This window comes from Pedobacter xixiisoli (assembly GCF_900215335.1).
Lineage (GTDB): Bacteria > Bacteroidota > Bacteroidia > Sphingobacteriales > Sphingobacteriaceae > Pedobacter > Pedobacter xixiisoli.
In genome coordinates, this window is the sequence record NZ_OCMT01000003.1 from 519,043 (window position 1) to 749,728 (window position 230,686).

General features: G+C 36.9%; 224 protein-coding genes, 1 tRNA gene and 1 pseudogene (2 of these 226 running past the window's edge). 115 read left to right on the top strand and 111 right to left on the bottom strand.

What is annotated here, in order from left to right; all coding sequences use genetic code 11:
• From CRO54_RS14295 to CRO54_RS14360, 14 genes are all read left to right on the top strand, one after another.
• Positions 1 to 1,257 carry the 3' portion of a SusD/RagB family nutrient-binding outer membrane lipoprotein gene (locus CRO54_RS14295; RefSeq protein ID WP_097132754.1) on the top strand. The gene continues 213 nt to the left of window position 1, outside the view, so 1,257 of the gene's 1,470 nt are visible here — the last part of the coding sequence; the start codon falls outside the window, past its left edge; its stop codon occupies positions 1,255 to 1,257.
• Positions 1,258 to 1,287: 30 nt separating this feature from the next.
• Positions 1,288 to 3,222: a DUF5689 domain-containing protein gene (locus CRO54_RS14300; protein WP_097132755.1), complete on the top strand. Its 1,935-nt coding sequence runs from the start codon at positions 1,288 to 1,290 to the stop codon at positions 3,220 to 3,222.
• A gap of 32 nt (positions 3,223 to 3,254) precedes the next feature.
• A complete protein-coding gene (locus tag CRO54_RS14305; RefSeq protein ID WP_097132756.1) occupies positions 3,255 to 4,526 on the top strand; it encodes a T9SS type A sorting domain-containing protein in 1,272 nt (423 codons plus the stop codon).
• Positions 4,527 to 4,543: 17 nt separating this feature from the next.
• Complete coding sequence (locus CRO54_RS14310; RefSeq protein ID WP_097132757.1) at positions 4,544 to 5,131, top strand: hypothetical protein; 588 nt, start codon at positions 4,544 to 4,546, stop codon at positions 5,129 to 5,131.
• A gap of 22 nt (positions 5,132 to 5,153) precedes the next feature.
• Positions 5,154 to 7,697, top strand: coding sequence for an endonuclease/exonuclease/phosphatase family protein (locus tag CRO54_RS14315; RefSeq protein ID WP_097132758.1), 2,544 nt, complete (start codon positions 5,154 to 5,156; stop codon positions 7,695 to 7,697).
• A 24-nt stretch (positions 7,698 to 7,721) separates the two neighbouring features.
• Positions 7,722 to 8,552: an endonuclease/exonuclease/phosphatase family protein gene (locus CRO54_RS14320; protein ID WP_097132759.1), complete on the top strand. Its 831-nt coding sequence runs from the start codon at positions 7,722 to 7,724 to the stop codon at positions 8,550 to 8,552.
• 12 nt (positions 8,553 to 8,564) lie between these two features.
• On the top strand, positions 8,565 to 9,473 hold the full coding sequence (locus CRO54_RS14325) for a glycerophosphodiester phosphodiesterase family protein (RefSeq protein WP_097132760.1): 909 nt from the start codon (positions 8,565 to 8,567) through the stop codon (positions 9,471 to 9,473).
• 18 nt (positions 9,474 to 9,491) lie between these two features.
• On the top strand, positions 9,492 to 10,814 hold the full coding sequence (locus tag CRO54_RS14330; protein ID WP_097132761.1) for an MFS transporter: 1,323 nt from the start codon (positions 9,492 to 9,494) through the stop codon (positions 10,812 to 10,814).
• A gap of 132 nt (positions 10,815 to 10,946) precedes the next feature.
• Complete coding sequence (locus tag CRO54_RS14335) at positions 10,947 to 13,757, top strand: TonB-dependent receptor (protein WP_097132762.1); 2,811 nt, start codon at positions 10,947 to 10,949, stop codon at positions 13,755 to 13,757.
• A 416-nt stretch (positions 13,758 to 14,173) separates the two neighbouring features.
• The gene (locus tag CRO54_RS14340) at positions 14,174 to 14,881 is read left to right on the top strand and encodes a Rossmann-fold NAD(P)-binding domain-containing protein (RefSeq protein ID WP_097132763.1); all 708 of its coding nucleotides are present in this window, start codon (positions 14,174 to 14,176) and stop codon (positions 14,879 to 14,881) included.
• Positions 14,882 to 14,917: 36 nt separating this feature from the next.
• Positions 14,918 to 15,160 (top strand): VF530 family protein, encoded by a 243-nt coding sequence (locus CRO54_RS14345; protein WP_240775118.1) that lies wholly within the window; start codon positions 14,918 to 14,920, stop codon positions 15,158 to 15,160.
• A gap of 3 nt (positions 15,161 to 15,163) precedes the next feature.
• Complete coding sequence (locus tag CRO54_RS14350) at positions 15,164 to 15,895, top strand: ThuA domain-containing protein (RefSeq protein WP_205943998.1); 732 nt, start codon at positions 15,164 to 15,166, stop codon at positions 15,893 to 15,895.
• 38 nt (positions 15,896 to 15,933) lie between these two features.
• Positions 15,934 to 17,055: an acyloxyacyl hydrolase gene (locus CRO54_RS14355; protein WP_097132766.1), complete on the top strand. Its 1,122-nt coding sequence runs from the start codon at positions 15,934 to 15,936 to the stop codon at positions 17,053 to 17,055.
• A 4-nt stretch (positions 17,056 to 17,059) separates the two neighbouring features.
• Positions 17,060 to 17,242: a hypothetical protein gene (locus tag CRO54_RS14360; RefSeq protein WP_097132767.1), complete on the top strand. Its 183-nt coding sequence runs from the start codon at positions 17,060 to 17,062 to the stop codon at positions 17,240 to 17,242.
• Positions 17,243 to 17,264: 22 nt separating this feature from the next.
• On the opposite strand, the gene CRO54_RS14365 is transcribed toward CRO54_RS14360, so the two are convergent.
• From CRO54_RS14365 to CRO54_RS14515, 31 genes are all read right to left on the bottom strand, one after another.
• On the bottom strand, positions 17,265 to 17,987 hold the full coding sequence (locus CRO54_RS14365) for a hypothetical protein (protein WP_097132768.1): 723 nt from the start codon (positions 17,985 to 17,987) through the stop codon (positions 17,265 to 17,267).
• Positions 17,988 to 18,126: 139 nt separating this feature from the next.
• Positions 18,127 to 18,921 (bottom strand): hypothetical protein, encoded by a 795-nt coding sequence (locus CRO54_RS14370; RefSeq protein WP_097132769.1) that lies wholly within the window; start codon positions 18,919 to 18,921, stop codon positions 18,127 to 18,129.
• Between the two features lie 70 nt (positions 18,922 to 18,991).
• Positions 18,992 to 19,195: a hypothetical protein gene (locus CRO54_RS14375; protein WP_097132770.1), complete on the bottom strand. Its 204-nt coding sequence runs from the start codon at positions 19,193 to 19,195 to the stop codon at positions 18,992 to 18,994.
• Positions 19,196 to 19,373: 178 nt separating this feature from the next.
• Positions 19,374 to 20,426, bottom strand: coding sequence for a hypothetical protein (locus CRO54_RS14380; RefSeq protein ID WP_097132771.1), 1,053 nt, complete (start codon positions 20,424 to 20,426; stop codon positions 19,374 to 19,376).
• Positions 20,427 to 20,430: 4 nt separating this feature from the next.
• The gene (locus tag CRO54_RS14385) at positions 20,431 to 21,678 is read right to left on the bottom strand and encodes a YARHG domain-containing protein (protein WP_171047918.1); all 1,248 of its coding nucleotides are present in this window, start codon (positions 21,676 to 21,678) and stop codon (positions 20,431 to 20,433) included.
• 2 nt (positions 21,679 to 21,680) lie between these two features.
• On the bottom strand, positions 21,681 to 22,226 hold the full coding sequence (locus CRO54_RS14390) for a hypothetical protein (protein ID WP_097132773.1): 546 nt from the start codon (positions 22,224 to 22,226) through the stop codon (positions 21,681 to 21,683).
• Between the two features lie 15 nt (positions 22,227 to 22,241).
• The gene (locus CRO54_RS14395) at positions 22,242 to 23,384 is read right to left on the bottom strand and encodes a hypothetical protein (protein WP_097132774.1); all 1,143 of its coding nucleotides are present in this window, start codon (positions 23,382 to 23,384) and stop codon (positions 22,242 to 22,244) included.
• 9 nt (positions 23,385 to 23,393) lie between these two features.
• Positions 23,394 to 23,912 (bottom strand): hypothetical protein, encoded by a 519-nt coding sequence (locus tag CRO54_RS14400; protein WP_097132775.1) that lies wholly within the window; start codon positions 23,910 to 23,912, stop codon positions 23,394 to 23,396.
• A 4-nt stretch (positions 23,913 to 23,916) separates the two neighbouring features.
• On the bottom strand, positions 23,917 to 24,519 hold the full coding sequence (locus CRO54_RS14405; protein ID WP_097132776.1) for a hypothetical protein: 603 nt from the start codon (positions 24,517 to 24,519) through the stop codon (positions 23,917 to 23,919).
• A 2-nt stretch (positions 24,520 to 24,521) separates the two neighbouring features.
• Positions 24,522 to 25,028, bottom strand: coding sequence for a hypothetical protein (locus tag CRO54_RS14410; protein ID WP_097132777.1), 507 nt, complete (start codon positions 25,026 to 25,028; stop codon positions 24,522 to 24,524).
• Positions 25,029 to 25,033: 5 nt separating this feature from the next.
• On the bottom strand, positions 25,034 to 27,001 hold the full coding sequence (locus tag CRO54_RS14415) for a WG repeat-containing protein (RefSeq protein WP_097132778.1): 1,968 nt from the start codon (positions 26,999 to 27,001) through the stop codon (positions 25,034 to 25,036).
• 64 nt (positions 27,002 to 27,065) lie between these two features.
• Positions 27,066 to 27,638 (bottom strand): hypothetical protein, encoded by a 573-nt coding sequence (locus CRO54_RS14420; protein ID WP_138765838.1) that lies wholly within the window; start codon positions 27,636 to 27,638, stop codon positions 27,066 to 27,068.
• A gap of 118 nt (positions 27,639 to 27,756) precedes the next feature.
• Positions 27,757 to 28,182, bottom strand: coding sequence for a hypothetical protein (locus CRO54_RS14425; RefSeq protein ID WP_097132780.1), 426 nt, complete (start codon positions 28,180 to 28,182; stop codon positions 27,757 to 27,759).
• Positions 28,183 to 28,203: 21 nt separating this feature from the next.
• Positions 28,204 to 28,692, bottom strand: a complete 489-nt coding sequence (locus tag CRO54_RS14430) for a hypothetical protein (RefSeq protein ID WP_138765839.1) — start codon at positions 28,690 to 28,692, stop codon at positions 28,204 to 28,206.
• A 16-nt stretch (positions 28,693 to 28,708) separates the two neighbouring features.
• On the bottom strand, positions 28,709 to 30,337 hold the full coding sequence (locus CRO54_RS14435; protein ID WP_097132782.1) for a hypothetical protein: 1,629 nt from the start codon (positions 30,335 to 30,337) through the stop codon (positions 28,709 to 28,711).
• A gap of 297 nt (positions 30,338 to 30,634) precedes the next feature.
• Positions 30,635 to 31,498 carry a hypothetical protein gene (locus CRO54_RS14440; protein WP_097132783.1) on the bottom strand — a complete coding sequence of 288 codons (864 nt, stop codon included), beginning with the start codon at positions 31,496 to 31,498 and terminating at the stop codon, positions 30,635 to 30,637.
• A 271-nt stretch (positions 31,499 to 31,769) separates the two neighbouring features.
• Positions 31,770 to 32,507, bottom strand: coding sequence for a hypothetical protein (locus tag CRO54_RS14445; protein WP_097132784.1), 738 nt, complete (start codon positions 32,505 to 32,507; stop codon positions 31,770 to 31,772).
• 5 nt (positions 32,508 to 32,512) lie between these two features.
• Positions 32,513 to 33,091: a hypothetical protein gene (locus CRO54_RS14450; protein WP_138765840.1), complete on the bottom strand. Its 579-nt coding sequence runs from the start codon at positions 33,089 to 33,091 to the stop codon at positions 32,513 to 32,515.
• 3 nt (positions 33,092 to 33,094) lie between these two features.
• Entirely contained in the window at positions 33,095 to 33,901 is an 807-nt protein-coding gene (locus CRO54_RS14455; protein ID WP_097132786.1) for a flagellar basal body-associated FliL family protein, read from the bottom strand.
• A gap of 53 nt (positions 33,902 to 33,954) precedes the next feature.
• The gene (locus CRO54_RS14460; RefSeq protein ID WP_097132787.1) at positions 33,955 to 34,428 is read right to left on the bottom strand and encodes a hypothetical protein; all 474 of its coding nucleotides are present in this window, start codon (positions 34,426 to 34,428) and stop codon (positions 33,955 to 33,957) included.
• A gap of 12 nt (positions 34,429 to 34,440) precedes the next feature.
• Positions 34,441 to 35,277 carry a hypothetical protein gene (locus CRO54_RS14465; RefSeq protein WP_138765841.1) on the bottom strand — a complete coding sequence of 279 codons (837 nt, stop codon included), beginning with the start codon at positions 35,275 to 35,277 and terminating at the stop codon, positions 34,441 to 34,443.
• Positions 35,278 to 35,288: 11 nt separating this feature from the next.
• The gene (locus CRO54_RS14470; RefSeq protein ID WP_097132789.1) at positions 35,289 to 35,849 is read right to left on the bottom strand and encodes a hypothetical protein; all 561 of its coding nucleotides are present in this window, start codon (positions 35,847 to 35,849) and stop codon (positions 35,289 to 35,291) included.
• Between the two features lie 19 nt (positions 35,850 to 35,868).
• Positions 35,869 to 36,582 (bottom strand): hypothetical protein, encoded by a 714-nt coding sequence (locus CRO54_RS14475; protein ID WP_138765842.1) that lies wholly within the window; start codon positions 36,580 to 36,582, stop codon positions 35,869 to 35,871.
• Between the two features lie 10 nt (positions 36,583 to 36,592).
• Positions 36,593 to 37,345, bottom strand: a complete 753-nt coding sequence (locus tag CRO54_RS14480) for an energy transducer TonB (RefSeq protein ID WP_097132791.1) — start codon at positions 37,343 to 37,345, stop codon at positions 36,593 to 36,595.
• Positions 37,346 to 37,511: 166 nt separating this feature from the next.
• The gene (locus CRO54_RS14485; RefSeq protein ID WP_097132792.1) at positions 37,512 to 38,138 is read right to left on the bottom strand and encodes a hypothetical protein; all 627 of its coding nucleotides are present in this window, start codon (positions 38,136 to 38,138) and stop codon (positions 37,512 to 37,514) included.
• A 47-nt stretch (positions 38,139 to 38,185) separates the two neighbouring features.
• On the bottom strand, positions 38,186 to 39,346 hold the full coding sequence (locus CRO54_RS14490) for a hypothetical protein (protein WP_138765843.1): 1,161 nt from the start codon (positions 39,344 to 39,346) through the stop codon (positions 38,186 to 38,188).
• A 36-nt stretch (positions 39,347 to 39,382) separates the two neighbouring features.
• Positions 39,383 to 39,916: a toxin-antitoxin system YwqK family antitoxin gene (locus CRO54_RS14495; protein ID WP_097132794.1), complete on the bottom strand. Its 534-nt coding sequence runs from the start codon at positions 39,914 to 39,916 to the stop codon at positions 39,383 to 39,385.
• 124 nt (positions 39,917 to 40,040) lie between these two features.
• Positions 40,041 to 40,859, bottom strand: a complete 819-nt coding sequence (locus CRO54_RS14500) for a hypothetical protein (RefSeq protein ID WP_171047919.1) — start codon at positions 40,857 to 40,859, stop codon at positions 40,041 to 40,043.
• Positions 40,860 to 40,923: 64 nt separating this feature from the next.
• Entirely contained in the window at positions 40,924 to 41,754 is an 831-nt protein-coding gene (locus CRO54_RS14505; RefSeq protein WP_097132795.1) for a hypothetical protein, read from the bottom strand.
• A 1-nt stretch (position 41,755) separates the two neighbouring features.
• Complete coding sequence (locus tag CRO54_RS14510; protein WP_138765844.1) at positions 41,756 to 42,655, bottom strand: hypothetical protein; 900 nt, start codon at positions 42,653 to 42,655, stop codon at positions 41,756 to 41,758.
• Positions 42,656 to 42,737: 82 nt separating this feature from the next.
• Positions 42,738 to 43,559 carry a toxin-antitoxin system YwqK family antitoxin gene (locus CRO54_RS14515; protein WP_097132797.1) on the bottom strand — a complete coding sequence of 274 codons (822 nt, stop codon included), beginning with the start codon at positions 43,557 to 43,559 and terminating at the stop codon, positions 42,738 to 42,740.
• A gap of 374 nt (positions 43,560 to 43,933) precedes the next feature.
• On the opposite strand from CRO54_RS14515, the gene CRO54_RS14520 reads away from it, so the two are divergent.
• The 7 genes from CRO54_RS14520 to rpsJ all read left to right on the top strand — a co-directional run bounded on the left by CRO54_RS14520 (position 43,934) and on the right by rpsJ (position 48,961).
• Complete coding sequence (locus CRO54_RS14520; protein WP_138765845.1) at positions 43,934 to 44,395, top strand: DUF6438 domain-containing protein; 462 nt, start codon at positions 43,934 to 43,936, stop codon at positions 44,393 to 44,395.
• Positions 44,396 to 44,462: 67 nt separating this feature from the next.
• A complete protein-coding gene (locus tag CRO54_RS21605; protein WP_097132799.1) occupies positions 44,463 to 44,606 on the top strand; it encodes a type II toxin-antitoxin system HigB family toxin in 144 nt (47 codons plus the stop codon).
• A gap of 5 nt (positions 44,607 to 44,611) precedes the next feature.
• The gene (locus tag CRO54_RS14530) at positions 44,612 to 44,950 is read left to right on the top strand and encodes a helix-turn-helix domain-containing protein (RefSeq protein ID WP_240775121.1); all 339 of its coding nucleotides are present in this window, start codon (positions 44,612 to 44,614) and stop codon (positions 44,948 to 44,950) included.
• 452 nt (positions 44,951 to 45,402) lie between these two features.
• Complete coding sequence (rpsL, locus tag CRO54_RS14535; protein WP_010599925.1) at positions 45,403 to 45,816, top strand: 30S ribosomal protein S12; 414 nt, start codon at positions 45,403 to 45,405, stop codon at positions 45,814 to 45,816.
• A gap of 16 nt (positions 45,817 to 45,832) precedes the next feature.
• The gene (gene rpsG / locus CRO54_RS14540; RefSeq protein WP_097132800.1) at positions 45,833 to 46,300 is read left to right on the top strand and encodes a 30S ribosomal protein S7; all 468 of its coding nucleotides are present in this window, start codon (positions 45,833 to 45,835) and stop codon (positions 46,298 to 46,300) included.
• Between the two features lie 95 nt (positions 46,301 to 46,395).
• Positions 46,396 to 48,510, top strand: a complete 2,115-nt coding sequence (gene fusA, locus CRO54_RS14545) for an elongation factor G (protein WP_097132801.1) — start codon at positions 46,396 to 46,398, stop codon at positions 48,508 to 48,510.
• Positions 48,511 to 48,655: 145 nt separating this feature from the next.
• The gene (gene rpsJ / locus CRO54_RS14550) at positions 48,656 to 48,961 is read left to right on the top strand and encodes a 30S ribosomal protein S10 (RefSeq protein ID WP_008244591.1); all 306 of its coding nucleotides are present in this window, start codon (positions 48,656 to 48,658) and stop codon (positions 48,959 to 48,961) included.
• Between the two features lie 84 nt (positions 48,962 to 49,045).
• On the opposite strand, the gene CRO54_RS14555 is transcribed toward rpsJ, so the two are convergent.
• The gene (locus CRO54_RS14555; RefSeq protein ID WP_097132802.1) at positions 49,046 to 49,936 is read right to left on the bottom strand and encodes a hypothetical protein; all 891 of its coding nucleotides are present in this window, start codon (positions 49,934 to 49,936) and stop codon (positions 49,046 to 49,048) included.
• Between the two features lie 267 nt (positions 49,937 to 50,203).
• On the opposite strand from CRO54_RS14555, the gene CRO54_RS14560 reads away from it, so the two are divergent.
• The 8 genes from CRO54_RS14560 (at position 50,204) to CRO54_RS14595 (ending at position 64,549) form a co-directional block, all read left to right on the top strand.
• On the top strand, positions 50,204 to 52,882 hold the full coding sequence (locus CRO54_RS14560) for a T9SS type B sorting domain-containing protein (protein WP_097132803.1): 2,679 nt from the start codon (positions 50,204 to 50,206) through the stop codon (positions 52,880 to 52,882).
• 48 nt (positions 52,883 to 52,930) lie between these two features.
• The gene (locus CRO54_RS14565) at positions 52,931 to 53,809 is read left to right on the top strand and encodes a PorP/SprF family type IX secretion system membrane protein (protein ID WP_097132804.1); all 879 of its coding nucleotides are present in this window, start codon (positions 52,931 to 52,933) and stop codon (positions 53,807 to 53,809) included.
• A 220-nt stretch (positions 53,810 to 54,029) separates the two neighbouring features.
• Positions 54,030 to 54,623, top strand: a complete 594-nt coding sequence (locus tag CRO54_RS14570) for an RNA polymerase sigma factor (RefSeq protein WP_097132805.1) — start codon at positions 54,030 to 54,032, stop codon at positions 54,621 to 54,623.
• A gap of 152 nt (positions 54,624 to 54,775) precedes the next feature.
• Complete coding sequence (locus tag CRO54_RS14575; protein ID WP_097132806.1) at positions 54,776 to 57,013, top strand: T9SS type A sorting domain-containing protein; 2,238 nt, start codon at positions 54,776 to 54,778, stop codon at positions 57,011 to 57,013.
• A 31-nt stretch (positions 57,014 to 57,044) separates the two neighbouring features.
• Positions 57,045 to 58,226, top strand: coding sequence for a FecR family protein (locus tag CRO54_RS14580; RefSeq protein WP_097132807.1), 1,182 nt, complete (start codon positions 57,045 to 57,047; stop codon positions 58,224 to 58,226).
• A 206-nt stretch (positions 58,227 to 58,432) separates the two neighbouring features.
• Positions 58,433 to 61,789, top strand: a complete 3,357-nt coding sequence (locus CRO54_RS14585) for a SusC/RagA family TonB-linked outer membrane protein (RefSeq protein ID WP_171047920.1) — start codon at positions 58,433 to 58,435, stop codon at positions 61,787 to 61,789.
• A 12-nt stretch (positions 61,790 to 61,801) separates the two neighbouring features.
• Positions 61,802 to 63,364, top strand: coding sequence for a RagB/SusD family nutrient uptake outer membrane protein (locus CRO54_RS14590; protein ID WP_097132809.1), 1,563 nt, complete (start codon positions 61,802 to 61,804; stop codon positions 63,362 to 63,364).
• Positions 63,365 to 63,595: 231 nt separating this feature from the next.
• Positions 63,596 to 64,549 carry a hypothetical protein gene (locus CRO54_RS14595; RefSeq protein ID WP_097132810.1) on the top strand — a complete coding sequence of 318 codons (954 nt, stop codon included), beginning with the start codon at positions 63,596 to 63,598 and terminating at the stop codon, positions 64,547 to 64,549.
• Between the two features lie 24 nt (positions 64,550 to 64,573).
• Here CRO54_RS14595 and CRO54_RS14600 read toward each other — a convergent pair whose 3' ends face one another.
• A complete protein-coding gene (locus CRO54_RS14600) occupies positions 64,574 to 65,248 on the bottom strand; it encodes a hypothetical protein (RefSeq protein ID WP_097132811.1) in 675 nt (224 codons plus the stop codon).
• A gap of 157 nt (positions 65,249 to 65,405) precedes the next feature.
• Here CRO54_RS14600 and CRO54_RS14605 point away from each other — a divergent pair, with 157 nt between their 5' ends.
• The 33 genes from CRO54_RS14605 to rplQ all read left to right on the top strand — a co-directional run bounded on the left by CRO54_RS14605 (position 65,406) and on the right by rplQ (position 86,658).
• The gene (locus CRO54_RS14605) at positions 65,406 to 66,662 is read left to right on the top strand and encodes a prephenate dehydrogenase (RefSeq protein WP_097132812.1); all 1,257 of its coding nucleotides are present in this window, start codon (positions 65,406 to 65,408) and stop codon (positions 66,660 to 66,662) included.
• A 290-nt stretch (positions 66,663 to 66,952) separates the two neighbouring features.
• On the top strand, positions 66,953 to 69,505 hold the full coding sequence (locus CRO54_RS14610; protein ID WP_097132813.1) for an adenosylcobalamin-dependent ribonucleoside-diphosphate reductase: 2,553 nt from the start codon (positions 66,953 to 66,955) through the stop codon (positions 69,503 to 69,505).
• A 237-nt stretch (positions 69,506 to 69,742) separates the two neighbouring features.
• Positions 69,743 to 70,579, top strand: coding sequence for a sulfite exporter TauE/SafE family protein (locus CRO54_RS14615; RefSeq protein WP_097132814.1), 837 nt, complete (start codon positions 69,743 to 69,745; stop codon positions 70,577 to 70,579).
• Positions 70,579 to 70,968: a DUF1634 domain-containing protein gene (locus CRO54_RS14620; protein ID WP_097132815.1), complete on the top strand. Its 390-nt coding sequence runs from the start codon at positions 70,579 to 70,581 to the stop codon at positions 70,966 to 70,968. The genes CRO54_RS14615 and CRO54_RS14620 overlap by 1 nt, the downstream gene beginning before the upstream one ends.
• Positions 70,969 to 71,469: 501 nt before the next feature.
• Positions 71,470 to 72,087 carry a 50S ribosomal protein L3 gene (rplC, locus tag CRO54_RS14625; RefSeq protein WP_097133104.1) on the top strand — a complete coding sequence of 206 codons (618 nt, stop codon included), beginning with the start codon at positions 71,470 to 71,472 and terminating at the stop codon, positions 72,085 to 72,087.
• A 4-nt stretch (positions 72,088 to 72,091) separates the two neighbouring features.
• Entirely contained in the window at positions 72,092 to 72,721 is a 630-nt protein-coding gene (rplD, locus tag CRO54_RS14630) for a 50S ribosomal protein L4 (protein ID WP_097132816.1), read from the top strand.
• A 1-nt stretch (position 72,722) separates the two neighbouring features.
• Positions 72,723 to 73,013, top strand: a complete 291-nt coding sequence (gene rplW / locus CRO54_RS14635; RefSeq protein WP_097132817.1) for a 50S ribosomal protein L23 — start codon at positions 72,723 to 72,725, stop codon at positions 73,011 to 73,013.
• Between the two features lie 25 nt (positions 73,014 to 73,038).
• A complete protein-coding gene (gene rplB / locus CRO54_RS14640) occupies positions 73,039 to 73,863 on the top strand; it encodes a 50S ribosomal protein L2 (protein ID WP_097132818.1) in 825 nt (274 codons plus the stop codon).
• A complete protein-coding gene (gene rpsS, locus CRO54_RS14645) occupies positions 73,863 to 74,129 on the top strand; it encodes a 30S ribosomal protein S19 (protein ID WP_097132819.1) in 267 nt (88 codons plus the stop codon). Before rplB ends, rpsS begins: the two co-directional genes overlap by 1 nt.
• 7 nt (positions 74,130 to 74,136) lie before the next feature.
• On the top strand, positions 74,137 to 74,499 hold the full coding sequence (gene rplV / locus CRO54_RS14650) for a 50S ribosomal protein L22 (RefSeq protein WP_097132820.1): 363 nt from the start codon (positions 74,137 to 74,139) through the stop codon (positions 74,497 to 74,499).
• A 5-nt stretch (positions 74,500 to 74,504) separates the two neighbouring features.
• Entirely contained in the window at positions 74,505 to 75,347 is an 843-nt protein-coding gene (rpsC, locus tag CRO54_RS14655) for a 30S ribosomal protein S3 (RefSeq protein WP_097132821.1), read from the top strand.
• A 34-nt stretch (positions 75,348 to 75,381) separates the two neighbouring features.
• A complete protein-coding gene (rplP, locus tag CRO54_RS14660; RefSeq protein WP_097132822.1) occupies positions 75,382 to 75,804 on the top strand; it encodes a 50S ribosomal protein L16 in 423 nt (140 codons plus the stop codon).
• A gap of 74 nt (positions 75,805 to 75,878) precedes the next feature.
• Positions 75,879 to 76,091, top strand: a complete 213-nt coding sequence (gene rpmC, locus CRO54_RS14665; RefSeq protein ID WP_097132823.1) for a 50S ribosomal protein L29 — start codon at positions 75,879 to 75,881, stop codon at positions 76,089 to 76,091.
• 12 nt (positions 76,092 to 76,103) lie between these two features.
• The gene (rpsQ, locus tag CRO54_RS14670) at positions 76,104 to 76,358 is read left to right on the top strand and encodes a 30S ribosomal protein S17 (RefSeq protein WP_097132824.1); all 255 of its coding nucleotides are present in this window, start codon (positions 76,104 to 76,106) and stop codon (positions 76,356 to 76,358) included.
• Between the two features lies 1 nt (position 76,359).
• Entirely contained in the window at positions 76,360 to 76,728 is a 369-nt protein-coding gene (rplN, locus tag CRO54_RS14675) for a 50S ribosomal protein L14 (RefSeq protein ID WP_041878524.1), read from the top strand.
• A 1-nt stretch (position 76,729) separates the two neighbouring features.
• The gene (gene rplX / locus CRO54_RS14680) at positions 76,730 to 77,071 is read left to right on the top strand and encodes a 50S ribosomal protein L24 (RefSeq protein ID WP_097132825.1); all 342 of its coding nucleotides are present in this window, start codon (positions 76,730 to 76,732) and stop codon (positions 77,069 to 77,071) included.
• Positions 77,071 to 77,637 (top strand): 50S ribosomal protein L5, encoded by a 567-nt coding sequence (gene rplE, locus CRO54_RS14685; RefSeq protein WP_097132826.1) that lies wholly within the window; start codon positions 77,071 to 77,073, stop codon positions 77,635 to 77,637. Before rplX ends, rplE begins: the two co-directional genes overlap by 1 nt.
• The gene (gene rpsN, locus CRO54_RS14690) at positions 77,637 to 77,906 is read left to right on the top strand and encodes a 30S ribosomal protein S14 (protein WP_097132827.1); all 270 of its coding nucleotides are present in this window, start codon (positions 77,637 to 77,639) and stop codon (positions 77,904 to 77,906) included. Before rplE ends, rpsN begins: the two co-directional genes overlap by 1 nt.
• Positions 77,907 to 78,074: 168 nt before the next feature.
• A complete protein-coding gene (gene rpsH / locus CRO54_RS14695) occupies positions 78,075 to 78,473 on the top strand; it encodes a 30S ribosomal protein S8 (RefSeq protein ID WP_097132828.1) in 399 nt (132 codons plus the stop codon).
• 18 nt (positions 78,474 to 78,491) lie between these two features.
• Complete coding sequence (gene rplF, locus CRO54_RS14700) at positions 78,492 to 79,049, top strand: 50S ribosomal protein L6 (RefSeq protein ID WP_097132829.1); 558 nt, start codon at positions 78,492 to 78,494, stop codon at positions 79,047 to 79,049.
• A gap of 5 nt (positions 79,050 to 79,054) precedes the next feature.
• Positions 79,055 to 79,408 carry a 50S ribosomal protein L18 gene (gene rplR, locus CRO54_RS14705; protein WP_097132830.1) on the top strand — a complete coding sequence of 118 codons (354 nt, stop codon included), beginning with the start codon at positions 79,055 to 79,057 and terminating at the stop codon, positions 79,406 to 79,408.
• A gap of 17 nt (positions 79,409 to 79,425) precedes the next feature.
• Entirely contained in the window at positions 79,426 to 79,944 is a 519-nt protein-coding gene (gene rpsE, locus CRO54_RS14710) for a 30S ribosomal protein S5 (RefSeq protein ID WP_097132831.1), read from the top strand.
• Positions 79,945 to 79,948: 4 nt separating this feature from the next.
• Entirely contained in the window at positions 79,949 to 80,128 is a 180-nt protein-coding gene (rpmD, locus tag CRO54_RS14715; RefSeq protein ID WP_097132832.1) for a 50S ribosomal protein L30, read from the top strand.
• A gap of 108 nt (positions 80,129 to 80,236) precedes the next feature.
• Complete coding sequence (gene rplO / locus CRO54_RS14720; protein WP_097132833.1) at positions 80,237 to 80,683, top strand: 50S ribosomal protein L15; 447 nt, start codon at positions 80,237 to 80,239, stop codon at positions 80,681 to 80,683.
• 1 nt (position 80,684) lies between these two features.
• Positions 80,685 to 82,025, top strand: coding sequence for a preprotein translocase subunit SecY (gene secY, locus CRO54_RS14725; protein ID WP_097132834.1), 1,341 nt, complete (start codon positions 80,685 to 80,687; stop codon positions 82,023 to 82,025).
• Positions 82,025 to 82,810 carry a type I methionyl aminopeptidase gene (gene map, locus CRO54_RS14730; protein ID WP_097132835.1) on the top strand — a complete coding sequence of 262 codons (786 nt, stop codon included), beginning with the start codon at positions 82,025 to 82,027 and terminating at the stop codon, positions 82,808 to 82,810. Before secY ends, map begins: the two co-directional genes overlap by 1 nt.
• Before the next feature lie 72 nt (positions 82,811 to 82,882).
• A complete protein-coding gene (infA, locus tag CRO54_RS14735; RefSeq protein WP_010599888.1) occupies positions 82,883 to 83,101 on the top strand; it encodes a translation initiation factor IF-1 in 219 nt (72 codons plus the stop codon).
• A gap of 81 nt (positions 83,102 to 83,182) precedes the next feature.
• Positions 83,183 to 83,299 carry a 50S ribosomal protein L36 gene (rpmJ, locus tag CRO54_RS14740; protein ID WP_010599887.1) on the top strand — a complete coding sequence of 39 codons (117 nt, stop codon included), beginning with the start codon at positions 83,183 to 83,185 and terminating at the stop codon, positions 83,297 to 83,299.
• Between the two features lie 73 nt (positions 83,300 to 83,372).
• Entirely contained in the window at positions 83,373 to 83,750 is a 378-nt protein-coding gene (gene rpsM, locus CRO54_RS14745) for a 30S ribosomal protein S13 (protein WP_097132836.1), read from the top strand.
• Positions 83,751 to 83,825: 75 nt separating this feature from the next.
• On the top strand, positions 83,826 to 84,215 hold the full coding sequence (gene rpsK / locus CRO54_RS14750) for a 30S ribosomal protein S11 (protein ID WP_097132837.1): 390 nt from the start codon (positions 83,826 to 83,828) through the stop codon (positions 84,213 to 84,215).
• A gap of 67 nt (positions 84,216 to 84,282) precedes the next feature.
• The gene (gene rpsD / locus CRO54_RS14755) at positions 84,283 to 84,891 is read left to right on the top strand and encodes a 30S ribosomal protein S4 (RefSeq protein WP_097132838.1); all 609 of its coding nucleotides are present in this window, start codon (positions 84,283 to 84,285) and stop codon (positions 84,889 to 84,891) included.
• A gap of 78 nt (positions 84,892 to 84,969) precedes the next feature.
• Entirely contained in the window at positions 84,970 to 85,962 is a 993-nt protein-coding gene (locus CRO54_RS14760; protein ID WP_097132839.1) for a DNA-directed RNA polymerase subunit alpha, read from the top strand.
• A 129-nt stretch (positions 85,963 to 86,091) separates the two neighbouring features.
• Positions 86,092 to 86,658, top strand: coding sequence for a 50S ribosomal protein L17 (gene rplQ, locus CRO54_RS14765; protein ID WP_097132840.1), 567 nt, complete (start codon positions 86,092 to 86,094; stop codon positions 86,656 to 86,658).
• A 100-nt stretch (positions 86,659 to 86,758) separates the two neighbouring features.
• On the opposite strand, the gene CRO54_RS21735 is transcribed toward rplQ, so the two are convergent.
• The 3 genes from CRO54_RS21735 to pepE all read right to left on the bottom strand — a co-directional run bounded on the left by CRO54_RS21735 (position 86,759) and on the right by pepE (position 88,054).
• A complete protein-coding gene (locus tag CRO54_RS21735; protein WP_205944012.1) occupies positions 86,759 to 87,055 on the bottom strand; it encodes a GNAT family N-acetyltransferase in 297 nt (98 codons plus the stop codon).
• 141 nt (positions 87,056 to 87,196) lie between these two features.
• Complete coding sequence (locus CRO54_RS21610; RefSeq protein ID WP_262710546.1) at positions 87,197 to 87,322, bottom strand: hypothetical protein; 126 nt, start codon at positions 87,320 to 87,322, stop codon at positions 87,197 to 87,199.
• Positions 87,323 to 87,358: 36 nt separating this feature from the next.
• A complete protein-coding gene (gene pepE, locus CRO54_RS14775) occupies positions 87,359 to 88,054 on the bottom strand; it encodes a dipeptidase PepE (protein ID WP_097132841.1) in 696 nt (231 codons plus the stop codon).
• A 118-nt stretch (positions 88,055 to 88,172) separates the two neighbouring features.
• Here pepE and CRO54_RS14780 point away from each other — a divergent pair, with 118 nt between their 5' ends.
• Positions 88,173 to 89,354 carry a class I SAM-dependent methyltransferase gene (locus tag CRO54_RS14780; RefSeq protein WP_097132842.1) on the top strand — a complete coding sequence of 394 codons (1,182 nt, stop codon included), beginning with the start codon at positions 88,173 to 88,175 and terminating at the stop codon, positions 89,352 to 89,354.
• Here the strand turns inward: CRO54_RS14780 and CRO54_RS14785 are convergent.
• Both CRO54_RS14785 and CRO54_RS14790 read right to left on the bottom strand, forming a co-directional pair.
• Positions 89,351 to 89,842 carry a murein L,D-transpeptidase catalytic domain-containing protein gene (locus CRO54_RS14785; RefSeq protein ID WP_205943999.1) on the bottom strand — a complete coding sequence of 164 codons (492 nt, stop codon included), beginning with the start codon at positions 89,840 to 89,842 and terminating at the stop codon, positions 89,351 to 89,353. The two genes, CRO54_RS14780 and CRO54_RS14785, sit on opposite strands and share 4 nt — an antisense overlap.
• 95 nt (positions 89,843 to 89,937) lie before the next feature.
• Positions 89,938 to 90,735: an FkbM family methyltransferase gene (locus tag CRO54_RS14790; protein WP_171047921.1), complete on the bottom strand. Its 798-nt coding sequence runs from the start codon at positions 90,733 to 90,735 to the stop codon at positions 89,938 to 89,940.
• 440 nt (positions 90,736 to 91,175) lie between these two features.
• Here CRO54_RS14790 and dnaK point away from each other — a divergent pair, with 440 nt between their 5' ends.
• Positions 91,176 to 93,083, top strand: a complete 1,908-nt coding sequence (gene dnaK / locus CRO54_RS14795; RefSeq protein WP_097132845.1) for a molecular chaperone DnaK — start codon at positions 91,176 to 91,178, stop codon at positions 93,081 to 93,083.
• A gap of 561 nt (positions 93,084 to 93,644) precedes the next feature.
• Here dnaK and CRO54_RS14800 read toward each other — a convergent pair.
• Entirely contained in the window at positions 93,645 to 94,544 is a 900-nt protein-coding gene (locus CRO54_RS14800; RefSeq protein WP_097132846.1) for a nucleotidyltransferase family protein, read from the bottom strand.
• Between the two features lie 48 nt (positions 94,545 to 94,592).
• Complete coding sequence (locus CRO54_RS14805; protein ID WP_097132847.1) at positions 94,593 to 96,170, bottom strand: helicase HerA-like domain-containing protein; 1,578 nt, start codon at positions 96,168 to 96,170, stop codon at positions 94,593 to 94,595.
• Positions 96,171 to 96,525: 355 nt separating this feature from the next.
• Between CRO54_RS14805 and CRO54_RS14815 the strand changes: the two genes are divergently transcribed.
• Positions 96,526 to 99,468: an FAD-binding and (Fe-S)-binding domain-containing protein gene (locus CRO54_RS14815; protein ID WP_240775123.1), complete on the top strand. Its 2,943-nt coding sequence runs from the start codon at positions 96,526 to 96,528 to the stop codon at positions 99,466 to 99,468.
• A gap of 365 nt (positions 99,469 to 99,833) precedes the next feature.
• Here the strand turns inward: CRO54_RS14815 and CRO54_RS14820 are convergent, their stop codons facing one another.
• Both CRO54_RS14820 and CRO54_RS14825 read right to left on the bottom strand, forming a co-directional pair.
• Positions 99,834 to 100,364 carry a ferritin gene (locus CRO54_RS14820; RefSeq protein WP_097132850.1) on the bottom strand — a complete coding sequence of 177 codons (531 nt, stop codon included), beginning with the start codon at positions 100,362 to 100,364 and terminating at the stop codon, positions 99,834 to 99,836.
• Positions 100,365 to 100,544: 180 nt separating this feature from the next.
• Positions 100,545 to 100,916, bottom strand: coding sequence for a hypothetical protein (locus tag CRO54_RS14825; protein WP_240775124.1), 372 nt, complete (start codon positions 100,914 to 100,916; stop codon positions 100,545 to 100,547).
• Between the two features lie 873 nt (positions 100,917 to 101,789).
• Between CRO54_RS14825 and CRO54_RS14830 the strand changes: the two genes are divergently transcribed.
• A complete protein-coding gene (locus tag CRO54_RS14830; RefSeq protein WP_097132851.1) occupies positions 101,790 to 102,188 on the top strand; it encodes a hypothetical protein in 399 nt (132 codons plus the stop codon).
• Here the strand turns inward: CRO54_RS14830 and CRO54_RS14835 are convergent.
• Together CRO54_RS14835 and CRO54_RS14840 are read right to left on the bottom strand one after the other, a co-directional pair.
• The gene (locus tag CRO54_RS14835; RefSeq protein ID WP_097132852.1) at positions 102,185 to 104,002 is read right to left on the bottom strand and encodes a DNA polymerase III subunit gamma/tau; all 1,818 of its coding nucleotides are present in this window, start codon (positions 104,000 to 104,002) and stop codon (positions 102,185 to 102,187) included. The two genes, CRO54_RS14830 and CRO54_RS14835, sit on opposite strands and share 4 nt — an antisense overlap.
• 171 nt (positions 104,003 to 104,173) lie before the next feature.
• Positions 104,174 to 105,043: an AraC family transcriptional regulator gene (locus CRO54_RS14840; protein WP_097132853.1), complete on the bottom strand. Its 870-nt coding sequence runs from the start codon at positions 105,041 to 105,043 to the stop codon at positions 104,174 to 104,176.
• A gap of 173 nt (positions 105,044 to 105,216) precedes the next feature.
• Here CRO54_RS14840 and CRO54_RS14845 point away from each other — a divergent pair, with 173 nt between their 5' ends.
• The 9 genes from CRO54_RS14845 (at position 105,217) to CRO54_RS14885 (ending at position 113,275) form a co-directional block, all read left to right on the top strand.
• Positions 105,217 to 105,807 (top strand): hypothetical protein, encoded by a 591-nt coding sequence (locus CRO54_RS14845; RefSeq protein WP_097132854.1) that lies wholly within the window; start codon positions 105,217 to 105,219, stop codon positions 105,805 to 105,807.
• Between the two features lie 173 nt (positions 105,808 to 105,980).
• Positions 105,981 to 107,240 (top strand): hypothetical protein, encoded by a 1,260-nt coding sequence (locus CRO54_RS14850; RefSeq protein WP_097132855.1) that lies wholly within the window; start codon positions 105,981 to 105,983, stop codon positions 107,238 to 107,240.
• A 172-nt stretch (positions 107,241 to 107,412) separates the two neighbouring features.
• Positions 107,413 to 107,775: a 30S ribosomal protein S6 gene (gene rpsF, locus CRO54_RS14855; protein WP_097132856.1), complete on the top strand. Its 363-nt coding sequence runs from the start codon at positions 107,413 to 107,415 to the stop codon at positions 107,773 to 107,775.
• Positions 107,775 to 108,038 carry a 30S ribosomal protein S18 gene (gene rpsR, locus CRO54_RS14860; protein WP_097132857.1) on the top strand — a complete coding sequence of 88 codons (264 nt, stop codon included), beginning with the start codon at positions 107,775 to 107,777 and terminating at the stop codon, positions 108,036 to 108,038. Before rpsF ends, rpsR begins: the two co-directional genes overlap by 1 nt.
• A 10-nt stretch (positions 108,039 to 108,048) precedes the next feature.
• Complete coding sequence (gene rplI, locus CRO54_RS14865) at positions 108,049 to 108,492, top strand: 50S ribosomal protein L9 (RefSeq protein WP_097132858.1); 444 nt, start codon at positions 108,049 to 108,051, stop codon at positions 108,490 to 108,492.
• A gap of 154 nt (positions 108,493 to 108,646) precedes the next feature.
• Positions 108,647 to 109,018, top strand: a complete 372-nt coding sequence (locus CRO54_RS14870) for a septal ring lytic transglycosylase RlpA family protein (protein ID WP_097132859.1) — start codon at positions 108,647 to 108,649, stop codon at positions 109,016 to 109,018.
• Between the two features lie 383 nt (positions 109,019 to 109,401).
• On the top strand, positions 109,402 to 110,373 hold the full coding sequence (locus tag CRO54_RS14875) for a ribonucleoside-diphosphate reductase small subunit (protein ID WP_240775126.1): 972 nt from the start codon (positions 109,402 to 109,404) through the stop codon (positions 110,371 to 110,373).
• Between the two features lie 139 nt (positions 110,374 to 110,512).
• A complete protein-coding gene (locus tag CRO54_RS14880) occupies positions 110,513 to 112,897 on the top strand; it encodes a ribonucleoside-diphosphate reductase subunit alpha (RefSeq protein WP_097132860.1) in 2,385 nt (794 codons plus the stop codon).
• Between the two features lie 156 nt (positions 112,898 to 113,053).
• Positions 113,054 to 113,275 carry a cysteine-rich CWC family protein gene (locus CRO54_RS14885; RefSeq protein ID WP_097132861.1) on the top strand — a complete coding sequence of 74 codons (222 nt, stop codon included), beginning with the start codon at positions 113,054 to 113,056 and terminating at the stop codon, positions 113,273 to 113,275.
• Here CRO54_RS14885 and CRO54_RS14890 read toward each other — a convergent pair whose 3' ends face one another.
• The gene (locus CRO54_RS14890; RefSeq protein ID WP_338065629.1) at positions 113,276 to 114,820 is read right to left on the bottom strand and encodes an ABC transporter substrate-binding protein; all 1,545 of its coding nucleotides are present in this window, start codon (positions 114,818 to 114,820) and stop codon (positions 113,276 to 113,278) included.
• Positions 114,821 to 115,061: 241 nt separating this feature from the next.
• Between CRO54_RS14890 and CRO54_RS14895 the strand changes: the two genes are divergently transcribed.
• Positions 115,062 to 115,514 carry a hypothetical protein gene (locus CRO54_RS14895; RefSeq protein ID WP_097132863.1) on the top strand — a complete coding sequence of 151 codons (453 nt, stop codon included), beginning with the start codon at positions 115,062 to 115,064 and terminating at the stop codon, positions 115,512 to 115,514.
• A 60-nt stretch (positions 115,515 to 115,574) separates the two neighbouring features.
• Positions 115,575 to 116,642, top strand: coding sequence for a DUF2891 domain-containing protein (locus tag CRO54_RS14900; protein WP_097132864.1), 1,068 nt, complete (start codon positions 115,575 to 115,577; stop codon positions 116,640 to 116,642).
• A 71-nt stretch (positions 116,643 to 116,713) separates the two neighbouring features.
• Here the strand turns inward: CRO54_RS14900 and CRO54_RS14905 are convergent, their stop codons facing one another.
• Positions 116,714 to 117,235: an NADPH-dependent FMN reductase gene (locus tag CRO54_RS14905; RefSeq protein WP_097132865.1), complete on the bottom strand. Its 522-nt coding sequence runs from the start codon at positions 117,233 to 117,235 to the stop codon at positions 116,714 to 116,716.
• A gap of 177 nt (positions 117,236 to 117,412) precedes the next feature.
• Between CRO54_RS14905 and CRO54_RS14910 the strand changes: the two genes are divergently transcribed.
• The 6 genes from CRO54_RS14910 to CRO54_RS14935 all read left to right on the top strand — a co-directional run bounded on the left by CRO54_RS14910 (position 117,413) and on the right by CRO54_RS14935 (position 123,856).
• Positions 117,413 to 118,216 carry a ParA family protein gene (locus CRO54_RS14910; protein ID WP_097133107.1) on the top strand — a complete coding sequence of 268 codons (804 nt, stop codon included), beginning with the start codon at positions 117,413 to 117,415 and terminating at the stop codon, positions 118,214 to 118,216.
• 9 nt (positions 118,217 to 118,225) lie between these two features.
• Complete coding sequence (locus CRO54_RS14915) at positions 118,226 to 119,122, top strand: ParB/RepB/Spo0J family partition protein (RefSeq protein WP_097132866.1); 897 nt, start codon at positions 118,226 to 118,228, stop codon at positions 119,120 to 119,122.
• Positions 119,122 to 119,790: a DUF5683 domain-containing protein gene (locus CRO54_RS14920; RefSeq protein WP_097132867.1), complete on the top strand. Its 669-nt coding sequence runs from the start codon at positions 119,122 to 119,124 to the stop codon at positions 119,788 to 119,790. Before CRO54_RS14915 ends, CRO54_RS14920 begins: the two co-directional genes overlap by 1 nt.
• Before the next feature lie 61 nt (positions 119,791 to 119,851).
• Positions 119,852 to 120,595 carry a 4-hydroxy-tetrahydrodipicolinate reductase gene (dapB, locus tag CRO54_RS14925; protein ID WP_097132868.1) on the top strand — a complete coding sequence of 248 codons (744 nt, stop codon included), beginning with the start codon at positions 119,852 to 119,854 and terminating at the stop codon, positions 120,593 to 120,595.
• Between the two features lies 1 nt (position 120,596).
• On the top strand, positions 120,597 to 121,790 hold the full coding sequence (lepB, locus tag CRO54_RS14930) for a signal peptidase I (RefSeq protein WP_097132869.1): 1,194 nt from the start codon (positions 120,597 to 120,599) through the stop codon (positions 121,788 to 121,790).
• A 179-nt stretch (positions 121,791 to 121,969) separates the two neighbouring features.
• Positions 121,970 to 123,856 (top strand): mucoidy inhibitor MuiA family protein, encoded by a 1,887-nt coding sequence (locus CRO54_RS14935; RefSeq protein ID WP_097132870.1) that lies wholly within the window; start codon positions 121,970 to 121,972, stop codon positions 123,854 to 123,856.
• A 130-nt stretch (positions 123,857 to 123,986) separates the two neighbouring features.
• Here the strand turns inward: CRO54_RS14935 and CRO54_RS14940 are convergent, their stop codons facing one another.
• Positions 123,987 to 124,358, bottom strand: a complete 372-nt coding sequence (locus CRO54_RS14940) for a DoxX family protein (protein ID WP_097132871.1) — start codon at positions 124,356 to 124,358, stop codon at positions 123,987 to 123,989.
• A gap of 428 nt (positions 124,359 to 124,786) precedes the next feature.
• On the opposite strand from CRO54_RS14940, the gene CRO54_RS14945 reads away from it, so the two are divergent.
• The 4 genes from CRO54_RS14945 to CRO54_RS14960 all read left to right on the top strand — a co-directional run bounded on the left by CRO54_RS14945 (position 124,787) and on the right by CRO54_RS14960 (position 128,256).
• Positions 124,787 to 125,356, top strand: a complete 570-nt coding sequence (locus CRO54_RS14945; RefSeq protein WP_097133108.1) for an RNA polymerase sigma factor — start codon at positions 124,787 to 124,789, stop codon at positions 125,354 to 125,356.
• Positions 125,346 to 126,101 carry a hypothetical protein gene (locus CRO54_RS14950; protein ID WP_144371975.1) on the top strand — a complete coding sequence of 252 codons (756 nt, stop codon included), beginning with the start codon at positions 125,346 to 125,348 and terminating at the stop codon, positions 126,099 to 126,101. The genes CRO54_RS14945 and CRO54_RS14950 overlap by 11 nt, the downstream gene beginning before the upstream one ends.
• A gap of 80 nt (positions 126,102 to 126,181) precedes the next feature.
• Positions 126,182 to 126,997, top strand: coding sequence for an outer membrane beta-barrel protein (locus CRO54_RS14955; protein WP_097133109.1), 816 nt, complete (start codon positions 126,182 to 126,184; stop codon positions 126,995 to 126,997).
• 266 nt (positions 126,998 to 127,263) lie between these two features.
• Positions 127,264 to 128,256: an ABC transporter ATP-binding protein gene (locus tag CRO54_RS14960; protein WP_097132873.1), complete on the top strand. Its 993-nt coding sequence runs from the start codon at positions 127,264 to 127,266 to the stop codon at positions 128,254 to 128,256.
• 5 nt (positions 128,257 to 128,261) lie between these two features.
• Here CRO54_RS14960 and CRO54_RS14965 read toward each other — a convergent pair whose 3' ends face one another.
• The 18 genes from CRO54_RS14965 to atpD all read right to left on the bottom strand — a co-directional run bounded on the left by CRO54_RS14965 (position 128,262) and on the right by atpD (position 148,953).
• The gene (locus tag CRO54_RS14965) at positions 128,262 to 128,678 is read right to left on the bottom strand and encodes a hypothetical protein (protein WP_097132874.1); all 417 of its coding nucleotides are present in this window, start codon (positions 128,676 to 128,678) and stop codon (positions 128,262 to 128,264) included.
• A 394-nt stretch (positions 128,679 to 129,072) separates the two neighbouring features.
• Positions 129,073 to 130,323, bottom strand: a complete 1,251-nt coding sequence (gene ilvA, locus CRO54_RS14970; RefSeq protein ID WP_097132875.1) for a threonine ammonia-lyase IlvA — start codon at positions 130,321 to 130,323, stop codon at positions 129,073 to 129,075.
• A gap of 276 nt (positions 130,324 to 130,599) precedes the next feature.
• Positions 130,600 to 131,772 carry a 2-isopropylmalate synthase gene (locus CRO54_RS14975; RefSeq protein ID WP_097132876.1) on the bottom strand — a complete coding sequence of 391 codons (1,173 nt, stop codon included), beginning with the start codon at positions 131,770 to 131,772 and terminating at the stop codon, positions 130,600 to 130,602.
• A 95-nt stretch (positions 131,773 to 131,867) separates the two neighbouring features.
• Complete coding sequence (leuB, locus tag CRO54_RS14980) at positions 131,868 to 132,941, bottom strand: 3-isopropylmalate dehydrogenase (RefSeq protein WP_097132877.1); 1,074 nt, start codon at positions 132,939 to 132,941, stop codon at positions 131,868 to 131,870.
• 157 nt (positions 132,942 to 133,098) lie between these two features.
• Positions 133,099 to 134,583: an ATP-binding cassette domain-containing protein gene (locus tag CRO54_RS14985; protein WP_097132878.1), complete on the bottom strand. Its 1,485-nt coding sequence runs from the start codon at positions 134,581 to 134,583 to the stop codon at positions 133,099 to 133,101.
• 147 nt (positions 134,584 to 134,730) lie between these two features.
• Positions 134,731 to 135,336 (bottom strand): 3-isopropylmalate dehydratase small subunit, encoded by a 606-nt coding sequence (gene leuD, locus CRO54_RS14990; protein WP_097132879.1) that lies wholly within the window; start codon positions 135,334 to 135,336, stop codon positions 134,731 to 134,733.
• Positions 135,337 to 135,412: 76 nt separating this feature from the next.
• Positions 135,413 to 136,174, bottom strand: a complete 762-nt coding sequence (locus tag CRO54_RS14995) for a class I SAM-dependent methyltransferase (RefSeq protein WP_097133110.1) — start codon at positions 136,172 to 136,174, stop codon at positions 135,413 to 135,415.
• 61 nt (positions 136,175 to 136,235) lie between these two features.
• The gene (locus CRO54_RS15000; RefSeq protein WP_097132880.1) at positions 136,236 to 136,529 is read right to left on the bottom strand and encodes an antibiotic biosynthesis monooxygenase family protein; all 294 of its coding nucleotides are present in this window, start codon (positions 136,527 to 136,529) and stop codon (positions 136,236 to 136,238) included.
• Between the two features lie 88 nt (positions 136,530 to 136,617).
• Positions 136,618 to 138,021: a 3-isopropylmalate dehydratase large subunit gene (gene leuC / locus CRO54_RS15005; protein WP_097132881.1), complete on the bottom strand. Its 1,404-nt coding sequence runs from the start codon at positions 138,019 to 138,021 to the stop codon at positions 136,618 to 136,620.
• A 111-nt stretch (positions 138,022 to 138,132) separates the two neighbouring features.
• The gene (ilvC, locus tag CRO54_RS15010) at positions 138,133 to 139,614 is read right to left on the bottom strand and encodes a ketol-acid reductoisomerase (protein WP_097132882.1); all 1,482 of its coding nucleotides are present in this window, start codon (positions 139,612 to 139,614) and stop codon (positions 138,133 to 138,135) included.
• Positions 139,615 to 140,053: 439 nt separating this feature from the next.
• Positions 140,054 to 140,692, bottom strand: coding sequence for an acetolactate synthase small subunit (gene ilvN / locus CRO54_RS15015; protein WP_097132883.1), 639 nt, complete (start codon positions 140,690 to 140,692; stop codon positions 140,054 to 140,056).
• 92 nt (positions 140,693 to 140,784) lie between these two features.
• The gene (gene ilvB, locus CRO54_RS15020; protein ID WP_097132884.1) at positions 140,785 to 142,527 is read right to left on the bottom strand and encodes a biosynthetic-type acetolactate synthase large subunit; all 1,743 of its coding nucleotides are present in this window, start codon (positions 142,525 to 142,527) and stop codon (positions 140,785 to 140,787) included.
• Between the two features lie 59 nt (positions 142,528 to 142,586).
• Positions 142,587 to 143,165: an ORF6N domain-containing protein gene (locus CRO54_RS15025; protein ID WP_097132885.1), complete on the bottom strand. Its 579-nt coding sequence runs from the start codon at positions 143,163 to 143,165 to the stop codon at positions 142,587 to 142,589.
• 42 nt (positions 143,166 to 143,207) lie between these two features.
• Positions 143,208 to 144,887 carry a dihydroxy-acid dehydratase gene (gene ilvD / locus CRO54_RS15030; RefSeq protein WP_097132886.1) on the bottom strand — a complete coding sequence of 560 codons (1,680 nt, stop codon included), beginning with the start codon at positions 144,885 to 144,887 and terminating at the stop codon, positions 143,208 to 143,210.
• A 203-nt stretch (positions 144,888 to 145,090) separates the two neighbouring features.
• Positions 145,091 to 145,981: a branched-chain amino acid transaminase gene (locus CRO54_RS15035; protein WP_097132887.1), complete on the bottom strand. Its 891-nt coding sequence runs from the start codon at positions 145,979 to 145,981 to the stop codon at positions 145,091 to 145,093.
• A 568-nt stretch (positions 145,982 to 146,549) separates the two neighbouring features.
• Positions 146,550 to 146,867 (bottom strand): GNAT family N-acetyltransferase, encoded by a 318-nt coding sequence (locus CRO54_RS15040; RefSeq protein ID WP_097132888.1) that lies wholly within the window; start codon positions 146,865 to 146,867, stop codon positions 146,550 to 146,552.
• 252 nt (positions 146,868 to 147,119) lie between these two features.
• A complete protein-coding gene (atpC, locus tag CRO54_RS15045) occupies positions 147,120 to 147,365 on the bottom strand; it encodes an ATP synthase F1 subunit epsilon (RefSeq protein WP_097132889.1) in 246 nt (81 codons plus the stop codon).
• Between the two features lie 85 nt (positions 147,366 to 147,450).
• Positions 147,451 to 148,953 (bottom strand): F0F1 ATP synthase subunit beta, encoded by a 1,503-nt coding sequence (gene atpD, locus CRO54_RS15050; protein WP_097132890.1) that lies wholly within the window; start codon positions 148,951 to 148,953, stop codon positions 147,451 to 147,453.
• A 252-nt stretch (positions 148,954 to 149,205) separates the two neighbouring features.
• Between atpD and CRO54_RS15055 the strand changes: the two genes are divergently transcribed.
• From CRO54_RS15055 to obgE, 5 genes are all read left to right on the top strand, one after another.
• Positions 149,206 to 150,120 carry an SDR family oxidoreductase gene (locus CRO54_RS15055; RefSeq protein WP_097132891.1) on the top strand — a complete coding sequence of 305 codons (915 nt, stop codon included), beginning with the start codon at positions 149,206 to 149,208 and terminating at the stop codon, positions 150,118 to 150,120.
• A gap of 79 nt (positions 150,121 to 150,199) precedes the next feature.
• A complete protein-coding gene (locus CRO54_RS15060) occupies positions 150,200 to 150,661 on the top strand; it encodes a redoxin domain-containing protein (RefSeq protein ID WP_097132892.1) in 462 nt (153 codons plus the stop codon).
• 353 nt (positions 150,662 to 151,014) lie between these two features.
• Positions 151,015 to 151,088, top strand: a tRNA-Arg gene (locus CRO54_RS15065).
• A gap of 64 nt (positions 151,089 to 151,152) precedes the next feature.
• Positions 151,153 to 151,722: an adenylate kinase gene (locus CRO54_RS15070; RefSeq protein WP_097132893.1), complete on the top strand. Its 570-nt coding sequence runs from the start codon at positions 151,153 to 151,155 to the stop codon at positions 151,720 to 151,722.
• Positions 151,723 to 151,972: 250 nt separating this feature from the next.
• Positions 151,973 to 152,968, top strand: a complete 996-nt coding sequence (gene obgE / locus CRO54_RS15075; RefSeq protein WP_097132894.1) for a GTPase ObgE — start codon at positions 151,973 to 151,975, stop codon at positions 152,966 to 152,968.
• 96 nt (positions 152,969 to 153,064) lie between these two features.
• On the opposite strand, the gene CRO54_RS15080 is transcribed toward obgE, so the two are convergent.
• The 42 genes from CRO54_RS15080 to CRO54_RS15290 all read right to left on the bottom strand — a co-directional run bounded on the left by CRO54_RS15080 (position 153,065) and on the right by CRO54_RS15290 (position 199,866).
• Positions 153,065 to 154,789, bottom strand: coding sequence for a carbamoyltransferase family protein (locus tag CRO54_RS15080; RefSeq protein ID WP_097132895.1), 1,725 nt, complete (start codon positions 154,787 to 154,789; stop codon positions 153,065 to 153,067).
• A 75-nt stretch (positions 154,790 to 154,864) separates the two neighbouring features.
• A complete protein-coding gene (gene xrtY / locus CRO54_RS15085) occupies positions 154,865 to 155,437 on the bottom strand; it encodes an exosortase Y (protein ID WP_097132896.1) in 573 nt (190 codons plus the stop codon).
• Positions 155,421 to 156,290: a glycosyltransferase family 2 protein gene (locus CRO54_RS15090; RefSeq protein ID WP_097132897.1), complete on the bottom strand. Its 870-nt coding sequence runs from the start codon at positions 156,288 to 156,290 to the stop codon at positions 155,421 to 155,423. The genes xrtY and CRO54_RS15090 overlap by 17 nt, the downstream gene beginning before the upstream one ends.
• Complete coding sequence (locus tag CRO54_RS15095; protein ID WP_097132898.1) at positions 156,290 to 156,907, bottom strand: class I SAM-dependent methyltransferase; 618 nt, start codon at positions 156,905 to 156,907, stop codon at positions 156,290 to 156,292. Before CRO54_RS15095 ends, CRO54_RS15090 begins: the two co-directional genes overlap by 1 nt.
• Before the next feature lie 7 nt (positions 156,908 to 156,914).
• Positions 156,915 to 158,078 (bottom strand): XrtY-associated glycosyltransferase XYAG1, encoded by a 1,164-nt coding sequence (locus CRO54_RS15100; RefSeq protein ID WP_138765847.1) that lies wholly within the window; start codon positions 158,076 to 158,078, stop codon positions 156,915 to 156,917.
• Between the two features lie 109 nt (positions 158,079 to 158,187).
• A complete protein-coding gene (locus CRO54_RS15105; protein WP_097132900.1) occupies positions 158,188 to 160,143 on the bottom strand; it encodes an amino acid permease in 1,956 nt (651 codons plus the stop codon).
• A gap of 278 nt (positions 160,144 to 160,421) precedes the next feature.
• The gene (locus CRO54_RS15110; RefSeq protein WP_097132901.1) at positions 160,422 to 162,131 is read right to left on the bottom strand and encodes a M3 family oligoendopeptidase; all 1,710 of its coding nucleotides are present in this window, start codon (positions 162,129 to 162,131) and stop codon (positions 160,422 to 160,424) included.
• Positions 162,132 to 162,201: 70 nt separating this feature from the next.
• Positions 162,202 to 163,560 (bottom strand): hypothetical protein, encoded by a 1,359-nt coding sequence (locus tag CRO54_RS15115; protein WP_179747347.1) that lies wholly within the window; start codon positions 163,558 to 163,560, stop codon positions 162,202 to 162,204.
• 32 nt (positions 163,561 to 163,592) lie between these two features.
• The gene (locus tag CRO54_RS15120; RefSeq protein ID WP_097132903.1) at positions 163,593 to 164,555 is read right to left on the bottom strand and encodes a glycosyltransferase family 2 protein; all 963 of its coding nucleotides are present in this window, start codon (positions 164,553 to 164,555) and stop codon (positions 163,593 to 163,595) included.
• Complete coding sequence (locus CRO54_RS15125) at positions 164,545 to 165,756, bottom strand: glycosyltransferase family 4 protein (protein WP_097132904.1); 1,212 nt, start codon at positions 165,754 to 165,756, stop codon at positions 164,545 to 164,547. The genes CRO54_RS15120 and CRO54_RS15125 overlap by 11 nt, the downstream gene beginning before the upstream one ends.
• Positions 165,757 to 165,826: 70 nt before the next feature.
• The gene (locus tag CRO54_RS15130) at positions 165,827 to 167,104 is read right to left on the bottom strand and encodes a glycosyltransferase family 4 protein (RefSeq protein WP_097132905.1); all 1,278 of its coding nucleotides are present in this window, start codon (positions 167,102 to 167,104) and stop codon (positions 165,827 to 165,829) included.
• Positions 167,079 to 168,389, bottom strand: coding sequence for a glycosyltransferase family protein (locus CRO54_RS15135; protein WP_097132906.1), 1,311 nt, complete (start codon positions 168,387 to 168,389; stop codon positions 167,079 to 167,081). Before CRO54_RS15135 ends, CRO54_RS15130 begins: the two co-directional genes overlap by 26 nt.
• A 102-nt stretch (positions 168,390 to 168,491) precedes the next feature.
• Positions 168,492 to 169,709: a glycosyltransferase family protein gene (locus CRO54_RS15140; protein WP_097132907.1), complete on the bottom strand. Its 1,218-nt coding sequence runs from the start codon at positions 169,707 to 169,709 to the stop codon at positions 168,492 to 168,494.
• A complete protein-coding gene (locus CRO54_RS15145) occupies positions 169,706 to 170,725 on the bottom strand; it encodes a glycosyltransferase (RefSeq protein ID WP_097132908.1) in 1,020 nt (339 codons plus the stop codon). Before CRO54_RS15145 ends, CRO54_RS15140 begins: the two co-directional genes overlap by 4 nt.
• On the bottom strand, positions 170,722 to 171,942 hold the full coding sequence (locus CRO54_RS15150; RefSeq protein ID WP_097132909.1) for a glycosyltransferase: 1,221 nt from the start codon (positions 171,940 to 171,942) through the stop codon (positions 170,722 to 170,724). Before CRO54_RS15150 ends, CRO54_RS15145 begins: the two co-directional genes overlap by 4 nt.
• Positions 171,943 to 171,944: 2 nt before the next feature.
• Positions 171,945 to 172,907, bottom strand: a complete 963-nt coding sequence (locus CRO54_RS15155; RefSeq protein ID WP_097132910.1) for a glycosyltransferase family 2 protein — start codon at positions 172,905 to 172,907, stop codon at positions 171,945 to 171,947.
• A gap of 13 nt (positions 172,908 to 172,920) precedes the next feature.
• Positions 172,921 to 173,595 (bottom strand): FkbM family methyltransferase, encoded by a 675-nt coding sequence (locus CRO54_RS15160; protein ID WP_171047923.1) that lies wholly within the window; start codon positions 173,593 to 173,595, stop codon positions 172,921 to 172,923.
• A 24-nt stretch (positions 173,596 to 173,619) separates the two neighbouring features.
• Entirely contained in the window at positions 173,620 to 174,483 is an 864-nt protein-coding gene (locus CRO54_RS15165; protein WP_097132912.1) for a glycosyltransferase family 2 protein, read from the bottom strand.
• 151 nt (positions 174,484 to 174,634) lie between these two features.
• Entirely contained in the window at positions 174,635 to 175,651 is a 1,017-nt protein-coding gene (locus tag CRO54_RS15170; protein WP_097132913.1) for a glycosyltransferase, read from the bottom strand.
• A complete protein-coding gene (locus CRO54_RS15175) occupies positions 175,642 to 176,604 on the bottom strand; it encodes a glycosyltransferase family 10 domain-containing protein (RefSeq protein WP_097132914.1) in 963 nt (320 codons plus the stop codon). Before CRO54_RS15175 ends, CRO54_RS15170 begins: the two co-directional genes overlap by 10 nt.
• 149 nt (positions 176,605 to 176,753) lie before the next feature.
• Positions 176,754 to 178,025 (bottom strand): protoporphyrinogen/coproporphyrinogen oxidase, encoded by a 1,272-nt coding sequence (locus tag CRO54_RS15185; protein WP_205944001.1) that lies wholly within the window; start codon positions 178,023 to 178,025, stop codon positions 176,754 to 176,756.
• A gap of 12 nt (positions 178,026 to 178,037) precedes the next feature.
• Positions 178,038 to 178,658, bottom strand: a complete 621-nt coding sequence (locus CRO54_RS15190; protein WP_097132917.1) for a hypothetical protein — start codon at positions 178,656 to 178,658, stop codon at positions 178,038 to 178,040.
• Positions 178,651 to 179,559 (bottom strand): hypothetical protein, encoded by a 909-nt coding sequence (locus CRO54_RS15195; protein ID WP_097132918.1) that lies wholly within the window; start codon positions 179,557 to 179,559, stop codon positions 178,651 to 178,653. Before CRO54_RS15195 ends, CRO54_RS15190 begins: the two co-directional genes overlap by 8 nt.
• A gap of 1 nt (position 179,560) precedes the next feature.
• Positions 179,561 to 180,802: an ABC transporter ATP-binding protein gene (locus tag CRO54_RS21505; RefSeq protein WP_097132919.1), complete on the bottom strand. Its 1,242-nt coding sequence runs from the start codon at positions 180,800 to 180,802 to the stop codon at positions 179,561 to 179,563.
• Between the two features lie 127 nt (positions 180,803 to 180,929).
• A complete protein-coding gene (locus tag CRO54_RS15205) occupies positions 180,930 to 182,108 on the bottom strand; it encodes a glycosyltransferase family protein (protein ID WP_097132920.1) in 1,179 nt (392 codons plus the stop codon).
• A complete protein-coding gene (locus CRO54_RS15210) occupies positions 182,101 to 183,240 on the bottom strand; it encodes a DegT/DnrJ/EryC1/StrS family aminotransferase (protein ID WP_218840074.1) in 1,140 nt (379 codons plus the stop codon). Before CRO54_RS15210 ends, CRO54_RS15205 begins: the two co-directional genes overlap by 8 nt.
• Positions 183,216 to 183,968: a class I SAM-dependent DNA methyltransferase gene (locus CRO54_RS15215; protein WP_097132921.1), complete on the bottom strand. Its 753-nt coding sequence runs from the start codon at positions 183,966 to 183,968 to the stop codon at positions 183,216 to 183,218. The genes CRO54_RS15210 and CRO54_RS15215 overlap by 25 nt, the downstream gene beginning before the upstream one ends.
• 11 nt (positions 183,969 to 183,979) lie before the next feature.
• A complete protein-coding gene (locus tag CRO54_RS15220; RefSeq protein WP_097132922.1) occupies positions 183,980 to 184,387 on the bottom strand; it encodes a cupin domain-containing protein in 408 nt (135 codons plus the stop codon).
• 43 nt (positions 184,388 to 184,430) lie between these two features.
• A complete protein-coding gene (locus CRO54_RS15225; RefSeq protein ID WP_097132923.1) occupies positions 184,431 to 185,450 on the bottom strand; it encodes a glycosyltransferase family 2 protein in 1,020 nt (339 codons plus the stop codon).
• A gap of 475 nt (positions 185,451 to 185,925) precedes the next feature.
• Positions 185,926 to 186,870 carry a glycosyltransferase family protein gene (locus CRO54_RS15230; RefSeq protein ID WP_097132924.1) on the bottom strand — a complete coding sequence of 315 codons (945 nt, stop codon included), beginning with the start codon at positions 186,868 to 186,870 and terminating at the stop codon, positions 185,926 to 185,928.
• 4 nt (positions 186,871 to 186,874) lie between these two features.
• Entirely contained in the window at positions 186,875 to 187,708 is an 834-nt protein-coding gene (locus CRO54_RS15235; protein WP_097132925.1) for an alpha-1,2-fucosyltransferase, read from the bottom strand.
• Entirely contained in the window at positions 187,705 to 188,421 is a 717-nt protein-coding gene (locus CRO54_RS15240) for a DUF268 domain-containing protein (protein WP_218840075.1), read from the bottom strand. Before CRO54_RS15240 ends, CRO54_RS15235 begins: the two co-directional genes overlap by 4 nt.
• 58 nt (positions 188,422 to 188,479) lie before the next feature.
• Complete coding sequence (locus tag CRO54_RS15245) at positions 188,480 to 189,769, bottom strand: ABC transporter ATP-binding protein (RefSeq protein WP_097132927.1); 1,290 nt, start codon at positions 189,767 to 189,769, stop codon at positions 188,480 to 188,482.
• 15 nt (positions 189,770 to 189,784) lie between these two features.
• On the bottom strand, positions 189,785 to 190,567 hold the full coding sequence (locus tag CRO54_RS15250) for a glycosyltransferase family 2 protein (protein WP_097132928.1): 783 nt from the start codon (positions 190,565 to 190,567) through the stop codon (positions 189,785 to 189,787).
• The gene (locus tag CRO54_RS15255; protein WP_097132929.1) at positions 190,555 to 191,343 is read right to left on the bottom strand and encodes a hypothetical protein; all 789 of its coding nucleotides are present in this window, start codon (positions 191,341 to 191,343) and stop codon (positions 190,555 to 190,557) included. The genes CRO54_RS15250 and CRO54_RS15255 overlap by 13 nt, the downstream gene beginning before the upstream one ends.
• 2 nt (positions 191,344 to 191,345) lie before the next feature.
• Complete coding sequence (locus tag CRO54_RS15260; protein ID WP_097132930.1) at positions 191,346 to 192,191, bottom strand: glycosyltransferase family 2 protein; 846 nt, start codon at positions 192,189 to 192,191, stop codon at positions 191,346 to 191,348.
• Positions 192,191 to 193,048 carry an ABC transporter permease gene (locus tag CRO54_RS15265; RefSeq protein WP_097132931.1) on the bottom strand — a complete coding sequence of 286 codons (858 nt, stop codon included), beginning with the start codon at positions 193,046 to 193,048 and terminating at the stop codon, positions 192,191 to 192,193. The genes CRO54_RS15260 and CRO54_RS15265 overlap by 1 nt, the downstream gene beginning before the upstream one ends.
• Before the next feature lie 62 nt (positions 193,049 to 193,110).
• The gene (locus tag CRO54_RS15270) at positions 193,111 to 194,229 is read right to left on the bottom strand and encodes a glycosyltransferase family 4 protein (protein ID WP_097132932.1); all 1,119 of its coding nucleotides are present in this window, start codon (positions 194,227 to 194,229) and stop codon (positions 193,111 to 193,113) included.
• A complete protein-coding gene (asnB, locus tag CRO54_RS15275) occupies positions 194,213 to 196,009 on the bottom strand; it encodes an asparagine synthase (glutamine-hydrolyzing) (protein WP_097132933.1) in 1,797 nt (598 codons plus the stop codon). Before asnB ends, CRO54_RS15270 begins: the two co-directional genes overlap by 17 nt.
• A gap of 141 nt (positions 196,010 to 196,150) precedes the next feature.
• A complete protein-coding gene (locus CRO54_RS15280; RefSeq protein WP_097132934.1) occupies positions 196,151 to 196,657 on the bottom strand; it encodes a UpxY family transcription antiterminator in 507 nt (168 codons plus the stop codon).
• Between the two features lie 3 nt (positions 196,658 to 196,660).
• A complete protein-coding gene (locus CRO54_RS15285) occupies positions 196,661 to 199,072 on the bottom strand; it encodes a GumC family protein (protein WP_097132935.1) in 2,412 nt (803 codons plus the stop codon).
• On the bottom strand, positions 199,072 to 199,866 hold the full coding sequence (locus CRO54_RS15290; protein ID WP_097132936.1) for a polysaccharide biosynthesis/export family protein: 795 nt from the start codon (positions 199,864 to 199,866) through the stop codon (positions 199,072 to 199,074). The genes CRO54_RS15285 and CRO54_RS15290 overlap by 1 nt, the downstream gene beginning before the upstream one ends.
• A 293-nt stretch (positions 199,867 to 200,159) precedes the next feature.
• Between CRO54_RS15290 and CRO54_RS15295 the strand changes: the two genes are divergently transcribed.
• From CRO54_RS15295 to CRO54_RS15400, 22 genes and pseudogenes are all read left to right on the top strand, one after another.
• A complete protein-coding gene (locus tag CRO54_RS15295) occupies positions 200,160 to 200,903 on the top strand; it encodes a glycosyltransferase family 2 protein (RefSeq protein WP_097132937.1) in 744 nt (247 codons plus the stop codon).
• 142 nt (positions 200,904 to 201,045) lie between these two features.
• Positions 201,046 to 202,173, top strand: coding sequence for an MraY family glycosyltransferase (locus CRO54_RS15300; RefSeq protein WP_097132938.1), 1,128 nt, complete (start codon positions 201,046 to 201,048; stop codon positions 202,171 to 202,173).
• 95 nt (positions 202,174 to 202,268) lie between these two features.
• A complete protein-coding gene (gap, locus tag CRO54_RS15305) occupies positions 202,269 to 203,264 on the top strand; it encodes a type I glyceraldehyde-3-phosphate dehydrogenase (protein WP_097132939.1) in 996 nt (331 codons plus the stop codon).
• 104 nt (positions 203,265 to 203,368) lie between these two features.
• Positions 203,369 to 203,803 carry a GNAT family N-acetyltransferase gene (locus CRO54_RS15310; RefSeq protein ID WP_097132940.1) on the top strand — a complete coding sequence of 145 codons (435 nt, stop codon included), beginning with the start codon at positions 203,369 to 203,371 and terminating at the stop codon, positions 203,801 to 203,803.
• 11 nt (positions 203,804 to 203,814) lie between these two features.
• Positions 203,815 to 205,005 carry a phosphoglycerate kinase gene (locus tag CRO54_RS15315; RefSeq protein ID WP_097132941.1) on the top strand — a complete coding sequence of 397 codons (1,191 nt, stop codon included), beginning with the start codon at positions 203,815 to 203,817 and terminating at the stop codon, positions 205,003 to 205,005.
• A 21-nt stretch (positions 205,006 to 205,026) separates the two neighbouring features.
• Positions 205,027 to 205,584, top strand: a complete 558-nt coding sequence (locus CRO54_RS15320) for a hypothetical protein (RefSeq protein WP_138765850.1) — start codon at positions 205,027 to 205,029, stop codon at positions 205,582 to 205,584.
• 526 nt (positions 205,585 to 206,110) lie between these two features.
• Complete coding sequence (gene mraZ, locus CRO54_RS15325; RefSeq protein ID WP_097132943.1) at positions 206,111 to 206,581, top strand: division/cell wall cluster transcriptional repressor MraZ; 471 nt, start codon at positions 206,111 to 206,113, stop codon at positions 206,579 to 206,581.
• A complete protein-coding gene (rsmH, locus tag CRO54_RS15330) occupies positions 206,571 to 207,524 on the top strand; it encodes a 16S rRNA (cytosine(1402)-N(4))-methyltransferase RsmH (protein WP_097132944.1) in 954 nt (317 codons plus the stop codon). Before mraZ ends, rsmH begins: the two co-directional genes overlap by 11 nt.
• Positions 207,517 to 207,936 carry an FtsL-like putative cell division protein gene (locus tag CRO54_RS15335; RefSeq protein WP_097132945.1) on the top strand — a complete coding sequence of 140 codons (420 nt, stop codon included), beginning with the start codon at positions 207,517 to 207,519 and terminating at the stop codon, positions 207,934 to 207,936. Before rsmH ends, CRO54_RS15335 begins: the two co-directional genes overlap by 8 nt.
• Positions 207,936 to 210,038 carry a penicillin-binding protein gene (locus tag CRO54_RS15340; protein WP_097132946.1) on the top strand — a complete coding sequence of 701 codons (2,103 nt, stop codon included), beginning with the start codon at positions 207,936 to 207,938 and terminating at the stop codon, positions 210,036 to 210,038. The genes CRO54_RS15335 and CRO54_RS15340 overlap by 1 nt, the downstream gene beginning before the upstream one ends.
• 103 nt (positions 210,039 to 210,141) lie before the next feature.
• Positions 210,142 to 211,599, top strand: a complete 1,458-nt coding sequence (locus CRO54_RS15345) for a UDP-N-acetylmuramoyl-L-alanyl-D-glutamate--2,6-diaminopimelate ligase (RefSeq protein ID WP_097132947.1) — start codon at positions 210,142 to 210,144, stop codon at positions 211,597 to 211,599.
• Positions 211,599 to 212,861: a phospho-N-acetylmuramoyl-pentapeptide-transferase gene (gene mraY / locus CRO54_RS15350; protein ID WP_097132948.1), complete on the top strand. Its 1,263-nt coding sequence runs from the start codon at positions 211,599 to 211,601 to the stop codon at positions 212,859 to 212,861. Before CRO54_RS15345 ends, mraY begins: the two co-directional genes overlap by 1 nt.
• 71 nt (positions 212,862 to 212,932) lie before the next feature.
• Complete coding sequence (gene murD, locus CRO54_RS15355; protein ID WP_097132949.1) at positions 212,933 to 214,327, top strand: UDP-N-acetylmuramoyl-L-alanine--D-glutamate ligase; 1,395 nt, start codon at positions 212,933 to 212,935, stop codon at positions 214,325 to 214,327.
• A 102-nt stretch (positions 214,328 to 214,429) separates the two neighbouring features.
• The gene (locus tag CRO54_RS15360) at positions 214,430 to 215,608 is read left to right on the top strand and encodes an FtsW/RodA/SpoVE family cell cycle protein (RefSeq protein WP_097132950.1); all 1,179 of its coding nucleotides are present in this window, start codon (positions 214,430 to 214,432) and stop codon (positions 215,606 to 215,608) included.
• 199 nt (positions 215,609 to 215,807) lie between these two features.
• Positions 215,808 to 216,020, top strand: a pseudogene (locus tag CRO54_RS21740) (four helix bundle protein); the annotation flags it as partial.
• A 46-nt stretch (positions 216,021 to 216,066) separates the two neighbouring features.
• Positions 216,067 to 217,170, top strand: coding sequence for an undecaprenyldiphospho-muramoylpentapeptide beta-N-acetylglucosaminyltransferase (murG, locus tag CRO54_RS15370; RefSeq protein ID WP_097132951.1), 1,104 nt, complete (start codon positions 216,067 to 216,069; stop codon positions 217,168 to 217,170).
• Positions 217,171 to 217,247: 77 nt separating this feature from the next.
• Positions 217,248 to 218,600 carry a UDP-N-acetylmuramate--L-alanine ligase gene (murC, locus tag CRO54_RS15375; RefSeq protein WP_097132952.1) on the top strand — a complete coding sequence of 451 codons (1,353 nt, stop codon included), beginning with the start codon at positions 217,248 to 217,250 and terminating at the stop codon, positions 218,598 to 218,600.
• A complete protein-coding gene (locus CRO54_RS15380; protein ID WP_097132953.1) occupies positions 218,593 to 219,708 on the top strand; it encodes a cell division protein FtsQ/DivIB in 1,116 nt (371 codons plus the stop codon). Before murC ends, CRO54_RS15380 begins: the two co-directional genes overlap by 8 nt.
• A 30-nt stretch (positions 219,709 to 219,738) precedes the next feature.
• A complete protein-coding gene (ftsA, locus tag CRO54_RS15385; RefSeq protein WP_097133112.1) occupies positions 219,739 to 221,094 on the top strand; it encodes a cell division protein FtsA in 1,356 nt (451 codons plus the stop codon).
• 129 nt (positions 221,095 to 221,223) lie between these two features.
• On the top strand, positions 221,224 to 222,906 hold the full coding sequence (gene ftsZ, locus CRO54_RS15390) for a cell division protein FtsZ (RefSeq protein ID WP_097132954.1): 1,683 nt from the start codon (positions 221,224 to 221,226) through the stop codon (positions 222,904 to 222,906).
• A 161-nt stretch (positions 222,907 to 223,067) separates the two neighbouring features.
• Positions 223,068 to 224,312 (top strand): aminotransferase class I/II-fold pyridoxal phosphate-dependent enzyme, encoded by a 1,245-nt coding sequence (locus CRO54_RS15395; protein WP_097132955.1) that lies wholly within the window; start codon positions 223,068 to 223,070, stop codon positions 224,310 to 224,312.
• 215 nt (positions 224,313 to 224,527) lie between these two features.
• On the top strand, positions 224,528 to 224,704 hold the full coding sequence (locus CRO54_RS15400) for a histone H1 (RefSeq protein ID WP_097132956.1): 177 nt from the start codon (positions 224,528 to 224,530) through the stop codon (positions 224,702 to 224,704).
• A gap of 53 nt (positions 224,705 to 224,757) precedes the next feature.
• On the opposite strand, the gene CRO54_RS15405 is transcribed toward CRO54_RS15400, so the two are convergent.
• The 4 genes from CRO54_RS15405 to ligA all read right to left on the bottom strand — a co-directional run bounded on the left by CRO54_RS15405 (position 224,758) and on the right by ligA (position 228,567).
• Complete coding sequence (locus CRO54_RS15405; RefSeq protein ID WP_097132957.1) at positions 224,758 to 225,042, bottom strand: hypothetical protein; 285 nt, start codon at positions 225,040 to 225,042, stop codon at positions 224,758 to 224,760.
• Positions 225,043 to 225,083: 41 nt separating this feature from the next.
• Positions 225,084 to 225,362, bottom strand: a complete 279-nt coding sequence (locus tag CRO54_RS15410) for a hypothetical protein (protein WP_097132958.1) — start codon at positions 225,360 to 225,362, stop codon at positions 225,084 to 225,086.
• Positions 225,363 to 225,607: 245 nt separating this feature from the next.
• Entirely contained in the window at positions 225,608 to 226,486 is an 879-nt protein-coding gene (gene dapA, locus CRO54_RS15415) for a 4-hydroxy-tetrahydrodipicolinate synthase (protein ID WP_097132959.1), read from the bottom strand.
• Between the two features lie 71 nt (positions 226,487 to 226,557).
• Positions 226,558 to 228,567, bottom strand: a complete 2,010-nt coding sequence (gene ligA, locus CRO54_RS15420; RefSeq protein ID WP_097132960.1) for an NAD-dependent DNA ligase LigA — start codon at positions 228,565 to 228,567, stop codon at positions 226,558 to 226,560.
• Positions 228,568 to 228,887: 320 nt separating this feature from the next.
• Here ligA and CRO54_RS15425 point away from each other — a divergent pair, with 320 nt between their 5' ends.
• Positions 228,888 to 230,686 carry the 5' portion of a DNA gyrase/topoisomerase IV subunit A gene (locus CRO54_RS15425; RefSeq protein ID WP_097132961.1) on the top strand. The gene runs 1,141 nt beyond the window's last position, so the window shows 1,799 of its 2,940 coding nt (coding positions 1-1,799); the start codon lies at positions 228,888 to 228,890; its stop codon lies beyond the right edge, outside the window.

Sequence of the window (230,686 nt, forward strand, 5' to 3'; positions counted from 1 at the left end):
GAAGCAGACGAATTACATAGATACGTAATCAGACCAGCCGTTTCAAATACAATGTGGAATACTTGGTATCAACAAAAGACCAATTTTTTAGATATGTATCGTATTGCAAGTTCGGCAGCAACTAAAGGCGTAGCTTATATGGCAATTGCTAATATTATGGATGCCCATGTAACTTCTATGCTTACCGATACTTATGGAGATGTACCTTATTTTGATGCCAATAAAGGTTATACGGATAATATATTGACACCAAAATTCGATAGACAAAAAGATATTTATCAAGATATTTTCAAGAAACTGGAGGAAGCAAATACGCTATTAACTGCCGCCATTACACTTAGCGACATGCAGAAAAGCCTCGATGCATTGTATGCTGGAGATATGACCAAATGGAGAAAGTTTGGTAATGCACTATATATGCGTTTATTGTTGAGGGTTTCGTCTCGTACAGATTTAATTGCTGATGGCATGTCGCCAGTAGATAAACTGAAACAAATTATTGCTACGCCAGCTAGCTATCCAATATTTACAAATAATAGCGAATCGGCAGTGCTAAATTTTACTGGCGAAACTTATCCACTTAGGTCTCCATTTGCAAGTTACCGAACAATAGACTTTACAGGTGGAGGTTCTTTGGCAGAATTTTTTGTGAACAACCTAACCGAATGGGGAGATCCGCGAATTGCGTTATGGTCTACAAAAGTTGATAACGAATACTCGGGAATTCCAAGTGGTTATGCAACGGGAGAAATTCCGGCTATTAAATCAGTTTATCCTACTGCATTGAGGTTAGATGCTAGGTTTGGAGCTATCATTACTTACTCAGAGTTGCAATTTATTTTGGCAGAATTAGCTGCGAAAGGTATCATATCGGGCAGTGCCCAAACTTATTACAATAACGGTATCCAAGCTGGTATTGAGTATTGGGGACAAGCACTTCCAGCTGGGTATCTCAATTCTTCAGAGATTATTTGGGACGAAGCTTTATCTGAAGAACAGAAGATGGAAAAAATACACCTTCAAAAGTATTACACACTTTTCTTTACAGATTTTCAACAGTGGTTTGAATATAGAAGAACTGGACATCCGGTGCTGAATAAGGGATTGGGTGTACGTAATGACAAAGTGATGCCGACAAGGTTATATTATCCGGTAATTGTGCAATCACTTAACCGATCTAATTATAACGATGCAATATCAAAACAAGGTGCAGATGATTTGAAAACCTTGGTTTGGTGGCAAGAGAAACAAAATTAATAAAGTAAAACCCAATAATTTATTAGGTATATGAACAGAATTAATTCAGCAAAAACGATGGGCTTGACGGCACGTTTTTCTAAGTTGCTGGTGTTATTGGCGATCTTATTTTCTTCTTGCTTAAAGGAAGATATCAATACTGCGGAAGGCGTTCCTAGCGATTATATGTCTATTCTGGATGTAAAAACACTTTACAAAGGAACAGATATTGTATTGAGTAGAGAAAATATGTTTGGCGCATCAAAAATAACAGGTGTAGTTATTTCAGATGAGTTGGCAGGCAATATTCCAAAGGGGTATTTGGTGCTACAACAAACAAGCAGATTTAGAACTAGAGGGGTGGTTTTAAACTTTGGCGCAAATACAACCATTCCTTTTAAACTTGGAGATTCACTCACCATAAAAGTTGAAGGAACTACATTAGGCAGAAGAAATGGAGTTTTACAGATTAACGGTGCTTCGTTAAGTGAGATTTCGAAAAATGCAGAGCAGGTTTTTTACGAGCCTACGCAAATTACTCTAAAAGAGTTGAAAAATAACTTCGACAACTACGAATCTACCCTGGTAAAAGTAGCTCATGTTGATGCTTTAACGCCAAATGTTCCTGTTGCGGGAGAAAATGAGATTAGGGAATTAGTTGGAGAAAAAGCAACACTTCATGTAGAAAGTACAGCAACATTTGCGGACAAAGTACTTCCAATTAATGCTTCTTATGTAGGTATTCCGCTTTGGAATAACGTTACAGCTGAGGGAACAGAAGGTGCCAAACAATTTCTGTGGCTCAGGAACCTAGCGGGGGTAAGTGATGAAAGTGGCGCTTTATATCCAAATTTTCCGGAAACTTTTGAAGACGGCGATGCCGTAATGTATGCCAGTGGTTATGCTGCAACCAAAAATGGAAACTTAAAAACGGGCTTATATACCTTAACCAATGCTTTTTTGGGTGGCGAAGCCAATGATAGAGCAATAAGTGGTAAATATTCCTTACGTCTAAATCAAAACTCAACTACAGATTCTTGGTGTACCATGAACTTCGACTTGGATTATGGAGCTTCGAAAATAACTTTGTGGGCAGGTTCTTATGGGGCTTCTGCAGATTTAGGCTCTACTTGGCGGGTAGAGTACTCACAAGATGGTGGAAGTATTTGGTACCAGTTGGGACAAGATATTTTAACGGTTTCAAAAGATAAAAAGCAATTCACGTTTCTAACTAGCATTAAAGGAAAAGTAAGATTCCGTATTGGTAAAGTTGGCGTGGGTGCATCTACCACTAATAATCAAAATGGAAGATTTAACATGGATGACTTTGCTGTTTACAGAAACCCAACCGATGATGGAACAGGGGTGATCGTTCATCCAACTTATTCAGATTTATTTTCATGGCAGTTTGGTAGCCCTATTTCGGTTGGAAATGAAGCTGCATCTAACGCAACTTTTGCAGTTACGGGAATCACAACGCCGGTATTAACCAGAGGTTTTGGTGTAAATGCTTCTACCATAGGCGGAGGTTTTGGCTCTAATGCTAAAGATGTGTTAGAAAACGGAAACCCTGCGCAATTGATATCCACTAAGGCAATTGCTATTAGCCAAAAAGCCTACTTTCAAATAGTTTTCAATACTTTGCCTAGTCGTACGGTTTCGCTATCAGCTATCGACTTAAAGATTAGGCGTAGTGGTGCTGGCGGAAGAAATCATGCTTGGTATTATAGTATCAATGATACTGAATTTAAACCAACGGGAGCGGGAGCCTTATTCTACGAAGGAACTGGTACAGGACAAGATATGCCTACCAACTACATCTATAATACGCCCGAATTACAAAATTTACCAGGCGGCACCAAAATAACACTCAGAATGTACATATGGGGAATTACCAACTTCAATTCGGGAAGCTTTGCTATAGGTTTAAATGCAAATGGTAATACCACACCTGTTTTAAGAGTCGGAGGAAAAATAATACCATAACAGAAAACTTCTAGAAACATAAAATTAATAACATGAAAATGAACTATTTGCTGGTAATATTTATCGGCTTAATGACTATTCTTTGCCCAAAATTAGCCGAAGCTCAGATTTTAAAATGGGATTTGACTTCCGTGCCTAGTGGAACCGGTGATGGCGGTGCTTCTGATATTTTTAAAGTGGCGACAACTATAAACGGAAATATTAAAACAGATGCAAACAATGAACTGAACAGTTTGAGAAGGGGAACCGGATTAAGAAATACAAGTAATGGTACAAGAGTATCATTAGCTAGAGGTTTCGCTTCAACTTCTACAGTTAAAGACGGCGATTTCAGTACTGCTATTAATAACAACATTTACTTTGAATTTTATGTAAGTGCTAAAGCGAACAACTATCTACATGCTAATTCATTGATAGCGACCATTAGAAGGAGTAGTGTCTCTGCAGTTGATGGCGTAAATCCAGGTTTGCAGTGGACATACCGATTGGTAGATGAAGCAGACTTAAGTAAAGTTGAGGATGCAAACTATAACCTAACTAATCCTTTTAAAAACATTGGGAGTGTGATCACAGCTTATGACGGATCAGAAGGAGTACAAACTATTACTCCTATCGATATAGAAGAGCTTAAGAATGTGCAAGCAGGAAAAACTGCTTTCTTTAGGTTATATGTTTGGGGTTTTACGAACAATACAACTAATACTTTTGCTGTTAGAAGTCTATCTGGTAGTACCGCTCTTTCATTAGAAGGAACTGTAGATGGAACTTTACCAGTAGAATTAAGAAGTTTCAGAGCGAAATCTGTTTCGCAAGGTGTACAGTTGGCTTGGCAAACCATTTCAGAAACCAACAACTCTCATTTTGATGTGCTGAAAATCAATGGTCAAAAGTCAGAAAAAATTGGAGAGGTAAAAGGAGTTGGTAACAGTCAAACTGTTAAAGACTATAGTTTTTTAGATGCTAAACCTACTGCTGGTATCAATTATTACCAATTGCGTCAGGTAGATTTCAATGGAGATCAATCGCTTTCGGAAGTAGCAACTGCTAGAGTTGGATTTGACAACAATGACTTAGTTGCATTTGCAAATGGTAATCAGGTAACCATTAACGCCAATGCCGATGCTAAAGGAACTGCCGAAGTAATGTTGAACGATATCTCCGGAAAATCACTTCTGAGAAAGAAAGTTTCACTTAATGCAGGTCAAAATTCTTTCTCATTCCCAATTAGCCTAGCTAAAGGTACCTACGTAGCTACCGTTATTTCTGCCGAGAACGGTAAAGCCTCACAAAAATTTATTTACTAACCATTAAATATTCGAACATGAAAAATCTAAGATTATCTCTTTTAGCAACGCTATTGGTTTTCGCTTCTTTATCAAGTGTAAAAGCACAAAAAGGAGTTTTATACGCAAAGTTTCCTGAAAGCTTCGAAGTAACCGATCAGGTTTTTGAGCCAGGTTATAAAAAGAAATCGTTGGTATTCCCTACAGGTAAATGGTGGTTTTACGGAGGTTTGGTAGATAGTACGGGAAACGATAGAGCCTCTAGCGGTAAGTATGCCGTAAGGTTGAATAAAAATAATACCGTACCCTGCTATTTGCAGATGAATTTTGACGTGAAGAATGGTGCCTCTAAAGTAATTGTGTGGTATAGTTCTTACGGCGCAAAAGCGGATAAATCAGCTACTTTCAGATTAGAATATTCTACTGATCAAGGTAAAACTTGGACTCAAACAGGAGAAGATATCGTCGCTAAAATTAAGAACAAACAAGGCGCAACATTCACTACCGATATTGCTGGTCCAGTTCGTTTCCGCATCCATAAACTAGCTTTAGGTAATGGCGATGAAGATCCAAATATTGCCAACGGCAGATTAAGTATAGACGATTTCGCCGTATATCAAAACTAAGTTCACCCTTAACAAAATTGAGATGAAAAGCTTTGGCCATTTACTCGCATTCATGCTGTTGTTATCATGGCAAGTCGTTGAAGCTGCCGATATCAAGGTAATGACTTACAACATCCATGCAGGAGTTCCACCTTCAAGTACTTCCCCAAATTTACTTGGAATAGCTGCGGTAATCAATGCCGCTTCGCCAGATTTGGTCGCTTTGCAAGAGGTAGATAAGAATACAACTAGATCTGGTGGTGTAGATCAAGCGGCTTATTTGGCGACTGCTACTGGTATGAACTATTATTTTGCCAAAGCACTTAATTTTCAGGGCGGAGAATATGGCATTGCTATCCTTTCCAAATATCCGATTATAGAAACTTTCCGTTATGAATTGCCAATGGTAGATGGTGTTTCAGGTGAGCGACGGGTGTTGGCCATTGTCAAAGTATTGATTAACGGTCAGACGACTTGGTTTGGTAATACACATTTTGATATTGTAGAAGTACATAAACAGGTACAGGCAGCCAAAGCAGTAGAAATTGCACAAGGTATTACTGGTCCTTTTATTCTAGCGGGAGATTTTAACGTTCGACCTACGACCCAACCAATGGTGACGCTTAGAGAAGCTTTTAATCTGCCTTGTATTAATTGTCAATACACTGCGTCGTCAACTAATCCAACCCATGCCATTGATCATGTGATTTATAACGATCAGGTATTGCAAAATAGGTTTGTTTCAAAATACGAAGTGATTAATCAGCCTACAGCTTCGGATCACTTGCCCGTAATGGCTACTTTCTCTGATAGATCCCCAGAAGTGTTGAGCTGGCAATTTGCAACGCCATCAACCAATGGAAGAGAAGCAAGCATAGATGCTACTTTTAAGGAAGTAGGCTTAAATACATCTACTTTGGTTAGAGGTAACGGCTTGCGCACCCAAAATGATGGTGGTGCAAATATGGGTTTGGCTAATGGCTTTGTATCTGGAACTGGGATTCCGTCATCTACCGCTCTGGCGGACACGGCTATCGCTGTAGCTAACGATATGTATTTCGGTTTTGATGTGTCTGTTAAAGAAGGATACGAACTTACGCTTAACCACATCAAATATAAAGTAAGAATTAGTGGAGGTGGAGCCAAAACATGGTATTGGAAGTACAGTGTAGATGGTACCGCATTTCATAAAATAGCAGAACCCGAAATTTTAACCGCTGCTACTGTTGATGCAGGTGTATGGCAACCAGAAGTGAGCTTGGCTAATATCAATGCTTTGAAAAATATAGCACATGGCACTACCGTAAAATTCAGGTTGTATGTAAGTGGATCAAATACTACTTCTGGAACCACGGCATTAGGCCGTTCTGCTACAGGTACTAGCGATGACCCAATATTGATGTTAGGTGGAACGATTGAAAATGTGGCTACTCCAACTAAAATTTTAAGCTGGAATTTTTTCAGCCCAGCAACTGCTGGAAACGAAACAAGCCTAACCTCTAGCTTTGCTAATGCGGGGTTAAATACTGCAACACTAAGCAGAGGTGCGGGTTTAAGAACGGTAACCAATGCAGGAGCAGACATTGCGATTGATAGAGGATTTTCTGCTGGCGCAACGGTTTCATCAAGTGCCAATTTAGCCGATACTACAATCGCAAAAACCAACAATATGTATTTTGCCTTTAATTTAAATGTGAAATCGGGATACCGAGCTTGGTTAAGAAAGATAGCGTACAAAGTACGTATCAGCGCAGGCGGTTCAAAAACTTGGTATTGGACTTATAGCTTAAACGGAACTACTTTCCACAAAATTACAGACCCTGTAACTTTAACGGCTGCTACGGCGGGTGAGGGTGTGCTGATGCCAGAGGTTTCGTTAAAAGATATTCAAGTATTGCAAAATTTGGAGTCAAAAACGATTCATTTCCGGTTGTATGTAAGCGGGTCTAATGCCAGCACAGGAACAACTGCTATCGCTCGTTCTTCTAATGCTACCGACGATGCTTTGCAGATTTTTGGAGTAGTGGAAGATTTAGGTACAAACTTAGATGTGCTTCCAGTTACCCTGTTAGATTTTAAAGCTCAAAGACAGAACGAAGGGGTGAAACTGAATTGGGAAACTGCTTCAGAAGTTAACAACGATTACTTTGAAATTCTTCGATACACAGACAATAAAAAATCCGCTGTTGCTTTAACTACTATTAAAGGTAGAAACCAAGCAGCCAACTACACTTATCATGATAAAAGTGCAGATTTTGGCAATAACTATTATCAGCTTAAACAGGTAGATTTTAATGGTGATGTCACACTTTCCAAGGTAGTGAGCGTCAATAACCAACTTTCAAAAAATGATTTAAAGGTCTACATCAAAGAGAACCAAATCAGATTGGAGTTTTTATCGCCATTAAGTACAACTGCCAATGTAGCACTGTTTAATATCAGTGGTCAAAAACAACTGAACCAAAATATCAATTTACTAGAAGGAGTAAATAGTATTTCCATTGCACAGCCTTCAGTAAAAGGTATTTACATCATTTCCTTAACCATTCAAGGGAAAAATACCGCACAAAAAATCAACATACCCTAACCAAAATTTTAAATACTTAACCAAATGAACAGATTTTTTTTAACACTCGTTTTTAGTGCTTTTTTAGCGTTTGCACAAGCGCAGCAAGTTAGATTGGCAACTTTCAATATTCGTGTAGATGTAGCTAAAGATGCTCCCGCTAATATGTGGAGAGATAGAGCTGCAATGGTAAACAGTCTTATTTCTTTCCATAATTTTGATGTTTTTGGCGTACAAGAAGCACAGCCTAATCAATTGGCAGATATGGAAAGAGGTTTGCCTAACTATACTTTAGTAGCCGATGCTAAGCATAATGGTCTAAATTCATCAGCTATATTTTTCAAAACGGCTGTTTACGATTTAGTAAAAAGCGGAAGTTTTTGGCTAGCTCCCAATCCGAAAGACGATAAAAAGGCTTGGGACGCAAAATATCCAAGAGGTTGCACTTGGATAGGTTTAAAGGATAAAAAAACAGGCAAAGTGTTTTACTATTTCAACACACATTTAGATCACGTTGGGATAGAAGCTAGAAAACACAGCGTACAAATCATCAATACTCAAATCAAGGAAATTGCAGGTGAAAATCCAGCGGCAATTTGTGGCGATTTTAACTTTAATCAACACGATGAAAACTACAAGAGCATTCAACAAACTGCCGTACTAACAGATTCGTTTTTGCTATCTCCAATTAAATACACCCCTAATGGTACTTTTAATGGTTTCAACATCACTCGTAGTTCTGAAGAAAGAATCGACCATATCTTCGTTACTAAGCAAATCAAGGTAGAACGTTATGGGATTTTAACAGATTGTTTTAGTGGTAAATATCCTTCAGACCATTTTCCGGTAATGATAGATGTAACCTTTAAGAAATAGAAGCAGATGAGAATGACAAAATCAACACTTGCATTTGCTCTTTTTTACTTCATTGCGGTTTTTGCATCAGCGCAAAGTAACCAACTGCAAGAAATTACCAAATCGCTTTACAACCCAGCAGGGAAGGAGGTTTTGGTGGTAGTACATCGTGGCGATTGGAGAAATGCGCCCGAAAATTCAATCAAAGCCATTGAAAATACCATCAAACTGGGAGCAGATATGGTAGAGATTGATATCCAGAAAACAAAGGATGACCAGCTCATTTTAATGCACGATAAAACCTTAAACAGAACTACTACAGGCAAAGGTAATGTTGCGGATTTCACGTTAGAAGATATCAAAAAGTTATACCTAAAAAGTGGGATAGGGATAGAAACGCATCACAAAATTCCAACCTTGGAAGAAGCTATGCTGGTAACCAAGGGCAAGATTTTAGTAAATATCGATAAAGGTTACAATCACTTTGATGAGGTTTATAAAATTTTAGAACGCACTGGAACTTTAAAGCAGACTGTAGTAAAAAGCGGTAGCGACTATTCCAAAATTATTTCCGAAAAAGGAGAAGCTTTTTTGAAACAGGTAATTTTTATGCCAGTAGTAAATTTGGATAAACCTGTAGCGACTGCCGTAATTAAGGAATATACTCAAAAACTGAAACCTGTAGCTTTCGAATTGGTATTCAACTCAGATACTTCTAAAATCATCAATCAGTTTAACGAAATTAAGAAAAATGGCTCGAGAGTTTGGGTCAATACCTTATGGCCAAGTTTAAATGCTGGTCATCACGATGATTTGGCTGTAGACGAGGGTAATCTTAAAGATAGTTGGGACTGGATTATCGCAAAAGGTGTCAATATCATTCAAACAGACCGACCTGCAGAACTGCTCAACTACCTAAGAAAAAAGAAATTACATCGTTAATCTTTACTAACTAAATAGATGATTAATTTTTTGAAGAGAGATGTTTTTTTGCCTGAAACTTTAACCGAGGAACAGCAAAAAAAACAATATGCTAGAATTAAATGGTACGTTTTCCTATCAGCAACCATCGGTTATGGACTGTATTATGTTTGTAGGTTGTGCATAAACGTAATTAAAACCCCATTAATTAAAGAAGGCATTTTAACCGAAACTGAACTTGGAGTTATTGGTTCCTGCCTATTTTTCAGCTACGCTTTTGGCAAGTTCGTCAATGGCTTTGTTGCTGATAGGGTAAACATCAGAAAATTCATGTCCTTAGGCTTGTTTTTTTCTGCACTAATTTGTTTTGCTTTGGGTTTTACCACTTCATTTATCGGTTTTGCCATTTTATGGACTTTTAATGGATGGTTCCAAAGCATGGGCTCTACGCCCAGCGTAATTGCACTTACTCGTTGGTTCAAACCGTCAGAAAGAGGGAGTTTTTACGGATTTTGGAGTGCTAGCCACAACATTGGCGAAAGCATCACTTTTATTGTAATTGCTTTCATCGTTACTGCTGCGGGTTGGCAGTGGGGCTTTTGGGGAGCAGGTTTATTCGGTGTGGTTGGAGCAATTATCATCTACTCATTTTTATTTGATAGCCCCGAAAGCAAAGGTCTTTTTGTGCTTAAAAATCAGGCTATTGTAGCAGATGTGGAGAAAACTTCGGTGTCTAAACAACAGTTAGATGTACTGAAAACGCCAGCCATTTGGGTATTGGCATTTTCCAGTTCGTTCATGTACATCAGCAGGTATGCGGTAAATAGTTGGGGAATTTTCTTCCTCGAAAACGATAAAGGTTTCACTGTAGTAGAAGCAAGTTCCATTGTATCGGTAAGCTCCATTTGCGGAATTTTAGGAACGGTTTCTTCTGGTGTAGTATCCGATAAGTTTTTTAAAGGAAAGAGAAATTTTCCAAACTTGATTTTTGGAGTGTTGAATGCGCTTTCCATAGGCATTTTTTTAAACACACCTAAAGAACAAACTTGGTTGCTCATCGTGAGTATGGTGATATTTGGTATTTCTATAGGTGCATTAATTTGTTTGTTGGGTGGCTTAATGGCAGTAGAAATAGCACCAAAAAATGCAGTCGGTGCAGCAATGGGCGTAGTAGGCGTAGCTAGTTACATTGGTGCTGGTTTGCAAGATATTGTAAGTGGGTATTTAATTGAAAATGCCAAAACCGTTACCAATGGCGTAGTGGTTTATGATTTTACTATTCCATCTCTGTTCTGGATAGGAGCTGCGGTGTTGTCGTTTGTATTGGCAACTTTCATTTGGAACGCAAAGCGAAAAGAATAAGTAGTTGAAAATAAGTGAAATGTGATGGTTTTTGGAAAATATTTTTCTTAAAGCTGTCACATTTTGTTTTTCATTGCGTCTATTGTTTTGTGGGTTAATTCAGCACCTGCGTAAAAACCAAAACAACATCAAATGAAAAAGAAGCTATTTATTATAATCTTCTGCCTTTTAACTACGAAAGTCTTCGCACAAAACCTGCGTCTTAGCGGAAAAGTACAAGCTGCTCATACTAACGAAGCCATTGGTTACGCAGCAGTTTTGTTAACAGAGCAGGCCGATTCTACAAAAAGAAGTGGCGCTTTAACTAGCGTAAACGGAGAATTTTCTTTGAAGGATTTAAAAAATGGAAAATACATCCTTAAGATATCAGCGTTAGGTTATAAAACGTTGGCAAAACCCATCGAAATTACCACTGCTAATCTCGATTTAGGTACATTGAAAATGGAAGAAGATGCCCTTGCACTAAAGGAAGTTAGCGTTACCGGCCAGCAAGCAAACGTTAAAATTAAACCTGATACCATCGAGTACAACGCTACCGCCTTTAAAACACAACCTAACGCTGCGGTAGAAGAATTATTAAAGAAATTGCCAGGTGTTGAAATAGATAGAGATGGCAATATTTTGGTGCAGGGACAAAAAGTAACCCGACTCACGGTAGACGGGAAGGACTTTTTTGGAACAGATCCTAAAACTGCTACTAAAAACTTACCAGCTGATGCCATTGCCAAAGTGCAAGTGGTGGATAGCAAAACCCTAGAAGCTAAAGCAACAGGTATAGATGATGGACAACGTGAGAAGGTTCTAAACCTGACCATCAAAGAAGATAAAAAACGCGGTTGGTTTGGGAATGCCAATCTTTATGGTGGAACTACAGACAAATACAACAGTTACCTCAGCGCCAATCATTTCAACAAAAACTTGCAATTTGCCTTACTTGGTATGAGCAATAATGTAACCAATGCAAGTTTCCAGTTCGAAGATTTAAATAGTTTTACTGGTGGAAATATTGGGAACATTTTTGCTCCGCCAGCAGGAGGTAGTTTTTCGATCAATGTAAACAATGGTCGTACAACCATTGGTGGTTCTGGTGTATTTGATAACAGTGCCATCGGCGAAGTAACCACACACAGTGGTGGTGTAAATTACAGTAACAGCTGGGGTGCAAATAATAAGTTGGCTATCAGTAGTAGCTATTTCACTTATTTCTCCAAAGGTATCGGGAACAGGTTATCAAACATTCAAGACTTTAACCAAAACGATGTATTGAGAACGGAAGAAAATTCCATCAGAAATTCAGATAACCAAGCCCATCGTTTCAATTTTAAGGCAGAATATCATCCAGATTCGTTAACGGATATTACTTTCCGCCCTAATATTATCCTCAACTATTCTAGAAATATCAATGATAGAAATTTCAATTCAAAATTCGATAATGCCGGGAAAAGCAACGACGGCAATCAATATTTCAATCAGAAGAATGTTACACCTTCACTATTTGGAGAGTTTGTTGCTCTACGTCGTTTAAAAAACGGTTCTGTTTCATTAAGGTTAAATGGCACACAGAATACTTATAATTCGAATTGGCTCAATCAATCTCTAATTAACAAATACGAAAATGGAGCTACGATAATAGAAAAGATTAATCAGCAAGCAGAGCAAGAAAATCTAGCTAAAACTTATACCGTTGGATTAAACTACATGCGCCAGCTCAATAAAAAATGGAGTGCAAATGTGGGATACCAATACAATCAAAGTAACATAGATGCAGAACAGCTCACTTTAGATTACAATAACCTTACTGATAGATATGAAGTTGTAGTGCCCAATTTCTCTAACAGAATCGATAACAAAAATTGGTCGCAAAGTGCGAGATTTGGTTTTATTCACACCCGCACCCAATGGACTTACAATTTTGGCTTTGGTCTGCAAGAAACGGGGTTGGATGCAGCAACTTTTACGAGCATGGGTGTAAATACGAACAATTTAGATAGGAAGTATTACAATATTCTACCTCGATTATCCATCAATTTTAAAAATAAAGCCAACCATACCATACAGTTAAATTACAACTCGAATGTAAATCTCCCTTCGGTAAATGATTTGCAGCCAGTGCAAAATAACAACAATCCGTTGTATCAGAGAGTAGGTAATCCAGATTTGGAGGCCACTAAAAATCACCGTATGGCTATTAACTTTAATACTTTCAGTGCAGATAATAATAGGTATTGGAATGGCTATTTCTTAGTGAACTACGCAATTGATGACATTGGCAACAGCGTAAAGTTTACCAACGGAGTTCAAAATGTGCAACCAGTAAACGTAGATGGTAATTATTTCATAAGAACGGGTACTTTTTTTGGTCAGCCCACAAAAATTAAAGGTTTAAGAATGGGTTATGGGCTTAATTTATTTATGTCGCATACGTCTTCATTTATTAACGACGAAAAAAATGCAACCAATAGATACAGTGCAGGTCCTAGTACTAATTTTAGCTATGATATTGATGATAAGTTGAATGTAGGGATTTATTTGGGTGTGCAATACAGTAAGGTAAATAATTCTCAGCCAGCGGCGATAGATAATAAATATTTCAGTTTTTATAACAATGCAACTGTAAGCTGGGAGTTCGTGAAAAACATGCGCATCACTACCGAATTACAACATAATGGTACCGCAGGCAGAGCCGATGGCTTTAATAACAACGTTTTTCTTTTAAATGTTGGCTTAGAGCAATATATGATGAAGCGTAGAATTACTTTAGCCATTAAAGGTTTCGATGTACTGAACCAAAACACCAATATAGATAGATTGGTAAATGCAAGTAGGATGGAAGATATTCGTTACAATACTATCAATCGCTATTTCTATATGTCGCTAAATTATAAAATCAGCAAAGCTGGAGCAACAAATACGAGGTCAAACCCTAGAAATACAGTTGGATAACGATAAGGTTCAGCAAGAGTAAGTGTTTTACTTTCTTACTCCTTTTTAGAGTATTAAACATTTGATAGTGAATGTGTTGTGGTTGTTTTTTGAGGTGATGATTGCAATAATTGGGTAAAAATAACAACATAAACCATAGGTGTTTTCAGCAAAAGCATTGTTATAGCTGTTTCTGGCGCTTCTTTTTTAGAGGGCATGAAGTTTGGGTAATTGGGGCTACCTACATTACCCTATGAAAAATAATTTGAAAAGCCTTGCTAGTGATGCAAGGCTATTTTCTTCTTTTTGGAGTTTTAGCGTCCAATTGAAAATCAGTAATTTACTGTTGCCAATAGATTTTCTCTTTTTGAAATCTAAAAGCGTAGCAATAATCTCTAATCTAGGCATTCCTAATCAGCCCTCTAATAACTTAACTTATGCAATATAAAGTTATCCTTACTGGAGCTAATGGTGCAATTGGTGAAGGTGTTTTGTTGCAGTGTCTAGAGAGTAGGTCTATTGGCGAAGTATTACTGGTTAGCCGTTGGCATCATCCTATTAAACACCATAAACTGAAAGAATTAATCGTATCAGATTTTTTGGAACTTGATGCCTACGAAAATGAATTAAGTGGTTACGATGCCTGTTTCTACTGCTCGGAAAGCCCGTTGGCGAGTCTCGATGAAAGAATTGGTTCGTATTTTATGATTGACAACACGTTGAGCTTTGCTTCAAAATTGTTGATGCTTAACCCAAATATCGTCTTTAGTTACTTGTCAAAATGGAATGTGGATGCTACCGAGTTGGGTAAAGTGATGTCAGCCAAAATAAGAGGAAAAGCTGAAAATGCATTGGCAAAAATGATATTCAAAAAGCTGTATTTTTTTAGGATAGGAATGGTTAGCCCCTTCCCAGAGCAGAAAAACAGGAAAATAGGCAATGAAATTATTTACAGATGCTATCCCCTCTTGAAATTTTTGATGCCCAACAAAATTAATACTGCCGAGGAATTGGCCAAGGCAATGATACATACATTAATTACAAAATATCCGCAGAGAGAAGTGAGTGTAAAAGACATTAGGGCTTTAGCTAGTTATCAGCAAGGGAATGTAGAAATATACAACCCATTAATGCATTTAACTTAGAAGATCTAATCTTCACTTTTAAGGTTTTTAATTTCTATGGAAACCCATTACTTTGTAAGTATGGAAGAACAGAAAAATAATCCGCTACACGGCAAAACCTTAGAGTACATTATCACACAGCTAAGCGAACATTATGGCTGGGCAGAGTTAGGCTATCTTTTGCGTTTCAATTGTTTTGTGAAAGATCCCAGTGTAAAATCTAGTCTGAAGTTTTTACGGAAAGAACAATGGGCTAGAACACAGGTTGAACAATTATATATAGACACTTTTTCAAAATAAATTATGAGAACTGTACTAGCTATATTTATGGGTTTAATCTTGCTTTTCAATGTAAATGTAGAGGCAAAGGAAAATAAAAAAAAGAGTAAGGTTTTGGTCTTTTCGCTTACTACAAGTTTTAGGCATAAATCAATTAAAGAAGGAATTATCGCCATTAGAAAACTTGGAGCCGAAAATAATTTTGAGGTAGATACTTCTGAAAGTGTAAATAGTTTCACGAAAGAAAATCTTAGCCAATATAAGACACTGATATTTCTGAATCCTACAGGCTCTAACGTTTTTAGCGAGCAACAGAAACTAGCTCTAAAAGGATATATTAATGATGGCGGCGGTTTAGTTGGCATACATGCAGCTACTGATTTTTGCTTCGAATGGGAATGGTACGGTAAAATGATTGGTGCTTTTTTTACCAATCATCCAAAGGTGCAGCAAGCCAAACTCATTGCTGTAAACCCTAAAGATAAGTTGATGAAAGGTTTGCCGGAGACTTGGTTACACACAGATGAGTGGTATAATTTCAAATCCTTCAATAACGATGTTAAGGTGCTGGTAAAAGTGGATGAGACATCTTATCAAGGAGGTACAATGAACAATAATCATCCTATTGTTTGGTACCATGAATTTGAAGGCGGTAGAGTTTTTTATACCGGAATGGGACATACACCAGAAGCTTACAGCAACAAATTATTTTTAACACAACTACAAACTGCAATCAAATGGACAATGCGTAAATAACAAATCATCATAAATCTATCTATCTACTTATTTAAAACATGTTTATTCTTCCGAAAGCTTTCCGGAGGCCAATGTTATTGGCACTCGGAATGTCTGTTATTGCTTTATCGGCTAACGGACAAGAGAATCAGAACTCCCTAGAAATCAATTTGCAAAAGTCAATTGGCATTTTTAGTGCTAATAACCATCAACTGCAAGGTGGTGCCTACGGTGGAGAAATTACTTATCATATCAACACCACTAATCGTAAAAGTGCTTGGATACAAGACTTGGGTGTTAAAAGCGTAGACTTTATTTTCAACTATAAAAATATGGGTCAAGTAAATAGAGTACTTGTGCCCATTAAAGGAGAATATGGAGATAGTTATTCACTTTTAGGAGGGATAACTTTACCTTTACTCCACGTAGGTAAAGCAAGTGTAGATATTGCTCCCGCGTTTGGTGTACTTTACGCTGGCGAAACTTGGTTTACTAATCAAAACCCTTTGTTAGGTAGTAAGTTGAATTTTGCGGCTAGAGCAGCGTTAAAACTTAATGTGCCAGTTGCAGAAAAAACATCACTAACTGCTAGTTTAGACGTACTTCATTACTCTAACGGCGGCTCTAGGGTGCCAAATAATGGTATGAATTTAGCTAATGTGGGCATTGGCGTAAAAAAGTATTTGAATTTTAAGCCTGGAGAAGAAGCCCAAAGTACGAATGTTGATAACAGTTATGCTAAACATTCGTTCGATTTTGGTGTTGGAATAGGACGTAGGGGTGCTTACCAAAGCAAGAAATTTTTGTATCGCACAGGCTTATACTTGGGCTACAATTACAGATTTGCTTCCTACATGGCAGTTGGTACAGGTATAGATGCGGTTTACTACCATACTTTGTACGATGCAAGTCGTAATACAGAGACTTACCAATCAAAAGCTACCTCATTACAGAGATGGCGGGTTGGTGCGGCTATTGGTCCAGATTTTTGGATGGGCGATTTGGCGATAATGGCAAAATATGGCTATTACATTTATTACGATAGCTTAAAGCCTATAAAAACATATTGGACTGCTGGTGCAAAATACAAATTGAACAATTGGCTAGCATTGCAAGGCAAAATATACATACATCAAACCGAAGCCGACTATATAGGTGTAGGCTTGATGTTCACTAAATAAATTTATGATTAGGCTAAACGAAGACACACCACTAGATGTACTTAATGAAATAAAGCAAGGCGACTTGGTAACAGACACATTTAGTAAAACAGGTTTGGTGGAAAGTGTAGAAATTACCGACGATGGTTTATATCGCACCTACGAATTCACTTTGGTAACTGGAAGAGTTATAAAAGTTAGAAAGTAACCCAGCTAATTAGCTTCTAGGTCTAATCATTAAACATTTTAAGCGAATCTTGATGAATTGTGCTAAGCTCAAACAGTCTCTTAGGTTTGAGATTTTTCCAAATTGTTTTGGGCCTAGCGCTATCTTTAAATGCATTTGAACCACTCGTATAATTCATTTTTAAAGTAGAGAAGTTTACGGTAGTGTTTGTCTGTTCGCCAGAAGAACGGTGCATACTGGATTTGTTGTAGCCTATCAATTCAAATTTTTGGTGTTGGTAACGGAAGATGTATTCAAAATTGTAAATCTCCCATGCGCCGCAACTATAAAAATTTTGAAAGTGTATTTTCAACAATCCTTTCACTATTTCCATATAGCCATTTTCTCCAAAAGGATCCAGCAGGCAAGGAGCATCCTCTGCATTTGGAGGAGGAATAAAGGTTGTGTTTTTTGCAAATAGTTCATACCATCCGTTAGGTTTCTTAAAAGCAACTAGCAAACATCTTGGGTTTGTGTTTAATTCGGGGTCGCCAAGTTTACCGCTATTATTGATTATGTTTTTCGGATTGGTATTTTCAATAACCAGTGCTACATCTTCCAAGCCATCTTTATTTAAATCGCCCTTTGCTTCGGCAATCAATTTCCATCCCTTTGGTACGAAATCCGTGGCTTTTGAGGCTGTTTTCTTAATAAGAGGGTTATCGCTCTGCGCAAAAGAAAATTGAGTAATAATAATTAGAGATATAATGGAGACAAAAGCTTTCATAGGAATTGGTAAATGAAAATTTTAAGAACATCATTTATAGTCATCGTCATTGCGAGTAACGAAGCAATCTTAAGGATAGTTTAATGCCTTTTCTTAGTTGTAGGATTGCTTCGTTCCTCGCAATGACGTGTTAACTGCACTAAAACAACACCTCATACAAACCTAAACTAGCTGCATACAAATAGGTTTTATTTCGCAATGTTACCGTTTTCGGCATAGTCATATCATTACACTTAAATTTCTGATTGTTTAATTTATAATAGGCCAAATAAACCGGATTTGGCAAACGTCCGTTGTTCCAACCCGTTAAAATGTCATCATCAAACTTTGGAATTTCGAATTTAGGCTTTTGAATTTCTATCTTAAAAAGTTCTGTTTGTCTAACCAGTAGTGCTCCATTTCTAATGGTAAAAACGTTACAACTAGCCGTATTTACAATGGTATATTCGCAAGGCTTTAAACCATAGGGTCTCAGCAATTCTCGCTCGTATTTTTCAATCGATTTTAATCTCAAGCTATCATTTAAATCTTTCAGTTGTTCCGATTTCTTACTCAAGCTATCGGCAAAAACAACAGTTTTAAAATGTTCTTGCTTTTTGTAATCCGGATAAAAGAACTTCTTCCGATTAAAATATAAATTACCTAGCTTATCTACGTAAAACGGAAGGTTCCAATCGTAAACATCTTGAAAAATTACGTTTTTATTAGCCTCAATAATTTTAAATGGCAAGTTGCTGTTATTCGGTTTAATAAGTATTCTATCATCGTTTAAAAAGATAAGTTCGCTCAAATCTTCCGTGTCTAAAACTTTCCTAAACTTCGAATTATCTTTTAGCAATTCAGTTAAAAGAGGCACTTCTGGGTGCGCATCTTTTTTAGGGATTGGATTACAACCGATAATAAAAATGAAGATAATCAGACTTACGTATTTCATGTTCTTTAGTAATAAAACTTTATTTACAGCTTATACCAATTAGTCTAAATATTATGCTTTCTATTCCTCATTACCCAATAAATGGAACTATTTCTCCAAATGGCGTGCTGGTTAAACTACCATAAAGCGACAGTAAGAATAGTATCCCAATCACCAAAAGAAATAAAGGTTTATATCTAAATTCTTGTCCTTTTTTCACGGTGTACCTGTAATAAAGGTAGGTGCTTGCTAAATAGATTGTGGTGAAAGCCAACATCATGTAAGTAACGGTCATAGTTGTAATTTTTTACGTTTAGATTTGCCTTTGCTTGTCGCAAAAGGATTAATTATCCTAAAGCTAAGTATCTCATCCTTAAAAAAATAAGTGCGTCTTATAAGTGTAGATGTTGACTTATAATTCGCTAGTTTCCGTTTATTATTCGTTGGTGTAAAACTATTTATATTGTACTCAGTTATGTGGTTTTCTTTTTTATAAGATATAGCTTATTACGATTTGAGGTGTAGAAGGCATAACTATTTGGTACGGTATAAAAAAAAGGCGTGAAAATATTTGAAGAGGCACCAGGTCCAGAAATGCTGTAAAACCTATTTTTATTCCCGTCAAATCGCTCATTTTCTACCGATACATTGGGCTCAAAAAACAGGAAATCTTTCCCATCTATTTTTGTGCTGAAAAAAGCTTTTCCTCGCCAATTGATTGTACTAAATCCAGGGTCTCCACCACCAATGTTGTGTCTGTAAGATAATTTTTCTAAAGGATGGAAATGTAAAAAAGAGACATTTTCAGGTAAATAGGAATTGTATTCGCCAGTTCGAAATGCTTCTTCGGTATATCTAGCTGCAGTTTCATTATCTTTAACATTGTGATAACCTGGAAGTTTTTGCCATAACATTTGCCATTGTTTGTCTTGGTAATAATAAAATTGTACGTAATGCGCTCGGTTTTCTCTTACATCTTTTAAGAACCAATATGCTGCAGTCAATTTAGCATCTTTAATTTGCTTTTCCACTTTTTCTGCACTCCACGCTAAATCGGTATTTAAAACTTTAAATGTTTGTTTTGTAGTATCGCCATCTAGTGGCCAAGTATTGTAATAAGAATCTTTAGCGCTGGTAAAAATCATGAAATTACCAATAAGTTCGGGCCAGTGTCCTTTGTAGGGAGTAAATATGGTATCTGTTAAATTGCCATCACTATTCAATTTATAGAAAATCATGTCGTTCTTGGTTTCTTCGTCTTTCCCTGCATCAGCTCGAATAATCCATTGTTTGTTTACCGATGGAAAAACATGGATTGGATTTGGATAACCCTCTGCTTCACAAATTAATTTCACTTCAAAATCCTCTGACTTATACTTCTCATCTAACTCTTGAAAATTAGCATAAGCTGCTGATAAGGGCTTTTCATTTCGTTCTAAAATGCGATCTCGAGAATTACAAGCGGGTGAGAATAGCGTTGTAATTAAAGCCATTATTGAGGCCCATTTTCCATCTGATTTCTTCATCTTACTAGTTTTTCTTTGCTGGGGATTTAGGTTTATTTGCCATCAACATGCTTTGTATTTTTGGATATAAATCGGTGTCTGCGTAAGCACCGGACATTTTCCAAGTACCATTTAATTTTCCAAAGTCGAGGTTGGCAATGCTATTGGTTTTGGTATGTAACATCAGCTCCGCAAAGGGATCAACTTTGCTAAACACACTTTTAGAAAGCCATGATACCAATTTGTTAGTACCATTGATGTCGTAGTTTTCTTGTTGTAAGAGCATCGGCCAAATTTTAGCAAATTGCTGCTGGCTGATTTTCAACTCCGGCATTCCGTCATGTTCGCCGTTAACAATAAAAGGAAATTGGATAAAAGGAAATAGTTTTTCAGTATTATTTTCCTGTACGGTTATTCTAAATTTTTGCCAAAAATCTATGAAATCGTTTTTGTATTGATTGTCGTAATAATCGGCACTTTCAAAAGCGGTAATATATTTAATATTCTCTTTTTCTACATGCGTTAAAAATGGTGTTACATCCTTAAAATGGTTCCAACGGTAATCCGGTTTTTTGTTAAAATGCTGATACCATTTTCCGCCTTCCTTGAAAGCATAATTGTAACGGGCATAAATGGTATTTCTCATTTCTGCCAGCTGTTGTTTGTTGTATTTTTTAACATCTATTTGGGTAAAACTGCGCATTGAAATTTCAGGGTAATCGCCCTCAATTTCCCAATATGTTTTGCGGTAATAACGTTGTCTATCTGCATCATGAATACCAAACTCGTTTTTCTTATCACACTTGTAAAGCCTAAAAAAGTGACTTTTATCTATACGTAAATAGCTTTCGCCCACAAAAAAACTAGAAGCTACAAATTGTTTATTGATGGCATTTTTAGGTTCAAAAATATTGTTACCTATCCAACCGCCATCGTGTACATTTGTAGAGGTTTCGCAAAGTGTAACCTGCTTATTCATCAGCCTTGCTTTACTAAAACTAAGGTGCTGATAATACACAAAAGTGCCGTACGATTTTGGGTCTACTATAATTTTGATTTGATAAACCGTATCTCGGTCCTCTGCAATGTAAATCCCGTTTACCGTATAAGCAAAACTGTTGAAAATGCTTTTTTGGTCAAATCCTTTTTTAAACTCAGGTTTCCATTCGCTAATCGCAGATTGTACAGTACAAGGACAATTATTACCCGCAGTTTTTTGCTGAGCAAAAGCCGAAGAAGCCACTAAAAATAAGATGTAAATGATTTTTTTCATGCTTAAAAACTTTGTGGAAAAACGCTGTATAGCACCATGATCAAAATAATGCTTGGATAAATCCATGAATAATGTTTGCGAAAACCTTTTGCTCTTTTCCAAGGAAAAGCAAGGCTAATGATGCAAGAAAGCCATAGCAAAGGCATTAGTAAAGGAACTGGGAAAAACACGATAAAGAAGAAAATACCGTCTCCAAAAATTGAGCTGTAATCTGAATTATACTCTCTTTTAAACAGTGGCTTCAAATTTTGTTGCTTAATTTCTTGTAGCCATTTCTGCTCATTGTTAAATTTTTGTACGGTTTCTTTAACTTCGTTGATGATGAAATATAGGCTGTCGCTATGCGCAATAGTGTGCCCTTTGTAGAAATAAAAATGCTTAAAACACACGGAATTTGTATCCATGGAAAGACAAACCCAGCCACCAGCAGAGCCATCATGGTCTATGGTATGGCCATAAGGCGTGTTTTCTTGCCAAGCTGATAATCCACCTGCAAAACAAGTTACAGTACTTACAAATAACACCAGAAAAAGCAGCAGTTTTTTCATGATAAAACAGGAGTTCTATTTAACGTACATCCCAGAGAGCAACATGTTCTCATCAAAGTTTAATGTCACCGTATAAGTTTGGTTTTTAATTTCGATGTAGTTAGAAAACTTGAGGTCATCGTAATTTTTAATGGATGTTTTATCTAGTGATTTAACAATATCCGCAAACTTTTGCCCTACTTTTAAACCATTTTCGAACGTGATAGCAACCTTTCTAAAATCATTTATGGCATAACCGTTGATTAAGTTTCCCTTTTGGTTTTCTGGATTAGCTTTATTGGCAGATAAGTAGAAGTAGAAATCGTGGTAGTTATCCTGATAGATAATTTGTGATACGTTTCCAGTACTTCCATCAAACTCGCTCATTCTTTCAAAACTTTTATTTGTGGCAGATTTTACCAATTCTTCTTCGTTAGTTTTACCTAGAACCAAGCCGTTGATATTCCAGTTTTTATCAATTTTAATCACTGGTTTTCCCTTCACATCTTCTGGTTTGGTCGAGTTTTTTACCAACTCTGCCATGTATTTTTCGTTATCGCAACCACCAAAATCGATCATGCCGTTCATGATATCCCAATAGCAAGTTTTAGATAAATTGCTGTTGTTTACAATGATTAATCGCTTATAATCTGGTGCGAAGAAAATATATTTATTCTCTTTTTTGATGTTCCAGTATAGGCCATTGTCAGTATTCGGATTTTTGGTGCCCTTGCCATATTTTGCTTCAATTTTCTTTAAAATTTCTGCTTTTAATTCTGGTGTGGTCATCTCAATCCTCACACCGTAAATTTTGCTTTCGGCACCATAACTTTTTAACGCTGCATTCAAATCGTTTTCATTTTTGATTGGCTTTAAATCGACATGCCCACCGCCAAATCTGGTAATGCTGTCTGTTTTCAGTTTTTCTGAACCAATTTGAAAAATAACTCGCTGTCCTTTTAAATCAATACCATCGAAAGTATAGTTAGCTGAGTTTTCAACTTCTAGCAATAAACTAAATGGATATTCTACTGTTTGTACACCAATAAATAAATCGTTATCATAGCTAATCACATTTTTTACCGGTTCATTCAGGCTCGACTTAGCTAAGTCTATTTGTTCTTTCTTGGTACAAGAAATCATCAGCGGTAAAATGGCTGTCAATAAGAGTTTTTTCATAGTCTTAGTTTAGTTTTTAATTTCAGGTGGAGCTTTCATTTCTGCAGGTTTCCGATGCCTTTTAGTTAATCTTTCAGATTTTATTGCCTTCATGTTTTCACTGGTTTTTTTTAAGCCATATTTATCGGCAATGTATTTTGTAGTAATGCAATAGGAACCGATGTAATCGTAAAAATTTTGAATAACCGTAAGCGTGTCTTTGGATACATTATATTTCCCATCTATAATGATTTCATTTCCATTTGTCGCAAATTTTACAACCTCGAGTTCACTAAATTTCCTTTTATCCAATGCGATTTTGTATACCTGTAAAGTATCTCCCTTTTTTTGTCGACGCATTTCTTCAGGTTTTTGATAACCGAGATAAACATTAAATTTGGTGTTCTTAATTAAAAAATCTGCCGAGCGCTTATCTGTTTTTAAAATATCTGATGTACCGGCTAGTCGCACCACTTTTGGTGGAGGCGTTTTTTGTGCAAATGCACTAATGCTTACTAAAGCAACCATAAAGGCAATTAGTTTTCTCATCTTGTTATTTTTTGTTTCTGCGGTTTCTTTCTAATGTTTCTTGCTTTTTATCTATGGGACGTCTTTTCTCGGTAAATGTATAATAGATGTTGTCACCAATATCTTCGAGATAGGTTTTCTTCAAATAGATTTTTGCTTTAGCTGCTGGAATTTTAATTAGCGCTCCTTTTTCGTTATTCGCATTATGGTCGTAATAATTCCACAAGCCGATGTAATCTCCAGTAAGTAGGTTAATGCTCGATTCTCCACTACCATCGCCAGCGGCATTGCCAAAAGCATAGTCGCTCATGCCAATCAAACGAATGCGTTTTTCGTTTTTCTCATATCGAAATTGCATCGCATAACCCGAACGCATCCAGTTATTTCTAAACTCGAAGCCGTTTTTGGTGCCCTCCACTGGACTGTTGGCATGTAATGTCTCGATGGTTCCAGACTTCAGTTTTCTGAAATTTTGTGTCGATAACCTACAGATGATTTTACTTTCGGTTTCATCTACATATATCGTGTCTTTTTTTCCGTCGAAATCGATGTCTTTAACTAGTTTTTCTTGAGAAAACGCTGATAGGTATACAATAGAAAGTATAGTAGTTATAAATGCTTTTTTCATAATTACGTTGTTTTAAATTTTACTTTTTTTGCCCAAAGGGATAAATAACAAATAGCGAGTAAAGCGACGAAAAGCCAAAGCAAGAAAGACAGGAACTGACCTAGATTGCTAAACTCGAAAAGCAAACGATCCCATTGTTTCGTCAGTTCGTTTCTGAAACTATATAAGCTATAACCTCCATTTTGTTGAGTTTTTACATAGAATCTAATGTAATGTTCAACAATATCGATTACGAAAACTTTGCTCACTAAAATAACCGCAAAGGCACCCAGCGCTATTAGCAAAGCATTGCCTTTAATTTTATTAAAAACAAGCAAAGCTGACATGGAAATATAAGCTAATAGCATACTCAAATCTGCATAGCCATCGTAAATAGTGAAGTTCGCCAATTGAGTTTTTAAGATGAAATTATTAACGATTAAGCTCGAAAAAAGACCAATTGAGATATGTACCGCAAAACAGATGGCAAGTACAATCCCGAATTTTAGCAAGGTCTTTTCCTTTATCATTTCTACTATTTTTTATACTTCAACAAAAACGCTTTAAAATCCATGGCCTCCCTTTTGTCTTTTAAACAAAATTTCAGTTTACCATTTTTATCAAATTCTTCGGCAATATTGCAAAAGATAAACGGCGTAACTTCCTTACCTTTTTCGTCTATAATTCCGTACCAATAATTGCTTCCGTCAGCAGTTCTAACACCAGCGATGTAATAATTGTTCACACCAAAAAACGGATTGATAAACTCGTATTTAAAACCCGTTAATAGGTTCAAGTTTTTGTCAACCAAAGCCTTTTTATGATGGCTATCTTCTCCTACAAAAACTGCTGGGAATTTAATGTCGGTAGCAATAAAATTGTCTACCGTATTCATTTTTTGAATGCCTTTATTTGGCAGTTTTTTAAAGTTTAAATCGTAAAGTTCATCTAGATTATGCGTTTTGCTGGCGATAATGAATTTTTCATGTTTTTCGAAGCGGTAATATTCAAAAGGCAAAATGATTTTATCTCGATTTAGCACCACACCTAACTTTCCATCATCACCAACTGCTTTCTCAAAAACATCGTAGCCAGCTTTTAAACTTTGTATATAATTTTTGTATTGCGGAAGCGGAACCATTTTTTTATCAGCCACATCTAACCAATACAATTTTTCATCACCCGTAAAATACTCGTTCGAAAGCTGTTTTAGTTCATCATATTTAGGTGCAATAATGGTTTCGCCATCCCGATTGGAGACACCAAATTTTCTGTCGGTTTTATGGCTATAAAAAACAATATTGGGTTTAGCGTCATCAAAATATTTTGGGTTTAAGTAATGGTTGCCATACTTAATCATAGCTTTGTTTTGAAACGAAACAGATTTAGTAGCTACAAAAACATCAATGCTGTTAATATCATCTGGAAATTCTGCAAATACAAATTGCGTTTGCACACCAATTACCTTTTTGCCAGCATTGGCAATTTCGTTGTACAAACCAATATCGCCTAACTCTTCAATTTTCGCTTTATCCTTCGAAAGTTTATCTAAATAAACATCAAACTCGGCCATATCAATCTTAGCATTTAAATGATTTTGGTTAATTTGATTGAGCTTCTCTTTGCCACTTTTTTCGTCATTTTCCTTTAATACTTCAGTGAAAATATTGAGCAGCTCCTTTAAAATTTCACTTACTTTTTTATCAATTCCAAGCATTGGCGTAGCACTTAATGCACTGGTATTCATTCTCACATTTTTACCATTCGTAGCTTGGTAAGCTATGATTTCGCTATATAAACCCATCGGAATTTTTAGCTGAGCCACGTTTTCTTTTAGGCTTTCTATCTCAATCTTATCATCTTTATACTTAGCAGTTTTATCAGATTTATTTATCGAAAATTTTTCAAAATCGATAGGGAGTTTTAAGCTCACCTCTGTCTCAATACTGTCAATGCGCTTCAATCCAATATCTGCTTTTGCTATTTTTTTACCCCTAAAAAAGTAGGCCTTTTCGTTGGTTACCACATTGTTTTTAAAAGGCTTAAACAAACTGTCCTTTTTTTCCAAAACGTGGTTGTCGTCGGTTAAGCTAAACCTACTTTCGTACGAAAATAAATCCTGTCCATAAAGATTAAAACTCTCTTCATTTGCGTTGTCGCTAAAGTTTTGTTCAAATAGCAATTTGTTGCAGTAATCGTTAAAAAGCGCTTTTATTTTAGCTTCATCATGGTTAATTTCAAATTCTGGCACCGATTTGTCAACGGTACTTTTCTCTCCAGATGAAAAATGTGAAGTGAGTTGTAATTCGAAAGTTGCCGTTTTAATTAATTTGTTCAGTAGCGTTGTGTCTTTTTTTAACTGACTTTTAAGCTCATCGTAACCCATCGCTTTTAAAGAAGCGATATACTTTTTCGCTTCTATCGTTTGTACTACCTTTTTCTGGCTGCAAGCGGTAAAAAATGAACTTGTAAAAAGTAAAATAAAGAGGTATTTAAATTTCATATGAAAGTATTTGTTCATTTGTTTCAATAATTTTAAGCGTGGCTAGAGTTTGCTGCCATAGTTTTTACATCCGCCATAAAGTCCATTTGGTTTTTACAGCCTCTGGGTTAATGCTTTTAACTTTTTGATAGAAAATTTCAAAGCTTTTGTTCCAAATAGTATAATTTGGGGCTAGTTTAAATTCAATTTTTCCAGTTGGTGAATCTATATATACCTTCCAAATTCTTCTTTGAGAAACAGTAACCGAAGTGCCGCTTAATTCTACGATATCTTTGAGTGGAAATATAGCCTGCTCTCCATCTTTATTGATCGCATAAAAATTCTGTTCATCAAAATAAAATTCGTTATCACTAACCAGCTTTTTTTCCAAGCCGAAAAAGAAAGGGCGCTCAGATATCTTTCTTAAACTACCAAGTTCATGATTTGCTGGAGATTGGTAGTCAATTGCTGTGTTCTGTACTGGTTTAAATTCGATAACAAAATTTTTATAGACCTCTCTGAGCAGTATAATGGAGAAAACTAGCGAACTTAAAAGTATCAGCGGAATAAACATCCTATCCTTTGCGTTAAAAAACATTACAATCCCGAAAGTGATGATTGCAAAGGCAACAGTTAGTATGATTATTCGTAACACCATTTAGCTGATTATTTAGTCTGTTGATAACAGATGTTTCTTAAATTTAACTTTAAACTTTTAAAATTTTTGTAGCAATTACAATTCGCTAGCATTGGTTTATTATTCGTGGACAACTGGGCTAAACTTGCTTCTTCTTCAGCTGGCTTCCAAGCCATAAACCTAAAATCAAAGTTGGCAGACCACCAAATGCAAGAAAAACGAAAATCACAGGAAAAATAGCATCAATGCTATTGATGTCATTGTTTGATGCAAAAGAAAGGCTAAGCATGGCGCCACAAATTCCGACTATCAGCAATGCGAACATCATGAGTATGCCCTGCCATTTTTTAAACACATAATTGGCAGAAAAACTGCTGCCTATAAACCAGCCTAAAGCATAGGTTAATATGGTGCCGAAAAGTATAGGAAAGAACAGCCATCGAAATATTTCAATGGTTTCATTTAAACCAAAAAACATAGTGTAAAAGAAGGATGAAATGAAAATTGCACCAATAATTTCTATAGTTATAGCGGTTAAAATGAGCCTTTTAGTTCTGTTCAGCATCTGGATTGTTTTTGAAACAGGCTATTTGTTCTTAAAATACTCGGTAAGTTCAAAAATCCAATCGCCGCCTTTAGCAAATAGGAGCGAAGAGATGAAAAGAATAACGCTGTATAGGATCAACCTTTTCACAAACAGCCTAGTTTTGTTGTCATCTTTGATAAATTGGTAGTTAAAAATCAAAAATACCAAGCCCGCTACAATGCCAGCGGGAACACCTGCATACAAAGCAGGAATAACACCCCAGAAATCATTATAGAGAAAGATTGCCCAAGAGCAAAAGCCAAATATCGCACTGAAGATTAAGAATAATAATCCTTTAAAGAAATGCTTGCCCATTAAGCCATACATTAAAGTAAACATGGCTAAGGCTAAGGTTAAAAATGTAAAATGTAGCTCTGCAAGGTAACTGGTTTTGCTACTCTCATAAGGAAAAATGATGCATACACTAATCGTAAAAATTACTACTCCGGCAATTAAAACTGGCTTGTTGATATTATTCTCTTTTTTCATGATGCTCATTTTTATCCTATTTTCGTCTAATTAAATAATAACCCAATACGCCTAACATAAAAACTACTCCACCAGCGATAAAGTAAAAGTTTAAGTTCGATTTAGTCTTTTTTTTTACCGTTCCTTTTACATCTTTAATTTTGTATAGTTCTTGCAGCTGCTCGTAATTGTCTGCCTTAAAATCATAAGGGTTTGCAGTTTGTATTACTTGCAATTTTTTACCCGCTTCATCAAAATAATAAACGGCATTTTTATCCTTCAAAAATTGATGATACTTCACGGCTACCTGCGGTGTGTTGGGCATTTCGCCTGCGCAAGAATTGATTACTTCTACAAAAGAACCCAAGTTAACTAAGGTTTCGCCGTCAGCAGTAATGGGGTAACTTTCTTTGCCATCAAACAGTGCGTTATTAAATAGGTAAAATAGCCCCAGTTGTTTAACCTTGCTGCCACTTAGCGTTTGTTTGTTTTCAGTTTTGGGGTCAAATCGATCGCCAATAAAGTAGATGTACTTATCGGTTGCCAAAGCTTTGGGTAAATACTTACCATAACCATATCTTCCGGTAAAATATTTAGCGCTAGCAGGTATATTTGTGTTGAGAATCTTCATATTATCGGCTTCCATGTAGTAAAAATCCTCACCTTGAAATAAGCCTCCTTCAACCGCTTTAAGTTTAGATGCGTCTGTCTTTACGGGATAAGGTGTGCTAAAATCATCATCCCAAATTGGGTAAATTTTTTGCTGAAAACGTATGAAATCCACATTGCCATAAATAGGCTGTAAAGGCGTAGAAGTAGAATAGCTGAAATTAATGTCAATGTCTTCTCCAGTTAAAGGATTTTTACCAGATACAGAATGACCTTGACGTTTTTTCAGCACCTTATCGCTCCACCAAATGGTAATGGGATTGTTCATTAATTTCAATTGGTTGAATTTTCGTTTAACGCCCAATGCCAAAAGTTGTGGTGTAACTTCATCAAAGCTGCCATCGTTTCTAACGGAATAAATGTGTTGCTCATCTGCAATAAAATCTTCGTTTTCGGCAGGGTTGCAAGCATAGTAAACAAGTTGTGCCGGATTTAAATTTGGGATCGCCTTAATTGTTGCTTTTTTGGCGTACAAATCAATATTTACAGAAAACACCTGCTTATCGCTTTTCAAATACATGCCAGAACTAAAGCATTTGATATTGCTGATATTTACAGGCAAGCCATCTAGCACTATTTTGGTAATGTTTTGCTTCCAACCGTTAAAATAAATCCATTTGTCATTGATTAAGAACAAACGCCCATTGATATGTTTTTGCCCAACATTGTTAGGTAGAATTTTAGAAAACACAGCTGTCCTTTCCTCATGTTGACCATCCTTTGGTAAAAGATAGAAACCGTTTTTATCGCTGAACATAAAGGTTGCTTCATCTTCACCAGCATATTTGTAGCTTGCTTGGTCTATTCCCTTTATTGGTTTGTTAATCTGTTGAACAAAGCTAATTGCGTTAGGATCTTTCTCCGTATACTGGTAAAAAATACCATTCTCTTTTTTGATAATGGCATGTGTTTTAGAGGTATGATAGTGATAACATTCGCTGGCATGTAGCGATTGACCGATAATTGAAACCAAAATCAGAAGGATTATTTTTTTCATTTGAACATTAAGTTAGTGCTTATTTAACAAACAACATTGGCGTTCTGTTATTCGTTACCTTTTGAAAATTATTCGGCTATTAAGGCTTATTATTTGCAAATCGAATTTTGAACAATAGGCAAGACAACAATAGGCTGCACAAATGCAAAACTGACTATGGTTAGGCTTATGATTAAAATGTTATTGATAAGCAACCATTTCAATTTTGCCTTGAAGCACTTAACAGGCATGTCGAGTTTTTTAAATGGGATAACCGAAAGTCTACCATGAATTGCTTTGAACGGAAGTTTTCTCGTGTTAGTAGTAAACTATTTTTCGGTTAATGATAGACTCTGGCTCGGGGATTTGTCTTTTAACATTTGTTGTCGTTACTTCTTTTTTTTCAGTCCACTTCTTATTGAAATCATATTTAATAAAATAGTTTATAGTTACAATGTTTCCTTCGCTCTCGTATTTGTTTTCTATTATATCTCCCTCTTCATTGTATTGATAAGTTATTGTCGATGGATTCCTAATGGACTGTATTTCCTTAATTAGCTTATTTTCTTTGTTATAAGTTAAATCTTTTTGCTCATAGATTTCGCCATTCGTATCTTCCAGTTTTTCTTGTATCACGTTGTTGCGAACATCGAACAATTTATGTGAGATGTAAGCTAAAACAAAAGCTTTTTTCTGGTCATCATACTCATAAACTTTCTCGATTTCTATGTTGTCGCCGTAAACATAATCCGAATAAAAACTGCCGTCTTTTTTGAGTACTTCTTTACCATTTTCTATACTTCTAGTGTCTTTTTTAACTAATTTATCTTGTATGTATTTGTATGAAACTTCTTCATAAACATCGCCAGTTAGGTAACCTAATTTTTCTTTTTTGATGAGGTTATTACCTTCGTAAAAATAGCGTTCGTTTAGATAGTAAATATTTTTGTTCTTGGCTTTATCAAACTCAATTACATATACTTTTGATGTTTTTCCATCGGTATTGTACTCTACTAATTCGTCCATTCCTGGTCCTTCTTGTGTCTTTTTTTTTCCACCTTCATCTAGTTTATAAAAGATAATTTCTTCAGACTTTATTATTGGTTTATGAGCTGTTTTTTCTTGCGCACAAGAAATCAATGTAGAAATGAGAATGATAAGTAGAATGTTTAGTTTTTTCATAATATATCTTCACTATTTTTAGTGTGGAATGCTTTGCTAGTCCTATTGTTTGTTCGCACCAATATTCCAGTTCATCGAGAGACACGAAGTACTTCTAAAGTTAAGGTCGTCTTCAATCTAAAGTTTGATATCGCTTTGTGCACCGTAATTACGATTTTTCTTTGCACAAACGTTAATGATAACCCGATAGCGCCAAATAGCCCGAAGCGAGTAACGACCATACGCAATAGCGGGGCTGAAGCCTATTAACATCGAAGCGTTGGTTTTCAAATCAATTTCCTACTTTGTTAAAAGCCTCAATCATAATGGAACTTGGATCACTGTCTTTAAAAAGTGCCTTCGGTATTTTGTATCTCTTGGTGCTGGTGGTGCTCGGCATGTCTTCTTTCATGGTATTGATGTCAGTTTGTTCGTAAATTCCTTTTAACAAATCGAATTTTTGCTCTGTTTGGCCACCAGCGCCCATATTAAAAGTGGTGATGTGAGTTAACACTAAATCGTCTTTAATGTATTTAAAAGTGCTTTCAATACTTCCAGCTGGACCAGTTGCCTGTTTGGTAACTACCAATTTTCCGCTGTCGATACTCACTTCTTCAAAGTCGTAGTCCTTAAATCCATCTTTCCTAAATTTAGGGTCGAAAGCGGTGTAGGAAATTGCATCAACGCTGTAGGCATTTCCTTGTTTTAGCAATACCAAAGTTGGGCGCAGGGCAGTTGTATCGGTGGTTTTGATGAGCACAATTACTTTATCGGCTACGCCATCATTGTTTAAATCGCCAGCTGCTTCTAAGTCAATTTCGTAATCTTTTGGAATAAGATTTTCGATTTTGTATGCCATTTTTGGAAAAGGAGGTAAGGGCACTTCCAACTCCGTTGTGTCTGCGGTGTCAGGCGGTAAGGCGACGGTGTCTGCTAGCGTCGTTGTCGTTTGTTTTTCTTCGCTTCGGCAGGAAAAGAGTGATACCAAAGCCATGCCTAAAATTGCAAAAACCTTTATCGATGCTTTCATAGTGGTTAATAATTAAAAGATGTTTTTTCTTTGAAAACGTGTACAGCTTCTATGGTGTCTTTCTGGAAAGAATATTTTACGGTGATGCTGGTATCAGTTTCGTTAATCAATTTCGCATTTTTTGCATCCCTAATTTCGAGCCAAGTACTATCGTTTTTCTTGATTTCATCGCCATCTTCCAATAAAACTCTATCGAATAAGAGACCACTTTTTACCAGTTGAATTCGTGGTCTGCCCATTACACCATAACCTACCGTTTGTACACGAATATTGTTTTCGAGATTGAAGTGGTTTAATCTACCACTGCCCGAAGCCGAAAGTAAGATGCCAAAAAATGGAATGGCCATGGGTACGATACTCAGCACCAGCCCCGCTATCAGTAACCAGAAATATATTTTTGCCCACAGTTTTTTCCAAAAACTGAAAGCGGTTACAGGCGTTAATAGTAGCCAAATCCAAAAGATGACTCTATCGCTCCAATAGCCAACAAAACTCATTTGCCAAAAGCCATAAAGCACCACATTAAGTACCACTAAGACCGAAATGAAAAGATAGATTCGTATTAAGATTTGCTTTTTCCCCATAAATTATTGCTCTACAGCCGTAGAATCAGGCATTTCTTCTTCCTCTTCCACCGCTCTTTCTTCATCACGAGCACTTTTAATATCATCGTTGGTGTACTGATAATATTCGTTGAAAGTTTTAGTTTGCTGGTTGTAAATGAGTACGTATTTCGAATTTTTTGTCTGTCTGATAATTCCATCTACTGGAGCTGGTACCAATTCCATCTTGTCCATGTAAATTAAAGCACCTTTTTTAAAGCTTTTAATGGTAGGTAATTCGTTGGGCAGTTTTTTCCAATAAAGTACATTTCCTTTTTGAGGGATGATGAAGATGGCACTACTTTCATAGTCTGAATTTTCGAGCAAAAATGCCATTTCACGTTCCCCTTGTCCGGTAAAATTTCCGTAGGCAATTACCCTGTAGGCACGGTCTTTAATCTTAGTGAAGAAATACAAATCGGTAACTTCTTTGCCTAGGTAACCATTGTCTAAAAATACTTTTACAATGCCTCGTTTAAAGGGAGTTGGAATGTCGTCATATTCGGGAATGGTAAATGTGGCATTTTTCCAAGTCGCATAATCTTCTGGACTTGCCCAGCCATCTACATTCACGCTATCAGCCGGATAAGCTACATTGTCCCCAAACGAGTCGTAATAATCTTGTCGAGCTTGGTAACCACCGTAGAAATAGGCAAAGCTAGATGCCCCAATCAACATCACAACGCTTAAAATTATCCAAATAATAGCCTTTCTCTTTGTTTTTGGTTGAGGTGACTGTGGGATTTCAGTTTCTTGATGTGGTTGTTCAGGGTTGTTGTAAGGTTGTTCCATTTTTGTATTTGAGATTTAGATTTTTATAGAGAGAATGATTGATGAAATGTGAATTACAGACAGTATAAACTTGTTTTTGTAGCGCCGCTTGATTTGGTAGATACGCTTTTCGCTTTTGGTTCAAAGATGAAATCTATCACAACTTCGTCTACTTTTCCAATTCCATTTGGTTGGATAACTTGGTTTTTTTCGTCTTCTTCAGGTTGGTTGTCACCGTAATAAACATACTCGAAAGCCAATGGCTGTTGAGCTTTGTTGATCACATAGTTACACCAGCCGTAACTATAGCTAACTCCATCTTTTTGGGTAGGAAATATCAATACTTCTTTAGTGAAAGTATTGCAGGAAGTAACGGTAATAAAAGTTGGGGTGTACCAATTGGTGGGCAACAAGAGTAATAAAAGCGCAAACATCCAATCGTGTTTGCTGCCTTCTTTTTTAATTAAACGAGTGTAGAGCGGCCTTAACGCTACCAATACTACAATTCCTATTAAAATGATGTTGTAAGTTTGTGCGGATACGATCATGGTTATTAAATTTTATTCGTCAGCAGGAGCAAGGCTAATGTCATATTGGTTGTTTTCGTTTTTGACAAGATAATCTAGGTTAGAATTTAACAGAAATTCATCCTTAAAAGTTGATTTCTTTTCAAATTGAAAATCTTTATAGCTATGTTCTTTCCCCCTGTAAACAATTTTCTCAGGAAACTCAAAAATATGTGCTTGGTGTAATGCTGGTTTAACCTTGTTATTCAATATCAGCATGTCTAATTTGTAATATTTTCCGTTATTGGTAGTAATGCCGGTACTAAACCCAAATGAAGTTTCTATTTGAATGGTTCTATCTTCCAAAACCCATTCATAAGAGCATTGATTAAAATCGCTGGCTAGAAAAAAGGCATATTTCGGTTTGCCATATTTTTCAGTCAGTTTATCCATCATCGCCTTGCGCTCATTTACATTTTGAAATTCTGTTTCAGCATAATAGCCAACAGGTTTTTTGTTATTATCCGTTAATAGATACATCCTTTCGAAATAGATGTTTTGAAATTTTGCAACGCTATCCAAGCTTGGTGATTTATACAAAAAACCAAAATCTTTTTGCGGCACTTTAAGGTCCATCACATCAATTAACGTATTGCTGATTTTGTATTTCTGCTGCTCACTATTGATGATCGCCACATTTACACTGTCGTATCTAATACCATCTTCATCTAACAGATACTTTGCAAACAACTGATTTACGTCTTCGTTAAAATCAATAGTTTCTAAATCAAAGGCACTGTTTTTTTCTAAAAGCGACACTTTTTTCGGTCCCATTTTACAGGCTAACATCGCTAATAATAAAAACATAAAACTGAAATGAATCTTCTTCATATTGTACTTGTCTATTTTAATGCTCTCAGTGGTAATTGATAATCTAACAAGCCTTGGCTTTTAAGTAACCAGCCCGAACCTGCAGGCTTTCCATTGATGTTTTCGTAACCACTAGCTCCGCACTCACAATTACCAACTGGGCCAAACATACCATAGTTGTAAATAGCGATATAGCTGTAGCCAGAAAGCAAGTAAGTTCTGTTTTTAATGACTACAATAATTACATCGTTAATGTTTAGTTCCTTAAACGGCATCAAAATGGTTTGTGTTTCGTAATTATCTTCTGGTATAAAATTTATCGTAGTGTCCCTGATAATATGTTTATTTCTTTGCAGGTAAAAGTTGATGCGTTTCAGTTCGTTTGCCGTAAAGCTGTTCACTTTAATTTCAAAGTTTCCTTGCACCGTTGTAATGGTATCGCAAACTTCTTTCTGCATACGAGCTGCTTCTTTTTTCTTACTGTAACGGTTCCACTCAACACTACCCCAAAAAAAAGCAACCAATAGTAAGATCATGCCAATAACAACGGCGATACAAATGGCTATGATCTTGAATATCTTTTTGGCTGTCATTTGATTTTTCCGTTAAAAGCTATTTGATGTAAACAAAAGTTCCAGTACCTAATGTTTTTAAATCTTCAATAAAATTTTTGTTTATCACGAAGAAATATCCATCATGATGTGGTGTTTTGTCCATTGATTTGATGGTGCCTTGGTCTTTATCTACTTCTAATTTAAGTGTGTTCTTCTCATCGTTAAAAATGGTCGAATAGCGGAAAATTCTATCCTTCGCTTCCCATTCATAAATAGTGAACTTGGTCATAAATTCGCCTTCAAGTTTCTTATGATTACCGTATTTTTTAGTTAATGTAGCTATGAAATCCTTCGCTTCTTTATCTGTAATTTCACTTACCTCGGCACCAATAGCTTTAATTTTGCCGTCTAAAGAAACCGCAACGCTCAAAGAGCTGAAAGCTTGGTCTCCAGCTATGGCTAATGTATCTCCACTTGAAGAGCTTTTCTGTCTGTACTCTACGCCAACAGCCTTTTGGTCTTCAGAAAACTCATTAATAAACGTAGTATCTCTTTGTACCATTCTGGTTTCATCTCCCACAGGGATATCATAATAATCGTCCCATTTTTCGCTTTTGTACTTGTCGGGGTATAAGGTGGTAATTTTAGTTCCAAAATCAATGTCCAACAAGTCTAAAGGGGCTTGTCCAATAGGTTTAACTTGCCCCATACAAGCAGAAATTAACGTGAATAAAGCAAGTGCGCACAAGCTATGTTTGAAATGTTTAATCATCATTTTTAAATTAATTTACCCTAAAACTAATTGGCATGGTAAAGTAAGACCTAACAGGTTTGCCATCATTCTTCGCAGGAGCCCATTTTGGCATCCGCTTAATTACACGGATTACCTCTTGGTCTAAACCATAACCCAACTTGTTTACAATTTCTATGTTGCTGATACTGCCATCTAGTTCAACCATAAATTTGACACGGACAGTTCCTTCTATTTCATTTTCCTGCGCCTCTCTAGGATACTTTAGGTTATTGGCTATAAATTGCCTCGCTTTACTAATCCCACCAGGAAATTCTGCTTGTATATCTACCTTTGTAAGATGGTCTGTACTAGGGCTAGGACTTATTCCAGGGGCAGCTGGAGCGGTAACTTTTGGTCCTACAAAGGAAGCAACTGCTGTTTGTAGAGTTAGCAACCCTTTTTCATTTTGAGTATAAAGTCTCAATAGAGTAGCTTTATTTTTCTCCTTTTGATAGAAAAATATTTGATTGTTAATCACTTCATAACTGCCACTTTTAATCGTGTCGCCAGTAGCCTTGTTTACGATATGTTTTATTTCTTTAGCGATTCTTTGTGCTTTGCCAATTCTGTACAAGTTGTAAAAAACCGTGTCATTTTTTGCCTTAGCCTTTCCGTTGCTTAGGTTCATAATGTAGCTAGTGTTTTCAAGTTTAAAAGCAAAATCGGGCGTTCTACCTTGGGCAAAGCATAGCGCTGAAATGCCGAAAGCTATAATTGCCGTGAGTTTTATTTTTCTTATCATGTCTTTTGAAAATGGATGTTAGTATTTCATAGGTTTTGTAGTCCTGCCATTCGCTTTACTCCGTAGGGTAAACATGTATGTTTACCGCTACTGCGTGTTCGCTGCTGTCAGGTTTAATTAACTTCTTTCTGTGCTTTTGGGAGGGTTTTAGAACCCACCGTGTTGTTTAATTTTTCAAAATGGCAGCCTTTTCCACTTCCTCAAATTCTTTTTTATCCTCGTTCCACAAATACGCTTTATAATAAACCTTTTTATCCTCTAGCTTCTCCTTGCAAATGCTTGCTATAAAAAGTCTACTCTTTAGGTTGCCCATCGCTCTATCTTCTGCAAAAAGACAAGAGTTTTCTTCGCCCAATGGCAAGTCGTAAATTTTACCGTCTCTCACATCCACCATAAAACCCATAATGCAACCTGCGCCACAACCAAAAATCGACATCACATAATAACCAGCAAAGTCTACTTCGTCGGTTTTGTAAGCTTCAATAATTCGAGTTCTAAAGTCTTTTGCTTCAGGGTAGCTCGTCCAATCTATCGGAGCGTGGACTGGTATTTTTTGAGCATCTACCTTATATCTTTCAAAATTAAGACTGTCATAATAATTGATACGGACTTCTTCTGGCTCTTCCGCTGGCATTTGTGCCAATGGAGGTTTAGCATAAGCAGTGTCAACTTTTGCCATAACTGTGGTATCTTCACTACCCACTTCTACAGCTTCATCGCCATCTCCAGATGTGTCGTTACAAGCGTAAATAGATATAATTGCCGCTGCAATAATGTATTTGATAGCTTTCATCGTTTTACAATTTATCTAACTTTAAGTCCATTTAGAATGAAATAGTTTTAAATTAATCGAATACCAAGGGTTGCTAAATATGCTTTTGGCAAATAAATTTCTCCCGTTTTTGGGTTGTAGTTAAACTCACTATCCTCTTTGCCCTCAATTTTAATGGTAATCCCATTTCTATGGTCATACAAATTAACCTTTACATTCGCGTTAGCTTCGAAAATACGTTTGCTAATTTCTTCGGTTTCTTGAAGCGCAAAAATGGTATTGCCATTCTCTAATTTTTTGGTGTAAAAGAAAGGCTTAAATGGCTTTTTCTCTTCAGGCTCTTGTTGCGAATTTCTTCTTATCGGGCCACTTGGAGCCGCCATCATTGGTGGAGCGCTTACCAAACCGTGTTCGACACTTGGCATAGTGCTCAGTTTAACTTTTAGTAGTTTTTCTGTATAGTTAAATAACTTCTCTTCATCAGGCTTTGCCAAAACAAAAGCTTTTACCAAAACCATTTTGGCATTGTATAACCTGTGGTTGCTGCCCTGACTTAGTATGATGTAATCGAAAACTGGATTACTTTCTTTTAGTGGCAACTTAATGGTAACAATCTCAACTTTAACTGTTCCGTCACTCTTCTTTTCTTCTGGAGTTTTGTAAAGTGGCAAGTATTTATCGAAACCTTTATCTACAACAGTTTTTAAGGTTTCATCATTAGTTAACACCACATGAAGCCTTTTCATTTCCCTAATTTTTGGAGGTAAAAATTTCCCATTTTTATCTTTTCCGCCAGATACGTAAGGTTCTTGTGCGTAATATTTAGCAATGATGTATTTTCCTGCCTTGTAAAACTCGTCGTAATCTCTGCTCATTGGTAGGGTTTTATCTGTTTCTTCGCTTAATAAAAACTTTTTTCCTTTGTTACTTACAACCGAATAAGGCACATCTTTTATTTGCAACTGGTTATCGTACACACTTTCGTAAAGCTGTTTGGTACCCGTTTTAGCATTAAAAATGATATCGGGTTTTTCGCTGAAATCTTGCAAATAAATTTGATTTTTAGCAGGTATAGCTTTTGCAAATGCATAGATAGGCTTAACGGCTTCGTTACCTAGCGTATCTGTGATTCCATTTTTGCCATTAACCTTAAACTCGTGGTATTTCTGCTGCGCCATAACAAGGTTAGAGGCAATCAACAATATTAGAAATAGGTTTATTTTTTTCATGATTATATTTTGTGATGCATTGAAGTTTTATCTATGCTATTTTTTGATAAGTATATCATCCTTATAGTAAGCTTCTTTTATTAATTTGCCATTAGTGTCAAACCATTTAGCATGACCATTTTTATAGCCATTTTTAAACAGGGTAGATGATTTTAGCTGTCCGTTCTCATGATAAAAATTTGAGACGCCGTCTTCTTCATCATTCAAATAAAATTCTTCCTGACTAAGTTTCCCATTTTCAAAATACTGTAATTCTTTGCCCTGTCGTCTGCTTTTGGTATCTAAGAATCGTTTTAGCATTAATTTCCCGTTTGGATGGTAAACAATAAAGCTATCAATGGTGATACCCATTTTGTAATTGAAATCTTTATGTAACTGCCCATTTTCGTAATAAACTAAGCTTTTACCATTAAGGGTGTCATTTTTGAAGTTCTCATCTCGCCATAGCGAACCATTTTTGTAATAAACTTTATGGTTACCTTCCCGTTTCTGCGATTTAACATCACTTTGTGAGCATGCGGTAGCGAAAAGGACAAAAATAAATAAGCTTAAATACCTAAGGACTTCCATATCATTTTAATATAGTGCTATTTAAAAGTAGGGATTATTGTTTAGGCGCTTTTCAGTGATTATTATTCGCTAGCGACTTCCATAAATCCGCTTAGTTGAAGTTATTATTTGTAAGCCGTAGCTTTTAATAGCCTGTTACCAATAAATTTCTCGAGGCTTTTAAACTACATTTCTGGAATTTGGTATATGCCATAGCGCCTTTGGTACGGATTTGTTCGGCAGTGCCACCAGCAATGTAACAGCTCAGCGCATCATGCAAAGTGTAAGCTTCTGGAGCCATCAATCCTGTTGTCCACAGCAGTGGGTTTGCCTTTGCTTGCGTTAAATGTGGAGCAAAATATTTTTTGCTGATGCAGGCTAAAATAATCGCATCACGTTGTTTCCCATCGGTATTGGCGAAATTTTCGTTCAGTTGAAAATCCATCAAACCATCATGCCCAATGTAAGCCACCATTTTTGCATTGCCGTTAATGCCAATGTTGGTTTTATTTATTTGGATGGTATCTTTCAATTGTCCAGCAGCGCTATAGAGAAAGTCAGTAGTTGTTTTTTTAATGTATTGGCCATCGTAAGCATCGGCAACGAGATAATAGTTTTTGTTGATGTGCTTGAAAACTAAACGCTCCATGCGTATTTTATCTAGCTTTTGGGTTCTCAGCAATTTCCATTCTTTACTCTTTTTGAAGTAGCCTTTGATACCATAAGCGCAACCCCAATACAAGTTGTTTGCGGGGTCTTGTCCGTTGCCAATAGCCTTTGGAACAGGTACAATACCTTGATATTTATTATCGCAAAGCGCTACAAAAACATGAATGGTTTTGGTGGATGCGTCGTAGTTGGCCACATTTTTCATCTGGCTTTTGGTGGCTGGCGACAGTTTTGGTTTGGCATCGCAGCTGGTAGTTAAAACGATGAGTATAACGCAGATTTTGAGTAGTTTCATAAATGTTTATTTAACTAAGGTAATCTAAGGGCTTCATTCGCATAGACGATTCGCATCAGCAGCTTTAGTTTTCTTGCACTTTCGTCAACTTCATTTGGTATAAATCCACTTCAGAAATGTTGAACTTCCCTGAGAGCTGTTTGATTTTACCAGCATCCAGAATCATTTTCGAATTAGCTAAAACCTGATAACTTCCTTTTGTATTTATAGTGTCTGGAGCTCGGTTCGGTCCTTCAAAAGTGCTGATGTATTCGCAAACCATGTTTATTTTCAGCGGAGATTTTTCCGTCTCAAACCGCAGATCTATCATTCTTCTAATCATACCCTCAGGGAGATTTTTAGCACCAGTGTAGTAATTGTCTGTCAATCCTTGGTATTCTCCGTAAAATGGACTACATCTATCTGTTTTACACCAGTCTTTAAAACCATCTTTAATCAAGTAAATCGTATCTGCATTTTTGGTATAGCCCAATTTCCAATTACTGTTTTTGAGCATAGCTGATATGTCAAACGATTGGTTAGTTTTCCTCAAAAAAATAGTATCAATTTTATATTTTGCTCCCTTTCTTCGTCCGCCTCCACGACTGTTAAATATCGAAACTGCATCTTTTTCAAAGCCCTCTTTTTCTACAGGTTCAAAAACCATCAATGGTGGAGCCTCCATTACAAACAGCTCTGTCAAGAAAAAAGCATTGTAACGTTCTTCTGCAAGTTTAAATCTTCCGTTTTTATCCGTTAAAACTTCGCCTACTTTACAGTTAGCAATCGGGCTTTTATCGTAATCTACAATCACGCCAGTAATTTCCGGTCGCCTAAGTCGCGATATGCAAGACTGCATCGAAAACAATATGCAAGCCAGCAGAAATAAGTGTAAACGTGCTTTAAAATTTAACATTTTAATTATCGGTTAATTCCAATTCGTCTAAAGTGGCTTTTCGCTCCTTAAGAGATGCAATTTCTTCATTTAACTTTTTAATCTCGCTATCAAAATAAGCTGCATCTGTTTTTGGTCTGGTAATAATTCCATCTTTTTTAGTGGTAATTTTAGAAGCATAGGCTTTGATCACCAAATCGTGTGGAGAAAAATCAGTGATGGGATATTTGGCAGTTTTCCATAGGTTGGAGTGCATCACTGCATCATATAGTAGAGGTTGGTGATAGTCGTAACTTTCATTTGGTTTAATGGCGAAATCATCATTAAATGTACCACCACTACCTTGTGCCGTTATTTTCTCGCCAGTTTTTTTTGAGTAAACCTCGATGTTGAACATGTATTCGCCAATGATATCTTCTTTAGAGGTATTTTTGAAAACCAAATCTAAGTAGGGAGATTTAGGGTCATCAGAAAAGAATTGGTCTTCGCTAATGGATATTTTCGTCAATTTGAAAGCATCTAATTGCTTTTCTATTTTAGAAGCTTGCAGTTTGTCTTTCTTCAAACTATCTATCTCAGCGGTTTTCTTTACAATTTTTTCGTCCCTATCTGCTGCCAAAAATTCCTCAGCATAGCTGATGATCGCACTATAACTTTTCCCGTCAATCATTCCCATCGAGATTTGATCAAAAGATTTACCTTCATATTTCTCCGGAAAATCCCATTTTTCTTTCATTGCTTTCACAACGATGATCCGCAAAGCTTTTTCTAGGTTTTTCTTTTCTTCTTTATCTAATTTTTCTTCCATTTTAGCCTTCGAAGTTTTAAATGCCGCCTCGTCTTTGCCAGAAATAGTTGGTCCGCAAGATGAAAGAATTAGGATGCAGATAGAAAGTACAAATGTTGGGTAAGTGTTTCTCATTATTTTTTGTTTTGTCATATTAAGCTTATCGAAGCACATTAATAATCGTCGATGGACTCAGGCTGACAGTGTGTGATAAAATTTATTTTTTCTGAGCTTGATTATAAATTGCTTCAGTTACTTTTTCGCCATCAAGGTAGTAATGTGTAAATAGCACCGAGCCATCTGGTTTGTACATGTGCGAAATCCCATGACGCTTTCCATTCAAAAACTCGGCATCCATGTTTTTCTTACCGAGTGCGTAAGTAGTCGACAAACCGTTTTGCAGATCATCTTTGTAATTGGTTTCTGTCATCAACTGCCCATTGTTGTAAACACGGTAAGTTCCATCTCTCTTATCGTTTTTATAGTTTGCTTCAATAGTTAATTTTCCATCCAAGCTATAGTTTTTCGAGGTTCCGTGTTTTAAATCGTTTTCGTAATGCGTTTCGGTAATTACATTTTCACCAGAGAAAGTTTGTGACAAACCATGTTTTTTATCAGTTCTATATTCCGATTTGCTAATGAGTTTGCCATCGCTTAACATTTCACTGATGCCATTCTTTTTCCCATCTTTATAGTGTTGTCGCAACCAAACTTTACCTTGTTTATCATAATTTTCCTTCAGCCCATTGCGCACACCATTTTTATAATAAAGTTTGCATTCCATGGTTCCGCCCTGCGAATACCAAAATGCCTCGCCAGTAATGATGCCTTTTTTAATATTGTACAGTGCAAAACCACCTTCATCAAATGGAATTTTATACTTGCCCTGCAATAACTTATTGTTGAGGCTAAGCACAAGCTCAGAGCTGTCTGTGTTATAGTCTTTTTGCAGATGTTTCCATTTAATTTCTTCGGGCATTTGGGCTAATGTGGTAAGGGAAAGAAAGGTTAGGAATAGGATAAGGTGTAGTTTCTTCATTTTCTTTGTGTTGCGTCTATTTATAAAAAAGATAACATTCCTAATGGCTATGGTTTATTAACCTAAGCTATAGGTTTTTGTTTGATTACTATTTTCGTTTTTATTATTTGCTTGTGTAGATTTATTATTCGCTGATTTTTATGTCAAATGTGCTTTCATTTTTAGAATAGGGGCAAAGGCTGTACCATAGTCGATAAGGTTTTAAGAAAGTAGTTAATGTTAGCCTTAAAGACTTAGCGTATGTTAAATTGAGAGTGTATATGTTTCATGGAGAAGGTTAGCTAGGAAAATAAATCTACATCTCTCGTCAACATATAGTTTAGCATGTAGCGATTGGCTATTTTACAACGTATACATATAGAAACCATAAAATGATGAAAACTAAACTTTTATTAATCGCCTTAATGATTGTCGGCTTAGGATTTACTTCTTGTAAGAAAGACAAAACGGAAGCTGTGGAAGAAATTGGATACGGAACTTCCTTTGGGATGTGTGTAGGTTATTGCTTAAATGAGGTTGCCATCATTAATAATGGCAAAATTACGTTTACAAAAAGAGCTAACGGAATTAATCCCAGCACTAAATCTTGTACTAAAACCATTGATGAATCTGAAGTTAATACATTGAAGGCTTTAGTTAATACCAACGAATTTGCCAAGTTGCCAGAGGTGATTGGTTGCCCTGATTGTGCTGATGGTGGTGCGGAGTGGATTTCGCTTAGAGTGGAAGGTAAAGTGAAAAAGGTAACATTTGAACATGGCAAAGCCCCAAATGAGTTAAAGGAGTTGGCACAAAAGCTTAAAGGAATTAAAGAAAGCTTTGGGGATTGTAACTAAGTAGGCTCAGAGTTGGCCTTTGTAACCTCACAGACTTGATGGTTTGTGAGGTTTTTTTGTTAAATATATTTGTTGCCTTAAATGCAATGACTATCGTCTAATAGCTGATATTGAATTTAAATTGAAAATTGTATTTATAGTTTGGATAGGTACACATGCCAACTATGATAAAATTAAAGTAGCGGAGGTGAAATATGTTAAGGGTAATTAAAACAGATGAAGAATATGAGTTGGCTTTTAGAAAAAGCTTATTCATTAATGCAGGAATATCTAGTATTAGATACTAAACAGGTTGATGAATTGGATTTGCTGACGCTCTTAATTGAGCATTATGAAGAAGCACATTATCCAGTTTTGCCGCCTTCGCCCATTGATGCCATTAAATTTAGGTTAGAACAATTAGGGAAGCCTGAAAGTGAGCTTGCTGAAATTTTAGGTGCTCGTAGCCGTCAATCGGAAATATTGAGTGGCAAACGTAAGTTGAGCTTAAGTATGATTAGGAAGTTGCATGAAGTTTTGAATATTCCAGCGGCTAGTTTGATTAGAGCTTATTAAATCATATTTACTACTGTACTTGTTGTTCTTATAAGATTCGGCAATCTTAAATTTAGGTTTTGCAGGAAAGCTGACGAGGTTTTGAAACGATTTAGCTGCCATCTAAACCCGATTGACGCGGAAATACTTTTTGTCTGGGAGGGAAAACCTCATAGGTTTTAATCGAAATGTAGGTTAAACCTATGAGGTTTGTGCTAGGGACAAAAAGATTGTAGCAAAAAGCGGGACTGCTGAAACCGAAGAAGTACCAGCCTTGCTTTTCAAATAAATTAACTGCTTATTTTAAGCCTGAGCTAACTTTAAGTTAAACAATCTTTAACGCTAAAAATTTTTGCTGTAACCTCTTGATAGTTAAAAGAAATTGTTCTACTTTTGCAGTCCCTTAATGTAGGCTAGTTGTAAACTGCTTACGGCAAGGAAATTAAATAAATAATAGAAACAAAAAGCAAGAAATGCCAACCATTCAACAATTAGTTAGAAAAGGTAGAGTAGCACTGGAGTTTAAGAGTAAATCTCCAGCGTTGGACAGCTGTCCACAGCGAAGAGGCGTATGTACACGTGTATATACTACTACCCCTAAGAAACCAAACTCTGCAATGCGTAAAGTTGCCCGTGTACGTTTAACCAATGGTAAAGAGGTGAATGCCTACATTCCAGGAGAAGGTCACAACTTACAAGAGCACTCAATCGTTTTGATCCGTGGTGGTCGTGTTAAAGATTTACCAGGTGTACGTTACCACATCATCCGTGGTGCATTAGATACATCAGGTGTAGCTGGTCGTAACCAACGTCGTAGTAAATATGGTACTAAGCGTCCTAAACCAGGACAAGCAGCTGCAGCACCAGCAAAAGGTAAAAAGAAATAATTAGGAGGAAACAGAAATGAGAAAGTCAAAACCGAAAAAGAGAATTATTCTTCCTGATCCTAAATTCAACGATGTTCAGGTTACAAGATTTGTAAACAACATGATGTTTGATGGTAAAAAATCTATCGCTTACACTATTTTTTACGATGCTGTAGAATTAGCTGAGAAAAAATCTGGTGAAAACGGATTAGAAATCTTCAAACGTGCATTAGCAAATATCAGCCCTGCTGTAGAGGTTAAATCTCGTCGTGTGGGTGGTGCAAACTTCCAAGTACCTACAGAAGTACGTCCAGAGCGTAAAGTAGCTTTAGGAATGAAATGGTTAATTAACTACTCGCGTAAGCGTGGTGAAAAAACCATGAAAGAAAAATTAGCTGGCGAAATGGTAGCAGCAGCTAAAGGTGAAGGTGCAGCCGTTAAGAAAAAAGAGGATACGCACAAAATGGCTGAGGCTAACAAAGCGTTCTCTCACTTCAGATTCTAAAAAGAAAATGATTGAATGATTAAATTTTGAATGATTAAATAGGCTTAGTGTCTATTTAATCATTTTCTCATTTAGTCATTCGTTAATTCACAAATATGTCAAGAGATTTAAAATTTACTAGAAATATTGGTATCGCTGCTCACATCGATGCTGGTAAGACTACAACTACCGAGCGTATTCTTTATTACGCAGGGGTTAACCACAAAATTGGTGAGGTTCACGAAGGTGCATCTACCATGGACTGGATGGTACAGGAAGCTGAACGCGGGATAACAATCACGTCTGCTGCTACAACTGTATTCTGGCCTTACCGTGGTAACAAATACCAAGTTAACGTTATCGATACTCCTGGACACGTGGATTTTACCGTAGAGGTAAACCGTTCATTACGTGTACTTGATGGTTTAGTTTTCTTGTTTTCTGCAGTTGATGGTGTTGAGCCTCAATCTGAGACTAACTGGAGATTAGCTAACAACTATGCAGTTCCTCGTATTGGTTTCGTAAACAAAATGGACCGTTCTGGTGCTGATTTCCTTAAAGTTGTAAAACAAGTTAAGGATATGTTAGGTTCTCACGCAGTGCCTTTGCAGTTACCTATCGGTGCTGAAGATAGCTTTAAAGGTGTGGTTGATTTAATCAACAACCGTGGTATTGTTTGGAATGAGCATGATAAAGGTATGACCTTTACTGAAGTGCCAATTCCTGATGATATGGTAGAAGAAGTTGCACAATGGAGAGAGAATTTATTAGAAGCTGTAGCTGATTATGATGAGACTTTGATGGAGAAATTCTTCGAAGATCCTAACTCAATCACTGAGCGTGAAATTCTTGATGCATTACGTGCTGCTACTTTAGATGCTAAAATTGTTCCTATGGTTTGTGGTTCATCTTTCAAAAACAAAGGTGTACAAACGATGTTGGATTTAGTGATGGAATTATTGCCATCGCCAATGGATGTTGAAGGTATTACTGGTACAAACCCTGAAACAGGTGTTGAAGTAACTCGTAAACCAGATGTAAAAGAGCCTTTTGCGGCTTTAGCGTTTAAAATTGCAACGGATCCTTTCGTAGGTCGTTTGTGTTTTATCCGTGTTTACTCAGGTAACTTAGAAGCAGGTTCTTACGTTTACAATGCTCGTTCAGAAAACAAGGAGCGTATTTCTCGTATCTTCCAAATGCACGCTAACAAGCAAAACCCAATTCCTAACGTAGGTGCTGGTGATATTGCTGCGGTAGTAGGCTTTAAAGATATCAAAACTGGAGATACACTTTGTGATGAGAAAAATCCAATCATTCTTGAATCAATGGATTTTCCTGAGCCAGTTATTGGTTTAGCTATTGAGCCTAAAACTCAGGCTGACGTGGATAAATTAGGTATTGGTCTTGGTAAATTAGCTGAAGAGGATCCTACATTTAGAGTTCAAACTGATCAAGAAACTGGTCAAACTGTAATCTCTGGTATGGGTGAGCTTCACTTAGATATTTTAATTGACCGTTTAAAACGTGAATTTAAAGTAGAGGTTAACCAAGGTGCACCTCAAGTAGCTTACAAAGAGGCTATCTTCGGTTCTGCAGAGCACCGTGAGGTTTACAAAAAGCAATCAGGTGGTCGTGGTAAATTCGCGGATATCAAAGTTGTTATCTCGCCAATTGATGCTGATTTCGAAAAAGGTGGTTTACAATTCGTAAACGAAATTACAGGTGGTTCTATTCCACGTGAATTTATCCCTTCTGTAGAGAAAGGTTTTGCTTCGGCAATGTCTAACGGTGTGTTAGCTGGTTATCCACTTCCAGATATGAAAGTACGTTTGATTGACGGTTCATTCCACGCAGTCGATTCAGATGCTTTATCATTCGAGCTTGCTGCTCGTATGGCATATCGTGAAGCGTTACCTAAATGTAAGCCTACTTTGATGGAGCCAATCATGAAAATCGAAATCTTAACCCCTGAAGAAAACATGGGTGATGTAATTGGTGATATGAACCGTCGTCGTGGTCAGTTGCAAGGTATGGATACTCGTAATGGTGCTCAAGTAATCAAAGCATTAGTACCACTTTCTGAAATGTTTGGTTATGTAACTCAGTTACGTACAATTACTTCAGGTCGTGCTACTTCTACTATGGAGTTTGATCACTACGAAGCTGCGCCTAAAAACGTACAAGACGAAATCGTTGCTAAGTCAAAAGGTAGAGTTAAGTCTGAAGACTAATTAGATAAAGGAGTAAAGAGCAAGGATAAAAGATATGATGCTTATGCAATATGGTCTTTAATCCTTGTTCCTTTATCCTTAATCCAAAGATAAATCCGGCACTTGTTATTAATAGCTCTAACAGGTTGTCATAATTAAAAATAAAATGAGCCAAAGAATTAGAATTAAATTAAAATCTTACGATTACAACTTGGTAGATAAATCTGCTGAGAAAATCGTAAAAACTGTAAAGCCTACAGGCGCAGTAGTTAGCGGACCAATTCCGTTGCCAACAGAGAAAAAAATCTTCACTGTATTGCGTTCACCGCACGTAAACAAGAAAGCTCGTGAGCAGTTTCAATTGTGTGCTTATAAACGTCTTTTAGATATTTATAGCTCAAACTCAAAAACAGTTGATGCTTTAATGAAGCTTGAATTACCTAGTGGTGTTGAAGTAGAAATCAAAGTGTAACTAGATTTTAATACAACATTAAAAAAGCTCCGAGGATTTATTCTCGGAGCTTTTTTATTGAGGAACGTTTTTTAGTCTAAATTCTTAAAGTGATGTTTTTAAATAGGTCTTGAAATATTTGGCCATCACCTCTACAAATGCTTTGGCAAACACTGGTCTTCCAGCTGCATCGCGTACACCTTTATAATTGCTTTCTATCTGCCAACCGAAAATATTTGGATATTTACTGGAGGTATATCTAACGGTATTGTATCCTCCGTTGAAATATTTGTCTTCTTCTAAAGGCGCTACATCTTGTTTAGAAGGTACGGCGTCAAAACCTTCTTTGGCAATTAACGTCCCAAAGGCATCTGGCCCTACTAATAACTGCTCTAAATCTAGTTTTTTATCATTGGCTAGTAGATTAGCTACCGAAGATTTTGCTATTTGTTGATTGTCTTTTGCATCAAGATTTCTTAACTCATCGGCTTTTAGTAGATAACCTACTTCTAATCGTTGTTTGGTATGTCCATGGCCATGTAAATCGATGTAAATTGCTTTTCCGAATTTCTTGGTAGCTAACACTACAGCTGTATCGATATAGTCGTGAAATTGATGCCAAGGCTTTTCCATGCTTTTATCGCCACAAGTGCCTTCGTCTATGTCTCTATTATGATCCACATGTTTTCTCGATAAATTGGAAATAATGATGAAAGGCCTAGCTTTGTATTTCTCCAAAAAAGCTTTTTCAATTTCTTTTACCAATTCGATGGTTCTCGAGTCTGTTACCGTTACTGCTCCTTTGCAACTGCGAGTAGGAGCATCAGGTAGATTTATTGTTCCTCCATGAGGTACACTAATAATTAAGGGTAAATCGCCAACAATAAATTCTGTCCATTTTTCATTGTCGGTGTAGGTTTTTCCAACTTCCCAGTTCTGAGCATGGGCAAACGCCGAAATCAGAAATAAGACTAAAGTTAGTTTAATAAATTTCATCTGTTTTGAATTAATTTTTACTCTTAAGCAATTGCTTACTTTGATATAGACTTTTTAAAACTGCATAAGTACCGAATTTATCTAAATAAATCTTTTGAGCTGATTGGTTTAACAATTACCAAAAAAAAATAATATAAAAATGGTCCTCTTGGTTTTGGTAACAGTCTATCATATAGTTTTGAGGATAAAATTGAGTTAGCGAGACACATCTTGCTAGTCTTGAAATATCATTAAAACAGCCTAACAACTAACAAACTAACAATTCATATGAGAAAACTTTACGTATTGCTTTTACTGTCTGCATTGTTCGGTATCGACGCAACAGCGCAAACCATTAAATATGTAAAAGCAGGTGGTACAGGCGACGGGTCTTCATGGGCGGCTGCTTCTGGAGATTTACAAGCGATGATCAATGCCTCTGCCGCCAGCGGTGAGGTATGGGTAGCTGCAGGAACCTATAAACCTAACAGAAGAGCAAATGCATTAGAGACAATTACTGCAGATGATAGATATAATTCTTTCGTTTTAAAGAAAGACGTTTCTGTTTTCGGTGGTTTTTCTGGAGTAGAAACAACAAAAGTAGGTAGAGATTTTGCAGCAAATGCATCCATCTTAAGTGGTAATCTTGGAAATCAAGCAATAGACACAGATAATGCTTACCACGTTGTGATTGCTGCTGGAGATTTGGGAACGGCAACACTAAACGGTTTTACGCTTACCAAAGGTTACACGAGCGGTACTGGTACTGGCACTACTACTCCTGTTAATGGAATCAACATTCCTATTAGTCGTTCGCCAGGTATTGTAATTTACTCTAGCAGTCCAACCTTAGAGAACTTAATTATTAGTGAAAACGTTAATGGATCTACGGATCAAACCGGAGGTGCTACTTATATCATATATGGGTCACCGAATTTTAATAAAGTGAAGTTTGTTAATAACAGAACTAGCGGTACTACTGCCGGAGCGGTATTTGTATTTGGTAGTGCAGCTACTAACAGTAAGCCTGTTTTTTCTGAAGTAGATTTTATTGGGAATCAAGGCTCATCCGCAGGAGCTGTTGCTATATCTTCGAGCTCAAAAGTTGAATTCAAAAAATGTAATTTCACAGGAAATAAGTCTATTAGTTCTTGGGGAGGCGCATTGCAACTTTTTGCAGCCTCGGCAGATGCGGAAGTTATCGACTGTAATTTTGCCGATAACCAAAGTTTTACTAGTGGAGGTGCGATCTACAATGGTTTAGCCGCACCTTTAAAAATAATAAACACTACTTTCTCAAATAATATTGCCTCTAATGGTCAAGGTGGTGCTATTAGCTTTTCTTCAGGACCACTTATAATAGAAAAAAGTACTTTTAATGGAAATAAATCTCCTTTAGGTATCGCAGGAGCGCTGTTTTTGGGAAATAGCTCTAATGTTTTTTTGCTTGAAGGTAACTCCTTTAAAGATAATGAAGCTCAAAAGGAGGGTGGTGCAATCTACATCACAACTTCTGCTCCTTTAATTAAGAACAATAGATTTAATACAAATAAAGCCGTGACTTTTGGCGGTGCCATTTACACAGCAGGTACAACATCAACTACGTTAAGTACGCCCACAATAGTTGGAAATATCTTTTACAATAACCAAGCTACTGGAACTACTGGTACTGGAGGGGCAGTATACATTGGAGTGAACAGTACACCTTTGTTAGTTAACTCTACTTTTTATGCGAATGTAGCTGCAGATAAAGGTGGCGCAATAGGTTTGGGTAACCCAGGTTTTTTGGCAAAGGTTCACAACAGCATTATTTATGGTAATACTGCTGCCGATGCTACCACCATAGATATCTACAATGCTAGTACCGATAATTTAGATATACAATATACGCTTACACAGAATTTTGGCACAAATGGAGCAGCTGGAAACATTGTAGCTAGCGACCCAGAATTTGCTAGCGTAGATGTTAATAATGCTAACTTCTTAAAACTAACGGAAGACAGTTGGGCGGTTAATGCGGGAAATAACAATCTAATTCCATTGGGTGTAACCACCGATATTTTAGGCGTAAACCGCATTACACACTCAGTGGTAGATATGGGTGCATTAGAATATGATGGTACACTGCCTCCGCCATATACCGTATCTGTAGATGAAAATTCACCTAATGGAACTTACGTAGGTACACCAACTTCTAGATTAGGCGGTACTTTAAATTGGGAGTTTTTCTCAGGAAATATTAACGATGCCTTTGCGGTTAACGCTACTACCGGTGTAATTACCGTTAACAAAAGTTCGGAGTTAGACTACGAAACCAAAAGCTTGTTTAACCTGTTTTTGAAAGCCACTAACAATTTCGGGTTAATACAAAATGTGCCAGTGCTCATTAACTTAAATAATTTAATGGAAAAACCGGGCACTCCTGAAATCACCAATACCAAAGTAAATGATGTGATAATAAGCTATAGGCCAAAGTTGCGAGGTATTGCCGAACCAGTAAGCACCATTACAATTTATGTAGATGGTGTTGCATATGCAACTAAAACTTCTTCAGACCCTCAAGGAAATTGGAGATTAGACTTTTTGGATGAAGTTACGCCTGGAACACATGCCTTTCATGTAGTAGCTAACAATAGTTTAGGAACAAGTGAACCTAGTAATACTGTAACTGCAACATTTAAACTATATACTGGAGAAGTGGTAGTAAACAATATCCTCACTCCAAATGGCGACGGTAAGAACGATTTATGGATTGCCAAAGATTTATCGCTAATGTATCCGCAAAATGAAGCTATCGTGTATGACAAAACAGGAAAGGTTGTTTTCAAAAAAGCAAACTACCAAAGTGATTGGGATGGAACTTATAACAGCAGTCCTTTAAGCACTGGGACATACTACTATGAGATTAATATTGGTGCTGGATTAAAACCGCTTAAGGGCACGCTCACCATCTTGAGAGGACGATAATCGAGGCAAAATCATAACGAAAAACAAAATTTGTTTAACCGAACAACAATGAAAAGAAACTACATCAACTACATATACTTCTTAACCTTGCTATTTTTTGTTACTACAGCAACTAAGGCCCAGGTTAGCCCGCCAATGTCTATGTACTATTTGAATGAATATTTATATAACCCAGCGGTAGCAGGCAAAATACAGGGCTTAAACGTTGGGCTTTCTTACAAAAATAATCTAACAGGTAGCAATGGACAAACAGTCGGCAATACCATTACTTTAGATTATGGAATGGGGAAAAATGGCTTCGGAGTTTTTGTTAATACAGATAAAGATGGTTTGCTAAATGTAAATAGATTCGGCGCATCTTATGCTTATAATGTACAAACCTCAAAAACTGGAAATCTGAGATTTGGACTTTCTGCGGGAATTTCAACTTTGAAAATTAATACTAATGATATTATTGGCGAAGATGGCGATGTATTACCAGCACAATATGATGACTATGTTTTTGATGGAGACTTGGGTGCTTACTATTCAGATGAAAAGTTAAGTTTAAGCGCTGTAGCCCCTAACCTACGCAACATCATTTATTCAGAAAACGTAAGTGATGGTTATAATTATAGCACATTTTATTTTTCTGCTGCTTATCAAGTATTAGATGGACCAGTAAAATTAACTCCCAAAGTTTTGTACAGAGGTATTGATGGTTATGATAATGTAATTGATGTGGGTGTAAATGCCCAATTTGCAGAAGATAAGTTTAATTTGTTGGCATTTTATCACAGCAGTAATAGCATGTCTTTCGGTATGGGATTTAATTTGATGAAAAAATATCAAATGCAAGCAACTTATTCGTTACCCATCAATAGTAATCTTAAAAGATATACTTATGGTGCGGTAGAGTTAGGTATAAAGGTTAATCTATCTAAATAGTGCGCTCTAAAGTCTTCTGAAGAGAAGCTTTTTTACTTTTACTGAAATAGTTAAAGCAGGATATTAAAAATTTCCTGCTTTTTCCTTTTTTATAGTATGTTGAAATAAAAAATTGTTAAAATTATTTGGATAACCAGTTAGGAATGTTAATTTTAATAAACCTAAACCACAAACTAGCTAGCTCGCTTCTCTCAAGCGCTTGTTGGCCCAATTTATTTTAATGGCACTGTACGATTTAACAGCAGAAAAGCTATTGTTGAAGGAGATTTCTGATGGAAATTCTTTGGCATTTAACAAAATGTTTTGTCTCTATAGAGGCAGGATATTGGCTTTTGTTGATTCATTCGTTCATAGTAAAGCTGATGCCGAAGAAATAGTGCAGGAAACTTTTTTGGTGATCTGGCAAAACCGAGAAAAACTGCTCAGTATAGACCATCCTCGAAATTACATTTACACTATAGCACGTAATAAAACCTACGATTATTTGGCGAAGGTGAGCAGAACCGAAAAGACCATCAGTAATGCTTGGGTAAATACTTCTATTTCTCTCAATAATATAGATGACCAGATAAATCTTAAAGAGAGTGTTTTTTTAATCAATAAGGTGCTACAAACACTTTCGCTACAAAAGCAAGAGATTTTTAATATGAGCCGTCAACAACATATGAGCCACGAAGAAATTGCTCAGGCAGTTGGACTTTCTAAAAGCCGTGTTAAAAATGTAATTGTGGAGGTTCTTAAACACCTAAAATATCACATCTCTAAGCACAATATTATTGTTTCCTTATTAGTGCTTTTGAAATCTATTTTCTAAATCCTCAAATGCTTTTAATATTGAGAATTTTCTCATTTAAAAGCTGTTTTTCTACTTCCAGCAATTTTTTTAAAAAAAGTTAACGTTGGGGCGGTCCGTTGCTTAGCCTAGGCAGTCTATATAAGACAACGACAAACCTAAACCAACAATTTATGAGAAAACTTTACTTTTTAATTCTAATTGCATTAAGCTCTCATTCACTTTTTGCGCAAACCACACGCTATGTTACACCAACAGGTTCTGGTACAGGCACTGGAGGTTGGGCCAATGCGTCGTCGAATTTGCAGGGCATGATTGACGCTTCAGCTTCAGGAGATGAAATTAGGGTTGCCGCAGGTACATATTATCCATCTTCGTTTATTGCTTCAAGTGCAGATAACAGAGATAAAGCCTTTATATTGAGAACTGGTGTAAAAGTTTTAGGAGGTTATAGCACTATCGATGGCAGTAGAGATTTTGTAAATAATGTGACGGTTTTAAGCGGAGATTTAGGAACATTAGGCGATAAGTCAGATAATGCGTATCATGTAGTAACAGCTCGTGTAGATGATGTTGGTCCGCAAAAGGCAATTCTTGATGGTTTTTCCGTCACTGCAGGAAATGCGAATGGCACAGGCAGTTTAACTGCTGGCTCTGCTTTAAATAGAAATCAAGGTGGTGCTATTAATTTAAGAGGCTTAGGCTCTTCAAAAAGAATAGAGTTTCGTAACCTGATAATTTCAAATAATGCATCGGCTAACTTCGGAGGTGCCGTTTATGCACATATCTCCATAAACGCTGGAGATACAGAAAGTATTTTATTTGATAATGTAAGCTTTCAGGATAATACAGCAGGAGCTGATGGTGGAGCGATATATATATTAAGGGGTACAAGCACGCCAAGGGCCATTATTTCCAACTCATCCTTCATAAGAAATAAAGCTACTGGTAATGAGGGTGGGGCTATTTTTTCAAATAGCGCATCTACTACATTAACTATAAGCGGATCTACATTTAATGCAAATGAAGCCACATCTGGTGGTGCAATCAATGCTGCTGGTGTAACTAATATCACTACCTCTACGTTTAAAGAAAATAAATCAACTGGAAGTGGCAGTGCTATTTATTTATTACATGCTGCGCTCACTTCTTCCATTACTAACACCTCTTTTCAAGATAATGTGGCGTCAGGTAACTATGGAGCTATTTATTTTTCAAGCGGAACAACAACATATACGGGTAAATTAGAAGTTTTAAATTCGATATTTAAGGGCAATATAGCGACAGTTGGTAGTGGCGGCGCATTGTATGCGGCAACAGGAGAATTGAATGTTGTTAATTCAGCATTTGCACAAAATCAATCTGGTGGATCTGGAGGTGGAGCTATATATGCAGGCTCTATTAATACGAGTACGATTTTAAAATTAATGAGTAATACTTTCTATGGCAATTTAGCTAACGCAGGTGGAGTTGGTGGTGCCGTAGCTTATTATAACAGTGGTAGCTTTGTAACATTGGAGTTTTACAATAATATTTTTAATAGTAACAGTGCAGAAGGAAATGGAGATGATACTAGGTCTCCTTTGTTGGCCGCAGGTACTTACAAGAATAACTTATTTCAACTAACCCGTACAAATAATGGCACCAACTTGATTGGTAATATCTCCAATGCTTCTCCAACAGAACTTTTTGCAAGCACAACTTCAACAGATCCCAATTTCTTGCAATTAATAGAAGGTGCTGCAACACAAAAAGGAGATAATGCTTTAATTCCTTCTGGCATTACAACAGATTTGGCTGGCAATGCTCGAATTACGCATGGTACAGTAGATCTTGGTGCTTACGAGTTTCAAGGGACATTACCCGTAACCTTAAAATCATACGATGTAGTTAAAAAAGGCCCAACATCAGTATTGAAATGGACGACCGAAAGCGAGCAAAATAACCAGAAATTTGTAGTAGAAAGAGCTTCTTCTGCTAAAGATTTTACTTTCTTTAAGGAAGTTGTGGGTGCAGGTGATAGCAGTTCTCCCTTAACCTATTCAGTTACAGATTATACTCCGTTAGCAGGCGTTAACTACTATCGTTTAACTCAATTTGACAAAGACGGCACTTCGAAAATTTTAGGTGTAGATGCGGTGAGTTTCGATTTGAATGTGGAAAAAACAGCTGTATACCCAAATCCAGCTCGCTCTTATGTTAAAGTAAAGTCGAACTCTCAAGAAAGTATTGTATCCCTAAATCTAATATCTTTGACAGGGAAAAACATATTGACCAATAATTACGCTCAATCGGCTGCATATGAAGGTGTAAAACTAGAATTAGCCGACATACCCACTGGAACTTATATCTTGTGGATAAACAAAGGAAAGCCAAACGCAGAAAAGCAAACATTATTGGTCGTGAAATAAATTAACGACAATAAACAAACCAACGCATCAGATGACACTAGGAACAAATAACAGATTAGCAGAACTTTTTCAAAAGTATATAGACAAAAGTATTACCGAAGAGGAGTATGCAGAATTGTTTGTTTATATCCGAAATCCGGAAACGAAAGAGCAAGTGCTCGCTTTTATGGATGAGCATAACAAAAAAGTGCAATCTGATGCGTTTGTACACGAAATAGATTGGGATGGAATGTACGAAAACATCACTAACCCAAAAAAGTCGGGTGGCAATAAACGCATAGCGATATGGAAATATGCAGCAGCGGCAGCGGTAGTTGTTTTAGCGAGTGTCACCTTTTTATACCTAGGTACAGAAAAAGATAAGGTATCGCCATTGGCTTACAAAAATGATGTTTCGCCAGGTAAAGAAAAAGCGATACTGACCTTGGCAGATGGTTCACAGATTGTATTAGAAAATAACGCTGCAAAACAACTGGCTACGCAAGGCGACATATCAATAGAAAGAGATGCTAACGGACAGATAGTTTATTTGGTAAAAGGAAATCTGGAAGATGATTTGCAAAAAATCAATGTCCTTTCTACACCTGCTGGAGGAAAATTTAGTGTAGTATTATCTGATGGCAGTAAAGTTTGGTTGAATGCATCTTCATCAATTAAATTTCCTGCGGCATTTGGCAAAGACCATAGAAAGGTAGAAATTAAAGGAGAGGCATATTTTGAGATTGAAAAAGATAAAAATCGACCGTTCTATGTCGTTAATGGTAGCTCAGAAATTAAGGTGTTGGGTACTCATTTTAATGTGATGGCCTATCCAGACGAATATCGTTCTGAGTTAACCTTGTTAGAAGGGTCTGTCCAGTTCACTAAAAATGGACATTCAGAAATTCTGAAGCCTGGCAGACAAATCTTGTACACCGAGAATAACAGAGAAACCAAACAACTGGAAGCCAATATAGAAGAAGTGATGGCTTGGAAAAATGACCTCTTCGTATTTAATAATACCGATATCGATGAAGTAATGAAAGAATTGGTACGATGGTACGACGTAAAAGTCAAGTTCGAAGGCGAAAAGCCGGATATCTCCTTCACTGGCGTTATTCCTCGCAATACAAATGTATCCAAAGTTTTAAAAACCTTAGAACTTACTGGAGATGTAGTTTTTGGTATAGAAAATAATGTAATAACCTGTGAGAAAAAGAAGATGACGAAGTAAGCAACAAAGGGCAAAAAGCTCTTCTCGGCGGCAACCGAGAAAAGCAAGCAAGGCTCAAATGAAATAATAAACTAGAAGACTATTTATTCAAAACCCTTATATACAAATGTATGAAAGAAAAAATACATTGTAGATTGTCGTGTGCTATTTTTAGTGACGATTTTTCGACTAAACCAAAACAACTATTTAAAAAAACTTTACTGGTTATGAAAATCATTGCCGTAATTGTGTTTGTCTTTAGCTTACATGTAAGTGCCAGTACGCGTGGCCAAAATGTAAGTATCAAAAAGGAAAACATAACCTTAAAAGATGTATTCAAGGAATTGAGGTCGCAAACCGGCTACTATTTTATTTACAACAGTAAAGAGGTAGCGGATGGAAGAAAGGTTTCTGCCAATTTTTCAAACACACCTCTTGATGTAGTATTAACTTCGGTATTAAAAGATTTGTCTTTGAGCTACACCATCGAAGATAAAATCATTTCACTGAAACCGGCTGCTGTTGTTACCAACAGGCCATCTGGTGCGCAACAGAATAGGGTAATTACTGGTAAAATTACTGACGCAGAAGATGGAAGTCCTTTGTACGGTGTATCAATTCGTGTAAAGGGTGCCCAAGTTGGTGCTATTTCTAATGCGGAAGGTCTGTTTACGATTAATGTAGGCGCCAATGATAAAGTTTTGGTGTTTTCTTACATCGGTTTTGTAACCAAAGAATTAACGCTAACAGCCTTAACTAAGTACGAATTAAGTTTATTGAGAGACAGCAAACAACTAGAAGAAGTTGTAGTTGCTTTTGGAACCACTACTCGAAATGAACTGACCAATTCTGTAACTAAAATTTCTGCAAAAGACATAGAGCAACGCCCAATTAGTAATTTAAATTCGGCTATTGTGGGTGCTTCGCCTGGTGTGCAAACCACGGCGGGTAGTGGGCAGCCTGGTGCAGGTCCAGAGATTAGAGTTAGAGGTTTTGGCTCGGTAACTGGCGATAATGCCCCGTTGTATGTTTTGGATGGCGCACCGTACGAAGGTGAGATAAGTAACATCAATCCAGAAGATATCGATAATATCTCTATTCTCAAAGATGCTTCTGCTACGGCACTTTATGGTGCTAGAGCTGCAAATGGAGTAGTTTTAATCACTACAAAAAAAGGAAACAGCAGCGGTAAAACTACCATCAGTGCCAAGCTTACTCAAGCTTTTTCAGAAAGAGGCTTGCCTAATTACGAAACGTTAGACGCTTATCAATATTTTCCGGTGGTGTGGGAAGCGCTAAGAAATGGAAGTTCTGGAACACCAGCGGCAGCAACAGCAGACTTAAAAGGTTACGTCGGATGGAACCCTTTTAATGTAGCCGATGATGAAATTGTGTTGCAAAACGGACAAATTAATCCAAATGCAAAGCTGCTTTATCCAGATGATGTTCGTTTTAGAGAAGAACTGCAAAGAGTGGGTATGCGAACCGATATGTCTCTTACGCTTAGCGGTGGCTCTGCAAAAACTGACCACTACGTTTCATTAAATTATTTAGATGAAAACGGTTATGTGATTGGCTCTGATTTTAAACGTTTTTCGGGCAGATTAAGAGTGAATTCGACTCCAAGAGAATGGTTGAAATTTGGTCTGAATATTTTTGGTACCTATTCTAAATCAGAACAGGCAAACGAGAGTAGCGGTATCAATGAAAACCCATTCTATATCGACTTGATATTGGCGCCAATTTATCCAGTTTTTAAGCATGACCCTGTTACTGGTGCGTATTTACTAGATGGTAACGGAAACAAGATTTATGACCCAGGGGATTACCGTCCATTATTTACTGGCAGAAATGTGGTGTACGAAACTTTGTATAACACCAATCAGGTGAGAAGAAATTCTTTAAATGGTGTAGCTAATATGGAAGCTAAATTTTGGAAAGACTTTAAGTTTAGTTCTAGTCTGAGTGTGACCATGAACGGTTTCAGAAATAACATTTATGACAACAGCGTAATGGGAGACGCGGTTGGTGCTGGAAGAACTACTCGTACCAATACCTTATCTACCTTTATTAACTTCAATCAATTGCTAACTTGGAATAAAACGATTAATAGACATAAAATTAGTGTGCTAGTAGGACATGAAAATTATTCTAATTATTATGATTATTTATCGGGGTCTAGAAGAAGTGAAGGTATTTCGGGCTTAACCGTTTTAGACAACATGACTACTACTACGGCTCTGGGGTCTAACGATAGATATTATAAAACGGAAGGTTATTTATCAAAGCTAGATTACAGTTACAGAAGCAGATATTTGTTCTCTGCCTCGTTTAGAAGAGATGGTAGTTCCAGATTTTCTCCAAAAAGCAGATGGGGTAACTTTTGGTCTTTGAGTGGAGCGTACAACATAGATAAAGAGCCATTTTTTAAAGTAAAATGGATAGATATGTTGAAATTGAGAGCTTCTTATGGAGAAGTGGGAAATGACCGTACCGGAAATTACTTTACTTATAAGCGTTTATATGACTTAGGCTACAATAACGGAACAGAAGGAGGAGCGATATTGATACAGGCAGGTAACCCAGACTTGGTATGGGAGACTAATCAAAATGCCGATGTCGCAATTGAATTCTCTGCTTTGAAAAATCGTATCGGAGGAACATTCGAAGCTTTCAACCGTCAATCTAGCAACTTACTTTTTGCAGTCACAATACCGCTTACTTCTGGTTTGCTTACCTACAACGATAACTTCGGCAGTATGCGTAACCGTGGAATAGAGGTACAGTTAAATGGTGTGCCAATCAAAACAAAAAACTTCAGATGGAATGTTGATGTGAATTGGAGCACCATCGAGAATAAGATTTTATCGCTACCAGATTCTTATCAAAATAGGGTAAGTGGAACGAAGAAATATGAAGTTGGCAAGTCTCTTTACGAATTTTGGTTAAGAGATTGGGTTATGGTTAATCCTGAAACAGGAAGTAGCCTGTATACTCCAGGACCTGATATACTTGCTTCAGCCGCAAAGGAAATTTACAATGGACAAACCTATGTTACATCAAGTGGTAATGCTGTCTATCAAAATTCAGGAAGTGCTATTCCAGATTTCTTTGGTAGCGTAAATAACACCTTCACTTACAAAAATTGGTCGTTACAAACCATGTTTATTTATCAAGTAGGAGGAAATACTTTCGATACAGATTATCGCTCGCTAATGTTTAGAGGTGGAAGTGCAACCAATGGCAGGGCGCTACACGCAGATATGCTAAAACGCTGGCAAAATGCTGGAGACGTAACCAGCATTCCAAGGATTACCACAACAGGAACCATATCAGACACAGATCAGTGGATAACAAAGTCGGATTATCTGAACCTTCGTACGGTTGCTTTAACCTATAGTTTCCCTAAAAGGTTCTTATCTAAATTAAAGCTAACAAATGCAAAGGCTTATGTTAATGGTGAAAATTTGTTTATCACATCAGCAAGAAAAGGTATGGATCCAACTCAAACTTACACTGGAGATGCTGAGTATACTTACGCTCCTTCACGTATTATAAGTTTTGGTTTAAATATCACATTATAGAAATTGTCAATCATGAAAAAATATTTATCAATTTTACCTGTGTTTATATTTTTACTGACACTAGGTTCTTGTAAAAAAAGCTATTTAGATACCACGCCTTCTGATCAAATTGATGCTGATAAGATATTCGACAGTGTTAATAACGTGAAAGTTGCGCTAAACGGTGTTTATCGTGCAATGTATATGCAGTACTCTGATCAGGAGCAAGACGGTCATCCAGCCATGATGATTGTAATGGATTTTATGGGCGAGGACATTGTACATACGGCAGCTGGTACAGTTTACTTTAAAGGCGCTTACAGATGGACCGACCATAGGATAGAGCTAAATGATTTGCCTTATTTTTCTTATCGATTATATTACAGGATCATTGCCAATGCGAATATTATTCTAGAAGGGATTGATCGTGTACCAGGAATTACCCCGGCTCAAAAGAATCCAATTGTAGGCGAATGTTTAGCTATTAGAGGTTGGGCGCATTTTATGCTCGTACAATTATTTGGAAAAAGGTACGATGCTGATTTACTCAATAATGATCCAACGGGATTGAATTCTCCACGAGTTGAGTTAGGTGTTCCAATAGTGACTAAGTACTCTTTGGATCCTCATCCTAGAGCTACGGTAGAACAAGTTTATATTCAGGTGAATAAAGATTTAGATGAAGCTATCAAACTGTTGGATGGAGCACCTGCTCGTGGTATCTACAGAACCCATATTGATAAAAGCGTAGCTCAAGGTATCAAAGCTAGGGTAGCGCTTACTCAGCAGAATTGGGTAGATGCAGCTAAATACGCTATGGATGCAATGCAAGGCTATCAATTAATGTCTAATACATCTTACTTAGATGGTTTCTCAGACATGAAAAATTCAGAATGGATGTGGGGTGCTCACCAGCTGCCAGATCAGATACCAGCTTACGGATCTTTCTATGCTTACATGTCTTCCAATTTTAATTCATCACATACAAGATCAAATCCTAAGAAAATAAACATTGAGTTGTACAATCTCATAAGCAACACAGATGTTAGGAAGAAACTGTTTTGTAATGATGTAAATGATTACGTTAATTTCCCAGGATTGATAGATGCGTCTACTGGACAGCCGGCTTCATCTCAAACAAGGGCAAGATATATGCACAAAAAGTTTGTGGTTTCCGATCCTGCAATTAGTGCCGGCGATATTCCTTACATGAGGGTAGCCGAAATGTACTTAATTGCTGCCGAAGCAAAGGCTAGGCAAGGACTTGATGTAGAAGCGATGGATATTTTAGAATTGTTGGCTAAGAATAGAGATCCTAACTTTGTACGTCCAACTAACCTCACAGGCATTTTAACGGATCAGAAAAGTTTGATCATGGTACAACGAAGGGCAGAACTGTGGGGCGAAGGATTTCGATTTCTTGATTTAAAAAGGCAAAATGTTGCGCTTAGCAGACCAACCGCTACTGGTCATACCGCTACTTTAGCAAATGTTGGCGTTAATTCAAATTTGATAGCTTCAGACAAGCGATGGCAGTTTTTACTTCCTAGAAGGGAGTTGCAGGCGAACCCGCTGATGGAGCAAAATCCACTATAAGCATTATATAAGTTAGTTAGATATGTTTGACTGTAGGAGCATGAAATTGTTCCTCACAGTCATCCTATTCAATTGATTTTCTAAAAAGGACGACATGTATCTGGTTATCCGCAAATAAAAGCCATGAGAAAAATAGTTTTATTGTTGCTGATTATTTTAGCGCTATTGGCTATTAATATACTTGCTTGATGAAATACATCAAACTAAAATTTCACTTAATAGATTTTGAAGATGAAACGAATTAATTTATGGATTTTGGCTAGCTTGCTGCTAACTGCTACAGCTTGTAAAAAGAGTAATTCGGGTACGGATGAAGGAAAAAAAGAAGAGCCTCAACCTGTAGTAGAATATAAACCAAATACAACTTACTATGGAAAAGGGAATTTAGTAAAACTGGTAACAGGAGACTTAAATTCGCCCATTATTTTGGCATCGCCCCATGATGGGACAGAAAAGCCCGAAGATATGCCAGTAAGAACACACACCGATGCTGTGGTAGTTAGAGATCTCTACTTAACGGATGTAACTGAGAAAGTTGCCGCCGCATTGTATGCAAAAACGGGGCTTCGTCCTCATATCGTCATCAATTACGTAGAAAGGGCCAGAATGGAGCCCAATCGGGCGCTAGCAGAAACCTACCATAAAAGTGAAGCTGCCAATGCACTTTGGAGAGAGTATCATGAGTTTTTGAAAGGTGCAAAAGAAATGGTAGAAAAGAACGTAGGCAAAGGCTTGTTTTTAGATATGCATGGTCACGGTCATGATAAAGATAGGATCGAAGTTGGTTATCTTACAGCTATATCCGACCTAAACGGAACTGACGATTTATTGAATAATAAAGCTACAGCTTCTAGTATCTATAACATTTCCACCACTTCGCCTTATTCTTTTTCTCAGCTAATTAGAGGAGATTATGCTTTTGGAACTTTGTTAGCAAACGAAGGTGTAAAGGCCGTGCCAAGCAAACAAGACCCAAAACCAAATAGTGACCCCTATTTTAATGGAGGCTATTGTACGCTTACTTATGGTTCAAAAGTATCGGGTAAAGTATCTGCAATACAATTGGAAACCCCAGGACCTGGTTTTAGAGATAATGCTGCTCTGAGAACTGCCTCAGCGCCTAAGGTAGCAGATGCGATCATCAAATACATGCAAACTCACTACGGTTTGTTTATAGGTAAATAAATCAGCGTTAGGCGGTAGATATTTCTATCGCCTTCCGTTTAATTCATCTAATTTATTACGTTCATCTTGCAGCTCTCTAGCTAATTTGCGCTCTTTTTCCACTGATTTAGCTTTGTAAGCCTGATATTCATCGGCAACCTCGTTGTATAATTGGGTACGGTGCTTAGCTTCGCTAATGCTTTTTCCAGATCTTGCAATCACAACGATTAAAGCAATCGCTAAAACGCCAATTACGCTCCAAACAATAATGTTATATGTTCCCTTTTCAAAAGGAATACCCAAAAATCTAATTTCGTTTACCTTATTCGTGTTCTCCGTTAGTGATGCATCCTTTCCAGAGATTTCAGTTTTTAAATAGCTAACTGTCTTTTCTTGTTCGGTTAGTTTCTGTTGAAGACTTTTTCGCTCAGCTCTCTCCTTTTTCAGGGTATCCCCAACGCTTTTCCAGAGTTGGTCTAGACGATAGCCCGCAACCATTTTATAGCCATCAGCCGATGTACGGGTACGAGACAGCATAAACTTATATTGACCATTTAAACTTGGGTCGGTATTTTTAACGGTATCTCGTTGCCAAGTCCTAGTGGTAGTTGGCACATTGGTAATAGGTTTTTGCGCAGTATTAAGCGTTTGGGCAAAAGAAGTTCCTGTTAGAATACTAAAAAATAAAATGCTAGTAAAAGAGAGTAATGTTTGTCTCATAATTATAATCATTTATACTAAAACAGTATAAGTAAAGAATTATTGTTTTAAGTAATTGTGTGATGTTCGCTAATTCTGCTCAAGTTAGGATGTTTAATCAAAAAATCAATTGATTATGCTCATTTTTTTTATCATTGGGCAGCTTTAATTTCGTAAAATGCATATTGGAATAATTGGATTAGGGGATATGGGCAAGCTTTATGCGCTTGCTTTTGCCAAAAATGGCTACAAAGTGTGTGGTACAGATGTTTTTCATCAATTGGAAGAGCTTAAAAACGAGCTTTCTTGTCAGTATATAGAAGTATTGCCAGACGGACACGAAGTTTCTCGAAAATCAGATTTCATCATCTATTGCGTAGAGGCGGAAAAAATTGATGCAGTAGTATCTCAATTTGCAAAATCCACAAAGTACGGAGCCATCGTTGCTGGACAAACTTCGGTTAAGCATCCAGAAATTGCAGCCTTTGAAAAATATCTGCCAGCAGATGCAAACATTGTAACCAGTCATTCTCTGCATGGCCCTGGGTTTAGCACCGAAGGACAGACCTTAGTGGTTATTCGCCATAGAGCTACAGATGAAATCTATCAAAAAGCTTTAGAGGTTTACAAAGCTTTGGGTTCAAATATCATTGAAATGGATAGCTACCAACAGCATGACCAAATTGTGGCTGATACACAAGCGGTAACCCACATGGGCTTTGAAAGCATGGGCTCGGCATGGAAAAATGCCGGTTTTTACCCTTGGGATAATCCCGTTTACGCTGGCGGTATTGATAACGTGAAAGTGTTGACTACTTTGCGTATTTTTAGTTATAAATCTCACATTTATGCTGGCTTGGCAATTTTAAATCCTTACGCTCAAAAGCAAGTGAGGGAATATGCAAAAACAGAAAGTGAGCTCTTTGCATTAATGATTGCAGAAAATGAAAAAGCCTTTAGAGCCAAGATTGATGGTGCAAAAGATTTCGTGTTTAGTAATGATGATAAGCCGCTTTTGTTAAATAGCGAAGTAATGGATGCGTTCAGCATGGCTGATAAAGCACACAATAGGAAACCAAATTCTCACCTCAGTATATTAAGTATGGTTTGCGCTTGGCATGCAATGGGTGTAAATCCTTATGATAACTTAATTTGCCAAACACCTCCATTTCGCTTGCGTCTGGGTATCGCCGAATATCTTTTTAAAAACGAAGAGTTATTAGAAGAAACTATCCAGGCAGCTCTTTTTGACAAAAGTATTCGAAAAGATGATTTGGAATTTCACACTGCAGTTCACGAATGGGCCTCTATCATAGGTTATGGAGATATGAAAGGTTATAAGGCGCATTTCGAAGCGGCAAAATCTTTCTTTGATGGTCGTTTGGAAAAGGCAAGAACACTAAGTACAGAAATGATATCCAAATTAATAGATTGAAAGCACTTGAGCTCCCCAATTCATCTGCTAATATAAATAGCACGTCATTGCGAGCTTTGCGAAGCAATCTCTTTTGAAATTAAATCAAAAATTAAGAACAGTTATGTCGTATCTGTGTTGATGATTGTATCATTTAAAAATAATTTTTTGCAAACTTTTTTAATTTTAAAATACATTAAAGTGTTTATATTCAGTATTTTGATTATTATTTTTTGTAAACTTTTTTATTTCTATAATTTTTAAGTTGTGATTTTTTGTAGGTTTGTATTACACGTATTAACACTTAGATTATGGAAAAACTTACTGCTCAGCAGTCCGTTACTTACACGCAAGAAGAGGCTTATGCCGCTGCACTTCAATATTTTAAAGGAGATGATTTAGCCGCCAGAGTTTGGGTAAACAAGTATGCGCTAAAAGACTCATCGGGAGTTTTGTATGAACTGGATCCTAATGATATGCATAAACGTATCTCGTCTGAAATAGCTAGAATAGAGCAGAAGTATCCTAATCCATTAACTGAAACTGAAATTTTCGAGTTAATCAAAGATTTTAAATACATCATCCCGCAAGGTAGTCCAATGACGGGTATTGGAAACCCTTTCCAAATCGCCTCTCTTTCCAATTGCTTTGTAATCGGTAATAGTGGAGATTCTGATTCTTATGGTGGGATAATGAAGATAGACCAAGAGCAGGTGCAATTGATGAAACGTAGGGGTGGAGTTGGTCACGATTTGTCGCATATCCGTCCAAAAGGTTCTGCGGTAAAAAATTCTGCCTTAACCTCCACAGGGATTGTGCCTTTCATGGAGCGTTTTTCAAATTCTACCCGCGAAGTTGCGCAAGATGGTCGTAGGGGAGCTTTGATGTTGTCGGTTTCTATCAAACATCCTGATGCCGAAGATTTCATCGATGCAAAATTAGAGCAAGGCAAAGTAACCGGCGCCAATGTTTCTGTTCGTATCAACGATGAATTTATGAAGTCTGTGGAGGAAGGTGTGCCGTTTATTCAGCAATATCCTGTAAAAGGAAATAATCCTGTGTTTTCTAAAGAAACTGATGCCAATTCCCTTTGGAAAAAAATAGTTCACAATGCGTGGCGTTCTGCAGAGCCTGGTATTTTGTTTTGGGATACCATTATCAGGGAATCGTTGCCAGATTGTTACGCCGATTTAGGTTACGAAACGGTTTCTACGAACCCTTGTGGCGAGATTCCGTTGTGCCCTTACGATTCTTGTCGTTTATTGGCTATCAACTTATATTCTTACGTAGAGAATCCTTTCACCGCTAAAGCCTCATTCAATTGGGAACTTTTCAGGAAGCATGCCATTTTAGCGCAAAGAATGATGGATGATATTATTGATCTTGAGTTGGAAAAAATCGATACCATTTTGGAGAAGATAGCTCAAGACCCGGAAGAGGAAGAAATCAAAAGAACAGAGCAAAGTTTATGGCTAAATATTCGTAAAAAAGCGGAAGAAGGAAGGCGTACTGGTGTTGGCATCACTGCCGAAGGCGATATGTTGGCTGCTTTAGGTTTGCGCTACGGAACAAAAGAAGGTTCCGCATTTTCAATCGAAGTACATAAGAAATTAGCTTTGGCGGCTTATCGTTCATCGGTTGATATGGCTAAAGAAAGAGGTGCCTTCGCGATTTACGATGCAGATAGGGAGAAGGCAAATCCGTTCATGCTGAGGTTAAAAGAGGCCGATGCGCAATTGTACTATGATATGACTGAGTACGGACGTAGAAATATTGCATTATTAACTATTGCTCCAACCGGCACTACCAGCTTAATGTCTCAGACTACCTCTGGTGTAGAACCGGTATTTATGCCAGTTTACAAACGTCGTAGAAAAGTGAACCCTAATGATAAAGAGGCAAGGGTTGATTTTGTGGATGAGGTTGGCGATTCATGGGAAGAGTACATCGTGTTCCATCACAAATTTAAAGATTGGATGACTATAAACGGTCACGACACAAATTATAACTATAGCCAAGAAGAGCTGAACGCACTAATCGAACAATCCCCTTACTACAAGGCCACTTCTAACGATGTAGATTATTTGGAGAAAGTAAGGATGCAGGGCGAAATCCAGAAATGGGTAGACCATTCTATCAGCGTAACTATTAATATGCCTAATGATGTTTCTGAGGAATTGGTTGGCAAATTGTACATGGCGGCATGGAAAGCTGGATGTAAAGGCGTAACTGTATATCGCGATGGTTCTCGTTCGGGAGTGTTAATCGCTATAGATGATAAGAAAAAAGAAGAGGTTCAGACCGAGGAAGTAGCTTCTTTCCCTACTATTCGTCCGCAGGTATTGGAAGCAGATATTGTTCGTTTTCAAAATAACAAAGAGAAATGGATTGCTTTTATCGGTTTAGTAGATGAAAGACCTTACGAAATTTTTACTGGTCTGGCAGATGATGAGGATGGAATTTCTATTCCTCGCTGGCTTAACCGTGGTGCCATCATCAAAAATAAAGAGGCTGATGGTGCTACCAGATATGATTTCCAATTTAAAAACCAAAGAGGTTACAAAACAACTATCGAAGGCTTGTCGCATAAGTTTAACCCAGAGTATTGGAATTATGCAAAGCTGATTTCAAGTACACTTCGCCACGGCATGCCAATTGAAAAAGTAGTAGAGCTAATTGGCAGTCTACAATTGGATGAAGCCATCAATACTTGGAAAAATGGTGTAGCAAGAGCTTTGAAAAGATATATTCCAGATGGAACGGAAGTGGGTAAAGCTAAGTGCAGCAACTGTAATTCTACTAATCTGCACTACCAAGAGGGCTGCTTAACTTGTAGTGATTGCGGTTCGTCTAAGTGTGGATAGTACGATTGCTATACTTGTTAGTCATTTCTAAAACGTTCAGACTTACGAAGTCTCAAAGACTTCGTAAGTCTTTCTAGGCACTTCGCAATGACGACAAGTGAAATAGAATCGAAAAAAAACAGACCATCCAATCATTTGAAAAACCAGTATAAACTATAAATTCTAAGTACCCCATAGACATTCTTTTATTGCTTTTTTATTGCATAAAGCCAATGGGTGTGCCTTATATTTGCCGCCATGTCGGTATTAGTATTTACATTAATTGTACTTGTTGGCGCTTTTTTAGCTGGGTTCTTGGGCTCACTTACAGGCTTAGGTGGCGGCGTAATCATTATTCCTTTACTTACGTTGGGTTTAGGGGTTGATATCCATTATGCCATCGGTGCTTCCATCATTTCTGTGATTGCAACATCTACCGGTTCGGCTGCTGCTTATGTAAAAGAGGGGCTAACCAACATGCGTATCGGGATGTTTTTAGAAATAGCAACCACGGTTGGCGCAATTCTAGGGGCGGTAATTGCCGTTTATCTAAATGCAGGTTATGTCGCTGTGATATTTGGTTGCATCCTTATCTTCTCTTCTTTAATGACTTTGAAGAAAAAAGTAGATCACTCTACTTTAGAATATACCAGTAAAGGGGCTAGGTTTTTCAAGCTAAATGGTTCTTATCCAGTTAAGGGGGTGGAAACCCCTTATGCAGTTAAAAATGTAGCTGGCGGATTTTTCATGATGTTGTTCGCTGGTACTTTGTCTGGTTTGCTCGGTATTGGCAGTGGAGCCTTAAAAGTAATCGCAATGGACAATATCATGCGTTTGCCTTTCAAGGTCTCTACAACTACCAGTAATTTCATGATGGGAGTTACCGCTGCGGCGAGTGCTGTAGTGTACCTTCACCGCGGACAAATAGATCCAGGTATTGCAATGCCGGTTTGTATCGGTGTATTGATTGGCGCTACTGTTGGCGCAAAGGTTCTAGTAAGAGCTAAAACAGATAAGTTAAAAATTGTATTTGCGGTGGTGGTAACCATATTGGCAGTACAAATGATATATAAAGGATTGTCGGGAGGTTTTTAATGGAACAAACTAAAAATATAACTGATAAAGATATTCAAAGCTTAGTGGGTAACCTCTTAAGAGCTGGCGTGTACCTCTCTATGGCTATTGTAGTGCTGGGAGGAATCATCTATTTGTTAGATCATTCTGCAGAGAAAATAGATTATGCAGTTTTTGATTTCAATAAAGTTTCATTAAAAACAGTAGAAGCCATTTTTTCTGAGGTGTTAACTTTTAAAGGCGCTGCAGTTGTTCAGTTTGGCTTATTGATGCTGATTTTCACGCCAATTGCAAGGGTCTTGATGGCTGTAATAAGTTTCTTCGTCGAAAAGGATTACTTATATGTATTAATAGGGCTTATTGTTCTATCTATTATTATGGTGAGCTTAAGTGGTGGTTTTGCGCATTAAGCTAAACTATAAAATTAATATTTTATCAGTTGGGCAGTAGTATGGCTCAAGTAGGTCAAAGGTAGGGTTAAAGTAGGGATAGAGTACTAGTAGTGTACTAAGTTATGCTTGCATAGTAATTTTTAAGAGCATGTACTTTCTTCTCAAATAAGAATGAACTTGACTTAAGTTTGCTGGCAATAAAATCACCAATAATCGAGCTCTTTGCTGCATAAAATGGAAATTCGACTGATTAGGGTGAAAACACGATTAGGGAAATAAAAGAGAATAATATAATTGCTTATTATTCAGTTTATTGTGTTTGTTCATTGTTTTTGGGTGCTCTAAGAATCATCGGCTTTTCGCCATCTCTAATCTTAATTAATAAAACCTTAAAAATTTTTTAGCTAACTATTTGAAAATTAATAATTCTTGCCTATCTTTGCCGTCCCTTAACGGGGATTGTATATCCACCTTGAACGAAGCCCTACTGCTTCGATGGGTGTTAACTTAATTAAAGAAATGTCAGGAATTATTGGAAAAAAAGTAGGAATGACCAGTATTTTCGATGCAGAAGGAAGAAACATTCCTTGTACTGTAATCGAAGCTGGGCCTTGTGTAGTTACACAAGTTAAAACCGAAGAAATCGACGGTTATTCATCTATTCAGCTAGGATATGATGAAGCTAAAGAGAAAAACGTAACGCAACCTTTAAAAGGTCATTACGCAAAAGCAAACACTACCCCAAAACGTAAGCTTGTTGAGTTCTCTGAGTTTGAAAATGCTTTAAACTTAGGCGACACTATTACTGTAGACATCTTCTCAGAAGGTGACTATGTTGATGTTGTTGGAACTTCAAAAGGTAAAGGTTTCCAAGGTGTTGTGAAACGTCATGGTTTCGCAGGTGTTGGTGGTCAAACCCACGGTCAGCATAACAGAATGCGTGCACCAGGTTCATTAGGAGCTTCTTCTTGGCCTTCACGTGTATTCAAAGGAATGCGTATGGCTGGTAGAACAGGAGGTGATAGAGTGAAAGTTCAAAACTTACAAGTATTGAAAGTTTACGCTGAGCAAAACCTAGTGGTAGTTAGTGGTTCCATTCCAGGAGCTAAAGGTTCTTACGTAATCTTAGATAAGTAAGCAGATGGAAGTTAAAGTAGTAAACATTTCAGGAAAAGAGACAGGTGCCAAGGTGCAACTTCCTGAGTCGGTATTTGGTGTTACACCAAACGATCACGCAATTTACTTAGATGTAAAACAGTATTTGGCTAACCAACGTCAAGGTACTCACAAATCTAAGCAACGTAACGAAATTGCTGGTTCTACCCGTAAATTATACAAACAAAAAGGTACTGGTGGTGCACGTGCCGGAAGCATTAAATCTCCATTGTTCAATGGTGGTGGTCGTGTTTTTGGTCCTCAACCAAGAGACTATAGTTTTAAATTGAACAAAAAACTAAAATCACTAGCTCGTAAATCAGCTTTGGCTTATAAAGCACAAGATAACAGCATCGTAGTTTTAGAAGATTTCAGCTTTGATAGCATCAAAACTAAAAACTATATCAATTTGGTTAACGCATTAAATTTAACAGGTGAAAAAACTTTGTTAGTGTTACCAGAGCAAAACAACAATATTTATTTATCAAGCAGAAATATCCAGAAAGCTAAAGTAATTACCGCAGGCGATTTAAATACTTATGATGTATTAAACGCTGGTAAACTTTTGTTAACTGCTAATTCGCTTAAAACATTGGAGGAGGCATTTGCCAAGTAATATGGAAATTTTACAAAGACCAATTTTAACCGAAAAAGCATCTGCATTAACTGAAAAATCTAACCGTTTTACTTTCAGAGTAGATCATAGAGCTAACAAGTTGCAGATTAAATCAGCTATTGAGCAGATGTACGGTGTTAACATCGTAGCCCTAAACACAATGGTTGTTCAAGGTAAGGCAAAATCTAGAAATACTAAAGCAGGTTTAGTAACTGGCCGTAGCCCTAAATACAAAAAAGCTATTGTTACATTGAAAGATGGCGAAACAATAGATTATTACGCGAATATTTAATATCAAAATTGAATAATTTATAACTATGGGCTTAAGAAAATTTAAACCAGTCACTCCGGGTACCCGCTTTAGAGTTGGTGCTAGTTTTACGGAGATTACAGCAACCAAGCCCGAAAAATCATTGGTTGTATCTTCTAAAAAATCAGGAGGTCGTAACAATACAGGAAAGATGACTATGCGCTACATTGGTGGTGGTCACAAAAAATCTTACCGTTTAATCGATTTTAAACGTGATAAATTTGATATTCCTGCAACAGTAGCAACTGTTGAATACGATCCGAACCGTACTGCACGTATTGCGTTATTGCACTACGCAGACGGAGAGAAGCGCTACATTATTGCACCTGAAGGGTTGCAAGTAGGACAAACTGTGCTTTCGGGTGAAAACGCTACTCCAGAAGTAGGTAACACTTTAACGTTAGCAAAAATTCCTTTGGGATCTATCATCCATAACTTGGAAATTCAACCAGGTAAAGGAGCTCAATTAGCACGTAGTGCTGGTGCTTATGCACAATTAGCTGCTAGAGATGGTAAATATGCAACAGTTAAAATGCCATCAGGTGAAGTAAGATCTATCTTAGTAACTTGTTTAGCTACAATTGGTGCAGTATCTAACTCTGATCATGCAAACGAAGTATTGGGTAAAGCAGGTCGTGCTCGTTGGGTTGGTCGTCGTCCTCGTACACGTCCAGTAGCAATGAACCCAGTAGATCACCCAATGGGTGGTGGTGAAGGTAGATCATCAGGTGGTCACCCTCGTTCAAGAAACGGCGTTTTAGCTAAAGGCTTCAAAACTCGTTCTAAGAAAAAATACTCAAATCGTTTCATCATAGAGAAAAGGAAGAAATAATGGCTCGTTCGATAAAAAAAGGACCTTATATTGACCATAACGTAGAGAAAAAAGTAAACTCTATGAATGATTCAGGCAAAAGGACTGTAATCAAAACTTGGTCTCGTAGATCAATGATCTCACCAGATTTCGTTGGTCACACATTTGCTGTGCACAATGGCAATAAATTTATACCAGTATACGTAACAGAAAACATGGTTGGCCACAAGCTAGGGGAGTTCGCTCCAACTAGAACCTTTAGAGGTCACTCTGAAAAGAAAAAATAATTAAAAGATGGAAGCAGTAGCGAAATTAAACAATTGCCCAACCTCACCGCGTAAGATGCGTTTGGTTGTGGATCTTATCAGAGGTGAGCGTGTTGAGAAAGCATTACACATTTTGAAGTTCACTAATAAAGATGCCGCTGAAAGAGTTGAGAAACTTTTATTGTCAGCCATCAATAACTGGGAGCAAAAAAACAGTGGTTCTCGCCCTGAAGAAAGTCAATTAGTCGTTAAGTCGATTATGGTTGGCGGTGGTCGTCAGTTAAAAAGATTAAGACCAGCACCTCAAGGTCGTGGTTACAGAATTCGTAAACGTTCGAATCACGTAACTATTGTAGTAGATAGTATAAACGTTGAATCTAAAACTAATTAACAGAAATGGGACAAAAAGCAAATCCAATAGGCGCCAGATTAGGGATCATCAGAGGATGGGACTCTAATTGGTTCGGAGGCAACAACTATGCTGATAAATTAGTTGAAGACCAAAAAATCAGAAAATACCTTTCAGCTCGTATTGCAAAAGGCGGTGTTTCTAAGGTGGTAATTGAGCGTACATTGAAACGTATCACTGTTACTATCCACACAGCACGTCCAGGAATTGTAATCGGTAAAGCAGGACAAGAGGTTGATAAGATCAAAGAAGAGTTAAAGAAATTGACTAAAAAGGAAATTCAAATTAACATCTTTGAGATTAAACGCCCTGAGTTAGATGCTCAACTAGTAGCAGAAGGTGTTGCAAAACAACTAGAAGCTAGAATCTCGTTCCGTAGAGCAATGAAATCATCTATCGCATCAACCATGCGTATGGGTGCAGAAGGTATCAAAATCATGACTTCAGGTCGTTTAGGTGGTGCTGAGATGGCTCGTAGCGAACAGTATAAAGAAGGAAGAATTCCTTTGCATACTTTCCGTGCTGATATTGACTACGCTTTAGCAGAAGCTTTAACTACTTATGGTAAAATAGGTATCAAAGTATGGATCTGTAAAGGTGAGGTTTACGGCAAACGTGATCTTTCTCCAAACATCGGCGCTGCAAACAACGCACCTGGTAAAGGTGGCAGACCAGAAGGTAACTTCGGCGGTCGCGATGGCGGAAGAGATAACAGAGGCGGTGGCGACAGAAGAAACGATAAACGCGGTGGCGGAAATCGTCCAGGTGGTCCAGGCCAAGGCGGAAGAGATAACAGAGGTGGTGGTGCTAACAGAGGCCCACGCAAATAGTCAACAGATCGTTTAACGATAATATTAAAATAAAATGTTACAGCCAAAAAGAACGAAGTTCAGAAAGATGCAAAAAGGCAGAATGAAAGGTTTAGCAACTCGTGGTGCTGAATTATCATTCGGTTCTTTCGGGATTAAATCTTTAGAGGCAACTTGGATCACAAGTCGCCAAATAGAAGCAGCCCGTATCGCAGTAACTCGTTACATGAAACGTGAAGGTCAGGTTTGGATTAGAGTTTTCCCGGATAAACCGGTAACTAAAAAGCCAGCTGAGGTACGTATGGGTAAAGGTAAAGGTGCTCCTGAGTATTGGGTAGCAGTAGTAAGACCAGGACGTATCCTTTTCGAAGCAGAAGGTGTACCAATGGAAATTGCTAAAGAAGCTTTAAGACTTGCTGCACAGAAATTACCTGTTCAAACAAAATTTGTAGTACGTAGAGATTACGTAGAAGCATAAAAAGCCAAGTGGGATCAATGTTGTAAGTAACTTGTTATTATAACCGCTAGACCCACTTCATTAAAATAAATAAAATGAAAAACTCAGAAATCAAAGGGCTTTCTCAAGAAGAATTAGTAGCTAAGATTGCGGAAGAAAAACAAAACTTGGTTAAGTTGAAATTTGCGCATACAATTTCGGCTATCGAAAATCCTAACCGCATTACTGCGGCTAGAAAAACTATAGCCCGTTTAAACACTGAATTGTCTGCTGTTAAAAATGCAGCAGTAGCTACAGAAACTAAATAATTTTAGAGCCCAATGGAAAGAAATTTAAGAAAAACAAGAATCGGGTTGGTAGTGAGCAACAAAATGGATAAATCTGTTGTAGTTGCAGTGGAGCGTAAAGTGAAGCACCCAATCTATGGTAAGTTCGTTAAAACAACTACCAAATTTATGGCTCATGACGAGAAAAACGAGTGTGGTATCGGTGATACTGTAGAAATCATGGAAACTCGTCCGTTGAGTAAAAACAAGAACTGGAGATTGGTACAAATTTTAGAAAAAGCTAAATAAGATGGTACAACAGGAATCAAGATTAAACGTAGCCGATAATAGCGGCGCAAAACAAGTATTGGTTATCCGTGTACTTGGTGGTACTGGTAAACGTTATGCATCAATTGGCGATAAAATTGTAGTAACAGTTAAAAGTGCTTTGCCTTCAGGCAATATCAAAAAAGGTACTGTTTCTAAAGCAGTAGTAGTTAGAACTAAAAAAGAAATCCGTCGTAAAGATGGTTCTTATATCCGTTTTGACGACAATGCAGCAGTATTATTAAATGCTCAAGACGAGCCACGCGGTACACGTATCTTTGGCCCGGTAGCGAGAGAACTGCGTGAAAAACAATTCATGAAGATTGTATCATTAGCACCGGAGGTATTATAAAATGGGAAACAAAGTTAACAAACCAGCTAAGTTAAAAATCCGTAAAGGAGATTTAGTAAAGGTTATCGCTGGCGACTCAAAAGGTCAACAAGGTAAAGTACAAGAAGTACTTGTTGCTAAAAACAGAGTGTTAGTAGAAGGTGTAAACCTTATCTCTAAACACACTAAGCCAAGTGCTGCTACACCTAACGGTGGTATAATTAAAAAAGAGGCTGCTCTTCATATTTCAAACGTACAGTTGGTGGATCCAAAATCTGGTAAAACTACTCGTGTTGGTCGTAAATTAAACGCTGACGGAAAATTAGTTAGAGTTGCTAAAATTTCAGGGGAGGAAATCAAATAATGGCATACGTACCAAGATTAAAAAGCAAATATAAAGAGGAAATTGTTGGTGCTTTAAAGGATAAATTCCAATATAGCAGCGTAATGCAAGTTCCTAAGTTGTTGAAAATTTCAATCAACCAAGGTGTTGGTCGTTACTCAGTAGCTGACAAGAAAATCATCGATAGCTCTATTTTAGAGTTATCTACCATTTCTGGTCAACAAGCTGTAGCAGCTAAATCTAAAAAAGATATCTCAAACTTTAAACTACGTAAAGGCATGCCAGTAGGTGTGAGAGTAACTTTACGTGATAACAACATGTTTGAGTTCTTAGATAGATTAATTTCAGTAGCTTTGCCTCGTATCCGTGATTTCAAAGGTATCAATGATAAAGGATTTGATGGAAAAGGTAACTACACTTTAGGTGTTACTGAGCAAATCATTTTCCCAGAGATCAACATCGATAAAATCAATAAGATTTTAGGTATGGACATTACTTTCGTAACTACTGCCACTACTGATGTTGAAGCATTGGAACTTTTAAAACAATTTGGATTACCATTTAAAAATCAAAAAACTGCAGAATAATGGCAAGAGAAGGTGTAAAAGCTCGCGAAATTAAACGCCAAAAATTAGTAGCTAAATATGCTGAGAAACGTGCAGCATTGAAAGCGGCTGGCGATTACGAAGCATTAGACAAATTACCTAAAAACTCTTCGGCAGTGCGTTTGCACAACCGTTGTAAGTTAACTGGTCGTCCTCGTGGTTACATGCGTACCTTTGGTATCTCAAGGGTAACATTCCGTGAGATGGCGCTAGATGGTAAGATACCAGGAGTTACAAAAGCTAGCTGGTAACTAGAAAAAAGTTATATAAGTTTTTGAGTTATAAGTTGTAAGTTGTATTTTTGCAGCCCTTACAGCTTATGGCTCATTAGCGTATAAGCTACAGAACAGAATATTAACCGATATTAGGTCCGGAAGTCGGGTGACGCGTACGGAAACCAGTATCACAATTTCATAATAATGAATACAGATCCAATAGCGGATTATCTTACAAGATTAAGAAATGCTATCAAAGCAAATCACAGGATTGTAGAAATTCCAGCTTCAAACCTTAAAAAGGAAATTACTAAAGTACTTTTCGACAAAGGTTACATTGCAAACTACAAGTTTGAAGACACAACTGCTCAAGGAGTGATCAAAATCGCGTTAAAATACAACGCAATCAGTAAAATCCCTGCAATCCGTACGTTAACACGTATCAGCAAACCAGGTTTGAGACAGTATGCAGGCGTAGAAAATATGCCAAGAGTATTAAATGGTTTAGGTATCGCAATCTTATCTACTTCTAAAGGTGTAATGACTGATAAAGAAGCAGCCAAATTGAATATTGGTGGTGAGGTATTGTGTCACGTTTATTAATTAAAGGAGATCAGTACAATGTCAAGAATAGGAAAAGCCCCAATTAACGTACCAGCAGGAGTAACCATTACAGTAGGTAAAGATAATTTAGTAACTGTAAAAGGTCCTAAAGGTGAATTAGTACAAGCTGTAGATACAGATATCACTATTTCTCAAGAAGATGGTGTAGTAACTGTACAACGCCCAACAGATCAAAAAAGACACAGAGCTTTACACGGTTTATACCGTTCTTTGATCAACAACATGGTTGTAGGTGTTACAGAAGGTTATAAATTAGAACAAGAGTTAGTTGGTGTGGGTTACCGTGCCAGCAACCAAGGCAATACGCTAGATTTAGTTTTAGGTTATTCTCACCACTATGTGTTCCAGTTACCAGCAGAAATTAAAGTAACTACCACATCAGAAAAAGGTCAAACTCCTAAAATCATTTTAGAGAGTATCGACAAACAATTAATTGGTCAAGTAGCAGCGAAAATCCGTTCGTTACGTGCTCCAGAGCCTTACAAAGGTAAAGGTATCAAGTTTGTTGGTGAAGTGTTAAGAAGAAAAGCAGGTAAATCAGCTTCTAAAAAATAATTAAAATGGCAGGAAAAAAATTATCACGCAGAGAGCGTATTAAAAAAGGTATCAGAAAAAGACTTACTGGATCTGAAAACCGTCCACGTTTATCAGTTTATAGAAGCAATAAAGGTATTTATGCTCAAATCATTAACGATGAAACTGGTAAAACTATAGTTGCAGCATCATCTTTATCTAAAGATTTCAATGCTTCAGGAAACAAATCTGAGCAATCAGCAGCAGTAGGTAAGTTAGTTGCCGAAAAAGCAGTTGCAGCAGGTCTTAAAGAAGTTGTTTTCGACAGAAATGGTTACTTATACCATGGACGTGTAAAATCGTTGGCAGAAGGTGCCCGCGAAGGTGGTCTAGTATTTTAATCATTAAATAAGAGATAATGTCAACTATCAATATAAAAAGAGTAAAAACTAGCGAGATTGAATTAAAAGATCGTTTAGTGAGCATCCAACGTGTTGCTAAAGTAACCAAAGGTGGTCGTACTTTCAGCTTTTCAGCTATCGTAGTTGTAGGTGATGAAAACGGCGTTGTAGGTTACGGATTAGGCAAAGCTAAAGAGGTTACTGAAGCTATCGCTAAAGGTGTAGACGATGCAAAGAAAAACTTGGTAAAAGTTCCTTTGTTAAACGGTACTGTACCTCACGAGCAAATCGGTAAATATTCTGGAGGTTTTGTATTAATTAAGCCTGCTGCTGTAGGTACTGGAGTAATTGCTGGTGGTGCGATGCGTGCTGTACTAGAAAGTGCTGGTATCCACAACGTATTGGCTAAGTCAAAAGGTTCATCAAATCCTCACAACGTGGTAAAAGCTACAGTTGATGCATTAACAAAAATGCGTGACGCTTATACAGTAGCTCAAAACCGTGGTGTAGATTTAAACAAAGTTTTTAACGGATAAGATCATGGCGAAAATTAAAATCACTCAAGTAAAAAGCGTTATCGACAGAAGCGAGCGCCAAAAGAGAACCATGAAAGCTTTAGGTTTATCTAAATTGAACCAAAGTGTTGAGGTTGAAGCAAACGCTGCAATCATCGGCATGGTTAGAAAAGTTAATCACTTAGTAGCTATCGAAGCTATATAATATTATTATCAAAGTTTGCTTAAGATTTATATCTTAGGCAAATTTTTTTTGTTTAATCGTTGTTTCCTGATTAGTGAAAGCGAAGGGGCAACACAATAAAGTTTATAAATGAACTTAAGTAATTTAAAGCCTGCAAAAGGTGCTGTAAAAACAAGTAAGAGAATTGGTCGTGGTCAAGGTTCTGGTCGTGGTGGTACATCAACACGTGGACACAAAGGTGCTGGCTCACGTTCTGGTCATTCTACAAAAGTTGGTTTCGAAGGTGGTCAAATGCCTTTACAACGTCGTGTGCCTAAAGTTGGTTTCAAGCCAATTAACCGTACAGAGTATGTAGGTGTAAACTTAGATGTTTTACAAGGATTAGCTGAGAAATTTAGCTTAACTACTGTAAATTTTGCTACATTGCAAGAACATGGTTTAGCTTCAAAAAATGACCTGGTTAAAATCTTAGGTCGTGGAGAAGTTAAAGCTAAATTAGAAGTTACAGCTCATGCCTTTTCTGCAAGCGCACAAAAAGCAATTGAAGCTGCTGGAGGCTCAATCGTAAAATTGTAAAATGAAGAAGCTATTTACTACTTTAAGTAATATTTGGAAAATCCAAGAATTAAAGGAGCGTATATTATTTACGCTCATGATTCTTATTATCTATAGGTTAGTTTGTCAGGTGGTGTTGCCAGGTGTAGATCCTACTCAACTATCAAATGCACAAAAATCTGGTCTATTAGGTTTGTTAGATATGTTTGCAGGTGGTGCTTTCTCTAAAGCATCAATTGTTGCGTTAGGTGTAATGCCTTACATTTCTGCATCTATTGTGGTGCAGTTATTGGGTATTGCAGTGCCTACTTTCCAAAAAATGCAAAAAGAAGGAGAGAGCGGCCGTAAAAAATTAACGCAATACACTCGTTACCTAACAGTAGCTATTACCATTGTACAGGCAATTGGATATGTTAAAACGCAAGTACCTCAAGAGGCAATTGTAATTAGCCATACCCTTTTCTATTTCTTGTCTGCAGTAGTATTAACAGCAGGTACACTTTTCGTGATGTGGTTGGGTGAGAAAATCACTGACAAAGGTATCGGTAACGGTACATCTTTGATCATCATGGTAGGTATCATAGCTCGTTTACCGATTGCACTTAGTCAAGAGGTAAGTTCTGTATTTGCAGGTAGCGATGGTGGTTTGATTAGATTAGTATTAGAGATCGTTGCTTTATATGCGATCATCATGTTTACTATTTTAATTGTACAAGGTGTACGTAAAGTACCTGTACAATACGCTAAGAGAATTGTAGGTAACAAGCAAGTTGGTGGTGTTAGACAGTATATTCCGTTGAAAGTAAATGCAGCGGGTGTAATGCCTATCATCTTTGCTCAAGCATTAATGTTTGTGCCAAGTGCTTTAATTGGTTTGTTCCCTAATTTGCAAGAAAGTTGGTTGCACCAATATTCAGATATCACTTCGTTAACTTATAGTTTAACATTTGCATTCTTGATTATTGCATTCACATTCTTCTACACGGCAATTACCGTTAACCCAACTCAAATGTCTGATGACATGAAAAAGAATGGTGGCTTTATCCCAGGTGTAAAACCAGGTTTGGCAACTTCTTCTTTTATCGATGACGTAATTTCTAAGATTACTTTCCCAGGATCGTTATTCTTGGCAGTTATTGCTATCCTTCCTTCATTGGCAGTTAAAGTTGGAATTCAGCAAGAGTTTGCCCACTTCTTTGGTGGTACCTCATTGTTGATTTTGGTAGGTGTTGTGTTAGATACATTACAACAAATTGAAAGCTATTTGTTAATGCGTCACTACGATGGTTTAATGAAAACAGGTAGAGTAACCGGACGTTCGGGTATTCCAGCTGCTACAACTACCAGCGGAGCCGCATTATAATGTCTAAAATCCACTACAAATCTCTTGAAGAGATTGAGTTAATTAGAGAAAGCTCATTACTGGTTTCTAAAACTTTGGCAGAAGTAGCCAAAGTGATTAAGCCAGGTATAACAACATTAGCATTAGATAAGCTGGCATACGAGTTCATTAGAGATAACGGTGCGGTGCCAGCTTTTCTTAACTATGGAGGTTTCCCTAACTCCCTTTGTATTTCTCCAAACGAACAAGTCGTTCATGGATTTCCAAATGATTACGTAATTCAAGAGGGAGATTTGATCTCTGTAGATTGTGGCGTAATCAAAAACAACTATTTTGGAGATTCTGCTTATACTTTTTCTATCGGAGAAACCAATGAAGAACAACAGAAACTAGTTAAGGTTACACAAGAGTGTTTAGCTTTTGCGATAGAGAAGGCAGTAGTTGGAATGCGCATAGGTGATATTGCACATGCGGTTCAATTTCATGCTGAGTCTAATGGTTTTGGTGTAGTTAGAGAATTGGTGGGGCATGGTGTTGGAGTAAAGTTGCATGAAAAGCCAGAAGTGCCAAACTACGGGAAACGTGGTAGCGGAATTAAGCTAGAGGAGGGAATGGTTTTGGCAATAGAGCCAATGATCAACGCCGGAACTGCTGCCGTTAAATTTTGGAAAGACGGCTGGACGGTAACGACCAAAGACAACAAACCATCAGCACATTTTGAGCATACTGTTGCGATAAAAAAGGGCAAAGCGGATGTTTTAAGTACTTTTTCGTTAATCGAAGAAGTTTTAAAAGAAAAAAGTTAAAAATTTGAAAAATAATATTTAATTTTGCAACCCTGTTTAATAGACAGCTAATTAAGTAAAAATCAATAGAATATGGCTAAACAAGCCTCAATTGAGCAAGACGGAGTAATAAGAGAAGCATTATCTAATGCCATGTTTAGGGTAGAACTTGAAAATGGACATGAGATTATTGCTCATATATCAGGTAAAATGAGGATGCACTACATCAAGATTTTGCCTGGTGACAAAGTAAAACTAGAAATGTCGCCTTATGATTTGACAAAAGGTAGGATTACTTATAGATACAAATAAATGAAACCATCACAAGCGACCGTCTTCGATTTCAAATTGCTTGTGATAGCTTCATTACCATAGAGAGAAATAAATAAAGCAATGAAAGTTAGATCATCAATTAAAAAGCGTAGCGCTGATTGTAAGATTATTCGTCGTAAAGGAAAACTTTACGTAATCAACAAGAAGAATCCGAAATACAAGCAACGTCAGGGATAATTAAAAACATTGGAACGAGTTCCGCACAACGGTGGCCCGCCGTTCGGTCGTTCATTAAAACACAAATAGAAATATGGCAAGGATTTCAGGTATTGATTTACCAAGAAACAAAAGAGGAGAGATTGGTTTAACTTATATCTATGGTATAGGTAGAACTACTGCACAACGTATTTTAACTACTGCAGGTATCGATCTAAACAAAAAAGTACAAGACTGGTCTGATGATGAGTTATCAGCTATCCGTACTATGATTAACGATGAGATTAAAGTAGAAGGTGCTTTACGCTCTGAGGTTCAATTAAACATCAAACGTTTAATGGATATCGGTTGCTACAGAGGTCTTCGTCACAGAAAAGGTTTACCTGTTCGTGGTCAACGTACTAAAAACAACTCTCGTACTCGTAAAGGAAAGAGAAAAACAGTTGCTAACAAGAAAAAAGCATCTAAATAATAATTAGATTACAGATTTACGGTGGGGGATTACTGAGTTAGTTCAAGTTCGTAAGTCAAATCGTTAAAAAATAACATGGCTAAGAGTAAAAAAGTTACCAAAAAACGTCTTGTTGTGATTGAGCCAGTAGGCGAAGCTCACATCAATGCTACGTTCAACAACATTATTGTTACCTTAACAAATACTAACGGACAAACCATCTCATGGTCATCTGCTGGTAAAATGGGTTTCAAGGGTTCTAAAAAGAACACACCTTATGCTGCAGGTCAAGCTGCTTCAGATTGTGGTAAAGTTGCTTTCGATTTAGGTTTACGTAAAGTAGACGTATTCGTAAAAGGTCCTGGTTCAGGTCGTGAATCTGCAATCAGAACTTTACAAGTAGCAGGTATTGAAGTTTTATCTATTAAAGATATCACTCCACTTCCTCACAATGGTTGTCGTCCTCCAAAGAAAAGAAGAGTTTAATCAATTTAATTTTTAAAGCTAAGAGTCTGCAGCTTCAGGTTGTAAGATACTTTAAAATCACAAAAAAATGGCAAGATACACCGGACCAAAGTCCAAAATCGCCCGTAAATTCAGAGAGCCAATTTTTGGCCCTGATAAAGTACTAGACAGAAAAAACTATCCTCCAGGCCAACATGGTGCTTCTAAAAGAAGAGGAAAGCAATCTGAGTACGCAGTACAGTTAATGGAAAAACAAAAAGTAAAATACACTTATGGTGTGTTAGAAAAACAATTCCGTAACTTGTTTACAAAAGCTTCTTCACGTCAAGGTATCACTGGTGATAACTTGTTACAATTACTAGAGGCACGTTTAGATAATACAGTATACAGATTAGGTATTGCTCCAACTCGTTCAGGTGCTCGTCAATTAGTTAGCCACAAGCACATTACTGTAAACGGTGAAACAGTTAATATTCCTTCATACCAATTAAGAGCTGGTGATGTTGTAGCGGTAAGAGAGAAATCAAAATCTCTTGAAGCGATTTCAAACTCAGTAGCTGGCAGAGCAATCAACAAGTTTTCTTGGTTAGATTGGAATGCTAAAGAATTATCAGGTAAATTCTTGTCATACCCAAATCGTGACGAAATTCCTGAGAACATTAAGGAAAACCTTATAGTCGAGTTGTACTCGAAGTAATCATAACGGTTAAAGCCCTAGTGGCTTTAACTTTTTTATGTTACGCAATATTAATAAACGATCTAAAAACATTAATAAATGGCAATTTTAGCATTTCAGAAACCAGATAAGGTAATCATGCAGAAATCAACTGATTTCGATGGTCAATTTGAATTTCGTCCTTTAGAGCCCGGTTTCGGTGTAACAATTGGTAACGCCCTAAGAAGAATTTTACTTTCTTCATTAGAAGGCTTTGCTATTACCAGTATTCGTTTTTCAGGCGTTTCTCATGAGTTTTCTACTATCAAAGGTGTAGTTGAAGATTTAACAGAAATCATCCTTAACTTAAAACAAGTACGTTTTAAGAAAGTAGGAGAATCTGGCGATTCTGAAAAAATCTTTATCATTATAAATGGTCAAGATCAATTCTTAGCAGGAGATGTTACCAAGTTCTCTAACAACTTTGAGGTTTTAAACCCTGAGTTAGTAATCTGTAACATGGAGAAAACCGTTACTTTGGAAGTTGAATTAACTGTAAACAAAGGACGTGGTTATGTACCTGCAGAAGAGAATAAAGTTTCTGATAGCGTAGTTGGTGTAATTGCAATCGATTCGATTTTTACGCCAATGAAAAATGTAAAATACACGATTGAGAACTATCGTGTTGAGCAAAAAACAGATTACGAGAAATTAATCTTAGATATTTCTACTGATGGTTCTATCCACCCAGAAGAGGCTTTAAAAGAAGCCGCTAAGATTTTGATCCAGCACTTTATGTTATTCTCTGATGAGAACTTAGTATTGGAATCTCAAGCTAAAGAAGAAACTAAAGAAGTTGATGAGGAAATTTTACACATGCGTAAAATCCTTAAAACTGAATTAGTTGATTTAGATTTATCTGTACGTGCATTAAACTGCTTAAAGGCAGCTGATATCCGTACTTTAGCTGATCTAGTTTCTTATGATGTTGCTGATATGTTAAAATTCAGAAACTTCGGTAAGAAGTCATTAACTGAAATCCAAGAATTGGTAAAATCTAAACAATTATCGTTTGGAATGAACCTTTCTAAATTCAAGTTAGACGAAGAGTAATTCAGTTTTCGGTAGGCAGTTTCCAGTTTGGAAATTGAATATTGGAGTTTGGATAATTAATATTATTCACTGTGTGTAATTCCCTCAGATTAAGTTCAAAGAGACGGTACACACTTTATAAACAAAAAAATGAGACACGGTAAAAAACACAACCACTTAGGAAGAACTACTTCGCATAGAAAAGCGATGTTGGCAAATATGGCTTCTTCTTTGATTACTCACAAGAGAATCACTACTACATTAGCTAAAGCAAAAGCTTTACGTGTTTATGTAGAGCCAATCATCACTAAATCTAAAAACGATACTACTCACTCACGTCGTACAGTATTTGCTTACTTACAAAACAAAGAGGTAGTAACAGAATTGTTCCGTGATGTAGCTGCTAAAGTTGCTGATCGTCCAGGTGGTTATACTCGTATTATCAAATTAAACAATCGTTTAGGTGATAACGCGGAGATGGCTTTAATCGAACTAGTAGATTATAACGAGGTTTACGGTAAAGATGCAGCTGCTGCTGAAAAGAAAACTACTCGTAGAGGAAGAACAAAAGCTAAAAAAGCTGATGCTCCTGCTGCAGAAGTAAAAGAAGCGGCTCCAGTTGCTGAAGCTAAGGAAGAAGTTGCTGAGGCACCAGTTGCTGAAGAAACTGTTCCAGAAGCACCAGCTGCTGATGATGCAGAAGAGCAAAAAGCGTAATCTAACTAACTTATTATTATGCTTAACCCTTTAGGATTTTCCTAAAGGGTTTTTTTATTTTTAAACTTTTTTGTTGTGATAGAATAAGTTTAATGGTGGGTTAATTTGTGGGTTTATACTGTAAATGATTTAGTCTTTTACCAACTAGAGTTTTTTCACCAACGATCTCGAAACCTAATTTCAAATATAATTTCTGCGCATCGGGGTTGTCTATATTAACAAGTAAGCCCAGTGTCTCTTTTTGTTTGTGTACGTATTCATCAATTAAGAATTTGAATATTTTTGAGCCTATACCTTTACCTTGTTGACTGGGATTGACGCCAACGCAATCGATATAGTATTCTCCCGCTTCAGTTTCGTCTTCTGGATTGAAGTTACTATTGAATGAGGATTTTATTTTGGCTGCTACTGGTGCTCTTAGTTCGGTTAACTTAGACCCTTCGTAATATTAAAGCAGCTGCAATAATTTCATCCTCAGCTACAACTACCCAACAATTCTCGTAAGAATATTGATTGTTAGGTTCTTGTATCAGGCTAATCAATAAATGAACAGCTTTTCTTGATTGTTTTCTCCAATAAAATGATAAACGATTTCTTCCATTGCCAAGAAGATATAATTTGCGATGACTGTAGATTCTTCTCGTTTTGCTTTTCTAATTAACATTTGTCGCTATTTTTGGTGTATTGGATATTATTGGTTTTAGTGAATCACAGTCCCTGCCTCTATCTCATAAGCAGCTTTTCCGTTCTCAAATATTCTAGTTAGTTGAGTTCCTTCTACGGTTATTTGATTTCCAATTCTTCGTATCCAATTTCCTTCTCGTAAACCCACAACTTTAATCTCATTCTGGGTTAAAAACTCTTGGATCCTAGTCTCCCTAGTCTCGCCGTTATGTTTGATTTCTGGAGTTGTATCTAAGTAGTGTGGATTAATATTAAAAGGTACTAAGCCCATACAGTCGAAACTTGACGGATAAACAATTGGCATATCATTAGTGGTTTTCATGTTGATGCCGCCGATGTTACTACCAGCACTACAACCTAAATAAGGTTTTCCGTTCGTTACGCGTTCTTTAAGAACTTCCATCAAACCTAGTTCATGCAATGTCTTTACCAATAAGAAGGTATTCCCACCGCCCGTAAAAAATCCTTTGGCATTCTCTACTGCTGTGATTTTGTCATCGAACTCATGAAGTCCTTTGACGTTAATTCCTATTTCTGCGAAAAAAGTAGCGGCTTTTTGGGTGTAGTCTTCGTGAGATATGCCGCTGGGTCTCGCAAACGGAATGAAGATGATTTCATCCACTCCGTTGTATAGTTGAACAATTTCGGGTTTTAGATAAGCTAAATATTGTTCTCCAAATAGTGTGGATGTTGAAGCCAGTATAATGTTCATGATTGAATATGATTTGTACAAAGATCAAAGATAAGGAGGTGTAAGGTAAGAAATGACCGATATTCAATTATTATTAAGCTTTAGTGTATTACTTTTGTAGTATATAAATCGATGTAAAATGAGTAAGCAGAGCGATATATTGTTTGTGGCCCAATTGGAGGAAAGTTTAAACAGCAGTACTTTTGTAAAATTAGCACTAGGTAATTACAAAGGGAAGGAAGAGGGCTTAAAACAACTCTATATCAAGCCTGTTGTGATAAAGAATAAGAAGATGCTAGCTTTTAACTTTCGTTATCAAACCAGAGATATTTTTAAGAATTTCTCAGAGGAAGAGAGCTTAACATTGATTAAAAATTATATAAATGAAGGATTCAATATTGCCACGCTATTTACAGCGAGTGAAGAATCTATCCTAGAGAAAACGGTAAAAGGTACATTTCGTTTAAGAACGGCTGCATTAACACAGAAAAAAGAAGTGAATCTAGCGCATGACAAAGAAAAGAAACGTTTGATTTTAGCGAAGGATAATATCTACTTGAAAGAGTTGGGGTTGACTGGTGCAGATGGCGTAGTTTTCAAAAATGGTCAAGATAAATACAAGCAGATAAACCAATATATCGAAATTTTAAGTTCGTTGATAAAAGAGTTTCCAGTTGGTACGATTAACAATGTGGTTGATATGGGCTCTGGTAAAGGTTATCTGACTTTTGCGCTCTACGATTATTTGTTAAACCATCAGCAGAAAGCTAACGTAGTAGGCGTAGAGTTTAGAAGAGATATGGTGGATTTGTGCAATGCAATTGCTGGAATGGCTAGCTTTGACCAGCTTTCTTTTGTAGAGGGCACAATTGATAGCTATGACAATGACCAAATTAACTTGCTGATAGCGTTACACGCCTGTGATACCGCAACTGACGACGCCATTTACAAAGGAATAAAGGCTAATGCAGAACTGATTGTAGTTGCTCCATGCTGTCATAAACAAATTCGTAGAGAGATAGAAAAGGGTAAGGCTAAAAATGAGCTGAATTTTTTAACCAAACATGGGATATTTTTAGAAAGGCAAGCGGAAATGGTTACAGATGGTTTACGAGCTTTAATCTTGGAATATTTCGGTTATAAAACTAAAGTGTTCGAATTTGTGTCTGATGTGCATACGCCTAAGAATGTGTTGGTGGTTGGGATTAGGAATAAGGAACAAGGAGCAACGAACAAAGATGAAATTCTTCAGAAGATAAAAGATACCAAAGCTTATTTTGGCATTGGCTATCATCATTTGGAGAGACTATTTAGTCTTTAATTATAAATCCACAATAAAACGGCTTTCTTTTTCTTAATGAGCAACCTATCTATTTGAGACATTTTATCGTCGGAAATGACAGGGCAGCCTGCGCTTTGACCAAATAAGGTTTGTGGATATATTTCGTAGTTTGGAATAGGCGTGTAAGAATGTAAAACCACTATTCGTTTAAACGCATTGTTATTGGTTTCTTCTAAACCGTACATTTTGTAATGAATGTTAATGCCCCAATTGCTGTAAGCCCTATTTTTTACTTTGTACTTTCCTAGAGAAGTACAATTACTGCCTACTTTGTTGCTAAATACAGGTTTGTTAGCGGTACTTCCACCACCAACACCGTGAGCACATAAACCGGAGATAATGGTTTTCTTTTGCTGAAAATCGTAGACAAACAATCGGTTTTTACCAGATGGGATACTCATATCTATCATCACACAAATGCTAGTATCTAGATGATTTTTCTTCGCAAAGGTGAATGCTTCAGTCAACTTTTTCGGCTCAATTAAAGAGGGTTGAAAGATTGAACAGGTTATAAGTAAGAGCAATATTTTGATGTTTAGCATTTCAATGTTGGTTCTTAATGCTAAAGTTTAGTTTTTACTGCATAAATCATTTTCAGCTCGTGGTTTTGTTCTGGAGTGTAGATTTGAAAGTTAAAAGGTGCTAAATCTTTTTCCAAATCTTTGATAGTGTAAGGCTCGTGTAGTTCAATAAGAATGGAATTTACTTTAGATAACCACTCGTTATTGTTCCCTAAAAGTCGCTGTTCTGCACCTTCAATATCAATTTTTAAAAGGTCTATTTCTTTAATTTGATGGTCTGCAATTAAATCAGGCATCGTAAGCGTAGCTACCGTAATCGCATCAATTTCTTTCTCAATATCTACTTCTATTTTAAAATTGTAGGCAAGCTCAGTGTTTGAAATTTTGATATTTGTAGTCTCGTCGTAAATGGCACCAAAAATAGGGTAGGTGTTTTTAAATTGTTGGACGTTTTTTTTCAACTGAACATAATTGTCAGTTTCCATTTCTACAGCATATACATTTGCTTCGGGGTATTTTGATTTGAAATAAATGGAAGCTAAGCCTATGTTGGCACCTAAATCTACAATGGTGCTGTATTGTTTGACTTTTAAGGATGCTGGGACTTGATAACATTGTGCCCAAAAAACCTCGTAAAAAATATCGATGTCGCCTGTATAGGTTCTGAGATTTAAATCTACTTTCTGGCCGTTCAGCAGTAATTTATAGAGCACACCCTCAATGGTAGATTTGTTTTTTGCCTTGCGAAAGCGAATTAGGTTCTTGAAAAACTTGATGCTCCCTAAGGGATTTCTAAAGATGGAAGTGCTGTAAAATAGTTTAGATAGTAGATGTTTCATTTGAGGAAAGATAGTGCGAATAAAAATAATATCAAAGGGATAGGTTTGCATTTGGGTTAGAACAAGCTTTTGTTAATTAAACCTGATGGTAGCGGATATATCCCGATTTAACCATCTATCTTTATTGTTTTATGGTATGCTTGTTTATTGCACAGGTTTCATCGGGAATAGCAGCGTACAGCAGGACTAGAATAGCCACGAACTACTGACATTCATTTTCAAATCATCTTAAGCCTTAAGACTTGCCTTTAGTTTCTAGTCTTTGTTCTTTACTATTTGTTCATTATTCTTTAGTGTTTCTGACAAGCTGTCAGCAATGATTTGAGTTTTCTTTTACATTTTAACAGTTTTTTTTGACAAAATTCTGCCAAAACCCTATTGGCACATCACTTGTTAATAGGAAGTAGAACTAAAAAATAACAAAAGAAATATATAATAAAATGGGAAAAATAATTGGTATAGACTTAGGAACTACGAACTCTTGTGTTGCGGTAATGGAGGGTAACGAACCTGTGGTTATTGCAAACAGCGAGGGTAAACGTACTACGCCATCTATTGTTGCTTTTACAGAAAACGGCGAGCGCAAAGTTGGCGAGCCTGCGAAACGTCAGGCAATCACAAACCCAACAAAAACAATTTACTCTATTAAGCGCTTTATGGGTAGCAGCTTTGGTGAAGTTGATAAAGAAGTTGGAAGAGTACCTTATAAAGTGGTAAAAGGTGATAACAACACTCCACGTGTTGAGATTGACGATAGAAAATATACGCCACAAGAAATTTCGGCAATGGTTTTGCAGAAAATGAAAAAAACCGCTGAAGATTTCTTAGGTCAAGAAGTTACAGAAGCTGTAATTACAGTGCCTGCTTACTTTAACGATGCGCAACGTCAAGCTACTAAAGAAGCTGGTGAAATTGCTGGTTTAACAGTAAAACGTATCATTAACGAGCCTACTGCAGCTGCTTTAGCTTATGGTTTAGATAAAGCACACAAAGACATGAAAATTGTGGTGTTTGACTGTGGTGGTGGTACACATGACGTTTCTGTTTTGGAATTAGGTGATGGCGTATTTGAAGTAAAATCTACTGATGGTGATACTCACTTAGGTGGTGACGACTTTGATCACATTATCATTGATTGGTTAAACGATGAGTTTAAAGCTGAAAACAGCATGGATCTTTCTAAAGACCCAATGGCTTTGCAACGTTTAAAGGAAGCTGCTGAGAAAGCTAAAATTGAGTTATCTAGCACAACTTCTACAGAAATTAACTTACCATACATTACTGCCGATGCGAGTGGCCCTAAACACTTAGTGCGTACTTTATCTCGTGCTAAATTTGAGCAATTAGCTGATAGCTTAATCAAACGTACTATCGATCCATGTAAATCTGCTTTGAAAAATGCTGGTTTATCTGTTGGTGATATCGACGAAATTATCTTAGTAGGTGGTTCAACTCGTATTCCTGCAATTCAGGATGCAGTGAAAGCTTTCTTCGGTAAAGAGCCTTCTAAAGGTGTAAATCCTGATGAAGTTGTGGCAATTGGTGCTGCTATTCAAGGTGGTGTATTAACTGGTGATGTGAAAGATGTATTGTTGTTAGATGTTACTCCACTTTCTTTAGGTATCGAAACTATGGGTGGTGTAATGACTAAATTAATCGAGTCTAACACAACTATCCCTACTAAAAAAACAGAGACTTTTTCTACAGCAGCAGATAGCCAACCATCGGTAGAAATCCACATTTTACAAGGTGAGCGTCCAATGGCAGCTCAAAACCGTACAATTGGTCGTTTCATGTTAGATGGAATTCCACCAGCGCCACGTGGTGTACCTCAAATTGAAGTTGCTTTTGATATTGATGCTAACGGTATTTTACACGTAAGTGCTAAAGATAAAGCTACTGGCAAAGAGCAAAAAATCCGTATCGAGGCTTCATCTGGTTTAACTGATGCTGAAATTCAGAAAATGAAAGAAGAAGCTGAGGCTAACGCTGAGGCAGATGCTAAACAGAAAGAAGAAGTTGATAAAATTAACAGCGCTGATGCTTTAATCTTCTCTACTGAAAAACAGTTAAAAGAGTTTGGTGACAAATTATCTGATGATAAAAAAGCTCCAATAGAAGAAGGTTTGAAAAAACTGAAAGAAGCTCATGCTGCTCGTAACTTCGCTGATATCGAAGCTGCACAAACTGAGTTGCAAAATGCTTGGAATGTTGCTTCTGAAGAGATGTACAAAGCAGGTAACGAAGGTCAACCACAAGGTGATGCTGGACAAGCTGAGCCTCAACAAGGTGGTGATACCGTAACTGATGTTGATTACGAAGAAGTAAAAGACGAAGAGAAGAAATAAGCCTCTAGTCTGAAAGTTTAGAGACTGAAAGTTCGAAAGATTTTTAGTGCTGAATTAAAATAAAAAGCGTTGCTGATTAAATTCAGTGACGCTTTTTTGCTACAAATCGTCCTTGCGAGGCACGAAACAATCTTTTATAGTTTAGCCTTTTTGAAAACGAAATCAGCCTTTCATAGCAATTCCAGCCCCGCTAACCTGTCCCGATACTTCGGGATCCGTTCCTATCTTTTTGTCTTCTGCCTGCTCACTTCCGGGTCATTGCAAGGAGGAACGATGAAGCAATCTTTCTTGGATCTTGCCAACAAAAAGGATATTCGCTTCTGTCAGGTTTAAATAACTAAAACGAGCATAACCATTAACCAATGTGGCTAAAGCCCAAAGCAAATTGCATAAAACCGTTGGCTAAAGCCAACGGCAATGAACTGAAATGGCGAAGGCTAACGGTAAAGAATTTAAATAGCTAAAGCTGACGGCAATAAATTGCTAAGTAAACAAAAAAGGTCCTGCTGAATTAGCAGGACCCTAATTTTATATAGGCTAAAATGCTTTAACTAATAAGCATTATTTCCATAGGTTTTCAGGATATTCTCCATTTTTTACAAGCTCATCAATAGAAGCCTGAACCACTGGTTTGTCTTCTTTGTAAGTAACCCCAAACCAAGTATTATCGGTCGGGATGCTCCTGAAATCGGCACTGCTATTTTTGATTAAAATATCAGCTATCAAAGGGATAAAAAATTCCGCTTTAGGTTTGTCTTTGTGAGATAGTGCAAATTTTACAAACTCCTGTTCAGTAATTTTGAATACAGCAGGTGTAAAGCCCCAAAAATTCATTGAAACGGGATTATCGAAAGATAGAGGATATTCTTTGTCATCTTCCTCGTAAACTACTGCCCCATCTTTACCGTAAACTTTTGTACGTTCATTAATAGCAGTGATATTACCAGTATCATCCACATCGCAAACACCTCTAGAAACTGCTCCAAAATCTGATAAAGTTTTACCTATTTTGTATCCTACGATTGAAAATTGGCTATCTGTCACATCTGTTGTTAGAAAATCAGCCATTTTTTTGAACGCATCATAACCATAAAAGTCGTCAGCATTGATGATACAAAATGGTTCTTTAACTATATCTCTTCCAGAAAGCATGGCGTGGGCAGTGCCCCAAGGTTTTTCTCTATAAATTTCTTCCTCAATACCAAATTGCTTAAGATCGAAGTTTTGATATACGTAATCTACGTCAATTTTACCTTTCAACTTCTCGTCAAAAATTGCTCTAAAGTTGTCGGCAAATTCTTCTTTAATGATGAATACTACTTTTCCAAATCCAGCTTTAATTGCATCATATATAGAGTAATCTATGATGGTCTCGCCATTAGGACCAAAACCATCAATTTGTTTCATGCTACCATAGCGGCTTGCCATGCCGGCAGCCAAAATTAGTAATGTTGGTTTCATTAACTATTTAGTTTTTAAATGAATATTAGTTGTTTCCAAAGTTAAGTTTTAGAATCCAAAAAGCCCACCACCTTTTGATTTAGTTGTGCGACTTTTTTTTCCAGTTAGCATACCAAATATACCTCGTACAATTTCTTTTCCTATTTGTCGGGTAATGGTTGCTCCCATAATCTCTTCCACTAAACTCTTTTCTACTCGCTTTGTTTTGTTTTCTTGCTCAATTCTTTTGTTTTCCTCTTCTTCGGCTTTAGCCTGATGTTCGGTAGCGAGTTTTTCATTCACTCTATCTGTTAACATCTCGAAAGCACTAATTGGATCTTTGGTCTCCTTGTATTTACTGTTAAGTGGACTAGCTTGCATCAATTTCTCACAATCTACAGCAGCCATTGGCCCCATTACGGCTTTAGGTGGCGTTAATAAAGTTGCGGCAACTTCTGTTGGTATACCTTTCTCATTTAAAACGGTAATCAAAGCTTGTCCAGTTCCTAAAGAAGTCAATACTTTATCAATGGCATAAAAGTCAGATCTTGGGTAAGTATTCACGGTTTTCTTTAAGTTGTCTACATCGTTAGGCGTAAAGGCTCTTAAAGCGTGTTGTACTCTGTTCCCTAATTGAGATAATACACTTTCTGGAATATCCATCGGAGATTGTGTGCAGAAGAAAACACCAATTCCTTTAGACCTAATTAACCTGATAATGGTGTTGATTTGCTCTAAAAATGCTTTCGGCGCATCGTTGAACAACAAATGAGCTTCATCAAAAAAGAAAACCAACTTGGGTTTGTCCAAATCGCCTGCTTCTGGCATGATTTGGTAAATTTCTGCCAATAAGCTTAGTAGAAATGTAGAGTAAAGCACTGGCTGACTTTGAACATCAGCAATATTTAGCAAGCTAATTACACCTTTGCCATCAATGCGGTTAAACAAATCTTCAATATCGTAAGAAGTCTCACCAAAAATACCTCCTAAACCTTGTTGTTCTATCGCAACTATTTTTCTTAATATGGTACTTGATGTAGACGCAGAAATAGAACCGTAGGTAGATTTTATTTCCTTTGCTCCATCTCCTTCAGATAGGTAGCCCAATAATTTCTTCAAATCATTAAGGTCTACTACAGGCATTTTGTTATCATCAGCATACTTAAAAATAACAGCTAATACGCCCGACTGTGTATCGTTAAGTTCTAATATTTTCGATAAAAGTACAGGGCCAAATTCTGTAACCGTAGCTCGCATTTGCGCACCTAGTTTTCCACTTAAGGAGTAGAGCTCAATCGGAAACCCGCTAGGTGTAAAAGGTTTGTTTAACTGCTGTGCCCGCTCTTCAATTTTAGCATTGGTAGCACCAGCTTGATTAAGACCAGACAAGTCACCCTTTACATCTAACATAAATACGGGAACGCCAGCATCAGACAGTTGTTCTGCAAGTAATTGTAAGGTTCTTGTTTTGCCAGTACCTGTTGCGCCAGCAATAAGACCGTGTCTATTCATCATTCTCAGAGGAAGATTCACTTCTGCTTCTGCCAAGGTTTCTCCATCTAACATCCCTGCACCCAAATAGATAGAGGCGCCAGTGGGAGCGTAAGAAGTTTTTATTTTCTCTATAAAAGAAGTCTTATTATTCATAGTGCATAATTTGATACGGTAAATTAGTAAACAATTTTCACTATTTAGGCTTTATTTTAATGGATAATTAATTTCTAAAATTTCAAATTATCTACCTAGAAAACTAATGCTTCACAAACGTTTGTGCCCATTTTTCTGTAAATACAAATTCGATTTGTTCCGCAAAGCGATATTAGCCAGCTTTCTTGAAGAGGGGAATTCTAACTATAGAACCCAATAAATAGTGCTTTAATTTGGAGGTATCATAGCACTTATAAACAAACGTTTGTGACGATTTAAGTGCAATTTCGATGTTATGCTGTTTTTTGCCGTTTTTGTTTTCAAAAAACGCAACTAAAATACTTAAATTTACCATGTGTCAAATCTCACCAACCTAATCGCCTCTTTCGAAAAGCTAAATGTTAGTTTTAGCGGAGAATTATTTTTCGACAATTCTGCAACTCATGAAGCGCAGAAACTGGTTTATTCTACAGATGCTTCTGTATATCAAGAGAAACCTCTAGCGGTTGCTGTACCCAAAACGAAGGAAGATATTGCTAAGCTGATTGCTTTTGCCAATGAGCATCATTTAACACTTATTCCAAGAGCAGCTGGAACTTCTTTAGCTGGTCAGGTGGTAGGAAATGGACTGATTGTAGATATTTCAAAATACTTTAATCAGATATTAGAAATTAATCAGGAAGAGCAGTATGTAAAAGTACAGCCAGGAGTGATTAGGGATGATTTAAATGTTGCTTTGCGGCCTTTTGGGCTAATGTTCGGTCCAGAAACTTCTACGGCCAACAGAGCAATGATTGGTGGAATGATTGGCAACAACTCTTGTGGCTTACACTCTATCGTTTGGGGAGATACCCGCGGAAATCTGTTAGAAGTACAGGGATATTTGAGCAATGGACAAGAAGTAACTTTCGGTAAACTTTCGTTCGCCGAATTAGCTGAAAAAGCGAAGCTGAATAGTTTGGAAGGTGTGATTTACAAAGGAGTTTCCGAGATGGTTAACAATCCCAGTAACATTGATGCCATAGAAAAGGGTTATCCCAAAAAGTCATTAACGAGAAGAAATACAGGTTATGCATTAGATTTTCTAATTCCTGAGGAAGGAAAGGAAAGCTTTAACATGTGTGAATTAGTAGCCGGTTCTGAAGGTACTTTAGTTTTTATAACCGAAGCAAAGCTGAAATTATTGCCGTTGCCTCCCAAAAAGGATGCTTTGGTTTGTGTGCACTTTAATTCGCTAGCGGAATCACTTTTAGCTAATATCGTCATTCTGAAACATCAGCCGATGGCTTCAGAACTGGTAGATAAATACATCATGGACTTTACGAAAGGTCATCCTGTTTATCAGCATAATAGATTTTTTATAGAAGGTGAACCAGAGGCTTTGTTAATGGTTGAGTTTTTCGCTGAAACTCAGCAGGAGCTAGATTTCAAGACATCAGCTTTGATAGCGGATTTAAAACTCGTTGGTTTGGGCTACGCCTATCCGGTAGTTTATGGACCGCAAACTAAATTAGCTTGGGATGTGCGTAAAGCTGGTTTGGGACTCATCAGGAACTTGCCAGGGGATAGTCAACCAGTTAATTTAATTGAAGATTGTGCGGTTGCGCCAGAAGATTTGCCAGCCTATATTGAAGAGCTTAAAGAGATATTGGATAAGTACAATTTAAAAGCTTCGTATTACGCTCACGCAGGTGCTGGAGAACTGCATGTAGAACCAATGATTAACCTCAAAACTTCTGAAGGGAAGGAACTTTTTAGAACAGTTTTGAAAGAAACGGCAGCGTTGGTTAAAAAACATCAAGGCTCTTTAAGTGGCGAACATGGTGATGGACGTTTAAGAGGTGAATTTATTAAAGATGTTCTTGGCGAAGAGGTTTACGAATTACTCAAGGAAGTAAAACAATTATTCGACCCAACAGGTATTTTCAACGCGAATAAGATTGTAGATACACCGCCAATGAACGAGTTTTTGCGTTACGAAGCGGATAAAGAAATCAAACCAATTAAAACTATTTTCGATTTTTCTAAGAACGAAAGTATTTTAAGGTTGGCAGAAAAATGTTCTGGTTCGGGCGATTGCAGAAGAACTCATATTTCGGGCGGTACTATGTGTCCGTCGTATATGGCAACCCGACAAGAAAAAGACACCACCAGAGCTAGAGCCAATATCTTACGTCAGTTTTTAACTAATTCGCAGGGCGATAATCCTTTCAATCATAAAGAAATTAAGGAAGTGATGGATTTATGTTTAAGCTGTAAAGGCTGTAAATCCGAATGCCCATCAAGTGTGGACGTAGCCAAAATGAAAGCCGAATTTTTGCAACACTATTACGATGCTAATGGAGTTCCGTTCCGAACTAGAGTAATAGCCAATTTTACCAAGTCGCAAGCTTTGGGAGCCATTGTGCCAAGTGTTTATAATGCTTTAATTGCGAATACTTTTACAAGTAAATTAATCAAAAAAATAATTGGGTTTGCTCCAGACCGCTCTTTGCCAAAAGTAGGTAAAACCACTTTGCATAGCTGGAAAAAACAACATGATAAAAAGCATAAAGCACAAGTTGGAAATAAGAAAGTTTATCTATTCTGTGATGAATTTACCAATTACAATGATGTGGAGGTTGGGATTACTGCCATCAAATTATTAGAGAAATTAGGTTATGAAGTAATTATTCCTCAACATGTAGAAAGCGGAAGAACTTATTTGTCGAAAGGCTTATTGCGTGATGCCAAAGCATTAGCAAATAAAAATGTGACGTTGTTAGCAGATTTGGTAAATATCGATACACCTTTGTTAGGGGTAGAACCATCTGCCTTGTTAACGTTTAGAGATGAATATCCAGAACTAGTAGATGCTCATTTGGTGCAGAAGGCAAAGCATTTAGCGCAAAATGCTTTCTTGATTGAGGAGTTCTTGTTGCAAGAATTTGAAGCAAATAAAATCAGTACTGATCAATTTACTTCAGATTATCAGTTGGTGAAGTTGCACGGACACTGTTATCAGAAATCTTTAAATGCATTAACGCCAACAGAGAAAATCTTAGGAATGCCAGCCAATTACAAGGTTGAAATGATACCATCTGGCTGTTGCGGTATGGCAGGTTCATTTGGTTACGAAAAAGAACATTACGAGGTTTCGATGCAAGTAGGGGAGTTGGTTTTATTACCAGCAGTGAGAAAGGCATCAGAAGATACCATTATTGCTGCTGCTGGTACAAGTTGTAGGCATCAAATTAAGGATGGAACAGAAAGATTAGCGAAGCACCCAGTAGAGATACTGTGGGAAGCTTTGAAATAAAAAGAAATAGCTATCCTAAGGGACAGTTTCTACAACGTTTGCCCCTTAGGTATTTTTCGCAGCAGTTTTTCTTTTTCTTGTCTTTTTTATCCTGCTTAGAATCTTTTTTCTTTTTATCCTTTTTAGACATATTGCTGTTTTAGCCACAGATTTTGATATTAAATATTGGTATAGCGGACCTTGAAATAAATTCAGGGAGAAGTTTAACCGTATGCCGTCATGCTGAATTTATTTTACTACGTAGCTTTTCGCTTCGCTACAGGTCAGCATCTGTTAAGCCTATTTTTAATAACAATTAAAATTAAACAAAAAAGGCGCATACTTGTTGTACACACCTTTCAATTATTGTTTTGTTTTGTTGTTTTTTACGCTTCGCTGTCGTAAGAAATTTGACCAACGTGTTTGTCAATCTGCCATCTTCCAGTTCCCTCTTCTCCAATTACCTCAAACAATTCTAGCGCTCTACGGGCTTTGTACTCTTCTTCACGTTGCTCTCTAAAGAACCAATTTAAGAACTCTAAAGTAACATAATCTTGCTCTTTATGACAACGAGCGGCAATGTTTTTAATAGATTGCGTTACGCTGATTTCTTGCTCTAAAGCTTCTTCAAAAACCTCACGGAAAGAGTTGTATTCTTGTTTAATGTTGTTCACATCTGGAGAAATTGCATTTCCACCCATGTCTAACACATATTTGAAGAATTTTAATTGGTGTTGTCTTTCTTCTTCTGCTTGCTTAAAGAAGTAATCAGCAGAAAAATCGTAGCCATTTCTGTTGCACCAAGAAGCCATCGATAAATAGATTGATGATGAATGTGCTTCTTTTTTTATTTGTTGGTTAATTAATGTTTCTACCTCTTCAGACAATAAACATTTAATTCTCATTATATCTTTCATATCACTAATATTTAATATTTGTCGGTAATGAAGCTTTCATGGTATATTCAGTTGTTCATGCTGAATTTGTAACCGCAATGTTTTCATTATGATACTTTCTTATTTGAACACTACAAAGTTACATCGATAATGTTCTGTAAAAGAAAATATTAGTAATATGGAAAGAGTCTAAGTCTTAGTTTAAGCGATGACACGAAACAGACGATCGTGGATAATGTGGTTAAGTTCCAACATCACGAAAGTGCCTTGCAAGATTTCTTTTAGTTTGATCAACTCTAGTAAAGAAAGTACGTAAGAGTGGTCGCAAGCGCAAATGAAGATAATTTCTACATCGGCAGTTTTGTCACTACTTAATAGCTTTTCTTCAATATTTACATTGTAAACTGCTTTTTTAAGCTTTAAAAGATTTCTATAATCGAACCGAGCTAACTTACCAGCGAAGTCAATGTACCAACATTTCTCCGAGTCAGATTGAAAAATAGCACCGCTTTCAGTAGCGAATACTTCTTCAAATGTGGCAACAGGAAATGATAATTCTTTGATCTTTTGCACAGTAATTTAATTATTTATGCAAAATTAATATTATTTAGATTTAATACAAATAAAAAGTAAAATAAGTTTAGGGTTTAATTTTTTAGAGCGTTTTATTTTTTGAAGAGCACTTTCTAAGCTACTATTAAAGTTTCGTCCCGCTATTTGCTACAAGTCCCGACGAAACCTGTAAAACAACAAAGCATACCATAAACTATTCCGACAAATGTTTAAATCGGGAGCTTTTCGCTACTATCGGGTCTATTTTACATAGGCCAGCAAAAGAAATTTAATGCAGCGCCCCTCAAATTTCAAAATGTTTTGGCTAAAGCCTGAAAGCTTAATTTCTATTGTCCGTTGGCTAAAGCCGAACGGCAATGAATTTGTAAATATTTGTTTAGTGAGCATACATAAAATGGATCCTATCGAAAATAAAGCTTTATAGGGTTTTATTTCTAGTTGCCTGTTGGTTAAAGCCAAATGACAATGAACTTGTAAACATTTGTTTTATCACAATAACAAAATGTTGAAATTACTTTTAATGAGCATAAATAAAAATCGAAATAGAGCTTTAATAGGGGTTCATTGCCGTCTGCTTTAGCTGACGGAAGAAAAAACACAGAGTTTATAAATGTGCTAGGTAGGCATACCTAACCTAAAAGCACTACATTGAGTTAAATAGCCCCGATTGAACGGCTTAGCGCCCGACCAAAGGAAGGGACTAAAAGTGAAAGCGGGACTTTCGGATAATCGTAGCAAAGAAACTGCGCTTCAAAATAAAAATATTAAGCTCACGGAAAAACAATATGAAACTGAACAGGTTTCTCTAAATACTAAATACTAAATACTAAATACTAAATACTAAATACTAAATACTAAATAAATACTAGCATCATGGAAAATCAAAAACCAGCTAACGATAAATTACACGCCAGCGATTTGGGTGAAACCAAAGATTTTAATGAATTATCGTATGATAAGGATAAAAACAGCTTTGAATTTGATGTGAAAGGCGAAGAGAAAGACTACGATCATCCGCTGCCTTATGATACTTCTGCACCAAATGGAGAAGACAGTGTTTCGACATATGATGAGGCAAACCCATACGTTGGTAATGAATACGATGAAGACGGGCAGGTTGATGAGCAAATTGACGGTAATGCAATGCACATAGACGAAACCGGAGATAGTGTGCTACTAGACCCAGCAGACAAATTATTGGCGCAAACTGAAGAAGATTTTAGGGATGATTTGGATGAAGAGGGGTATCCGAAAAATGATAGACCTAACTAAGGCAGCAGGTCTAAATTAAAACGTTTACGCAATTCTTCTAGCTGAGGATTTTTCTCAACTAAATAGGCGTATTTATCTTTATTGCTATAAATTCTGTTGCTTTGTTTGGGTTCTATCCGCTTGGTAACAATTTGAATATCGAAATTTTTGAGTTGCGACCTGATAAAGTTAAGCAGCTCAATTTTTTCGTCTTGCAATGTGCTTTCAAGGGCTATGTTCTCGATAGAAACGATAATATCGTATCCATCTAATACAGGTTCGTTACTACTTAGTAAGGTAAACAAATGTATTTTGTCTTCGGCGTTTGCCTTGGCAATACATTGCTTCCACACTGCCATAAACTGGTCTTGGGTAAAGGCTTGTTTATCACTACCACTAACATATTGCGGACCTTTGTCTTCTCCCTCTAGGTTACCTCCATTACTAAAATCTGTTAACGAAGGAATTAATGAACCTCCAGTACTTTTAGCCAAGGGTTGTATCTTGATTGGGGAAGTAGGAGGCATGCTATTAGGAATCTCTACTTTTGTAGGAGCTGCTTTAACCGCTTCTTGAGCTACAGCCACTGGCTTTTCTACAGGTATTGGGCTACTAACTTTCGGACTTTCGGACTTTACTTCACTTTGGTCTTTCGGCTTTACGCTTTGAGCTTCTCCGGAACTAACTAAAGTTTTTTTTTTATCCTGATCTTGGTCAGTTGCTGTATTGGCGAGTTGAATTACGGATGGAATGTGACACATTTTGATGAGTGCCAGCTCAACCTGTAACCGCTGATTTTTGCTGTTCTTATAATTAAGGTCGCATTGGTTGGCTAAGTTTAGTGCCGTTAAGATAAATCCTAAATTAGCACCGTTGCTTTGTGCCAAGTATTTCTGCTTAATATTTTCGCTTACCTCTAATAACTGTATGGTCTGATTGTCTTTACCAACCAATAGGTTTCTAAAGTGACCAGCTAAACCATTGATGAAGTTATTGCCATCGAAACCATTATTCAATATTTCATTGAAAAGTAGGAGCGTATTGCTCACATCGCCACTGGTTAAAAAATCGGTAAGTTTAAAGTAGTAATCGTAATCTAAGATATTCAGATTGTCAATTACTGCCTTGTAAGTTACATTTCGGTTGGTGTAGCTAACAATCTGGTCAAACATAGAAAGCGCATCACGCAAACCGCCATCAGCTTTTTGGGCGATGATGTGTAGACCATCATTGTCGGTAGAGATACTTTCTCTTTCGGCAATTTTAGCTAAGTGATTAGAAATGTCATCAACCTGTATCCTGTTGAAATCAAAAATCTGACAACGAGATAAAATGGTTGGCAATATTTTATGTTTCTCTGTAGTAGCTAAAATAAATATCGCATAAGAAGGTGGTTCTTCCAATGTTTTCAAAAAGGCATTAAATGCACTCGTAGATAACATGTGAACCTCATCTATAATGTAGATTTTATATTTTCCAGCTTGTGGCGGTATTCTCACCTGTTCAATCAAACTTCTGATGTCGTCAACAGAGTTGTTAGAAGCGGCATCTAGTTCATGAAAGTTGAAAGAATGTCCCGATTGGAAAGATTGGCAGCTTTCGCAAGTGCCACAAGCTTCTTGCTCGGCAGTTAAGCTGGTACAATTAATGGTTTTCGCTAAGATACGAGCACAGGTGGTTTTACCCACACCACGCGGTCCGCAAAATAGAAAAGCTTGTGCCAGTTGGTTGTTTTTAATGGCGTTTTTTAAAGTTCCGGTAATATGCTGCTGACCAACTACGGTTTCGAACGTGGCTGGGCGATATTTGCGGGCAGAAACAATAAAATTTTCCATCGGCACGAAAATAGGGAATTTTTACGGAGTTGAAATGTTGAAAGTTGGAATGTTGAAAAATCGCAGAGGCTTGTTGGTCTTGATTGGGCACTAACACCTCTTTGGTGAACTGTTTGAATCGTTTAACTGGTTAATCCTAATACTGACACCTGACCACTGATTCCTGACTACTCATATAATAGACTTCAATTCTTTCCTATACTGCGATGCGCTCTTGCCTGTAAACTCCTTAAAAATCTTATTAAAATGGCTAAAGTTATGGAAACCACTTTCGTAGCTAATGTTGGCAATGCTGGTTGGTTTTTCTGCCAAAAGCTTCGAAGCATGTACTACTCTATATTCGTTTACAAACTTGGTGAAGGTCTTTTTGGTCATTTTTTTAAAGTACCTACAAAATGCAGGAACAGTCATGCTGGTCATTTCTGCCACTTGGTCTAAGCTAATTTCTTCGGTAAAATGGTCTTTCACATAATTAAAAACCATGTTTATTCTATCGTTGTCTTGTGCTTGCATCTCTAAAGAGAAGTTTTGGGCATTTAGAAGTTTGTAATCCGATGCCTGTTCCAATTCTCTAAGTACCGCTAAAAGTGCCATTAACTTCTCGAATGGCCACATGGTATTCATTTTATCTAAAATTGGCCCTACCAGTTTCATGGTGTCCTTGCCAAAGGCGATACCATATTTGGCCTTCTCAAATAAATTCACAATACCTTTAGTTTCTTTTAGCGTCAGAAAGCCGGTACCCAGAAAATCAGGTTTCATTTGTATTACCACCTCATTGGTGTTTCCTGTGGTCTCGTCTGTAAATCCACAATGTGGCAAATTGCTGCCAATTAAAATCAAATCTCCATCTGTATAGTAAGAAATATGACTTCCTATTTGGCGCTTACCGGTTCCTCCATTTACAAATACCATCTCTATTTCTGGATGGTAGTGCCAAAGGTGTGCTTTGTTGTTGGCGTTTTGTTGATACTTAGAATAGTAAAACGAACTTCCAAACGAAGGTTCTATGAGCTCAAAGCTAGGTTTTATCTTTTTCATGTTAATGATGCTAAATTAACTAAAAAATATGTGTTTTTGCTTTGTTTTGCTTTTTTTGTGTATTATGTTGTTAAAATAGCATATATATTAGTGAATATGGGATACAATATGGGTGTAATTAGTTCCTACATTTGCTAGTGTTAAATAAGTATTAACAATTAAGGCAAATCACAATGAGAAAGTTATTCAATTTTAGTTTAGTTATCCTTACCGTGTTGATGGCAAATGTTGCTAAAGCAGATGATATGGAGCTTTTGGTTAAAGTAGCCAAAGAAAATAGCAAATGGGTGAGCTTTATTACTAACGATGCAAAAGAATTTGACGTGACCCTATATGCTGCCGATGATGAGATTCTTTACCAAGATCACATCAAAACTATTGGTAATAAATTCCAGACTTATGATTTAAGTTCACTTCCAGAAGGAGCTTATCAACTTAAAATGGAATCAAGCTCAAAAGTAGTTACGTACCAAATCGCAATTAATGCTGGTAACGCTGTGCTTTCGCAACCAACAGTGGTTGAAATTAAAAGACCGTTATTAGTTAAGGAAAATAATATGGTGACTTTAGATTTGAATGGCGTATGTGCTGGACAAGTTGAAATGGTAATCTATAATGAGTACAACGAAAAACTGCATGATGATGTTTACAGCAGTGATTCGAAAGTTGCAAAGAAATTCGACGTTAGTAAAACAATGTCAAAAGAGTTAACTTTTGTGATCAGATCTGCTGGTCAAGAGTACTCAGAAACAATCAGGCTTTAGTTTTAGCATATATATAAGAGAGAGTGAAAGCATTACCGTTTGGTGATGCTTTTTGTTTTTGATCATTACTGTATCTTTATTATAAGTTATGAACTTTAAAAGCAGGTGTATCTTAAATCGTTTTTTTTAAGAAAAAATCTTATCATTGCGGCGAATCCAAATTACTTCTCATTATGTTTAAGCTAATTTCAAAGAATATTTTAACTCTTCTAATTGCCTTTTTGCCTATTTATTGTTTCTCACAAAATAGATACGTCGAGGGGTATTTAATCACCTCTGCTGGAGAAAAATTGAAAGGATATGTCTCAATTGGCGAAAAGAGTTTTAGTCCAGAAGCTGTTAAATTTAAAGCCAATCTCGGTGATAAGCCTTTAGTTTATGATATTCAAACTAGTTTAGGATTTGGAATTGATCAAATGGAAAGCTATGAAAGACATTCTGTTAAATTAAGCCTTGGTGAAGTTAATCTTTCGAATGTTAGGGGAGGTATTGATACCTCTTGGGTTTGGAAAACAGTTTTTCTTAAGGTTTTGCAAAAAGGGCAGAACGTAACTCTTTATGAATACTCAGATAAAATCAAAACAAGATTTTACATCGGAGATAATTCTTCGGAAGAGCCCGAAGAATTAATGTTGTATCGATATATAGAATCTAACGCTAGAACTTTCACTACTAGTAGCTTATTTAGGAATCAGTTAGTTCTCTGGTTTAGAAAATACAACGTATCTGAAAAAAATGATTTATGGTTGAATAGGGCTAACTACGGTCGTTCTGATATGCTAAAAGCCGTAGCACTTATAAATAATGAAATAGGAAAAAAGAAAGATGTCGTGGCTAATTCGAAATACCCAAGGCATAGCTTTTATGTTGGGTTTGGTTTGCTTTCTAGTAAGTTAAAGCATGATGGCACTAATATCTTTAGGTCTACTGCAGTACTGGATGGTTCTGTACTGCCTTATTTTGTGGTTGGTGCAGATATTTATGCTAATCCGGTTTATCGTAGATTGTTTTTTAAGCCCGAACTTGGTGTCTCGATGACTAAAAACAGTATTGTGGATGGATCTGGTCTAGTTACTTCTAAAGAAATCTATACCTATCAATTAAGACAAACAAATGTTTATTTTAATCCTTCGGTAGGGTATAATCTTTTAAGTAAGCCGAATTATAGCTTTTATTTTGGAGGTGGAGTCGGAATTTATTATGCTTTTGCCTCAAAAAATACTTACACTATGAGCGATGATACAGGTGAAACACTTTTAGCAGAGCCAAAGATTAGTTTACTAACTTGGGATTTGTCATTGAAATTAGGTGGAAGAATTGGGAAAAAATTAGAATTTGCCGCCTCTTACGGATTTCCCAGCCTTGTTAATGACCAAGTAAGGTTTACTTTTTTTAGAACAAGAATTCAAGCTGGTGTTAACTATCATTTTTAGACTAGAGTTTGCATCTCGCATAATGCAATAACATCAGGATAATGTTTTTATTTAATGCTAAAATGATTGCTTCCAGTTTTTCCGAAACAACACTTTGATTTATAGAAATATATTGTTACATTTGCAGCCCGTTTTAGGACGGAATAAATTAAAAAATTAATTAAATACAACAATGAATCAGTACGAAACTGTTATCGTTCTTACCCCATTGTTATCTGAAGAAGCTGCAAAAGAAGCATTAGCGAAATTTACAGCAATCATTAAAGATAGCGGAGCCGAAATTATCGCAGAAGATAATTGGGGTTTGAGAAAATTAGCGTATCCGATCGACAAGAAAGGAAACGGATTCTTTCACCTTACAGAATACAAATCTGGTGGTGAATTAATAAACAAGTTAGAGCTAGAATTGAAACGTGATGAGCGTGTTTTACGTTTCTTAACTGTGAGATTAGATCGTCATGCTATTGCATACAGCGAGAAAAAACGCAGTGGTGCTTTTAACAAAAAACCTAAGAAAGAGGAGGCTTCAGCGTAATGGCAAGAGATCAAATCCAATATGTTACTGCTCCAAAAGTGGAGGATAACAGAAAAAAATATTGCCGTTTCAAGAAAAATGGTATTAAATATATTGATTACAAAGACGCAAACTTTTTGTTGAAGTTCGTTAATGAGCAAGGTAAAATTTTACCTCGTCGTTTAACTGGTACTTCTTTGAAGTTTCAACGTAAAGTGGCTCAAGCGGTAAAACGTGCTCGTCACATCGGTTTGTTGCCTTTCGTTACTGACCAATTAAAATAGGAGCTGAGCAATGGAAATTATTTTAAAGCAAGATATCAAATCACTAGGTGAAAAAGATGATATCGTTACGGTAAAACCAGGTTATGGTCGTAACTACTTAATTCCACAAGGTTTTGCAACTTTAGCAACTCCTTCTGCAAAAAAAGTATTAGCAGAAAACTTAAAGCAAGCTGCTTTTAAACAAGATAAAATTAAGAAAGATGCTGAAGGTGTAGCTGCTCAATTAGCTGATGTGAAATTAAGCATCGGTGCTAAAGCAGGCGAAACTGGTAAAATCTTTGGTGCTGTTAACACTATTCAAGTGGCTGACGCATTAAAAGCTAAAGGTTTTGAGGTTGATCGTCGTCGTATTACTTTCGAAACTGAGCCTAAAACTTTAGGTGAATATGTAGCTAACTTAAACTTACACAAAGAAGTTAAAGTAAAAGTTCCTTTCGAAGTAGTAGCTGAGTAATTTTAGCTTACAAAATTTTAAAGCCCCGAATTTATTTCGGGGCTTTTTTTTTATAGAGGGCCTGCCTTTTCATCAGTTAGGCTTTTTATATTTGTCATCCATTTATAACAGAAAAACAATTCAATTGGAACGTTTTATTAACCATCGTCAACCTATGAGATTATTGTTGTTCTTATGCTTGATTGCATTTGGTGCGAAATCACAAGATGTAGTAACTACGGTTGCGGATACCACCAAGAAAATTATTTTTACCACTTACTACGCTAAAAAGTTCGAAGGCAGAAAAACTACCAGTGGAGAGCGCTATCGTAGTGCCAAATTTACTGCCGCACACCGCACTCTTCCCTTTGGTACCATAATCACCGTTAGGAACATACACACAGGTAAAACTGTAGACGTAAGAGTGAATGATAGAGGTCCTTTCAGTAAGAAATTTTCATTAGATATTTCTAAAGCTGCAGCCCAAGCAATAGGGATTTATCGTTTGGGATACGCCAAAGTCGAAATTTCTTATGTGCTTAAATAAAGGTCTGTTATTTAGACTCTTTTTAAAATTATTAACACTTATTTCTGTTTACTAAGTCCTTAAAAAGAAATAATTAGCTTTTTTTCTCGATGTTTCTGACAAAAATCTGATTAGAAATAGACATCATCACAGGCACATGTTAACAACTTTGTAGCGTAAAAAAAACCCTAACTTTTATATTTGTTATACGAAGTTCTTTAATAGAAAGCACCCATATTATTATTTAACTAATTGCTATTTAGTTTGTTAAAAAGGACAGTTTTTTAAACTCCTTATCCATTTATAAACTAAGTAAGGTTTCTTGGGCTGCTAAATCCAATAAGAAAGAACTGATGATGTGTTTGCTGCAACTGTATTTTTAAGAATGTAAAAAAAGAGTGATTATGGAAGATGAACTATTATTGAGAGAAAACAAAGACCGCTTTGTGCTTTTGCCAATCAAATTTCCGGCAATTTGGGAGATGTATAAAAAAGCTGAAGCCAGCTTTTGGACTGCAGAAGAAATTGATTTGTCTGACGATATTAAGCATTGGGAAAACTTGAATAGCGGAGAGCGTCACTTCATCTCTCACATCCTTGCTTTCTTTGCTGCAAGTGATGGCATCGTAAATGAAAACCTAGCGGTAAATTTTATGAGCGAAGTTCAAATTCCTGAAGCACGTTGCTATTATGGTTTCCAGATCATGATGGAAAATATCCATTCTGAGACCTACGCATTGTTAATTGATACTTATGTTAAAGATCCTGAAGAGAAAGATAGATTGTTCCACGCTATTGATACCGTTCCAGCGGTAAAGAAAAAAGCGGAATGGGCATTGCGCTGGATTGAAAATGGAACTTTTGCAGAACGTTTGGTGGCTTTTGCTGCGGTAGAAGGTATTTTCTTTAGTGGTAGTTTCTGCTCTATTTTCTGGCTGAAGAAACGTGGTTTAATGCCAGGTTTAACCTTCAGTAACGAGTTAATTTCTAGAGATGAAGGTTCACACTGCGAATTTGCTTGTTTGTTGTACAGCATGTTGTCGAACAAACTGAGCGAAGAACAAGTACAAACCATTATTAAAGATGCGGTAGAAATTGAGAAGGATTTCATTACTGATGCATTGCCAGTTAAATTGATAGGTATGAATGCGGATTTGATGAAACAATACATTGAGTTTGTGGCCGATAGATGGTTGGGTGAACTTGGCTACTCAAAAGTTTATAATGCTACCAACCCATTCGATTTTATGGAGATGATTTCGCTGCAAGGCAAAACCAATTTCTTCGAAAAACGTGTGGGTGATTATCAAAAAAGTGGCGTGTTAACTTCTTCGGAAGATAAAGCACAAGCTTTTTCATTAGATGAAGACTTCTAAAATTAAGGTAATAGGTGTAAGGTGTTAGGTATAAGGAAATTCCATTATGTCTAGATACTAAATACTTATATCTAAATACTAAATAATATTTTGAAACCAGGTGCCGCTGTTTAAATATGCACCTTAAATTTTGTAAAGGATGTTTGTAATAAAAAGAGATGGCCGTAAAGAACCGGTAAAATTTGACAAGATTACAGCTCGTATCGAGAAGCTGTGCTATGGTTTTAATGCTGAATTAGTAGATCCTATTGATGTTGCTAGAAAAGTAATTGAAGGATTGTACGATGGGGTAACTACATCAGAATTAGATAACTTGGCAGCAGAAACAGCAGCTTCTTTAACTACAAAACATCCAGATTATGCTTTGTTGGCTTCACGTATTGCCGTGTCTAACTTGCATAAAAATACTTTGAAATCTTTTTCTAAAACGATGGAATTGTTGTTTAACTACATCGATCCAAAAACAGGAAAAGATTCTGCTTTAATTGCTGACGATGTTTGGAAAGTGATTCAAGATAACGCTGATATTTTAGACAGTACCATTATTTATGATAGGGATTTTGGTTTCGATTACTTCGGTTTCAAAACCCTAGAGAAATCATATCTATTGAAAGTTAATGGTATCATTGTAGAGCGTCCTCAGCACTTATTTATGCGTGTTGCGGTTGGTATTCACAAAGAAGATATCGAAAGTGCAATAGCTACCTATAACTTAATGAGTGAGCGTTGGTTTACTCACGCAACACCAACGTTGTTTAACGCAGCTACACCGAAACCTCAAATGTCATCATGTTTCTTGTTAACTATGCAAGATGACAGCATTGAAGGTATTTATGATACATTAAAGCAAACTGCAAAGATTTCTCAAAGTGCCGGTGGTATCGGATTAAGCATCCATAACATCCGTGCTACTGGAGCTTATATTGGTGGTACTAACGGAACAAGTAATGGTATTGTACCAATGTTACGTGTCTTCAATGATACCGCTCGTTACGTAGATCAAGGAGGTGGTAAACGTAAAGGTGCTTTCGCGATTTATTTGGAGCCTTGGCATGCTGATGTTTTTGAATTCTTAGACTTGCGTAAAAACCACGGTAAAGAAGAAATGCGTGCTCGTGATTTGTTCTACGCACTTTGGATCAACGATTTGTTTATGCAACGTGTAGAAGAAAATGGTGATTGGAGTTTGTTCTCGCCAGACGAAGCACCGGGTTTAGCAGATTGCCACAGTGAAGAATTTAACAAACTTTACACTAAATATGAGCAAGAAGGTAGAGCTCGTAAAGTGGTTAAAGCGCAAGAACTTTGGTTCGCCATCTTAGATTCGCAAATTGAAACTGGTACACCTTATTTGTTGTACAAAGATGCAGCTAATGCGAAATCAAATCAGCAAAACTTGGGTACCATCAAGTCTTCGAACTTATGTACAGAGATTATCGAGTACACTTCTAAAGATGAAGTAGCGGTTTGTAACTTGGCTTCACTGGCATTACCTCGTTTTGTAATCAACGGTGAATTTGACCACCAAAAATTATACGATGTAACTTATCAAGCTGCTTTAAACTTGAATAAAATCATCGATTATAACTACTATCCAGTAAAAGAAGCTGAAAACTCGAACTTGCGTCACCGTCCAATTGGTTTAGGTGTACAAGGTTTGGCAGATGCATTTATCTTGATGCGTTATCCATTCGAAAGTGATTCAGCAAAACAATTGAACAAAGATATTTTCGAAACCATCTATTTTGCTGCCATGACTGCTTCGGCTGATTTAGCAGAGAAACATGGTGCTTACAAAACTTTCAAAGGTTCTCCACTATCAAAAGGTCAATTCCAATTCGATTTATGGAATGTAACTCCAGATAGCAACCGTTGGGATTGGGAAAGCTTAAGAAAGCGTGTAGTGAAAAAAGGGGTGTACAACTCGTTATTAGTTGCCCCAATGCCTACAGCTTCAACTTCTCAAATTTTAGGTAACAATGAGTGTTTCGAGCCGTATACTTCAAATATCTACACTCGTCGTGTATTAAGCGGTGAATTTATTGTGGTAAATAAACATTTGTTGAAAGACTTAGTAGCTTTAGGTTTGTGGACACCGCAAATGAAAGATAGAATTATCTTGGCTAACGGATCGATTCAAGACATTGCTGAAATTCCAGATTATATCAAAGAATTGTACAAAACAGTTTGGGAAATCAAAATGAAGAACATCATTGATATGTCGGCTGATAGAGGTGCATATATTTGCCAATCTCAATCGTTGAACTTATTTATCAATGCGCCAAATACTTCGAAACTTACTTCAATGCATTTCTACGCTTGGAAAAAAGGATTGAAAACAGGTATGTATTATCTACGTACACAAGCTGCTTCGCAAGCGGTTAAGTTCACTGTAGAAAACCAAGGTGGTAAAGCAATCGAAGCAGTAATTCCTTCAGAAATGTCGCAAGCGCAAGTTGCAGAAGAAATTGTAGACGGACCGGTTTGCTCAATGGAAGAGGGTTGCATTAGCTGCTCTGGATAAAATAGTCATTAGTCATTGGTTAATTAATTTTAGAACGAACCAATGAACTTCATGATAAAGCAATAATATCAAGGTTCTGGACATAAAGTTCAGAACCTTATTTTTTGTCCGTACTTTTGTAATGCAATAGGGGTCATACCTTCGGCCTTTTACCTTATGCCTACAACCTTAAAACATAGCAAACACGAAATCATTGCCTGCGAGCGATGCAACACTGCTATTGAATGCAAGGCAAATGCCTACACCAAATGCCAATGCAGCGTGGTTCAGTTAAGTATTAACGAGGTGCAATATGTTAGCGAGCTTTATGATGGTTGTTTATGCGCCAAATGCTTGATGGAGCTACAGCAAGAATATCGAGAAGAAATGGGATTGTAGTTAATTCTTTTTAACGCCCTTCAAAATCATTAAACTTAACGGATTGATATTGTAGCCGCTAATGTTGTTTTGTAGCATCACTACCGATTGGTCATATAAAATTGGAACTACGGATGCATGTTCCATGACCATGTTGTCCATTCTGCGATAAAGTTCAAAACGTTTCTGAGGATTATTTTCGTAGTAACTTTGCTCAAACAGTCTGTCAAATTCTTTATTGAAATAACCGGTGTAGTTTGGTCCAAAGGGAACTTTGTTTTTAGAGTAGAAAACCGAAAGGTAATTTTCACCATCAGGATAATCAGCAATCCAAGAACCTCTGAAAAACACAACCTCATTCTTAGACATTAAATCTCTTAAGCTCGCACTCGGACTGACATCTACTTTTACTTTAATGCCTAGGTTGCTAAGTTCACCTTGAATAAACTCAATCAAATCTCTATAAGTGGTAGAAGTACTCAGCTTTATTTCTGGCATTCCTTTTCCATTTGGGAATCCAGCTTCTGCAAGTAGTTTGGCGGCCAAAGTTGGATTGTAATCGTAGCCTTTAACTTTTGTACTGTCGAATCCAGGCATTCCCTTTGGAATAAAACCAGAAGTGGCAGGGGTGCCAATACTATTACGTAAATATTTAATTAGTTTTTTCCTATCGATAGCATAATTAATGGCCTGCCTAACTTTTTTGAAGCGTAAGGGAGAACTTTTAACGATGTCTTTATCGGGGTCCACTAAAATGCCTACATACTCGGTACACAAATAAGCGCCTTTGATCAATTGAAATTGGCTTTTATATTTGCTCGTCATTTGACCGCTTTTTGTTAAAATATCGTCTCTATAACTTCCATCAACACTATAAAAGAAATCTAAGTCTTTTTTAAGGAAATTCATGAAAGCACTTTGCTTGTCGTTAATGAAAGTTGCTTTTACGGCATCCAAAAATGGCATTCGCTGACCAGTACTGTCTTTCTCAAAATAATTTTCATTTTTAAGCAATACCAAAACTTCGTCTTCCTTCCAATACTTAAACTTAAAAGGTCCAGTACCTACCGGATGATTTCTGAAATCTTTACCATAATGCTCTACCACCTCTTTGGGTACAACCGAACAATACTGCGCTGTAAGTAAATTTATGAAAGCAGGGAAAGGTTTTACCAGTTTGATTTGAAAAGTGCTGTCGTTAAGCGCTACAAAGCTACTTTGGTCTTTTACTTTATCACTAAAAATCCATCCGCCAGAAGAGGCTACTTTTGGATCAATTAGACGGTAAAAGCTGTAAACGAAGTCTTGTGCGGTAACTTTTCTGCCTTTGCCGTTCTTAAATAAGGCATCATCCTGAAAGAAAACATCGTTTCGTAAATCAAAAGTATAGTTAAGCCCATCTTCAGAAACTTTCCATGATTTTGCGATACATGGAACAGTATTCAAGTTTTTATCTACCTGTACTAATCCATTAAAGATTTGGTTAATCATCCAAATGGCATTTTGGTTACGGGCAAAAGCCGGATCTAGTGAAGTTAGGTTCTGGTCTAAATTGATATTGAACACTTTTTTGTCGCTATTCTTATTGCTTTTGCAAGAAAAGAGGATAATGATACAGCAAAAATAAAATATATTAAGCTTAATGGTACGCATCGAAAATGGAAATACTATTTTTGTGCAATTAAAAACATTGAGAAGTTAAGGTACATTAAGTTTTTGAGGTAGCAAAACTACTTTCTCTTAATATTTCTTAATTGCTTAATGATTAAATGATTTTTGTTGTACACTATACAAATAATAAATTCAGATGTCTTCTTTAAGTGAACTTATAAATACCGAAAACAATGCAGAATTGCGTGAAGAATTACTGGAGCGTTTAGCCATTGTTGAACACAAGATTAAGTTCACAGATAAGGTGCCGGTGTGCTTCTTAGATTCAGAGGGACATCCACATTTAGAGCTTGCTGCAATTGCAGAGTTGGGCGGTGCTGCAATAACCACACAGCCTATGGAAGCCGTTTATATTATTTTTCATGAGGAAACTAAACTGCTAGATGATTTAATGCGTAAAGTGCCAGTGTTGCTTGATGAAAATTGGCCTGCAGTAAAATTCAGTAGGGTTTGCCTTTTGGCGGATGATTATCGCCTTTCTAAGCCTGAAGAAGCGGTGGCATTGGTAGAGGATATTGCCGAGATGATACATCCAGGGCATTTTATTTTTGGCTATGAAGGAGATAAGTGGATAAGATTTACTGTCTAGGAATTAGTGGTTAGGTATCAGGGATTAGTTGTCAGTTTAAGCAATTAGCAAATTCATAGGATGAAAAAAATATTACTGCCTTTATTATTGGTTTCTTCTTTGGCTTATGCGCAAACAGCACCAAAGTTAGATAGGGAAAATGCTGAAAAACTATCTTTGTTGCCTTTGCATTGTATGGATAAAGAATATCCTAACAAGACGGCGCATACTATTAATTCTGCTAATGATGCGAAGTTAACTCCTGCAGAATTGCATCCTGGTTTTTACGGATGCTTTGATTGGCACAGTTTGGTACATGGACATTGGATGTTGGTTCATTTGTTAAAGACTTTCCCAGATATCAAAAACAAAGCAGAAATTATTGCAAAGCTTGATCAAACCTTTACTACCGAAAATATGCAAGCAGAGGCGGATTACTTTAAAAAGTACGAGCTAGCTAAAATATTTGAACGTACTTATGGTTGGGCTTGGTTGTTAAAATTAGATCAGGAGCTTTTGGAATGGGATCATCCAAAAGCGAAAAAATGGCATGCAGCTTTACAGCCTTTAACCAAACAGATTTTAGAACTTTGGAAAGCTTATCTGCCAAAACAAACTTATCCAAACCGTACGGGTGTACATGGTAATACGGCTTTTGCTTTGGTTTTTGCGGTGGATTGGGCTAGAGCAACAAAAGATAAAGTTTTCGAAGTACAGCTAGTTGACAAGGCAAAGGCTTTTTATTTGGATAATCAAAAGACACCAGCCTACATGGAGCCAGATGGTGCCGATTTCTTTTCTCCGAGTTTAGAGATTGCCGACTTGATGAGAAGAGTTTTGGCGAAAGATGATTTTGTGAAATGGTTAGATGTTTTCTACGAAGAAAGAAGCATCAAAAGGATAAGCGATATGCCTGTAGTGAGCGATTTAAGTGATTATCAAACAGTGCATCTTGTTGGGTTGTCTTTCACCAGAGCTTGGTGTATGAAAGGTGTAGCAGCCCAGCTTCCTAAAAATCATCCGTTAAAAAAGCATTTTGAAATTACTGCCGATCATTTTTTAGCAAATGCCTTGCCCTTAATTTTTAAAGGTAACTATGGCGGCGATCATTGGTTAGCCTCATTTGCGGTTTATGCGTTAGCACAATAAGTGGTCAGGTATCAGGAACTAGAAATCAGTCGCAGTTCTCAGTTAACCAATTCAACGATTAACCAGTTAACCTAATAAGCAACAAACTTGTCCATCTGCTGGTTAGTGAACTTTAAAGTATCTTCCGCAAAAAAATCGCCTTTCTCATTTAGCTCTAGTTTGATATTTGGAATATGTAAACGCAACGGCATTACGTGTAAATGAAGATAAGCACAAACGCCATTGAAATGCTCTATTCCTCTGATATTGCCATACTTGCCAGAAGATATACCGACTAGGCAAGCTTTCTTATCATAGAAGCTTTCTGGAAAAGCACAGGCGTCAATTAAGGTTTTTAAAACTCCAGGATAACTGCCATTATATTCGGGAATAACGAATAAAAATTTGCTCGTACCTGTCATCAATTCTTGTATCTTATCGAATGCTTCAGTTTTTTTTCCATACAAACTATCTGCAATAAAATTGGCCGGTAACTCCTGTAAATCAAATAGGTTAGTTTGTAAGCCCTTTTCCGCCAGTTGATTTTGATAATATTTAGCAACTTTAAGCGTATTGCTATTAGGTCTATTGGTTCCGGCTATAATGGTTATCATACAAAAATTGTTAATAAGATGTGTAAAACACGAAAGGTGTCGATACTAATATTACGTTTTAGTTTGTATCTTAGCTAATTGTTAAAATATGCCTATACATCACAAAAATAGCATTTTTTAGAGATTTTTAGTTTAAAATTAAGCCATTACAAGTTGTGGCGTTTTCAAGGAGAACAAATGAGTAAGATTATTGCTTTAGCAAACCAAAAAGGAGGAGTTGGCAAAACCACTTCATCTATTAATTTAGCAGCTAGCTTAGCCGTTTTAGAATATAGAACGCTTTTGGTTGATGCAGACCCTCAGGCCAACTCTACTTCGGGTATTGGTTTTGATCCAAGAAACATCAAAAATAGCATTTACGAGTGCATAATTAATGATGTGGAGCCTACGGATGCCATCGTGAAAACGGATACGCCAAATTTAGATTTGTTACCTGCCCACATTGATTTGGTAGGTGCCGAAATTGAGATGATCAACTTGACGAATCGCGAATATAAGATGAAGGCGGTATTGGAGAAAGTAAAAGACCAATACGATTTCATCATTATTGACTGTTCGCCATCGTTAGGTTTAATTACCATTAACTCTTTAACTGCTGCAGATTCTGTGATTATTCCAGTACAATGTGAGTATTTTGCATTGGAAGGTTTGGGCAAATTGTTAAATACCATCAAAATTGTACAAAACAGGTTAAACCCTGCGTTAGAAATTGAAGGTATTTTATTAACCATGTACGATGTAAGGTTACGTTTATCTAACCAAGTGGTAGAAGAGGTAAGAACTCACTTCCAAGATTTGGTTTTTGAAACGATCATACAACGTAACACTCGTTTAAGTGAGGCTCCAAGTTATGGTATCTCTGTAATTATGCATGATGCCAATAGTAAAGGTGCTATCAACTATTTGAATTTAGCAAGAGAAATTGTTCGTAAAAACGGATTGCTTACAGAAGAGCAAGAAGAAAACAAAGCAACTATTTAAGATACATAGATGACTTTTCAAAGAAAGACCGGATTAGGTAAAGGATTAAGTGCACTGTTGGATGATAACGAATCGGTTAATTCCGCTAAGCCTGCCGTAGAAAATATAGATTTAACGCCACAGGTTGGGAGTATTAGCAGCATCAGCCTTGCTGATATAGAGACCAACCCTTACCAACCACGTACAGAGTTTGATCAAGTTGCACTAAATGAATTAGCAGACTCGATTAAAGTACAAGGTTTAATACAGCCAATTACCGTTCGTAAAAACGGAAATAAATATCAATTGATTTCTGGAGAACGTAGGTTTAGAGCTTCTAAACTAGCAGGACTCACAGAAATTCCAGCTTATATTCGTACTGCCGATAACCAACAAATGTTGGAAATGGCATTAATCGAAAACATTCAGCGTGAGAACTTAAATGCTATTGAAGTAGCATTAAGTTTCCAACAAATGATTGACGAGTGTAACTTGAAAGCAGAACAATTGGGTGAGCGTGTAGGTAAAAATAGGACTACGGTTGCCAACTATTTAAGATTGTTGAAACTTCCACCTGCAATTCAAGCTTCTATCCGCGATAACAAAATTTCAATGGGTCATGCCCGTGCTTTAATCTCTGTAGAAGATGAAGGCAAACAGCTTTTCATCCATCAAGAAATTTTAGATAAAGGACTTTCGGTACGTAAGGTAGAAGAATTGGTAAGAGGTATCCACCATGTGCAGGTAAAAGCGCCAATAAAGCAAGAAGCTGTTTCTTTCGAATACCAAAAGCTACAAAATGACTTGGCTTCTAAATTTGCTACCAAAGTAAAACTGAAGGTAAATGATAATGGCAAAGGAGCAATAGAAATTCCTTTTGTAAATAACGAAGACCTTAATCGTATTTTAGAACTCTTAGATTGGTAATGCGGGCATTTCTGCTTTCTGTTGTACTGTTTATTGCTTTTACTTCTGTAAATGCGCAAACCCCTGCGACTCCAATTAGGCAAGACACTACTGCTAAGTTAGATACCATTGCTCCACCGAAATACGTAAATCAAGGTAAAATTGCTGGGAAAAAAGCAGTTTACCGGTCACTTATTTTTCCTGGTCTAGGGCAAATCTATAACTATGGGTTAGTAGTGGACGATGTGAAAGCGGGGAGAACTGAAGGCAAAAGAATAGGTCAAAAACTTTATATTATAGGTAAAATTGGTGCTATTTACGCAGGGGGAACCATATTGGTAATGTCTTATCTAGACAATAACCGAAATTATAAATTATTTCTTCAGGAATTGCAGTATCGTCAGTTGAATAACAACAATCCCGACCCAAATAACGGCTTGGGGCAATATGATACAAACGGACTTACGGTAGCAAAGAATATCTATAAACGTAACCGTGAAGTTGTAATTATTTCTTTGTTAGGTTTATATGGATTAAACGTGTTAGACGCATACGTAACTGCTCGTTTAAAGTTTTTTAATGTAGACGATACCCTGTCTCTTAAATTATCACCAACCATTATAAATTCTAATACAATGTATGGTTTCAGCAATGCTGCGCCAGCACTAAAACTAACGCTTAAACTATAAACCATAAAGAGCCGAAAGAACCTTTTTGAATAAGCTCTATATTAACATAAAAACTAAACAAATGAATATAGCTCTTTTAGGCTACGGCAAAATGGGTCAAATCATAGAACGATTTGCTACAGAGCGTGGTCACGAAATTGTACTTAAAGTAGGGATAGAGAATCTAAATGATTTCACTGTCGAAAATCTAAAAAAAGCTGATGTAGCTATTGATTTTAGTGCTCCAGATGCTGCGGTTAGCAATATCTACAAATGTTTCGAAGCTAAAGTTCCAGTAGTAGTTGGTACCACTGGTTGGTATGGTGAGTTGCAAAAAATCAAAAATGATTGTGAGGCAAGTAACAATACCTTACTTTATGGTTCTAATTTCAGTATTGGCGTAAATATTTTCTTTCACTTAAACCAAGTATTAGCAAAGCTGATGAACAACTATCCAGCTTACGATGTGCAAGTAGAGGAAATACACCATACACAAAAATTAGATGCGCCAAGCGGGACAGCAATGACAATTGCAGAAGGTATTATAGAGCAGATTGATAGTAAGAAAGAGTGGGTTAATGAGCTGGAAGGAACTCCGATTTCTGATAGATTGAAGAACGACCAATTACTTATCGAATCACTTAGAATTGAAAACGTACCAGGAACGCACACTGTTGTGTACAGTTCTGAAGTTGATGATATCGAAATTAAACACACAGCGCACAGTAGGGCAGGTTTTGCTTTAGGCGCAGTGGTAGCTGCCGAATGGTTGCAAAATAAAAAAGGTTTTTACAGCATAGCTGATATATTTAATTTTAAAAATTAATATGAACTGGAAATTCTGGCAAAAGAAAAACAATTCTGATAAGCCAAAAAAGAAAAAGACTAAAACTAGGGAATGGGTTGATGCTATTGTTTTTGCAGTAGTTGCAGCAACTATTATTCGTGTGTTTTTTATAGAGGCTTACACCATTCCTTCAGGATCAATGGAGCGTTCACTTTTAGTTGGTGATTTTCTTTTTGTAAGCAAGGTTAACTATGGTGCTCGTATCCCGATGACACCTGTTGCTTTCCCTTTTGCGCATCATACCATGCCATTAACTGGTACTAAAGCTTATTGGGATGGCGTGCAGTGGAAATATAGAAGATTACCAGGATTGCAAGATATCAAACGCAATGATGTAGTGGTGTTCAATTTCCCAGAAGGAGATACGGTAGTTTTAGAGCGTCAAGATGATAACTACTATCAAATGCAATTACGTGGAGAAAGTAAGGAATCTATTTGGTCGGGATTTAACGTAGTGAGCAGACCAGTAGATAAACGTGAGAACTTTATTAAACGTTGTATCGCTATTGCTGGAGATACCATTAGCATGAGAAATGGGTTAGCGGTAGTAAATGGAAAAACTGAACCTTTGGTGGGTACTGGTGGTTTTGGTTACAATGTGGAATTTAATACCTCTGAAGTAAATTTGAAGCTTTTCGAAGACATGGGCTTTAAAATTGGACCAACTGCACTTCCTACCACATACAGGTTTGAAGGTACACCAGATTTGATCAAAGAATTAAAAAAATCTCCTTATGTAAAGTCGGTTACCGAAGATTTAACTCCAACTGATGAACAAGATATATTGATTTTTCCACATGATAAAAACAGAAAGTGGAATTTAGATAATTATGGTCCGTTTGTAGTGCCTAAAAAAGGTTGGACAGTGACTTTAGACAGTTTGACTATGCCACTTTATGAAAGAAGCATTCGCATTTACGAAGGCAATAAATTGGAAAAAGTAGGCAACGATTGGATATTGAACGGAAAGAAAGCCACAACTTATACCTTTAAAATGGATTACTATTGGATGATGGGCGATAACCGTCACTCTTCAGCAGATTCACGTTATTGGGGTTTTGTACCAGAAGACCATATTGTAGGTAAAGCTTTATTTATTTGGTTGAGTGTAGATAGTGAAGGCTCATTCTTCAGTAAAATACGTTGGAGCCGAATTTTTAAAGGAATACATTAGGCTCGGGTCGTCATTGCGAGGCACGAAGCAATCTCTATCGCTTTAAGATTGCTTCGTGCCTCGCAATGACGAAATAAACGACAAAAAAAAGCATCACTAAAAAAAGTGATGCTTTTTTGTTTAAGCCTTATGCAATTTTAGGTCATCTTGCATCATGTTGATATTAAAACTCAATCGACATGAATAAAAACATACTTTCTGCATTGCTGCTGTTCCTAAATATTGCGGCTTTTGCCCAAGACAATCAAGTTAACGTAAGTTCGAAAATTTCTGGTGTCACCGTTTTTATGAATGGTGCGCAGGTACAACGCCAATCTGACCAGATAGATGTTCCTCAAGGAGTAAGTCTGCTTATTTTTTCTGGACTTTCTTCTAGTATTGAAGCGCAAAGTTTGCAAGCCAAAGGAGAAGGGAATTTTACCATCCTATCGGTTGCTAAACAAAATAATTTTCTATTGGATAAAAGGAAATCTGACCAAAAGTTGGCTTTACAAGCTAAATCAGAAGAGCTTTCTGATAGGGTCATTACTTTAAAAAATGAAATGGCTGTTTACAAATCGGAAGAGGAAATGTTGGGTAAAAACCAAGCGGTAATGGGACCTAACGTCAATTATGATTTAGTAAAACTTAAAGCAGCATTGGATTTTCAAAAACAACGTTTAATGGATGCTAAAAGTAAACAGGCTACGTTACAGAAAGACATAGATAAACTGTACGAAGAAATCAATAGGATAAATAGACAAGCAGCAGAGGTAGACGGCAAAGCTATTGGTAACTCTAACGATGTGATAGTGAAAGTATCAAGCAAAACGGCCACGAAAGGAAAATTTATATTGACTTATTTAGTAAAAAATGCCAGCTGGTATCCAACTTATGATATCAGAGCTAAAGATGTAGCAAGCTCAATTCAGTTGGTGTACAAAGCCAATGTAAGTCAGAATTCTGGTGAAGATTGGAAAAATGTAAAACTTACTTTGTCGTCTGGCAACCCATCTAACAATAATGAAAAACCGAATTTACCAACTTATTTAATCGGTTATCTAAGTGCTGGATATTCTTTATTTAACCCAATTTCTGCTGCTTCAAATGCAGTTAAGGGTAAAGTAGTAGATGCAAATGATAACTCTGCACTACCTGGGGTTTCGGTACGTGTTAAAAACTCAACAGTAGCAACGGTTACTGACGCCAGCGGTAACTACTCTATACAAATGCCTGCAGGTGCAAATACCTTGGAGTTTAGTTATGTTGGTTATGAACGTCAAGAGTTGACCGCTTCTTATGGACAGTTGAATGTGCGGTTGAAACAGGATAGCAAAGCTTTAGACGAAGTGGTAGTGATGGGCTACGGCGTTGCTAAAAAGGAAATGAGTGGAGCTTTAGCAGGAAGCGCAGCTGGTATTAGAATTAGAGGAACTGGTTCTATTTCTTCCGTACCATTAGAAGTTAAAAATGTAGAGAAACAAACCAATGTGACATTCGAAATCGCGATGCCTTATACCATCTTAAGTGATGGTAAACAAGCTACGGTAGATATTGGTAACTACGATTTTAAAGCAGATTACCAATATTATGCAGTGCCAAAAGTAACTCAAGATGCATTTTTGACCGCTAAGATTACTGATTTCAATGAGGTGAATTTCATTAGTGGAGAAGCTAATATTTTCTTTGAAGGAACCTACTTGGGGAAATCGTTATTAGATATTCAGAATACCGACACATTAACCATATCGCTCGGCGTAGATAAAAATGTTTCGGTAAAAAGAGAAAAGCAGAAAGGTTTTACCGAGAGACAGTTTATTGGCTCTTCGCAAAAAGATACAAGACATTTTGTAATTGACGTTAAAAACAGGAAAGGTCAAGTGGTTAATTTGACCATAGAAGACCAATTGCCTGTAGCTACCAATAGCGATATCGCAGTAGAAAAACAGGAGCTATCAAAAGCTAAGCTAGATGAAACAAGCGGAAAATTAACCTGGCAATTTGTATTGCAGCCAAACGAGCAAAAGAAAATTGATTTGAAATATCAGGTAAAGTATCCTAAAAATAGACCGGTTAATATTGAATAGGATTGTTATTACTTTATTGATAGGTACGAAGCAATTTTAATACTATAGAAATTGCTTCGTGCCTCGCAATGACGACTTTTCGAAGACTTACTAAGTTTATTAAACTTAGTAAGTCTTTTTTAGTTACAGCCTAACTCACCATTGGTTCGTACTTGCCCCAGTTGTCGGCAATTATCCAAATGTTAATAGCCAAAAGTGGGCCAGCGATAGCCAAGCCTTCTGGCATGTAAACGGCATTATGTATGACAATACCTATCATCACAGGAAAAATAACTATTGCCCCTAAAGCACGAGTTTTCGGAATGGCAAATAACAATCCACCTAATAATTCTATAGCGCCAATTAAAGGCATTAACCATACAATAGTGCCAAAGGCCATGCCCACTTTTAACATTTCGCCCTCCATGGGCGGTACTGGCATGTAATGGAGAAACTTGTCGAGCCCTGCGTTGATGAACATTAATCCAAAGAGGACTGATAAAACTGTTTTTACGATTTTCATTTTCTTAGTTTTTGATTCACTTAAAGTTAAGTAAAAGCAGAATGAAAATGCAAGCAGTTATTTCGTACGATTTGCTATTTCTGCATAAGCTTTTGCTCTCTAAACCTGATAGGAGTGGCTATACTTTTGCTTGCGTCATTTCGACGAGGAACGAGGAGAACTGAAAGAAAGCAACGCTAAATCTGTTCGTTAGTAGTACTTAGCTGATAGATTTCTCTCTGCGTTCGAAATGACGGTAAAGAGCAAAAGATAGCCACGAATAGCAGGGCTGAAATAACCGAAGAACAACTATCTTTGCTTTCCAAAAAATATCAGCATCTAGCTGAAAATCTTTCCTATTTAAAGACAACGGAAAAAAATAAAAAATATTTAAAGAGGCTTGCAACCTTTGGGGACGATTGCGCATCTACCCTAATACAAGCAAACAAATGAAGGTGGCAAAAACATATACGTTAAATGAGCTGATGGAAGGCTGTAAGGCTGGCAACAGGCAGATGCAAGAATTGCTTTACAGGCAAACTGCATCGAAAATGTTGGCGGTTTGTATGCGATATGCCAAAGATAGGATGGAGGCCGAAGATGTATTGCAGATGGGTTATGTAAAGATTTTTCAAAAGGTGAAAGAGTTTAAAGGAGAGGGTTCTTTTGAGGGATGGATACGCCGCATTATGGTAAATACTGCAATTGAAAGCTATAGAAAAAACCTACGCACTTTAAATGTGGTGCCAATTGAGGATGCCTATGAGCAACCGTCAACAGGTTTTGACTTTAGTAGTTTGGGAATGCAGGATTTGATAAGGGTAATACAGAAACTGGCCGATGGCTATAGAATGGTGTTTAATATGTACGCGATTGAGGGATATTCGCACAAGGAAATTGCCGAAACGTTAGGAATTACAGAAGGAGCAAGTAAATCGCAGCTTTCGCGAGCTAGAGCAATTTTGCAACAGGAAATTTTAAAATTGGAGGGCTTTGGTTATGCAACACATGCCGGATAAAGATTTTGATAAGCTGTTTAAAGACAGTTTTATGGATGCGGAGGTAGAACCTTCTGCAGATTTATGGGGGAATATTGCCCAGCAATTGGAACCTAAGAAAAAACGTTCGTTCCCTATTTTATGGGTAGCGGCTGCAAGTGTGGCAGTGGTAGCTTCGGTAATGTTATTTACGCAAAATAGCGATAAGATTTATTTGCAGGGTACTGCACCAGAAGTAGCTTCGGTAAACTCAACACACACATTGCCAACTGCAACGGTAGCAACTAGTGAGGAGACGACAACGGTTAGTTCTACTGTTTTATCTGATGCTGGTGTGAGCAATCGTCGTTTGGTGAGAAAAACATTAGCTAAAGGAGCTGTCGCTAAAATTGAGGTTAGCCAAGAAAAAAGTTTTGCAGCCGTGCAACCATCTGAAAAGAATGAGCATCTACCTATTAAAAGAAGCGAAGTAAAGCCTTTGGATATTACGCCAGTTGAAGAAAAAGTTGAGCGTAATAACGATGCTAGGATGATTGTTCTAGCGGATAATACAAAAAAAGTGGCGACTGATGATGGGGATATGATAGAGGAATCCAGCGAAAACAAGAAAGGCATCCGCAACATGGGAGATTTGATTAATTACGTGGTTGATAAAGTAGATAAAAGAGATCAAAAGTTAATTAAGTTTAATACAGATGATGATGATAATTCATCGATAATTGGACTGAACATTGGGTTCTTGAAATTAAATAAGAAAAACAAATAGGAGCAGGATTTTGGGATTTGCAGGATATACAAGATGAAATTGCAACTCTACAACCTTACAATAATATTAAACACACACAAATGAAACATCTAATTTTAAAAGCAGTATTGGTAAGTGGACTTACTTTTCTGGCAGCAGGAACTTTAAAAGCACAAGAAGAAGTTAAAGAGGTAAAAGATAGCGTTAAACGCAAAAAGTTTGAAATTAACTATGGCGTCGGTATCACCATTGGTGAGAAAAAAGATAGCACAGGTAAGGTTGACCAAAATAAGGGTCGCTTTGTAGGTGGCATTACTTTCACTCGTTTAGACATTGGTTTTTCTAAGTTGGTAGATAATGGTAGCTTTTCGTTATCGCCAGTGAACGATTTTTTAGACTACAAACCTTGGAAAACCAGTACGCTTTCTTTTGATGTATTGCAGTTTGGCTACAGATTTAACAACCATTTTAAAGTTTATTTGGCGGGAGGTTTCGATTGGACGCATATCCGTTTAGATAGAGATATCACCATTCAAAAGAACAAACCAACCTTAGAATATACTGAAGATGACATTATGTACAGCAAAAACCGTTTTTCTAGTAGCTATGTGCATTTTCCTTTGAACTTTGAATTTAGAACTAAAGAAAATAACCACGGTAAACGCGTTAGATTTGTAATAGGACCAGAAGTTGCATTTTTGCTAAGTGGTAAGGTGAAACAGATAAGTGATGAGTTGGGTAAAGTAAAAGTGAAAGATGATTATCACTTTACACCTTTCCGTTACGGTGGTGCAGTTAGAATTGGTTACGGAGGTATCGGTGTTTTTGCAAAATATTATGCTAACGATATGTTCGATACCGATGCTCAAAAAGGTTTAAAAAATATGTCGTTCGGTATTACTTTCGGTCTTAATTAAAACATTAAGAAGTTAAGAAAATTTAAGGGCTTAATTATTCTTAACTTCTTAATGGTAAAAAAATACACACACAAATAAAACCAATCCTGTTTCTGTAAAAAGAGGCAGGATTTTTTTTAAGTCCGAAAGTCGAAGAGTGATTAGTCCGCAAGCCAAAATGCTTAAATAATAGCTATTGCCTAAACTAACTTTTTAACTTTTCCATCTTTCAGACTTTCCTGACTTTCGGACTTCATTACTTCCCGACTTTCTTTATCTTTACATCCGTGAGTGAACAAATCTTAAGCATCCAGCATTTAACCAAGCAGCACCAAGTAGAGCAATTATCGGGTATCTCAAATGTCAGTTTTGATATTAACAAAGGTGAAATTGTAGCCATCATTGGAGAAAGCGGAAGTGGAAAATCAACCCTGTTAAAATCTATTTACGGATTATTGAAAGTTGACGAAGGTGAAATCATTTTTAATGGTAAGCGTGTAAAAGGGCCAGATGAGCAACTCATTCCTGGTCACGCTGAAATGAAAATGGTGACACAAGATTTTTCGTTGAACATCTACGCAAAAGTTTACGATAATATCGCTTCGCAGCTTTCTAATACCAATGTAGCTTTAAAGCAGCAGAAGACCATGGAAGTAATGGAACATCTGCGCATTACCGCACTTAAGGATAAGAAGATTATTGCTCTAAGCGGCGGAGAACAGCAACGTGTAGCTATTGCAAAGGCTTTGGTAAGCGATACTAAAGTTTTATTATTGGATGAACCTTTCTCGCAAGTTGACGCTATATTGAAAAACCAATTACGTGCCGATATTAAACGTTTGGCCAAAGAAACTGGATTAACTATAATTATGGTTTCTCATGATGCTACCGATGGTTTATTTATGGCAGATCGTTTGGTCATCTTGAAAGAAGGTCAATTATTACAAGAAGGAAAACCTAGGGAGGTTTACAATCAACCAAGCAGCACTTACACCGCCAAAATGTTGGGGAATGCGGTAGTACTTTCGAAAAAAGAAGCACAAGCTTTAGATTTAAAAGTTACTGGTGAGCAAGTTTGTTTTTATCCAGAATGGGTAGAGCTAAAAGCAAGCTGGTCGGCGAAGAAATTTAATGTAAGAGATATTTACTATAAAGGTTTTTACGATGAACTGCTATTGGAGAGAAATGGTGTGCACATTAGGGCTTTGCAGTTAAACAGTGGAGAGCATAAAAAAAACGACCAAGTGTATGTGAACATTGGTCGTTTTTTAGAGTTTTAATCTTATTAATTAGGCTCGTATTCGGATGGAACGACAACGACTTTTACAAATACGTTATAGTTTGGGGGTACGCTATTAGTTAGATTATTTGTGTCTTGTACATCAAAGCTAATTCCACCATTATAAAGTTCATAACTATATGCACTATAATTAAACGTGTAAGGTAGTTGGATAAAACTGCTAGTTGTTAGTGGATGTTCGAAGTATACCATTACACCTTCATCATCTAATGTAATACCGTCAAATTTTTTATTAACCCAAGTTGCTGTAAAACTTCCGTCTGCATTTCTCTTCCAATCTGTAGATTTGATTTCGTAGTTGTAAGTTTTCGCTTTTAATTCTTGAGTGATGTAAGTGTCTTTCTTGCATGACGCCAAACCTAGTGTGGCAACGCAAAGGAGGAGTAAAGCTAGTCTTTTCATGTTGTGTGTTTGTTAAATTGGTTTGCGAAACTCCTTCCCTGTTAAAGAGGATTTTCAAATTTCATTTGTGTGTTGTTTAGCATGTATCAAAACTATTGCCAAAAAAATGTAAACGTTGTCCGCAAAATGAAAAAATATTGAACAAATAATTATATATATTGTTTTTAATGGTTTTAGGCTGTTTTTTAATGTTTTGTAACAAAAATATACAGTAATATTTTTATCGTATTTACTTTCATTCGCATCAGAACGAATAGTTTTTTGGATAACATTTAATGGCGTAAATAAAAATAGGAGACAATTTTTTGTCTCCTACCTCGTAGTATATAATTATGGAAAAGTTTTGTTTGCTCAAGTCGTCATTGCTTCGTACATCGCAATGGCGATATAATGCTTAAACCAAATACTCGAACAAAGTAGCATCCTGGTTCAGTTCAATTACATCAAACTTGAAGTCTTTCATTCGCTGTAATAAGCTTGGATAGTCATTTTTATCCATCAGCTCTATACCAACCAAAGCAGGTCCGTTTTCTTTATTTGTTTTTTTGATGAATTCAAAACGGGTAATATCATCTTGTGGACCTAAAACTTCGTTTACAAATAATTTTAATGCTCCTGGACGCTGCGGGAAACGCACAATGAAATAATGCTTCAAACCTTCGAAAAGTAAAGACTTCTCTTTGATTTCTTGCATACGCTCAATGTCATTGTTGCCGCCACTAACCACACAAACTACAGTTTTACCTACAATTTGGTCTTTTACCTGCTCTAATGCGGCTACAGATAACGCTCCCGCAGGCTCAACTACAATCGCATCTTCGTTATAAAGCTTTAAGATAGTTGTACAAATCTGTCCTTCTGGAATTAAATAAGTAGAACTTAGCAAATCGCTGCAATATTTGTAGGTAATCCAGCCCATTCTTTTAACCGCCGCACCATCTACAAAACGCTCAATGTTTTCTACGGTTATTGGGCCGCCGTTTTTCAAAGCTTCACTTAACGATGGCGCACCCATAGGCTCCACACCAAAAACTTTAACACTAGGTTTTACCGTTTGCAGGTAAGCGGTAACACCAGAGGCTAAACCACCGCCGCCAATAGGAACCACGATCGCATCTAAATCAGGTAAGTCCTGATAAATCTCCATCATTACTGTAGCTTGGCCTTCAATTACTTTTTCATCGTCAAAGGGAGGAATAAACGTAGCCGATTTTTGTTCGCTGTAGGCTAATGCCTCTTTTAAACAATCGTCAAAAGTATCACCTACTAAAATCACTTCTACGCTATCGCCGCCAAACATATTTACCTGCGTAATTTTTTGTTTGGGTGTGATTTCCGGCATAAAAATAACGCCTTTGATACCTAGTTTTTTACATGAATAAGCTACGCCTTGCGCATGATTTCCCGCACTTGCGCATACTACGCCATTCTTCAATTGCTCTGGCTTTAGTCCGCTAATTTTATTGTAGGCGCCACGTAATTTATAAGAACGTACAATTTGCAAATCCTCTCGTTTCAAATAAATATTGGCATTGTACTTTAATGAAAGTCCTGCGTTAAACTCTAGTGGAGTTCTTTTTACAACCCCTTGTAAGGTTGCAAATGCCTGTTCGAAATCGAAAGTATAATCTGTTGTTGTTTCCATTTTCTAAACCCAAAAGGGCTTTATAATTTTATTTTTTTGAAAAGCTTTTTTAGCTTTTCATCGGTGGCGATAGCCCTGCCTGTCCCGAGTTATTCGGGGCTATTCGTTTCTCCCGATAAAATCGGGATCCACTGCTATCACGTTTAGTTAATCTAAGACCGTGCTTGTAAATCCTCCCCCAACCCCCTCCAAAGGGGGACGCATGGTGGTTAGGCAAATCGCATATTCCTCTCGTTTTAAGTTTCCCGCCTACGCGGGAATGACGAAGAGGAAAAATTAACTCAATTTCGTAGCTAAATGCAAAGCCACTAACTGGTTTAAGTCATCATCATTGATGCCTTGTTTGCTGTCTGCTAAATCTAAAAATGCAGTGTAAGCAATAGCCAAATTATCTTTGTCTAAATGATGACCTAACCTATCTAAATGATGTTTCAACGCATGTCTACCACTTCTTGCAGTTAATACAATTGTTGCGTCAGGAAAACCCACATCAGAAGGCTTAATAATTTCATAGTTCTCACGATTTTTTAAGAAACCATCTTGGTGAATACCCGAACTATGTGCAAATGCATTGGCACCCACAATAGCTTTGTTAGGTTGCACTGGCATATTCATCAAATTACGCACTTGGTGACTAATTTCGTAAATGCCTTGGGTGTTAATGTTGGTATGAAGACCTAACGTTTTGTGAGTCTTCAAAATCATCACCACCTCTTCCATTGAGGTGTTACCAGCACGTTCGCCAATACCGTTAATCGTACATTCTACTTGGCGAGCACCGTTTTGCAAACCAGCAATAGAATTAGCCGTTGCCAAACCTAAATCGTTATGGCAATGACAAGAGATAATCGCTTGGTCAATATTCTTTACATTCTCTTTTAAGAACAAAATTTTAGAACCATATTGGTCTGGCAAGCAATAACCATTTGTGTCTGGAATATTTACAACAGTAGCACCAGCAGCAATTACAGCCTCAACCATTTTGGCTAAATATTCGATATCGGCTCTACCAGCATCTTCTGCATAAAACTCAACATCTTCTACATATTTCTTTGCATATTTTACCGCTTCCACAGCACGCTCTAAAATTTCTTCTCTAGTGCTGTTAAACTTGGTTTTAATGTGCATGTCAGAAGCGCCAATACCTGTATGGATACGAGGTCTTTTTGCATAACGCAAAGCATCGGCAGCTACATCGATATCATTTTTATTGGCTCTGGTTAGGGCACAAATAATTGGGTCGTTAACTGCTTTAGAAAGCTCAATTACGCTGTTAAAGTCACCAGGACTAGAAACAGGGAAACCAGCTTCAATCACGTCTACACCTAGTAGTTCCAACGATTTTGCGATTTCAACTTTTTGAGGTGTGCTCAATTGGCACCCAGGCACCTGCTCGCCATCACGCAAGGTAGTGTCAAAAATGTGTACTCTATTTGGGTCGTGTAACATAATATTTCAATTAAAAAGTAAAAATTCAAAAGGCAAAAGCCTGCTTACTTCTTTACTCTAGGTTTCTAACTTTTTTAAATTTTACTTTTACCTTTTTACTTTATTAAACTCAAAACTTTTTCTCCCATTTCTTGGGTGCCCAACACTTTAGCTGCGTCGGTATTGTTGTCGGCGATATCGCCAGTTCTGTAACCATCTTTTAATGCTTTATCCACAGCATTCACTAAAGTTTTTGCTTCTTCAGGTAGTCCAAAACTGATTTCCAGCATCAGCGCAGCCGATAGGATAGAAGCCAGTGGATTTGCTAAGTTTTTGCCAGCTATGTCATGTGCCGAACCGTGGATTGGTTCGTAGAAACCTACGCCGTCGCCAACAGAAGCAGAAGCTAACATACCCATTGAACCTGCAATTTGCGAAGCTTCATCGGTTAGGATATCTCCAAAAAGATTAGCAGTTAAAACCACATCAAATTTCTTCGGGTTTTTAATCAACTGCATCGCTGCGTTGTCAATAAACATATGCTCAGTTTCCACATCTGGATATTGTTTGGCAATTTCTTGCACCGTTTCACGCCATAAGCGAGAGCTTTCCAAAACGTTTGCTTTATCTACCGAACATAATCTTTTACTACGTTGTTGTGCGGCTTGGTAAGCTTTGTGCGCAATGCGTTCTACTTCGTACTTGTGGTAAATCATCAAATCTGAAGCAGTATTTCTGTCTTCCGAACGGTTCTTTTCTCCGAAGTAAACATCACCGGTTAATTCTCTGAAGAATAAAATATCTGTTCCTTGTAGGATATGCGCTTTGATACTCGAAGCTTCTAATAATTCATCGAACAATAAGATAGGGCGTAGGTTCGCATACAAACCTAGTTCCTTTCTGATTTTTAGTAAACCTTGTTCTGGTCTAACTTTTAACGAAGGGTCGTTGTCGTACATGGCATGACCAATGGCACCGAATAAAATTGCATCGCTTTTGCGGGCTTTTTCTAACGTTTCATCAGGTAATGGATTGCCGGTAACTTCAATGGCAGCGTGTCCCATTAAAGCTTCATCAAAAGTAAATTCGTGACCAAAGTTTTTTGCGATTTGCGCTAGAGCAGCTTTTCCCCATTGGGTAACTTCTTGTCCAATGCCATCGCCAGGTATTACTAAAATGTGTTTCTTCATTTGTTATATATTTTTTGAGCGTATTCTCGTGTTCTAGTCTTTTTTAGGACGGCCGTCATTTCGAACGCAGAGAGAAATCTAACATCAAGCTAAGTCTCGATTTGCTAGATTTCTCCTCGTTCCTCGTTCGAAATGACGGACGTATTTAAGGACTGTACTATACGCTTTCTAATTCTTCTTTGTACGTTTTCTGTTTATAAATATCATTATGTATTACTTCGCCTTTGCTAAGTAATAAGTGGTGAGTTAAATTTTTCGGGAGTTGGTCATCGTTATGCGACACATAAATCAAAGTTCTGTTGGTAGTGCATAAACCATCAATCAAGGTGTTGAATTGAAGGGTTTGGTGCGCATCTAAACCTTGGCAAGGTTCATCCAATACCAGCAATTCTGGGTTTTTGATTACCGTTCTCGCTAATAAGACTAATCGTTGTTTGCCTAACGGCAAGTGCGATAACAAATCATTTTTATTTGCCGTTAAGCCGAAGTATTCAATCAATTCATCAACTTGTGTACGTTTGTGCCAACCAATTTCTTTGTACAAGCCAATGCTGTCGAAAAAGCCAGAGGCAATACTTTGCCAAACCGTTGCATTAAAATCGAAATACCAATGCAATTCTGGAGAGATTAAACCGATGTGCTGTTTAATATCCCAAATGCTTTCGCCCGAACCACGTTTGTTACCAAAAAGATAAATTTCATTGGCATAAGCTTGCGGATGGTCACCATTAACCAAACTTAACAAAGTTGATTTTCCAGAACCGTTGTGGCCTTGCAACAACCATTTTTCACCGGCTTTAATTTCCCAATTTACGTTCTTAAGCACTTGTTTTTCGCCATAGCTGATGTTCACATCCACCATTTTAATGAGTACATCACTACTTGATGGTGGTGCTTCGTGCAAAAACTCAGGAATGTTTCTTTCTTCGATGACGATAGTACTTCTGGTACAAAAAGTGAAATGTTCTACTAATTGTCCGTCGATGATTTCGCCAAACCTGTTGATGCAAGCTGGAATTTCAGTTTCATTGCTAACTAATGCGATTTGAACGCCATCGCTGGTAACGTCGTCTAATAAGTTATTAAGATTTTGACGAGATTGGATATCTAAACCTGTGTAAGGTTGGTCTAATAACAATAACTGCGGTTTCGACCATAAGGCTTTAACCAATTGCAACTTTTTATGTTCGCCGCTGGATAGCTCAATCAATTGAGCATTTTTAAGTACTGCAAAACCTAGGGCTTCTAAAATCGGCTCTGCTTTGGCTAAACTAAGATTGTTTTCTTTAGCGTAGTGCGCTAATTCGGCATTAACGGTTAAGGTATCTTGTACTTGTTGTACATTGTAACGCTGTTGGTAATAAAAATTAGCGACGCCTTCTACATTTTTGAATTGATACCATTGGGCAATGTATTGGCAGACGGGTTTGGTATCGCTCTGCTTACTAAAGCTGACGACGATTTCATCCGTACTTTTTTCTATGCCAGCAATAGCTTTTAACAAAGCAGTTTTTCCGCTTCCGCTAGCGCCAGTTAATAACCAATTTTCTCCCTCTTGGATAGTCCATTCCAAATCTCTTAACACGGTTTTGCTACCATATTTTAAATTGAAGTTGGAAATGTTTACTATCGATTTGTTCATTTTAATTTTTTTATTCTACGATGTTTTTAAACACATAGACACATAGACACATAGACACATAGTTTTTTCTTTGAAGACTTTTCTATTTAACTTTGATAGGTCTATGTTTCTATGTGGTTTTCTTTTTCAGCGCATATGTATTTTGTACTATAAAGTTTTTGGTTGGTATACTCTGTTTTGCTCGTAAGCTTCAATCAAATCTGTCTGGCTGCGAACGAAATCGATATCATCGTAACCGTTGATTAAACAAGATTTTTTGTAAGGATTGATTTCGAAACTTTCTTTAGCACTTGTAGCATCAATGGTAACGGTTTGCTCTTCTAAGTTTACGGTCAATGACGAATTTGCATCTACAGCAACTTGTGCAAAAATGGCAGCTAAAAACTCCTCGCTTACTTGGATAGGAAGCAAGCCGTTGTTTAACGCATTTCCTTTAAATATATCTGCAAAAAAACTGCTGATGACTACGTCAAAACCAGCATCTTGAATAGCCCAAGCGGCATGTTCACGACTACTACCGCAACCAAAGTTTTTACCTGCAACCAATACTTTTCCGTTGTAAGTTGGATCGTTCAATACGAAATCTGCTTTAGGTGTATTATCTCCATTGTAACGCCAATCGCGGAAAAGGTTTTCGCCAAAGCCTTCACGTGTGGTTGCTTTTAAAAACCTCGCTGGAATGATCTGGTCAGTATCTATATTCTCAATCGATAATGGTACTACCGATGAGCTTAATGTTTCAAATTTTTTCATTTACTTACTAGTAATTAGTATTAAGTAGTTAGTATTTAGACTTGTTGAAAGTCCTTATTCCTTTCTCCTTGTTCTTTTATCTTTTCGAAGCTTTTATCCTCAATCTTCTATAATCTGCAGTCCATTCGCCATTTTTAAAATGAGTGGGCTTTAAGATATTTACTGCTAAATCTGTTACTGCTTCAGCTTCTTCTTCATTGAGATTTACAAAAGCGTGTTGTGCAAATTGATTAATCCAATTCAACATACCATCTTCACCTACTAATTTGGTTGGTCTATCGAAAAGCCAAACCTGTTCTGCTTCAAAACCTGTAGATTCTAGTAATGTTGCATAGTGACTAATCGATGGGAAAAACCAAAAATTAGAAATCACTCTGTGTTCAAGTCCCAATTGCTTCGCTGCATTTTCTATCGCATCTACAATGGTTTTGATATTTCCCTTGCCTCCAAATTCAGCGACCAAACGACCACCGTGTTTTAAGGCTTTGAAGATACCTCTCAACAATCCTCTTTGGTTTTCAATCCAGTGGAAGGTGGCGTTGCTAAATACAGCATCAAACTCACGATTGTAATCTAAAACAGCTGCATCTTTTTGCTCAAACTGGATGGTAGGGTAGTTTTGCTTTGCTAATTCAATCATATCTGCCGAAGCGTCTACTCCTGAAACTGTCGCACCACTTTCTTGAATTTTAGCAGCTAAATCACCAGTTCCGCAACCTACATCTAAAATATTTTCTCCTGCTTTGGCATCCAACCACTGCAAAACATCAGCTCCGTAATCAGATACGAAACGATGTTGTTCGTTGTAGAGCGTGCTGTCCCAATGTATTTCTGGCATAACTTCTTTTTTTACCACCTTAGACACCTAAGGGCATTTAAGTTCTGGATATTTGCAACTTTTAATTTTTTACTTTTTCAAAATGTTCAACTGTAGGAAATGGATCATAAAAATGATGCAATAAAGCTTTCCATTCCTGATATTCGGCAGAGCCTCTAAAGCCTACTGTATGTGCTTCCAAATCTGTCCAATTCACCAATAAGATGTATTTGGCAGGATCCTCCATACATTTTTGAAGCTGATGCGAAATGTAACCTTCCATGCTTGCAATAATTCGTTCCGCTTTAGCAAAAGCAGCTTCAAATTCTGTAGTTAGGTTTGGAATCACGTTTAATATGGCAACTTCTAAAATCATATCTCTTGTTGGTTGGTTTTTGGTTGTTTAGTTTTTTGGATTAGGTTTCGGCAGCTTTTACTGACCACTGATACTTGACCCCTAATCACTAAGCTTCCAACAACTCCCTTACATCAGTAATCTTTCCAGTTACAGCCGCAGCGGCAGCAGTCAATGGACTTGCCAACATTGTTCTAGCATTTGGTCCTTGTCTACCTTCAAAGTTTCTGTTCGAAGTAGAAACGCAATATTTTCCTGCCGGAATTTTATCTTCATTCATTCCCAAACAAGCCGAGCAACCAGGTTCACGTAGTTGGAACCCTGAAGCTTCAAACACTTTATCTAAACCTTCTGCTATCGCTTGTGCTTCTACTTGCTTAGAACCTGGAACAATCCAAACTTCTACATTTTCTGCTTTCTGTTTGCCTTTCACAAACTCAGCAACTGCACGTAAATCCTCGATACGAGAATTGGTACAACTACCAATGAAAACATAATCTACAGGTTTGCCTAATAAACTTTCGTCATCAGCAAAGCCCATATAATCTAAAGCTTTTTTGTAAGATACTTGCTCCGTTTCTGGTTGAGCAGTAGTTGCTGGAATATGATCAGCAATACCAATACCCATTCCAGGGTTAGTACCGTAAGTGATCATTGGTGCAATGTCAGCAGCATCGTAAGTTAATACTGCATCAAATTTTGCATCATCATCACTGTACAAAGTTTTCCAGTAAGCTAAAGCAGTATCCCATTCTTCACCCTGTGGAGCAAATTTTCTGCCTTTCACATATTCAAAAGTAGTTTCATCTGGCGCAATCAGACCGCCACGAGCACCCATTTCGATACTCATGTTACAAACCGTCATACGAGCTTCCATGCTTAAAGAACGGATCGCCGAACCAGCAAACTCTACGAAATAACCAGTACCACCAGCGGCAGAAATTTTAGCGATGATGTAAAGGATGATGTCTTTTGCGCCAACACCTTTTCTCAACTCGCCATTCACTTCAATTTTCATAGTTTTGGGTTTCGATTGTTGCAAACATTGCGTTGCAAAAACCTGCTCCACTTGTGAGGTACCGATACCAAAAGCGATAGCACCAAAAGCACCATGGGTAGAAGTGTGACTATCGCCACAAACCATTGTTTTTCCTGGCAAGGTAATACCCAATTCTGGACCAATTACGTGTACAATCCCTTGAAAAGGATGACCCAAGCCGTAAAGCTCTACGCCAAATTCAGCGCAGTTTTTAGTCAACATATCTACCTGGTATCTCGAAAGTTCTTCCTTGATCGGTAAATGTTGGTCTAAAGTAGGCACATTATGGTCTGCCGTTGCCACAGTTTGCTGCGGACGGAAAAGTTTCAAGCCACGTTTTCTCAAGCCATCAAAAGCCTGAGGCGAAGTAACCTCGTGAATTAAATGCGTATCAATGTACAAAATATCAGGAAAGCCTTCTTCACGTTTCACTACGTGAGCATCCCATATTTTTTCTACTAATGTTTTCGCCATCTTTTATAAATTGTTTTTAGTTAGTTTGTCAGTCTGAGCTTGTCGAAGACTTCTCTGTAAAATTAGAAAAGAATTCCTTCGACAAGCTCAGGATGACATTCTTTTTTTATTTTATGCTGTCTTAATCGACTTCATTGCAGTCATTGCTTTACGCAATTTTCTACCTATAACCTCTACTTGGTGGTCACGTAAAATCTCATTGATAGCTACTAATTCAGCATTATCAACTGAACCATCTTTACCTTCGTTGAAGTTTTTACCTACTAAATCAGTATCCACAGTTTTCATGAAATCAGTTAATAAAGGCTTACAAGCTTGGTCAAATAAGTAACAACCGTATTCAGCAGTATCAGAAATTACGCGGTTCATTTCGAACAATTTCTTACGAGCAATCGTGTTTGCAATTAGTGGAGTTTCGTGTAAACTTTCGTAGTAAGCACTTTCTGGTTTAATACCAGCTTCAACCATCGTTTCAAAAGCCAATTCAACACCAGCTCTAACAAAAGCCACCATTAAAGTATAGTTGTCGAAATATTCTTGCTCACCAATTTTCACATCACCAGCAGGCGTTTTTTCGAAAGCAGTTTCACCAGTTTCAGCTCTCCATTTCAATAGGTTGGCATCGCCGTTAGCCCAATCAGCCATCATCGTGCTTGAGAACTCACCGCTCATGATATCGTCTTGGTGTTTTTGGAACAACGGACGCATGATATTTTTCAATTCCTCAGAAATATGGAAAGCTTTAACTTTAGCTACATTGCTCAGGCGATCCATCATACCACTTACGCCACCGTGTTTCAAGGCTTCAGTAATTACTTCAACACCGTATTGTACCAATTTAGAAGCATAACCAGCATCAATTCCTTTTTCAACCATTTTATCGAAAGAAAGAATAGAACCAGTTTGCAACAAACCACATAAAATAGTTTGCTCGCCCATTAAATCAGATTTTACCTCAGCCACGAAAGATGATTTCAATACACCAGCTCTGTGACCGCCAGTACCTACGCAGTAAGCCTTAGCTTGTGCCAAACCTTTACCTTCAGGGTCGTTTTCTGGGTGAACAGCAATTAGCGTAGGTACACCAAAACCTCTTAAATACTCAGCTCTAACCTCAGAACCCGGACATTTAGGAGCTACCATAATTACAGTAATGTCTTTACGGATTTGCATACCTTCCTCAACGATATTAAAACCGTGAGAATAAAGTAGGGTAGAGCCTTGTTTCATTAACGGCATTACAGCATTTACCACCGCAGTATGTTGTTTGTCTGGTGTAAGGTTAATCACCACATCAGCCGTTGGAATTAATTCTTCATAAGTACCAACTTTGAAATTGTTGTCGGTAGCATTTTTCCAGCTATCTCTTTTCTGCTCGATAGCCTCTTTACGCAAAGCATAAGATACATCCAAACCGCTGTCTCTCAAGTTTAAACCTTGGTTTAATCCCTGAGCGCCACAACCTACAATTACCAATTTTTTACCTTTTAAAGCATTTACGCCATCCAAAAACTCATCGTTAGCCATGAAATCGCATACGCCTAATTGGTTCAATCTTTCTCTAAGTGGTAATGTGTTAAAATAATTTGCCATTGTTCTATTTAGTTTTTGTGATACAATTGAGTATCTAAGATTTATTGTTTTATTGGTTAATTTTTTATTCTTCGGTACTATTATTCTTTGCGCTTTAATCCTTGCTTATTTTGTAAAGAATGTTTCTGTGCGCTTCGGTTATTGTCGCCCCGCTTTTTGCTGTAATCTTTTTGTTGGCACTGCTGTTAATCATTGTCATGCTGAGTTTATCGAAGCATCTATTAATAACCAATCCTTCGACAAGCTCAGGATGACACCGCCAAAAAGTATTTCCGCTTCAATCGGGTTTAGTTTACTAAGGCTTATGTTTCAAAAGGAAATCCTTCCCCTACCGCTCCGGATTGTCGGAGCAGGCTCTCCAAAGGGGGACACCCCTCAAGGTTTAAAGCAATGTCCAAAACCTTCGCTTTTAGCTTTAGTCTTTCGCCTTTCAGCTCTCTTACATCGTAAAAATCTTCTCGCCCTTATCCAAGAACTCGTTTTCAACACGTTCCTCTCCAGGTTCCTCCGCTTCAAATTCTTTCAACTTTTCATGGAAACCAGCACTGTCTTTAATAATTGCTACCCTTGCCGAGCGAACAAATTCAATTAATTCATAAGGCTCCAATGCTTTCACCAAAGCGTCAGTTTCTTCTTTGTGCCCAGTTACTGAGAAAACAGTATAATCTTTGCGAATTACTACCGCAGTTGCACCGTATTGTCTCAATAAACGCTCTACTGTTACTTTTTCGGTAATCTCTTCCGTAGATACTTTGTAAAGAGCCAATTCTTGCCAAATTATTTCGCTATCGGTATTAAAATAAACTTTTAAAACCTCTACTTGCTTCTCAATCTGACGAGCTAGTTTTCTCACTACCTCATAACTTTCGTTAATTAAAATAGTAAAACGGTGTATGCCTGCAATCTCCGATGGAGAAGTGTTCAAGCTATCAATGTTAATTTTTCTTTTCGAAAATATAATCGAAATACGGTTCAATAAACCAACTCTGTCTTCCGCATAAACCGTGATGGTAAAATCCTGTTTACCCTCGTAGTCGGGTTGGCTTTCTATATATTTTATCGTGTCGTTAGTACTCATTTTTCTTGGATTAAGTATGAAGGAACAAGGATGAAAGACATAATGTCTATACTTTTAATCTTTATTCCTTGTTCTTTGCTCTTTTATCTTAATTATTTCAATCTAATTTCACTTACGCTCATTCCTTGTGGAACCATTGGGAAAACATTGTTCTCTCTACCGACCATTACTTCCAATAGATAAGAACCTTCGTGGTTAATCATGGTTTCCAGTGCTTTTCTCAAATTCGCACGCTCGTCAACTTTGTCAGCTTCTATATAATAAGCTTTTGCTAAAGCCACAAAATCAGGACTGGTGATGTTCACAAACGAATAGCGCTTATCATGGAACAACTGTTGCCATTGACGAACCATCCCTAAAAAGCGATTGTTCAAAATCAAAATCTTAACTGCTGCACCAAATTGCATAATGGTACCTAATTCTTGTGGTGTCATCTGAAAACCTCCATCGCCAATAATGGCAATTACTGTTTTATTTGGCGCACCATATTTAGCACCGATAGCTGCAGGTAAACCAAATCCCATGGTACCTAAGCCACCAGAAGTTACATTGCTACGAGTGTTGTTAAACTTTGCATAACGACAAGCTACCATTTGGTGCTGACCAACGTCAGTTACAATTACTGCATCTCCACCACAAATCTCGTTGATGTTTCTTAACACTTCACCCATGGTCATTTCTTCGCTGGTTGGGTATAATTCTGGAGTAATGACTTGGTCTATCTCCTGCTGGTTGTAATCTCTAAATTGAGCAACCCAAGCTTCGTGCTTACTTTCGTTTACTAAGTTGGTTAAAATAGGAAGTGTTTCCTTACAATCGCCCCAAACACCAACTTCTGCTTTTACGTTTTTGTCAATTTCAGCAGGGTCAATATCTAAGTGAACCACTTTTGCCTGCTTCGCATATTTATCTAAACGGCCAGTTACACGATCATCGAAACGCATTCCGATAGCAATTAAAACATCACATTCGTTGGTTAAAACGTTTGGTCCGTAATTACCGTGCATCCCTAACATACCAACATTTAACGGGTGGTCAGTTGGAACAGCACCTTCGCCCATAATTGTCCAAGCTGCTGGAATGCCAGTTTTCTCGATAAATGCTTTGAATTCTTTCTCGGCATTTCCTAAAATCACCCCTTGACCAAACAGTACAAATGGTTTTTTGGCTTCGTTAATCAGTTTTGCTGCCTGTTCAATAAACTCAACCCTTACTTTTGGTTTTGGTCTGTAGCTACGGATATGGTTACACTTCACATAAGGCTCAAACTCTTCAATCTGTAATTGTGCATTTTTGGTAATGTCAATCAATACAGGGCCTGGTCTGCCGCTTTTAGCGATGTAAAAAGCTTTCGCTAATACTTCAGGAATTTCCTTTGCATCAGTAATTTGGTAGTTCCATTTGGTTACTGGAGTAGTAATGTTAATTACATCAGTTTCTTGGAAAGCATCTGTACCCAAAAGGTGAGCAAATACTTGTCCGGTGATACAAACTAAAGGTGTACTGTCAATTTGCGCATCAGCTAAGCCTGTTACCAAGTTGGTAGCACCTGGGCCGCTGGTCGCAAAACAAACACCCACTTTTCCGCTGGTGCGTGCATAGCCTTGTGCAGCATGGATGCCACCTTGTTCGTGGCGCACCAAAATATGCTCTAGCTTATCAGCATAGTCGTAAAGGGCGTCGTAAATTGGCATAATGGCACCGCCTGGGTAGCCAAAAATTGTACTCACACCTTCTTCAATTAGGCCATTCAACAACATTTGCGAACCCGAACCTTTAAAAGTAGGGGAGCTTGTTGTTACCTTTTTCGTCTCTGTATCTTGTAAGGTTTCCATAGTTTCTATATTTTATGGTTTTTGGTCAATTTGTAATCCCTTTCAGGATTTAGGTTTCTTTATTTTTTATCGATTTTAAAACCGATTTTTTCCCTGTCTTTCCACTTCAGCTGCGCTATTTTTTCATCAAGTAAATTATCCATGGCATCATATAATTCATTCAGCTGTACATCGTGTTCTCCAATTCGCTCTTTAATTTCCGCTAGCTGCTCATTAATGTTGCTTTGCTTCATCAAAATCTTTCTGATGTCTACAAAAGCTCTCATAATGGCGATGTTCATTTCAATTGCCCTATCACTTCTCAAAACACCACTTAGCATAGCTACACCTTGTTCAGTAAAAGCATACGGCAAATACCTGTTTCCTCCGTGTTGCTGCTTAGGTTTTAAAATCTCAATCTCGTTAGAGGTTGATAACATTTGTGCACTTGAGGTTTCAATTTGAAACCTCAAGTTGTTCCATTCCTCTTTGGTCAGTTGAAACATAAAATCTTCAGGGAAGCGTTGTATGTTACGTTTAACCGCTAAGTTTAGTGCTTTAGTTTCAACTTCATAAAGCAATGCCAAATCAAAGTCGAGCATTACTCGCTCTCCTCTTATTTCATATATTCTGCTTTGAATACTTTTGATAATTTCCATATCACTTATTTTTCTTGGTAGATGTGATAAGTTTTTCAGGGTTTAAGCTTCGTCGGTTACACAACCGCCAGCCGCATCTGTTACTGTTTTGGCATATTTAAACAATACGCCCTTGGTGACTTTCAGTTTAGGTTGTTGCCATTTCGACCTACGTTCAGCAATAATTTGATCACTTACTTTAAGGTTGATTTTGTTATTTACGGCATCAATTTCAATAATGTCGTCATCTTCTACTAAGCCAATTAAGCCACCTTTGTAAGCTTCTGGTGTAATGTGGCCTACCACAAAACCGTGTGTACCACCAGAAAAACGACCATCAGTAATTAGTGCAATAGATTTACCTAAACCAGCACCAATAATTAACGAAGTAGGTTTTAGCATTTCAGGCATGCCTGGCGCACCAACTGGACCTTCGTTTTTAATCACCACAACATCACCAGGTTTAATTCTCCCTGAAGAAATTCCAGCCACTAAATCTTTTTCTCCATCAAATACACGAGCCGGACCTTCAAATCTTTCGCCTTCTTTACCAGATATTTTAGCTACAGAGCCTTTTTCCGCTAGGTTTCCGTACAAAATTTGTAAGTGGCCAGTAGCTTTTATCGGGTTATCTAATCTTTGGATAATCGGTTGGTTGTAATCCATGATTGATTTTACATCTTTCAAGTTTTCTGCTACCGTTTGTCCAGTAACCGTTAAGCAATCGCCATGTAATAAACCTTCGTTTAACAGATATTTTAACACTGCTGGTACGCCACCATATTGATGTAAATCTTGCATCAAGTATTTGCCGCTCGGTTTAAAGTCAGCTAAAACTGGTGTGATATCGCTCATGCGTTGGAAATCATCCTGTGTAATTTCTACGCCAATAGCTTTGCCCATCGCAATGAAGTGCAATACCGCATTAGTACTTCCGCCTAAAATGATAATCGAACGAATGGCATTCTCAAATGCTTTTCTCGTCATGATATCAGAAGGCTTAATATCTCTTTCTAATAAGATTTTGATGTATTTTCCTGCATCTAAGCACTCATTTTTCTTTTCATCACTTACTGCAGGATTTGACGAAGAATAAGGTAAGCTCATTCCCAAAGCCTCAATAGCAGAGGCCATGGTATTTGCAGTATACATTCCGCCGCAAGCACCAGCGCCTGGACAAGTATGTTTAATGATCCCTTGGTAATCATCTTCTGATAAATTACCACAGATTTTTTGACCTAGCGCTTCGAAAGCAGAAACGATGTTTAATTCTTCGCCTTTATAATGTCCTGGTGCAATTGTACCACCGTAAACCATAATCGAAGGACGGTCTAAACGAGCCATCGCCATAATTGCACCTGGCATATTTTTATCGCAACCTGGAATAGAAATAATGCCATCATAGTACTGACCACCACAAATAGTTTCAATACTATCGGCAATTACATCACGGCTAACTAAAGAATAGCGCATGCCATCGGTACCGTTGCTCATGCCATCACTCACGCCAATGGTATTAAAAGTAAGACCGACTAAATCGTTGTTCCAGACCCCTTTTTTAACCACAGCGGCTAAATCATTTAAGTGCATATTACAAGTGTTGCCATCATAGCCCATACTTGCAATGCCCACTTGAGCTTTTGCCATATCAGCATCGGTTAAACCAATTCCGTAAAGCATAGCTTGTGCTGCGGGTTGTGTTGGGTCTTGCGTAAAAGTCTTACTGTATTTGTTTAATTCCATTATATATTTGTTGTTCTGTTCAATTCAAAAAAAAACCGCCTCTTTTTGGGAGGCGGTTTCGCTATAGTATCTTTTACATTATATACAACGATTGCCTTCCCTCGGTTGAGGAATAATGATAATGTTGTTAATAATGACTGTATTTAAACGCATGTGTGGTTTTCTTGCAGCCAAACATACTAACAAATTATCAGGAAGAAAAATTAAATGATCACTTCATAGTTCACTTTTTCTAATACCAAGTTTTTATATGCTCTTTGTAAGGTAGCGCCAATGCTATCTCTCCATCTTTGTCTATACACCGTTTCATCTATGGTGTGAATACCCACTACTTCAACCGCTGTTCCACAGAAAAATGCGCCGTCAGCTTCTTTTATAAAGTCTGTTGTGATTTCTTTTTCAACAACTTCAATATCTAGCACTTTGCAAAGTTCTATAATAGTTGCTCTGGTAATACCTGGCAGAATATTCCCTTTTGCTGGTGTGTAAAGCTTGCCACCTTTTTCAAAAAAGACATTTGCGCCAGGCGCTTCGGCTACTTTGCCAGTTGCATCCAATAGTAGTGCCTCATCAAATCCTTTATTTTTAGCGTCTGATGTCGCTAAGATAGAGTTCACATAATTTCCACTGATTTTAGCTTCAATCTTTATTGATTTAGGATTTGGACGCTCGAAAGGAGAGATGCAAACTTTTAATTGTCTGTCGCCAAGGTAAGCTGCCCATTCCCATGCACAAATCATAATAGACGTCTGTTCTGGAGCAACCAAGGTCATTTGTGGTTCACTAAAAACCAAGGGACGGATGTAGGCATCTTTGAAATTATTCAGTTCGAGCAGTTTGTAAGTTTGTCTAATCAAGTCATCGATGTTCCATTTGAATGGAATACCAGTTAACTCGCAAGAGCGCTTTAACCTTTCGTAGTGCTCTCTAGCCTTAAAAATACGAGTAGCATTATGGGTTTTATAAGCCCTAATGCCTTCGAATGCTGCAAAGCCATAGTGCAATGATTGACCATATAAATCAGTCTTTGCTTCTGCCGCCTTTACAAATTGGCCATCTAGATAAATTACGGTGTTCGAATTGTAATAATTCATTTTTATCTGTTTAATAGTGTCTTCAATGGTGATGAAGCCCTCATGATTTTTAGTAAAATCATAAGGATTTGTTTTGTTTAAAAAAGCGCCCCAGTTTTTTAGAAAGGGGCGCTCATTTTGATGTTACTCAATATTTTATAACGAACCCTTGCACTTCTTAAGGAGCAGCACATTAAGTAGCAGTACCAAGGTCAGGTTGACTTGATTAAAGCGATTATGTGTTACAATTAAATTCATGTGAATTAGGGATTAATTATCTCGTTGTTTTATAAATACCAATTTAGTATTTGGTTCAAAAAATAGCAACAGAAAAAGGAAAATAATTTTTTAAGTATTAAATTTTGTTAATAATTGCTTTTTTAAAATTTAATGTTGCTGAAAATGGTTTTTGGTTGATGATAACATGTAAAGCGTAGACCAAATATGAAAACGGTATTCGGTATAAATATTATGCTTGCATTGTATTTAAGCAAATTTCGGCGTAAAAGTCGGAAAGTATGCTAAGGGTTTGGATAAAATATGATTTTAATCATGCCTAATTAATTTACTTTATCTTGTTTCAAAAAGCTTATTTATCGAAAAGTCTAAGGTATTTACTCGGTACTAATCTTTTCCATTCTGGATGTCTTTTAACGTAAGCAAAGACTAATGGACATAGCGGAACTAATTGATAAGAGTTTTCTTCGAAGTACACAAGGGTCTTTTCTATCAAGGCTGTAGCTGCACCTCTTCCAGCTAATGCTTCTGGGCTTTCGGTGTGGATTAACTTGATAATTTTCCCATCTTCTTCGTATTCAATAAATGCAATGTGGCCATCTACTGTTAATTCGAAACGTTTGGTTTCTTCGTTTTTTACCAATGGTAGGTTTAGGAATTCATCTTTCATTGTCTTAGTTTTTAATTGATGTCAACTAAGTTAAAGAGAAAGTTGTGTGTTAGGGTTGATGTATGGTAATAAACAACGTTTCTTCGACTTCTCGTCATTGCTAGCTTTGGCGAAGTAATCCTAAAGCGAATAAATTTTTCTAATGTTGTAAGATTGCTTCGTCGTTCCTCCTCGCAATGACGACATTGAGCAAAGGAAAACAAAAAGCCCCGAACTTTCGTTCAGGGCTTTTAACATTTTGATGTTCTTAGCTTATGCTACAACAGCTTCAGCTAAAACAATAATTTTATTATCCAGCACTTCTACTACACCACCTTTAATGTTGTAGATGTTTTCGCCTTTTGCTTCTTTTACAATCACTGGTCCATCTTCTAAAGTAGAAATGATAGGAGCGTGATCTCTTAAAATTTGAAAAGAACCTAAAGTTCCAGGAACCGTAACCGCAGTTACTTCGCCTTCGAAAACTTTCTTATCTGGAGTTAATATTTCTAAGTTCATTTTTTTTATTTGAGTAGCAAGTATTTAGTATCGAGTATCAAGATTGGAAGCCCTATCTTGATACTTGATACTCATATCTTGATTCTTAGTTAGCTTCTGCCAATAATTTTTTACCTTTTTCAATAGCATCTTCAATGCTACCAACTAAGTTAAATGCAGCTTCTGGATATTCATCAACTTCACCATCCATGATCATGTTAAACCCTTTGATAGTGTCTTTAATGTCAACCAATACACCTTTTAAGCCTGTAAATTGCTCAGCTACGTGGAAAGGTTGAGATAAGAAACGTTGAACACGACGAGCTCTAGATACTACCAATTTATCTTCCTCAGATAATTCGTCCATACCTAAAATCGCGATGATATCTTGTAATTCTTTATAACGTTGTAAAGTTTCTTTCACACGTTGCGCAGTGTTATAGTGCTCATCACCTAAAACAGCAGGAGAAAGGATACGAGAAGTAGAATCCAATGGATCTACCGCTGGATAAATACCTAACTCAGCAATTTTACGAGAAAGTACTGTAGTTGCATCTAAGTGGGCGAAAGTTGTAGCCGGAGCAGGGTCAGTTAAATCATCCGCAGGTACATATACCGCTTGTACAGATGTAATCGAACCACGTTTAGTTGAAGTAATACGCTCTTGCATTAAACCCATCTCAGTTGCCAATGTTGGTTGGTAACCTACCGCAGATGGCATACGACCTAATAGTGCCGATACCTCAGAACCTGCCTGAGTAAAACGGAAGATGTTATCAACGAAGAAAAGGATGTCTTTTCCAGCGCCTTCGCCATCACCATCACGGAAATATTCTGCAACTGTTAATCCTGATAATGCTACACGAGCACGTGCACCAGGAGGCTCGTTCATTTGACCGAAAACCAATGTCGCTTTAGATTCTTTTAATTTTTCAGTATCAACTGCGTTCAAATCCCATCCACCTTTTTCCATTGAGTGTAAGAATTCGTCGCCATAGTTAATTACGCCTGATTCGATAAACTCACGTAGTAAATCGTTACCCTCACGAGTACGCTCACCCACACCTGCGAATACTGATAAACCAGCATAAGCTTTAGCGATGTTGTTTACCAACTCCATGATTAATACCGTTTTACCTACACCAGCACCACCGAATAATCCAATTTTACCACCTTTTGCATAAGGCTCTAATAAATCGATAACTTTAATACCTGTAAAAAGTACTTCAGTTTCTGTCGATAAATCCTCGAATTTAGGAGGAGCATTGTGGATAGGGCGACCGTCAGTTTTATCAACAGTGTTGATACCATCAATGGCTTCACCAACTACGTTAAATAAACGACCTTTAATTTGATCGCCAACAGGCATTTTAATTGCAGCACCAGTGTCAACTACATCCATTCCACGAACTAAACCATCTGTAGAGTCCATCGAAATAGCACGAACGCGATCTTCGCCTAAGTGTTGTTGAACCTCAAGAACGATTTTCTGTCCGTTCTCTTTAGTAATCTCCAATGCAGAGAAAATTTTAGGTAAAGTGGCATCGTTAACAAAGCTTACATCGACTACCGGTCCTATAATCTGCGCTATCTTTCCAATATTAGGCATATTTTGTATTTGGTAAAATTATAAAAATCAAAATGTTAAAGGCAGTTCTGTGCTCCTGCTTTTCGGATGGCAAAGTTATTAAATTTTAATGTAAATTTTACATAGAAATAAAATGTTTTTCAACAGTTTTATAAATGATAATTTAGCGAGTGCAAAATGGCTGTTATTTTGGCTTATCACACTGATGTGCTGTAGATAATAAATATTAAGGAATGACAGCCTCAGTACTTATAAGAATAAATCATAGGATAGATGAAAACAGTTTTAGTTACCGGCAGTAACGGACTTTTAGGTCAGAAAATAACCGAGCAAGTATTAGCGGACAAAAGTGTGAATTTAATCGCTACTAATAGAGGAGCGAACAAATATCCCATCGTAGAAGGTTATATTTATGAAACCATGGATATTTTGGACAGCAAAGAAGTGAAGACTGTGCTAGAAAAATATAGACCCGATGCACTGATCCATACTGCCGCCATGACTAACGTAGATACTTGTCATGAACAGAACGAAGCTTGCCGGCAGTTGAACGTAGAAGCTACCCAGTGTTTGGCATCGCTTTGCGAAAATATGGGTATTCATTTTATATATGTATCTACAGATTTTGTTTTTGATGGGCTAAATGGGCCTTACAGAGAAAATGATGAGCCGAAGCCTGTGAGTTTTTATGGTGAGAGCAAATTAGCCGGCGAAAGAATTACGCAGCAAATGAAAGGCGACTGGGCAATTATCCGGACTATTTTGGTGTATGGTATTTTAAAGGATATGAGCCGTAGTAATATCGTGCTTTGGGCAAAGGGCGCTTTAGAGAAAGGAAACCCGATTAATGTAGTAATCGACCAATGGCGTATGCCTACACTGGCAGAGGATTTGGCGAAAGCCTGCTTGTTGGCGGTGGAACATAAAGCAAAGGGGATTTACCACATTTCTGGAAAAGATATGATGACCATTGTAGACTTGGTACGCAGAGTTGCCGATTTTTGGAATCTGGATAAGAACCTAATTAGAGAAATTAGTTCAGAGAGTTTGGGGCAAGAAGCCAAGCGACCAAAGAAAACGGGTTTCATTTTAGACAAAGCAATGACCGATTTGAATTATCAACCTCATAGTTTTGAGGAAGGATTGGAAATCATGAGTAGTCAGTTATCAGAGATCAGTAGTCAGTAGTCAGTTATCAGGAATTAAATGCACATTAACCAGTCAAACCATTAACCATTAACAAATTCAATCATTCAAAATTAGATATATGTCATTACAAGTAGGAGATAAAGCTCCAGATTTTAAATTAAAGAGTACAGAACTTAAAGAAGTTTCTTTAGACGATTTTGCAGGCAAGAAAGTAGTATTGCACTTTTTCCCTTTGGCGTTTACAGGTGTTTGCACTACGCAACTTTGCACCATGAGAGATAACTTCGGTTATTACGATGGATTAGGAGCTCAGGTTTTAGGCGTTTCTGTAGATTCTCCGTTTACTTTAGCGAAATTTAAGGAAGAGCAAGCTTACCAGTTTCCATTGCTTTCTGATTTCAATAAAGAAACAGCGGCAGCTTATGGTGCGTTGTACGAAGATTTCTTAGGATTAAAAGGCATTGCTAAGCGTTCGGCTTTCGTGATAGACGAGGAAGGTAAAATCATCTATGCGGAAGTATTAGAAGATGCTGGTAATTTGCCAGATTTCGCAGCTATTAATAAAGTAGTTGCTGGGTAGATTTTAAAGATACTTTTTTAAAAAATGGGATTAGTACTACGATGTAAGTGCAGTCCCGTTTTTTGTTTCTGCTGATTAATCTACATCCGCTCCAGTTAGGTTTAGCTAACGTAAACCTGTGCGAATAACCTGCCATCTAAACCCGATATAGGCGGATACCGGCCATGTGGCTAAGGCTAAGTCTTGGGTTGTGCAGTATGAGCCATTAGCTGGACTGATTTTTGATAGTGGTAATTGCTTTGATTTTCAAACTTTTAGGATATTTATTGCTTTTATTTTAAAATATTTCTCATAAAATATTGTGAATTTAAAACTGAAATATTACTTTTGCATTCCGTTAGCGATACGGAAATGCATTTGTAGCTCAACTGGATAGAGCACCTCACTACGGATGAGGAGGTTTGGGGTTCGAATCCCTACAAGTGCACAAACAACTAGTTAAGCCTTGCCGCCCAAGCGGGAAGGCTTTTAATTTTTAAAGACAAACTTAAATGCTCAATTTAGTTCTCTTTGGCCCTCCGGGTGCAGGCAAAGGCACCCAATCTCAAAAGTTAATTGATAAATATCAGTTAGTACACATCTCTACCGGCGACCTTTTTAGGGGGCACATCAAAAACCAAACTTCATTAGGACAACAAGTAAGTAAATTAATTGCAGATGGCGAATTAGTGCCTGACAGCATTACTATTGCCATGTTGGAAGAAGAAGTAGATAAAAATCCAGATGCAAAAGGATTTATTTTCGATGGCTTTCCTCGTACTGTACCGCAAGCAGAAGAGTTGGATAAGTTCTTAGAGAGCAAATCATCTAAGATTGACGGTGTAATTGCTTTAGATGTAGACCAAGATGAATTAACTCGCCGTATTGCTGAACGTCATAAAATTAGCGGTAGGCCAGATGACGATGCAGAAAAGTTAAAAAAACGTATTGACGAGTATTTTACTAAAACTATTCATGTGTTGCCTTATTACGAAGGTCAAAACAAGTTGGTTAAAGTAAATGGTATCGGCGAAATCGAAGTTATTTTCGGTGACCTTTGTAAGGTAATCGATAACTACTAAATAAGATTAATTAGCTAATTTGATGATTTGAGAATTAGCTAATAAGAAATAAAGCATCCGTATAAAATACATTAGTTATTTTTGCGGATGTTTGTTTTTATAAAGGTTTAACCACTAAGTCACAAAGAACACTAAGATTGTTATAGTAGACTATTGGATTAAAAATTAAAATAAGAAACAAGAAAGGTATTAGCTGGTCTTCAAAAATATTAGCTAATCATCACATTCACTAATCATCACATTCATAGATATGTCTCAAGGTTCCAATTTTGTTGATTATGTAAAAATCTGTTGCCGATCTGGCAAAGGAGGTGCAGGTTCTGCGCATTTGCATCGTGATAAACATACTGCTACTGGCGGCCCAGATGGCGGCGATGGTGGCAGAGGTGGCCATATTATCTTAAAAGGTAACACACAATTTTGGACACTACTTCACTTGAAATACCGGAAACATATTATTGCTGAAGATGGCGGTGCAGGTGGTAGTGGGCAAAAATCTGGCAAGATGGGCAAGGACGAAGTTTTAGAGGTGCCTTTAGGTACCATTGCCCGCGACGCAGAAACTGGAGAAGTTTTGTTTGAAATTACCGAAGATGGCGAAACCAAGATTTTAACTGCTGGTGGTAGAGGTGGCTTAGGAAACTGGCACTTTAAAACTGCTACACAGCAAACACCTCGCTTTGCGCAACCTGGCGAACAGGGCAAAGAGGAGTGGATGGTACTGGAGTTAAAAGTGTTGGCTGACGTAGGTTTGGTTGGTTTCCCGAATGCCGGTAAATCTACCTTATTATCGGTATTATCTGCAGCCAAGCCAGAAATTGCAGATTATCCTTTTACTACACTGGTGCCTAATTTGGGTATCGTATCCTACAGAAATTCAAAGTCATTTATTATGGCTGATATTCCAGGGATTATAGAAGGTGCATCGAAAGGAAAAGGTTTAGGTTTTAGATTTTTGAGGCATATCGAGCGTAACTCTGTATTGTTATTTATGGTACCTGCGGATACCAGTAGAACCATTACAGAAGAGTACGAAATTTTGAAGAATGAACTACAGGAATTTAATCCTGAGCTGATGCAGAAACCACATTTACTGGCTATCACTAAATCAGATATGTTAGATGAAGAGTTGAAAGCAGAAATGGAGAAGGAACTACCGAAAATTCCGCATCTGTTTATTTCTTCTGTAGCGCAACAAGGTTTGGTAGAGCTTAAAGATATGTTGTGGAAATCGATTAACGGTTAATCAGTAGGCAGTTTTCAGTGGTCAGGGATTAGTGGTTAGCAGTTGGATGCACAATTAACCAAATCATCAAATAACCGTATTAACCAATACAGTCACCTATCTTTCAATTACAATATCTTCCATAACCAACATATCCATTTTCGTTCTCAGGAAACAATTTAAGGCTTCTTCTGGTGTGTTTACAATAGGCTCATTCTCATTAAATGAAGTATTTAATAAAATAGGAACTCCAGTTTTTTCGTAGAATTTATTGATGAGCCCAAAATATTTAGGTTCGATAGATTCGTCTACACTTTGTAAACGGCCTGTGCCGTCCACATGGGTTACTGCTGGTATTTTACTACGTTGTTCCTCTTTAATCAAAAAAACCTTTTCCATAAAGGGAACATCATCCACTTGTTCAAAATAATCAGGAATGTACTGTTTTAATATTGATGGAGCGAATGGCCTAAATGATTCTCTTCTTTTGATTTTAGCATTCAAAATCTCTTTGGCATCGTTGCGTCTCGGGTCTGCAATGATAGACCTATGGCCTAATGCCCTTGGACCAAACTCAGCCCTTCCCTGAAACCAGCCAACTACGCCAGAATCTATCAAACAATTGGTCACTTTGTCGAATAGTGCATCCCCTTCCAATTTGGTATAGTTGATATTTTTCTCCTTTAATAGGTCTTCAATAGTTTCATTGCTAAAGCGACTGCCTAAATACCCATGTAACATAGGTGCTGTTCTAGGTTGATTTAACAATTGGTTATAGACCCAAAGTGCCGCACCGATACAAGTTCCAGCATCGTGCCCTGCTGGTGGAATATATACTTTTTTGAAAGGGGTTCTCAAAAGAATTTTACCATTAGCTACAGAGTTTTGTGCTACACCACCAGCAATACAAACTGTGTCTAATCCTGTTTTTTGCTGTAAGTGCGTTAACATGTGGTAAATAACCTCTTCTGTGATCCTTTGGATAGAAGTTGCCCAGTCTCTATGCAACTGCTCCAATGGCTCGTCAGTTTTTCTTGCAGCACCAAATTCATCCAGTAATGCATCGCTGTAAAGGCTGTCCATTGCTGGGATACCGCCTTCCCATACCATATTAACCCCTTTGCTAGGATGATTGAAATATTTTAATTCGAGCTCAAATAGACCATCTTCTTTAAATTTAATTACTTTTCTTAAGTGGTCTACATATTTAGGTTTTCCATAAGGAGCTAGGCCCATTACTTTATATTCGTCTCCATAGTGTGGAAAGCCTAGCCATTGTGTAAATGTCGTATAGAACACACCTATAGAATGCGGATAGGAAACCGTCTCCAGTACTTCAATTTTATTGCCTTTTCCTATGCCAGTCATAGTGCTGGTAAAGTCCCCAAAGCCATCTATAGAAAGCAAGGCAGAATCCTCAAAAGGGGAAGCAAAAAAAGCACTAGCTAAATGACTTCTATGATGCTCTACATTATGTATCTTAGCTTTAAGCTCTCCTGCTTTTAGGTTAAAATGTTGGATGAATTCTTCTTCAATAGATGCTGCCTTTTTTAGGTTCTTTACCCTGCTGATGATATTACTTAAATTTAACCTGTTCTTTAAAGCTGTGAGCGCCTTTTTGCCCAAATTTGCTTTTGGGTCTCTAGATATAGCAATATGGTCTATCTCTGTTATAGAAACTTGCGCCTCTCTTAGGCAAAAATCGATTGCTTCTGTAGGAAAGCCAGCCCAATGTTTAATTCGTCTAAAGCGCTCTTCTTCGGATGCAGCAATTAGCTCTCCGTCTTTGTAAATACAAGCTGACGAATCTCCATGATAGGCATTGATCCCTAAAATATACATAAATGTGTAGTGTGGTTAAGTAACTGAACGCGAAGATAAAAAAAATGCAAAGAGTACAACTAGATGGGTAGGTAATTATGTTTTAGATGGTTTGCTTACTTGTTTAAGCCAGATATAAACGAGTATAATTAACACTGCATAAACAATAATATTGAATAAGTCATGGTGGTCTATGGTTAGATATTTTGGTCTTCGGTTCCAATAGAGCGAAAGCAATACCAGTCTTATTGTATTTAATAACTGTATAATTACTAATCCCAAGAATAGAAACCCATATCTTGCCTTTATTTTCCCCGGAAAAGTGAGTACAAATGCAATGAATACGCTCATTACTCCATAACCTAGGCAGCTGTAAACCATTGTAAAGCCAGATCTGCCAATTACTCTCAGTTGATAATCATTGGTATACACGATATAATTGAACCACCTTAAAACTGTTGCGGTACTTTCAATAGCGAAAGTACGCCACCAATTAATGTAGTTTAAATGTTCATCTAGAAATGGGATATACAAACCGCCTTTTGCCGTAACGCCGATAAAAGCAATATTAAACCCATATAAGATAAAAAAGAGTGCTATAAACCAAATAATAAATCTAATATAAGGCTCTGACCACAAGGACAAAATAGATTTATTTAATTTGCTCATTTTTATTTTTATCTAATTTTTCTGATATTTTCATATCCACAATTAACCTAAACCAAAAACCTTGTAAGAAATGAAATAAAATCCCAGTTCTGCCATCTAGAAAACCTAGTTGGAAAGTCATTCTAATACCGAAATAAATAAATGGACGTATAAATAACGGAAGTTTCCACCACAGATTTTTGAAATAAGCGGTTCTTTGATAAGGATCGCCGAAGAGTTTTGGTCGTACAGTTTGCCCTCTCAGGTTTCTCATTCGTTCTATTTCCTCGTCTGCCACCAAATCACTATAACGATTATGTTTAGTTATCCAAAAACTGATGTCGTTTTCCTTTAAATTCTCTTCTAAAATATGACCCTTTTTCCAAATGATCGTTTTGCCAGAGACTAAGAGCCTATGGTCCATATTTTCGCTGAGGTCGGAATAACCAATACCATTTCGAAACATCTTTAATTGATATTTGGGATAATAGCCACCATATTTTATCCACTTACCCTTGAAAATATTTTTGCGATTAAAATAGATGCCGTTTATATCCTGGTAATCTTCCTCCCTAAAATTTGCTAACTGATTAAAAAGTTCTGGCGTTACCACTTGATCTGCATCCAAACCTATAATCCAAGGAGTTTTTATCTCGAAGTTTTTCAAGGCAAAATCCCATTGCTTAGGATGGTTTTCGAAAGCATTTTGTTGTAGAACAGCTCCAAAATCTGAAGCGATTTTTAGCGTTTGATCGGTACTTCCAGAATCCAAAATGAAAACAGGTGCATTTAATTTAGTGATAGAATTTAACAAACGAGGAAGATGCTGTTCTTCATTGAAAGTTAAAATGATAAAACTAAACACAGGATTCATTAGATAGTAGCTTTAATGATCATTGATTTCCAAAGATACGGTAACCTACCGCAACCCACAAAACCTTTAACTTTAAAACCCTGTTCTTCAAGTAAAGTAGTTAACGTTTGTTTTGACCAAAGTTTAATATGCCCACCATCCCAAAGTGGATCGGCATGATGATCCCATTTACCCGCTATGGCGATAAGTAAGTTTTTTAGATAACCATGATAAGGAGTAGAAAGGATAATTTCTCCTCCACCATTTTTGACTAGTATTTTTTTTGCGAATGAGATAAATGCTCGTGGATCGTAAAGATGTTCTATAACTTCGGTAGAAATAATTGTTTGTATTTTTTTATCTAGGAGTTCTGCTGGTAAATCATCAGAAGACAAATCTTGAACGAAAAAATATCCTGGATTGATTTTATTTGCCTGATAAATACCTTTTAATGAAGCATCAGTACCGTAAACTTTAAAGCCTTTAGTGATTAACTCATTTGCTAATGCCCCATTTCCACATCCCAAATCTAAAATGATTTTCTCGTGCTGTAACATCTGTAACAAAGGCTCCCATATATAATTTTGAGTATGGTCAGCCGTATGTGTGTCGTATCCGTAATCTTTATATTCAGACATGAGTGAGTTAATTTCTGTAAATAGTGACGTATTGATTTGCTAAATTAATATTATCGAAATCTAGCATGATCTTTTTTGGCGAATTTGCTCTAATTCTATCTCTGTTTTCTGTCTCAGAGAAAGAACGGGTAATAACTTGAGCTAAATGTTCTTTTGTTAGGCTGCTCACCCATCCTAAATTATTTTCTTGTACATAACGTGCTAAACCTACTTCTTCACTTACTAAGACTGGCGTTCCCATCGCTAAACTTTCTATTACTACGTTAGCAAAGTTCTCATTATAAGAAGTGAGTATCAGTAAATCTTGGTTCGCAATTAAATTAAATTTATGGTCATTTTTTATATGACCTAGCCATTTAATTTTATCATTAATCTTCAATTTTGCCGCCAATTCCTGTAAAGTTAGAACATAATTTGGTTCTCCGCTACCAGCAATAGAGAGCTGCCAAGGAATGTCCAAGGTTGCCAATGCATCGAACAGCAATTCTAATCCTTTCTTTTGTTCTATTCGAGATAAGAAAATAAGCCGATATATCTCGTTGTTTGAAATCGATGTTTCTTGATTTGAAACAGCTGATAATTTAGGGAACTCTACGAAGTTTGGAATTACTGTTACTCCGTTTACACTACAAGTTTGTCGCACATCTCTCTGCTCTTTATCACTGGTTGCGTGAATATAGCAGTATTTCAGTAGCTTTTTGCCTAATAGAAAATGAATGATGTTTTTAACTTTAGAATTTCGATTAGTTAAGCTATAGCTAGTTAACATCCCTCTGGGAGATAGCACAACCTTTACGCCATTCAGCTTTGCTATTAGGCAAGAAAAAATAGAAACTAAGTTCCACCAGGCATGGATGTGTACCACTAATTCACTTTTTCTACCTTTCTTTTTCTCTTTAGTAATGAGTTGATGTAAGAACCAAAAAAGTGAAGGTGAAAAATGGGTGTGGTCTTTTGTAATTCGTTTAAAGTAATACACCTTTACGCCATCCACTAAAGTTTCTTGCCCAATTGGAACATCTAGTTCAGCTTTTCCGTTAGCTGTTGTAGCAAGTACGGTAACATCATGTCCTGCTTTGGTTAGCTCTTCTGATAGTTTGGCAACCGACATGGTTGGTCCGCCGTATACAAAGGCTGGCTTATAGGCCGCACATATCTGGATGATTTTCACTGAATGATCAATGATTAAATGAGTGAAATTTGAATTATTGAATAACTAAAATATTGATGAACATGTAATGAACCAATATCTAACCAATTATTAATATCCAACAAATGAACTAATCAACCAATAGACTATCTTCTTTCGCAAGTTTACTATGCTTATAACCATATAAGAAGTAAATCACCAAGCCTACAACTAACCAGATTCCAAAACCTATCCAGTTACTTAATTCTAATTCACACATCATGTATAAACAACTCAGTAATCCCAATACGGGAATTAATGAAAGATTCTTTTTGATTGATAAGTAGGTGACTACTAAACAAATCAAAAAGAAAATCCACATTGGAATTTTGTGTTTAAACAAATGCCAACCGCTTTCATATTTTTTGTGATAGGTAATGACTGATTTATTGATGAAGGTTTCGTACTGCTGGTTGTTAAGATTGCTTAAATAGGCCTCTGCATCAATTTGCTTGCCTTGTAAAACTACCGGACTGGCACTGATTTCGTTTTTTACTGTTTGCAATTCTTCAGTATTTAGCGAAGTGACAAAGCTTACTGGAGTCACTATTTTAGCTTCGTTAGTAACGAAAGCCATGGTCTCCTTTTTAAACTCGGTAAATGCAATTGCTATTCCTCCAACAAAAAGTATAGGGACAATATATTTCGCGTTTGCGTAAGGGATTTTGAACTTGCCGCGTTGAATGTCTGGTCTGTTTTGTAATACTAATACTCCGGCACAAACTAATACAAAGGCAAATAAAGTACCGATAGAACATAAATCGGTTACTGTAGTTAAGTTTAAAAATAGCGATGGAATAGCCACTACAAAACCTACAACTATGGTAGAAAATGAAGGTGTTTTGTATTTAGGATGTATTTTAGAAAACGATTTAGGTAATAATCCGTCGCGGCTCATGCTCATCCAAATACGAGGTTGCCCCATTTGAAAAACAAGCAATACAGAAGCCATTGCAAATACAGCACTCACGGCAATGATACCGCTCATTAATTTCAAGTCTATTTGGTCGAAAACATAAGCTAGCGGATCGCCTACGGCCAAGGTATTGTACTTTACGATACCTGTTAATACCAATGCAATAGCGATATATAAGGTGGTACAGATAATAATTGCCCACATCATTCCCCTTGGTAAATCACGTTGTGGGTTTTTACACTCTTCTGCAGTAGTAGAAATGGCATCGAAACCGATGTAAGCAAAGAATACTGCTGACACACCTTTTAAAACTCCTGATACACCGTTTGGTGCAAATGGATTCCAGTTTGCGGTATCTACATAAAAAACACCTACTGCTAATACCAATAAAATTACTGCCAATTTTACAATTACCATGGCATTGCTGGCATTTCTAGATTCTTTCATTCCTCGATATACCAACCAAGTGATGAAGATAATAATTGCCAATGCAGGTATATCTGCCACAAGATGAAAGCCTCCTATTTGAGGAGCAGTGTTCCAAGCATTTGCGGCGATACGAGTAGCATCATCTAAATTCGCCATGCTTTTTCCAGCATTTACTAAAGCTTGAGCATGTTGGTGACCATTGTAGGCGCTTAAATAATCCATGCTTGCCCAATCTGGAACATGAATTCCGTTGATGCCGAGGGCCGGTATTTTTATGGAGGAAAGTAATCCTGTAAAGTAATCAGACCAAGAAATAGCTACGGTGATGTTTCCTATGGCGTATTCCATAATGAGAGACCAACCTATAATCCAAGCCACTAGCTCGCCAAAAGCCACATAAGAATAAGTATAAGCGCTACCCGATACTGGCACCATTGAGGCAAATTCGGCATAGGCAAACGCTGCGAAACTACAGGCAATAGCTGTAAATATAAATAGGAAAATTACCGCAGGACCGCCGTCGGCACTGGCTTTACCGATGGTGCTAAAAATACCTGCTCCAATAATTGCGGCAATACCAAAAGCAGTAAGGTCTCTTACACTTAGCGTTTTATGTAATGAAGCGTCGTGATCGCCATAGCCTTTTTGGGCATCGGCCAATATTTTACTAACTGATTTCTTTCTGAATAAGTTTTTTAGCATGCGCTATGGTTTGTTTGATTAGCCTCGCAATTTACGATTTTAGATTTATGAATTAAGATTTTTGAATAATGTTATGCTTGCATAATATAGTGCGCTCATAGTACTCTATCCCTACTTGAAACCTACTTGAACCCTACCTTTGATTTGGCCTTGATTATTCTTAAATGCTGTGCGGCCAACTTATACATTGCTCCATGCCATGCCTCCCAATCGAAATGAAGGAGATGAAGCAATGTATAGCTCAAGTTTTAATTCTACTCACAGCGCATATCCAAAACCTAGCCCAGCTTTTCCAATTCTTCTTTTACAAAACTGGCTAGTTCTTTAATGTAAGCGGCGCTAAAATCAAATTTGATCCCTGCCGTTTCGTATATCTCATTCATTGGTTTGGTGTAACCTAGTGCCAATGCATCTAAATATTGTTGCAAACCTTTTTCTGGATTTTCTTTATAGTTTTTCCAGACTGCAATGGCACCTAGTTGTGCAATTGCATATTCGATATAGTAAAAAGGAACTTCGAAAAGATGCAATTGCTTCTGCCATACATTCCCAAATTGCTGTTCAAAGGTTTCCCAATCAGCAAAGCCAGCACCGAAACGAGTGTAAATTTGCTTAAATGCTTCTTCTCTATCAGCTGCATTATGTCCAGGATTGGTATAGATCCAATGTTGAAACTGATCTATGACTGCTACCCAAGGCAGCGTTTTCAATACATCAACCAATTGCTCTTTTTTAGCTCTAATCAAGTCTTCTTCTTTATCAAAATAGACAGACCATTGATCCATTGATATCAATTCCATACTCATCGAAGCTAATTCTGCTACTTCAGATGGACAATGCTTAAAGTCGTTAAGTTCTAAGTTTGCCGTTAAAAAGGTATGGATGGCGTGGCCTCCTTCGTGTACCATAGTTGTTAAATCACGCAGGGAATTGGCAGAGTTCATAAAAATGAAAGGTGCTCCAGTTTCTGCCAAGGGATAATTGTAACCTCCAGGGGCTTTACCCATACGACTCTCGACATCAAAAAGGTTGTTCGCTTTCATGATGGCTAGCTTTTCGCCTAAAGAGCTGTCAATTTGGTTAAAGCAGCTAATGGATTTATCTATTAATTCTTGCCCATTTTGGAAAGGTTTTAATGCTGGCTTACCTGTAGTGCTTACTTCTAAGTCCCAAGGCCTCAATTCAACTAAACCTAGTGCTTCTTTACGTTTTTCGGCTTGTTCTTTTAAGATAGGAACAATTTCTTTTTCAATGGCTTCTGCGAAATCGTAGCAATCTTTAGGCGTATAGTCAAAGCGACCTAAAGCTTGAAACATATAGTCGCGGTAATTTTCGAAACCGGCATTTAAAGCCACTTGGTGACGCAATTTTACCAATTCATCGAACAGAATGTTCAAGTCGTCTTTATCTATGCGTCTTCTGTTCTGAATGGTTTCCCAAGTGTTTTGACGAACGGTTCTATCGGTATCTTTCAAGAAATTGCTCGCTTGCTCTAGCGTATATTCTTGCCCATCAAGCGTTACGCTCATGGCACCAGTAATGCCCTGATATTTTTGTTGCTTTACCTGTAGTTCGGTAAACAACGGAATATTCTCTTCCCTGAAAAGTTCTAAAGCTTTGCGAACTGCACGTAGGTACACGAAGTATTTTTCTTGATCTAGTTCATCCACATATGCGTTTTCAACCAGCTTTTTATTTAATTCGTTAGCAATGGGTGCAATTTTGGGCTCAATCTCCGTAGCAAAATATTGGAAATCTTCTACCAGTTTTTCATTTGCTGTATCGCAACTCATTTTAATGTAACGCCAAGCGAAGTCTTCTTCCAATGCGGCTTCTAACTCACTTTTATCACGTAGCCATTGTTCTAGTTCGGTTGCGCTGTTAATGCTTCTATGTAATAGCTCCTCAAAAATAGGGGATAGGTTCTCCCATTTGATTGTTAAGTTTTGAGGAATGTATGTTCTTTGTTTTTTTATAATAGTGCTCATGTGTATGTTGTTGTAGTGTTTTTAACGTTGAAAGGTTGGGAATGTTTTAAGATCTGTTACAGACTTTAATCTAATTTTTAGTTATAAATGCTTGAAGTTTTCTTATAAATATTTTTCTTAATAATAGGTAAACTAAAAAGTAAGCAATTATAGAAGCTACTATTTTATCTAAGGCCATTTCGAAAGCGGAAAGTTGAAAAAACAAAGGGGTTGAAAAAGCAAAGCCCCATAAAATATTTACCGATTTGGTAACAATAAATTTATATATCCAACCAATTAGAAGCCCGAAACCGAATAGTGGTAGAAACATTAAAATAGGACCGAAGTCTACATAAGTTTCTGCCACATAGCCTAAGCTTATTGACGTGCCTTGATCTGCTCCTACTACTTCTACCCCCGCATATTTTCTAGTCTTTTCTGAGTCATCTATTTCCGCTTTGTCTGGAAAAAGAAAACGTGGCATCAACACATTACTAATTGCACTGTACCAGAGCTTTCCTCCTTCAAAAAGATTATTTTTGTTCGTATTGCTGATGGTTACTGAAAAAAAATCTACATAAGCTATTCGATCAATCAAACTCTCTGTACCAATGTTATAAGAATCATAATCTATATTAGATGTTAGATTCCCCAATTCATCTAAAGCCTCAGTACTACTTACCGTAACTGTTTGTTGCCTTTCTCCTCCAGATAAGAAGTTTCTATAATCTCCTTTCACGCTTTGCCATACAATCATAAAATTTAGTACAATGAAACCTAAAAAAGTAGCAACTCCCCACTCTTTTAAACTAAGTTTTTGTTTCGAAAAAATAAAAGTAATAGCAGTAAGAAAAATAAAGCTTTTGAAATTACTAAAGTAACCAGTTAGCCCTAAAGCAATTTCTACAATTAGAATGATTATAAACGCATTGTATCTATTTTTTGTGTCAGAAATTAGGAAAAATACAAAGAAAATTGCCCATTTGAAGTCGACTAATTTTACTATAAATTGCTGAAGACCTCCTATTACAAAACTATATTTGGTTAAGAAATAGGTTAAGATAACTGCAACAATATAAACCACTACTACTTTTTTAATATCATACTGAATAAGTGTTTGATATACAGGTGGATTTGTTTTTAATTTATGAATAATAGTATTTAAACCTGTAACGATAATAATTAAACTTGTAAGACTTAGTAAAATGGCATATTGGATATCTTCTGGATATATGACTACATCTTCAATTGCTTGAGAGGTTAAATCAGCCTGTAAAATTTTTATACTTACCTGTAGCCATTGCATAGCAAAGGCAGCGAACAGTATAGGTGGTTGACCTTTTTTCCATAATGTGATATAGATATACCATAAGGTAATTAAAGCGTAAGCAGTGAGCAGTACATTACTGGTAATTAAAGAAATTACCAGACCTATTATCAGAGGAAGCATGAGCTTACTATTGCTACTCGAGTTTAGCCTCATCATATTAGTCTTTTATAATAAGACTCGCGTATGCCTAACGATATATAAATTCTTAATTGTATCCATCTTGAAATTATAAAAATTGCTCGGTTCTTTTTGAAAAGTTCTAATTGCGCCAGCCAAGCTAATTTAAACTGTTTTCTTTTCATAAGATAAATAGTCTCGTTGAAAAAATTCACTAAAATCTTTTGTTTAAAAAATTTATGCAGTCTTTCCTTTTCTTCCGGAGCTGAGTTCGCTATTAATTGCTCAAAAATTGGAAGATCTTCTTTAATTCTGAAATAGATACTAGACAATTGATTACTCAATTGCCCATCGTGCCTTCGTAAATATATTAGTGGTTGATCTATTCGACCAATAGGGGCTAAGTAAACTAGTCTTGTCCACATGTCAAAATCACCACTAACTTTATGATCTGTATCGAAGCCATTCACTTTATCTACATATTTTTTAACCAAAGTTACATTGGCAATATTTCCAGGCATACAGCCCCATTTTGCAGAAATAGTACAATAGGTCTGTAAATCAATAATCTCGGGCGTGCTGTCTGCTTTATCATTTATCGTTTTGTTTCCATAGTTATCTATAAAATCTACACGATGGTAGCTCATAGTAATGTAAGGGTGTTTGAGATGAAATGAACAGACGGCGGTAAGACAATTTTCCATCATTACATCATCTTGAGACCAAAGTTTGATCAAAGGACTTTCACATTGCTTCAAAAGAAAATTGAGACTTTTAAATAAACCTTGATTTTCCTCATTTCTAAATAACCTTATCAAGGTAGGATTATTTTCTGCATAAATGAGTAGCTTCTCATAACTTTCATCTGTTGAGCTATCATCGCAGATTAATAATTCAAAATCTTTAAAATCTTGAGCCAATACAGAATCAATACAAGGAGTTAAGAATGTTCCCGCATTGTATACTGGGAGTATAACACTGATTTTTTTAGAATTCATTTATGATAGTTTTAACTTGCTTGTCGAAATTCCAAGCACTTATTATCTTTCTGCTCTCAATTTCTAGAATATTTATATCTTCAGACAAGATGTCTGTTAAAGTTTGTAAGAGGTTAGTCAAATCACCTGTATTAAATATTTTGCCATTTAAATCTTCTTTTACCAAATCTATCGCACAGCCTACTTTATTTGATGCAATAATTGCTTTTCCAGCAGCCATTGCCTCATTAATGGCTAAACCCCAAGTTTCTGCTGGACCTTGACTGGGCAAGCAAAAGATATTACAAGCTTGATAAATTACAGGCATTTGACTTTGATTTTGGAAATCCATAAAATGAATATTTTTCGTTTTTCCTTTTTTTTCTCTCGTTAATTGCTGTTCGTTGCTAGCCTTTTGTTTAAGTTCAGTTTCTAGGATTCCATTGCCGACAAATAGAAGGTGTATAGTAGCTTGATCGTTGGTCGTTGATCGTTGATCATTTTTCGTTTTCAGTTGATTAAGTTTAATGAATGCATCAAGTAACAGTGTAGGATTTTTCTTTTGCTCTAGTTTTCCTGCAAATAGAATTAAAAGATCTTTTTTGTTAATCCCTAATCTGCTCCTTAATGCCTCTGCTTCTTCTTTCCGGTTTTCAGCAAATCGTTCGTTATCGATGGCATGCGGAGCAAAAAATAATTGACTTTCTTTTAAGCCGTACGCTTTGAAGTAAGTTTTGTTATTAGTACCCACATAAAAAGCCTTATCTACAAAGCTATACACCCATTTTAAATAGATTTTTTTTAGGATTGATTTAAATGCAGATTGATGATCTAATAGCGTAGAATCTCCTCTAAACCAAATTGGGATTTTGCCTTTAAAATACCGCATCACTTTAAAATGACTTTGGTAGATATATCCATAAACCAAGATAACATTTGGCGAGAAATCTTCTATCCTTGTTAAAATATTAGGATTGATGATACCTTTTCCATGATGTGAACCTGGATCTTTAGCTGTGTTTTCTAACAACTCGTAATTGTAGCCATCTAGTAGGGGGACATCCCATTCAAAGGTCTTGCCAAAATCTGGATCGTATTTAACCGCAATCCCGCTTCTACCCCAAGTATAGAATACCTTTAATTCACATTGTTTAGCTAAAAGTCTAAATATGGGGACGTAATATTGAATAGGATGGGAGATAATTATAGCTAGTTTTTTCATGTTTCAAAAAAACAAAAAATCTGAATGTATTAATTTTTATCCTCGATTAATTTTCAAAGTTTAATTTTATTTACTTTGATAAAAAACTGAGAAGTTTTTTTGAGTTTAAATATATTTTGAAAAATAATGGCTGATGTATAATATTTATAAATATTTTTTTTAAGGGGCTAATTGAAACATTGTGAGTATTTGCAATGTCATAAATATCTTGAGAGTTCACAGAAGTTGTAAATCCAGCTTGGTTTAAATTCCTTTTTAAAGAACTTGTATTTTCAGATTGCAGACAAATTTGTACAATTTCTATCGCTCTTTTCGTAATAGTTTCTATATTGAAATTATTGTTTATGAATTTATGACCATTTATACCGAATTCTTTTCGAAGATGAGGCTGATTCTTTAAAAAAATTATCTTGTCGATAAAATCTTTTTTATCTTTCGCAACAAATCCTCCTTTACTATCTCCAATTAATTCAAGCTGTGTATTGTCTTTTAATGGTGTACTTAAAGTAATCACGGGCGTTTTATAGAATAACGATTCCGCTAAGACCATTCCGAAACTTTCTCCTATTTCAGCGGCATGTATAAAGATGTCGAATGATTTATATAGCGCAGCTAATTCTTTATCACTATTTGTAGTAGGCAATACAATAATATGATCTCTTACATTTTTTGGATAATTACTTAATATTTTATTTAGAGATGGAGGTAAACCAACCAGTACCAAATAATAAGTTTGCTCTACATTTAATAGATCAGAGAGTACGTCAAATATAATTTTATGCCATTTAGCATCATACGGTTGTCCAATTCGACCTAATATAAAAGAGTCTTCAGGTAAATTAAAGTTTTTTTTTTCTACAGATAAATTATTTGAAAGTGCTAAGGTGTCAATTGGGTACGGCAAAATATTACCAATTTGTTTCGATTTACTGGTCCATTGTTGCCATTTCCATAAACACCATCTCGACAATTGCAGATGAACATCTATGTAGACGGCATCAGCAGAATAATCGGGCCTTCCAAAAACATTGGTTTCTAAAATCCTATTTTGCTTTGTTTTTAGAAATTTAATTATGTTTATAGTGGCTTTACATTTAGAACCGCTTCTATGTATATGTATTATTCTAGGTTCCCACAACCTTATGTCAGATAAGACTTTATTCAGATCTTTTGATCCATCATATATGCCAATATCATGGTTAGAAAGAAATTCAGATCTAATTCCCTGGCCTTTCAAAGTCAGTACTTTTACATCATGACCAAGTTTTTTATATCCAGTAGAGTAATTTTGTGCTGCACGTTCAGTACCACCGATCCCGAGATTATCTACTATCGTTAATATTTTCATAATAATTATTTTGACCTATAACTTTATCTAGACTTTCTGCGAGCTTCATTGTGCTCATTTCAGCCGAATATTGATCGAATTCAGACAAGTTTACATTATCCATCGAAAAATTCGAAATGAAGTTTAGATGTTGAGACCAAATTTTTGCGAAATTTTTGGAAATTAGTGATAACTCGTCCTCTCCATCAAAAGCCAATAAGGTTCCAATATTTGTACTTTTTACTACTTGACACGCAGAGCTTTTTTTATGTAATACAGCAAAAACAGGTTTTTCACTAAGTATCGACTGATAGATTTTGGAGGGTGTATAATGAGGCTCAGTACTACCTAGTATAAATGTCCCGTCAGCAGCATTTAGATGTGATAGTACGTCTAAGTATGGTATTCTCTTTGGATATTCAAATATAATATCATTCCAAAGTTCATATTTCTGAGCTAGTTCTTTAATATTAAAACCATTCGGGTCATCTGGAGATGTACCAGTTCCGATAAAATGAAACCTAATATTTGTGAATAGGTCTTTATTTTTCTTTATCGATTTAAGTATTTCATTTAGCGTTTCAAATGCTTTTGGTAACATTGCTCCAGCATAAACAAAATCTAATTTACCAGATACTTTTTTAAATATATAGGTATTTAATTTCAATTCTGTCGCAATTAAATTATCTCTTTTTTCTCCACCATATGGCATTGCAGTCGTCACAACATGATCTTTTAGCTTTGGATTTCTTATTAAGACATCTTCATAGTATCCCGGAGCTACTCCTGTTATTAAACTTGCGTGTTTAATAGAGATGGGTTCTAAAATTTTATTTATCTGCATCGATAACCAGTACTTTCCCAAAAAAGATGTGCTTTGGGGAAGTTTATAAACCCAAGGATCGATATAATCAATCCCATATCTGATCTTCGTTTTTCTATATATTAAACGTCCAATTAGTGCGGTATAAAAAGTCGGGATGGGAATGTATATAAAATCAATTTTTTCATTTCTAACTATTTTAAGAACTCTTTTGTAAAGCTGATAGAATGCTCTGATACCAATTTCATTTATGATTTTGATCTTTTTATTGGAAATTGCATTCACCTTCTCTATACGTAGATTCTCAGGTAGTAATTTCACTATATCCCAATCGTAGTTAAAATCATGATATTTTTCATCAACAGTAACGATAATAGGATTCCAACCAAATTTGGGAAGATGTTGAGCGAACAAACGGCTTCTATGTACAGAAGCAACATTTGACGGAGGAAATAAAGGGGTAATTATGATAATGTTCTTCATTGAAGGCTCAAAAATATTGGTTTAATATTGAAATGGTCGCTAATAATTAAGATAATCTCTGTTTTGTTCAGCAGCTAAATTGGAGGTTTGATTTACCAATAATCATTTGCTAAAAGTCTCATTAATAAGTGAGATGAATTTTTTGCATTCCAATTCCCAATTAAATCGAGTTTCGGCTATAGTGTACGCATTTCTCTTATATTGCTTTAAAAGCTTTTTGTCATCAATAAAACCTTGGATAATTTTGCTCAAGCTAATTACATCGCCTATACAGTAAGTAATACCAATATCAGAGTTTTCTTCAAAAAAAAGTCGTTGGGCTTGGGTTTCAGAAGCTATAACTGTTAATCCTACGCTTAGATAGGTAAATATCTTATTAGATAATGCTAAATCGTTGTTAAGATTAAAAGCAGGTTCTAGTGCTAAACCGATATCATGGTATTTGGCAATTTCAAATATTTCTTTGGGAGAAACGGGGGAAATAATTTCAAATTGATGATCTTGCAGTCCAAATTCTTTTACTATTTTTCTAAAATAACTAAAATTCTCACTACTTATCGATCCTAGCAATGTTAATTTGATATCATTTGAGGAACACAGCCCTATAGCTTCAATAACATCCTCAATACCTCTATTTGTTCCTATAGTCTGTGAGAACCAGAATAGTTTTAATGGATCAGTATTGTTTGCTAAAGTGGTATTTTTAAATTCTTTTTTTGAAAAAACATTATTGATAGTCGTAAACTTTTGGTTAGGGTAGAGATCTTGATAATGTTTCGTAATTAGTGAGCTTGCGGTTGTAACAAACCTGGCTTTAGGGAGGTATTCATTTTCTAATCGAATCTCTATATCTTGATCCCTGCAAGTTTGTGAATATTGTCCTCTATGAAAGTCTTCTGCATCAAATGAAAATGAACTTTGATTATGTTTTGCGGCCAAAGCAATAGGAACAAGTGCACCAAGATTGTGCGCTATATAATGATTGGCTTTTTCTTCTTTTAAGATTTTGACGAGTCTATCAAAAGTTTTGTTTCTAGATTTTGCTAAAGACAAGTTAAAATATTTACTGATTTTTTGATAAAATTTGAAAGTAATCTTATTTAGAATGAAAGTAATTTGATCTGTATAGGGTGCACCTCCAATCAGTTCATATTCCCACTTTACAGTTTCCAGTAATTGGCGATCCGTGTCAGCGGCCCAATCAGCCCAATAGGAATAATAAACCTTAACTGAATAACCTGCTTCAACCAATGCATTTGCTTCTTTTACCAAACGTGGATTTGTGCTGGGTTGGCCCGTAGTAGCTAAAACTATTCTCATTTGCTAATGAAATTTTTATATAGTTGCAAATATTGTTCAGCAATTACGTTACTCGAGAATCTTTTTTCTGTATCTATTCTAATCTGCCTTCTATCCAAAAGATGTATTTCATTTACATATCGGACTAAACCTTCAATCTCATCTGATTTGAAACCATTTAGGCCATCTGTAATAAATTCGTTAACAGCACCTTTACAAGTTCCAATAATAGGCGTGCCACAAGCAGAGGCTTCGGCCATGACTATACCAAAAGGTTCGTTCCACTGTATAGCCATAACGAAAGCTAATGCATGCCGTAGAAGATTATTCTTTTGTTCGTCGTTAACTGGACCAATATATTTTATTTGATCGCTTAAATGAGGTTCTACTTTTTCATTATAATACCATTGATATTCTTGAGGTATATTTCCGGCTATAACTAATTTTTTTCCAGTTTGCTGAGCTATAGTTATGGCATTGTGAGTACCTTTTATAGGTTCAATTCTACCGAGAAAGACTAGAGGCGCATCTTCATGGATCGCTTCATTAAAATGAAATGCAGCTAGAGGCACACCATTAAATACCTTGAAAGCGCTCGCAAACGGCTTAATCTGATCGGTAATGTAGTCACTACAGCCAGTAAACCATAAGTTTTTCGCAAAAGCTAGTTTTTTTGCTTTTATAATTTGGGAAATGGTAGGTTCTCTTTGATAAGACATGATACATTTAGCGCCAATAGGTAAAATCAAAGTTAAATAAGCAAGTCTAGAGAAGCTATGTACAATGTCATATTTATTTTTAAGATATTCTCTAGTAAGATATATCGTGTTTCTTAAAGTATCAATTTTTGAAAAAGAAGTTTTTCCTGGCCATACTTTTAATATGCAATCTTTTCTAGATTGATCATTAGCAAACAAGGTGATTTCATGTCCTTTTTCTTGATATTCAGTAATTAAAAAATCTACAATTCTTTCTATACCTCCGTAATGGATTGGAGGGACTGCAATTTCGGGGTCTACGGTTAAAGCAATTCTCATTCTTGATAAATTTCCTGCATTTTAAAAGCTATATGATCATTGGAATAGACTTCATCAGATGGGAGTTTCAAAGTAGGCTCATTTACTATCTTTTCTAGTAATGTGAGGAGGCTTTCTTCCGATGGCTCAAATAAGTAGCCATTTTTACCATTTGTGATTAGTTCTCTTTGTCCTCCCAAATTTGTAGCAATTACTGGTGTTTTGTAAGACAAAGATTCATAGATCACAAAAGGTCCGGTTTCAAAACATAATGAGGGAACGATTAAGTAATCTATGTTTGCAAAGAAAGATTTCATCTCCGATTCTTTCAAGTTGAATTGCCAAGTACAGCTGCCGATTTGTTCAGAATCTTTTTTTAGAATTTCGAAGTAGGATGTAAATTGTGGAGGAGGGTATACTGCCGCTATATGTAATGAGATCTTATGGGTTTCATTTAACTTTGATATTGCATTTATAAGTAAATGCAATCCTTTTATGGGGTCAATTCTTCCTAAATATCCTAATCTAGTTGTTGTAGAATTTTCTTTCCTGATTTCACTACTTTGAGCAGTTTGCCTGCATATCCTTATATGATTGGAATTTATTCCATTTTTGGTTAAAAATTCTTTTTGCCATTCAGAAACAGTTATAATCTTGGTTGTATTAGATTCAATTTCTTTAAATAGCTTTTTGCGTAATTTAACAGGGCTTATTGCGGAAAAAATATTAAAGAGAAATCTCGCTGAAAGTTTGATTGGATTTACTTCTGAGTTTTTAGCTATGCATAGGCCACACTTTAAAATAGAAACTTTACCATCGCAAGCTGTTTTTCCGTGAAACATTAAATCTCCACGCAAGCAAATATGGCCTGGAATATGCGAACTGAAATAGGTAGCAATTCCTTTCTTAAAGCAAATCTCAAAATGATAGGTATTGAAATTTGTGGTTAAGGTATGGAAATGAACAATATCAGGTTTTTGTATATCGATGAATTTTTCAAATTCTACCAAATTGTTAGGCGGAAATATGCCTCTGATAGTGTCCCTTCTATGATCTGAGTTGGGCTTTATATAAAAGATTTCTAAATCCTCATAAATTGCCGAGCTAGCGGTTTCGCTAATAGATAGTATAGATACTTTGTAATTTTGAGGAAGAAACTTAGCAAGTAAATAAATATACTTTTCAGTACCTCCAGCAGTATTCGGATAAAAGTAATCTGTGATTAAAAGGGTTTTCACTTTCAGATTGATAGAAGTTTAGAAGCCAACTTAAGACCTATTAATTTTGTTAATAAAAATGTCTTTCCATGTTTTAAAGTAAGATTAATCGGGCGTTCAGTTTTATGCAGTTCCTTTATAGTTTCATTAATAAATATTATATTTTTTATTTCACAACTTTTTAAGAATGTTAGCCATATTACACGAAAACTTATACTCCGATATTCTTGTATTTTTTCTAAACTATATTTTTTTTCAGCTAAATCAAAGCATAACTTATAATTATCTAAGTTAGATTTCCAGAATTCTAATTCATTAGAATTGGATAATGAATTAGGATTGTTGACGCGATAGAAAAATAATGGATCACTCTTAAAATAATAAAATCTCTCTTTTAAGGAAAATAATCTAATAGCCAAGTTAACATCTTCAATTAGTCTCATTTCTTCGTTAAATCCATTAATGTCAATAAAGTCTTGTTTAAGTATCAAACCGCTCATTAACGGAAAAAAATGAATTAGTATGTTAATTAATGTTGGCTCTTCTAAATTAGGTTGGTAAGCTTGAATTACTTCTAGATTTTGATAATCAGAATCGAATGTTACTCTTGCCCAGTCGGAGCAGACAAAGCTAGGGAAGTTTAAAGCTACAGCTTTTTGGTATTGAACTTTTATTTTTTCTGGTGTTATCCAGTCATCGGCGTCCAAAAATTGAATATATTTTGCTGTGGAAATATTTGCGCCAAAATTCCTGGAAAACGAAGGACCTCGGTTTACTTCATTTTGATAGAATTTGTACCTAGGATGGCTTTTTACCAATTTTGTTAGGTCGTCATTGGCTAATGATTTATCGTCAATTATTATAATTTCGCTAGCACTTAGATCATCATTATTTGATATGTAATTAAGTAAATTTGTTAGGTAAGAATATTGTTTATAATGTGTAATGATTATTGAAACATCTACATTTAAAGTTGAGTCTGGCATGACGTTTCTATATTTACGACTGAACTTGATGATCCATAAAGATGATGTTTCCTGCAAGCAGCCCCACAAGAGTATACGCCTGTGCCTTGTAACCTAACTTCTGCATAAATAAAACAATCTCGTCATCTTTAATATCAGTAATACTAGAATTTGTTTCTACTATAATAATTTTAGGACGATAAAGATTCCAATCATTTGACTTTAAAACAGCAAGGTCTGCCCCTTCAACGTCAACTGACATAAAGTCTATAGCTTTACCTTTCAGGTGTTTTGCGAATATAGTATCTAAACGATATTGCTGGATTGTGGTGATATTCTTTGTTAAGATACCTTCTAGTTCTGCCGTTTCCTTAAATGACGATACCGTTGTATTCATGGATGGATCTGACAACTCGAAAAATTCCACACTTTTATTCAGCTCTCCAACTGCACAATGTAAATTAATATCTTTTGAACGTACCTTATTTAATTTTTTTATGGACTGACTACTCGCATCTATGTTAATGCCGCTCCAGCCTTGCAAGTAAAATTTATACGTATTCGAGAATGTAATAGGATCAAAGGCACCCACATCAACGTAAAGTCCGTTGTTTTTAAAGCCTAAAATTTCTTCTATAAGAATATCTTCTCCACCTCTAGAGTAAGAAAGGCGGGGATAATTACCAAAAAAGCGGTTTTTTATTTTCAATAATATAGTGTGCCACATAATATGTTATCTAAAGAGGTCAAATAATATTTTTTTTAAAGTTGTTTTCTTTTTCATTTGTAATAAAAAAAAGATATAACAGCTTTTTGAGATTTTCATTTTGTTTAATGGTAAATTAAATTCATCAATGATGAAATTATTGTAAGCACGTAGCCGTATATCTTCTACAGCACTCTTTTTATATTCGTTTGAAGATAGATAATTTTCGAAAGCTTTTGAAAGTTGTTCTCCATAAGGAAGTATTTTGTTTGATTTTCTATAAACTGATTCGTGTTGGCGATAAGAAAAATAAGTTTTATTCAAATAACTATGTTTTGGAGCACTCAAAGCGAGCCTTACATAGTAATCGAATTCATCTATCGCATCAAATTGTTGATTCCATTGATGTGATGCCAAGTTTCTATTGAATATCACACAACCATTTAATGGAGCATACTCCATCCAACTTACACTAAGGTTTTTGTATCTGGGCTTAAAACTTTTTTTGCCCAATATTTTTCCGTTAACATCAACTAAATTTGCGTTGTACGAAACAATGTCGCATGTGGCTAACTCTTTGACAGCAGCTTCAATAGTATTTATGTTTATGTAATCATCAGCATCTAGAAACATTATATAGTCACCGGTGGCATGGTTTAAGCCGGTGTTACGAGCTGCACACGAACCGCTATTATTTTGGCTAAATAATTTGATTCGATTGTCTGTTTTCGACAAACTTTCAATGACAGTTTTTGAATTGTCTGTTGAACCGTCGTTTACGACAATAATTTCGACATTTTGATGAGTCTGCTTGAGACAAGAACCAATAGCTTCTGCAATATGCTGTTCGTTATTAAAACATGGCATGATTATACTTACGAGCTTAACCATTTTTTTTTAGCATTTTTTTATTATATCTCCAAAGATCCTGTTGAACCGCCGTTTTGACTTATTGCAGGCTTCAAACAGTGGGTAAAATACTTTTGCAAACCTTATACGTAATAACAAGGAACAATAATTGACACTATTGGATTTGACATTTCTATTTATTGACGCTCTTATACCAATTCGAACTACGTATTTTTTTTTTATTATTTTTTAATAATGATTTGTTTCTTAGTAAGAAAAAAATCAAATTTTTAATACAATTTTCATCTATGAGCTTATCATTGATCTCGGTTGGAATATGGTTAGAAAAAAACTTATTCATTCTGTAGCCTTTAGAAAAATAAGTATAAAACCAATACATAACCATATAAAGCCAAGAACTCTTTAACGTAGTTTTATTATTATTATACGCCTGTAAAATAGTTCCACTACAAGTAATGCTTGAGATAAGTTTATATAGATAGCTAGAGTTTAACCTATCTGCTGAAATAAAATGAAAGAATTCCAGTTTTGGCTCAAATTCTATTTTATATTTATGGTACTTTAATAAGATGCATATTTCAGAATCACCTCCCGACGATAAATTTGAAGCTTTTCTGTCTGTCGTAAGATGTTCAAAATCTGAAGAAAATATTTTAACTAATATATCTCTTCTGACAACCATGCCAGCTCCATAGACCTCGTTTAAATCATTTGTCTGATTGCCATTTATTTGAGGGCCTATAGCATAAAAAATTTCATACTTTTTAAACCAATCTGGCTCTGGGGTTTCGAATGCGGCAGTGCCGAGCCCGCCTAAGGCTCCGAGTTCGATATTGGTTGACATTCTAAAGTAAGCAGTCTGAATGTAATTTTCGCTAAGCCAATTATCATCGTCACAAAATATCAAGTATTCATATTGAGAATTAAAAATCCCTGTCCTACGAGCATGACTAAGTCCTGCATTTTTTTCATGTATTATTCGAAATCTGTCTAATAATACATTGTACTTCTCAATCTCTTTTAGTGCTGAATCAGTAGTCCCGTCAGAAGAATTATTATCAATTATAATTAATTCCCACGGGATGTGATTCGGAACTTGTTGAAGAGCTATATGTCTGATGGTTTGTGGTAAGCGAGGCGAACTGTTGTAGCAACACACTATAATTGAGATGCCTTTTTTTATTTCCATCTTCTTAAGGTTTTCTTTCCTAGAGCAAGTATTTTTTTAATGTGGTAGTAATCATCAAATCTTGATTGCTCAAAAACCACAACTCTCTCTTCTTTGAGAACGGATGGTGAAATTTCTGTTATAAAATTTCTGAGAGCTGAAAATAGATGATATTTACTTAGATATTTATTTTTCTCTTCTTTTATGATTTCAAGTTTATCGATATAAAGATCTTCCTCCAATATTCTTTCTATAGTTTCAATTGTCTTTTTATAATTATTTATATCAATAGTAATGTAAGAGTTTGGATTGAAATACTTGTCAATATCAGGGGCACCATAATAGATCGGTATAGTGTGAGCAAGGTAACATTCCGTGATTTTTTCAGTGAAATACCCATTTACTGCATTATTCTCAATAGCGATTGAGTACTTGTAAGGTGCAAGTGCGTCCCATTTGTTGACAACCGGATTAAAACCTCTACCATAAACATCTAGTCTATCTTTAAAATGACCAATTAGCCTATTGACTAATGCATACCGTAACTTATGACCAGGTAAATCTGTTAGATCAGAGCATACAACGGATATATTTTTATCTTTTTTAACGTAGTCAAGACTTAGGAGTTCTTCTATGGTTTTATGCAGATGCCAATGATTATATTCATGTATCTTAACAATATTTTTGTGAATGATGTCTTCTCTAACAGTTAATATTTTCGCAAACTGAGCTAGAAAATCTGGAGCGTAATTTTTTTGGTCATGAACTTCATCTGTCATGAAAAACACATTATCTCTGCTGCAAATTGCTGACTGCTTATTTGCATTTTTTGGGAGCCCCCCCCATACAATCCAGTAATCGCAATCTTGAACATCATTATCAATCTCAAATTTGAAGTCATGTATTGAAGGATGAATTTGGTCCTTCAAAAAGCTATGCCCCCAAGGAGTAGATATTTTAATAGTTTTTACCATAGATTAGAAGTTTATTCAGTATTTCTTTCCTAACAACAAGGCTCATACTTCTCCCATATATGGCATCCAACGTGAAAAATACTATATGTTGCTTTGCGTAATATTTTCTCTCTTGAGAATATGGGGCAACGGCGTTTGTGTATGGCCAATTAATTCTTCGTGTCATTATCCAAGTTTATAGTGTTGGCTAGTTCAAATGCAGCCTCAATTGCCTTATCCATATTGTAGTATTCCCACTCAGCAAAGCGGCCCAAAAGATATACTCCATACCTGCCTAATACATCTTTAGCTTTTTTAATTTCTGCTCTAGTTTTATCGTCTTGTATAACATAAGAATTAGGCTCGTAATTACTCAAGATAGCTTTTAAGTTGCCTGGTAACAAAGTGATTTCTTTCTCCATTTCATCTTCACTAACTTTTCCAGAAAATTCTACAACGCAAGTTTTTCTAATTGATCCACTGTTATTTGTTTTACTAAAATTTCCCGTATAAATAATGCGATGCGCTTTTGTAAAGTTTTCTGGTATGTAAAGCCAAGATATATCAGTTTCGTCTGTTTCACAGAATAAATTAGAAGTACCGTTAGATCGTAGTTGTTCTAGGTATTTTACGTCAACGTTATTTTCTTCAAGTATTTTTTTAATATTAGCAGGAAGTTTTCTAACATCACCACAATAAATCAATTTGTCAAAAAGTTGATTGTCAATCTTTAAATTTCCATTATTTATATCAACTTCAGAGATTTCAGTTCTGGTAGTAATACTTAGATTTTCTTTTAATCTGTCTACGATAAATTGAGAACCATTATTTTTTGGATAATAGAAATAAGAATGAACCATATTGTTTTCTTCTTCTCTGAAAATATTACTTTGTATTACTTCCTCTAAATTGGGCATAGGCAATTTGCCTTCTAGCCATTCCATAGAAACGCTATGAAGATCTATATTCCAGATTTTTTTATTGTAAGGTTCAAAATATTGTTGATACAAAGTTTTGCCAAAGTTCTTTTGAAGAAAAGTGCCAAAATCCGAATAATCTAATGGCGCTTTTTTTTCTTCTTTTTGTAACGTTAATAATTCATTAATAATTTTTTTAACAATCTCTGGGTCTAGGAGATACAGGTAATTTTCGATAGGATATCCTATAATTTTTCCATTAAAAAGGATTTTGGCTTTTCTTTTCGCTTGAACAAATTCATTCTCAATATCAAAAAATGACCAAAACCAATTTAATACTTTCTGATTTTTTGAATTAAATACATGTCCGCCAACTTTATGAAATAAACTTCCGTTTATTCTCTCGCATTTGACTAATCCACCTATTTTTTGATTTTTTTCGAAAACTGTAACTTGATGCTTTTGATTAAGCATATTAGCAATACTTAACCCTGATATTCCTGAACCTATTATTGCTACCTTCAAAATATAATTTGATTAAATTGACCAGAAAAGTTCTTCACACAATTGTATGTATTCATTACGAATGATATTGCCTTTAGAAAACCAGTCTATGTAACTTCTTAATTCTTCGCAAGGGAGTTTACTAATATCTTTGATATATAATACTTCTTGAGATTCCCACAATATTAAATTAATAGTAAGTAGTCCAAAGAAAGCTTGTTCCCATGTACTTGCATTTACGCTTTGCTTAATATTCGTGATCTTAGAATTTAGAGCAGAAGATCCAGGTGCAGCATTAACCATCGCCTCAATAATATCGAGGGTTTGAAGTTCGAAAATTTGTTTGGCTTTTGTTCCGTTTTTCTGTTTGTTGATTAAACACCATTCCCGAATTAAGAGTATCGTAAAACGATCCATCAACATACCAATAGAGTTTAATCCTTGCCATGAGTTGGTATTACCGGGTGTCGCTAATTTATCTAAAGATCTTATTTTATATAGTTCGTCTAGCTGACTAACTTTAATGTTATCAATCGCCGGTTTTAGGATATTTAATGCGTAACTTATCGGCTTAGGCTCTAACTCGATAGGCAATTTATCAAATAGGATTTGTGAATATTTCGCCAGAGAAATAAAATATTGTTTTTTAGTCATAGAAAATTGTTAAAATTTTTCGATATATATATTCATTATCTTTATCTAAGACCAGTTCAAAGGTGTTGGTTGGGGAAGCTAATCCCATTTTTATCAAACTGCAAGCATCTATCAATTTGCCCGAATGCCCCATTGTATCTGGATAAAGAATTATTTTTTTTGCAGTTGATGTAGCTATTAAATCTGTAAATCCGCTTCTTAAAGAAACTACATAATTAGCTTCATTACAGACATCCATGCTGTGTTGAAGTGGGAATTCGATAGTAGGATATAGTTGGTTTTTATCGCGAGAATTCATAAAAGTAGGTGTAAAACCATTTTTAGCTAGTTTATCAGCTAAGATCAGCCAAAAAATCGGGTCTAATGTCGAAATGCTATTTGCATTAGGACATAATAAAACCGTTTTACCTATTGTTAGATTACTTTTGACAAAGTAATCTTTAACTATATTACTTTTTATACGTGCAAATACTGGCTTAGATAGTGGTGCGTTAATATTAATGCCCAATAATATTTTATAGACATCCACTAGATTGATATCTTTAAACCCGAGTATTGTTTCAAATTTGCCACCATAAAGATCATTAGGATGAAGATTAATTGGTTGACCCTTTTTAAACTTGCCAAATTCATTAGATAATCCTTTATTATAGTTTTTTAATATTCTGGTTTCTATTTTTTTGTCAAATAGCCTTCCTATAAATTCTTGGTTAGGTTTGGTAAATACTAAAACTACATCGCCTTGCTTTTTTGTGAATTCTGAGATTATAGCGGAAACGATATAGGCATCTCCAATTCCGTAAGACAATACAAAATACCACTTGTCTTTGTTGAAATTTCCTCTTAGTAAGTACTGTCGCCAAATTAAGTACCGTCTTATTTTTTTTAATAATGATATCATGCTAACTTATCCATTTTAATGGAAACATCATAATACCTGGTCTGTTGTCAATAACCTCGTTAGAGTTTATCACTTCAAAATCAATAACATTTTTGAAATATTCTACTGTAGAGAATCCAGCTCCGTTAGAGCCAATATTGATATAATATGAACCTGGTCGAAGATTTTCGGGTAGTTTAATTCTAAAATGATTTAAACCTTGTTTATATGTTATCTTCCCAATATCGTAGTCATGCGAGCAAAAAAGCGAGTAGTCATTAAAAGATTTTATTTCAAATGCTAAGGTTTTGAGTTGGTGTATATCTTGTATATCTACTAGAATGTTTAAGTAGTTTTCTTGAGATACCTCTAGGTTGTTTATTATACTTTCACCATTCGAAATGTAAATCTTTCTAAAAGAAGCTATTTCATTACTTGTATCTTCTCGGTCCCATATCTTGCTTTTGAGTGCATTTCCAGTAATATATTTATTGATAACCTCTCCGCTCTTGCCTGTGGCTTCCACAGATCCATGATGTAATAATATACTGTCTCTGCACAAGTCCATTATACTTCCCATATTATGACTCACAAACAATACCGTTCTTCCTTCTCCTTTACTTACATCTCCCATTTTACCTAAGCATTTCTTTTGGAATTCAGCGTCGCCTACTGCTAATACTTCATCTACAATTAGAATTTCACTTTCTAAGTGAGCTGCTACTGCGAAAGCTAGTCTTACATACATTCCGCTAGAATAACGTTTTACGGGTGTGTCGATGTAACGCTCTACGCCAGCAAAGTCGACGATTTCATCGAATTTTCGAGTAATTTCCTTTTTCCGCATGCCCAATATAGCTCCATTGAGATAAATATTCTCTCGTCCAGTCAACTCAGGATGAAAACCCGTGCCCACTTCTAGTAGTGAGGCAATACGACCTTTTCCTTTAATGCGCCCAGAAGTGGGAGAGGTCACGCGACTTAATACTTTAAGCAACGTACTTTTGCCAGCTCCGTTACGACCAATAATGCCTATTGCATCGCCTTGCTCTATCTCGAAATTGATGTCTTTTAAGCTCCACACAATGTCCGAAGAACTTTTAGCAGTACGATCGTTTGTTTCGCCTATAAGTAAAAATGGATCTTCTTTACCACGGATACGGGCATACCAACGTTCCAAATCGCGGCTAATCGTACCAGTACCAATTTCACCTAATTGATAGGCTTTAGATAGGTTCTCGACTTTAATGGCAATATTGCTCATATTTATTTGTTCGGTTACAACTATAGGGTTTGAGTGTAGGGCAGAAGCTCTAATTATTAAGATTGTAGAGAACCATAATAATTAGTGTCAAATATATTATTTTATATGATATGGTATTAAAATAATATCACGATAAGAGTAGGAAATTATTGACATGTAATTCTGGATTTAACACCTCTTGGTAAAGTTGTTTTGCGTTGTTTTGCATAATTATTTCTTCTTTTTCCAAAACTTCTAAACCTTTTCTAATATCCTTGAAAGATTGCATCACATAACCAAAATTATATTTTTCTTTTAAAGTCCTGAAAATCTCATTATTGGTGGTTAAGGTAGGGATACCCAGCATCATTTGCGCATTGAATTTACCTGATGCTAGGCCGATGATTTCAAAATTCTTACCATCCATGCCCTTTGCACTTTTTGAATTGGGAATATAAGTGGCAAAGGCAGTATCGAATTGCTTTAGAAAATCATAATAGTTCACGTAGTCAATTTTTTGAACAATTAAAGTAACTGGTAAGCCTGCTGAAGCTAAATTTTTAATCTTTTCGACAATCGGGTTTTCAATTTCTGGAAAACGGTAATGTACTACTAATTGGTAATTTGGATGCCAATTCGTTTGTAGCTCTTCTAGTATATCTAAGATCCCTGCCCAAGCCATGATACTACCGGAGTAGATGATCGTTTTTTTCCCTTTTGGAGTTTGAACTGGACAATAAATTCCTTTACCCTGACTTTTTAAGATAGGCGCTACTGGTAGATAAACGACTTTTTTGAATTTACAGCCTTGATTTTCTTCCATAAACAGTGCATGTCGGTACTGATCTTGAATGAGTAAGGAATTTAAACCTTTCCGCAATAGGGCGATTTCTTCTTGTTTGATTTCTTTTTGTTCTGCATTACTCATCTCCTTTGCTACAAATATTTCGAAGGAAATGTAATTGAACCGATGGAGTTGTCGGGGAAATATCTTGTAAGCGGTTAAAAGCCCTTCTTGATCTACTACGATAATTTTAGTACGGCGAAATAGAAAGATCGTTTTAAACCAACATAATAATAAGGGCATTAAGGTGGCTTTGAAAAAAATCTTTGGTCTCCTTGCCATTCTAGGATAGAAACTGGGAAGTTTTTCAAAATGAATCTTTCCATCCAAATCGCCCATATATTCGGGTTTTTCATAGGTGAAAAGATGTACGCGATCTTTTCTTTCTAAATACTTTTCAATGAGCACAAGCATGCTGGCATTCGAAAAGATATCTCCATAGGGATGGAAGATTAAAACAGATCTTTGGGTAGATTTAGGCAAAATATTTTTCTATTTGGTACACTACTTTTTCTAATTGTTCTTGGCTGGTACCCAAACCACTAGGAATGTAAAAACCACATCTGGCTAATTTCTCGGCAATTGGGTGCTGTTCATTTTGGAAGAAACCTTTCTTTAAGAACACAGGTTGTTCATGCATGGCCCAGAAAAAAGGGCGTGTGCCAATTTTTTGTTCGTTTAAATGCTTTACCAATGCTTCTTTTTCAGTTTCTGAGGGCGCTACAATACCAAACACCCAATAAAGATTTTGACTGGCGTCGGTCTGTATTACAGGTAACTGATAACCTTTCTCTTTTAAGAAGGCCAACTTTTGCTGATAGAAATTGCCCATGCTTCGCTTGATTGTTAAGAAATGTTCGATTTGTTCTAATTGGGCTACAGCTAAAGCAGCTTGTAAGTTGCTTATTCGGTAATTCCAGCCAATTTCGTGGTGTACAAATCGAGGTTGATTAGGTTCAAAACAAAGATTTCTAAGTTTTCTACAACGTTCTGCCAGGGCCTTATCATCTGTTAAAACCATACCACCTTCACCAGAAGTTATGTTTTTATTAGCATAGAAACTGAACGTGCTGATGTCACCGAAACTGCCACAAGATTTTCCTTTATAAGTTTGTCCGTGCAATTGTGCGGCATCTTCAATAATTTTGAGCTTATACTTTTTGGCTAATGCAATAATGGGATCCATATCTACAGGGATACCGTAAATATGTACCACAACGATTGCCTTAGTACGTGAAGTGATTTTTGCTTCTACTAGCTTAACGTCCATATTCCAGGTATGTGGGTCGCTATCTACCAAAACTGGTGTAGCACCTAGCGCTGTCACAGATTGAGCAGGAGAGATAATGGTAAAGGTTGGCATAATTACTTCATCTCCAGCTTGGATTTCTAAGGCTTTGAGTGCAATATCTAATGCTGCAGAGCCATTGGAAACAGCAATGCCAAAGTTACGATGACAGTATTTGCTAAATTCTTGCTCAAATTTCGCTACAAAAGGGCCATCACTAGATATCCATCCGGTAGTTACACATTCTGTTAGGTATTTTAATTCGTTACCCGCTAGCAAGGGTGTATTTACAGGTATTACCATTAGATTTTCTTTAGGATATAACATACTCCCCAAGTATCTTCCGAAGGTGCTTTTCCCGTTAAAAACTCTTCTGATGATAACAATTCAAAATTAGTTAGTTTAGCTAAGAGCTCAATTTCTGGCGTGCTGAAGTGTCGCATGTTATGGGTTTCGGTAAGGCGGTCAGTCTCGTCAGTTTCAAAACTTTTGATTAAGATTTCATAATTGACCTCTACCATATTTTTACTGATGTGCATTGTAGACTCTGCAATTCTGACAATACTAACTTCGCCTTGTTCTAGGCGCTTCACACGGGTTTCTGGCTTTTGATGATACACGGCGGGTGAGTACCAAACATCAAAAATAAATAAGCCTCCTTGATGAAGATGCTGGTTGATATTTTGAAAAGCTTCGATGAGTGATTGGTTGTCGTTGAGATAGCTGATCACATGGAAAAGAGACAAAGCGATATCGAATTTAGTCTCACTTTTGAAACTTCTGATATCCGCGTTTTGAAAACTAAGCCCTGTTTTAGCTTCACGATTAGCGATATTGAACATTTTCTCGCTTATCTCGATGCCATGAACGTTATATCCTTTTTGGTGCAAAAGTTTAGCATGCACACCAGTTCCAGAACCCAAATCGACCACTGTTTTGGCATCGGGATGTAAAGTTTTGATTTGTTTGTCTAGGTAGACAACTTCATCTTCGTAAGGTTTTGATTGATAAAACAGGTCATAATATTCACCAATCTTTTCAAAATTTAATGCCATTTTATCATATTTTAAACGGAGCTATTTAAAAATTCTTTGTCATCTTCCTGACTATATGGACCCTGTTTTACTTCAATCATTTCGGTATCTTCCATCATTTCAAAGCCATGCCCGCCGTCGGCCAATAGTATAACGTCGCCAGCTTCTAAAATTGTACTGGTAAAATAGGCTTTGGTTGGGCTGTAAAAATCTATTTTTACTTTTCCCGACTTAATGAACAAAACTTCTTGAGTTTGCATCACCATTCTTTCTACCTTTTTATGCTTGTGCGGCGCAATTATATAACCTTTAGAGCGGTTCATGTAAGCCAGTTGCTGTGAGTAGTTTGGTGGTGTAAAAAATTCGATGCCTTCGTTCTTGTAATTAGATCTGATGATGATAGCTAATTGATGGTTTTCATAGGAAATGTTTTCAATCATAGGGTTTCAGAAATAAAAAGTAAATTCATAGATGAGTGATAATCTAATTTATCAATGATGTTTGGTTAGGGAGTTTGTAATCCCAGTAGCTGTCTCTTAACACCCAGTCTTTTACAGACTGATTGGATAAGAATTTTTGTTGATGGAATTGATAACCCTCTAGTTGAGATATTCTTAGTTCTTCTTGTATAACCTCGATATGAATAGGAACTTCTCGTTTTTGTTTTTTTAAAAAGATATGCTTTATCCATCTATAGTATGGATGTAAGCGATCTCTAATTGAACGCTTATATTCAATAGCCGGATTTCTCAATGCAGTAAATGAATTACAAACGCCTTGGTAGAAAGCCCTTTTTTTAAAATAATCTACTGTTAATCTGGTTGCGGGTACGAAATGATAGAGTTTTAGTGTCGGAATATATTTTGCCATCATAGCCTTGTCTCTAGCTTTTAAAGTTAGTCCAGTTTCACCGTCTCCTTGAAATTCCTGAAGTTCACTAGGCATGCAATCGGGATGAAATCCACCGCATTCAATTAGACTTTTTTTTCGAATACAAAAATTTAATCCCCAAACGAAATTTGGATCAATAGTAACTTCGTTAGTTCCAAAATCTAATAGACTTAGCCAAGAGCAATGATTAAAAGAATTATTGCTCTCCCAAAAATAGGTAAGCCATTCCGGTGGACTAACTTCGTAATTCGGCAGGGATGGCCCAGTAGCCAAATGTAGAGAGGGCTGTTTCTCAAACGATTTGATTAAATTACTTGCATAATGTTTATCCAAAATTACATCATCGTCTATAAAACATAAAATCTCACCTTTTGAAAGTTTCACACCACAATGTCTTCCTGTAAGTAGGCCGGGGACAGCATCGTACATGTAGATGAGATTTTGAATGCGACTCAAGTGGAAGTCGACAATATCTTTTGTATTATCATTTGAACCATTATCAATTACAATAACTTCGAACGCTTCTTGTATAATTTGATCAGCAATACTTTGCAATGTATGGCTTAACAATTGACTTCTATTATATGTCGGAATAATGATAGACAGTTTCATGTTAATTAACAGTGATTGAATCTTGTAAATGTAAAGTTGCTTCGAAATGATGTAACATTTCTCTAATACTGAAATAACCTTCTCCTACGGAAGTTATTTGCATACCCTTTTTGAGTAGATATTTTTGAAGTGTTTTTTTGAGAAGTTGTTTCATGGGAGGTCGTGAATCTTTAGATGGAAGAATTGACAGCGACACTTTTGCCGTTGTTATTTCATTCATTTATTTCTTACAGATATCGAGAGAAAACATTTAAGCTTTCATATGCTTCTGAATGAAGCAATATCAAGAAATAACTAGATTGTTGAGATTTTTTTCAATTTTAGAACGTTTTTCGGTGATAGATTAGATAATATGTAAAACAAATTTACAACTATAATGTTTAATACGAAAGTATAACTTTGCTTAACCTTTTATTGTAACAAAAAAAATACATTTTTTGCGATGATTTTTGAAATTTTTGATTATTTTCTAATGTCATTTTAATCTTTCGAATTTTTCCAGCGTAATTGCTTTGTGAACCCTAAGCCAATGTCGAAAAGCTTGATAGCCTTTAAAATTACCTAGTGTAAGGAAACGCATAAAGTACTTGAGGGCGTATTTATTTTCTTGAACTTCTACTCGATAAATATTGGTAGTGTTGGCGAGTGTTACGTCAAAAAGCTTTAGGTCGTCGTTACCACAATGCATTCCCGATGCATCTAATCCAATTTGGGCAGATAATGCCTGTTTAGGATAAAGACATAGGCCTTGGTGAAGGAAAATACTAGCATGCCAATTCACTGCCCAGGTTTTGGTTTTGTTTTCGATATTAAGTTTTAGGTCCTTAATTACCGATAACCTGTTGTTCATCGTAAATTTATTGAATGCTTTTTCCTTTTTCAAACGAAGATATAGCTCATTGCTATCTGTTACATTTTTTTTCCAAGCTCTTGCCCAAGTTGCCCAGCCCCAACAACTCATGCAACGAAGAAAATAAGTATCAGGTAGTTTTTCCGCACCAATGCCTACAGGAACAAAACTGCTAATGTGCATTGCTTTTTCATCATCTCGATAAAGCTCTAATGCTTGGTTCATGTAATTGAGGAAATAAGGCGATACTTCTACATCGTCTTCCAGTACGATTACACGACCGTGCTTGTCGATAATTTTTCCAACTCCGCTTAGTATCGAAGCAGCCAATCCTATATTTTTTTCTTGTGAAACGATATGTATTTCCTTACACCAATCCTTACTTTTTATCGCTTGCCTTGTTTCTGTAATTTTTGCTAGTTGCTCTTCGGTAGCATTAGGTTTTGCTCCGTCAGCAAAAATATACAAGGCGGATTGTTGGGCTAATGGATTTTTGCTCAGCGCTTCTAGCACTTTTAAAGTGTGCTGTGGTCTGTTGTAAACAAAAAGTACAATTGGTGCTAATTCCATTTGATTAAATCAGTTGCCAGTTGCTGCACAGTATAGAATTTGGATACACTTCCGATTGACCCAGCCATAGTGCAGGAGCTATAGTTTGTGCATTATTTTTGTTTAAATAAGCACCCCACCAGCTAAAAGAACTATTGGAAAGTATATTGATATCCGCATTGATTAAAAACTGTAAGTCGATGATTTCGCTTGCGGAAGAAATATGTTGAGGTGTAATGTCGGCAAATTCTTTCGCTACAAAATCTCGGTCATCCGTAATAAATACATAAAAATTATTGGGATGATGGATTTTTGCAATAGCTTGGTGGTAATAGCTGCTAGTTAATTGCCAGTTCGCTGTTAAATAGTCGCCACGACGTACATGTATAGTCACCATGGTTTTCTCTTTAACTAGCTGCTTAACATATTGCTTAAATAGCTTGATATATTTTGGTTTGATGGACAACAAGTTTTTGAGTGCTTGTTTTTCTGTTTCAAAATATTTTTCTGATTGAAAAAAACCTTCGAACAAAGTCTGTTCTTTAATCTTTAAGCACTCGGCTTTTGGAAACTGCTTTCCATCTATTAGCGTTGTACTTAATTGATATCGACGTTTTAAACTTTCAAAAAACTGAATTTTTGGTTTCTCTAGTAGACGTTTGATGCCGCTAAGATTAAAGATGAATCGTCTAAAAATGGCAATGGGCTTTTCTTTGATCTCGAAATAGCGGGAGACCAGAAAACGATCAATACTTTCGTCGAGGTAAAATGTGGTGCCAAGCTTAGCTGCTGCGGTATAGATAAACGCATATTGAAATAACTGATTGCCCAAGCGGCCATGTAATTTTACGCCAATCATTTACTAAACCAAAAACAGCCGCAACCCCAATATTGTTGGTCTGCAAATTCTTTACTGGCATTTTCTATCAAGCCGAAGGGTTCAAAATCATCAGGTATAAGGCTAAATTCTTTCAAATGCAGATCTTTAAAATAGCTTGTTATTTGATCGTAGCTATAAATACGATGGGCGTTAAATTCTAGTCGAGGTTTTCCAATTGGTACAACTATTAGCAAATGACCATCTTTCGCTAAAACTCTTACTAGCTCATTCATTGCTTTTAGGTCTCCGTTGTAATCGATTTCGTCTCCATATCTACCTAAGCCTATATGTTCAATGGTATGCATACAAGATAGAGAGGGTACACTATTGTTGGCAAATGGAAGGTTTAATAAGTTAGCCTGCCTACAGTTTAAATTAGATAACTTTAAATTTGCTGGCCTAAAGTCGTAAAAATCTGTTGGTACAAAGGCCGAAATCATGGTGCAGAACCTTAATGAAGAAGAAATATCAACATGTTTATGTGGCTTTATTTTCGCTATTATCCTTGCAGCCCAAGCTGGATGATAGGTATAATGTGGCTCGAAAGGAGTGAGGGTAGTTTTATCGCCAACATAAGGGAGCCATTTGTCTTGGCTATGGTCAAATCTTGCTGTGCCAGATTGTTTTTTAAAGGCCAGATAATCCGCTTTAATCTCTTGCAGTGCTTTTCTGTCTTGAACTTTCGTTTTCAAGATTTCTACTATTCGTTTAGCTTTTCTAAAAGGCCAAAATGGATTGAATATTGACATTTTATATTCTTTCGAAATCTAGAACGGGTGCTAATAAACCTGGTCTGGCATCATTCCAGATAGGTGAATTACTTAAACCGCCCAATATTTTTAAATGGATGGATGGGCCTGCATTTGGGGCAACCAGCCATTTGATATAGTGCAAACTTGCCAAAGGTCTAATCCGATAGCTGCCTTGGTTAAGCATATGTTGTGGTAGCCAGATGATAATTTGGTTCGTGCCTATTTCTGGTTGTAACCATTCAACTTTCGACTTGTCTGTTTGGTAAGACCAATAAAGTAAGGTTTCGTGCTGGTCGTAAAATGCAATGCCGTAGCAAAAATCTGCATTAAGCTCGTTGGTATTAAACTTAAGGCAGACTCCGGTTTTGGCATCGTTTCTGGCTACACCTGTATCATTCATTTCTTTATGCTCATTTACTATGTAGAAACTGAGCAAATCGAAAAACTGACTGCTAAATTTTTCAGAGCTTTTATGCCAAACAGATTGTTGGTTTTCTTCGTTGTTGATGTAGCGGTTGATGATTTGTTGGGCGTCTCCATGTTGTATTAATTGGCCATTACGCAGTAAGATTGCCTTATTGCAAAGCTCTGCAATGCTGCCCATATTATGACTCACAAACAATACCGTTCTGCCTTCACCTTTGCTAATTTCTCCCATTTTCCCAAGGCATTTTTGCTGGAATTCGGCATCGCCTACGGCCAATACTTCGTCGATGACTAATATTTCGCTATCTAGATAGGCTGCCACTGCAAATGCCAAACGCACATACATGCCGCTAGAGTATCGTTTTACGGGCGTATCTATGTAACGTTCTACGCCAGCAAAATCTACAATCTCATCAAATTTTTTGGTGATTTCTTTTCTACGCATGCCTAAAATGGCACCGTTTAAGTAGATGTTTTCTCTGCCAGTAAGCTCGGGATGGAAACCTGTACCTACTTCTAATAAAGATGCAATACGGCCTTTACCTATAATGCGGCCAGAGGTAGGGGAGGTTACCCTACTTAATATTTTTAGCAGTGTACTTTTGCCTGCACCATTTGGACCAATAATACCTACTGCATCTCCTTGCTCAATTTCAAAATTGATGTCTTTGAGACTCCAAGAAATATCGCTATTGCCTTTGATGTTGCGGTTATTGGTTTCGCCAATACGCAGAAATGGGTCTTCTTTGCCTCTCAAACGAGCATACCAGCGTTCTAGGTCGCGACTAATGGTGCCAGTGCCTATTTCGCCCAATTGGTAGGCTTTGCTCAGGTTTTCGACTTTAATAATGGTGTTGCTCATTGGTAGATTTTGCAACTAATGTGTACGGATTTTGCTCAACAATTTTTCCATGAATCGATAGGGTCGTGTATTTACTTTTCTTAATGATTTCATATCACTGGCAATGAAGCTTAGCTCATTTTGATACACTCTTTTCACTTCTTCGGCATGTTGTGCGTTACCATTTGAAGAAACACCATCTAAAAAGAAGGTAGAGAGTATCATGTCAATATATTGAAAAGTATACCCAGCTAAAAATGCCTTTACAAAAAAGAGCCAATCTGAGATGATATGATAGTCTTCGGAATAGCCGCCCATGGTATTAAACACGGTTCGCTTAATTAAGGATGCTGGGTGTCCGATAAAAGAGCCTGTAAAATAGGTTAGTGTTAAATGATTTGGGCATTGATGGATGCGTTCAGTATCGTTCTCCAAATCAGCCAGTAATAAATTGGTGTAATATATGTCGCTATCAGATTTTTGCATCATTTGTGCAACCAGTTTGGATAGCGACTCGTCGTTATGCAAAATGTCACCACTATTTAAAAACAATAAGTAATCGCCATTTGCTGCTTTAGCCCCTTTGTTCATAGCGTTGAACACTCCGTTGTCAGGTTCACTTATATCGTAATTAATATAATCTTGATAGTTTTTAACAACTTCTAAACTTCCATCAGTTGAGCCGCCATCTATAACGATATATTCAAAATCTTTCCAGCTTTGCTTAATTACGCTCTCAATGGTTTTTTGTAAGCCATTTTTACTGTTGTAATTGATGGAAATGATCGTTAATAGAGACATGTTTTTTACGGTTTCCATTCTGGGACGAACAAATTGGCCACTTTAGCAAAACAATAGCCCAAAAAGCCTTTACTTCTCCAATGGTGTGCCCTCAACGCTTTCCAATGGTAATCTCGTCTATTGTTTTCATCAAAAATTTCGCCGATAAAATGCCAGTTCTCTCTTGGATAACTTATTTTCTGGCAGTAATCAACCTTGTTGATGTTATAATCATCGTAGTAAGAGAGGTTATTGGCACAAAGTGGATATATTTTACTCATTAAAAAATCCTGATCTGCTCCCCATGCTTGCTTATCCTTGTTTTTATATTCAACTAACCATGTTCTAATAAGTTGGCTGATGTTAAGTTGGTCAACGTTTTTAGCTGCCCAAAGTCCGCCCATTAAAAAAGGATTGCCATGAGAACCGGGATGGTCCTTTATCATTAAAAATGAAGTAGGTTCTTTTTCCCAAGCTTCTATAATGGTTTTCTCCCGGTAATTTAACCTGCTGTCGGTATCTCTGGATAACATTAAACCAACTTCTGGTAACTCTATCGCTGTAAATCTCCACATCATTGGCGGAATATCGGAGTTTTCCATGTTCAACAATCGTACGTTTTTGCCTTTTTCCAATTGCTGGATGTAAGTTATTGGTACAGTTTGATTATAGAAGAAATAACAGTAAAAATCGGGAAAGAATTGCTCCGCTAACTTAACATTTTCTAGTGCACCTACTAAGTATTTTTTGTTTTGACCATATAGGCTAAATGAAATACACTTTATCTTTTCTACTGTTGCTGAATAACTACGCAAATTTAAATGCCTTTAATGAAAATCCTCGGGTCATAGATGAAGGCTTTCCATAGTTTAGGAATCAGATTTATAGGTTGCTTCTTTAACGTTTCTGCTAATTCCAATCTATAAGCCGTTCGTTTGTTTCGAGCTATCAACGCTTTTATCTTAGTCGCAATGTTGAGGTGCTTATCTAAACATTGCGTTAAAAATCGTATAATTTCTTCGTATTTGGTTTGTTGTAAATTGGCTGTTTTAGCCGATGCATGAACTCTGAAAAAAGCGACTGGTTTGTTAATCAGTTCTACTTTATAACCAGAAGATAACAATCGATAAAATAGTTCTAAATCTAGGCAGAAATGATATTGCTCATTGATTAAAATAGGCTGCTCGCTTTTAGACCAAAACGTTCCTGGTTGTCCAAACAATCCAATATTTAAAATCAGATTTTCTATGGTTGGCGGCTGTATCACTTCTCTAAGCATTGCAGTTTGTTTATTGCTGCCTTCTAACCAATTGCCGGTAATAATTTGATTTTTGTCTTTACAGTAGACATTTGCTATTGCCTCAAGAACATTTGGCATCAGTAAATCATCACTGTTTAAGTAAGTTAGAAGGTCGCCATCTGCAATTGCAAAGCCTTTGTTAATAGCATGGCTTTGGCCATTGTCTTTTTCGCTAACCCAATAATGTATGTGCTTTTCATATTGCTTGATTATCGCTACAGAATTGTCGACACTTCCACCATCAATTACAATTAATTGCAAGTTAGGATACCGCTGGTCTATTACAGAAACCAACGTTTCCTCTAGGTACTTGCCCTGATTATAGCTTGGTATAACAATACTTATTTTGGGTATTAAGGGCATTAAACAGTATCTACAAAGTTCTTTTCTACTTTATTGAATACAACTATACCAATCAACAAAATTACCAAAGTAACGCCTGTAGTATAGCCCAAAGCTCCCCAGCTGAAAGTGCCGTTTCCTAAAAATCCGTACCTGAAGGTTTCAATAAGTGGAGTCATAGGATTGTATTCTATGATCCAAGAATAAGAGGGATAGTTTTCTAAGGCTGTGCTTAATGGATAAATTACGGTAGTGGCATACATTAATAGTTGCACGCCAAAAGTAACTAAGAATGCTAAATCTCGGTATTTGGTGGTCATGGCAGAAATAAGCATTCCAGCGCCTAAACCTAAAAGTGCCATTAATACAACTATAAGAGGGAAAAGTGAAATTGCCCATGTGATATTGAAATCAGCTTTTGCAATGAAATAATAGTATCCCATTACAATAATAAACAGAAGGAATTGGACACCAAATCTTACCAAATTACTGACTACGATACTTAAAGGCATGATTAATCTAGGAAAATACACCTTGCCGAAGATGTTAGCATTGTCTTTAAATACGGTTGATGTTTTGGTTAGACAATCGGCGAAGTAGTTCCAGGCAGTGATTCCGGCCATATAGAATAAAGGTTGTGGAAGCCCATCTGTACTAATTCCAGCAAGGTTGCCGAAAACGAAAGTGAAAATCATTGTTGTTAAAAGCGGCTGTATAAAGAACCACAACGGGCCTAAAATGGTTTGCTTGTAGAACGACACAAAATCTCTTCTAACTAGGAGCCAAAGCAAATCTCTGTAGGCCCAGGTATCTTTTAGCTTTAGGTCTAGTAACGAGCTTTGAGGTTCTATACTCCAGTCGTATTGTTGATTATTCATAATTTAAAGGTGTCAGGTATCGGGAGTTAAATGCTAGAATTTAGTATTTTGGTTTTGTGCAATTAGGGGTTAGCAATTAAGCGATTAACTTGTTCCATATATTGCTCGAAACCGAAGTGCTTAACAGTTAATTGTTGTTGTTCGTTAGCTTGATGATGATGATTTGCCAATGCTGTTTGTATGGCATTAATTATTTCTACTTCGCTATTTGGATTAACCATTTGGCCCAGTTTTCCGTTTAGAAGGGCGTCGGTGCTGCCATCAGTATTGCCACCTATAATTTGGCAACCATGTGCTGCGGCCTCAATAAATACAATTCCGAAACCTTCTCCTTTACTCGGCATAATAAAGATATCACTCAATAAAAAGTGAGCACTAAGTTCGTCATCAGATAAGTAACCAAGTAGTTTGACATTTTCTGTCAAGTTAAGCGTATTAACCAATTGTGTTATTCTCAACTTTTCAGTTTCATCCGCTTTTCCCGCAAGGAGGTAAGTGAAATGATGTCCCTTCTTTTTTAGCTCTGCCAAGGCGATGATCACGGTATCGTATCCTTTGTATTTCTCGGCAGCAGAAAGTCTGCTCAACGTATACAATATCGGGTTTTTAATATCCAAGCCATACTTTTCAGTTAACTGTTTTGGCTTTTCGAAAAGAGTAGGAAAATTTAAAAATGGAGATAGGCTGTTATTGAGCACTTTTAACTGGTTTTGTTTAAGGTGATGTTGGTTTACCATCCTATCTCTAGTGTAATTGCTCACTGCCCATACTTCCACTTTGTTTCTGATAAAATCTACTTTCCATTTCGGCAATTGATCCCAAACTTCAATGCCATGTGCAAATAAGATAAATCTATGCTTGGGCTTAACAAATGAAATTAATTTGGCAACCAATAAAAGGTTAATGTGCGATAAAATAAGTGTTGGAGAAGATAATCCTTTCCAAAAACTTGTAAGTATAAAAGAGATTTTGGCACCTCCAAAAGTTCTGTAAGTTGAGTTGGAAGTATATCTGCCATCTACATCGGCAGTTTTATCATACATCGAATAGCTTGCCCATTCCTTTTCGCTAAATAATTGACGAAGCGTATAGATGAAATTCTTGCTCACTTTCTCTACGCCGCCCGTTAGGCTAAAGGCATATAAATTGAGGAAAAGTATGTTTTTATTTCTGGCGAGCATGATAGAATACTTGGTAAACAGCAAATAATTTCGACCAGTGTAATTTGTTGTCTTTAAATTGCTTTAATAACCTTAAAGCTTGTGGGTTATTTTGGTAGTGATTGGTATTCAGCATAGGCTGATAACTGCCAAACCAATGTTGAAAGGGGAACGTAAATCCCTTTTTGGGTCTATTCCATATCGCCTCGGGTAGTAGGTTGCGGTAGGCTTCAATTAACAATGATTTTGGTTGTTGGTTAAATCTTTTATTGGTGGGCAATTGCTTTGCTCCAGTTACTACATCCTGATCCAGAAAGGGTACCCTAACTTCAATGCCATGTGCCATGCTCATGTAGTCGGTGTCTTTTAGTAATTGGTTCTGCATGTAAATATTACATTCAAACCAAGCAATTCGGTCTTCGGCATTTAATAGCTCTAGTTCTTCGTGGGTTGGATAACTACTTAAAAGCTTTGTTACCTGTTTTTCTGATATTCCCAATAATTTGCCAACTACATTAGGCGTGTAAAATCCCCTCAAAAACAGATATTCTCCTATCGGATTTTTGTAGGCGAGAAAGCTGATACGCTTGAGCTTGTCGTTGGGTAAATGCTTTGCTGATTTTAATAAGAAGCGAGGAAGCTTTTTAAGTTTTTTAATGAGCTCGTGTCTCTTGAAAGAGGGGTAGCCGCCAAAAAGTTCATCGGCACCAATGCCTGATAATACGGCCTTTAATCCATTTTCTTTAGCTACTTTATTTACAAACCAAGAATTGATGCCATCGTTAGATGGTTGGTCCATATCTTGAAAGATTTGTGCAATATTTTGTTCAAAGTCATTAGCTGTAACTGTATAGCTGATGTGTTCGCTACCAATTTGTTCAGCTATAATTTGCTGATAGCTTTGTTCAGAAAACTCTGGCTCGTTAAAATTAATGCTAACCGTAGTAATGGTTTGAGCATTTTGTTCATTGGCAATAATGCTCAACAAGCTGCTATCAATACCGCCACTCAAAAATACACCAATAGGAGCGTCGGCGATAAGATGTCTTTTTACTGCTTTGTCTAAATTGGTTTCGGTTTGTTTAATTGCTTCTGGCTGAGTTGTTTGTTCAGCGTTAGGATAGTTGCCTGAAAACTGCTGTGTTTTACATTGCTGCTTAGCATGGTCCCAAGTTAAAAAATGTCCTTTCGCTAGGTTGTAAACGCCATCTAAAGTGGTGTAAGGTTCGGGTACAAAACCAAATGAAAGGAAGTAGATTGGCCAATCTTTGTTCTCTTTCCAATTTGGGTCAAGTGCTTTAAATGCTTTTACTTCCGAAGCAAAATAAAGCTCATTTGATTGGCTGTAATAATATAGTGGTTTGATCCCAATTTCATCTCTTACTAAAAAAGTTTGTCTTGCTTTTTGGTCAACTAAAGCAAATGCAAACATTCCCTTTAATTCTTTAAAGAAATCGGTTCCGTAAGCTTCGTATCCTGCAAGTATAACTTCAGTATCGGTTTGGTTCTGGAAAGTAAATCCTTTAGAAATTAAATCAGCTTTAAGTTCTTGGTAATTATAAATTTCACCGTTAAAGGTTATCCATAAATGCTTTCCATAAGCCATGGGTTGCTTTCCATTTTCACTAAGATCAATAAGCGAAAGCCTTCTATGGCCAAAAGCTAAGTTAAGTTCGGGTAGGGTTTGATAGCCAAAGCCGTCCGGTCCGCCTTTTTGCATAGCGTCGCACATCCGCTGCAAACCATCTTCTACTTCTGCTTTGCTCCACTTGTTGCCAATTATTCCAGCAATCCTACACATTCTTTTGTATTTTTCGACGTCTTAGTTTACAGCTTCGCCCTTTCAGTCCCATGTTTTTGGAACCTCACATCATGGTATAATCAACATCATTAATATTGCTACCATTAAATTAGTTAATAAAATCAGCTAATTATTATGTTTTTATTTAAACGGTTCTATGTAAGCCATAGACGTATTCACATGTATGGCATAGCCTAAGTTTTCTAGCTTTAGAACCAGGCTTTTTTTGTTTTTTATAGAGATTAGTTCTGCAATCATTCCTTTGAATGGTCCAGCATTTACCAGTACTTTCTCTCCAGGTTGTATTTCGTATTCTATTAGTTCCAAATCTTCGCCCGAAGACATTAATAGTTTTAAATCTTCCATCTGTTTATCTGGCATGATGGCAATTTTTCCAGAAAAATATAGGAAACGGCTAATACCTTGGGTCATTAAAACCTCAGCGTATTCTCTACTAGAAATCTTAACAAAGATATATGACGTAAATAGAGGCTCTTCGACTATTTTCTTGCGGTCGCTCCATTGTTTCAATTCTTTTTTTAGTGGCAGATAACACTCAATCTGCTTTTTTTGCAGTTCTTTGCAAGCCCTTTTTTCTGCTCTAGAATTGGTGTAAACTGGATACCATCTGTACTGGTTGTCAATCATAGCTTATTTCCTTTTCCAAAATTCCCACCATTTTTTACCTGGTCCGTCAGTATAGTAGCCGCTACCATATCCCGTATTCGAATAGTCGGAGTAATAGTAGTAATTGGCATAATAGCTACCCGTGTAGTTGGTGGTGTAATATCTGCTATGCAGGATATCATTATCGAAGGCGTTTAATATGATGGCTATATTAGATAAGTTAAATTCCTTTGAAAGCCTCTCGGGAACCGAAGCTGCTTGATAACGCGAAACCCCAGAACGCACAACAAATAAGTTTACATCGGCCATCCTTATCAATGGAATGGCATCAGAAACTAAGCCTACCGGAGCCGAATCGACAATTACAAAATCGTAGGTTTTAGTTAAATCTTCCAATAAATTTTTCATTTTATCAGAATATAGTAACTCTGAAGGATTGGGCGGTACAGGACCAGCCGGAATGAAAGTCAAGTTCTCTACTTCTGTAGGAAAAGTAACCTCGGCTAGCGTTGCCTGATTTGATAAGTAAGAACTTAGACCCTTTAAATTGTTTACCTTAAAAGTGTGGTGTAATTTTGATCTTCTCAAATCGGCAGCAATTACAATCACTTTTTTGTCAATTAAGCTTAAAGTACTGGCTAGATTTACTGTCGTGAAAGATTTTCCTTCTCCTGAAATTTCTGAGGTGATACAGACTATTTTGCTAGCCTTCTCGGCAGCTAAAAAGCTCAAGTTGGTTCTAACCGAGCGTACCGATTCGGCAAATAGAGATTTCGGGTTTTTTATCGATAAAATTTGGCGATTGTCCTCATCTATCGCATCCTGATATTTTCTAATTACTCCAATAATTGGAATGGTAGTTAAGCTTTCGATCGTTTCTTTATCATAGATGAAGGGATTCAACATCCTCACCAAAAGAATAAGTCCAACGCCCGCAATTAAACCGATAATTAAAGCCGTAGTATATGTTTTTTTGTGTACTGGAGCAATAGGATTGCTGTTGTAATTGGCTAAATCCACAATGGTGGCACCAGCTGTAATTGCTGCTTTACTGATCTGGGCTTCTAATTTTTTTTCAGAAAGGTAGCTATATACTTTTTGATTAATTGCTGCATTAGAAGTGAGGTTGATCAACTCCTTTTCTGCTTTAGGGATAGTATTGAACGTTTGTTTGATAGAACCAATTTGTTGGTCTAAAAATGCAATGGTTTTTTGGTTTTTTTGCCTTTGCGAATTTGCATTGCTTACAAAAGCTGACTTGATTTCTAAAATCTGCCTGTCTATCTGTTGTACAATATCAGAGCTAGCTTTATAGGTTATTAGGGCCTCCTCTCGTTTAATCAAGAGTGCATTGTATTGCGTAAGTAACGATCCCAGCATTGGATCGGTAATACCCTGTAAGTTGTAATTGATGGCATTGAGATTCTTATTCCCGATTACCTCCTTCTCTAACTGGTTGATGAAAATTCCCTGTAAGTTTAAGGTGCTCTTTTCTGTTTCAAGCCCTGTTAGTTTTCTCATCACCTCTTCGCCAGCAGAAGTAATGTCCAACACCTTATTGTTCATCTTAAACTGTGCCAATTCTGATCCAGAAGCCTGTACCGCTTGCGACATGCTTTGCTGTAGCGTGTCGATAAATTTGATGGTTTGCGTAGCAGAAATTGTTTTTTGCTCACGGTCATATCTTACATAAGATCGTAGTATCGCATTAAGGATATCGGTAGCAAAAAATGGATTGGTATCTGTTTGCGAAAGAGAAAGAATATTAGTTCCCTTGGTTTCGAACATATTTAAGCCGCCAGCAATACGCCCTAAAAATGCATCTTTTGAGTTAAATCGGAAGCAATAAATAGATTTGTTATCCTTAAATTTGGTGTTATTGTTGATTTTAAATTTAATACCAGCAATGGCAATGATTTGCCCATTTTTGTAGGTGTTGCTAACGTCTTGGCCGTTCTCTTGATGGGTTAATTTAAAAGAAGCATTGTCTATCGTTTCATATTCAATAAGGTTGGTACTTAAGTTCGTACTGTCCTCTTCTATAATGGAAATGTCTAAGGGTTTTTGAGGATAGATGTCGCTAGTTCTTACTCTTCCTTTAAGATAAAAGGAAATTCTATAATCTAATTCACTCACCGCATTAACCAAAACGTCTCTAGACCTGATTACAAATTGCTCAGATTGCATTTTGTTATTGCGGTCATAGCCCGTTCTTACGTTTAGTAACTCGGATATCTCTGATTTCTTTTCCTCAAACTTGAGCGATGCACTAGTGCTAAAAATTTCGGGCGTATACCATAAATAAATGTACGCAGCTATTAACGAAATTATTACGGTGCTGGCCAGCCAATACCATCTACTAAGTACAATCTTTGCGATTTTAACATAGTCTATATCTTGCTGCACATTTGCATTACCGGCGACTGGTTGTTCCATTACTTGGTGATGGTATAGATTAATAATAATGCATTAACAATGGTAAAGCCTATTTGAATGAAGGTAGAATACGCTTGGAAATTTTGGCTATTCACTGATACTCTTCTCGGCTCAACGTAGACAACATCTTTGGCTCTCAATTTAAGCCTAGGGTCTTTTAAAAAAGAGTAATCGCTAAGGTTTACAAAAATAATTTCAGGGTTGTTCTTATCTCCTCTAAATATGCGTAGCATTTTCTTGTTGGCGTCGGGAGTTAGACCACCAGCATCAGCGAGTAGGTCTATCAGTTCATAATCTTCTCTTTCGATAACAAATTTTCCCTGGGTGCGCACTTCGCCCAATAAAATCACATAAGCATTGGCTATGCGTACATCAATTAACGGAGCATTCAGTTCTTTTTGTTCGTAAGCTTTTTGGATAGCTTCTGCAGCTTGCATACGATTTAATCCAGCTACTTTGATTGCCCCTATTTTAGGTAAAACCACTTCTCCTGCAGCGTTTACCTTAAAGGTTGTAAAGGTGGTTTGTGTAGCATTGTTGCTTCCCGTTGCTGTAGGTGCTATCAGGCTCATGTCTTGCACATTTTTAATGGCAAGCTCATCTTCTGCTTTGATGAGATTGTAGTAGTTTTCGTTAATTACTGCACTGTTTACTACCCTTACTGTTTTTACCGTGTCCGCATCATAAGGAGTTTTTAAAATCACTTGTCTCCCTTTGAAAGAACACGAACTGCAAAAAGTGGCGGCAAAGCAGATAAAGACAAGCGCTGTCAAAGGTAATTTGTTGTAGTTCATTAGTTTGAATGAGGGTGCAAATTACAATTTTTTATGATTAAAAAAGTGATAAAATTAAAAAACGGAAGTGCCCTAATTTTTAAGTAAACCCCATAATTGTAGGTAGATTTTACCGTTTTGAATATAGATTTTAATGATTTTATCAATGGGTTTGTTTGTTGGTTATTCTTTAAGGTTGTGTGGTTTTTAAAACTGCTCGTCTTTTAAGTTTTCTACAGAAAAAACAGGCAAGTGAAATAAAATTTTTGTAGAAAGATTAGGATTGTATTTTTACAGCTGCAAAATACAAGCACTTGAAAATAACAATCATTACTGTAGTTTATAACGCGGAGCAGCATCTTAGAGATTGCATCGAGTCTGTGCTTGGGCAAGACTATGAAGACTTGGAGTATGTTTTGATAGACGGAAAATCTACAGATCGAACGTACCATATAGCTAAGGAATATGAAGAACGGATTTCGGTATTGGTTTCGGAACCAGACCAAGGTATGTACGACGCACTGAATAAGGGCATTGCTTTAGCTACAGGTGAGGTGATTGGCATCTTAAATGCTGACGACATACTTGCAAGTAGCGATGTAATAACAGAACTGGTGAAAAAGTTTAAAGTACTGGATGTAGATGCAGTGTATGGTGATTTAAATTACGTAGCACCAAATGATATCAATAAAATACAGCGGAAATGGCGTTCATCTTCGGCTTGCCCTAAAGATTTGGCCTTAGGCTGGATGCCTGCTCATCCTACTTTGTACGTGAAAGCTGGTCTCTTCTCGCAGTTGGGTGCTTACAAATTAAATTATGGTTCTGCTGCTGATTATGAATTGATGCTAAGGTATTTTTACAAGCATCAAATTACGACGGCTTATTTGCCAAAGTTAATGGTTAACATGCGTAGCGGCGGCATGAGTAACCAATCTGCAAAGCATCGGTATGCTGCATTTTTGAATGATTATGCTGCTTTAAAACAAAATAATGTGCCCATGCCATTAATGGCATTGCTATTAAAAAAACTGAGAAAAATTAGACAGTTCTTTTAATAAACTCATATTGCATTTCTTTTTTGTTCAGTCTTTTACAAGTGCGATGTTAAATTTATTTTTAATTTTTTTTCTATGAAAAAAGGCAACCTTATTGTTTAAATATTTCATAGATTTGGTTGTCAATCTTTTGTAAGAAAGCATGCCCAAGCAATTATTTGCCGAGTATCCCTTGGCGTTTTATGTTTCTATTGTTTGTCTAGCGTTTTTGTTGGTACGCTTTGCTATTCCTTCTATTATACATACGGCCAATAAATATAAACTTTATGATTCTGTTGATTTGCATAGAAAAGAGCATACTGGAAATATCTCTAGATTAGGTGGTATTGGACTTTTTTGCGGATTCACAATTACTGTTTTACTTTTTGCTACCACTGTAAATTACCAAGAAGCAAATTTTTTAATCGCCTCAAGCATCCTTCTATTTGCATTAGGTATTAAGGATGATATTTATGGCGTTAGCCCAAATACCAAGTTTGCATTGCAAATTGTAGTGGCTTTGATATTGGTTTGTTTGGGCGATTTTAAACTATCAAGCCTTTATGGTGTATTTGATATCTGGAATGTGCATCCATTTGCCGGAGGGATATTTTCCGTCGCTTTAATTATATTCATCAATAATGCTTTTAATTTAATTGATGGGGTGGATGGGCTGGCTGGTACCGTTGGTGTAATTGTAAATCTGTTTTTCGGGATGTTTTTTGCGTTGGAAGGCAATATGCCTTATGCCTTTATCGCTTTTTCGATGTTAGGGGCAATCCTCGGCTTCTTGGTCTTTAATTATCCACCAGCAAAAATATTCATGGGAGATACCGGCTCGCTAATTATAGGTTTGGTATCTGCGGTTTTGGCTATCAAATTCATTGAAATTAATAAAGTGGGATTCGGTTCTGTCCCTTATTTTAAATCTGCTCCGTCTATTGCTGTTGCAGTCCTTATTGTCCCTGTTTTCGATTCACTTCGAATATTTTTTATTAGAATTGTTAATAAAAAATCACCATTTAGAGGTGATAGAAACCATATTCACCACCGTCTTTTACGTTTAGGCTTAAGTTCAAAGCAAGTACTATTAGTTACCGTATCTTTCAATCTATCTATGATTGCGCTAACATTGATGTTTAGTCATTTGGGAAATTTTGGGCTTATATTTCTCCAAATTGGAATTTGTGTAGTGTGTAATGGAGTACTTACTTATATTAAGGGTAAAAAGAAAGCTAAATCTTATACCGTTAAAGACGTATTTATAAAGGATACTGTTAAGCTATTGTAGTTTCTTCTTTAATTTAAAATTTAGATTTTCTTTCACTAGATATTGGCTAGATTTGCCGCGTGAAATGATGTTGTTTTCACATAAATCAATACCAAATGAGAATAGCTATTAATGGTTTTGGACGAATAGGCCGAATGTTTTTACGTACTGCTTTGGAAAGAAACTTTGATATAGTAGCAATTAATGACCTTACAGTGCCCGCTACATTGGCACACTTGTTTAAATACGATTCTGTTCACGGTGGTTATAAAGGTGAGGTAGGTATAGAAGAACAGTGTTTGATAATAGATGGAAAGAAAATTCAGGTTTTGTCTAGTGCTAATCCCGAGAATTTGCCATGGAAAGAGCTAAACATAGATTTGGTAGTAGAAGCAACAGGTAAATTTGCTAATAAAGTTGGTGCCGACAAACACCTGCAAGCTGGAGCAAAGCAAGTGCTCATATCTGCGCCAGCACCCGATAAAGGCATACCAATGGTTGTAATGGGGGTGAATGATGACGAGGTCGATTTTTCTTCTCCAATTTTATCGAATGCCTCTTGTACAACTAATAACGTGGCGCCAATGGTTAAAATATTGGATGATAACTGGGGAATTGAGGACGGTTATATCACCACAGTGCATTCTATGACGGGCGATCAAAACCTGCATGACTCTCCGCATCAAGATTTGCGCAGAGCAAGGGCAGCATCTTCTTCCATTATTCCAACAAGTACCGGTGCCGCGAAGGCGATTACGCACATCTTTCCACATTTGGATGGAAAATTGGGTGGAGCCGGGATCAGGGTACCAGTTTTGAATGGCTCGCTGACAGATTTCACTTGCATCCTTAAAAAGAAAACAACGATAGAGGAAATCAATGAAGCTTTTAAAGTTGCTGCCGCAGGAAAACTAAATCAAATTGTACAATATACCGAAGACCCGATTGTTTCTGTAGACGTAATCAACAATACTTATTCTTGTGTATTTGATGCACAATTGACTTCAATTGTTGGTGATTTGGTGAAAGTGGTCGGCTGGTACGATAACGAATCTGGCTATTCAAACCGCTTAGCAGATGTAGTGGAGAAGATAAAAGGTTCTAATAATTAAGAACCAATAATCGAATGCTAACAGTTAATTCACAATAAATAAAAGTAAATTAACTATGGACTATTAACCATTAATAATTAACCACTAACCACTAATAAAAGGTTATGATAAAGTTTGTTCCTTTGGAGGTCGTACTTCCCTTAAGAAGTAAAATGCTCAGAAATGGTGCTGCTATAAATGAGTGTGTTTTTCCTACTGATGAAGCTGAGGGCATCTTCCATCTAGCTTACTATGCTGATGAAGCCGAAATTGCTACCGTCGCTACTTTCTATCCCCAAGATATGGAAGGCAGGAATGGTAGGGGTTACCAGCTTCGCGGAATGGCCACCGACACAGCTTTTTTGGGGAAAGGTTATGGAGCAATGCTGATAAAATATGCAGTAGATTACATAAAAGAGGCAAAAGCTGAGTATATTTGGTGCAATGCCCGTACGTCGGCGGTAGATTTTTACAAGAAACAGGGATTTGAAATTGTTTCAGAAGAATTTGAAATTCCCGGAGTAGGGCCGCATTATATCATGATTTTAAACCTAATATAGAATATAGAAAAATGAAGACAGTAGACCAGTTCGATTTTAAAGATAAGAAAGCTATCGTAAGAGTAGATTTTAATGTTCCTTTAGATGCCGATTTTAACATTACCGATGATAAAAGAATGCGTGCTGCATTGCCAACCATCAAAAAGATATTAAAAGATGGTGGTTCAGTAATTTTAATGTCGCATTTGGGTAGACCAAAAGACGGGCCAACCGATAAATATTCTTTAAAACATATTGTGGCAGATTTGTCTCGTATGCTAAGTTTAACTGTGAAGTTTGCTGATGATTGTATTGGTGAAGAGGCAGTTAACAAAGCCGGAAATTTGTATCCAGGTGAAGTTTTGTTGTTAGAGAATCTTCGTTTTTACAAAGAAGAAGAAAAAGGTGATGTTGCTTTTGCAGAAAAATTATCGAAACTAGCTGAGGTTTACGTGAATGATGCTTTTGGAGCTGCACATAGAGCGCATGCTTCTACTGCAACTATTGCTCAGTTTTTCCCTAATGCAAAATACTTCGGCTATTTAATGGCAGAAGAAGTTAAAAATGCAGAAAAAATAATCAATGATGCTGAAAAGCCGTTCACCGCAATTATGGGTGGTGCTAAAGTATCTGATAAAATCTTGTTGATCGAAAGTCTATTAGAGAAAGTAGACAATTTAATCATTGGTGGTGGTATGGCTTATACCTTTGCGAAGGCACAGGGTGGAGAGATCGGTACTTCTTTATTAGAGGCTGATAGAATGGAACTTTGTTTAGAGTTACTGGAGAAAGCAAAAGCTAAAGGGGTAAACCTAGTATTACCAGTTGATACAGTAATTGCTGATAAATTTGATAATAATGCGAGCAAAGACCAGGTAGATAGTGGCCATATTCCTGCTGATTGGATGGGTTTGGATATCGGTTCTAAATCTGTGGAGTTATTCAGTGATATCATTAAAAACTCAAAAACCTTGCTTTGGAATGGTCCTATGGGTGTTTTCGAAATGGAAAATTTCCAACAAGGAACTAAAGCTGTTGCCGAAGCAGTGGTAGAAGCTACTAAAAATGGCGCTTTCTCATTAATTGGTGGTGGCGATTCTGCAGCTGCAATTGCAAAATTTGGCTTAGAAGATGAAGTAAGTTACGTGTCTACCGGTGGTGGTGCTTTACTAGAATATATGGAAGGTAAAGAATTACCAGGTGTTAAGGCAATACAAAGTTAAACTATTTAAATTGATGCGCTCATGTCAAAAAAAAGTAAATATAGTTTCTGGTTCATCTTCATTATAGCTCTTTGTTCTTGTAAAAAGAAAAACGATGTTATGGATGAGGAGTTGCTGCGAGAGAAGTTTAATGGTAAATATGAATTGGTAGCTGCATTCGCTGACAAGGCTGTAGATATGAATCTGGATGGATTCGCTTCCAATGATTTATCAAATGAAATTTTGAACCTCAATGCTGCTTTTGTAGAGCTAAGTGGTAGCAAAAATGTTCGAATATTTACTCAGTTTTGGCAAGAGCAATACCTGTTGGAAAGTCAAAATATCGCGTTGCCTAGCGTGGATTATGCAAGACAGGGAATCGGTTTTAGTTTTTCATTTAATGAAGATTTAAAGGGCTTTAATTTAGATAAAACTAAGGTGACGGAAGAGCAGGCGGAAAGGTTTGCTGTCCCTGAATCTGTAAAACTTTTAGCAAATGACCTGATAGAAGTGGTGTTCGTTAAGCTTGTATACACTGGTAGCGGGTGGAAAGATATCACAATTAAAGCGAGTTATCGAAAATTCACTAGCATTACTTAAAACGGCTTTTGGTAGTTTGCTTTTTTATTCTCTTATGCTTAGAGTTCAGGCAAACATAATAAGAGAATCAAGATAAATCTTTACAGCGGCCCCAATTTATTGGAGCCGCTTTTTTGTTTTATCGCCCTTAGGTAGACTGTGCCTGAAGCAGATTTGTTTACTTCTCCCACCTTAAGGTAAAAGGCTTCTGTCTGGATGTCTGGTTTGAACCATAGGTAAGTCGAACGTTGGTGGGATGCCAATCTTAGTAGATGCTCTTGTTGGTGTTTCCGTCAACGATAAAAGAATTGCCAGGTGTAGCTGCTATTCAGCATTAATTATAGGTTAACTCCTTGTATATGAGCGTCCCGATGCATTGCGTCGGGACGCTTTCTTTTTTTACCACCACCAAAAATGCCCTAGCAATATCAAAAAGTGGGTTTATGTGGTAAGAAATGTGTGTTGAAAACTTTTTTGTGGTAAAAAGTGGTAAAAAGTGGTAGAACTCTCTTAATTTTACACTACATAAAAAGTGTAGCTACTATAAATGAACCAACTCATCGGAGAATTTGATTGCAAAATGGATGCGAAAGGGCGCTTGATGGTGCCTGTTTTGCTGAAGAAGCAATTGCTTGATGTAGAGCGAGATGGGTTGGTTGTGAACAGGGGTTTTGAGAAGAATTTGGTTATTTATCCTAAGAAAGTGTGGGATGAAACGGTAGCCGAGTTAAGCAAGTTGAATATGTTCGAGAAAAAGAATCGTGAGTTTGTAAGAGCGTTTCAGCGTGGTGCAATGCCTTTGTCGTTAGATGCTGCGGGTCGTGTGCTATTGCCTAAATCTTTGGTGGAATATGCTGGGATAGATGCTGAATTGGTATTGGCTTGTCAGTTGGATAAGATTGAGGTTTGGGATAAGAAAGTTTACGACGGGCTTTTTGATGATGTGCCAGAGAACTTTGCTGCTTTAGCGGAAGAAGTGATGGGCAATAAGAATAAAGGAGGTGCTGATGGAGAATAATTACCATGTGCCTGTTTTGCTGCAAGAATGTATCGATGGTTTGAATATCAAGCCGAACGGTGTGTATGTGGATGTGACTTTCGGTGGTGGCGGACACTCTCGTGAAATTTTGAAGCATTTAGGTCCCGATGGTGTTTTGGTTGCTTTTGATCAGGATCCTGATGCGCAAAGAAATAAGATTGATGATCCTCGTTTTCGGTTTGTAGACCAAAATTTCGGTTACATGAAAAACCATCTCCGTCTTTTGGGTATCAAACAAGTGGATGGTATTTTGGCTGATTTAGGAGTTTCTTCACATCAGTTCAATGAGCCAGAAAGAGGTTTTTCTACTCGTTTTGAGGCGGATTTAGATATGCGTATGGATCAGCAACGAGCTTTGACGGCTGCGGTGGTGCTAAATACCTATGCTGAAGAGAATTTGCATAAGATCTTCGGATTGTATGGGGAAGTTCAAAATGCGAAGTCTTTGGCTAGAACCATTGTTACTGCTCGTTTAGATAATCCTATTCAGACTTTGTCTGGTTTTAAAAATATAATTGCTGCTCATATCCCCCGCGGAAAAGAGCATAAGTATATGGCGCAAGTTTTTCAGGCTTTGCGTATTGAGGTGAATGCGGAGATAGAAGTGTTGGAGCATTTTTTGGAGCAATCGGCGGAGGTGCTTAAGCCGGGCGGTCGTTTGGTGGTGATGTCTTACCATTCGTTGGAAGATAGGCCGGTAAAGAATTTCTTAGCAAAAGGGAAATTTAGAGGTGAGGTGGAGAAAGACTTTTTTGGCAATGATCAGAAGCCGTTTAATGTCATTACCAGAAAAGCAATAGTGGCTGATGCTGAGGAATTGGCTCGTAACAGCAGATCTCGCAGTGCGAAATTAAGAATCGGTGAACGGATTTCATTGCCGTTGACTTCAGTCGGCGGCAAAGGAGGTAGGGCGAGTGAATAGGTTTAGAGAAAAGTTAGAGGAGGAGTTGGCTGAAGAAGATGAGCCGGTGCTCAAAAAGGAGCAGCCTAAGAGAAAAGAGCCTGTAAAAGAAGGAAGTGCAACAGCTTTCTTCAGAAAATTATTTGTGGAAGGTGCTGTGTCTAAGGAGACGGCAACAGATATGCTTCCCTACTTAATTTTCTTGTGTGTGTTGGGGATGGTTTATATCGCGAATAGCCACATGGCGGTAAAAAGTATTAGGGATATAGATCGGTTGAGTAAAGAGGTAAAAGAGTTGAGCTGGGAATACAAATCGCTAAAAGCCGATTTGATGTTCAAGAGTAAAATGACAGAGGTGGCAAAAAAGGTAGATACGCTAGGTTTAGAGGAGTTGATTGAGCCGCCAAAAAAAATAATAGTACAAGTTAAATAATGAATATCAGGGCAAACATATTATTAAGGGTGTATTTAGCTTTCGGGCTAATTGTGCTTTTTGCGCTTGCGGTTTTCGTTAGGTTGTGCGATGTGCAATTTAGACAAGGCCACAAGTGGGTGGCTATGGCTGATAGTTTGTCTACCAAGGAGTTTGAAATTGAAGCTACTCGTGGTAATATTTATTCTGTAGATGGTAGCTTATTGGCAACTTCTGTTCCTGAGTACGAATTGAGGATGGATATGTTTGCTGGCGGTATCCAAGAAGATAAAATTTTTAATGCCAAAGTTGATTCGTTGGCGATGAAGCTTTCAGGTTTTTTCAAGGATAAAAGCGCAAAAGATTATTCTCGTTTATTGCGTAAAGCAAGGCAAGATAGTGCTCGTTATTTGCTGATCAAGCGTAAGGTTACCTATCAGGATTTAAAAATTGTGAGAAGTTTTCCTTTGTATAACATCGGCAAGCATTCGGGTGGTTTAATGGCGATCCAAAAAAACAAGCGTATTCTTCCGTTTAAGGCTTTAGCTGCTAGAACTATCGGATATAAAAACGAAAATGTGAAGAATGGCGTGGGTTTGGAAGGAGCTTACGGTAATTACATCAATGGCGAAACCGGTAGAAGATTAATGCAGCGTATCAGCGGTGGTGTTTGGATTCCGGTAAACAGTGATGCTGAAGTTGCGCCCAAAGATGGTGCGGATATCATTTCTACCATCGATATCAATATGCAGGATTTGGCACAAAGTGCATTAGAGAAGCAACTGATCAAAAGTCAGGCGCATCATGGTGCTGTAATAGTAATGGAGGTGGAAACTGGCGAGATTAGAGCGGTTGCAAATTACACCAAAGTAGAAGAAGGAGTTTATAAAGAACAGTTCAACTACGCGATTGCTGGTAACCAAGATCCAGGTTCTACTTTCAAGTTGGCTTCTTACATGGCTTTGCTAGAAGACAAAAAGATAGATACTAATACCTTGGTTAGAACAGGATGGTATCAAATTCCAGGTAAAAGAATTACAGATTCTCATCCTAAAGACGAGTACGTAACAGTTAAAAAAGCTTTTGAGGAGTCGTCTAACGCTGCTATCGCAAAACTGATCAATGATAATTACAGCTCGAACCCAATGAAGTTCACTGATTATTTGTACGAGTGGGGATTGAATAAGAGAATGGGCTTGCAAATTCCAGGTGAATCACAGCCTGTAGTTAAAAATATTAAGGCAAACAGGAGTTGGAACAAGAACATGACCTTGCCGCAAATGGCTTATGGTTACGAGATGCAGATGACGCCATTAAATATGTTGGTTCTGTATAATGCGGTAGCTAACAATGGAAAGCTGATCGCTCCAATTTTTGTGAAAGAAATTAGAAGATTGGGTAGTCCTATCGAGCAGTTTAAAGCGAGAGTAATCAATGATAAAATCTGTTCAGATGAAACGTTGATTAAGATTAAGGCGATGTTGGAAGGTGTGGTAACTAACGGTAGTGGTAAGCAGGTAGTGTATAATCCTTTGTATAAAATTGCTGGTAAAACAGGTACGGCGCAGGTGGCAGATGCTAATTTGGGTTACAAAGCTAAAAAGCAATATCAGGCTTCGTTTGTGGGTTATTTTCCTGCAGATAAACCTAAATATTCGATGATTGTGGTAATCAACGATCCAAAAGGTGCTTATTATGGTGCTTTGGTTTCTGGTCCAGTATTTAGAGAAGTAGCAGATCGTATTTACGCAAGCGATGTAAATATGTACAACAAAGTTGAAGAGCATTTGGCTGGGAATACCGTAGCGCCAGAGGCAAAAGCTGGACAAAGTCAGGCGACAAAGAAAGTTTACAACGCTTTTGGTATTAAGGCGCTTTATGCTGCAAAATCAGATTATTTCAATTCAATTGATACAAATAACGGCGTGGCTTACGAAGAAAATACTCCTGTAAAAGGCGTAATGCCAAATGTAGGCGGCATGGGCTTAAAAGATGCGATGTATCTATTAGGTAATGCAGGTTTAAAAGCCCGAATTAAAGGAAGTGGAAAAGTAACCAGCCAATCTATACAACCTGGAAGCAGGATCGGTAAAGGTTTGGTGGTAGATATATTGTTGCAATAAAAAGGAATTATAAATGAAGAAATGACTAAATGAGAAAATAAATGGCGAATATCATCCATCATTTAAAACTTACTCATTTACTCAATTAATCATTATTAGAAATATGAATTTACAAGATTTACTTTACGGAGTTTCGATTAAAAGTTTAAAGGGCTTGCCTCAGGTGGAGGTGGCTGCTTTGACTTTTGATTCTCGTTTGGTAAACGCTGGAACTTTATTTTTTGCCATTAGAGGTACTGCTGTAGACGGACATCAGTTCATTAACCAAACTATTGCTGCCGGTGCAAATGTAATTGTTTGTGAAGAGCTGCCTACAGAACTAAATGAGCAGGTGACTTATGTAGAGGTTGATGATTCTTCTGAAGCTTTAGGGGTTATTGCTTGTAATTTCTACGGTAACCCATCGGCTGACTTGAAGTTGGTTGGTATTACTGGAACTAACGGCAAAACCACCATTGCGACACTACTTTTCCAATTATTTAGTGGTTTGAATTATGGAGTTGGATTAATATCTACCGTTCAAAATCAAATTAATGAAAGGGTAGTGCCTGCAACACATACCACGCCAAATCCAATTGCTTTAAACCAGCTGTTGCGAGAAATGGTAGACGAAGGTTGTGAGTATTGTTTTATGGAAGTGAGTTCTCATGCGGTGTCTCAACATCGTATCGCTGGATTGACATTTGCTGGTGGGGTATTTTCGAACATCACTCACGATCATTTAGACTTTCATAAAACCTTCGATAATTACATCAAAGCAAAGAAGGCTTTTTTCGATATGCTGCCTAAATCGGCTTTTGCCTTAACCAATACCGACGATAAAAACGGGATGGTGATGTTGCAAAACACCAATGCGCACAAAAGAACTTACGCCTTAAAACAAATGGCAGATTTTAAAGCGAAGATAATCGAAAACAAATTTAGTGGCTTGCATTTAGAAATAGACCATACTGATGTTTTCTTCAAAATGGTAGGTTCTTTTAATGCCTATAATTTGTTGGCAGCTTATGGAACAGCTGTTTCATTGGAGCAAGATCAATTAAAAGTATTGACCACGCTTAGCGCTTTATCTGGTGCAGAAGGCAGGTTCGATTATATCGTATCTAAATCTGGTATTGTAGGGATTGTAGATTACGCACACACGCCAGATGCTGTGCAAAACGTATTGAGTACTATCGCGAATATCAGAAAAGGAACCGAACAGGTTATCACTGTAATTGGTTGCGGCGGCGATAGAGATAAAACCAAGCGTCCGGTAATGGCAAAGGTTGCTTGCGATTGGAGCGATAAAGTGATTTTAACGTCTGACAATCCTCGTACCGAAGATCCGCAAATGATCATCAAAGATATGGAAGCGGGTGTGTCGCCAACTAACCAGCGCAAAGCGATTAGCATTTTGGATAGAAAAGAGGCGATTAAAACGGCTTGTCACATTGCGCAGCCTGGAGATATCATCTTAATTGCTGGAAAAGGTCACGAAAAGTATCAAGAAATTAATGGTGTGAGACATCATTTTGACGATAAAGAAATTATTAACGAACAACTAAACCAAATCAACTAATGTTATATTTATTATTCGAATATCTACATAAGCATTATGATTTCCCTGGATTGAGGTTGTTCCAATACCTTACTTTCAGGTCGTCACTCTCGATCATTTTGTCGTTGATTATCACTACCGTTTATGGTCGTAGAATTATAGATTATCTGCATTCGAAACAAGTAGGTGAAACCGTTAGGAATTTAGGTTTAGAAGGACAAATGCAAAAACAAGGTACGCCAACTATGGGGGGTATCATGATTTTGATGGGGATTTTGATTCCTACTTTATTGTTCGCAAACATTACCAATATCTATGTGATCTTGATGATTGTGACTACCCTTTGGATGGGTGCAATTGGTTTCTTGGATGATTACATCAAAGTATTCAAAAAAAACAAAGAAGGTTTAGCGGGTAGATTTAAAGTGGTTGGTCAAGTGGGTTTGGCAATTATCGTGGGCTGTACCATGTATTTCCATCCTAATATTGTAGTACGCCAAACGGTAGATGAAACTGTTAAAGTAGATACGACTAAAGTTCAAAGTATTGCACCAATGGTATTGCGTAAAAAGGGCGAAACTTATTACTATACACAAGATGTGAAATCTACCAAAACTAATCTCCCTTTCTATAAAAATAACGAATTTGATTACGCTAAAGTAGTTAAGTTTTTAGGAGAGGGATATGAGAAGTATGCTTTCATCGTGTTCTTGGCTTTTGTAATTGTAATCGTAACTGCAGTTTCAAATGGTGCTAACCTAACCGATGGAATTGATGGCTTGGCAACGGGAACTTCTGCAATCATTGGTATTACGATGGGCATATTTGCGTACGTTTCGGGTAATACAGTAATGGCCGATTACTTAAATATCATGTACATCCCGAACAGTGGTGAGTTGATCATTTTTGCGGCTGCATTTATTGGGGCTTGTATCGGTTTCTTATGGTATAACTCATATCCAGCACAAATTTTTATGGGCGATACAGGTAGTTTAACTATCGGTGGTATCATCGCGGTATTTGCGATCATGACTAGAAAAGAATTGTTGATTCCAATTATATGTGGAGTGTTCTTGGTAGAAGTTTTATCTGTGAGTTTGCAGGTAACTTATTTCAAATACACTAAAAAACGTTTCGGCGAAGGAAGAAGAATATTCTTAATGTCGCCATTGCACCACCATTACCAGAAGAAAGGTTATCATGAAGCTAAAATCGTTACTCGTTTCTGGATTATTGGAATTTTGTTGGCGGTAATTGCATTTGTAACCCTGAAATTAAGGTAAAAGTAAAAAATAAAAACACCTGTTGTCAGTCTGAGCTTGTCGAAGACTAATTGCAAGAAGAAATAAAAAAAATGAACTCAAATAACAACATTTCGCAAAACCAATCTCAGTCAAATACGACTGCTGTGCGTTCGCGTATAGTTATTTTGGGTGCAGGCGAAAGTGGTGTTGGCGCAGCTAAATTGGCTCAAAAGCAAGGTTTCGATGTTTTTGTGTCTGATTTTGGAAGTATTGCAGCTATTTACAAAGCTGATTTGCAAAGCATGAACATTCCTTTCGAGGAAAATCAACATACCGAAGCATTGATTTTGAATGCAACGGAGGTAGTGAAGAGTCCAGGTATACCTTCAAAAGCGCCGATAGTGAAAGCGTTGGTAGAAAAAGGTGTTCCAGTAATTTCTGAGATTGAATTTGCGAAGAGATATACCAATGCAAAGACGATTTGTATTACGGGTTCAAACGGTAAATCGACAACTACCATGCTCACTTATCATATCCTTCAAAAAGCAGGATTGAATGTTGGCTTGGCAGGAAATATAGGTCGCAGTTTTGCAGCGCAAGTAGCTGATATAGACTTTGATTGGTATGTTTTAGAAATATCAAGCTTTATGCTAGATGATATGTATGAGTTTCGAGCAGACATCGCCGTGTTGCTCAACATTACTCCAGATCATTTAGATAGGTACGATTACCAAATTGCCAATTACGCAGCTTCGAAAATGCGAATTGTGCAAAATCAAACATCAGCCGATGCTTTTATATACTGTGCAGATGATGAAGAGACGAAGAAGATTTTAGATAAAGTAAATATAGAAGCACAAGCTTATCCTTTTTCTATCCTAAAAAAGGTAGAACAAGGTGCCTATTTAGAAGAGAATATTATACACATCAACACCAATTTAAATAACACACTAACCATGTCAATTTCGGATTTGGCCTTACAAGGCAAGCACAACATTTACAACTCAATGGCTTCGGGTATCGTAGCGAAGGTATTAGAGTTACGCAACGAAACAATCCGTGAAAGCATGGGTGAGTTTAAGAATATAGACCACAGGTTGGAGTTTGTAGCCAAAATCAATGATGTAGCTTACATCAATGATTCTAAAGCGACCAACGTAAACTCTACTTGGTATGCTTTGGAAAGTGTAAATACCGACGTGGTGTTAATTATGGGTGGTGTAGATAAAGGAAACGACTACGAAATGCTGAGAGACTTAGTGAAAAGCAAGGTTAAGGCAATTATCTGTTTAGGTAAGGACAACAAGCGTATTCACGACGCTTTTGAAGATGATGTAGATGTAATTGTAAACACATTTTCAGCGGAAGAGGCAGTACAGGTTGCTTATCACTTGGCAAAAAAAGGAAGCACGGTGTTATTGTCTCCAGCTTGTGCAAGTTTCGATTTGTTTAAAAGCTACGAAGATCGTGGTAACCAATTTAAGGCTGCAGTAAAAGAATTATAATAGAGACAAAAGCTAAAATGACCTAAGGTGTCTTAGGTGGTAAAAGTAAAATAAAATTAGTGTCAGTCTAAGCTTGCCGAAGACTAAATATAAAATAACAAAATGTTTAACATCAACGCACTTCTAGAACGTACCAAAGGCGACCGTTGGATTTGGATTATCATCCTCCTACTTTCGATGATTTCTATCATGGTAGTATATAGTGCCACTGGAGCTATTGCGTACAAAAAAGGCATTTCGGTAGAGAAATACCTGTTGTTTAAACACGTGATATTTGTGATACTTGGCATTGTGATGATTTACATCGCACACTTGTTGGATTATAAATATTATGCTGGTATTTCAAAAATACTGATGATTATCACTATACCATTGCTGCTTTATACTTTGATTTTTGGAGCGAATTTGAATGAGGCATCTCGTTGGGTAAAAATTCCTGTAATTGGATTGACGTTTCAAACTTCAGATTTAGCTAAACTCTCTTTAATTACATTCTTGGCTAGAATGCTAACGAGAAAGCAAGAGAATATTAAGGATGTAAAGAATGCATTTTTACCAATAATGGGTTCGGTTGTTGTCGTGTTTGGCTTAATTGCTAAAGCCAATTTGTCAACAGGCTTAATGTTGTTTGGCGTAAGTATATTGCTTCTAATCGTAGGTAGGGTTAGTATTAAACAGATTTCTTGGGTGATGCTGGGAGGGGTAGTAATGATGTTCTTCTTAGTTTTAACGACTGAGAGGGCAGGTACTTGGAAGTCTAGGGTAGATACGTTTTTACATCCAGAGTTGCAACACTCTGATAAGACATACCAGTCTGACCATGCTAAAATAGCATTGGCAACTGGCGGTTTCTTGGGTAAAGGACCAGGTAACAGTACGGAAAGAAACTTCTTACCGCATCCATATTCCGATTTTATTTTCGCCATTATTATTGAGGAATATGGAACGGTGGGCGGTTTAGCGGTAATGGTGTTGTATTTGGTACTGCTCTATCGATGCGTTAGGATTGTAACCCGAAGTCCCAAGGCCTTTGGTGCTTTGTTGGCAGCGGGGCTGAGTTTCAGTTTGACGATCCAGGCATTTGCGAATATGGCAGTTGCGGTGGGCTTAGGTCCGGTAACGGGTGTGCCTTTGCCGCTAGTAAGTATGGGGGGTACTTCCATGATATTTACCAGTATTGCTTTTGGCATTATTTTAAGTGTAAGCCGAGATGTGGAAGAAAATAGTACGGTTAAAAAAGAAGAAAAGGTAGTTGTTGGAAGTATTCCAGCGATGGCTTAGAGAAAATGTATAAATGATGAAATGAGAAAATGATTGAATAACGATGGAGAATAGTAAAGCAGACTTCGTTACGGCTTTGAAAATTAGAACAAAGGAGTTTGTTCTGTGCTCAATAAAGCTTTTTCAATCATTGCCTAAGACAGAGGAGGCGAAAATTTTAGGTAGACAGTTTTTAAGGTCGTAATCATCGGTTGGAGCAAATTATAGAGCAGCATGCAGAGCGAGGTCCAAAGCTGAGTTTTTTGCAAAGCTAAGTATTACGATTGAGGAAGCTGATGAAACTCAATTTTGGTTAGAAATTTTGGTAGAGTCAGGAATAATAACAAAAGATATAAATGATTTAATGAAAGAAGCAGGAGAAATTGTTGCCATTTTAACAAAAGCAAGAAAAACGGCAAGCGATAGTCGGTAACATTTACTCATTCGGTCATTTACTCATTTAAAATTTAATTAACAACATGAATAATTTCCCAAAAATTATCATATCTGGTGGTGGCACAGGCGGGCATATTTTCCCCGCCGTTGCTATCGCTAATGCCCTAAAAGCAGTTTCGCCGCAATGCGAGATTTTGTTCGTTGGGGCAGAAGGTCGCATGGAAATGGAGAAGGTTCCTGCTGCTGGATATAAAATTGTGGGACTAAATATAAGTGGCATTCAACGAGGTTCAATTTTTAAAAACCTTGGACTGCCTTTTAAGGTTATAGGTAGTGTGCGCAAAGCGATGAAATTAATTGCCGATTTTAAACCCGATGCAGTGGTTGGGGTTGGTGGTTATGCCTCTGGTCCGTTGCTTTATGCGGCTTCCCTAAAAAATATACCTTACTTGATACAAGAACAGAACTCTTACGCAGGCATTACCAATAAACTATTGGGTAAAAAGGCGGCGAAGATTTGTGTAGCTTTTGATGGTATGGAAGCTTTTTTTCCAGCGGATAGGATTTTGAAAACTGGAAATCCAGTAAGAAAGAATATTGTGAGTATTGATGGTCGTCGTTTTGCGGGAGCAGAGCTGCTAAAGCTAGATCCATTGAAGAAAACCATTTTGGTTACTGGTGGAAGTTTGGGTGCTGGAACGTTAAACAAAAGTATAGAAAAGCACTTGGTAGAAATCATCGCACAAGATGTGCAGGTAATTTGGCAAACAGGTAAGTTCTATTACAAAGGAATTATAGAGCGGTTGGGTTTGGAATATCATCCGAACGTACGAATTCTAGAGTTTCTGAATCAGATGGATTTGGCTTATGCCGCTTCGGATGTGATTATTTCTAGAGCTGGTGCGGGAACCATCGCAGAGCTTTGCTTAATCAAAAAGCCAGTGATTTTGGTGCCATCGCCAAATGTAGCGGAAGATCACCAGACTAAAAACGCTTTGGCTTTGGTCAAAGAAAATGCAGCAATACTAATTGCAGATACAGCAGCCGAAGACACTTTAGTTGCACAAGCGCTAGAATTACTAACTAATAAAGAGAAATCAGCGCAGCTGAGTGAAAATATAGGGAAAATGGCTTTTGCGAATGCAGATGAGGTCATAGCGAAAGAAGTGTTAAAATTAATTAAGTAAGAAGTTAAAAGTAGAAAGTGAAAAGTTTTGGGAGTAGTCTAAAAAACTAAACAACCAAAAACCAACCAACTAAAAGAATGGAATTGTCAAATATCAATAGGGTTTATTTTGTAGGCATAGGAGGTATCGGCATGAGTGCCCTTGCCCGCTATTTTGCAAAACGTGGCTGCGTAGTTTGCGGCTATGATAAAACTCGTACGGCTTTGACAGCGCAATTGGAGCAAGAAGGAATTCTAATTTCATTTTTGGATGAGGAAAATACGATTCCAGTTGCTTTTAAAGAGAAATACGATGATACACTGATTGTGTATACTCCGGCTATTCCTAAAGATTCGCATATCCTTAATTTTTTTCAGAGTAAAGGTTTTGAGTTAAAGAAACGTTCGCAGGTGTTGGGCATCATTAGCGAAGGAATGTATTGTGTTGCTGTTGCTGGTACGCATGGCAAAACTACAACTTCTTCAATGGTAGCACATATTTTAACCGCTACTGGTTTTGGTTGTACTGCTTTTTTGGGTGGAATTGCCACTAATTACAATAGTAACGTGCTTTACGGTAAAAACAATGTGGTAGTGGTAGAAGCTGATGAGTATGACCGTTCTTTTTTGACTTTGCATCCTGATGTGGCTATCATTACTTCAATGGATGCAGACCATTTGGATATTTACGGAGACGAAAGCCACTTGCACGAGTCATTTAATTTGTTCGCTGACCAATTGAAAGAAAACGGTCGCTTATTTATTAAGGATGGATTGCCAATTTACGGAATTACTTATAGTGCAACTGGAGAATCAGCGATTAATGCTAAAAATATAAGGGTAGAAGAAGGCTGCTTTGTTTTTGATTTTGAGGATGGTTATACTACCATCACAGATTTGAAATTGGCTATGCCGGGTAGACATAATGTAGAAAATGCAACTGCAGCGATTGGAGCGGCCTTAAGTTTGGGCATTCGACCTAAAGATGTAAAAAAAGCAATTGCGAGTTTCAAAGGTGTAAAACGCAGGTTCGAAACGATCGTTAAAACCGATAAGCATACTTACATCGATGATTATGCGCATCACCCTGAAGAATTGAGAGCTTGTTTTGATGCAGTGCGACAATTGTATCCTGAGAAGAAATTAACAGTGATTTTTCAACCGCATTTATTTACGCGTACAAGAGATTTTGCAGGTGATTTTGCAAAAGTGTTAAGCACAGCCGATGAGGTGATTTTGTTAGACATCTATCCTGCTAGGGAATTGCCTATTGAAGGCGTGACTTCTCAAATGCTACTGGATAAAATCACAAATGATCATAAACAAGTTTGTGCAAAAGAATTAGCAGTTGAACTGATAAAAAGTAAAAATCCTGAGCTGGTTTTGACCGTTGGTGCTGGAGATATAGATACCTTAATTGAACCATTAAAGAATACCTTGGCACATGCTTAAAAGAATAAACTGGAAAGCTATTTTTAAAGGATTTGCCTGGCTTAGTTGCTTGGCGGGTATGGTGGTATTGATGAGCTTTATCGATGCAAAAAAGCAATCGGTGAAGTGTGCAAAAATTGAAATATTGATTCCGGGAGCGGACAATTTTATTGAAATAGAAGAGATAGATGCCATCTTGAAACAAAACGAAGGCGATTTAATTGGTAGAAATCTAGAAGGTATTAATCTTCATAAAATAGAGAAGAGCATTGCTGCAAATCCCTACATCGGTTTTGTAAAGGTATATGCTGATATGAATGGAACCGTATTTGTTGAAGTGAAGCAGCGCCAACCGGTATTAAGGATTTTAAATGCTGGTGGGCAAGACTATTACGTAGACAGTGATGGTTTGAAGATGCCAATTTCGCCAAACTTTACTGCCAATGTGTTGGTCGCTACCGGAAATATTTTGGAAGGCTTCAACGGAAGAGTGGATACGTTAATGACTTCGGCAGCGAAAGATTTATATAAAACTGCTGTATTTGTTAAAAGAGATACTTTGTGGGATGCTCAGATAGAACAATTGCATGTTAACGATAAACTGGATATTGAAATGGTGCCAAGAGTTGGAAATCAGCGCATCATTTTGGGTAATGCAAAAGATATAGAAACTAAAATGAGTAACCTGTTGGCTTTCTATAAACAGGCAATGCCAAAAGTAGGCTGGAATGCTTATCGTTCTATCAATTTGAAATACATCAACCAGATTGTTTGCGAGAAGCGAGATTCGTTAACGATTAAGAAACTAGAGAAGCCTAGCGTGCCAGATTCTATAGTGCAACAACAACAAGTGATTAATGCGCAAGTGCAGTCTGCTATACAAGACGAAATAAGGAAGGCAACACAAGCAGCGGCTACAGAAACAAAAAAGGAAGAAAAAACAGCTTCAGCTTCTGCTAAAACAGAAAATAAGAAAACAGAAAATACAACAGACAAAAATAAAGCTTCGAAAAGCACAGAGAATAAGGAGAGCGTAAAGAAAGAAAAAGAGACAAAGACAGAGCAGAAGCAAGCAGCTACCAAAGAAAAAACAGCTACCAAAGATAAAACAGTAAAAACTAACAGATAATATCAAACTCAACAATAAATAATAATGGTTATGGGCAAAGAGAAAACTACCATTCAATCTCCAATCGTAGTAGGACTAGATATCGGTACTACCAAGATTTGCGTAATCGTAGGGCGCAGAACAAATCATGGTAAAATAGAAGTCCTAGGTATTGGAAAGGCCGAATCCGCAGGTGTTACCCGTGGTGTGGTTTCTAATATCCAAAAAACAGTGCAAGGCATTAATGCTGCTGTAGAAGTTGCAAGCTCGCAATCTAATGTAGAAATACGTGTGGTTAATGTGGGTATCGCAGGTCAGCACATTAAGAGTTTACAGCATCGAGGCATTTTAACTCGTAGAGAGTTGAATAACGAAATCAGCAAGAAAGATATCGACAAGTTAATTGATGATATGTTCAAGTTGGTGATGCCTCCAGGAGAAGAGATTATTCATGTTTTGCCACAAGAATTTACTATCGATAACGAGCCAGGTATCAAAGATCCAGTGGGTATGGCAGGAGTGCGCTTAGAAGCTAACTTTCATATCATTTCTGGTCAGGTAACGGCAGTTAAAAATATCATGCGTTGTGTAACCAATGCAGGTTTGCAAACCCAAGAATTAATTTTAGAGCCATTGGCTTCTTCTGAATCGGTGTTGAGCGAAGAAGAAAAAGAAGCTGGTGTTTGTTTAGTTGATATTGGTGGTGGTACAACTGATGTGGCTATTTTCCACGAAGGTATCATCCGTCACACAGCGGTAATTCCGTTTGGTGGTAACAGTGTAACCGAAGACATCAGAGAAGGATGTTCGGTAATGCGTAACCAGGCAGAATTATTGAAAACTCGATTTGGTTCTGCCCTGGCCGAAGAGAACAAAGAGAACGAAATTATTTGCGTTCCAGGACTACGTGGTCGCGAACCCAAAGAGATTTCTGTGAAAAACCTTGCCTATATCATCCAGGCCCGTATGGAAGAGATTGTAGAGCATGTTTATTACGAAATCAAATCATCAGGATACGAAAAACGCCTAATTGGTGGTGTGGTTATTACTGGTGGTGGTGCTTTATTGAAACACTTAAATCAAATGGTGGAGTACGTAACAGGTTTAGATTGCCGTGTGGGATATCCAAACGAGCACTTGTCTAAATATGAGGAAATGCCTAAAAATATCTACGACGATTTGAAGAGCCCAATGTACGCAACCTCTGTAGGTTTGCTAATCAAGGGGATTCAAAAAGCAGAAGATTTGCTGGAAGAAATGAAGCAGCCTGGTGTATTTGTAGAGAAACCAAAAGAAGTAAAAGAAAAAGCGAAAAGAAGTGGTCTGTTCGATAAATTGTTAGGAAAAGCGACAGAATTTATCAGAGATGATATGAATGTTAGCGACGAAGATTATATCAAGCCGTAATATTTTTCCACAAAAAGGGAGTTTTCCACATTATTAACACTTGTGGAAAACGACTGTTAAAAAAGTGTTAATATTACAAAAGGAATGAACAGCAAAAAATAGAAATTTAAACTACTGATTCATAACAATATGAAGTTCGAAATGTTAAAAGATAAATCTTCAATTATCAAAGTTATTGGTGTTGGAGGTGGTGGAGGTAACGCGGTAAACCACATGTACCGTCAAGGAATTACTGGTGTAGACTTTATAATTTGTAATACTGATGCACAGGCATTAGAGTTTAGTCCTATTCCGAACAAAGTACAGTTGGGCGCAAGTTTAACTGAAGGAATGGGTGCTGGTTCTATCCCTGAAGTTGGTAAGAATTCTGCTATAGAAAATATAGAGGATATCAAAACCATGTTAGGTCCACAAACCAAAATGCTTTTCATTACAGCTGGTATGGGTGGTGGTACTGGTACTGGTGCTAGTCCAATTATCGCTAAAGCAGCTAAAGAACTTGATATATTAACCGTAGCAATCATCACTACGCCTTTCTCTTTTGAAGGAAAGCGACGTAAGATGCAAGCTGATGATGGTTTAGGAGAATTAAAAAAATACGTAGATTCTTATTTAGTAATTTCTAATGATAGACTACGTGAAATCTTCGGTAACTTAACTTTAGGTTCGGCATTTGCGCAAGCGGATGATATTTTAACAACGGCAGCCAAAGGTATTGCAGAAATCATTACTGTTCCTGGTTATATCAACGTGGATTTTAAGGATGTGCGTACCGTGATGAAAGAAAGTGGTGTTTGTATCATGGGTAGCTACGCTGCTGATGGTGATAACCGTGCTTTAGCCGCAGTGGAAGGTGCCTTGGCTTCTCCATTATTGAAAGATAACGAGATTGAAGGTGCAAGGTATATCCTTTTGAACATCAGTTCTGGTGTGAAAGAAGTAACCATGGACGAGGTTTCAATCATTACCGATTATATCCAAGATAAAGCAGGTTTAAGTGCCGATTTAATCTGGGGTAACTGTATCGATGAGAATTTGGGAGATAAAATTTCAGTAACGATTATTGCTACTGGTTTCCAAACTACAGAACAAAGAGAGCAAGATAAACAGAACGTTAAAAAGATTTCTCTATTAACTCCTGAAGAAGCTCCTTTGGTTAGACCAGTTGAGCCAGTTAATTCATTTATTACTCCAAAAGAAGCCCCAGTTAGTAACGAGCCTGTTTTGAAAGTACAACCTGAAGAAGCAAAGCAACCAGATTTATTTGGTGACTTATTCAATATTGCTAAGCCTGCTCCAGTAGCTGTTACGCCAACTCCAGTACCAGCTCCAGTAGAAAATAATGTGGTTTTTCATCAGTTGGTTGAAGAGAAAGCACCTGCAGAAGAGCCAAAGCAAGTTGAAGAACCAGCTTTTCAGTTTGAAGTAAAAGTTGCAGAAACTGAATTCGTTTTTGAAACTCCCGTAGCTTCAGCTCCGCAAGAAGTTGTTAGAGAAGAATTGCCAGCTGCTGCTGCTCCAGTAGAAGAGTTCAGCGCAGATCAAGATAAAACAGACGAATCGATAGAAGAGCAGCTTAGAAAATCGAAAGAGAGAATCTTAAGATTAAAAGACCTGAGCATGAAATTAAGAACGACTAATGGTTTGCAAGAGTTGGAAAATGTACCTGCATATCAGCGTAAGCAAATGCAATTGCAACAAATCCAACACTCATCAGAGTCGCAAGTTTCTAGGTTTACCTTAACTAACGACGAAGATGGTGAAACAGGAATAAGACCTAATAACTCATTTTTGCACGATAATGTGGATTAATGAGATAAGTTAAATAATGTTAAAGCCTTGGTAATTTGTGTTGCCGAGGCTTTTTCGTGTCTAACATCATATCTAAAGGGTTGCCTAATAACGATTTTAACCTTAAATTTGCGCTCAAAATTCGTATAGTACAATAACATTTTACATATAAATATAACACATTGGATATTTTTGATAAAGTAGCGAAACGCATGGGACCACTTGGTCAACACCAAAAATGGTCACATGGGTATTTTTCTTTTCCAAAATTAGAGGGAGAGATTGCACCACACATGAAATTTAACGGCAAAGAACTTTTGGTATGGAGCTTAAACAACTATTTGGGTTTAGCAAATCATCCAGAGGTAAGAAAAGCAGATGAGCAAGGTGCTGCCGAATTCGGTATGGCTTACCCTATGGGCGCTCGTATGATGTCGGGTAACTCTAAGTATCACGAACAATTAGAACAAGATTTAGCTGCATTCGTAGGTAAGGAAGATTCGTTTCTTTTAAATTTTGGTTACCAAGGCATGGTTTCTATCATCGATGCTTTGTTAGATAGAAATGATGTAGTAGTTTATGATGGCGAATCACATGCTTGTATTTTAGATGGTTTGCGCTTACACATGGGTAAACGTTTTGTGTACAAACATAACAATGTTGAAGATGCTCGTAAACAATTGCAAAGAGCTACTAAATTAGTTGAGCAAACTGGCGGAGGTATCTTATTAATTACTGAAGGTGTTTTCGGTATGTCGGGTGCGCAAGGTAAATTAAAGGAGTTAATCGAACTTAAAAAGGAATTTAACTTCCGTTTATTAATTGATGATGCACATGGTTTCGGTACCATGGGTAAAACTGGCGCAGGTACACACGAAGCACAAGATAGTATCGAAGGTGTAGATGTTTATTTTGCTACTTTCGCTAAATCTATGGCTGGTATTGGAGCATTTGTTGCCTCATCTAAAACTTTAACCGATTATTTTAGGTATAACATGCGTTCTCAGACCTTCGCAAAGGCTTTGCCTATGCCAATGGTAATTGGTTTGATGAAGCGTTTAGAACTGCTTAAAAACAATCCGGAATTAAGAGAAAAACTTTGGACTATCGCTACTGCTTTACAAACTGGTTTACGTGAGCGTGGTTTCGATATCGGTATAACAGATACAGTGGTAACACCTGTTTTCTTTAAAGGAGATTTAGCAGAAGCTACGGCATTAACTCATGATTTGCGTCAGAATTATGGTGTTTTCTGTTCCATCGTAATGTATCCAGTTATCCCTAAAGGGATGATTGAGTTACGATTAATTCCTACTGCAGTACATACATTGCAAGATGTAGAACTTACATTGAGTGCATTTAACGAAGTGGCAGAGAAATTAAAAACCGGCTATTATCAGCAACACTTATTTCCAACTGGAGAATAGGTTTGATAATAAAAAAGGCTTTGATTTTATCGAAGCCTTTTTTATTATCTTTTGATATTCAAGTGTTTTGCTGTTTATAAGTGGGTGATTTGTGGAAAAAAAACGCACAAAACCGAACTTTTTATTTGGTAAGGTATTTTTTTATTAAAATAAACATCTTACATTAGTAATAGAGTATTAATCAAAACCTTAAAACTAATAGGAGTATTTTTAAAATGAAAAAATTTGCTGAAGTAAAAGCACTAGTAGCAGCTTTAGAAGCTGATGTGGACAAGTTCTATTCGAAATCTAACAGCGCAGCTGGCACACGTGTACGTAAAGGTATGCAGGATTTAAAAAATCTAGCGCAAAGCATCCGTTTAGAAGTACAAGAAACTAAAAACAAAGCTTAATTTAAACGCATTGTGAACAAAAAAGCACCTCTGACCAAGGTGCTTTTTTTATTTTACTGCATTCGCATAAACTTATGGTCATCTGGGTAGCTCCCTTCTTCAAATCTTACTAATTTGTGTTTTTCGAAAACGAAGAATTTATAGGCCTCTGTAATTTGGTTGTAGGTTCGATAAACAACAGAAGCATCGTTTTGGTTGCCGTAAACTTGTACAGCTGATTTGTTAAAGCGTTTGAATTCTTGCTCTTCCATTCCTAGCGTAAACTTGGGTTCGTAGTATTGTACTACGTTGCAGCTCATTGTGCCTAGCACAAGTAGCAATAGTAATAATTTTTTCATTTTTACGTGATTTAATTGCCTAAAGATTGCTTGTTTAACACTTATTTCTGCATAAACTTGTAATCATCGGCACTATTACCTTCCTCATACTTTGTCAAGGAGCCATTTCTAAAAACGAAAAATGCATACGAAGACTGGAAGCCATTCTGTGTTCTGTAGATAATGATATTATTGTTATCTACGTAAACTTTTTCGGAAGATTTGTTTTGTGTTGCAAACTCTTGCTCAGTCATTCCGATCGAATATTTCGGCCGGTAGTAGCCCATGGTGCTACAGCCCATTGTGCCTAGCACAATAAGGATTAATACTAATTTTTTCATTTGTGTGTTATTAAGTGTGTGTATTAAATATAAGCAATTAATATACCTTTGGCTTACATTTTTATGACATAGTATGTAACACTTTTATGATAAGAAGTTCGCTCATCATTTCGAGGTACGAAGCAATCTTAAAGCTCACTAACCAATAGACTACTTCGTACCTCGAAATGATGATAGCTTACAAAAAAGCCCTGATTGAAATTCCAATCAGGGCGCTTTCGTATATTTTAAAGGCTTTTTTAAATTTACGCCAACTGTTTCAATTGCTCACCAATTTTTGCAATTAGGTTTTCGCTGGCTTTTACCAATGGTAAACGAACGTTGTCATCACAAATGCCTAATTGTTTTAACGCAGATTTTACACCTACTGGATTACCCTCTGCAAAACATAGATTAGTAAATTCCAGCAAGCTTAAATGTGCTGGGTTAGCCTTTGCAAACTCACCATTTAAGCATAATCTTACCATGTCTGATAATTGTTTAGGTAATGCATTTCCAATTACTGAAATTACACCTACAGCTCCAATAGAAATCATTGGTAGCGCAACAGGGTCATCACCAGAAATGAGCATAAAATCAGCAGGCTTATCTCTCATAATCTGATTGAACTGGTCGAAAGAGCCAGCAGCATCTTTAATTCCAATTAAATTTTTGAAATCATGAGCTAACCTACAAGTAGTTTCAGGTGTCATATTTGAACCAGTTCTACCAGGGACATTGTAAAGCAAAATAGGTAAAGCACTAGCTTCGCTTAAATATTTATAGTGCTGATAGATACCTTCTTGGTTAGGTTTGTTGTAGTATGGACTAACAGACAAAATTGCACTATAACCATTGCTTTCGAAAGTCCTAATTTCTTCTGCTACAGTTAAAGTGTCATTTCCACCAATACCTGCTACCAGTGGCAAACGACCGTTGTTAATTTCAGCGGTAAACTCCCACACCTTCTTCTTCTCGTCCTTGCTTAATGTGGCAGTTTCGCCAGTTGTACCTAAAGATACGAGGTATTCAATACCTCCATTAACCAAGTGATTGATCAGGCGCTCTAACCCCTGATAATCTACCGAGCCATCGGTGTTGAAAGGTGTGACCAATGCTACACCTGTTCCGTGAAATTTGTTCATTATATGTTTTTTATTAATTATTTTTTCTTCAATGATTTAGGGACGCTGCAAATTATCACATTATCTCATCATCATATCATTTCTACTAATTCATCCTCGCTAATCAATTTGATATTTAATTTGGTGGCTTTTTCTAGTTTAGATGGTCCCATGTTGTCGCCTGCAACTAAAAAGTCGAGTTTGGCTGAGATACTGCTTAAGATTTTACCGCCGTTTTCTTCTATCAAATTTTTCAATTCATCCCTGCTAAATTTTTCGAAAACGCCCGAAATTACGAATGTTTTTCCATTTAATTTATCGCTGACTGCTACATTTGAAGTTTCTTTCACTTCAAAGCATAAACCTGCACTTTTTAGCTCATTTATCTGCAAAATATTGCTGCTTTGTGCGAAATATTCATTGATGCTGTCGGCAATTCGAATTCCAATTTCATCGATGGCTGTCAATTCCTCTAGTGAAGCGGCTGCTAGGTTGTCGATGTTTTTTACGCCTTTAGCTAATTTCTTTGCTACCGTTTCGCCTACATACCTGATTCCTAAGCCGAACAACACTTTTTCGAAAGGCATTTCTTTAGATTTCTCAATGCCGGCTAGCATATTGTCGATTGATTTTTGTCCAAAACGTTCAATGGTTTTAAGTTCATCTGCCTTTTCATGAAGCTTGTACAAATCGCTGATGTGTCGAACTAATCCTCGTTTGTAAAAAGCTTCTATCGTTTCGTCGCCTAAACCATCAATATTCATTGCTTTTCGACCAATAAAATGTTGGATTTTCCCTACGATTTGCGGACCACATCCTTCATCATTGGTACAATAATAAGCTGCTTCGCCTTCCTTCCTAATTAATGGTGTGCCGCATTCAGGGCAGTTTTCAATAAAATGGATAGCCTTAGTGTCAGGTTTTCTAAGTTCTAGGTTTACCTTGATGATTTTAGGGATAATTTCACCACCTTTTTCTACCCAAACGGTATCACCTTCATGTAAATCTAAACGAGTAATCTCATCGGCATTATGTAGGGTTGCCCTTTTTACCGTAGTTCCAGCTAATACCACAGGCTTTAAATTGGCTACTGGCGTAACTGCGCCGGTACGGCCAACCTGGTAGGTTACTTTCTCCAAAACAGTTTGTACCTCGGCAGCTTTGTATTTATAGGAAATAGCCCAACGAGGAGATTTAGCCGTAAAACCTAATTCCTGTTGTTGCGCATAGCTGTTTACTTTAATTACAATCCCATCGATATCATAACTCAACTTAAAACGTTCGCTATCCCAATGGTGAATAAAATCCAAAACCTCTTCAATATTTCCTGCCAGTTTGGTATGCTCACAAACATGGAAACCCCAGCTTTTCACGGCTTCTAAACTTTCCCAATGTGTTTTGAAAAACTGTTTATCTGTGTATAGTCCATAAAGAAAGCAATCTAAAGGACGTTTTTTAACTTCTTTGGAATCCTGCATTTTCACCGTTCCAGCAGCAAAATTCCGTGGATTGGCATAGGCCACTTCTCCCAATTCTTCACGTTCCTTGTTTAAACGTTCAAACGCAGCTCTGTGCATAAAAACTTCTCCTCTTATTTCGAAAGTTTCTGGTAAATGGTCTGCCTTAACTTTGTGCGGAATAGAATGAATGGTTTTGATATTTGCTGTTACATCATCGCCTTGCGTACCATCACCACGGGTTACCGCACGAGTAATTACACCATTTTCGTAAGTAATACTCATTGATAAGCCATCGAATTTCAATTCGCAAACGTATTCGAAGTTATCGCCAATGGATTTGCGAACACGTTCATCAAAATCTCTTAAATCTTGTTCGTTGTAAGTATTGCCCAACGATAACATTGGCCACTTATGTCTCACAGTGGTAAAGGTTTTCGTGATATCACCGCCCACTTTCTGCGTAGGAGAGTTAGGGTCGGCAAACTCAGGATTTTCCTTTTCCAATTTGGTTAGTTCTTCCAACTTCTTGTCGAATTCATAGTCGGCAATAGTTGGCATAGCCAAAACGTAATAATTGTAAGTGTGCTGGTTTAGCTCTGCTACCAGCGCATCCATTTGTTCTTTTATCGAAAATAGAGACATATTGCGAAGATAAGGAGTTAATGAATTGTTTGATGGCTAAATTGATAAATTGTTTAGGCTTTTATCCCTGTCAGCTACTCGAGATTTTTACATGAACTAGCGGTGCTCGGTTTGAAATGTCAACTTTAAGAATTGCAGATTTTAAATCCGCAGATATATGATTCCGGATTGCAAATCCGGAACAGCGAGAGTAATGTATTTGCTTTTCTAATTAATCAGCTCGCTGTAAACCAAAATATTAACAAGTATTGTTAACAACTTCTCTCGTAAAAATGGGCATCAAATCTTATATTTACGCATCCCAAAAACTTTTTTAATACATGAGTGAAGAACTGGACGATTTAAACGAAACCAATTTACCTGAAGAGCAAGAAGGTAGCGGAGAGCGTGTTGAGGAACAAAAACACACGGTTATCCCAATTAACGGCTTGTACGAGAATTGGTTTCTTGATTATGCTTCGTATGTAATTCTAGATAGGGCGGTACCGCATATTAACGACGGTTTTAAGCCGGTACAGCGCCGTATTATGCACTCGCTAAAAGAGATGGATGATGGACGTTTTAACAAAGCGGCTAACGTAATCGGGAATACAATGAAGTACCACCCACACGGGGATGCCTCTATTGGGGATGCGATGGTGCAAATTGGCCAAAAAGATTTACTTATTGACTGCCAAGGTAACTGGGGCGACCCGATTACTGGTGACAGTGCCGCTGCACCACGTTATATCGAAGCTCGTTTGTCGAAATTTGCGAACGATGTGGTTTTTAATGCGGATACCACGGTTTGGTCCTTGAGTTATGATGGTCGTAACAATGAGCCGTTAACACTTCCGGTAAAGTTTCCTTTGCTATTGGCGCAGGGAGCGGAAGGTATTGCCGTTGGTTTGGCTACCAAGATTATGCCTCATAATTTTATAGAATTAATAGATGCTTCTATAGAGGTTTTAAAAGGTGTTAGACCTAACATTTTACCCGATTTTTTTACGGGTGGTATGGCCGATTTCTCGAACTACAACGAAGGCCAACGTGGAGGCAAGATTAGAGTACGTGCTAAGATTACCGAACGCGATAAAAAGACTTTAGTGATTACTGAAATTCCTTACAGTACCACTACCGGTTCTTTAATTGATAGCGTTTTGTCTGCAAATGATAAGGGTAAAATCAAAATCAAAAAAATTGAAGATAATACCGCAGCCAATGTAGAAATTGTAGTGCATTTGGCGCCAGGTATTTCTCCTGATGTGACTATTGATGCATTATATGCCTTCACTAATTGCGAGGTTTCTATATCGCCAAATACATGCGTAATTAAAGATGATAAACCTCATTTTTTAAGTGTAAATGACATTTTAGAGCAAAATACGAAGTTTACCAAATCTTTGTTAAAACAAGAGTTGGAAATTCGTTTGCATGAGTTGCAAGAACGTGTTTTCTTTAGTTCTTTACTGAAAATATTTATCCAAGAAGGGATGTACAAAAATTCGGAATATGAAAATTCTGGAGATTTTGATACAGTAGTAGTAGTATTGCATCGCTTATTTGCCCCATTTAAAGCTTCTTTATATCGTGAAATACAGCCTGAAGATTTCAAAAAGCTAATTGATAAGCCGATGAGTAGCATCACTCGTTTTGATGTGAAAAAAGCGGATGAGATGATGAAATCTTTAGAAGATGAGATGAAAGTAGTGCGTGGTCATCTTCGCCATTTAACAGATTATACTATTGCTTGGTTCGAGAAAATTAAAGCTAAGTATGGTAAAGGACGTGAGCGTAAAACCGAAATCAGGTTGTTTGATAGGGTGGAAGCAGCTAAAGTTGCTTTGGCAAACGTAAAACTGTACATGAACCGTGAAGATGGTTTTATTGGCACAGGTTTAAAGAAAGATGAGTTTGTCGGCGATTGCTCTGATATAGATGAAATCATTGTGTTTCGTGAGGATGGACGTTTTATCGTAACTAAGGTAGCGGATAAAACTTTTGTGGGTAAACATATTATCCATGCGCAAGTATTCAAAAAGGGTGATGAGCGTACGGTTTACAACATGATCTATAAAGATGGTGCAAGTGGTATCAGTTATATTAAACGTTTCTCTGTGCTGGGTGTTACTCGTGATAA

Excerpts from the sequence above, each read along its gene's own strand:
- CRO54_RS14300 (WP_097132755.1), top strand. The coding sequence starts at position 1,288 with ATGAACAGAATTAATTCAGCAAAAACGATGGGCTTGACGGCACGTTTT.
- CRO54_RS14305 (WP_097132756.1), top strand. The coding sequence starts at position 3,255 with ATGAAAATGAACTATTTGCTGGTAATATTTATCGGCTTAATGACTATT.
- CRO54_RS14310 (WP_097132757.1), top strand. The coding sequence starts at position 4,544 with ATGAAAAATCTAAGATTATCTCTTTTAGCAACGCTATTGGTTTTCGCT.
- CRO54_RS14315 (WP_097132758.1), top strand. The coding sequence starts at position 5,154 with ATGAAAAGCTTTGGCCATTTACTCGCATTCATGCTGTTGTTATCATGG.
- CRO54_RS14320 (WP_097132759.1), top strand. The coding sequence starts at position 7,722 with ATGAACAGATTTTTTTTAACACTCGTTTTTAGTGCTTTTTTAGCGTTT.
- CRO54_RS14325 (WP_097132760.1), top strand. The coding sequence starts at position 8,565 with ATGACAAAATCAACACTTGCATTTGCTCTTTTTTACTTCATTGCGGTT.
- CRO54_RS14330 (WP_097132761.1), top strand. The coding sequence starts at position 9,492 with ATGATTAATTTTTTGAAGAGAGATGTTTTTTTGCCTGAAACTTTAACC.
- CRO54_RS14335 (WP_097132762.1), top strand. The coding sequence starts at position 10,947 with ATGAAAAAGAAGCTATTTATTATAATCTTCTGCCTTTTAACTACGAAA.
- CRO54_RS14340 (WP_097132763.1), top strand. The coding sequence starts at position 14,174 with ATGCAATATAAAGTTATCCTTACTGGAGCTAATGGTGCAATTGGTGAA.
- CRO54_RS14345 (WP_240775118.1), top strand. The coding sequence starts at position 14,918 with ATGGAAACCCATTACTTTGTAAGTATGGAAGAACAGAAAAATAATCCG.
- CRO54_RS14350 (WP_205943998.1), top strand. The coding sequence starts at position 15,164 with ATGAGAACTGTACTAGCTATATTTATGGGTTTAATCTTGCTTTTCAAT.
- CRO54_RS14355 (WP_097132766.1), top strand. The coding sequence starts at position 15,934 with ATGTTTATTCTTCCGAAAGCTTTCCGGAGGCCAATGTTATTGGCACTC.
- CRO54_RS14360 (WP_097132767.1), top strand. The coding sequence starts at position 17,060 with ATGATTAGGCTAAACGAAGACACACCACTAGATGTACTTAATGAAATA.
- CRO54_RS14365 (WP_097132768.1), bottom strand. The coding sequence starts at position 17,987 with ATGAAAGCTTTTGTCTCCATTATATCTCTAATTATTATTACTCAATTT.
- CRO54_RS14370 (WP_097132769.1), bottom strand. The coding sequence starts at position 18,921 with ATGAAATACGTAAGTCTGATTATCTTCATTTTTATTATCGGTTGTAAT.
- CRO54_RS14375 (WP_097132770.1), bottom strand. The coding sequence starts at position 19,195 with ATGACCGTTACTTACATGATGTTGGCTTTCACCACAATCTATTTAGCA.
- CRO54_RS14380 (WP_097132771.1), bottom strand. The coding sequence starts at position 20,426 with ATGAAGAAATCAGATGGAAAATGGGCCTCAATAATGGCTTTAATTACA.
- CRO54_RS14385 (WP_171047918.1), bottom strand. The coding sequence starts at position 21,678 with ATGAAAAAAATCATTTACATCTTATTTTTAGTGGCTTCTTCGGCTTTT.
- CRO54_RS14390 (WP_097132773.1), bottom strand. The coding sequence starts at position 22,226 with ATGAAAAAACTGCTGCTTTTTCTGGTGTTATTTGTAAGTACTGTAACT.
- CRO54_RS14395 (WP_097132774.1), bottom strand. The coding sequence starts at position 23,384 with ATGAAAAAACTCTTATTGACAGCCATTTTACCGCTGATGATTTCTTGT.
- CRO54_RS14400 (WP_097132775.1), bottom strand. The coding sequence starts at position 23,912 with ATGAGAAAACTAATTGCCTTTATGGTTGCTTTAGTAAGCATTAGTGCA.
- CRO54_RS14405 (WP_097132776.1), bottom strand. The coding sequence starts at position 24,519 with ATGAAAAAAGCATTTATAACTACTATACTTTCTATTGTATACCTATCA.
- CRO54_RS14410 (WP_097132777.1), bottom strand. The coding sequence starts at position 25,028 with ATGATAAAGGAAAAGACCTTGCTAAAATTCGGGATTGTACTTGCCATC.
- CRO54_RS14415 (WP_097132778.1), bottom strand. The coding sequence starts at position 27,001 with ATGAAATTTAAATACCTCTTTATTTTACTTTTTACAAGTTCATTTTTT.
- CRO54_RS14420 (WP_138765838.1), bottom strand. The coding sequence starts at position 27,638 with ATGGTGTTACGAATAATCATACTAACTGTTGCCTTTGCAATCATCACT.
- CRO54_RS14425 (WP_097132780.1), bottom strand. The coding sequence starts at position 28,182 with ATGCTGAACAGAACTAAAAGGCTCATTTTAACCGCTATAACTATAGAA.
- CRO54_RS14430 (WP_138765839.1), bottom strand. The coding sequence starts at position 28,692 with ATGAAAAAAGAGAATAATATCAACAAGCCAGTTTTAATTGCCGGAGTA.
- CRO54_RS14435 (WP_097132782.1), bottom strand. The coding sequence starts at position 30,337 with ATGAAAAAAATAATCCTTCTGATTTTGGTTTCAATTATCGGTCAATCG.
- CRO54_RS14440 (WP_097132783.1), bottom strand. The coding sequence starts at position 31,498 with ATGAAAAAACTAAACATTCTACTTATCATTCTCATTTCTACATTGATT.
- CRO54_RS14445 (WP_097132784.1), bottom strand. The coding sequence starts at position 32,507 with ATGAAAGCATCGATAAAGGTTTTTGCAATTTTAGGCATGGCTTTGGTA.
- CRO54_RS14450 (WP_138765840.1), bottom strand. The coding sequence starts at position 33,091 with ATGGGGAAAAAGCAAATCTTAATACGAATCTATCTTTTCATTTCGGTC.
- CRO54_RS14455 (WP_097132786.1), bottom strand. The coding sequence starts at position 33,901 with ATGGAACAACCTTACAACAACCCTGAACAACCACATCAAGAAACTGAA.
- CRO54_RS14460 (WP_097132787.1), bottom strand. The coding sequence starts at position 34,428 with ATGATCGTATCCGCACAAACTTACAACATCATTTTAATAGGAATTGTA.
- CRO54_RS14465 (WP_138765841.1), bottom strand. The coding sequence starts at position 35,277 with ATGAAGAAGATTCATTTCAGTTTTATGTTTTTATTATTAGCGATGTTA.
- CRO54_RS14470 (WP_097132789.1), bottom strand. The coding sequence starts at position 35,849 with ATGACAGCCAAAAAGATATTCAAGATCATAGCCATTTGTATCGCCGTT.
- CRO54_RS14475 (WP_138765842.1), bottom strand. The coding sequence starts at position 36,582 with ATGATTAAACATTTCAAACATAGCTTGTGCGCACTTGCTTTATTCACG.
- CRO54_RS14480 (WP_097132791.1), bottom strand. The coding sequence starts at position 37,345 with ATGATAAGAAAAATAAAACTCACGGCAATTATAGCTTTCGGCATTTCA.
- CRO54_RS14485 (WP_097132792.1), bottom strand. The coding sequence starts at position 38,138 with ATGAAAGCTATCAAATACATTATTGCAGCGGCAATTATATCTATTTAC.
- CRO54_RS14490 (WP_138765843.1), bottom strand. The coding sequence starts at position 39,346 with ATGAAAAAAATAAACCTATTTCTAATATTGTTGATTGCCTCTAACCTT.
- CRO54_RS14495 (WP_097132794.1), bottom strand. The coding sequence starts at position 39,916 with ATGGAAGTCCTTAGGTATTTAAGCTTATTTATTTTTGTCCTTTTCGCT.
- CRO54_RS14500 (WP_171047919.1), bottom strand. The coding sequence starts at position 40,859 with ATGAAACTACTCAAAATCTGCGTTATACTCATCGTTTTAACTACCAGC.
- CRO54_RS14505 (WP_097132795.1), bottom strand. The coding sequence starts at position 41,754 with ATGTTAAATTTTAAAGCACGTTTACACTTATTTCTGCTGGCTTGCATA.
- CRO54_RS14510 (WP_138765844.1), bottom strand. The coding sequence starts at position 42,655 with ATGAGAAACACTTACCCAACATTTGTACTTTCTATCTGCATCCTAATT.
- CRO54_RS14515 (WP_097132797.1), bottom strand. The coding sequence starts at position 43,559 with ATGAAGAAACTACACCTTATCCTATTCCTAACCTTTCTTTCCCTTACC.
- CRO54_RS14520 (WP_138765845.1), top strand. The coding sequence starts at position 43,934 with ATGAAAACTAAACTTTTATTAATCGCCTTAATGATTGTCGGCTTAGGA.
- CRO54_RS14530 (WP_240775121.1), top strand. The coding sequence starts at position 44,612 with ATGAAGAATATGAGTTGGCTTTTAGAAAAAGCTTATTCATTAATGCAG.
- rpsL (WP_010599925.1), top strand. The coding sequence starts at position 45,403 with ATGCCAACCATTCAACAATTAGTTAGAAAAGGTAGAGTAGCACTGGAG.
- rpsG (WP_097132800.1), top strand. The coding sequence starts at position 45,833 with ATGAGAAAGTCAAAACCGAAAAAGAGAATTATTCTTCCTGATCCTAAA.
- fusA (WP_097132801.1), top strand. The coding sequence starts at position 46,396 with ATGTCAAGAGATTTAAAATTTACTAGAAATATTGGTATCGCTGCTCAC.
- rpsJ (WP_008244591.1), top strand. The coding sequence starts at position 48,656 with ATGAGCCAAAGAATTAGAATTAAATTAAAATCTTACGATTACAACTTG.
- CRO54_RS14555 (WP_097132802.1), bottom strand. The coding sequence starts at position 49,936 with ATGAAATTTATTAAACTAACTTTAGTCTTATTTCTGATTTCGGCGTTT.
- CRO54_RS14560 (WP_097132803.1), top strand. The coding sequence starts at position 50,204 with ATGAGAAAACTTTACGTATTGCTTTTACTGTCTGCATTGTTCGGTATC.
- CRO54_RS14565 (WP_097132804.1), top strand. The coding sequence starts at position 52,931 with ATGAAAAGAAACTACATCAACTACATATACTTCTTAACCTTGCTATTT.
- CRO54_RS14570 (WP_097132805.1), top strand. The coding sequence starts at position 54,030 with ATGGCACTGTACGATTTAACAGCAGAAAAGCTATTGTTGAAGGAGATT.
- CRO54_RS14575 (WP_097132806.1), top strand. The coding sequence starts at position 54,776 with ATGAGAAAACTTTACTTTTTAATTCTAATTGCATTAAGCTCTCATTCA.
- CRO54_RS14580 (WP_097132807.1), top strand. The coding sequence starts at position 57,045 with ATGACACTAGGAACAAATAACAGATTAGCAGAACTTTTTCAAAAGTAT.
- CRO54_RS14585 (WP_171047920.1), top strand. The coding sequence starts at position 58,433 with ATGAAAATCATTGCCGTAATTGTGTTTGTCTTTAGCTTACATGTAAGT.
- CRO54_RS14590 (WP_097132809.1), top strand. The coding sequence starts at position 61,802 with ATGAAAAAATATTTATCAATTTTACCTGTGTTTATATTTTTACTGACA.
- CRO54_RS14595 (WP_097132810.1), top strand. The coding sequence starts at position 63,596 with ATGAAACGAATTAATTTATGGATTTTGGCTAGCTTGCTGCTAACTGCT.
- CRO54_RS14600 (WP_097132811.1), bottom strand. The coding sequence starts at position 65,248 with ATGAGACAAACATTACTCTCTTTTACTAGCATTTTATTTTTTAGTATT.
- CRO54_RS14605 (WP_097132812.1), top strand. The coding sequence starts at position 65,406 with ATGCATATTGGAATAATTGGATTAGGGGATATGGGCAAGCTTTATGCG.
- CRO54_RS14610 (WP_097132813.1), top strand. The coding sequence starts at position 66,953 with ATGGAAAAACTTACTGCTCAGCAGTCCGTTACTTACACGCAAGAAGAG.
- CRO54_RS14615 (WP_097132814.1), top strand. The coding sequence starts at position 69,743 with ATGTCGGTATTAGTATTTACATTAATTGTACTTGTTGGCGCTTTTTTA.
- CRO54_RS14620 (WP_097132815.1), top strand. The coding sequence starts at position 70,579 with ATGGAACAAACTAAAAATATAACTGATAAAGATATTCAAAGCTTAGTG.
- rplC (WP_097133104.1), top strand. The coding sequence starts at position 71,470 with ATGTCAGGAATTATTGGAAAAAAAGTAGGAATGACCAGTATTTTCGAT.
- rplD (WP_097132816.1), top strand. The coding sequence starts at position 72,092 with ATGGAAGTTAAAGTAGTAAACATTTCAGGAAAAGAGACAGGTGCCAAG.
- rplW (WP_097132817.1), top strand. The coding sequence starts at position 72,723 with ATGGAAATTTTACAAAGACCAATTTTAACCGAAAAAGCATCTGCATTA.
- rplB (WP_097132818.1), top strand. The coding sequence starts at position 73,039 with ATGGGCTTAAGAAAATTTAAACCAGTCACTCCGGGTACCCGCTTTAGA.
- rpsS (WP_097132819.1), top strand. The coding sequence starts at position 73,863 with ATGGCTCGTTCGATAAAAAAAGGACCTTATATTGACCATAACGTAGAG.
- rplV (WP_097132820.1), top strand. The coding sequence starts at position 74,137 with ATGGAAGCAGTAGCGAAATTAAACAATTGCCCAACCTCACCGCGTAAG.
- rpsC (WP_097132821.1), top strand. The coding sequence starts at position 74,505 with ATGGGACAAAAAGCAAATCCAATAGGCGCCAGATTAGGGATCATCAGA.
- rplP (WP_097132822.1), top strand. The coding sequence starts at position 75,382 with ATGTTACAGCCAAAAAGAACGAAGTTCAGAAAGATGCAAAAAGGCAGA.
- rpmC (WP_097132823.1), top strand. The coding sequence starts at position 75,879 with ATGAAAAACTCAGAAATCAAAGGGCTTTCTCAAGAAGAATTAGTAGCT.
- rpsQ (WP_097132824.1), top strand. The coding sequence starts at position 76,104 with ATGGAAAGAAATTTAAGAAAAACAAGAATCGGGTTGGTAGTGAGCAAC.
- rplN (WP_041878524.1), top strand. The coding sequence starts at position 76,360 with ATGGTACAACAGGAATCAAGATTAAACGTAGCCGATAATAGCGGCGCA.
- rplX (WP_097132825.1), top strand. The coding sequence starts at position 76,730 with ATGGGAAACAAAGTTAACAAACCAGCTAAGTTAAAAATCCGTAAAGGA.
- rplE (WP_097132826.1), top strand. The coding sequence starts at position 77,071 with ATGGCATACGTACCAAGATTAAAAAGCAAATATAAAGAGGAAATTGTT.
- rpsN (WP_097132827.1), top strand. The coding sequence starts at position 77,637 with ATGGCAAGAGAAGGTGTAAAAGCTCGCGAAATTAAACGCCAAAAATTA.
- rpsH (WP_097132828.1), top strand. The coding sequence starts at position 78,075 with ATGAATACAGATCCAATAGCGGATTATCTTACAAGATTAAGAAATGCT.
- rplF (WP_097132829.1), top strand. The coding sequence starts at position 78,492 with ATGTCAAGAATAGGAAAAGCCCCAATTAACGTACCAGCAGGAGTAACC.
- rplR (WP_097132830.1), top strand. The coding sequence starts at position 79,055 with ATGGCAGGAAAAAAATTATCACGCAGAGAGCGTATTAAAAAAGGTATC.
- rpsE (WP_097132831.1), top strand. The coding sequence starts at position 79,426 with ATGTCAACTATCAATATAAAAAGAGTAAAAACTAGCGAGATTGAATTA.
- rpmD (WP_097132832.1), top strand. The coding sequence starts at position 79,949 with ATGGCGAAAATTAAAATCACTCAAGTAAAAAGCGTTATCGACAGAAGC.
- rplO (WP_097132833.1), top strand. The coding sequence starts at position 80,237 with ATGAACTTAAGTAATTTAAAGCCTGCAAAAGGTGCTGTAAAAACAAGT.
- secY (WP_097132834.1), top strand. The coding sequence starts at position 80,685 with ATGAAGAAGCTATTTACTACTTTAAGTAATATTTGGAAAATCCAAGAA.
- map (WP_097132835.1), top strand. The coding sequence starts at position 82,025 with ATGTCTAAAATCCACTACAAATCTCTTGAAGAGATTGAGTTAATTAGA.
- infA (WP_010599888.1), top strand. The coding sequence starts at position 82,883 with ATGGCTAAACAAGCCTCAATTGAGCAAGACGGAGTAATAAGAGAAGCA.
- rpmJ (WP_010599887.1), top strand. The coding sequence starts at position 83,183 with ATGAAAGTTAGATCATCAATTAAAAAGCGTAGCGCTGATTGTAAGATT.
- rpsM (WP_097132836.1), top strand. The coding sequence starts at position 83,373 with ATGGCAAGGATTTCAGGTATTGATTTACCAAGAAACAAAAGAGGAGAG.
- rpsK (WP_097132837.1), top strand. The coding sequence starts at position 83,826 with ATGGCTAAGAGTAAAAAAGTTACCAAAAAACGTCTTGTTGTGATTGAG.
- rpsD (WP_097132838.1), top strand. The coding sequence starts at position 84,283 with ATGGCAAGATACACCGGACCAAAGTCCAAAATCGCCCGTAAATTCAGA.
- CRO54_RS14760 (WP_097132839.1), top strand. The coding sequence starts at position 84,970 with ATGGCAATTTTAGCATTTCAGAAACCAGATAAGGTAATCATGCAGAAA.
- rplQ (WP_097132840.1), top strand. The coding sequence starts at position 86,092 with ATGAGACACGGTAAAAAACACAACCACTTAGGAAGAACTACTTCGCAT.
- CRO54_RS21610 (WP_262710546.1), bottom strand. The coding sequence starts at position 87,322 with ATGTTAATTAGAAAAGCAAAACGAGAAGAATCTACAGTCATCGCAAAT.
- pepE (WP_097132841.1), bottom strand. The coding sequence starts at position 88,054 with ATGAACATTATACTGGCTTCAACATCCACACTATTTGGAGAACAATAT.
- CRO54_RS14780 (WP_097132842.1), top strand. The coding sequence starts at position 88,173 with ATGAGTAAGCAGAGCGATATATTGTTTGTGGCCCAATTGGAGGAAAGT.
- CRO54_RS14790 (WP_171047921.1), bottom strand. The coding sequence starts at position 90,735 with ATGAAACATCTACTATCTAAACTATTTTACAGCACTTCCATCTTTAGA.
- dnaK (WP_097132845.1), top strand. The coding sequence starts at position 91,176 with ATGGGAAAAATAATTGGTATAGACTTAGGAACTACGAACTCTTGTGTT.
- CRO54_RS14800 (WP_097132846.1), bottom strand. The coding sequence starts at position 94,544 with ATGAAACCAACATTACTAATTTTGGCTGCCGGCATGGCAAGCCGCTAT.
- CRO54_RS14805 (WP_097132847.1), bottom strand. The coding sequence starts at position 96,170 with ATGAATAATAAGACTTCTTTTATAGAGAAAATAAAAACTTCTTACGCT.
- CRO54_RS14820 (WP_097132850.1), bottom strand. The coding sequence starts at position 100,364 with ATGAAAGATATAATGAGAATTAAATGTTTATTGTCTGAAGAGGTAGAA.
- CRO54_RS14830 (WP_097132851.1), top strand. The coding sequence starts at position 101,790 with ATGGAAAATCAAAAACCAGCTAACGATAAATTACACGCCAGCGATTTG.
- CRO54_RS14835 (WP_097132852.1), bottom strand. The coding sequence starts at position 104,002 with ATGGAAAATTTTATTGTTTCTGCCCGCAAATATCGCCCAGCCACGTTC.
- CRO54_RS14840 (WP_097132853.1), bottom strand. The coding sequence starts at position 105,043 with ATGAAAAAGATAAAACCTAGCTTTGAGCTCATAGAACCTTCGTTTGGA.
- CRO54_RS14845 (WP_097132854.1), top strand. The coding sequence starts at position 105,217 with ATGAGAAAGTTATTCAATTTTAGTTTAGTTATCCTTACCGTGTTGATG.
- CRO54_RS14850 (WP_097132855.1), top strand. The coding sequence starts at position 105,981 with ATGTTTAAGCTAATTTCAAAGAATATTTTAACTCTTCTAATTGCCTTT.
- rpsF (WP_097132856.1), top strand. The coding sequence starts at position 107,413 with ATGAATCAGTACGAAACTGTTATCGTTCTTACCCCATTGTTATCTGAA.
- rpsR (WP_097132857.1), top strand. The coding sequence starts at position 107,775 with ATGGCAAGAGATCAAATCCAATATGTTACTGCTCCAAAAGTGGAGGAT.
- rplI (WP_097132858.1), top strand. The coding sequence starts at position 108,049 with ATGGAAATTATTTTAAAGCAAGATATCAAATCACTAGGTGAAAAAGAT.
- CRO54_RS14870 (WP_097132859.1), top strand. The coding sequence starts at position 108,647 with ATGAGATTATTGTTGTTCTTATGCTTGATTGCATTTGGTGCGAAATCA.
- CRO54_RS14875 (WP_240775126.1), top strand. The coding sequence starts at position 109,402 with ATGGAAGATGAACTATTATTGAGAGAAAACAAAGACCGCTTTGTGCTT.
- CRO54_RS14880 (WP_097132860.1), top strand. The coding sequence starts at position 110,513 with ATGTTTGTAATAAAAAGAGATGGCCGTAAAGAACCGGTAAAATTTGAC.
- CRO54_RS14885 (WP_097132861.1), top strand. The coding sequence starts at position 113,054 with ATGCCTACAACCTTAAAACATAGCAAACACGAAATCATTGCCTGCGAG.
- CRO54_RS14895 (WP_097132863.1), top strand. The coding sequence starts at position 115,062 with ATGTCTTCTTTAAGTGAACTTATAAATACCGAAAACAATGCAGAATTG.
- CRO54_RS14900 (WP_097132864.1), top strand. The coding sequence starts at position 115,575 with ATGAAAAAAATATTACTGCCTTTATTATTGGTTTCTTCTTTGGCTTAT.
- CRO54_RS14905 (WP_097132865.1), bottom strand. The coding sequence starts at position 117,235 with ATGATAACCATTATAGCCGGAACCAATAGACCTAATAGCAATACGCTT.
- CRO54_RS14910 (WP_097133107.1), top strand. The coding sequence starts at position 117,413 with ATGAGTAAGATTATTGCTTTAGCAAACCAAAAAGGAGGAGTTGGCAAA.
- CRO54_RS14915 (WP_097132866.1), top strand. The coding sequence starts at position 118,226 with ATGACTTTTCAAAGAAAGACCGGATTAGGTAAAGGATTAAGTGCACTG.
- CRO54_RS14920 (WP_097132867.1), top strand. The coding sequence starts at position 119,122 with ATGCGGGCATTTCTGCTTTCTGTTGTACTGTTTATTGCTTTTACTTCT.
- dapB (WP_097132868.1), top strand. The coding sequence starts at position 119,852 with ATGAATATAGCTCTTTTAGGCTACGGCAAAATGGGTCAAATCATAGAA.
- lepB (WP_097132869.1), top strand. The coding sequence starts at position 120,597 with ATGAACTGGAAATTCTGGCAAAAGAAAAACAATTCTGATAAGCCAAAA.
- CRO54_RS14935 (WP_097132870.1), top strand. The coding sequence starts at position 121,970 with ATGAATAAAAACATACTTTCTGCATTGCTGCTGTTCCTAAATATTGCG.
- CRO54_RS14940 (WP_097132871.1), bottom strand. The coding sequence starts at position 124,358 with ATGAAAATCGTAAAAACAGTTTTATCAGTCCTCTTTGGATTAATGTTC.
- CRO54_RS14945 (WP_097133108.1), top strand. The coding sequence starts at position 124,787 with ATGAAGGTGGCAAAAACATATACGTTAAATGAGCTGATGGAAGGCTGT.
- CRO54_RS14950 (WP_144371975.1), top strand. The coding sequence starts at position 125,346 with ATGCCGGATAAAGATTTTGATAAGCTGTTTAAAGACAGTTTTATGGAT.
- CRO54_RS14955 (WP_097133109.1), top strand. The coding sequence starts at position 126,182 with ATGAAACATCTAATTTTAAAAGCAGTATTGGTAAGTGGACTTACTTTT.
- CRO54_RS14965 (WP_097132874.1), bottom strand. The coding sequence starts at position 128,678 with ATGAAAAGACTAGCTTTACTCCTCCTTTGCGTTGCCACACTAGGTTTG.
- ilvA (WP_097132875.1), bottom strand. The coding sequence starts at position 130,323 with ATGGAAACAACAACAGATTATACTTTCGATTTCGAACAGGCATTTGCA.
- CRO54_RS14975 (WP_097132876.1), bottom strand. The coding sequence starts at position 131,772 with ATGTTACACGACCCAAATAGAGTACACATTTTTGACACTACCTTGCGT.
- leuB (WP_097132877.1), bottom strand. The coding sequence starts at position 132,941 with ATGAAGAAACACATTTTAGTAATACCTGGCGATGGCATTGGACAAGAA.
- CRO54_RS14985 (WP_097132878.1), bottom strand. The coding sequence starts at position 134,583 with ATGAACAAATCGATAGTAAACATTTCCAACTTCAATTTAAAATATGGT.
- leuD (WP_097132879.1), bottom strand. The coding sequence starts at position 135,336 with ATGAAAAAATTTGAAACATTAAGCTCATCGGTAGTACCATTATCGATT.
- CRO54_RS14995 (WP_097133110.1), bottom strand. The coding sequence starts at position 136,174 with ATGCCAGAAATACATTGGGACAGCACGCTCTACAACGAACAACATCGT.
- CRO54_RS15000 (WP_097132880.1), bottom strand. The coding sequence starts at position 136,529 with ATGATTTTAGAAGTTGCCATATTAAACGTGATTCCAAACCTAACTACA.
- leuC (WP_097132881.1), bottom strand. The coding sequence starts at position 138,021 with ATGGCGAAAACATTAGTAGAAAAAATATGGGATGCTCACGTAGTGAAA.
- ilvC (WP_097132882.1), bottom strand. The coding sequence starts at position 139,614 with ATGGCAAATTATTTTAACACATTACCACTTAGAGAAAGATTGAACCAA.
- ilvN (WP_097132883.1), bottom strand. The coding sequence starts at position 140,692 with ATGAGTACTAACGACACGATAAAATATATAGAAAGCCAACCCGACTAC.
- ilvB (WP_097132884.1), bottom strand. The coding sequence starts at position 142,527 with ATGGAAACCTTACAAGATACAGAGACGAAAAAGGTAACAACAAGCTCC.
- CRO54_RS15025 (WP_097132885.1), bottom strand. The coding sequence starts at position 143,165 with ATGGAAATTATCAAAAGTATTCAAAGCAGAATATATGAAATAAGAGGA.
- ilvD (WP_097132886.1), bottom strand. The coding sequence starts at position 144,887 with ATGGAATTAAACAAATACAGTAAGACTTTTACGCAAGACCCAACACAA.
- CRO54_RS15035 (WP_097132887.1), bottom strand. The coding sequence starts at position 145,981 with ATGAATTATTACAATTCGAACACCGTAATTTATCTAGATGGCCAATTT.
- CRO54_RS15040 (WP_097132888.1), bottom strand. The coding sequence starts at position 146,867 with ATGAAAGATGAATTCCTAAACCTACCATTGGTAAAAAACGAAGAAACC.
- atpC (WP_097132889.1), bottom strand. The coding sequence starts at position 147,365 with ATGAACTTAGAAATATTAACTCCAGATAAGAAAGTTTTCGAAGGCGAA.
- atpD (WP_097132890.1), bottom strand. The coding sequence starts at position 148,953 with ATGCCTAATATTGGAAAGATAGCGCAGATTATAGGACCGGTAGTCGAT.
- CRO54_RS15055 (WP_097132891.1), top strand. The coding sequence starts at position 149,206 with ATGAAAACAGTTTTAGTTACCGGCAGTAACGGACTTTTAGGTCAGAAA.
- CRO54_RS15060 (WP_097132892.1), top strand. The coding sequence starts at position 150,200 with ATGTCATTACAAGTAGGAGATAAAGCTCCAGATTTTAAATTAAAGAGT.
- CRO54_RS15070 (WP_097132893.1), top strand. The coding sequence starts at position 151,153 with ATGCTCAATTTAGTTCTCTTTGGCCCTCCGGGTGCAGGCAAAGGCACC.
- obgE (WP_097132894.1), top strand. The coding sequence starts at position 151,973 with ATGTCTCAAGGTTCCAATTTTGTTGATTATGTAAAAATCTGTTGCCGA.
- CRO54_RS15080 (WP_097132895.1), bottom strand. The coding sequence starts at position 154,789 with ATGTATATTTTAGGGATCAATGCCTATCATGGAGATTCGTCAGCTTGT.
- xrtY (WP_097132896.1), bottom strand. The coding sequence starts at position 155,437 with ATGAGCAAATTAAATAAATCTATTTTGTCCTTGTGGTCAGAGCCTTAT.
- CRO54_RS15090 (WP_097132897.1), bottom strand. The coding sequence starts at position 156,290 with ATGAATCCTGTGTTTAGTTTTATCATTTTAACTTTCAATGAAGAACAG.
- CRO54_RS15095 (WP_097132898.1), bottom strand. The coding sequence starts at position 156,907 with ATGTCTGAATATAAAGATTACGGATACGACACACATACGGCTGACCAT.
- CRO54_RS15105 (WP_097132900.1), bottom strand. The coding sequence starts at position 160,143 with ATGCTAAAAAACTTATTCAGAAAGAAATCAGTTAGTAAAATATTGGCC.
- CRO54_RS15110 (WP_097132901.1), bottom strand. The coding sequence starts at position 162,131 with ATGAGCACTATTATAAAAAAACAAAGAACATACATTCCTCAAAACTTA.
- CRO54_RS15115 (WP_179747347.1), bottom strand. The coding sequence starts at position 163,560 with ATGCTTCCTCTGATAATAGGTCTGGTAATTTCTTTAATTACCAGTAAT.
- CRO54_RS15120 (WP_097132903.1), bottom strand. The coding sequence starts at position 164,555 with ATGAATTCTAAAAAAATCAGTGTTATACTCCCAGTATACAATGCGGGA.
- CRO54_RS15125 (WP_097132904.1), bottom strand. The coding sequence starts at position 165,756 with ATGAAAAAACTAGCTATAATTATCTCCCATCCTATTCAATATTACGTC.
- CRO54_RS15130 (WP_097132905.1), bottom strand. The coding sequence starts at position 167,104 with ATGAAAATATTAACGATAGTAGATAATCTCGGGATCGGTGGTACTGAA.
- CRO54_RS15135 (WP_097132906.1), bottom strand. The coding sequence starts at position 168,389 with ATGAAGAACATTATCATAATTACCCCTTTATTTCCTCCGTCAAATGTT.
- CRO54_RS15140 (WP_097132907.1), bottom strand. The coding sequence starts at position 169,709 with ATGAGAATAGTTTTAGCTACTACGGGCCAACCCAGCACAAATCCACGT.
- CRO54_RS15145 (WP_097132908.1), bottom strand. The coding sequence starts at position 170,725 with ATGAGAATTGCTTTAACCGTAGACCCCGAAATTGCAGTCCCTCCAATC.
- CRO54_RS15155 (WP_097132910.1), bottom strand. The coding sequence starts at position 172,907 with ATGCCAGACTCAACTTTAAATGTAGATGTTTCAATAATCATTACACAT.
- CRO54_RS15165 (WP_097132912.1), bottom strand. The coding sequence starts at position 174,483 with ATGGTTAAGCTCGTAAGTATAATCATGCCATGTTTTAATAACGAACAG.
- CRO54_RS15170 (WP_097132913.1), bottom strand. The coding sequence starts at position 175,651 with ATGGAAATAAAAAAAGGCATCTCAATTATAGTGTGTTGCTACAACAGT.
- CRO54_RS15175 (WP_097132914.1), bottom strand. The coding sequence starts at position 176,604 with ATGGTAAAAACTATTAAAATATCTACTCCTTGGGGGCATAGCTTTTTG.
- CRO54_RS15190 (WP_097132917.1), bottom strand. The coding sequence starts at position 178,658 with ATGACTAAAAAACAATATTTTATTTCTCTGGCGAAATATTCACAAATC.
- CRO54_RS15195 (WP_097132918.1), bottom strand. The coding sequence starts at position 179,559 with ATGATATCATTATTAAAAAAAATAAGACGGTACTTAATTTGGCGACAG.
- CRO54_RS21505 (WP_097132919.1), bottom strand. The coding sequence starts at position 180,802 with ATGAGCAATATTGCCATTAAAGTCGAGAACCTATCTAAAGCCTATCAA.
- CRO54_RS15210 (WP_218840074.1), bottom strand. The coding sequence starts at position 183,240 with ATGTTATATCCTAAAGAAAATCTAATGGTAATACCTGTAAATACACCC.
- CRO54_RS15215 (WP_097132921.1), bottom strand. The coding sequence starts at position 183,968 with ATGGCATTAAATTTTGAAAAGATTGGTGAATATTATGACCTGTTTTAT.
- CRO54_RS15220 (WP_097132922.1), bottom strand. The coding sequence starts at position 184,387 with ATGATTGAAAACATTTCCTATGAAAACCATCAATTAGCTATCATCATC.
- CRO54_RS15225 (WP_097132923.1), bottom strand. The coding sequence starts at position 185,450 with ATGAAACTGTCTATCATTATTCCGACATATAATAGAAGTCAATTGTTA.
- CRO54_RS15230 (WP_097132924.1), bottom strand. The coding sequence starts at position 186,870 with ATGGAATTAGCACCAATTGTACTTTTTGTTTACAACAGACCACAGCAC.
- CRO54_RS15235 (WP_097132925.1), bottom strand. The coding sequence starts at position 187,708 with ATGATTGGCGTAAAATTACATGGCCGCTTGGGCAATCAGTTATTTCAA.
- CRO54_RS15245 (WP_097132927.1), bottom strand. The coding sequence starts at position 189,769 with ATGAGCAACACCATTATTAAAGTCGAAAACCTGAGCAAAGCCTACCAA.
- CRO54_RS15250 (WP_097132928.1), bottom strand. The coding sequence starts at position 190,567 with ATGGAAACCGTAAAAAACATGTCTCTATTAACGATCATTTCCATCAAT.
- CRO54_RS15260 (WP_097132930.1), bottom strand. The coding sequence starts at position 192,191 with ATGCCCTTAATACCCAAAATAAGTATTGTTATACCAAGCTATAATCAG.
- CRO54_RS15265 (WP_097132931.1), bottom strand. The coding sequence starts at position 193,048 with ATGAATAATCAACAATACGACTGGAGTATAGAACCTCAAAGCTCGTTA.
- CRO54_RS15270 (WP_097132932.1), bottom strand. The coding sequence starts at position 194,229 with ATGCTCGCCAGAAATAAAAACATACTTTTCCTCAATTTATATGCCTTT.
- asnB (WP_097132933.1), bottom strand. The coding sequence starts at position 196,009 with ATGTGTAGGATTGCTGGAATAATTGGCAACAAGTGGAGCAAAGCAGAA.
- CRO54_RS15280 (WP_097132934.1), bottom strand. The coding sequence starts at position 196,657 with ATGATTGACAACCAGTACAGATGGTATCCAGTTTACACCAATTCTAGA.
- CRO54_RS15285 (WP_097132935.1), bottom strand. The coding sequence starts at position 199,072 with ATGGAACAACCAGTCGCCGGTAATGCAAATGTGCAGCAAGATATAGAC.
- CRO54_RS15290 (WP_097132936.1), bottom strand. The coding sequence starts at position 199,866 with ATGAACTACAACAAATTACCTTTGACAGCGCTTGTCTTTATCTGCTTT.
- CRO54_RS15300 (WP_097132938.1), top strand. The coding sequence starts at position 201,046 with ATGCCCAAGCAATTATTTGCCGAGTATCCCTTGGCGTTTTATGTTTCT.
- gap (WP_097132939.1), top strand. The coding sequence starts at position 202,269 with ATGAGAATAGCTATTAATGGTTTTGGACGAATAGGCCGAATGTTTTTA.
- CRO54_RS15310 (WP_097132940.1), top strand. The coding sequence starts at position 203,369 with ATGATAAAGTTTGTTCCTTTGGAGGTCGTACTTCCCTTAAGAAGTAAA.
- CRO54_RS15315 (WP_097132941.1), top strand. The coding sequence starts at position 203,815 with ATGAAGACAGTAGACCAGTTCGATTTTAAAGATAAGAAAGCTATCGTA.
- CRO54_RS15320 (WP_138765850.1), top strand. The coding sequence starts at position 205,027 with ATGTCAAAAAAAAGTAAATATAGTTTCTGGTTCATCTTCATTATAGCT.
- mraZ (WP_097132943.1), top strand. The coding sequence starts at position 206,111 with ATGAACCAACTCATCGGAGAATTTGATTGCAAAATGGATGCGAAAGGG.
- rsmH (WP_097132944.1), top strand. The coding sequence starts at position 206,571 with ATGGAGAATAATTACCATGTGCCTGTTTTGCTGCAAGAATGTATCGAT.
- CRO54_RS15340 (WP_097132946.1), top strand. The coding sequence starts at position 207,936 with ATGAATATCAGGGCAAACATATTATTAAGGGTGTATTTAGCTTTCGGG.
- CRO54_RS15345 (WP_097132947.1), top strand. The coding sequence starts at position 210,142 with ATGAATTTACAAGATTTACTTTACGGAGTTTCGATTAAAAGTTTAAAG.
- mraY (WP_097132948.1), top strand. The coding sequence starts at position 211,599 with ATGTTATATTTATTATTCGAATATCTACATAAGCATTATGATTTCCCT.
- murD (WP_097132949.1), top strand. The coding sequence starts at position 212,933 with ATGAACTCAAATAACAACATTTCGCAAAACCAATCTCAGTCAAATACG.
- CRO54_RS15360 (WP_097132950.1), top strand. The coding sequence starts at position 214,430 with ATGTTTAACATCAACGCACTTCTAGAACGTACCAAAGGCGACCGTTGG.
- murG (WP_097132951.1), top strand. The coding sequence starts at position 216,067 with ATGAATAATTTCCCAAAAATTATCATATCTGGTGGTGGCACAGGCGGG.
- murC (WP_097132952.1), top strand. The coding sequence starts at position 217,248 with ATGGAATTGTCAAATATCAATAGGGTTTATTTTGTAGGCATAGGAGGT.
- CRO54_RS15380 (WP_097132953.1), top strand. The coding sequence starts at position 218,593 with ATGCTTAAAAGAATAAACTGGAAAGCTATTTTTAAAGGATTTGCCTGG.
- ftsA (WP_097133112.1), top strand. The coding sequence starts at position 219,739 with ATGGGCAAAGAGAAAACTACCATTCAATCTCCAATCGTAGTAGGACTA.
- ftsZ (WP_097132954.1), top strand. The coding sequence starts at position 221,224 with ATGAAGTTCGAAATGTTAAAAGATAAATCTTCAATTATCAAAGTTATT.
- CRO54_RS15400 (WP_097132956.1), top strand. The coding sequence starts at position 224,528 with ATGAAAAAATTTGCTGAAGTAAAAGCACTAGTAGCAGCTTTAGAAGCT.
- CRO54_RS15405 (WP_097132957.1), bottom strand. The coding sequence starts at position 225,042 with ATGAAAAAATTATTACTATTGCTACTTGTGCTAGGCACAATGAGCTGC.
- CRO54_RS15410 (WP_097132958.1), bottom strand. The coding sequence starts at position 225,362 with ATGAAAAAATTAGTATTAATCCTTATTGTGCTAGGCACAATGGGCTGT.
- dapA (WP_097132959.1), bottom strand. The coding sequence starts at position 226,486 with ATGAACAAATTTCACGGAACAGGTGTAGCATTGGTCACACCTTTCAAC.
- ligA (WP_097132960.1), bottom strand. The coding sequence starts at position 228,567 with ATGTCTCTATTTTCGATAAAAGAACAAATGGATGCGCTGGTAGCAGAG.